203 protein-coding genes, 2 tRNA genes, 4 pseudogenes and 2 riboswitches (1 of these 211 running past the window's edge) are annotated in these 230686 nt (G+C 51.3%); of the genes and pseudogenes, 57 read left to right on the top strand and 152 right to left on the bottom strand.

What is annotated here, in order from left to right:
* Positions 1-348, top strand: the 3' portion of a protein-coding gene (locus tag AC0YNV_RS01335; RefSeq protein WP_475765212.1) for a hypothetical protein. The gene continues 132 nt to the left of window position 1, outside the view; 348 of the gene's 480 nt are visible here — the last part of the coding sequence; its start codon lies off the left edge, out of view; it ends in the stop codon at positions 346-348.
* Here the strand turns inward: AC0YNV_RS01335 and AC0YNV_RS01330 are convergent.
* The 19 genes from AC0YNV_RS01330 to AC0YNV_RS01240 all read right to left on the bottom strand — a co-directional run bounded on the left by AC0YNV_RS01330 (position 317) and on the right by AC0YNV_RS01240 (position 23298).
* Positions 317-1828 carry a LysM peptidoglycan-binding domain-containing protein gene (locus AC0YNV_RS01330; protein ID WP_475765210.1) on the bottom strand — a complete coding sequence of 504 codons (1512 nt, stop codon included), beginning with the start codon at positions 1826-1828 and terminating at the stop codon, positions 317-319. The two genes, AC0YNV_RS01335 and AC0YNV_RS01330, sit on opposite strands and share 32 nt — an antisense overlap.
* Positions 1829-1913: 85 nt before the next feature.
* A complete protein-coding gene (locus AC0YNV_RS01325; protein ID WP_475765208.1) occupies positions 1914-2906 on the bottom strand; it encodes an RluA family pseudouridine synthase in 993 nt (330 codons plus the stop codon).
* Positions 2907-2920: 14 nt separating this feature from the next.
* Complete coding sequence (gene hemL, locus AC0YNV_RS01320) at positions 2921-4222, bottom strand: glutamate-1-semialdehyde 2,1-aminomutase (RefSeq protein WP_475765206.1); 1302 nt, start codon at positions 4220-4222, stop codon at positions 2921-2923.
* 64 nt (positions 4223-4286) lie between these two features.
* Positions 4287-5279, bottom strand: a complete 993-nt coding sequence (hemB, locus tag AC0YNV_RS01315) for a porphobilinogen synthase (protein ID WP_475765204.1) — start codon at positions 5277-5279, stop codon at positions 4287-4289.
* Positions 5280-5372: 93 nt separating this feature from the next.
* Entirely contained in the window at positions 5373-6932 is a 1560-nt protein-coding gene (gene cobA / locus AC0YNV_RS01310) for a uroporphyrinogen-III C-methyltransferase (protein ID WP_475765201.1), read from the bottom strand.
* A gap of 5 nt (positions 6933-6937) precedes the next feature.
* On the bottom strand, positions 6938-7906 hold the full coding sequence (hemC, locus tag AC0YNV_RS01305; RefSeq protein ID WP_475765199.1) for a hydroxymethylbilane synthase: 969 nt from the start codon (positions 7904-7906) through the stop codon (positions 6938-6940).
* A complete protein-coding gene (locus AC0YNV_RS01300; RefSeq protein ID WP_475765197.1) occupies positions 7903-8583 on the bottom strand; it encodes a precorrin-2 dehydrogenase/sirohydrochlorin ferrochelatase family protein in 681 nt (226 codons plus the stop codon). Before AC0YNV_RS01300 ends, hemC begins: the two co-directional genes overlap by 4 nt.
* Before the next feature lie 43 nt (positions 8584-8626).
* Positions 8627-9445 (bottom strand): cytochrome C assembly family protein, encoded by an 819-nt coding sequence (locus AC0YNV_RS01295; RefSeq protein ID WP_475765195.1) that lies wholly within the window; start codon positions 9443-9445, stop codon positions 8627-8629.
* 100 nt (positions 9446-9545) lie between these two features.
* Positions 9546-10955, bottom strand: coding sequence for a glutamyl-tRNA reductase (gene hemA / locus AC0YNV_RS01290; protein ID WP_475765193.1), 1410 nt, complete (start codon positions 10953-10955; stop codon positions 9546-9548).
* A 177-nt stretch (positions 10956-11132) separates the two neighbouring features.
* On the bottom strand, positions 11133-11531 hold the full coding sequence (speD, locus tag AC0YNV_RS01285) for an adenosylmethionine decarboxylase (protein ID WP_210045632.1): 399 nt from the start codon (positions 11529-11531) through the stop codon (positions 11133-11135).
* A 323-nt stretch (positions 11532-11854) separates the two neighbouring features.
* Positions 11855-12445, bottom strand: coding sequence for a non-ribosomal peptide synthetase module (locus tag AC0YNV_RS01280; RefSeq protein WP_475765190.1), 591 nt, complete (start codon positions 12443-12445; stop codon positions 11855-11857).
* A 166-nt stretch (positions 12446-12611) separates the two neighbouring features.
* Positions 12612-13256, bottom strand: a complete 645-nt coding sequence (gene yihA / locus AC0YNV_RS01275; protein WP_210045630.1) for a ribosome biogenesis GTP-binding protein YihA/YsxC — start codon at positions 13254-13256, stop codon at positions 12612-12614.
* A gap of 18 nt (positions 13257-13274) precedes the next feature.
* Positions 13275-15617, bottom strand: a complete 2343-nt coding sequence (lon, locus tag AC0YNV_RS01270) for an endopeptidase La (protein ID WP_210045629.1) — start codon at positions 15615-15617, stop codon at positions 13275-13277.
* Positions 15618-15703: 86 nt separating this feature from the next.
* Complete coding sequence (gene lonB / locus AC0YNV_RS01265) at positions 15704-17410, bottom strand: ATP-dependent protease LonB (RefSeq protein WP_475765188.1); 1707 nt, start codon at positions 17408-17410, stop codon at positions 15704-15706.
* Between the two features lie 252 nt (positions 17411-17662).
* Positions 17663-18778, bottom strand: a complete 1116-nt coding sequence (gene ispG, locus AC0YNV_RS01260) for a flavodoxin-dependent (E)-4-hydroxy-3-methylbut-2-enyl-diphosphate synthase (protein WP_210045627.1) — start codon at positions 18776-18778, stop codon at positions 17663-17665.
* A 106-nt stretch (positions 18779-18884) separates the two neighbouring features.
* Complete coding sequence (gene clpX / locus AC0YNV_RS01255) at positions 18885-20141, bottom strand: ATP-dependent protease ATP-binding subunit ClpX (protein WP_210045626.1); 1257 nt, start codon at positions 20139-20141, stop codon at positions 18885-18887.
* Positions 20142-20164: 23 nt separating this feature from the next.
* Entirely contained in the window at positions 20165-20761 is a 597-nt protein-coding gene (clpP, locus tag AC0YNV_RS01250; protein ID WP_210045625.1) for an ATP-dependent Clp endopeptidase proteolytic subunit ClpP, read from the bottom strand.
* A gap of 228 nt (positions 20762-20989) precedes the next feature.
* Positions 20990-22291, bottom strand: coding sequence for a trigger factor (gene tig / locus AC0YNV_RS01245; protein WP_475765184.1), 1302 nt, complete (start codon positions 22289-22291; stop codon positions 20990-20992).
* A 95-nt stretch (positions 22292-22386) separates the two neighbouring features.
* A complete protein-coding gene (locus tag AC0YNV_RS01240) occupies positions 22387-23298 on the bottom strand; it encodes a hypothetical protein (RefSeq protein ID WP_475765182.1) in 912 nt (303 codons plus the stop codon).
* Between the two features lie 185 nt (positions 23299-23483).
* On the opposite strand from AC0YNV_RS01240, the gene AC0YNV_RS01235 reads away from it, so the two are divergent.
* Together AC0YNV_RS01235 and AC0YNV_RS01230 are read left to right on the top strand one after the other, a co-directional pair.
* Positions 23484-23557: transfer RNA gene (locus tag AC0YNV_RS01235), tRNA-Gly, on the top strand.
* A 317-nt stretch (positions 23558-23874) separates the two neighbouring features.
* Entirely contained in the window at positions 23875-24003 is a 129-nt protein-coding gene (locus AC0YNV_RS01230) for a sporulation protein YjcZ (RefSeq protein ID WP_210045623.1), read from the top strand.
* Positions 24004-24465: 462 nt separating this feature from the next.
* Here AC0YNV_RS01230 and AC0YNV_RS01225 read toward each other — a convergent pair whose 3' ends face one another.
* Both AC0YNV_RS01225 and AC0YNV_RS01220 read right to left on the bottom strand, forming a co-directional pair.
* The gene (locus AC0YNV_RS01225) at positions 24466-25359 is read right to left on the bottom strand and encodes a TetR/AcrR family transcriptional regulator (protein ID WP_475765179.1); all 894 of its coding nucleotides are present in this window, start codon (positions 25357-25359) and stop codon (positions 24466-24468) included.
* Between the two features lie 19 nt (positions 25360-25378).
* Positions 25379-28576 (bottom strand): efflux RND transporter permease subunit, encoded by a 3198-nt coding sequence (locus AC0YNV_RS01220; RefSeq protein ID WP_475765178.1) that lies wholly within the window; start codon positions 28574-28576, stop codon positions 25379-25381.
* A gap of 195 nt (positions 28577-28771) precedes the next feature.
* Here AC0YNV_RS01220 and AC0YNV_RS01215 point away from each other — a divergent pair.
* A tRNA-Arg gene (locus AC0YNV_RS01215) sits at positions 28772-28848 on the top strand.
* A 222-nt stretch (positions 28849-29070) separates the two neighbouring features.
* Here AC0YNV_RS01215 and AC0YNV_RS01210 read toward each other — a convergent pair.
* The 6 genes from AC0YNV_RS01210 to AC0YNV_RS01185 all read right to left on the bottom strand — a co-directional run bounded on the left by AC0YNV_RS01210 (position 29071) and on the right by AC0YNV_RS01185 (position 34658).
* Positions 29071-29523 carry a LytTR family transcriptional regulator DNA-binding domain-containing protein gene (locus AC0YNV_RS01210; RefSeq protein ID WP_475765176.1) on the bottom strand — a complete coding sequence of 151 codons (453 nt, stop codon included), beginning with the start codon at positions 29521-29523 and terminating at the stop codon, positions 29071-29073.
* Between the two features lie 8 nt (positions 29524-29531).
* Complete coding sequence (locus AC0YNV_RS01205) at positions 29532-29678, bottom strand: AgrD family cyclic lactone autoinducer peptide (protein WP_210045619.1); 147 nt, start codon at positions 29676-29678, stop codon at positions 29532-29534.
* A complete protein-coding gene (locus tag AC0YNV_RS01200; RefSeq protein WP_210045618.1) occupies positions 29659-30201 on the bottom strand; it encodes an accessory gene regulator ArgB-like protein in 543 nt (180 codons plus the stop codon). Before AC0YNV_RS01200 ends, AC0YNV_RS01205 begins: the two co-directional genes overlap by 20 nt.
* Positions 30182-30826, bottom strand: coding sequence for a hypothetical protein (locus tag AC0YNV_RS01195; RefSeq protein ID WP_210045617.1), 645 nt, complete (start codon positions 30824-30826; stop codon positions 30182-30184). The genes AC0YNV_RS01200 and AC0YNV_RS01195 overlap by 20 nt, the downstream gene beginning before the upstream one ends.
* Before the next feature lie 432 nt (positions 30827-31258).
* Positions 31259-32983 (bottom strand): methyl-accepting chemotaxis protein, encoded by a 1725-nt coding sequence (locus AC0YNV_RS01190; protein ID WP_475765173.1) that lies wholly within the window; start codon positions 32981-32983, stop codon positions 31259-31261.
* Complete coding sequence (locus AC0YNV_RS01185) at positions 32976-34658, bottom strand: pyridoxal phosphate-dependent decarboxylase family protein (protein ID WP_475765171.1); 1683 nt, start codon at positions 34656-34658, stop codon at positions 32976-32978. The genes AC0YNV_RS01190 and AC0YNV_RS01185 overlap by 8 nt, the downstream gene beginning before the upstream one ends.
* Before the next feature lie 112 nt (positions 34659-34770).
* A riboswitch (cyclic di-GMP riboswitch) is annotated at positions 34771-34857 on the bottom strand.
* Between the two features lie 304 nt (positions 34858-35161).
* Here AC0YNV_RS01185 and AC0YNV_RS01180 point away from each other — a divergent pair.
* Complete coding sequence (locus AC0YNV_RS01180) at positions 35162-36055, top strand: SDR family oxidoreductase (RefSeq protein ID WP_475765169.1); 894 nt, start codon at positions 35162-35164, stop codon at positions 36053-36055.
* A gap of 104 nt (positions 36056-36159) precedes the next feature.
* Here AC0YNV_RS01180 and AC0YNV_RS01175 read toward each other — a convergent pair whose 3' ends face one another.
* From AC0YNV_RS01175 to AC0YNV_RS01165, 3 genes are all read right to left on the bottom strand, one after another.
* Entirely contained in the window at positions 36160-37143 is a 984-nt protein-coding gene (locus AC0YNV_RS01175) for an aldo/keto reductase (RefSeq protein WP_475765167.1), read from the bottom strand.
* A gap of 148 nt (positions 37144-37291) precedes the next feature.
* Positions 37292-38620, bottom strand: coding sequence for a 5'-deoxyadenosine deaminase (locus AC0YNV_RS01170; protein WP_475765166.1), 1329 nt, complete (start codon positions 38618-38620; stop codon positions 37292-37294).
* A gap of 92 nt (positions 38621-38712) precedes the next feature.
* Positions 38713-39060 carry a hypothetical protein gene (locus AC0YNV_RS01165; protein WP_475765164.1) on the bottom strand — a complete coding sequence of 116 codons (348 nt, stop codon included), beginning with the start codon at positions 39058-39060 and terminating at the stop codon, positions 38713-38715.
* Between the two features lie 173 nt (positions 39061-39233).
* Between AC0YNV_RS01165 and asnB the strand changes: the two genes are divergently transcribed.
* On the top strand, positions 39234-41078 hold the full coding sequence (asnB, locus tag AC0YNV_RS01160) for an asparagine synthase (glutamine-hydrolyzing) (RefSeq protein ID WP_475765162.1): 1845 nt from the start codon (positions 39234-39236) through the stop codon (positions 41076-41078).
* Between the two features lie 185 nt (positions 41079-41263).
* On the opposite strand, the gene AC0YNV_RS01155 is transcribed toward asnB, so the two are convergent.
* The 3 genes from AC0YNV_RS01155 to AC0YNV_RS01145 all read right to left on the bottom strand — a co-directional run bounded on the left by AC0YNV_RS01155 (position 41264) and on the right by AC0YNV_RS01145 (position 43956).
* Positions 41264-41920 (bottom strand): non-canonical purine NTP pyrophosphatase, encoded by a 657-nt coding sequence (locus AC0YNV_RS01155; protein ID WP_475765160.1) that lies wholly within the window; start codon positions 41918-41920, stop codon positions 41264-41266.
* Positions 41917-42663 (bottom strand): ribonuclease PH, encoded by a 747-nt coding sequence (gene rph, locus AC0YNV_RS01150; protein WP_475765158.1) that lies wholly within the window; start codon positions 42661-42663, stop codon positions 41917-41919. Before rph ends, AC0YNV_RS01155 begins: the two co-directional genes overlap by 4 nt.
* A 234-nt stretch (positions 42664-42897) precedes the next feature.
* Positions 42898-43956, bottom strand: coding sequence for a GerMN domain-containing protein (locus tag AC0YNV_RS01145; protein ID WP_475765156.1), 1059 nt, complete (start codon positions 43954-43956; stop codon positions 42898-42900).
* Positions 43957-44122: 166 nt separating this feature from the next.
* Between AC0YNV_RS01145 and AC0YNV_RS01140 the strand changes: the two genes are divergently transcribed.
* Positions 44123-44647, top strand: a complete 525-nt coding sequence (locus tag AC0YNV_RS01140) for a phosphatidylglycerophosphatase A family protein (protein ID WP_475767249.1) — start codon at positions 44123-44125, stop codon at positions 44645-44647.
* 378 nt (positions 44648-45025) lie between these two features.
* Here the strand turns inward: AC0YNV_RS01140 and hemG are convergent, their stop codons facing one another.
* From hemG to hemE, 3 genes are read right to left on the bottom strand one after another with little or no spacing between them, the layout of a single operon-like run.
* Complete coding sequence (hemG, locus tag AC0YNV_RS01135) at positions 45026-46555, bottom strand: protoporphyrinogen oxidase (protein WP_475765155.1); 1530 nt, start codon at positions 46553-46555, stop codon at positions 45026-45028.
* A gap of 31 nt (positions 46556-46586) precedes the next feature.
* A complete protein-coding gene (hemH, locus tag AC0YNV_RS01130; protein WP_475765153.1) occupies positions 46587-47516 on the bottom strand; it encodes a ferrochelatase in 930 nt (309 codons plus the stop codon).
* Positions 47509-48582, bottom strand: coding sequence for a uroporphyrinogen decarboxylase (gene hemE, locus AC0YNV_RS01125; RefSeq protein ID WP_475765151.1), 1074 nt, complete (start codon positions 48580-48582; stop codon positions 47509-47511). The genes hemH and hemE overlap by 8 nt, the downstream gene beginning before the upstream one ends.
* 254 nt (positions 48583-48836) lie before the next feature.
* On the opposite strand from hemE, the gene AC0YNV_RS01120 reads away from it, so the two are divergent.
* Positions 48837-50051 carry an MFS transporter gene (locus AC0YNV_RS01120; protein ID WP_475765149.1) on the top strand — a complete coding sequence of 405 codons (1215 nt, stop codon included), beginning with the start codon at positions 48837-48839 and terminating at the stop codon, positions 50049-50051.
* A 132-nt stretch (positions 50052-50183) separates the two neighbouring features.
* Here AC0YNV_RS01120 and AC0YNV_RS01115 read toward each other — a convergent pair whose 3' ends face one another.
* Positions 50184-50810: an O-methyltransferase gene (locus AC0YNV_RS01115; protein WP_210037616.1), complete on the bottom strand. Its 627-nt coding sequence runs from the start codon at positions 50808-50810 to the stop codon at positions 50184-50186.
* 119 nt (positions 50811-50929) lie between these two features.
* Here AC0YNV_RS01115 and AC0YNV_RS01110 point away from each other — a divergent pair, with 119 nt between their 5' ends.
* Both AC0YNV_RS01110 and AC0YNV_RS01105 read left to right on the top strand, forming a co-directional pair.
* Positions 50930-52069, top strand: a complete 1140-nt coding sequence (locus AC0YNV_RS01110; protein WP_475765146.1) for a THUMP domain-containing class I SAM-dependent RNA methyltransferase — start codon at positions 50930-50932, stop codon at positions 52067-52069.
* A 95-nt stretch (positions 52070-52164) separates the two neighbouring features.
* The gene (locus tag AC0YNV_RS01105; RefSeq protein WP_475765144.1) at positions 52165-54156 is read left to right on the top strand and encodes an LTA synthase family protein; all 1992 of its coding nucleotides are present in this window, start codon (positions 52165-52167) and stop codon (positions 54154-54156) included.
* Between the two features lie 158 nt (positions 54157-54314).
* On the opposite strand, the gene AC0YNV_RS01100 is transcribed toward AC0YNV_RS01105, so the two are convergent.
* The 8 genes from AC0YNV_RS01100 to melA (AC0YNV_RS01065) all read right to left on the bottom strand — a co-directional run bounded on the left by AC0YNV_RS01100 (position 54315) and on the right by melA (AC0YNV_RS01065) (position 61394).
* The gene (locus AC0YNV_RS01100; protein WP_475765141.1) at positions 54315-55559 is read right to left on the bottom strand and encodes a DUF445 domain-containing protein; all 1245 of its coding nucleotides are present in this window, start codon (positions 55557-55559) and stop codon (positions 54315-54317) included.
* 204 nt (positions 55560-55763) lie between these two features.
* Positions 55764-55985 (bottom strand): YuzB family protein, encoded by a 222-nt coding sequence (locus AC0YNV_RS01095; protein WP_210037612.1) that lies wholly within the window; start codon positions 55983-55985, stop codon positions 55764-55766.
* 43 nt (positions 55986-56028) lie between these two features.
* Positions 56029-56331: an iron-sulfur cluster assembly accessory protein gene (locus AC0YNV_RS01090; RefSeq protein WP_210037611.1), complete on the bottom strand. Its 303-nt coding sequence runs from the start codon at positions 56329-56331 to the stop codon at positions 56029-56031.
* Positions 56332-56439: 108 nt separating this feature from the next.
* Positions 56440-56682: a hypothetical protein gene (locus AC0YNV_RS01085; RefSeq protein WP_475765138.1), complete on the bottom strand. Its 243-nt coding sequence runs from the start codon at positions 56680-56682 to the stop codon at positions 56440-56442.
* A gap of 264 nt (positions 56683-56946) precedes the next feature.
* Positions 56947-57426: a ferric iron uptake transcriptional regulator gene (fur, locus tag AC0YNV_RS01080; protein ID WP_475765136.1), complete on the bottom strand. Its 480-nt coding sequence runs from the start codon at positions 57424-57426 to the stop codon at positions 56947-56949.
* A gap of 202 nt (positions 57427-57628) precedes the next feature.
* Positions 57629-58846 (bottom strand): M14 family zinc carboxypeptidase, encoded by a 1218-nt coding sequence (locus AC0YNV_RS01075; protein ID WP_475765134.1) that lies wholly within the window; start codon positions 58844-58846, stop codon positions 57629-57631.
* A gap of 163 nt (positions 58847-59009) precedes the next feature.
* Positions 59010-59834: a glutamate racemase gene (gene racE / locus AC0YNV_RS01070; RefSeq protein WP_475765132.1), complete on the bottom strand. Its 825-nt coding sequence runs from the start codon at positions 59832-59834 to the stop codon at positions 59010-59012.
* Positions 59835-60092: 258 nt separating this feature from the next.
* The gene (gene melA / locus AC0YNV_RS01065) at positions 60093-61394 is read right to left on the bottom strand and encodes an alpha-galactosidase (RefSeq protein ID WP_475765130.1); all 1302 of its coding nucleotides are present in this window, start codon (positions 61392-61394) and stop codon (positions 60093-60095) included.
* Positions 61395-61601: 207 nt separating this feature from the next.
* Between melA (AC0YNV_RS01065) and AC0YNV_RS01060 the strand changes: the two genes are divergently transcribed.
* Complete coding sequence (locus AC0YNV_RS01060) at positions 61602-62504, top strand: AraC family transcriptional regulator (RefSeq protein WP_475765128.1); 903 nt, start codon at positions 61602-61604, stop codon at positions 62502-62504.
* Positions 62505-62560: 56 nt separating this feature from the next.
* On the opposite strand, the gene AC0YNV_RS01055 is transcribed toward AC0YNV_RS01060, so the two are convergent.
* Both AC0YNV_RS01055 and AC0YNV_RS01050 read right to left on the bottom strand, forming a co-directional pair.
* Positions 62561-62962: a YtxH domain-containing protein gene (locus tag AC0YNV_RS01055; RefSeq protein WP_475765126.1), complete on the bottom strand. Its 402-nt coding sequence runs from the start codon at positions 62960-62962 to the stop codon at positions 62561-62563.
* A 1-nt stretch (position 62963) separates the two neighbouring features.
* Positions 62964-63470 carry a DUF948 domain-containing protein gene (locus AC0YNV_RS01050; RefSeq protein WP_475765124.1) on the bottom strand — a complete coding sequence of 169 codons (507 nt, stop codon included), beginning with the start codon at positions 63468-63470 and terminating at the stop codon, positions 62964-62966.
* Positions 63471-63661: 191 nt separating this feature from the next.
* On the opposite strand from AC0YNV_RS01050, the gene AC0YNV_RS01045 reads away from it, so the two are divergent.
* From AC0YNV_RS01045 to AC0YNV_RS01035, 3 genes and pseudogenes are all read left to right on the top strand, one after another.
* Positions 63662-63811 carry an SDR family NAD(P)-dependent oxidoreductase gene (locus tag AC0YNV_RS01045; RefSeq protein WP_475765121.1) on the top strand — a complete coding sequence of 50 codons (150 nt, stop codon included), beginning with the start codon at positions 63662-63664 and terminating at the stop codon, positions 63809-63811.
* Positions 63812-63825: 14 nt separating this feature from the next.
* A pseudogene (locus tag AC0YNV_RS01040) lies at positions 63826-64476 on the top strand (SDR family NAD(P)-dependent oxidoreductase).
* 49 nt (positions 64477-64525) lie between these two features.
* Positions 64526-64897, top strand: a complete 372-nt coding sequence (locus AC0YNV_RS01035; protein WP_475765119.1) for a MerR family transcriptional regulator — start codon at positions 64526-64528, stop codon at positions 64895-64897.
* A gap of 82 nt (positions 64898-64979) precedes the next feature.
* Here AC0YNV_RS01035 and AC0YNV_RS01030 read toward each other — a convergent pair whose 3' ends face one another.
* The 3 genes from AC0YNV_RS01030 to AC0YNV_RS01020 form a co-directional block, all read right to left on the bottom strand.
* Positions 64980-65645, bottom strand: coding sequence for a helix-turn-helix transcriptional regulator (locus AC0YNV_RS01030; protein ID WP_379112744.1), 666 nt, complete (start codon positions 65643-65645; stop codon positions 64980-64982).
* 168 nt (positions 65646-65813) lie between these two features.
* Positions 65814-66239 (bottom strand): DUF86 domain-containing protein, encoded by a 426-nt coding sequence (locus tag AC0YNV_RS01025; RefSeq protein ID WP_210037600.1) that lies wholly within the window; start codon positions 66237-66239, stop codon positions 65814-65816.
* A gap of 83 nt (positions 66240-66322) precedes the next feature.
* On the bottom strand, positions 66323-66610 hold the full coding sequence (locus AC0YNV_RS01020) for a Dabb family protein (RefSeq protein ID WP_210037599.1): 288 nt from the start codon (positions 66608-66610) through the stop codon (positions 66323-66325).
* 119 nt (positions 66611-66729) lie between these two features.
* On the opposite strand from AC0YNV_RS01020, the gene AC0YNV_RS01015 reads away from it, so the two are divergent.
* The gene (locus AC0YNV_RS01015; protein ID WP_475765116.1) at positions 66730-66981 is read left to right on the top strand and encodes a hypothetical protein; all 252 of its coding nucleotides are present in this window, start codon (positions 66730-66732) and stop codon (positions 66979-66981) included.
* Positions 66982-67119: 138 nt separating this feature from the next.
* Here the strand turns inward: AC0YNV_RS01015 and AC0YNV_RS01010 are convergent, their stop codons facing one another.
* The 4 genes from AC0YNV_RS01010 to AC0YNV_RS00995 form a co-directional block, all read right to left on the bottom strand.
* On the bottom strand, positions 67120-67500 hold the full coding sequence (locus AC0YNV_RS01010; RefSeq protein WP_210037597.1) for a cupredoxin domain-containing protein: 381 nt from the start codon (positions 67498-67500) through the stop codon (positions 67120-67122).
* 125 nt (positions 67501-67625) lie between these two features.
* Positions 67626-68003: a YhjD family protein gene (locus AC0YNV_RS01005; RefSeq protein WP_475765114.1), complete on the bottom strand. Its 378-nt coding sequence runs from the start codon at positions 68001-68003 to the stop codon at positions 67626-67628.
* Between the two features lie 216 nt (positions 68004-68219).
* The gene (locus AC0YNV_RS01000) at positions 68220-68615 is read right to left on the bottom strand and encodes a phage holin family protein (protein WP_475765112.1); all 396 of its coding nucleotides are present in this window, start codon (positions 68613-68615) and stop codon (positions 68220-68222) included.
* Positions 68616-68747: 132 nt separating this feature from the next.
* Positions 68748-70934 (bottom strand): alpha-galactosidase, encoded by a 2187-nt coding sequence (locus AC0YNV_RS00995; RefSeq protein ID WP_475765110.1) that lies wholly within the window; start codon positions 70932-70934, stop codon positions 68748-68750.
* A 239-nt stretch (positions 70935-71173) separates the two neighbouring features.
* Here AC0YNV_RS00995 and AC0YNV_RS00990 point away from each other — a divergent pair, with 239 nt between their 5' ends.
* From AC0YNV_RS00990 to AC0YNV_RS00975, 4 genes are all read left to right on the top strand, one after another.
* Positions 71174-72634 carry a spore germination protein gene (locus AC0YNV_RS00990; RefSeq protein ID WP_210037593.1) on the top strand — a complete coding sequence of 487 codons (1461 nt, stop codon included), beginning with the start codon at positions 71174-71176 and terminating at the stop codon, positions 72632-72634.
* Between the two features lie 62 nt (positions 72635-72696).
* Positions 72697-73917, top strand: coding sequence for a Ger(x)C family spore germination protein (locus tag AC0YNV_RS00985; RefSeq protein WP_475765107.1), 1221 nt, complete (start codon positions 72697-72699; stop codon positions 73915-73917).
* A gap of 17 nt (positions 73918-73934) precedes the next feature.
* Complete coding sequence (locus AC0YNV_RS00980; RefSeq protein ID WP_475765106.1) at positions 73935-74180, top strand: hypothetical protein; 246 nt, start codon at positions 73935-73937, stop codon at positions 74178-74180.
* Between the two features lie 5 nt (positions 74181-74185).
* Positions 74186-75292 (top strand): GerAB/ArcD/ProY family transporter, encoded by a 1107-nt coding sequence (locus AC0YNV_RS00975; protein WP_475765104.1) that lies wholly within the window; start codon positions 74186-74188, stop codon positions 75290-75292.
* Between the two features lie 61 nt (positions 75293-75353).
* Here the strand turns inward: AC0YNV_RS00975 and AC0YNV_RS00970 are convergent, their stop codons facing one another.
* The 6 genes from AC0YNV_RS00970 to AC0YNV_RS00945 form a co-directional block, all read right to left on the bottom strand.
* Positions 75354-77621: an alpha/beta hydrolase family protein gene (locus tag AC0YNV_RS00970; RefSeq protein WP_475765102.1), complete on the bottom strand. Its 2268-nt coding sequence runs from the start codon at positions 77619-77621 to the stop codon at positions 75354-75356.
* 254 nt (positions 77622-77875) lie between these two features.
* Positions 77876-79021, bottom strand: a complete 1146-nt coding sequence (locus AC0YNV_RS00965; protein WP_475765099.1) for a metallophosphoesterase — start codon at positions 79019-79021, stop codon at positions 77876-77878.
* Between the two features lie 428 nt (positions 79022-79449).
* Positions 79450-80013 (bottom strand): FAD-dependent oxidoreductase, encoded by a 564-nt coding sequence (locus AC0YNV_RS00960; RefSeq protein WP_475765098.1) that lies wholly within the window; start codon positions 80011-80013, stop codon positions 79450-79452.
* Between the two features lie 59 nt (positions 80014-80072).
* Positions 80073-81230: a DNA sulfur modification protein DndB gene (locus AC0YNV_RS00955; protein ID WP_475765096.1), complete on the bottom strand. Its 1158-nt coding sequence runs from the start codon at positions 81228-81230 to the stop codon at positions 80073-80075.
* Positions 81230-82366: a DNA sulfur modification protein DndB gene (locus tag AC0YNV_RS00950; protein WP_475765094.1), complete on the bottom strand. Its 1137-nt coding sequence runs from the start codon at positions 82364-82366 to the stop codon at positions 81230-81232. The genes AC0YNV_RS00955 and AC0YNV_RS00950 overlap by 1 nt, the downstream gene beginning before the upstream one ends.
* Before the next feature lie 348 nt (positions 82367-82714).
* Positions 82715-83467 (bottom strand): 3-oxoacyl-ACP reductase family protein, encoded by a 753-nt coding sequence (locus tag AC0YNV_RS00945; RefSeq protein WP_379112753.1) that lies wholly within the window; start codon positions 83465-83467, stop codon positions 82715-82717.
* Positions 83468-83771: 304 nt separating this feature from the next.
* On the opposite strand from AC0YNV_RS00945, the gene AC0YNV_RS00940 reads away from it, so the two are divergent.
* Positions 83772-84359: a TetR/AcrR family transcriptional regulator gene (locus AC0YNV_RS00940; protein WP_475765093.1), complete on the top strand. Its 588-nt coding sequence runs from the start codon at positions 83772-83774 to the stop codon at positions 84357-84359.
* A gap of 148 nt (positions 84360-84507) precedes the next feature.
* Here the strand turns inward: AC0YNV_RS00940 and AC0YNV_RS00935 are convergent, their stop codons facing one another.
* On the bottom strand, positions 84508-84891 hold the full coding sequence (locus tag AC0YNV_RS00935; RefSeq protein ID WP_475765091.1) for a c-type cytochrome: 384 nt from the start codon (positions 84889-84891) through the stop codon (positions 84508-84510).
* 209 nt (positions 84892-85100) lie between these two features.
* On the opposite strand from AC0YNV_RS00935, the gene tatC reads away from it, so the two are divergent.
* A complete protein-coding gene (gene tatC, locus AC0YNV_RS00930; RefSeq protein ID WP_210037581.1) occupies positions 85101-85838 on the top strand; it encodes a twin-arginine translocase subunit TatC in 738 nt (245 codons plus the stop codon).
* A gap of 18 nt (positions 85839-85856) precedes the next feature.
* On the top strand, positions 85857-86069 hold the full coding sequence (tatA, locus tag AC0YNV_RS00925) for a twin-arginine translocase TatA/TatE family subunit (protein ID WP_210037580.1): 213 nt from the start codon (positions 85857-85859) through the stop codon (positions 86067-86069).
* Between the two features lie 107 nt (positions 86070-86176).
* Here tatA and AC0YNV_RS00920 read toward each other — a convergent pair whose 3' ends face one another.
* Together AC0YNV_RS00920 and AC0YNV_RS00915 are read right to left on the bottom strand one after the other, a co-directional pair.
* Positions 86177-87892 (bottom strand): GMC family oxidoreductase, encoded by a 1716-nt coding sequence (locus AC0YNV_RS00920; protein ID WP_475765089.1) that lies wholly within the window; start codon positions 87890-87892, stop codon positions 86177-86179.
* Between the two features lie 21 nt (positions 87893-87913).
* Positions 87914-88684, bottom strand: coding sequence for a gluconate 2-dehydrogenase subunit 3 family protein (locus tag AC0YNV_RS00915; RefSeq protein ID WP_475765087.1), 771 nt, complete (start codon positions 88682-88684; stop codon positions 87914-87916).
* A gap of 120 nt (positions 88685-88804) precedes the next feature.
* Here AC0YNV_RS00915 and AC0YNV_RS00910 point away from each other — a divergent pair, with 120 nt between their 5' ends.
* From AC0YNV_RS00910 to AC0YNV_RS00900, 3 genes are all read left to right on the top strand, one after another.
* Entirely contained in the window at positions 88805-89503 is a 699-nt protein-coding gene (locus tag AC0YNV_RS00910) for a hypothetical protein (protein ID WP_475765086.1), read from the top strand.
* 244 nt (positions 89504-89747) lie between these two features.
* On the top strand, positions 89748-90860 hold the full coding sequence (locus AC0YNV_RS00905; RefSeq protein ID WP_475765084.1) for a copper amine oxidase N-terminal domain-containing protein: 1113 nt from the start codon (positions 89748-89750) through the stop codon (positions 90858-90860).
* A 278-nt stretch (positions 90861-91138) separates the two neighbouring features.
* A complete protein-coding gene (locus tag AC0YNV_RS00900; protein WP_475765082.1) occupies positions 91139-91786 on the top strand; it encodes a transmembrane-type terpene cyclase in 648 nt (215 codons plus the stop codon).
* A 116-nt stretch (positions 91787-91902) separates the two neighbouring features.
* On the opposite strand, the gene AC0YNV_RS00895 is transcribed toward AC0YNV_RS00900, so the two are convergent.
* Complete coding sequence (locus AC0YNV_RS00895) at positions 91903-92700, bottom strand: AraC family transcriptional regulator (protein ID WP_475765080.1); 798 nt, start codon at positions 92698-92700, stop codon at positions 91903-91905.
* Between the two features lie 179 nt (positions 92701-92879).
* Between AC0YNV_RS00895 and AC0YNV_RS00890 the strand changes: the two genes are divergently transcribed.
* Together AC0YNV_RS00890 and AC0YNV_RS00885 are read left to right on the top strand one after the other, a co-directional pair.
* Positions 92880-93965 (top strand): FG-GAP repeat domain-containing protein, encoded by a 1086-nt coding sequence (locus tag AC0YNV_RS00890; RefSeq protein ID WP_475767247.1) that lies wholly within the window; start codon positions 92880-92882, stop codon positions 93963-93965.
* A gap of 6 nt (positions 93966-93971) precedes the next feature.
* On the top strand, positions 93972-95030 hold the full coding sequence (locus AC0YNV_RS00885; RefSeq protein WP_475765078.1) for a Gfo/Idh/MocA family protein: 1059 nt from the start codon (positions 93972-93974) through the stop codon (positions 95028-95030).
* Between the two features lie 232 nt (positions 95031-95262).
* Here AC0YNV_RS00885 and AC0YNV_RS00880 read toward each other — a convergent pair whose 3' ends face one another.
* From AC0YNV_RS00880 to AC0YNV_RS00850, 7 genes are all read right to left on the bottom strand, one after another.
* Positions 95263-95712, bottom strand: a complete 450-nt coding sequence (locus AC0YNV_RS00880; protein ID WP_475765076.1) for a HEAT repeat domain-containing protein — start codon at positions 95710-95712, stop codon at positions 95263-95265.
* A gap of 142 nt (positions 95713-95854) precedes the next feature.
* A complete protein-coding gene (locus AC0YNV_RS00875; protein WP_475765074.1) occupies positions 95855-96799 on the bottom strand; it encodes a carbohydrate ABC transporter permease in 945 nt (314 codons plus the stop codon).
* A 14-nt stretch (positions 96800-96813) separates the two neighbouring features.
* Positions 96814-97764 carry an ABC transporter permease gene (locus AC0YNV_RS00870; RefSeq protein ID WP_379112947.1) on the bottom strand — a complete coding sequence of 317 codons (951 nt, stop codon included), beginning with the start codon at positions 97762-97764 and terminating at the stop codon, positions 96814-96816.
* A gap of 119 nt (positions 97765-97883) precedes the next feature.
* Complete coding sequence (locus AC0YNV_RS00865) at positions 97884-99590, bottom strand: extracellular solute-binding protein (protein WP_210037568.1); 1707 nt, start codon at positions 99588-99590, stop codon at positions 97884-97886.
* 144 nt (positions 99591-99734) lie between these two features.
* Positions 99735-101462 (bottom strand): sensor histidine kinase, encoded by a 1728-nt coding sequence (locus AC0YNV_RS00860; RefSeq protein ID WP_475767245.1) that lies wholly within the window; start codon positions 101460-101462, stop codon positions 99735-99737.
* 78 nt (positions 101463-101540) lie between these two features.
* Positions 101541-103115: a response regulator gene (locus AC0YNV_RS00855; protein WP_475765072.1), complete on the bottom strand. Its 1575-nt coding sequence runs from the start codon at positions 103113-103115 to the stop codon at positions 101541-101543.
* A gap of 214 nt (positions 103116-103329) precedes the next feature.
* The gene (locus AC0YNV_RS00850) at positions 103330-104169 is read right to left on the bottom strand and encodes a helix-turn-helix transcriptional regulator (protein ID WP_475765070.1); all 840 of its coding nucleotides are present in this window, start codon (positions 104167-104169) and stop codon (positions 103330-103332) included.
* 153 nt (positions 104170-104322) lie between these two features.
* Here AC0YNV_RS00850 and AC0YNV_RS00845 point away from each other — a divergent pair, with 153 nt between their 5' ends.
* Together AC0YNV_RS00845 and AC0YNV_RS00840 are read left to right on the top strand one after the other, a co-directional pair.
* Positions 104323-105066, top strand: coding sequence for an SDR family oxidoreductase (locus tag AC0YNV_RS00845; RefSeq protein WP_475765068.1), 744 nt, complete (start codon positions 104323-104325; stop codon positions 105064-105066).
* A gap of 115 nt (positions 105067-105181) precedes the next feature.
* A complete protein-coding gene (locus AC0YNV_RS00840) occupies positions 105182-105982 on the top strand; it encodes an SDR family NAD(P)-dependent oxidoreductase (protein WP_475765066.1) in 801 nt (266 codons plus the stop codon).
* A 218-nt stretch (positions 105983-106200) separates the two neighbouring features.
* On the opposite strand, the gene AC0YNV_RS00835 is transcribed toward AC0YNV_RS00840, so the two are convergent.
* The 9 genes from AC0YNV_RS00835 to AC0YNV_RS00795 all read right to left on the bottom strand — a co-directional run bounded on the left by AC0YNV_RS00835 (position 106201) and on the right by AC0YNV_RS00795 (position 115578).
* Positions 106201-107340 carry an exo-beta-N-acetylmuramidase NamZ family protein gene (locus AC0YNV_RS00835; protein WP_475765063.1) on the bottom strand — a complete coding sequence of 380 codons (1140 nt, stop codon included), beginning with the start codon at positions 107338-107340 and terminating at the stop codon, positions 106201-106203.
* Positions 107337-108041 (bottom strand): PIG-L deacetylase family protein, encoded by a 705-nt coding sequence (locus AC0YNV_RS00830; RefSeq protein ID WP_475765061.1) that lies wholly within the window; start codon positions 108039-108041, stop codon positions 107337-107339. The genes AC0YNV_RS00835 and AC0YNV_RS00830 overlap by 4 nt, the downstream gene beginning before the upstream one ends.
* Positions 108042-108043: 2 nt before the next feature.
* Complete coding sequence (locus AC0YNV_RS00825) at positions 108044-109009, bottom strand: GNAT family N-acetyltransferase (RefSeq protein WP_475765059.1); 966 nt, start codon at positions 109007-109009, stop codon at positions 108044-108046.
* 28 nt (positions 109010-109037) lie between these two features.
* A complete protein-coding gene (locus AC0YNV_RS00820; RefSeq protein ID WP_475765057.1) occupies positions 109038-110234 on the bottom strand; it encodes an anhydro-N-acetylmuramic acid kinase in 1197 nt (398 codons plus the stop codon).
* Positions 110235-111095 (bottom strand): carbohydrate ABC transporter permease, encoded by an 861-nt coding sequence (locus tag AC0YNV_RS00815; RefSeq protein ID WP_210037559.1) that lies wholly within the window; start codon positions 111093-111095, stop codon positions 110235-110237.
* Between the two features lie 18 nt (positions 111096-111113).
* Positions 111114-112016, bottom strand: coding sequence for a carbohydrate ABC transporter permease (locus AC0YNV_RS00810; protein WP_475765054.1), 903 nt, complete (start codon positions 112014-112016; stop codon positions 111114-111116).
* Between the two features lie 81 nt (positions 112017-112097).
* Positions 112098-113549 (bottom strand): ABC transporter substrate-binding protein, encoded by a 1452-nt coding sequence (locus AC0YNV_RS00805; RefSeq protein ID WP_475765052.1) that lies wholly within the window; start codon positions 113547-113549, stop codon positions 112098-112100.
* 40 nt (positions 113550-113589) lie between these two features.
* Positions 113590-114504 carry an N-acetylmuramic acid 6-phosphate etherase gene (gene murQ / locus AC0YNV_RS00800; protein ID WP_210037556.1) on the bottom strand — a complete coding sequence of 305 codons (915 nt, stop codon included), beginning with the start codon at positions 114502-114504 and terminating at the stop codon, positions 113590-113592.
* 210 nt (positions 114505-114714) lie between these two features.
* Positions 114715-115578, bottom strand: coding sequence for a MurR/RpiR family transcriptional regulator (locus AC0YNV_RS00795; RefSeq protein WP_210037555.1), 864 nt, complete (start codon positions 115576-115578; stop codon positions 114715-114717).
* Positions 115579-115899: 321 nt separating this feature from the next.
* Between AC0YNV_RS00795 and AC0YNV_RS00790 the strand changes: the two genes are divergently transcribed.
* Positions 115900-116223, top strand: a complete 324-nt coding sequence (locus tag AC0YNV_RS00790) for a c2 calcium-dependent domain-containing protein 4C-like protein (protein ID WP_475765049.1) — start codon at positions 115900-115902, stop codon at positions 116221-116223.
* Positions 116224-116387: 164 nt separating this feature from the next.
* On the opposite strand, the gene AC0YNV_RS00785 is transcribed toward AC0YNV_RS00790, so the two are convergent.
* Positions 116388-117203, bottom strand: a complete 816-nt coding sequence (locus AC0YNV_RS00785) for a UTP--glucose-1-phosphate uridylyltransferase (RefSeq protein ID WP_475765047.1) — start codon at positions 117201-117203, stop codon at positions 116388-116390.
* 226 nt (positions 117204-117429) lie between these two features.
* On the opposite strand from AC0YNV_RS00785, the gene AC0YNV_RS00780 reads away from it, so the two are divergent.
* From AC0YNV_RS00780 to AC0YNV_RS00760, 5 genes are read left to right on the top strand one after another with little or no spacing between them, the layout of a single operon-like run.
* Positions 117430-118713 (top strand): UDP-glucose dehydrogenase family protein, encoded by a 1284-nt coding sequence (locus AC0YNV_RS00780; protein WP_475765045.1) that lies wholly within the window; start codon positions 117430-117432, stop codon positions 118711-118713.
* Positions 118640-119122 (top strand): SDR family oxidoreductase, encoded by a 483-nt coding sequence (locus tag AC0YNV_RS00775; RefSeq protein ID WP_475765043.1) that lies wholly within the window; start codon positions 118640-118642, stop codon positions 119120-119122. Before AC0YNV_RS00780 ends, AC0YNV_RS00775 begins: the two co-directional genes overlap by 74 nt.
* Positions 119119-119421 carry an NAD-dependent epimerase/dehydratase family protein gene (locus AC0YNV_RS00770; protein WP_475765041.1) on the top strand — a complete coding sequence of 101 codons (303 nt, stop codon included), beginning with the start codon at positions 119119-119121 and terminating at the stop codon, positions 119419-119421. Before AC0YNV_RS00775 ends, AC0YNV_RS00770 begins: the two co-directional genes overlap by 4 nt.
* 18 nt (positions 119422-119439) lie before the next feature.
* Complete coding sequence (locus tag AC0YNV_RS00765; RefSeq protein ID WP_475765039.1) at positions 119440-120696, top strand: glycosyltransferase family 4 protein; 1257 nt, start codon at positions 119440-119442, stop codon at positions 120694-120696.
* Between the two features lie 5 nt (positions 120697-120701).
* Positions 120702-121706: a CotS family spore coat protein gene (locus tag AC0YNV_RS00760; RefSeq protein WP_475765037.1), complete on the top strand. Its 1005-nt coding sequence runs from the start codon at positions 120702-120704 to the stop codon at positions 121704-121706.
* Positions 121707-121777: 71 nt separating this feature from the next.
* On the opposite strand, the gene AC0YNV_RS00755 is transcribed toward AC0YNV_RS00760, so the two are convergent.
* Together AC0YNV_RS00755 and AC0YNV_RS00750 are read right to left on the bottom strand one after the other, a co-directional pair.
* Complete coding sequence (locus tag AC0YNV_RS00755; RefSeq protein ID WP_475765035.1) at positions 121778-122824, bottom strand: DUF4037 domain-containing protein; 1047 nt, start codon at positions 122822-122824, stop codon at positions 121778-121780.
* Positions 122825-123003: 179 nt separating this feature from the next.
* Positions 123004-124392 carry an MFS transporter gene (locus AC0YNV_RS00750; protein ID WP_475765034.1) on the bottom strand — a complete coding sequence of 463 codons (1389 nt, stop codon included), beginning with the start codon at positions 124390-124392 and terminating at the stop codon, positions 123004-123006.
* Positions 124393-124540: 148 nt separating this feature from the next.
* On the opposite strand from AC0YNV_RS00750, the gene AC0YNV_RS00745 reads away from it, so the two are divergent.
* Complete coding sequence (locus AC0YNV_RS00745; protein ID WP_475765032.1) at positions 124541-125380, top strand: helix-turn-helix transcriptional regulator; 840 nt, start codon at positions 124541-124543, stop codon at positions 125378-125380.
* Between the two features lie 132 nt (positions 125381-125512).
* Positions 125513-126295 (top strand): sugar phosphate isomerase/epimerase family protein, encoded by a 783-nt coding sequence (locus AC0YNV_RS00740; RefSeq protein WP_475765030.1) that lies wholly within the window; start codon positions 125513-125515, stop codon positions 126293-126295.
* A 59-nt stretch (positions 126296-126354) separates the two neighbouring features.
* On the opposite strand, the gene AC0YNV_RS00735 is transcribed toward AC0YNV_RS00740, so the two are convergent.
* The 13 genes from AC0YNV_RS00735 to AC0YNV_RS00675 form a co-directional block, all read right to left on the bottom strand.
* Positions 126355-126870: a DUF6886 family protein gene (locus AC0YNV_RS00735; protein ID WP_475765028.1), complete on the bottom strand. Its 516-nt coding sequence runs from the start codon at positions 126868-126870 to the stop codon at positions 126355-126357.
* Positions 126871-127055: 185 nt separating this feature from the next.
* Positions 127056-128963, bottom strand: coding sequence for a DUF8034 domain-containing protein (locus AC0YNV_RS00730; RefSeq protein WP_475765027.1), 1908 nt, complete (start codon positions 128961-128963; stop codon positions 127056-127058).
* 48 nt (positions 128964-129011) lie between these two features.
* Complete coding sequence (locus tag AC0YNV_RS00725) at positions 129012-129773, bottom strand: phytanoyl-CoA dioxygenase family protein (RefSeq protein WP_475765025.1); 762 nt, start codon at positions 129771-129773, stop codon at positions 129012-129014.
* Complete coding sequence (locus AC0YNV_RS00720) at positions 129754-130056, bottom strand: hypothetical protein (RefSeq protein WP_475765023.1); 303 nt, start codon at positions 130054-130056, stop codon at positions 129754-129756. Before AC0YNV_RS00720 ends, AC0YNV_RS00725 begins: the two co-directional genes overlap by 20 nt.
* Positions 130057-130095: 39 nt before the next feature.
* Complete coding sequence (locus tag AC0YNV_RS00715; protein WP_475765021.1) at positions 130096-130854, bottom strand: SDR family NAD(P)-dependent oxidoreductase; 759 nt, start codon at positions 130852-130854, stop codon at positions 130096-130098.
* Positions 130855-130885: 31 nt separating this feature from the next.
* Positions 130886-132973, bottom strand: coding sequence for a right-handed parallel beta-helix repeat-containing protein (locus AC0YNV_RS00710; protein WP_475765019.1), 2088 nt, complete (start codon positions 132971-132973; stop codon positions 130886-130888).
* Between the two features lie 176 nt (positions 132974-133149).
* Positions 133150-133998 carry a carbohydrate ABC transporter permease gene (locus tag AC0YNV_RS00705; RefSeq protein WP_210037540.1) on the bottom strand — a complete coding sequence of 283 codons (849 nt, stop codon included), beginning with the start codon at positions 133996-133998 and terminating at the stop codon, positions 133150-133152.
* 5 nt (positions 133999-134003) lie between these two features.
* Positions 134004-135989 (bottom strand): carbohydrate ABC transporter permease, encoded by a 1986-nt coding sequence (locus tag AC0YNV_RS00700; RefSeq protein ID WP_475765018.1) that lies wholly within the window; start codon positions 135987-135989, stop codon positions 134004-134006.
* Between the two features lie 22 nt (positions 135990-136011).
* Entirely contained in the window at positions 136012-137673 is a 1662-nt protein-coding gene (locus AC0YNV_RS00695; protein ID WP_475765016.1) for an ABC transporter substrate-binding protein, read from the bottom strand.
* 297 nt (positions 137674-137970) lie between these two features.
* Complete coding sequence (locus AC0YNV_RS00690; RefSeq protein WP_475765015.1) at positions 137971-138651, bottom strand: GntR family transcriptional regulator; 681 nt, start codon at positions 138649-138651, stop codon at positions 137971-137973.
* A 174-nt stretch (positions 138652-138825) separates the two neighbouring features.
* On the bottom strand, positions 138826-140706 hold the full coding sequence (htpG, locus tag AC0YNV_RS00685) for a molecular chaperone HtpG (RefSeq protein WP_210037536.1): 1881 nt from the start codon (positions 140704-140706) through the stop codon (positions 138826-138828).
* A 232-nt stretch (positions 140707-140938) separates the two neighbouring features.
* Positions 140939-141319 (bottom strand): hypothetical protein, encoded by a 381-nt coding sequence (locus tag AC0YNV_RS00680; protein WP_475765013.1) that lies wholly within the window; start codon positions 141317-141319, stop codon positions 140939-140941.
* Positions 141320-141413: 94 nt separating this feature from the next.
* Complete coding sequence (locus AC0YNV_RS00675; RefSeq protein WP_475765011.1) at positions 141414-142520, bottom strand: GerAB/ArcD/ProY family transporter; 1107 nt, start codon at positions 142518-142520, stop codon at positions 141414-141416.
* A 199-nt stretch (positions 142521-142719) separates the two neighbouring features.
* Here AC0YNV_RS00675 and AC0YNV_RS00670 point away from each other — a divergent pair, with 199 nt between their 5' ends.
* Complete coding sequence (locus tag AC0YNV_RS00670) at positions 142720-142959, top strand: hypothetical protein (RefSeq protein ID WP_475765009.1); 240 nt, start codon at positions 142720-142722, stop codon at positions 142957-142959.
* A gap of 646 nt (positions 142960-143605) precedes the next feature.
* Here the strand turns inward: AC0YNV_RS00670 and AC0YNV_RS00665 are convergent.
* Both AC0YNV_RS00665 and AC0YNV_RS00660 read right to left on the bottom strand, forming a co-directional pair.
* A pseudogene (locus AC0YNV_RS00665) lies at positions 143606-143850 on the bottom strand (IS1595 family transposase); the annotation flags it as partial.
* Between the two features lie 539 nt (positions 143851-144389).
* Positions 144390-144974 carry a TetR/AcrR family transcriptional regulator gene (locus AC0YNV_RS00660; protein ID WP_475765007.1) on the bottom strand — a complete coding sequence of 195 codons (585 nt, stop codon included), beginning with the start codon at positions 144972-144974 and terminating at the stop codon, positions 144390-144392.
* A 188-nt stretch (positions 144975-145162) separates the two neighbouring features.
* Here AC0YNV_RS00660 and AC0YNV_RS00655 point away from each other — a divergent pair, with 188 nt between their 5' ends.
* A complete protein-coding gene (locus AC0YNV_RS00655; protein ID WP_475765005.1) occupies positions 145163-146647 on the top strand; it encodes an MFS transporter in 1485 nt (494 codons plus the stop codon).
* Positions 146648-147152: 505 nt separating this feature from the next.
* A complete protein-coding gene (locus AC0YNV_RS00650; protein WP_475765004.1) occupies positions 147153-147773 on the top strand; it encodes a cysteine hydrolase family protein in 621 nt (206 codons plus the stop codon).
* A gap of 105 nt (positions 147774-147878) precedes the next feature.
* On the opposite strand, the gene AC0YNV_RS00645 is transcribed toward AC0YNV_RS00650, so the two are convergent.
* Both AC0YNV_RS00645 and AC0YNV_RS00640 read right to left on the bottom strand, forming a co-directional pair.
* A complete protein-coding gene (locus AC0YNV_RS00645; RefSeq protein WP_475765002.1) occupies positions 147879-148712 on the bottom strand; it encodes an SDR family oxidoreductase in 834 nt (277 codons plus the stop codon).
* Between the two features lie 115 nt (positions 148713-148827).
* Positions 148828-149124, bottom strand: coding sequence for a hypothetical protein (locus AC0YNV_RS00640; protein ID WP_475765000.1), 297 nt, complete (start codon positions 149122-149124; stop codon positions 148828-148830).
* A 559-nt stretch (positions 149125-149683) separates the two neighbouring features.
* Between AC0YNV_RS00640 and AC0YNV_RS00635 the strand changes: the two genes are divergently transcribed.
* Positions 149684-150790 carry an acyltransferase gene (locus AC0YNV_RS00635; protein WP_475764998.1) on the top strand — a complete coding sequence of 369 codons (1107 nt, stop codon included), beginning with the start codon at positions 149684-149686 and terminating at the stop codon, positions 150788-150790.
* A gap of 9 nt (positions 150791-150799) precedes the next feature.
* Here the strand turns inward: AC0YNV_RS00635 and AC0YNV_RS00630 are convergent, their stop codons facing one another.
* From AC0YNV_RS00630 to AC0YNV_RS00565, 14 genes are all read right to left on the bottom strand, one after another.
* Positions 150800-151624: a carbohydrate ABC transporter permease gene (locus tag AC0YNV_RS00630; protein ID WP_475764996.1), complete on the bottom strand. Its 825-nt coding sequence runs from the start codon at positions 151622-151624 to the stop codon at positions 150800-150802.
* Entirely contained in the window at positions 151621-152505 is an 885-nt protein-coding gene (locus tag AC0YNV_RS00625; RefSeq protein ID WP_475764994.1) for a carbohydrate ABC transporter permease, read from the bottom strand. Before AC0YNV_RS00625 ends, AC0YNV_RS00630 begins: the two co-directional genes overlap by 4 nt.
* Before the next feature lie 63 nt (positions 152506-152568).
* The gene (locus AC0YNV_RS00620) at positions 152569-153843 is read right to left on the bottom strand and encodes an ABC transporter substrate-binding protein (protein ID WP_475764993.1); all 1275 of its coding nucleotides are present in this window, start codon (positions 153841-153843) and stop codon (positions 152569-152571) included.
* A gap of 153 nt (positions 153844-153996) precedes the next feature.
* Entirely contained in the window at positions 153997-155508 is a 1512-nt protein-coding gene (locus AC0YNV_RS00615; protein ID WP_475764991.1) for a helix-turn-helix domain-containing protein, read from the bottom strand.
* A complete protein-coding gene (locus tag AC0YNV_RS00610; RefSeq protein ID WP_475764990.1) occupies positions 155508-157349 on the bottom strand; it encodes a cache domain-containing sensor histidine kinase in 1842 nt (613 codons plus the stop codon). The genes AC0YNV_RS00615 and AC0YNV_RS00610 overlap by 1 nt, the downstream gene beginning before the upstream one ends.
* A 71-nt stretch (positions 157350-157420) precedes the next feature.
* Complete coding sequence (locus AC0YNV_RS00605) at positions 157421-159100, bottom strand: extracellular solute-binding protein (protein WP_475764988.1); 1680 nt, start codon at positions 159098-159100, stop codon at positions 157421-157423.
* A 30-nt stretch (positions 159101-159130) separates the two neighbouring features.
* Positions 159131-161488, bottom strand: a complete 2358-nt coding sequence (locus AC0YNV_RS00600; RefSeq protein ID WP_475764986.1) for a helix-turn-helix domain-containing protein — start codon at positions 161486-161488, stop codon at positions 159131-159133.
* A 197-nt stretch (positions 161489-161685) separates the two neighbouring features.
* Entirely contained in the window at positions 161686-162567 is an 882-nt protein-coding gene (locus AC0YNV_RS00595) for a carbohydrate ABC transporter permease (protein ID WP_210037521.1), read from the bottom strand.
* 12 nt (positions 162568-162579) lie between these two features.
* The gene (locus tag AC0YNV_RS00590) at positions 162580-163458 is read right to left on the bottom strand and encodes an ABC transporter permease (protein ID WP_210037657.1); all 879 of its coding nucleotides are present in this window, start codon (positions 163456-163458) and stop codon (positions 162580-162582) included.
* Positions 163459-163619: 161 nt separating this feature from the next.
* Complete coding sequence (locus tag AC0YNV_RS00585) at positions 163620-165263, bottom strand: extracellular solute-binding protein (RefSeq protein ID WP_475764985.1); 1644 nt, start codon at positions 165261-165263, stop codon at positions 163620-163622.
* A gap of 504 nt (positions 165264-165767) precedes the next feature.
* Complete coding sequence (locus tag AC0YNV_RS00580) at positions 165768-166346, bottom strand: GNAT family N-acetyltransferase (protein WP_475764983.1); 579 nt, start codon at positions 166344-166346, stop codon at positions 165768-165770.
* A 42-nt stretch (positions 166347-166388) separates the two neighbouring features.
* Entirely contained in the window at positions 166389-167324 is a 936-nt protein-coding gene (gene cysK / locus AC0YNV_RS00575) for a cysteine synthase A (RefSeq protein ID WP_475767243.1), read from the bottom strand.
* 203 nt (positions 167325-167527) lie between these two features.
* Entirely contained in the window at positions 167528-167941 is a 414-nt protein-coding gene (locus AC0YNV_RS00570; protein ID WP_379112950.1) for a LytR/AlgR family response regulator transcription factor, read from the bottom strand.
* A 329-nt stretch (positions 167942-168270) separates the two neighbouring features.
* A complete protein-coding gene (locus AC0YNV_RS00565) occupies positions 168271-169251 on the bottom strand; it encodes an Ldh family oxidoreductase (protein ID WP_475764981.1) in 981 nt (326 codons plus the stop codon).
* Positions 169252-169432: 181 nt separating this feature from the next.
* Between AC0YNV_RS00565 and melA (AC0YNV_RS00560) the strand changes: the two genes are divergently transcribed.
* Positions 169433-170845: an alpha-galactosidase gene (melA, locus tag AC0YNV_RS00560; RefSeq protein ID WP_210037516.1), complete on the top strand. Its 1413-nt coding sequence runs from the start codon at positions 169433-169435 to the stop codon at positions 170843-170845.
* A 108-nt stretch (positions 170846-170953) separates the two neighbouring features.
* On the opposite strand, the gene AC0YNV_RS00555 is transcribed toward melA (AC0YNV_RS00560), so the two are convergent.
* A complete protein-coding gene (locus AC0YNV_RS00555; RefSeq protein WP_475764978.1) occupies positions 170954-171535 on the bottom strand; it encodes a TetR/AcrR family transcriptional regulator in 582 nt (193 codons plus the stop codon).
* A gap of 205 nt (positions 171536-171740) precedes the next feature.
* On the opposite strand from AC0YNV_RS00555, the gene AC0YNV_RS00550 reads away from it, so the two are divergent.
* The 4 genes from AC0YNV_RS00550 to trhO all read left to right on the top strand — a co-directional run bounded on the left by AC0YNV_RS00550 (position 171741) and on the right by trhO (position 175523).
* Positions 171741-172481, top strand: coding sequence for an SDR family oxidoreductase (locus AC0YNV_RS00550; RefSeq protein WP_210037514.1), 741 nt, complete (start codon positions 171741-171743; stop codon positions 172479-172481).
* A 404-nt stretch (positions 172482-172885) separates the two neighbouring features.
* Positions 172886-173710, top strand: coding sequence for an oxidoreductase (locus AC0YNV_RS00545; protein ID WP_475764976.1), 825 nt, complete (start codon positions 172886-172888; stop codon positions 173708-173710).
* Between the two features lie 152 nt (positions 173711-173862).
* Positions 173863-174525: a TetR/AcrR family transcriptional regulator gene (locus tag AC0YNV_RS00540; protein ID WP_475764975.1), complete on the top strand. Its 663-nt coding sequence runs from the start codon at positions 173863-173865 to the stop codon at positions 174523-174525.
* Positions 174526-174626: 101 nt separating this feature from the next.
* Entirely contained in the window at positions 174627-175523 is an 897-nt protein-coding gene (gene trhO, locus AC0YNV_RS00535) for an oxygen-dependent tRNA uridine(34) hydroxylase TrhO (protein WP_475764973.1), read from the top strand.
* Positions 175524-175674: 151 nt separating this feature from the next.
* On the opposite strand, the gene AC0YNV_RS00530 is transcribed toward trhO, so the two are convergent.
* The 6 genes and pseudogenes from AC0YNV_RS00530 to AC0YNV_RS00505 form a co-directional block, all read right to left on the bottom strand.
* Entirely contained in the window at positions 175675-176853 is a 1179-nt protein-coding gene (locus AC0YNV_RS00530; protein WP_210037512.1) for an NAD(P)/FAD-dependent oxidoreductase, read from the bottom strand.
* A 27-nt stretch (positions 176854-176880) separates the two neighbouring features.
* On the bottom strand, positions 176881-177315 hold the full coding sequence (locus tag AC0YNV_RS00525) for a DUF1641 domain-containing protein (RefSeq protein ID WP_210037511.1): 435 nt from the start codon (positions 177313-177315) through the stop codon (positions 176881-176883).
* A gap of 478 nt (positions 177316-177793) precedes the next feature.
* Positions 177794-178072 (bottom strand): annotated as a pseudogene (locus tag AC0YNV_RS00520) (helix-turn-helix transcriptional regulator); the annotation flags it as partial.
* Positions 178073-178176: 104 nt separating this feature from the next.
* A complete protein-coding gene (locus AC0YNV_RS00515) occupies positions 178177-178533 on the bottom strand; it encodes a hypothetical protein (RefSeq protein ID WP_475764971.1) in 357 nt (118 codons plus the stop codon).
* A 155-nt stretch (positions 178534-178688) separates the two neighbouring features.
* Positions 178689-179639 (bottom strand): HD domain-containing phosphohydrolase, encoded by a 951-nt coding sequence (locus AC0YNV_RS00510; protein WP_475764970.1) that lies wholly within the window; start codon positions 179637-179639, stop codon positions 178689-178691.
* Positions 179640-179740: 101 nt separating this feature from the next.
* Positions 179741-181588, bottom strand: a complete 1848-nt coding sequence (locus tag AC0YNV_RS00505) for a DUF342 domain-containing protein (protein ID WP_475764967.1) — start codon at positions 181586-181588, stop codon at positions 179741-179743.
* A gap of 86 nt (positions 181589-181674) precedes the next feature.
* Positions 181675-181760: riboswitch (cyclic di-GMP riboswitch) on the bottom strand.
* A gap of 433 nt (positions 181761-182193) precedes the next feature.
* Here AC0YNV_RS00505 and AC0YNV_RS00500 point away from each other — a divergent pair.
* Positions 182194-182928 (top strand): LytR/AlgR family response regulator transcription factor, encoded by a 735-nt coding sequence (locus tag AC0YNV_RS00500; RefSeq protein ID WP_475764965.1) that lies wholly within the window; start codon positions 182194-182196, stop codon positions 182926-182928.
* 11 nt (positions 182929-182939) lie between these two features.
* On the opposite strand, the gene AC0YNV_RS00495 is transcribed toward AC0YNV_RS00500, so the two are convergent.
* Positions 182940-183851, bottom strand: coding sequence for an AraC family transcriptional regulator (locus tag AC0YNV_RS00495; protein ID WP_475764963.1), 912 nt, complete (start codon positions 183849-183851; stop codon positions 182940-182942).
* A 180-nt stretch (positions 183852-184031) separates the two neighbouring features.
* Between AC0YNV_RS00495 and AC0YNV_RS00490 the strand changes: the two genes are divergently transcribed.
* Positions 184032-185162 carry a Gfo/Idh/MocA family protein gene (locus AC0YNV_RS00490; protein ID WP_475764961.1) on the top strand — a complete coding sequence of 377 codons (1131 nt, stop codon included), beginning with the start codon at positions 184032-184034 and terminating at the stop codon, positions 185160-185162.
* On the opposite strand, the gene AC0YNV_RS00485 is transcribed toward AC0YNV_RS00490, so the two are convergent.
* Together AC0YNV_RS00485 and AC0YNV_RS00480 are read right to left on the bottom strand one after the other, a co-directional pair.
* Positions 185121-186548 carry a sensor histidine kinase gene (locus AC0YNV_RS00485; protein WP_475764959.1) on the bottom strand — a complete coding sequence of 476 codons (1428 nt, stop codon included), beginning with the start codon at positions 186546-186548 and terminating at the stop codon, positions 185121-185123. The two genes, AC0YNV_RS00490 and AC0YNV_RS00485, sit on opposite strands and share 42 nt — an antisense overlap.
* On the bottom strand, positions 186541-187188 hold the full coding sequence (locus AC0YNV_RS00480; RefSeq protein WP_475764957.1) for a response regulator transcription factor: 648 nt from the start codon (positions 187186-187188) through the stop codon (positions 186541-186543). The genes AC0YNV_RS00485 and AC0YNV_RS00480 overlap by 8 nt, the downstream gene beginning before the upstream one ends.
* Positions 187189-187421: 233 nt before the next feature.
* On the opposite strand from AC0YNV_RS00480, the gene AC0YNV_RS00475 reads away from it, so the two are divergent.
* Positions 187422-189776 (top strand): glycoside hydrolase, encoded by a 2355-nt coding sequence (locus AC0YNV_RS00475; RefSeq protein ID WP_475764955.1) that lies wholly within the window; start codon positions 187422-187424, stop codon positions 189774-189776.
* A 343-nt stretch (positions 189777-190119) separates the two neighbouring features.
* Here AC0YNV_RS00475 and AC0YNV_RS00470 read toward each other — a convergent pair whose 3' ends face one another.
* On the bottom strand, positions 190120-190893 hold the full coding sequence (locus AC0YNV_RS00470) for a DUF3891 family protein (protein WP_475764953.1): 774 nt from the start codon (positions 190891-190893) through the stop codon (positions 190120-190122).
* 190 nt (positions 190894-191083) lie between these two features.
* Here AC0YNV_RS00470 and AC0YNV_RS00465 point away from each other — a divergent pair, with 190 nt between their 5' ends.
* Positions 191084-191290 carry a YrzA family protein gene (locus AC0YNV_RS00465; RefSeq protein WP_475764951.1) on the top strand — a complete coding sequence of 69 codons (207 nt, stop codon included), beginning with the start codon at positions 191084-191086 and terminating at the stop codon, positions 191288-191290.
* Positions 191291-191352: 62 nt separating this feature from the next.
* On the opposite strand, the gene AC0YNV_RS00460 is transcribed toward AC0YNV_RS00465, so the two are convergent.
* The gene (locus AC0YNV_RS00460) at positions 191353-192378 is read right to left on the bottom strand and encodes a dienelactone hydrolase family protein (RefSeq protein ID WP_475764949.1); all 1026 of its coding nucleotides are present in this window, start codon (positions 192376-192378) and stop codon (positions 191353-191355) included.
* Positions 192379-192684: 306 nt separating this feature from the next.
* Here AC0YNV_RS00460 and AC0YNV_RS00455 point away from each other — a divergent pair, with 306 nt between their 5' ends.
* Entirely contained in the window at positions 192685-192909 is a 225-nt protein-coding gene (locus AC0YNV_RS00455) for a hypothetical protein (RefSeq protein WP_475764947.1), read from the top strand.
* A 352-nt stretch (positions 192910-193261) separates the two neighbouring features.
* Here AC0YNV_RS00455 and AC0YNV_RS00450 read toward each other — a convergent pair.
* From AC0YNV_RS00450 to AC0YNV_RS00435, 4 genes and pseudogenes are all read right to left on the bottom strand, one after another.
* Positions 193262-193560 (bottom strand): annotated as a pseudogene (locus AC0YNV_RS00450) (helix-turn-helix transcriptional regulator); the annotation flags it as partial.
* Between the two features lie 2 nt (positions 193561-193562).
* Entirely contained in the window at positions 193563-193820 is a 258-nt protein-coding gene (locus tag AC0YNV_RS00445) for a hypothetical protein (protein WP_475764945.1), read from the bottom strand.
* Positions 193821-193860: 40 nt separating this feature from the next.
* Positions 193861-194937, bottom strand: coding sequence for a Gfo/Idh/MocA family protein (locus AC0YNV_RS00440; RefSeq protein ID WP_475764943.1), 1077 nt, complete (start codon positions 194935-194937; stop codon positions 193861-193863).
* A 197-nt stretch (positions 194938-195134) separates the two neighbouring features.
* Positions 195135-196154 (bottom strand): AI-2E family transporter, encoded by a 1020-nt coding sequence (locus AC0YNV_RS00435; RefSeq protein ID WP_475764941.1) that lies wholly within the window; start codon positions 196152-196154, stop codon positions 195135-195137.
* Between the two features lie 432 nt (positions 196155-196586).
* Between AC0YNV_RS00435 and AC0YNV_RS00430 the strand changes: the two genes are divergently transcribed.
* Together AC0YNV_RS00430 and AC0YNV_RS00425 are read left to right on the top strand one after the other, a co-directional pair.
* Positions 196587-197525, top strand: a complete 939-nt coding sequence (locus tag AC0YNV_RS00430; protein WP_475764939.1) for a macrolide 2'-phosphotransferase — start codon at positions 196587-196589, stop codon at positions 197523-197525.
* A gap of 35 nt (positions 197526-197560) precedes the next feature.
* Positions 197561-198394, top strand: a complete 834-nt coding sequence (locus AC0YNV_RS00425) for a helix-turn-helix transcriptional regulator (RefSeq protein WP_475767241.1) — start codon at positions 197561-197563, stop codon at positions 198392-198394.
* 68 nt (positions 198395-198462) lie between these two features.
* Here the strand turns inward: AC0YNV_RS00425 and AC0YNV_RS00420 are convergent, their stop codons facing one another.
* From AC0YNV_RS00420 to AC0YNV_RS00340, 17 genes are all read right to left on the bottom strand, one after another.
* Complete coding sequence (locus AC0YNV_RS00420) at positions 198463-200988, bottom strand: hypothetical protein (protein ID WP_475764937.1); 2526 nt, start codon at positions 200986-200988, stop codon at positions 198463-198465.
* Between the two features lie 141 nt (positions 200989-201129).
* Positions 201130-201312, bottom strand: coding sequence for an AAA family ATPase (locus tag AC0YNV_RS00415; protein WP_475764936.1), 183 nt, complete (start codon positions 201310-201312; stop codon positions 201130-201132).
* Positions 201302-201880 carry an ABC-three component system middle component 1 gene (locus AC0YNV_RS00410; protein WP_475764934.1) on the bottom strand — a complete coding sequence of 193 codons (579 nt, stop codon included), beginning with the start codon at positions 201878-201880 and terminating at the stop codon, positions 201302-201304. The genes AC0YNV_RS00415 and AC0YNV_RS00410 overlap by 11 nt, the downstream gene beginning before the upstream one ends.
* Positions 201881-201884: 4 nt before the next feature.
* Positions 201885-203501, bottom strand: a complete 1617-nt coding sequence (locus tag AC0YNV_RS00405; protein WP_475764932.1) for an ABC-three component system protein — start codon at positions 203499-203501, stop codon at positions 201885-201887.
* Between the two features lie 211 nt (positions 203502-203712).
* Positions 203713-204417, bottom strand: a complete 705-nt coding sequence (locus AC0YNV_RS00400; RefSeq protein WP_475764930.1) for a phytanoyl-CoA dioxygenase family protein — start codon at positions 204415-204417, stop codon at positions 203713-203715.
* A gap of 189 nt (positions 204418-204606) precedes the next feature.
* Entirely contained in the window at positions 204607-205515 is a 909-nt protein-coding gene (locus AC0YNV_RS00395; RefSeq protein WP_475764928.1) for a Gfo/Idh/MocA family protein, read from the bottom strand.
* Positions 205516-205525: 10 nt separating this feature from the next.
* Positions 205526-206602, bottom strand: a complete 1077-nt coding sequence (locus AC0YNV_RS00390) for a Gfo/Idh/MocA family protein (RefSeq protein ID WP_475764927.1) — start codon at positions 206600-206602, stop codon at positions 205526-205528.
* Between the two features lie 20 nt (positions 206603-206622).
* Positions 206623-207627, bottom strand: a complete 1005-nt coding sequence (locus tag AC0YNV_RS00385; protein ID WP_475764925.1) for a phytanoyl-CoA dioxygenase family protein — start codon at positions 207625-207627, stop codon at positions 206623-206625.
* Between the two features lie 47 nt (positions 207628-207674).
* Positions 207675-210356 (bottom strand): carbohydrate-binding protein, encoded by a 2682-nt coding sequence (locus tag AC0YNV_RS00380; protein WP_475764923.1) that lies wholly within the window; start codon positions 210354-210356, stop codon positions 207675-207677.
* A gap of 262 nt (positions 210357-210618) precedes the next feature.
* Positions 210619-212949 carry a hypothetical protein gene (locus AC0YNV_RS00375; RefSeq protein WP_475764922.1) on the bottom strand — a complete coding sequence of 777 codons (2331 nt, stop codon included), beginning with the start codon at positions 212947-212949 and terminating at the stop codon, positions 210619-210621.
* Positions 212950-213043: 94 nt separating this feature from the next.
* Positions 213044-214657, bottom strand: a complete 1614-nt coding sequence (locus AC0YNV_RS00370) for a type 2 periplasmic-binding domain-containing protein (RefSeq protein WP_475764920.1) — start codon at positions 214655-214657, stop codon at positions 213044-213046.
* Between the two features lie 89 nt (positions 214658-214746).
* Positions 214747-215610 carry a carbohydrate ABC transporter permease gene (locus AC0YNV_RS00365; RefSeq protein ID WP_210037466.1) on the bottom strand — a complete coding sequence of 288 codons (864 nt, stop codon included), beginning with the start codon at positions 215608-215610 and terminating at the stop codon, positions 214747-214749.
* A 31-nt stretch (positions 215611-215641) separates the two neighbouring features.
* Complete coding sequence (locus AC0YNV_RS00360) at positions 215642-216565, bottom strand: ABC transporter permease (protein ID WP_475764918.1); 924 nt, start codon at positions 216563-216565, stop codon at positions 215642-215644.
* Between the two features lie 202 nt (positions 216566-216767).
* Positions 216768-218984, bottom strand: coding sequence for a helix-turn-helix domain-containing protein (locus AC0YNV_RS00355; RefSeq protein WP_475767239.1), 2217 nt, complete (start codon positions 218982-218984; stop codon positions 216768-216770).
* Between the two features lie 115 nt (positions 218985-219099).
* Complete coding sequence (locus AC0YNV_RS00350) at positions 219100-220002, bottom strand: aldo/keto reductase (RefSeq protein ID WP_475764916.1); 903 nt, start codon at positions 220000-220002, stop codon at positions 219100-219102.
* Positions 220003-220037: 35 nt separating this feature from the next.
* On the bottom strand, positions 220038-221819 hold the full coding sequence (locus tag AC0YNV_RS00345; RefSeq protein ID WP_475764914.1) for a hypothetical protein: 1782 nt from the start codon (positions 221817-221819) through the stop codon (positions 220038-220040).
* Positions 221820-221914: 95 nt separating this feature from the next.
* Complete coding sequence (locus tag AC0YNV_RS00340) at positions 221915-222601, bottom strand: phytanoyl-CoA dioxygenase family protein (RefSeq protein ID WP_475764912.1); 687 nt, start codon at positions 222599-222601, stop codon at positions 221915-221917.
* 118 nt (positions 222602-222719) lie between these two features.
* On the opposite strand from AC0YNV_RS00340, the gene AC0YNV_RS00335 reads away from it, so the two are divergent.
* Positions 222720-223628: an AraC family transcriptional regulator gene (locus AC0YNV_RS00335; protein ID WP_475764910.1), complete on the top strand. Its 909-nt coding sequence runs from the start codon at positions 222720-222722 to the stop codon at positions 223626-223628.
* Positions 223629-223663: 35 nt separating this feature from the next.
* On the opposite strand, the gene AC0YNV_RS00330 is transcribed toward AC0YNV_RS00335, so the two are convergent.
* The 4 genes from AC0YNV_RS00330 to AC0YNV_RS00315 are packed head-to-tail and all read right to left on the bottom strand — an operon-like array spanning position 223664 to position 226784.
* Entirely contained in the window at positions 223664-224707 is a 1044-nt protein-coding gene (locus AC0YNV_RS00330) for a hypothetical protein (RefSeq protein WP_475764909.1), read from the bottom strand.
* Positions 224708-224729: 22 nt separating this feature from the next.
* Positions 224730-225164: an AAA family ATPase gene (locus AC0YNV_RS00325; protein WP_475767238.1), complete on the bottom strand. Its 435-nt coding sequence runs from the start codon at positions 225162-225164 to the stop codon at positions 224730-224732.
* A gap of 44 nt (positions 225165-225208) precedes the next feature.
* Complete coding sequence (locus AC0YNV_RS00320; protein WP_475764907.1) at positions 225209-225985, bottom strand: spermidine synthase; 777 nt, start codon at positions 225983-225985, stop codon at positions 225209-225211.
* Positions 225986-226022: 37 nt separating this feature from the next.
* Entirely contained in the window at positions 226023-226784 is a 762-nt protein-coding gene (locus AC0YNV_RS00315; RefSeq protein WP_475767236.1) for a MerR family transcriptional regulator, read from the bottom strand.
* Between the two features lie 146 nt (positions 226785-226930).
* Here AC0YNV_RS00315 and AC0YNV_RS00310 point away from each other — a divergent pair, with 146 nt between their 5' ends.
* The 3 genes from AC0YNV_RS00310 (at position 226931) to AC0YNV_RS00300 (ending at position 229581) form a co-directional block, all read left to right on the top strand.
* On the top strand, positions 226931-228139 hold the full coding sequence (locus tag AC0YNV_RS00310) for an MFS transporter (RefSeq protein WP_475764906.1): 1209 nt from the start codon (positions 226931-226933) through the stop codon (positions 228137-228139).
* A 270-nt stretch (positions 228140-228409) separates the two neighbouring features.
* Positions 228410-228964, top strand: coding sequence for an NADPH-dependent FMN reductase (locus AC0YNV_RS00305; protein WP_210037454.1), 555 nt, complete (start codon positions 228410-228412; stop codon positions 228962-228964).
* A 152-nt stretch (positions 228965-229116) separates the two neighbouring features.
* Entirely contained in the window at positions 229117-229581 is a 465-nt protein-coding gene (locus AC0YNV_RS00300) for a MarR family winged helix-turn-helix transcriptional regulator (protein WP_475764904.1), read from the top strand.
* A 36-nt stretch (positions 229582-229617) separates the two neighbouring features.
* Here AC0YNV_RS00300 and AC0YNV_RS00295 read toward each other — a convergent pair whose 3' ends face one another.
* Positions 229618-230256 carry a hypothetical protein gene (locus AC0YNV_RS00295; RefSeq protein WP_475764902.1) on the bottom strand — a complete coding sequence of 213 codons (639 nt, stop codon included), beginning with the start codon at positions 230254-230256 and terminating at the stop codon, positions 229618-229620.
* Positions 230257-230686 lie beyond the last annotated feature (430 nt).

The raw sequence follows: 230686 nt of genomic DNA, 5'->3' as shown, positions 1-230686 counted from the left end.
CGAACAGATAACGGCTGCGACCGGCTGGAACTAACGGACGAATCCGCTCATCCAAGCAACTCAGGGGCGACCAGTTGCAGCAAACATCCTGCAGAACCTCACAGCCATCCGGTTCCGCTCTCTGAAGGCATTGATGCCACTCTTCCCCTTCAATGTTATTATTACTTAAAAGTATTGCCTTATTTTTTCTATCATACACGTTATGATTTGCACTCGTCAATCCTAAAGCGGGATACGGGCGGCCCATTATGGGGTGTTCACAGCAAAAAATCCCTCTGGAGCGGATTGCCGCTGCAAAGGGATTCATGGTTTGAAGCTATGGAATATATAAAACCTGGCCTTCATTGATGCTGTGGTCGGACAAACGGTTATAGAGAGCGATTTCGCGGGGCTGCATTTGATAGCGGCTCGCTATCGTCTCCAGAGTTTCTTCGCGCTGTACGATACACATGCGCAATCTGCGGAACGATTGATCGTCCGCGCTTCTTCCGAAGAACAGATTCTTCCATTCGATCTCATCGCCGTTTGGCTGACTTGCCGCTTCCGCCGCCTTTTGCGCATCCTGCTTCGCAACCGCTCTTGCTTCCTGCTCCCTCAGGCTGGACTGCAAAAGAGAACGAAAACCGACATTGCCTGCTGGCTGTCCGGACGCTTCATCAGAAGGCTTGATCCCCAAAGCAACGCGCATTTCCTTGGGAGCAGGTTCAGGTTCCGCCGCGACGGGATCAATCTGGAGTGGCTGAGCGCCCAATGGGCTGTCCGCTGCTAAAACAGACGGATCAGGAGGCTGCTCTTCGGCTGTCGGGTGGAATGTTGAAAACTGCTGGTCGGTACGCTGTGGTTCCCGATTAGAACCCTCAGGCTCTTCCGCTTCCAGCTCGGAGAGATTAAGTATTTCCTCTTCCTCTTCAAGCTGCTGCTGTCTGAGCGCCTCTAGCCTGTAGGCTTCCCATTCGGCAGCTTCGCGGCGGGCGTCTTCCCGCTCTTCTTCGAGAGCCCTCTCCCGTTCTTCCTCCTCCAGTTGGGCAGCGCGCAGTGCAGCCGCTTCCCGCTCGGCCTCCGCTTGACGCAGCGCCTGGAAGGCTAATGCTTCCCGCTGCTCGGCTTCCAGTCGGCGCTGTTCCCTGGCGGCTTCCTCTGTTTCACGCTGAAGCTGTTCCCGTAGAGCGGCTTCGCGGTTCGCGGCCTCCCGCTCGGCGATCTCGCGGTTTGCCGGTTCCCTGAATCCTTGCGTAACAGGAGCTGCCCAGCCGTCGAAGCCAGCTGGCGCCTCCTGTACTCGTGGTGGTGAAGGCTGTGATACGGGAGCGCCCCAGCCGTCGAAACCCGCTGGCGGCTCCTGCACTCCCGGTGGCGAAGGCTGTGATACGGGAGCGCCCCATGAAGGCAGCTGTTCTTCATCTTCCCTTTTATGAACGACAGTAAAGGGTTCCTCACGCCATTCTTCCTGCTCCTGCTTCTGCTCGATTTCAATGCCAAGCAGGGACAATACGCCTGTTACATTGAGCGTTCTGGCGGATAACAGATCGACATCGAAGTTATCAATCTCCACCGCGATGTCATCGAGTCTGTTAATGCGGTTCATAGGAAGCGTGATTTCCACTGGAATCAAATGCTCCAGCGCTTGATCTCCCTCAAGCCCGTCAGGCGCCCGATATACTCCTGACAGCAGCAGATGCCCCTTTAGCAGCACTTGTTCACCCTGCTGAACAATCTGGATACGGGGAACAAGCTCGATCTCTTCGAGCTCGTCTATTGCAGCCACATCATCCGGCAAATGAACACGTTCGTAAACGTCAAAGCGTAAACCGCTCGATGGATTGGACACGCTAGTCGTCCTCCTTTCCCCTCTCATAGCTTGGTTATAGCTATCTTCCCTATTTATCTATATGGCGAGGGGTAGGCGGGCATGACTACATTTTCAATGGAGTACCCAATTGATTGACGACATTCCGGAACCAAGGGGGCTCCGGTGAGCGAACGGTGATTGTGCAATGGGAAAAAGGATGCTGAAATACCAGTTCCTCGCCCCGCAGCGCCTGATGGGGAAGAAGCCGGCTGCTGCCGCCATACAGAACATCGCCGATAAGCGGATGACCGATATGGCTTAGATGGACACGGATTTGATGCGTACGTCCTGTTTCCAGCGTCAGGCGTACCCAGGTGGCCTCCTTGAAGGTCTCCAGTACCTCATAATGCGTGACAGCCTCATCGCCTGCGGGCGAAACGCGCCTGCGGGCCTTATGATGGCGGTCCTTCCCGATTGGTGCAGCTATTTTACCGCGTTGATTGCCCATGCAGCCCTGGACAAGCGCAGTATACTGGCGTCCAATCTGTTTAATCCGCATGGACTCATCCAGACGCAGCTGGGCGAGGTCATTTTTGGCATACAGCACAGGTCCCGATGTATCATCATCCAGGCGATGGATATGCTTGACCGGCATGGGGTCGCCTGCTCTTAGACAATGACAGGCAGCGGCCTCGTCCAGCGTGCCTCGCTGACCGGGAACCGAAGCATGGACCGGCATTCCGGCTGGTTTGTCCATTACAAGACACCAGTCATCCTCAAACAGGACAGCGGCTTCCCCATGAGTCTTCACGATGAGCTTTTTTTGGGCAAGGCGGTAAAGTGGATCGGCTTCAACATTTACCGGTACAAAGGCATGCAATCGGACAACATCGCCTTCCAGCTGAATGCCGCCAACCGAAAACAGCCGGTTCACCCATTTGTCCGGAAAGAAAGCAAGAGCCAGAAGCCACTGCCGCACAGCATGCGGATGGCTCCCGGCCTTCAATACAGGAATATTCAATTGCTTTTCTTCAGACCATTCAGCCAGAACGGGAACCGGCAGCTCCAGCCACTCCCCGCTTCGTCTGATGCTCCTGCCTTGCGTCCATTCATCCATTAGCCCCATCGCTCCTATAAACGCCGCAGCGCTTCATCATGAGCATCAATCGTGGCATCAATGGCATTCTCATCATGGACGGCAGAAACAAACATGCCTTCGAACTGGGAAGGCGCAACGCTGACTCCCAAATCCAGCATCGCTCCAAAATAAGCCTTAAACCGTTCCGAATCAGCGGTTTTAGCCGTGTCATAGTCGATGATGTGCTTGTCAGTGAAAAATGGGCACAACATGGATCCAACACGATTAATCGTACAGGCGATTCCATGTTTGAGCGCATTGGATTCAAAACCATCCTGCAATCTGACCGACATCCGTTCCATATGCTCATATCTCTCCGGCGTGAGCAGGCTAAGCGTCGTATATCCCGCCGCCATCGCGAGCGGGTTGCCCGACAATGTGCCGGCTTGATAGATTGGGCCGCTCGGGGCCATCAGCTCCATCAACTCGCGTCTGCCGCCATAAGCGCCAACCGGAAGCCCGCCGCCGATCACTTTTCCCAGGCAGGTCAAATCCGGAGTGATGCCGTACAAGCCCTGCGCGCAATGATAGTGGACGCGGAATCCGGTCATGACCTCATCAAAAATAAGCAGGCTTCCATACTGCTCCGTCACCTCGCGCAGCCCTTCAAGGAAACCCGGCAGAGGAGGAACCACCCCCATATTGCCGGCGACCGGTTCAACAATGATGCAGGCAATTTGCTCGCCAAACTTCTCGAAAGCGAGCCTTACCGAATCCAGATCATTATAGGGTACTGTAATGGTTTGGGAAGCCACGCTTTCCGGCACGCCAGGACTGTCAGGCAGACCCAGCGTGGCGACACCGGAGCCTGCTTTGATCAGAAGGCTGTCGGCATGACCATGATAAGAGCCTTCGAATTTTAAAATTTTGCTCCGCTTCGTGTAGCCTCTTGCCAGACGCAGGGCGCTCATGGTCGCCTCTGTGCCGGAATTCACCATACGCACCACTTCAACTGATGGAACACGCTCGCATACCAGCTCCGCCATTCTGGTTTCCAGCTCGGTTGGCGCACCGAAGCTGGTCCCCTTCTCAGCCGTCCGCTTGATGGCCTCTATGACTTCCGGATGGGCGTGACCCATGATCAGCGGCCCCCAGGAGCCTACATAGTCGATATAGCTGTTCCCGTCAATATCAAAGACGCGATAACCTTCACCGCGTTCCATATAGACCGGCGTAAGCCCAACGGACCGAAAAGCCCGAACCGGGGAATTTACACCTCCGGGAATGACAACCTTCGCTTGTTCAAAAGCCGCCTTGGAACGCTCATCCCGGCGAAACCGATTATTTTCGCTCAAATTCGACACACCACCTGTTATTTGTTCGCAATCCTATCATTTTCACGATAGAGTATGATTGCGTCTATTCCTTAAGCCAGCGCGCGGCATCCAGGGCATGATAAGTAATGATCAGATCCGCTCCGGCCCGCTTCATACCGGTTAATGTCTCAAGCACAATCGCCTTCTCGTCGATCCAGCCGTTGAGGGCTGCGGCCTTCACCATGGAATATTCCGCACTTACATTGTAAGCCACAACCGGCAAATCAAAATGATCCTTCAGCTGGCGGAGAATATCCAGATAGGCAAGCGCAGGTTTCACCATCAGCATATCCGCACCTTCAATAACATCGGATTCCGCTTCACGCAGCGCCTCGCGCCCATTGGCCGGATCCATCTGATAGGTCTTGCGGTCCCCGAACTGCGGAGTCGAATGAGCCGCTTCACGAAAAGGCCCGTAATAGGCCGAGGCATATTTCACAGAGTAGGACATGATGGGAATCATTTCGAAACCGGCTTCGTCCAGCCCGTCCCGAATGGCACTCACAAATCCGTCCATCATATTGGATGGAGCGATGATATCGGCTCCGGCTTGAGCCTGGGAAACAGCCGTTTTCACCAAAAGCTCGAGCGAAGCATCATTATCCACTTCAGCTGCGCCGGTCGACTGATTATGCAGGATGCAGCCGCAGTGACCGTGATCTGTAAATTGACACAGGCAGGTGTCTGCCACAACGACCAGTTGAGGTGCCCGGGATTTGACGCTGCGTATGGCCTGCTGGACAATTCCATCCGGCTCATAGGCGGATGAGCCGACAGCGTCCTTATGTTCGGGAACGCCAAACAGGAGAATGGACTGTACGCCGGAAGCTACAACGGCATCGATTTCCAGTTGAAGCTGATCCAGTGATAAATGGTAAACACCGGGCATGGAAGGAATTTCCTCTTTAATATTTTGACCGTACGTAACAAAAATCGGATAAATAAAATCATTCACCGTCAGCTGCGTTTCGCGGACCATATTGCGCAGTCCCGCAGAACGGCGCAAACGGCGATGTCTAGTAATCGGAAAAGTCATAATAATACCTCCTTAGGCGTTTATGGCAAAGTTCTTCATTTCATGGTTTGGCAAGCCGCCAACAAGACTCGGTTTCCCCCGGCTTCAAACTTACTAGCCAGGAATCCGTTTGGCTAAGCGCGATGCCGCGATAGCCTCGATGAGACCGTCAATTGTCGCATCCTCCGGCTGAATGGTCACGACCAGTCCCGATTCCGCGGCTGTCTTGGCCGTAAGCGGTCCGATGCAGGCAATATCCGCACTCTGAAGCAGATCTACCGGATTGTCCACTCCCATGCGCTGCATAACCGTTATTAAATTCGTCACCGTTGATGAGCTGGCAAAAGTAATGACATCCACCTTGCGTTTGATCAGCAGCTGCAATACATCTTCATCCTGGTCATCTTCAATTACAGTCTCGTAGACATCAATTTCCACAGTTACGAGACCGCGCAAGGCAAGCTCCCGCGGAAGCACTTCCCTGGCCAGATCGCCGCGCGGCAGAAGCACGCGCTGACCTGGCAGCAAGCTCTCATGCAAGCTGTCCAGCAAGCCCTCTGCCTGAAATTTTACAGGAAGCGACTCTACGATCAGACCGCGTTTCTCCAAAGCTTCAGCTGTTTTGGGCCCGACGGCGGCAATTCGAGCCTGATGGAATTGCCGGATATCTATACCCAATCTTTTCAGCCAGCCAAAAAAATACTCGACCCCGTTCACGCTTGTGAACATCAGCCAGTCGAATTGCTCTTCGGCAAGCAGCGCCGATTCTACCTCCCGCACCGCGGCAGCAGAACTCTGCTCACGCGTCTGAATGACCGGAAATTCGCAGGGCTCCCCGCCCAATTCCTCAATACGGTTCGCCAGGTCGCTGCTTTGCGCTCTCGCTCTTGTCACCAGCACCCTTGTTCCAAACAAGGGCTTGCGTTCATACCACTGAAGCTTGTCCCGCTGCCGGACAACATCACCTACGACAATAACCGCAGGAGGCTTGAAATCTGCTGCTCTCACAACAGCTTCTATCGTTTCCAAAGTTCCGGTGATGGTCTGCTGTTCGACCCGGGTGCCCCATCGGATCAGCGCCACAGGAGTCTCAGGAGGCTTGCCGTGCTTCATGAGTTGGTCGGCAATATAGCCGATCTTGGCAACGCCCATAAGAAAAATAAGTGTGCCTGTCGCATTCGTCACTTTATCCCAGTGAATCGACTGGTCAAGCTTATCAGGGCTTTCATGCCCCGTTATAATAGATAAGGATGAAGCCAGATCCCGGTGTGTAACAGGGATTCCCGCATAGGCAGGTACGGCAATCGCCGATGTAATGCCGGGAATGATTTCGAACTCAATGCCATTTTGCTGCAGCAGCTCCGCTTCTTCCCCGACACGACCGAAGATCGTGGGGTCTCCGCCTTTGAGTCTGGTGACAATCTTCCCTTCAAGCGCCAGATCAACAAGAAGCTGATTGATATCCTCCTGCTTCATCGTATGACGGTCGGGAAGCTTTCCCACATATACTTTCTTTGTGCCTGCCTTAAGATATTTCAGTAGACGGGGGCTGGCTAACCGGTCGTACACCACGACATCACATGCCTGCAAACATTCCATGCCCCGGATTGTAATCAGCTTCGGATCTCCGGGACCTGCTCCTACGAGAAAAACCTTCCCTGTCGCCTTCTCCATGCCGTTCACCCCCCATATTCGGCCAAAATACGGTCTGCACCTCTCTTTATGAGCGCATCCGCGACTTCCTTGCCCAGCTTCTCGGGATCACTCCCATGAATGCTTTCTTTCAGCAGTATCGCGCCATCCGGTGAACCGACAATACCTGTAAGCGCGAGAACAGGAGTCTGCACGGCTTCCTGCTGATCGATAATCGTCGCATAGGCTCCGATCGGAATTTGACAGCCCCCGTTCAGCGCGCCAAGAAAGCTGCGCTCTGCACGTACGGCTAATGACGTCATAGGGTCATTAAATAAATCGAGCAGATCGCGAACTTCCTTGTCATCCTCGCGGCACTCAATGCCAAGCGCCCCCTGACCCACTGCGGGAACAGACAGCTCTGCAGGCACGTAAGAGGATACCCTGTCCTCCCAGCCCATTCTCTTGATCCCCGCAGCCGCCAGAACGATGGCATCGAAGCCTTCTGTCTCGAGCTTGCGGATTCGTGAATCAATATTGCCTCTGATTGATTCAATTTGCAGATCGGGACGGGCGTGCTTAAGCTGGCAGGATCGTCTTAAACTGCTGGTGCCGACCTTTGCTCCCTGTGGAAGCTGCTCCAGCGAGAAATTGTTTTTGCTGATCAGACAATCCCTTGGATCGACCCGCTTGGGCGTGGCGCCATTGATAAGCCCCTCAGGCAGCTCGAAGGGCATATCCTTCATGCTGTGAACGGCAATATCAATCTCCCCGTCGAACAAGGCTTGTTCAATTTCTTTCACAAACAAACCTTTTCCACCAACCTTGGACAGCGTGACATCCAGAATGCGGTCGCCTTTCGTAATAATTTTACGCACCTCAAAAGAATAATCCAATTGATGCAGAGCGCATAATGATTGCAGCTGATCGATTACCTGGCCCGTTTGGGTCAAAGCCAGCGCGCTTTGCCGTGTTCCGACCACAATAGTCCGCTTTCCGTCAATGATATATGTCATCCCTCATGCTCCTTCTCCGCTATATCCTGAAGCCGGTTCAACCAGCTGCCGATCTCTTCCTCCGTAGAACCAGAGCGTTCTGCCGCAGATGATTCTCCTCTCGAATAAGCAAGTATCTCCTGCGCCGCAAGCTTTAAAATGGCATGCCTTCGTTTCTCATCAGGCTCCTTCTCAAGAGCTTGTTTACGCAAAAGGCCCAGCTTCGGAAGTGCAGTTCCCAGCTCTTTCCCATAGTTCGTTTCCAGCTCCCGCTTGATGCGGGCTATCAAGGAGGGGCTCGCCCCTCCGCTCGTCACAGTCAACAGCAGATCGCCTCTGCGGACGACCGCAGGAGTAATAAATGCCCCTTCTTCGGCTTTGTCCGCCACATTGCACAATACCCCGCTGCCCGCTGCAGACAAGGAGATGGAATGATTGACAGCCCGATTGCCGGTAGCTGCGAATACAAGAAAAGCATCGGCTAAATCCTCTTCCTTGTATTCCCTCCGCTTATGCCGGATAGACCTCAACTCTGCCAATCGTTGAAGCTCCTCAGTAAGCAGGGGGCTCACGACCACAAGCCTGTCCGCTCCGGCTTCCAGCAGTCCCAGCACCTTGCGCTCCGCGACAGCTCCCCCTCCGATTACAACGCAGAGCTTCTCTTTGAGATTCACCATCATTGGATAAAAATCAGCCAAAATTGTTCAACCTACTTTCCTTAGCGTATACGGCTTAAGGAATCTATGACCAGCCGTGAAAAGAAGAGGCCTTATTCATTAACAGATTAAGCAGCAGAACGCCAAAGCTGATCAAATTAAAGCGGGCGCTGTTCCAGACTGTCCCGTTGAACCATCGATGCCTCAATACGTTGGCAATATAAAGCGCCAATGCAACGAAGGATGTAAGCACCTTGGGATCTAGCAGCAAAGTGTATCTGCCTTCCGTCAAAATCGATGTAACCGCAACCGCCAAAGACAATGTAAGCAGCGGCGTACCGATTAACGACGCCCTGAACATGAACCGGTCCATAACATCCAAACTGGGCAGCCGCTGAACACTCTTGGTCCACCTCTTCCCTTTCAATCTGCCATGCAGGAACAAATACATACCTGAGAAAATGGCGCTTATCGTAAGCGCGGCGAAGGCACAGATCATCAGGCTGACATGAACCACCAGCAGTTCTCTAGCGAGCTCCCAAGGGGCCAGCGAAGCTCCTGAGCCGATACCGAACAAATTAAGCGTCAGTACCGCGAAGCCGATTACATTCGCGAAGAAAACAATAAATTCAATCCGGAAAAATTGACTGATAACGAGCGATATCGTCACCAGCAGCCAGGAGAACAGCAATAAATATTCAAACAGGCTCATAAAGGTCATATCCAGATGCGAAGCAATCCGCTGAACCAGAAATACCGCCTGCAGCACCCAAACGAAAGTAAGCAGCCCTGTTCCCACTCGTTTCGCTCTCCGGTTCCGGTCAACGAAATCCGAGAAGTAAAACAGCAGGCTCAGGGCATAGATATAAAGCATTGCATCATATAACCAATTTTGTGTAACCATGGGCGCCTCCACAAGTACGGCTTGAGATCGCCGGATAAGGAAATGGCGGCTATTCGCCGCCTGTCAAGTTCACTTGAATCCCAATCTCTCGATATAAAAATTAAGTGGTCGCAGCAGCGATTGTACGGGAGGCTGTCTGCGCTCCAGGATTTTTTCCGAGTGACGAGATATGAGCGCCCTCTGATGAAGAGACAGCCTCACGTTGTTTGTTGGATCTGCGTTCCTCAAGCTTGGCCTCTGCGATTTCCTCTTCCAATGCGAATAATTTCACAAACAAATCCATCGCATCATCAGCATGCTTCTCGGAAGCCATCTCTTTAATACGGACAATCGGATCGTGCATCATTTGGTTCACTATGCTTTTCGTCAGCTTGCGGATAATTTTCTTCTCACGTTCGCCCAGGTCAGGGAGCTTGTTGGTCAGGCTCTCCATGGTCTCTTCGTGAATAACCGCTGCTTTGTCCTGCAAAGCGCGAATGAGCGGCGCAACGCCTAGCGTCTTGTACCACTGGCGGTATACATCCAATTCCTCAGCTATGAAGGTCTCAATCTTGGCTGCTTCTGTACGGCGCTGCTCCAGATTGCTCTCTACAATGCCTTCCAGATCATCGATATCATACAAAAACACATTTTCAACTGCTGCGATTGCAGGATCCAGATCACGCGGCACAGCAATATCAATCATAAAAAGGGGACGCGCCTTGCGTGATTTGATGGCGGCCGCCACCTGTGCCCTCGACAGTACATAACCGTTGGATCCTGTTGAACTGATGACAATATCCGTCTCATGAAGACGATGAATCGCATCCGTCAAGGATAGGGGAATCCCGTTAAACTTGTCCGCAAGCTCTACAGCACGGTCATACGTCCGGTTCACGACAAAAACTCTGCTGACTCCATTAGCATACAAATGCTTGGCAGTCAGTTCGCTCATCTTGCCAGCACCGATAATCATGACTGTCTTGCCGCTGAATTGTCCGAAAATTCGTTTGCCCAATTCAACAGCCGCATAACTGACCGAGACGGCCGCCTCTCCGATTGATGTCTCGGAATGCGCCTTTTTGGCCAGTGTCACCGCTTGTTTGAACAGCATGTTAAACATCGTGCCCGTCGTCTTCTGCTGCTGGGCAAGCAGAAAAGCACTCTTCACCTGACCCAGAATTTGAGTTTCCCCAATCACCATGGAATCAAGTCCGCATGTGACTCGGAACAAATGCTCAATCGCACGTTCATCTTCATACATATATAGATCGTTCGTAAATTGTTGTCTCGGCATGTCAAACCATTGTTCCATAAAATGACGGATGTAATGACCGCATAAATGCGGACGATCGACTACAGCATACAATTCAGTACGATTGCAGGTCGCAACAATGACACATTCCATGACGCTGTTCGTCTGCTGTAATTGTTTAAGGGCCTCCGGAAGGTCCTCGTCTGTAAAAGTAAATTTTTCTCTGACTTCGACTGGAGCCGTACGGTAATTAAGGCCAACAACCAATATGTGCATGCGCGTTCACCTGCCTTTCTTTACAGTTATTATCGTCTTAATCATCAATTATTATAGCATAGTTCGACAACCTGTACTCCTGCAATTATGAAAATTGTTTGAATGCATCATGATTAAAAACCGCATTAAAAATGACCACGAAAGCTCCGTGGTCATTGATTAAGTCATATGAAAATGTTACACAAGCTCGACTTGCTTCAAATCCGGTTCTACAACCTTCAATTCGCCCATTCCACGAATCAATTTCTTGGCATGAGTCGTTGTTGGTTTCAAAACAGACAGCATGTAGTCGATCGCAAGCTGCGGATCCACTGTTTCTCCGCACGTATAACAGTCGAGAGCAGCAAAACCTTTCTCAGGATACGTGTGAATGGAGAGATGACTTTCAGACAGCAGTACAAGAACGGTTGCGCCTTGTGGCTCAAATTGTTTTCCTTGCACAGAGAGTACGGTAGCGCCGCAGCTTTCAGCAGCCTCCACCATTTGGGCTTGTAAAAATTCCGCGTTGTTGAGCAGGTCAAAATCCACACCCCATGTGTCAACAGCAACGTGTCTTCCGAAAGTTGAGTATTCCATCTTTCGGTTCCCCCTTCCTAGGAATAAAATGTTTGAAAACTTTCATCCGCTAGGACCTACGTCATTCACTGCCCGAGGGAAAAATCTCTCGCAACATTACCATGTCCTGAGTGAATCCTGGTTCCTAATATTCTTTTCAACGAGAATAAAAATAACATCTATCGCTGATAAATGCAATAGTTTTTTTAAATTCTTTATATGAAGTTTTATCCTCAGTCCCATGACTGCAGCATTCGCGCCAGAGCCCTGAGCTGCGTAGTGGCCGCAAAAAATAAAAAGCCGCCAAGGCGGCGGCTTTCAATCATGCATATAATGTCAAGTGATTATGCTTCCAAAACGAACAAATGACGGGTGTGGCGCTTTAATTGCTCGTCGATTCCGGCAATCTGATCCCGGTCTGTGCATTGGTTGCGTAAATCGAGCAGTTCATTGATGGTGTGGTGGATGATTTTGATCTCACGTTCGATTTCTGTGCTGCGGAACCGTTCCTCAAGCTGGCCAACGGTATTCTTATACTCAAAAACAACACTCAATTCTCCACCGGCATTCTCTACAATCTTGCGTACAGCGCCCATTTCATAAAAATAAACCATCGTATAAGAAGGATAAATCCGATTGACAATGGCATTCCCGCGAAAAACGGAAACTGCTTTACGCATAGCATTTGTTAATTTAGGTTTAACCAACCGGCAGGAAAGTTCACAAATGTAATGATCTTCTTGACGTTCAAAAATTAAGCGGACTTCTTCATGTCCTGCTTGGTCTTCGAGAATCATTTCGTGATTGCCGTTATCGAGCACCATGACCTGCTGCTGCACATGATGATCTTCAAAGAAACGAACAAATCCCGCCATCTCATCAGCCGTTAGTTGCAGAGAAGCTTTGACATATTCCGTGGCTATCCGCTGAGCCATAAAAATCTCCTCAATTCTATAAACATGCCCTTTGTAAAGCTTTGCTTAAATATATTATACTTCATCATTGCCGTTTATTCCTGCCGGTTGTTCTTGAAATTCACTCAAATTCCAGAAGAATCACGAATAATCACTCATGAACGTATCATATTATGCACTTTGCTCGTTATTCGGATGCTTCATCGCGGACTTCCTGCTCTTCCTGCTGTTCATCCTCTTCCCGCGCTTCCGCGATCCGCTCCACAATAATGCTCCAGACCTCGTCGCGTCCAAGCCCCGTCTCGCTAGAAAACAGCACCATTGCATCACTGGGGACGGTCCCCAATGTGTTCTTAATCATTTTAATATGTTTGTCCCACTTGCTGCGTGGAATTTTATCCGCTTTGGTGACTATGATACAGACCGGAATATCATAAAACTTCAACCAATCGTACATCATTTTATCGTCTTTGGACGGTTCATGACGAACATCGATGATGAGCATGACCATTTTGAGCGGTTCGCGGTTCTGCAGAAATCTCTCAATCATTTTGCCCCACTGCTCGCGCTGCGTCTTGGACACTTTGGCATACCCGTATCCGGGGAAATCGACGAAGTAAAGTCTGTCCTCGATACGGTAATAATTAAGCTGCTGGGTTTTGCCGGGCTGAGAGCTCGTGCGGGCCAGGTTCTTGCGTTGGATCAATTTATTGATCAATGATGATTTCCCGACATTCGAACGCCCTGCCAGAGCAAACTCCGGCAAGGCGTCCTCAGGATATTGGGAAGGCTCTACAGCGCTAATCACAAATTCGGCTTTGTTGACATTCATTCTTGAATAACCTGCTTTCTAATGCGTCTGAATAGGCAGCTGCGTAAGGGCGTGCTGCAGCACCTCATCCATATGGCTGACCGGAATAAAATCCAGATCGTTTCTTATGCTCTCCGGAATATCGCGCAGATCACGCTCGTTTTCTTTGGGGAGCAGCACCTTTTTGATCCCTGCGCGATGCGCTGCCAAGGATTTTTCTTTCAATCCTCCGATTGGCAGTACACGGCCTCTCAGCGTAATCTCTCCGGTCATGGCCACTTCCTTGGATACATGACGGCCGGTTAACGCGGAGATGAGCGCCGTTGCCATCGTAATGCCGGCAGAAGGGCCATCTTTGGGAATCGCTCCCTCCGGGATATGGATGTGAATATCGTTCTTCTCATGGAAATCCGGATCAATGTTCAGCTCCTTGGCTTTGGAACGCGTAAAACTAAAAGCAGCCTGAGCCGATTCCTTCATGACATCGCCAAGCTGACCTGTCAAGGTCAGTTTGCCGCTTCCGGGCAATACCGTAACTTCAATGACCAGCGTGTCGCCGCCGACTTCCGTCCAGGCAAGTCCGGTAACTGCCCCAATCTGATCCTCGATCTCAGCCATACCGTAGCGGAATTTGGAAGGCCCGAGCCACTCCTTCACTTTGGCCGTATCCACTTGAATAGGGGTGCGCTCCGGATCGGAGACGATCGCTTTGGCTGCCTTACGGCATATTGCCGCGACCTGCTGCTCCAGATTACGAACCCCGGATTCTCTTGTATACTCTCGGATGACCTGCATCATTGCGATATCGTCGAGCAGAAGCTGCTCCTCCTGAAGGCCGTGCTCCCGTTTCTGCTTGGGCAGTAGATAACGCTCGGCAATCTGCAGCTTCTCCAGCTCCGTATAACCGGGAATAAAGAGCATTTCCATACGATCCAATAAAGGGCGCGGAATATTGTGCACAGCGTTTGCCGTTGTCACGAACATCACATTCGACAAGTCAAACGGCACCTCAATAAAATGGTCGCTGAATGTGTTGTTCTGCTCCGGATCAAGCACCTCCAACAATGCTGATGCCGGGTCTCCGCGAAAATCCATCGCCATTTTGTCGATCTCATCCAGCAGGAATACCGGATTGCGCGTTCCCGCTGTCTTCATGCCCTGTACAATCCGACCAGGCATGGCTCCGACGTACGTACGGCGATGGCCGCGGATCTCCGCTTCATCCCGCACGCCGCCAAGCGAGATACGTACAAATTGGCGTCCGAGCGACTTGGCGATGGAACGTGCCAGTGATGTTTTACCTACCCCTGGCGGCCCCACCAGACACAGAATCGGCCCTTTCAGCTTTTTCACAAGCTGCTGCACGGCCAAGTATTCCAGAACCCGTTCCTTCGGCTTCTCCAAGCCGTAATGATCCTCATTGAGAATTTGTTCGGCTTTGGATACATCAAGATCATCTTCTGTTTTCTTATTCCAGGGAAGCGAAAGTAGCCAATCGATATAATTGCGGATAACACCGCCCTCAGCAGAAGAAGCCGGCATTTTCTCCAAACGGTCGATTTCCTTCTCGACCTTCTCTTTAACTTTATCCGGAAGCTCGGCTTCTGTCATAAGCGTCCGAAGCTCTTCCACTTCTCCGGCGCGGCCTTCCTTCTCCCCTAGCTCCTTCTGGATGGCCTTCATTTGCTCACGCAAATAATATTCCTTTTGCGTCTTTTCCATCTGTTTTTTGACGCGCTGGCTTATTTTCCGTTCAAGCTCCAGCACTTCGCGCTCATTATTCAAAATATCGAGCAGCTTCTCAAGCCGGTCACGGACATCAATGGTTTCCAGAATATCCTGTTTGTCTTTAATCTTGAGAGTCAAGTGGCTCGTTATGACATCGGCAAGCCGGCCTGGCTCATCAATATCAGAAACGGCCGCGAGCGTCTCAGGAGTGACCTTCTTCGATAAATTAATATAATGCTCGAACTGGTTCAATACCGTTCTCATGAGCGCATCGATTTCAGGATCGCTGGACTCCGCTTCCGGCATTTCCTTGACGGTTACTTCGTAAAAATCATCATTGGGCAAATAATCCACAATCTCCGCCCTGTTGACACCCTCCACCAATACACGTATCGTGCCGTTCGGCAGCTTGAGCATCTGTCTGACGCGCGCTATCGTGCCGACGCGGTAAATATCCTCTTGTGTAGGCTCTTCAATATTTACCTCTGACTGTGAACACAGCAGGATCATATGATCGTCAAGCATGGCACGGTCCAATGCGCGTACCGATTTCTCTCTGCCGACATCAAGATGAAGCACCATGCTGGGGTATACAAGCAGCCCTCTGAGTGGAAGCAGAGGCAGCCTTCGGCCTTTCCATTTTGCAGGTCCCATACCAGCACCTCCGTTCTTGAAGCAATTTCAACCCTTTTGTCTAACGGAAAAATAAGGCTCTTACTTGAGTGCCTATCCCTATTTTATCACTCAACGGAATCAGCCTGCAAATAGGGAAGGCTCGGTGCGATAAAAACATCACTTGCAGCAGTCGGCTGATGCGCCGGAATAAGCTTATCCATATCGCGGAATACATGCCTGAACACCTCGTCGATATGACCGACCGGGATGATCTGCAGTCCTTGCAGATCCGCAAAAATCGCCTGCCAGTTCTCACGCGGGATGATAACCGTATCCGCGCCTGCCTGGAACGCTGCCTCCACCTTGGCGAGCACACCGCCCACCGGCTTCACATCTCCATGGATGCCAACTTCCCCGGTCATGGCAAGCTTATTGTCAATGGGCTCGCTCTTAATTGCGGAAGCAATGGCGGTTGCCATAGCAATTCCCGCTGAAGGACCGTCGATCGGTGTTCCACCGGGGAAATTAATATGCAAATCAAAGTTTTCAGGCTTAAACCCGATTCTCCGCAGCACTGTCAGAACATTCTCGACCGAGCCTTTTGCCATGCTTTTCCTCCGTATTGTCCTGCTGCTTCCGCCGCCGAGCTCTTCCTCTTCCACAACGCCTGTAATGGTGTAGCTGCCTTTGCCGGCCCTGGCTGGAATCGCGCTGACTTCAATCTCCAGCATCGTTCCCATATTCGGTCCATAGACGGCAAGACCATTGACGAAACCGATCTGCGGGAGCGCAGGGACTTTGCGGTCGGGTCTCGGCGGAATCTGGCTGCTGTTGACCACCCATTCGACATCCGCAGCTGTGATCCCCTCACGCGATTCAGACAAGGCAAGGCCGGCGGCAAGCTGAATCACATTGACCGCTTCACGGCCGTTGGTGGCATAGCGGGTAACCACATCAATCGCATTTTGTGAAGGCGGCAGGCCGATTTTTTTCAGGGCATTAACCGAGATTTGGGCAATTTCGGCAGGCAGCAGCGGACGGAAATAGATTTCCATGCACCTGGAACGCAGTGCTGGCGGAAGCTCCTGCGGTGACCTTGTGGTAGCCCCCACCAGTCTGAAATCCGCCGGAAGCCCATTTTGAAAAATATCATGAATATACATGGGCACTGAGGTATCCTCGGAATTGTAATAAGCGCTCTCCAAATACACTTTACGGTCCTCCAGCACTTTAAGCAGCTTGTTCATCTGTATGGGATGCAGCTCACCGATTTCATCGATGAACAGCATACCGCCGTGGGCTTTGGTTACTGCACCCGGCTTCGGCTGAGGAATCCCGGCCACACCCATGGCACCAGCCCCCTGATAAATCGGATCATGTACAGAGCCGATCAGTGGATCCGCGATCCCGCGTTCGTCAAAGCGGGCGGTGGTGGCGTCAATCTCCGTAAACTTGGCATCCGGCAGAAATGGAGAGGTTGGATTCTTCTTGGCTTCCTCCAGAACGACACGGGCTGCCGCGGTCTTTCCTACCCCCGGGGGTCCATAAATGATCACATGCTGGGGATTGGCGCTGCACAGAGCCGCTTTGAGGGCCCTCAAGCCATCGCGCTGACCGACAATATCATTAATGGTCTGGGGGCGCGTTTTTTCGGACAATGGCTTGGTAAGCGATACCGAGCGAAGCTTGCGGAGCTTATCCATTTCCTTGCGGGACTCCTTGTCAACAGCGGTGCGGTTGGTCTTCTGACTGCGTAATAAATTCCAAAAGTACAGTCCGATCACGATCGCAAAAAATACTTGAATCAGCATCAGAATCAAATTTAAACTCATAACGATTAATACTCCTCTCAAACCACTGGGCAAATGGTCCGTTCTGCATGCTTGCGGCAGCGAAAACTGCAGGCAGGCAGGCTTGGGCCATTCCTGGCGGTGAAGTATGTGTTATCCCTTTTGGAAATAGCAGCAGCGTGCGGTCTGCTATTAAAAAAAATCCGGCATATCGGGACTCATACCTGTCAGTATTGCCCCCAGCCGGATGGAATAATCGCTATTTGATTCTAAAGTTTGAATCGTTTGCTGCTTTTACGCATGCGGTACAGAATGAGCCTTGCGTCCGGGAATCTCCCCCGTTGCTTCATAGACGCGGACGATTTCATCGATTTCTTTCTTCAGTTCAGCCAGAAGATCAGCTTCAGGCACCTTGCGGATCATCTCCCCGTACCGGAACAGCATGCCTTCTCCCCGTGCTCCGGCAATGCCGATATCTGCTTCTCTGGCTTCGCCCGGCCCGTTAACCGCACAGCCCAGAACGGAGACCTTAATGGGGACTTTGATTTTACTGATGTACTCTTCAACTTCATTGGCGATGGTGAACAAATCAATATCCAGCCGCCCGCAGGTCGGACAGGAAACGAGCGTCGCCGCGTTGGTGATCAGACCGAAGGACTTCAAAAGCTCCCGCGCTACCTTGACCTCTTCCACCGGATCTGCGCTCAGGCTGATCCGTACGGTGTTCCCGATTCCCATCGCAAGCAGCGCGCCAATTCCCGCAGAGCTCTTAATGGTACCCGTATGCAGCGTTCCTGCTTCGGTAATGCCCAAGTGAAGAGGATAGCGAATCTGCTCGGCCGCCATCCGGTAAGCGGCTATAGCCATCGGCACATCGGATGCTTTAAGAGAAACGATAATGTCATGAAAATCAAGTTCTTCCAAAATACCGATATGAAAAAGGGCGCTTTCCACCATTGCTTCGGGAGTCGGATAGCCGTATTTCTCAAGCAGATGGTTCTCAAGCGAACCTGCGTTGACGCCGATTCGTATCGGAATACCCCGCTCCTTGCACGCCTTCACGACAGCTTCAACCTTCTCGCGGCGGCCGATATTGCCCGGATTGATCCGCACCTTATCCACGCCGTTCTCAATGGCAGCCAGTGCCAGACGGTAATCAAAATGTATATCCGCAACGAGCGGTATATGAATGCGCTTTTTGATTTCTTTGATGGCTTCCGCCGCTTCTTTATTGTTAACCGTGACACGGACAGCCTGACAGCCGGCTTCCTCCAGACGAAGAATTTCGGCGACGGTCGCTTCCACATCCGCCGTCTTGGTCGTGCACATGCTCTGGATGATTACTTCGTCGCTTCCCCCAATGGTGAGCGGGCCTAACTTAACCGGTATGGTATCTCTACGTGTATACATATCAGGCAACGTCTCCCTCCCGTTAACGTCAAAGTCCACCCCTGTCAAAACGACCTGCAAGGCCGCTTGGACAGAGGTGGATACTTTAGAGCGTTCTTTAATTGAATCAGGCGCTTTCTTCCTTCTTCTTGCTTTTCTTGGAGGATAATTCAGGCATAACCCGATCCTGAACCACTTTCTCGGTAATGATGCAGTTATTCACATCATCGCGGGAAGGAACCTCATACATAACATCCAGCATCAAGCCTTCGATGATCGCACGCAAGCCGCGGGCGCCCGTATTGCGTTTGATCGCTTCTTTGGCAATCGCATCCAATGCGGCAGGCTCAAAATCCAGCTTGACGTTATCCATTTCAAGAAGCTTCTGGTACTGTTTCACAAGCGCATTCTTAGGCTCGGAAAGAATACGAACGAGCGCAGGCTCATCAAGCGGCTCCAAGGTGGAAATAACCGGAAGACGGCCCACAAACTCCGGAATCAAACCAAATTTGAGCAGATCCTCCGGAAGCACCATGGACAGGTACTCGCCGGCTTTCAAATCCTTCTGGCTGTCTCCGGCAGCGTTGAAGCCGATGACCTTCTTGCCGATCCGGCGCTTGATAAGCTGCTCCAGACCGTCGAACGCGCCGCCGCAGATGAACAGAATATTCGTGGTGTCGATTTGGATGAACTCCTGATGCGGATGCTTGCGCCCGCCCTGAGGCGGAACCGATGCAACCGTACCTTCGAGAATTTTGAGAAGCGCCTGTTGAACACCTTCGCCCGATACATCACGGGTAATGGAAGGATTTTCCGACTTGCGCGCTACTTTGTCAATTTCATCGATGTAGATAATGCCGCGTTCCGCTTTCTCCACATCATAATCAGCCGCTTGAATCAACTTCAGCAAAATATTCTCGACGTCTTCGCCTACATAACCGGCTTCCGTCAGCGAGGTAGCATCAGCGATGGCAAACGGAACATTCAAGATTTTGGCCATCGTCTGCGCGAGCAGCGTTTTACCTGAGCCTGTTGGGCCTACCAGCAAAATATTGCTTTTTTGCAGTTCAACGTCCTCAAGCTTATTTTGCGAGTTGACACGCTTGTAATGGTTGTATACGGCAACAGACAGCGACTTCTTCGCCTGCTCCTGGCCGATTACATATTGGTCAAGGATGTTGCGGATATCTTTTGGTTTCGGAATGTCTTTCAGATCAAGCTCTTCTTCATGACCGAGCTCTTCCTCCACGATCTCCGTACAAAGCTCGATGCATTCATCGCATATATACACGCCAGGACCGGCGACAAGTTTACGCACCTGATCTTGAGATTTGCCGCAGAAAGAACATTTCAGCTGGCCCTTCTCCTCATTGAATTTAAACATGGGATCACCCCTTCTTCGATTTGTTACAGGTTGCTTATATTGCTTGATGAGACGACCTTGTCGATCAAGCCGTAATTGAGCGCTTCTTCCGCACTCATGAAATAGTCACGGTCCGTATCGCGGTCAACTTTCTCATAAGGCTGTCCGGTGCGGTCAACATAAATCTGATTGAGCTTTTGCTTGGTTTTCAAAATCCAGTCCGCGTGAATCTTGATATCGGATGCCTGGCCGCGAACGCCGCCCAGCGGCTGATGGATCATGACTTCGCTGTTGGGAAGCGAGAAACGCTTGCCCTTGGCTCCAGCCGTCAGCAGCAGCGAACCCATGCTGGCTGCAAGTCCCACACAAATCGTCGAGACATCCGGCTTGATGAATTGCATCGTATCGTAAATCCCCATCCCTGCGGTTACCGAACCGCCTGGCGAGTTAATGTACAGATGGATATCCTTCTCAGGATCGTCAGCAGCCAGAAACAGCAGCTGTGCGATGATCGAGTTTGCCACATCATCGTCGATCGCACTTCCTAGAAAAATGATCCGATCCTTCAAAAGACGAGAGTAAATATCGTAAGATCTTTCTCCCCGATTCGTTTGTTCAACGACTATAGGTACCAGATTCATGCGACCAACCTTCTTTCTCTTATCGACTTTTAATACCGTATTTATTTTAACATGTTACGCAGGCAATGTCATTTTTTACGAATACTACATTATACGATACTGGCAAACCATTATGTACGGGACAGGTATCCCATTTGTAAACTTAAATCCTCTAAAGGGAGAAATAAGGCACGTGTACACGTGCCTTACTTCCTCATGGCGGCTATACATCGCCCGTCGGGAGCGATATTAAGCAACTTCAGTTGTAACTTTACTGTTGTCCAACAGGAACTTGATCGTCTTGCGAAGAACCAGATCTTCCTTGATATTGTCCAGGTTGCCGTTAGCTGCAAAAATCTCGCGAAGCTCGTCTGCCGTACGGCTGTACTGCTTGGACAACGTCTCCAGTTCCTCATTCAGGTCCTCGTCGCCAACTTCGATGCCTTCGTTTTTGGCAATTTGCTCAAGCACCAAATTGTTGCGGACGCGCTTCTGGGCATCGCTGCTCATTTGAGCGCGCAGGGCTGCTTCATCCTGGCCTGAGAACTGGTAATACATATCCAGATTCATCCCCTGCATGCGCAGGCGGTTCTCGAAATCACGAACCATAAAATCTGTTTCGGATTCAATCATAGCATCGGGAATATCAATAACGGCCGCATCGGCCACCTTTTCCACTACAGCCGTTTCACGGGCCTGCTCATTGCTTTTTTTCTTGTTCTCGACCAGTTTGGTCACGAGATCTTCCTTGAATTCATCCAACGTATCAAATTCGCTTACGTCTTTGGCAAATTCATCGTCAAGCGCAGGCAGGTTCTTGCGTTTGATTTCATGAAGCTTTACTTTGAATACCGCCTGCTTGCCTGCAAGATTCTCGGCGTGGTAGGTTTCAGGGAATGTCACTTCAATGTCCTTGAAATCGCCGATTTGCATGCCGACTACCTGATCTTCAAAGCCGGGGATGAAAGAATTGGAGCCCAGCTCCAGCGAGTGTCCTTCTCCCTTGCCGCCTTCAAACGATTCCCCGTCAACGAAACCTTCAAAATCAATCGAGGTCACATCGCCAGGTTCAGCCGCCCCTTCATCAAGAACAGTCAGCTCGGCATGACGCTGCTGCAGACGATCAAGCTCAGCCGCAATCTCCTCTTCCGTAACCGTTTCATCTACAGCCGGAACTTCAATGCCTTTGTATTCGCCCAATTGAACTTCAGGCTTAACGGTTACCTTGGCTTTGAATTTGAAAGGCTGTCCTTTACTGAACTGCTCCACTTCGATATCAGGCCGGTCGACCGGAATGATCTCTGTTTCTTTCAGCGCTTCGGAATATACATCCGGAAGAAGAATGTCAATTGCATCCTGATAGAGGCTTTCGATACCGAAACGGGCTTCAAAAATACCGCGAGGCACTTTTCCTTTGCGGAATCCAGGTACGTTTACTTTTGCAACGACTTTCTTGAAGGCCTTGTCCAGCGCTTCACTCACTTGCTCGGTCTCGACTTCGACGTCGATGGAGACAAGGTTCTTGTCTATTTTTTCCCAAGTTGCTTTCATGTTATGCTTTCCCCTCCAAATTAACTAACGCTTTTCTCGCGTCCGATGATTCACGCTAATAAACCATTCTATTATAATCAACATCCGGACGAATATCAAGACTCGCTTCCATCCTCCCGGTCCTGCAGCAATGCCACCTGCCTGAGCGAGCGGCAAGCCTGTTCATACTGAAATCGGAGCGCTTGCGTTATACCGTATGTATCGCGGATATCATCGTCGCTTGCCCTGTCATAAAGAGATAATTCTACGATGAGGTGAAGCGCACCCGCAAAGCAATCAATGGTTTCATCGTCGCCGTTGACCAGCCGGTCGTAGATGGTGGTTCCATAGAAGCATTGGAGGCACTCCTTCCACATTTCACGCGCAAAATGAGGCATGGTTACGTCAATAACCTCTGTCACCGACTCCACTCTCTCGAGCACTCTGGAAACAGGCTCGGGAAAGCCATCCATCGAGAGCGGCGTCAGCTCAATTTCAAGCTCGACCTGCTCCCCCATCCGCAAAAGCGGCAATTTCCCCGTTACGCCCCGGCGATGCAGACATTGGAGCGCCTTGAACTGCAGGGCCGGGTGAAGCTCGCTGCCCGTAAGCCAGGCGACAATCGCTTCATCCACATCGGGATGCTGAATATGAGCGGCTCTTTCCAAAGCCAGCACCTGCTGATCGGGTATAGGATGATTCCGCATAATATACAGGACTTGTTGAACGTAAGCATCATCATATTCTTCCGGCGCCAAGGCGTCCCTTCTGAAGGAATCCTCGTCCTCATCGGCTTTTAGCTCAGCATTCTCCAGGGAACCATAGCCATGGTCAGACGCTTCAAAAGTGGGAAAAGCCATATCGAGCCAAGTGAGCAGGCTGCCCCATTCTTCATAGTGGCGTTTCTCCTCGCCCTGGCAGTTCATCAGAAACCGGAGCAATTGTTTGGCTTCGCCATACTGCTCGGCTTCAAGCATCCGTGTCAGCTGCAGCTGGTATTGATCAAGCATGCGCGGAAACAAATACACATTTTCCTTACTGTCGCCTTGAGGGGAATTTGAAGTTGTAATAGTATCACCACCTTATCAGTCCATCCGCACCGGCAGCGGAGCCTGCTTTTGATATGTGTTCGATTATAACACTGTCTGTTATTGATTTCCATTGCACCCTGTGCTATCATTTATTGGTCGCAGTACACTGCCAACTTTCTGATGCGGGTGTAGTTCAATGGCAGAACGCCAGCTTCCCAAGCTTGAGGCGAGGGTTCGATTCCCTTCACCCGCTCCACTAAATAATTCCTGAAAGCCTTGATCTGCAAGGCTTTTTTTGTTGTCTTGCGGCTGAAAAATTCAGTCTCGAATATGGTTTGGGACGGATTGGAGACAGACAGTTGAATCAGGCCCATTCCGATCTCCATGCGGCAGGTATTTTTAATGAAGCACACAAAAACAACGTCCAATATGATAGCATGCTTTATCTATGCCCGCTCTGCCAGTTCCTATTCCATTACCTGGGCCAATGACGTTATGTGATAAATACCCAATCGCACTGGGGCAGGTGTGCATACCTTAAAGAGTACCCTAGACGCAAGGAGGTGCTTTTGAATGGGCTACGCTGGTGTTGGTGGTGTTGGCTATGGCGGATTTGGCACAGGAATCGGATTTATTCTCGTACTCTTTATCTTGCTGGTCATTATCTCCCGTGGATGCGGCTTTGGTGGATTCGGTTATTAATTAACATTTGGAACGTAACCCTCCATATGTTCCGGACCTTGAAAACTCCATTAATTGACCCGCTGCCAAGCGGGTCTTTTAGCCGTTTACGCCAAGCTGTATCTGCTCCTGAACGGCATCCGTCCTGCATTCGCCGATTTCCTTGCATTGCATAAGTGAAATGAGCAAGGAGCCGCGAGCAACAGGGTATAACGGCCATAACGGCCCTTCTCGCGCTTCCTGGTATCCTGATGCTGTTTCTTCCCCAGCTACAATAAATGGAAGGCTGGAGCAGGCCTGAACATGCCCAGAGCGGTTCTGGTTCGACCGTCCGTACTTATTACCACGATAACATGCCCGCTAACCGTCAAATATCGACCATTTTTGAATAGACATGCAAAAAGCGGACTGTTACGCGCTTTATGCGCCTAAACAGTCCGCTTTTATACTGCCTTGCATGATGATGTCCAATTATTCATGCGTTCAGATCAATTCACTTATGCCAGCCTCCAGCTTGGTAACAAGCTTCTTGAGCTCCACGATTTTGGTACTTTTCAGAAGGGCCAGCATTCCCTTAATGAGGACGGGCTGCGGGTCCGATTTGTCGAGTTCATTCTCCAGCAACTGGAGGGAGGAATTCATCTCTGCAGCGACATCGGAAGGTACGTCTGCTTCGGAGATAATCGTACGGATGGCCTCAATATCAGCGCTGACGTTATGATCCCCATCAGCGCTGCGAAGCTCGGAGGAAGTACATATCCAATCCTCCAGCACTTCACGGTCCATAATCACTTCAGCGTTGCCCGCAACCATACCTGCCATCAGCTGATCCATGCGCTCCAGAATATAGGCTGCCAGCCGCTCGATATCGAACTTCTTGCCTTCCAGAATGACAAAGCCCATGTAGCCCTCAATAAAAGCGTTAAAGAATATAGCCGCATCGTTGGCATAACGCTCAACATCCGGCCCGTAATGCTCGCGTATGGCGGTACGTGTGGCCAGAAGCCCGCTTGCTCTTAATTGAAGGATCAGATCATGCAGCTCCTCATTCAGATCAAAGCGTTCCTGCATAATGATGTTAATGAAGCTCTTATGCTGGTTATACAGCTCGTAGCTCATCGTAATACGCTTCCGCAGCTTGTCGCGGGAGGAGAGTTCCGTGGATTCGGAAATCTCCTTCGCTCTTTTACTCATTTTCCCAATGTAATACTTGAAGATGGAGAATAACAGATCTTCTTTTGATTTGAAATAGAAGTATAGAGAACCTTTGGAAATGCCGAGGGCGTCAGCAATATCCTGAATGGACGTCCCTCTGTAGCCCTTTTCCGAAAAACGCTTCATGGCGCCTTCGAGAATTTGCTGTTTTTTGCCTTCCACGTGTCAGACACCGCCTTCCTTACTCTTCAATTGCGGGCTTTCTGCGGAATTTAGCCAGGAATTCATAAACGATTGGCACGATGAGCAGTGTCAGTACCGTCGAGCTGGCCAGTCCGCCAATTACGGTCACACCCAGCCCCTTGGAAATTAGTCCGCCGCTGCCGCCTTCAAACCCAAGCACGAGCGGCAGAAGCGCTCCAATGGTGGCAAGAGCTGTCATCAAAATCGGACGCAGCCGGGTTCCAGCCGCCTCAATAAGCGCTTCCCGGGTGCTGAGACCCGCCTTCTCCATATGCAGTACGCGGTCAAGCAGCACAATCGCGTTGGTAACCACGATCCCGATCAGCATGAGCGCTCCCATCATCGCCGCCGCACTGATTGTTTCCCCGGCCAAATACAGACCGACTAACGCTCCGATAATGGTAAACGGCAGGGAGAACAATATAGCAAACGGCGTCAGTGCTCCGCCAAAGGTGATAACCAGCAGCAGGTAAACGATCGCAATGGCCGCAGCCATGGCCAGACCAAGCTGGGTAAAGGTTTCGTTGATCTGCTCGGCGACGCCGCCAAAGTCGACTGTCACATTCGCAGGTAGATCTATTTTGTCGATTTCAGCCTTCAGGTCTGTGCTGGCTTTGTTCACATCTTTGGACACAATGTTCGCCGATACGCCCACATAAAGCTTGCCGTCTTTGCGGGATACCGTGTCGGCCGATGTACCCTCTTCCACTTTGATGACATCTTTGAGCGGTACGGTCACGCCAAGCGGCGAAGTGATCGTCTCGTTCTCAATGTCGGAAATGGAACCGTACTGCTTCGTATCCACCTGCACATACACATTGTAATCCTTGTCGTCTACGGTCACCTGCGTCAACACCGGACGTTCGCGCACCGGACTGAGCTTCATGACGATCTGGCCGGCTGTCAGGCCAAGCTTGCTCAGCTTTTGCTGATCGGCGACAAGCGTATACTGCTGATATTGCTGGGAGAGAGAGTTGTCAACTTTCTCAAAGGAGCTGTCCTTCTTCATCAGATCCTCGATTTGCGTAACGACCGGTTTAATAGCATCAAAACTGTCACCGTATACGGACAAGCTCAACTGACTGCCGCCAAGACCGCCGCCTCCGAGATTCATCTGTCCCCAATTGCCTGACGGTTCTACCGTTTTGAGGGCTTCGACCAGCTTATCTTTTTCAGCGTTAAAGTCCTTCACATCACTCTCATACTGGACATAGAACAATGCGCTTTTGCCTGATGATGCGCCGAACGGGCTCTGTCCGCCGACCGAATACTGCAGATTAGTTACACCTGCGCGTTCCATGATCAGCTTCTCCGCATCAAGCGAGGTCTGCTCGACGTCGGCCAGGGTTGTTCCCGGTCCTGGCGAAAATGTCACCATGGCATATTTCTCCGGCTCTTCCGGAAGGAAGCTAACTCCGATCTTCGGAACCAGGAAGAAGCTTGCGGCCAGTATGACAATAGCGCCAATGAAGGTAATCAGCTTATGATTAAGCGCCCATCCCAGAATTTTACGATACCGGACGGCGATAACGCCGGGACGTTCCTCATGCTTCTGACTTTCCTTCAGACCTTTGCGGAACATCAAATGGGTCATCATCGGCACGACTGTGATGGCTACGAGCAGTGAAGCAAGCAGCGCAAACACCATTGTCAGCGCAAACGGCATAAAGATTTGACCAATGGGTCCTGTAACGGTTCCAAGCGGAAGGAATACGGCAATCGTGACCAAAGTCGACGAGAGAATCGGCATAAACATCTCTCTGGTCGCCTCGGTGATCAGCGCTTTGCCTCTAAGCTTCTCGGAACGCAGAGACATCCGCCTGTAATTGTTCTCAATGACGACAATCGAGTCATCGACGACCCTCCCGATCGCGACCGTCATCGCGCCAAGCGTCATAATGTTAAGGGTGATATCCATCTGCTGGAGAAGCAAGAGAGCGATAACCAGTGACAGCGGTATGGAGATAATGGATATAATCGTCGTTCTGAAATTGCGCAGGAACAAAAGAATGACAATAACTGCAAACAGTGCGCCGAACAGCGCCTTGTCGATCATCGTGCTGACTGATTCCTCAATCGGCTTGCCTTGATCCAGCATCACAAGGGATTTAATTTCCGCATGCTCTTTCTGGAATTGAGCCGTCTCGTCCTTCACCGCATTGACAACGTCAACGGTATTGGCATCTGAGGATTTTGTAATATTGATGCCGATAGAAGGTTCCCCGTTCGTCCGGGAGATGGACTCCGGCATGGAGACCAATTCGATATTGGCAATTTCCGACAATTTAACAGTCGGGATTTCTGTTGGCGCTAGTGCACCTTGGGGAGCCTGATTCACAGCGCCTTGCCCTGTTCCGGCATTGCCGGCTGCTGCTCCTCCTCCGGGAGCACCTGCTGCCTGTCCTGCGCCTCCAGCAGCGCCCTGCTGCGGTGTTCCGCCTGCACCGGATGGAATTGCGGGGATCTCAATATTTTTCAACTGATCAAGGGTAGTAACATTGCCATCAACGACGATGGCTTTCTCGGTCTCGTCCATTTCAAACAGGCCAAGAGGCGCTTTCACGGCCGAGGCTTGTACTATTCCTTTAACCGTATCTTCACTGAGGCCAAGCTCGGCCATCTTATCTTTATTAAAGGTTAACTGAACTTCCTTCACTTGCTGGCCGGAGATCGCTACCGCGCCCATTCCGTCAATGCCTTCAAGCGATGGCTTCAAATCTTCCTCGACCAGCTTCGTGACCTCTTCAAGCGTCATTCCGCTGCCGCTGGAGATACTCAGAGACATAATCGGAAAATCATTCAGGCTGATTTTGGATATCTGCGTATCCTGTGCGCCGCTTGGCAGTTCAAAACCATCGGTGACAGCTTTCAGCTCACTCTCCGCTTCCTTCATATCCTTGCCGTAATCATACTCCACAACGATGGAAGAAACGTTCTCTGATGAAGTTGAGGTGAATGCAGTGACGCCATTCATGTTCTTGAGCCGCTGCTCGAGCGGGATGGTCAGCTTGTCCGCCACCTCTTCCGGAGCTGCGCCCGGGAACACGGTATTAACCACCAGTATGGGAACACTAATGTTCGGAATGGTCTCCTGCTTCATGTTCAGACCCGCATACAATCCGCCAACCGTAACAATAATCGTCATGATCCAGATGGCGAATTTGTTGTTTATTGAAAATCGGATAATTCCTTTCATCCTTCCACTCCTCATCTCTTTATATGACTTCATTGACCAATCGTTCAAATATAATTCCATACTATTTGAACAAAGTTCAAAAGTCAATTAAACGGTGTTCAAATGAAGCCTGATTGAACGGTCAGTCACAATAAAAACATATTTAAAATTCCTCTTGCGCTTTTCAAAAAATGCATGCTATAATATCACTTACGTGTCCCAGTAGCTCAGCTGGATAGAGCAACGCCCTTCTAAGGCGTGGGTCGGGGGTTCGAATCCCTCCTGGGACGCCACTCGCGTTTACATACAATCATTTTAATAAATTGAAAAAAAACTCGAATCCCAGCCGTATCAAGGGATTCGAGTTTTTTTGTTTCACTATTTAGCTATTTAGATTACGTCTTTTAAAACGATGATTAACTCTTCGGTCCAAAACCTGAGCTGCAATGTGTTAAAGCATCTCGGATCTCGAAGCATCCTGTCTAAAACAAATTAAAGATCAAAGAGGCTGTTTCTCATGACCGGGAAACAGCCTCTTTGATCTTTATGGAAATCATTCGGGAATCATCACTGGCTTTCGTTTCTACGAAAGGTTGATTGATCTGTTTGAGTTTCTTCTCGACAGCTTTGTATTTCTCCCAAGCCAACGTACAGCTCTTGGAGTCCTTGCCTAATTCATATTCGAAATATGCCCGTTTGTACTGATCATCCAGCCTCTTGATATTCCTGATGTGAATGGAAAAGTTCCGGTCCACCGGAAAGAAATCGTACCCGCTGTCCTGCAAGGCCTTTGTCCATGTTTTTAAAGTGCCCCATATATAAAATTCTTCATTTGTTGTGTGAATTTTGATTTGCGGCGTACTGCCCCCGATGTACTCAAGGAACACCACAGCTTTAATCTCTACGCTGCACAGACCGCCGCTGCCATCGTTATTTCTTATAACTGATAATAAATCCATTTCAAACATCTCCCAGGCTATTTCTGCTTTTTAAGAAGACTTGCCGGCGTTTTTGGCTGATGTACCCAAATGATGCTGGCAGTAGAAACAATCAGTACCGCAGCGGAGGCCAAAGCAGTACAAACAAAATAGAACACTTTGCTTTTAAGCGATTTCATTTTCATATTTAGTGTCACCTCCTCTCCATTTGATCAAGAGAATGCATTGAATGAGGAACGAAATGGCAACAATTGAGGATTGGAAATAAAAATTTGAACAAACAATAAGAACGGAAATCCACCTTAATAATGGAAAATACTTTGAAGGAATCCTGGTTTGCTGCTCGATTCTTGATGGCGCGTAGAGGATGGCGAGAAGTATGCATACGATAGTCAGACAGTACACGGTCAAGTTGGAAATTGAGGAGAAACCGACAATATTGGCCGCTATGGAAGTCGATACCAGGCATGTCCAGCTATGTTTAAGATGAATGCCTCCGGAAACCGCTCTTAAAACAGCGAAGGCCAGCATGGCGTATATCGTTTCCTGCGTTTTTCCTGTCATTAAGCTCAAGATCAATGCAGCAATTAAGGTTCCGAAAGTATTGAAAAGCGCCTCTATGGAAAATTGCAATTCTTCGACAGAGCTTGGATGGTCAGGGGCTCTCCGCTTTAAACCGGCAGCCAATCTAAAGGCCAATGTTTGCATCTTCTGTCTCCTTCTTCAGTGCAAAATAGAGCAGAAAAGCCAGTCCGATAAAATAGATTATTGTGGCTATGTATAGATTCCCAATAAACAGCACAGCTCCGAATGCCAGTGCGATTAATATCATTATAATCATTACCAGCAAAGTTACCAACTTATAAATTGGTTTTTCGAATTCAAATGAGAACCCTATTCCTCTTTTATATAAAAAACCGCTAATCAGATACCCGATAAGACCCGTCAATGTCTGCAGCAGATACCCTTTCCAGGCATGAGAATTAATTTCCTGAACGGATAGGTACCCAAAGGATAACTGCATTATCAACCCTGTCTGCAGCAATGCAAAAAAACATAAGCCTGTCAAAGATACAATTAAAGCCCAGAATGCAGGAATTTTAACTACAGCCATCATAAAAAGAACCAGCAGCACCAAAATGGCAACCGGAGCGTAATCCGCGAGCGCTACTTCTTTTCGCAAGTAAAAACTCACAAGGTTAATGACGATCATCATGATAAGCGAAGGCCAAAGATATTGAGTGAATTTAAGTCTGTAAAGGGTGAATGAAATAGAAAACAATGCGATGCTTTCAATAATGGAAAATAACATGAACAACAAAAAAACACTCATTTGATCAACCGTCCCTCAGTTTACTGAACCCCGCTGTGCGATAAACTCAATCGCTCTATCCTTTAGCCATATTGGCCTGCCACCATCTAACAGTGCATCCGGTTTAAGAAAATCACCCCTATACTCCGGATTGAGCGCCCGTTTGCCGGCAAGCGATATATTTTGTTGGGATGTCCCCAGATGCTTGGAGAGCCAAGCGGCTGTAACGTATTCCAGTAGTTCCATTCGCTCTCCTTTCCCGTATCCGCCTTATTACCTCATTATACCCAAGCGGTTGATATGTACAAGCGAACAAAACTATTTTCCAGACGTTTCTTGTTTGTATCGCACCTGGGCCCGGGCGTTATACAAGAACGGGAACCTGCTCCTAAAAAATAGGAAAAGGTTCCCTGCTTGGGGCGATACCCAATATGCAGCACATTCATAAAAAGCTTACTGCACTTTTACTTTGAAACGGCTTGCCGATTTCAGAAGCTCTGCCGCCAGATCCGAGCACCTGCCGATGGATTCGGTCAATTCCTGCATCGTAGCGCTTTGCTGCTCGGCAGCCGCTGCGACCTCTTCGGAGCTTGCTGCCTGCTCCTGTGTAATGCCGGAAATTTGCTGCATGGCCGAGGTGATCTGCCCGAACGACCGCTCCACATTGACAACAGCCTCCTGCAGCTGCTCGGTGCACGTGGAAAACTCGCCCACTCCCTTGAAAATACCTTCGAAATTGGCATGCGTCTCGCTAATCCAGGCATGTCCCTGCGTGACGGCTTCATTGCCTTCAACAATACGGTTGATAACCAGCCGGCTGTTTTCCTGTGTGACCGAAACCAGCTCGGATATAGACAAAGCAGACTGTGAAGACTGCTCGGAGAGCTTCCGTACTTCCCCTGCAACTACAGCAAAGCCTTTGCCCTGCTCACCGACACGGGCTGCTTCAATCGATGCGTTAAGCGCCAGCAAATTCGTTTGGCTGGCAATATTGGAAATAATGGTTACAATATCTCCGATAGCCCGCGAATTATGGCCCAGAAGCTCAGCGGCCTCGAGGGAGTGCCGCATTGCCTCCTGTATGACCTCCATTTGATGCAGCGTCTTCTCTACCAATTCCCGCCCGCCTTCGGATTGCTCTCTGACCAGAACCGCAATTGACTGCATCTCCTCCACATCCTGAGTAACCTCCGAGAGCTCCCCGTCAATTTCAGATACAGCTTCCGAACTGTTCGTGAGCCCTTCGACGATCCCATTGATGCCCTCGCTCATTTTGTTCATGGATACCGCTACCTGCAGCGCGCTCTGGCTTGTCTCTCCCGATGCCTGATGCAAATTGCGTGTCGTTCCCGAGATCTCGTACGATGATGATAGAATCTGGCGGATCAACTCCTGCAGGTTCTGGCTCATCTGTCCGAACGACTGGGACAGCTTGCCCATCTCATCCTCACGCTTCAGTATAATCTGCCCGCTCAAGTCTCCGGCCGCCACCTTCTCCGTGGCCGACATCAGCCTGCGTATCGGCTTGGTGAAGATCCGGCTGATCGCCAGCGATACGATGGAGCCAATCAATAAAACGATGATGGTTATGATGACGGTGGACCAAAATATGGTCGATGACATTTTGGGTATAACGGAAGCATCCAGGTCGATACCGAGCAGGGTGCTCGTGTTTCCATCCGTGTAGGGAACGAAGATGGATTTATGAATACCGAATTCATCCTTGTAGATTTCGCTGACAATTGTCTTGTTGTCGGTCAGAGCCTTGTTCATATCAGCCGTAAAAGGATAGTCGGTCCCGTAATCGTCCGGCACATCGGCTAACACGACGATATGATCCTTTCCGCCGCTTTTGGAGAGCACATACACATTCTCCAGACCATTCTTAACTTTAACCTGTTCCAGATTTTCTTTCAGGGCGGCATAAAGCGGATCGCTTGCATCCTTTACTTCGGCCTCGTAACCGGGAATGCCGGCGGCTACCAGATCCGAGACAACCCCGATATCCGTATTCAGCCTCAGATCGAACTGCTGCAGCAGCTTATCGACCAGATTCGTATTGACGTAATAAGTTGTGCCTGCAAATGCGGCGCATGTAAATAATTGCAGTAGCAGGATGCTGATGATGACTTTGAGCGACAGTCGTTCCCGCACGGGACGCAATAAGGAATTAAACAACTTCGACGGACCTCCCTGATTGATACGGAGAATGGTACTGCTCATAAATTTCGTCTACTCTCTCCTTTAAGTAGCCGACAATTGCCGGGACATGCTCAAGCTGTGTATAAGGCGAGATCACAAACAGCTTGCTGGCGTATAAGGGGACTTCCACACCTTCCCGGGATAAAACCATCAGATGCTTCTTGGTGTCTCCAAAAAACATTTCATCGCGCCGCTCCCCGAGCAGTTCGAATAATCGTTCATTAAGCCGGTTGTTTCGGAGGAGCTCATCAAGCGGGCACTCCCCGGCCAATTCCTCTTGAAATCGGGAAATCCGGTTCTCATAAATCCTCAGCAGTGTCGTAATACCGGGATTGTCGGGATTTGCGATCACCATCTCGGGAACTTCCTTCATGAGCTGCCTGCGGAAAGCCAAATTGACCGATACAAACTGCGCCAGCAGCTGTTGATACCCTTCAATGCCAAAAGCCAGCAGAGCGCTGTAGATACTGATCGAGCTGGCCATTCTGGAGCATTCCAGCGTGTAACCGGTATGATACTGGCCGTATCCGCGGTATCCCACATAAGGCGTTTCATCGGGATTCAAATCAAGCAGCCGCAGAGATTCCGCTTCTTTAACCAGGAGCAGGCTCGTCAGATACGGCGTTTGTCCCAGCTTTTGAAAATCAAAGCACATGGTATCGGCAAGATGGATATGCTTCATTTTACCTGCTATCGCATGGAGAGCTCCCAGCGTTTCCATATCCAATGCAAGCGGATTAAGGGCAAAATCATAATCATTGAAAAAAGCGAAAAATCCTCCCAGCGCCGAGTCCGCATGAATATGCGGCCTATTTAATCCATTAGCCGCGGCAGCTTGTACGGCAATATTCATAATTTCGGAAATATCGTCAATTCCCATAGCATCGGTCGTCCCCGTAGTGGCGACGATATAGATCGGAACTCCGCCTGAACGAATAACCTGCTCCAGTTTCCATTTTAAATCCGCTGTGTCCATGGAGCTGTCGCTTCTTGTCCGGATTTTGACCAGACGGTCGCTTCCAAGTCCTGTTGCTTCCATGGATTTGTACAGACTGTAATGAGCCGAATCAGAACAGAAGGCATACAGGTTATTCGGCACTCCCGTGCGCGAAGCATCCGGAGCGAATTTGGCTATTGCCAGCCGCAGACCGGTGAAGATTGCCCCTTGTCCGCCCCAGGTTGTGTAGCCGCCGCTTCTCGTATGGTCATAACCGACCAGCTTGGACATCATGCTGACGACCCGCACTTCAGCCTCAGCGCCAGCCGGGCCATATACATCCCACAAATTATTGCCATTGACAAGCATCGCGGCGAGCATTCCCATAATGCCCGGAATCGATGCCATGGGCAGAATATTGGTCATAAAATATTTGGTATGGTAGGGATGCGCATGCATCAGTTCGATCAGGCCCCGGGTTACATCTTCCATCGCTTTCCCCTGCGGGGGGATGACACTGCTCTCATTCAGCTGTCCATAAAAATCGCCTGACCGGTCCTTGCTGCCCTTCAGGTTTACCCTCTCTGGGTCCTTCAAAAGATCGAAGCCCGTCATCAGCTGCTCCATAAGCTTCATCAATTGCATCCGGTCCTGCTCATTCCCATCATCGCTCGGAAACCATTGACGTACATCTTGAACTGGTGACATCTTCATGTAATAGCCTCTTTTCTGTAACCAAATTATTTTGTGGTGCGAAAAACCCATAAATGATCCGCACAGCAAAAAACAGCATAATGGGCATGGCAAGCCTAAACAGCTGTTAAATGGATGCAACTGGCTGGCATTTCCACTGTTGGATGATGCCCCTGTAGTTTTGCGTCACTACTTTTCAATAGCTTTGCCTAGTATTCAATTTGTCTTCGCCGTGGAAATAATAGACCGGGAAGCTTAGTCGTATATTACTATTTTGTTCCATTATCTTCAAGGATTTTTGGGACTTTTAACAATAAAATTATAAAATAAGTTACAAATTTATTACATTTATCGCGGTTTCGACATTAAAACCAGTTCTTAAGACTTACTTTTCAGTTTTTCTTCTCTTATCCAAGGGAGCTATATTTTTTTCATTTCTGCATGCCCGGGGTAATAGTTCAATGGAACGCGTAAGAACATCGTATTCGTGGCATGATAGCTTATCGAAAGGAGTTGTTTCTCAAATGACGAAGCAGCCTATGACATCTCCAGGCGAAACGCCAGCAAGGCCAACCACATTACCGCCGCAGCATCAAAGCCGGCAACCAGGACTGGAATCCAAAATGACGCCAAGTCCGCAATTTGAATCTTCCGGATTGAAGGCAGCGGGCAAGCTGCAAGGCAAGGTAGCCATTATATCCGGAGCAGACAGCGGGATCGGCCGTGCCGTTGCGGTTGCCTATGCCAAGGAAGGCGCCGATATAGCCGTTCTATATTTGAATGAACAAAGCGATGCGGAGGTAACCAAGCAGTTCGTGGAAGCGGCCGGCCGCCGCTGCATCCTGGTGGAGGGAGATATCGGCGATCCGAACTTCTGCCGCGAGGCCGTGGAGGAAACCGTTAAAAGCTTGGGAAAACTCGATATCGTCGTGAATAACGCGGCGGAGCAGCATCCCCAGGATAAGATTGAACTCATTATTCCCCAACAGCTTGAACGGACCTTCAAAACCAATATTTTCGGAATGTTTTATTTAACACAGGCGGCTATGCCTCATTTGGCAAGCGGTGCAGCAATCGTTAACACGACATCCGTAACCGCCTACCGGGGAAGCCCGACATTGCTCGATTATTCGGCGACCAAAGGAGCCATCGTTTCCTTTACCCGCTCCTTGTCGCTCAATCTTGCCGATCAGGGCATTCGCGTCAACGCCATAGCGCCCGGCCCTATCTGGACACCTCTTATTCCTTCAACCTTTGATGAGCAGAAGGTGGCCAAATTCGGCGCCGATGTCCCGCTCAAGCGAGCCGGACAGCCGGAGGAACTGGCTCCCGCTTATGTGTACCTCGCAAGCGAGGATTCTTCTTACATGAGCGGTCAAGTCCTTCACATCAATGGCGGGGAAATTGTGAACGGGTAGCATTCCCGAAGGAAATGATTTGCAGCATGAAACAACATAAAGAGGCCCGGACAAGCGAAGGAATTCGCTCGTCCGGGCCTGCCCATGCCTAACTATTCTCCTATTCAATAAGGTCCTCTGATATAGTTGTGAACCTCTTGCTCGTAGAATTGATGGATTTTGTCGAGCTCGCTTCGCGTATAACCCGGAACGTTGGCCGCCCGCAAATTATCTTCCACCTGCGAGACGTTTCGGAATCCCGGTATGATACAGGTAATATGGGGATTATCCAGAAGGTAGCGCAGCGCGGCGCTGGCCATATTCGTTCTGCCCTCGGCAATCCATGACAGCTCCTTGCTCAGTGATACGCCCATCTCGAAGGCAATTCCGGCGAAGGTCTCACCTACATTAAAGCTTTCGCCATTACGGTTGAAGTTCCGGTGATCGTCAGGAGCAAATGTTGATTTCTCCGTGAACTTGCCCGCCAGCAGCCCGCTGGCAAGCGGCAGACGCACCAGAATGCCCACTCCCTGCCCGAAAGCCTTGGGAATCAGCTCAAGCTCCGGCTTCTGCCGAAACAGGTTGTATATCACCTGCAGCGCCTTCACGTTGGGATGCTGTAAGCAAATAAAGCCCTCTTCGACGGTTTCCACGCTTACTCCGTACTCGCGTATTTTGCCTTCCTCGCGCAGACGGTCAAGCGCGCCGAATACCTCGCCGCTTCGCAGAATATCCGTAGGCGGACAATGCACCTGGTACAGATCGATTCTTTCACGGCCCAACCGCTTCAAGCTTGCCTCGCAATAGGCCCGCACCGACTCGTAGGAATAGGAAGCCGGATCCAGAAGATCACCGGCACGGCCAAACTTGGTCGCGATGTATATCTCGTCCTCACGCCCTTTTGTCGCTTTGGCGAGCAGTTCCTCACTATGTCCTTCACCATAAACATCTGCGGTATCGAAGAAGTTGACACCCTCTTCCATTGCACGTGACAGCGCTTTGAGCGCCGAACCATCGTCCGTTCCGCCCCAGGATCCGCCGATAGCCCATGTTCCGAAGCTGATTTCACTTATGTGCAATTCGGTGCTGCCCAGTTGTCTGTACTTCATGATATCAACCGCCTTTATGTTTTGATGGCGCTTTCTTGCCTTGTTCCATTATGACTGCCATTCCCGCATACTGCAAGAGGACGAGTCGCTAAAATACAGAAATGGCGGGCCTGCTCTCTGCCGCAGACTCGCCAAAAGTATCGTCAGGTCAAATCCTTGCGAGCAGTCTGGCGATGGATTTATCCGCTTCCCGGAGCACAAGCTTCTTGTCCATCGTCCGTACTCGCCCCCGCTGAACGACGTTTTTGCCGTCTACCCATACAGAATCGACGTTACTACGGGAGGCGGCATACACAACACGGGAGTACGGGTCGGCATCAAAAGAGGGAAAGGTGTGAAAATCATTCAGGTTCAGCAGAACCAGATCGGCCTTCTTGCCCTTCTCGATGGAACCGATCAGATGATCCATACCGAGTGTCTGCGCTCCGCCGATCGTAGCCATCCTCAGCACTCTCCTGGCATCCATGCTCTCCGGTCCGCATCTGGGTTTGTGAAGCAGAGCGGTCAGCCGCATCTCCTGGAACATATCCAGCGTATTGTTGCAGGGTGCTCCATCTGCGCCAATCCCCATACCAATGCCCTCATCCAGCATTTCGGGCACATTCGCTATGCCGGAGGCGAGCTTCAAATTGGAACCCGGACAATGGGTCATCTTCGTTCCGGTCCGCTTCATGATGGCCCGCTCTTCCTCGTCCAGCCAGATGCAGTGAGCGAGAACCAGCCGGGGGGAGGTCAGGCCTATATGATCAAGATAGACAATGTTGCGCATACCGCGCTGAGTCATTACAAGTGCGATTTCCTCCTGATTCTCCGCCGCGTGCGTATGAACCAGCACTCCGTAACTGGCAGATAAATCGCGCACCTCAGTAAGAAGACGCTCCGAGCACGAGACGACAAATCTCGGACAATACGCATAGCTGAGACGGCCGCCATCATGGCCATGCCACTTCTCCAGCAGCCTTGTGCTCTCCTGCAGGGAGGCTTCGGTTTGCTCTTGAAGACCCCTCGGTACATTGCCGCCCGCGTCCATCATAACCTTGCCGGATACAGCCCGGATGCCGCTCTGCGCCATGGCTTCAAAGGCGGACTCGGTGTGGCTGACGGTCTCCATGTCCAGAATTGTCGTGGTCCCGCTGAGCAGCAGCTCGCCAATGCCGAGCATGGCCGAATAATAAATAGATTCCGCATCATGGGCAGCCTCAAGAGGCCATATCCTTGTCCGCAGCCAGTCCATTAACGCCATATCGTCCGCGCGGCCGCGAAAAAGCGTTTGGCATAAATGGATATGGGTCTGCACGAATCCGGGAAGCAGCAGCTTTCCGCGCGCTTCAATGACTGTTGTATCCGGCTCAAGGTCCGTAATCCTGCCGCCAACCTCTGCGATGATATCATCCTTGATCAAAATGTCTCCGGTCAGAATCTCATCCTTGTCATTCATCGTCACCATCTTGACATTACGCAGCAAGGTTGAACCCATAGGGGAAGCCTCCTCCATAATCAGATGCTCCCATTGTAGCATGAACATAGGGAAGAGACTTTACATCTCAAGTTGAATATAATCCTGCCAAGCTAAAGACTTCCTTCGGAGAACAAGCCCATCGTCGAGATATGCCGCCTGGTTTCCTCCGTGCCTCTTTCGTACAGCAGCTTATAGATATCCATGAGCAACCCGTCAACACCGGCGTTGATCTGTTTGTCCGAGGATGTCTCAAAAAAAGTTCCTCCAAAATGAAATGCCTGCGCTTCATCCATACTGGACAATTCCCCCATCAGCTCCTGCAGTAGGCCCAGCTCCTCTTCACTTGCGGTTATTGCCAGTTCATAGGCTGTTGCTCCCTGATCCTCCAGAATCGAACCCGCCTGGACGGAAACATAATAGGTTTTACGGCTGGTTGAATCTTGTGTATGCTCTTCCATATTCGTGATTGCCCCTTCCCGTTCTCATTCCACTTCCGCGCCTTCCATTCGATAATGGATCCGTACGCTTCGCTTCTCTAGCATCCCCATCCGGACAGACATTTTATGCTGGCTGACGGCATAACCATCATAGTACCGCTGTTTAAGCCCTGCTTAGAGAGGAATGAGAGAACATGTGTGGAATCACGGGCTGGATCGATTGGACCGACGACCTGACCAAGCAGTACGCCACCCTGGAACAAATGACTGAAACGCTGGAAAATCGCGGGCCGGATGCCTCAGGTACATGGCTCTCCCGCAGTTGTGCACTGGGTCACCGCCGGCTTTCTGTTATTGACCCCGTCAACGGCGCCCAGCCGATGATACGGACAACTGAGGATGATACGTATGTCATTGTTTATAACGGCGAGCTGTATAACGCCCCCGAACTGAAGCGGGAGCTGGAGGGGCGCGGCAGAAGATTTACTACCACCTGCGACACGGAAGTGCTGCTGGTTGCCTATATGGAATGGGGTCAGGCATGCATTGAGAAATTCAACGGCATATTCGCCTTTGCCATTTGGGATTCGCGGGAGGAGCATCTGTTCCTTGCCAGAGACCGGCTGGGTGTAAAGCCCTTGTTCATTGCCAAGCAGGATGGGCGGTTCGTATTCGGTTCGGAGCTCAAAGCGCTGCTCGCCCATCCTTCCGTTAAACCCGTTGTTGGCGCGGAGGGTCTGGCAGAAATTTTTATTATGGGACCTGCGCGAACACCGGGCCAGGGGGTCTACCGCGACATCAGCGAGCTGCTGCCCGGCCAGTGCGCCACCGTCACCCGCTCCGGGGTCTCCATTGTAACCTACTGGAAGCTGGAAAGCCGGCCGCATACCCAGAACGTCCAGGAGACGGCCCGCACCGTGGGCGACCTGCTCAAAGACACCGTCGAGCGCCAGCTCGTATCCGATGTCCCTCTTTGCACGCTGCTGTCCGGAGGACTGGATTCCAGTGCCCTTACGACCTATGCCGTTCGTTATTATGAGCAAAACGGGCAGGATAAGGTCCATACCTTTTCCGTTGATTATGTGGATAACGATAAACATTTCAAGGCTCACGCTTTTCAACCCAATTCCGATGCGCCCTGGATCGAGCGGATGACCAAACATCTGGATACTGTCCATCATCCTGTTCAATTTGACACGCCCGAGCTTGTCGATGCGCTGCGGGATGCCATGCTGGCAAGAGATTTGCCCGGAATGGCGGATGTGGATGCTTCGCTGCTGCTGTTTTGCCGGGAAATCAAAAAGGGAGCCACGGTTGCGATATCCGGCGAGGCGGCAGACGAAATATTCGGCGGGTACCCCTGGTTCCACCGCGAGGAAGCGTTGAATGCCGGCACCTTCCCATGGGCGCTGGCTGCGGAGATGAGGGCTGGTCTGCTTTCGCAGGACGTTGCCGCCTGGATCAAACCGCTTGAATATATCGGCGACCGTTATTCGGATGCGATTGCGCAGGTGCCCAGGTTGGACGGCGAAGATGCGGCTGCCAGAAGAATGCGGGAAATGTCTTATCTGAACATCACGCGGTTTATGCCGACGCTGCTGGACCGCAAAGACCGGATGAGCATGGCGGTCGGCCTCGAGGTCCGGGTCCCTTTTTGCGACCACAGGCTTGTTGATTATGTCTTTAATATCCCTTGGGAAATCAAGACGGCCGGCGACCGGGAGAAGGGCATTCTGCGCCTCGCTCTGGAAGGCGTACTGCCGCCTGATGTGCTCTACCGCAAAAAAAGTCCCTACCCGAAAACGCATAATCCCAATTATCTGGAGGCTGTACGCTCAAGATTGCTTGATGTGCTGAATGAAGGCCAATCTCCCCTGCTTCCGTTAATTAACGTTAAAAAAATCCGCGAGCTTGCCGAATCGGATAACGCCAGCTCCAATATTCCCTGGTTTGGCCAGCTCATGTCCGGACCTCAGCTGTTCGCCTATCTGCTCCAGACCGATATGTGGCTCCGGGAATATAACATCGTCATCCGTTAACGAAAAATTTGCAAAAAAAAAGAAGCCCCGCAGTAGACCATGCAAGTGCGGTTCTGCTGCGGGGCTTGGCTATGTTCAAATTATAAGAAAGTATAAAATTCTCGCATACTTTGCTTATACTACTGAGGGTAGAAGCTTGCTTCTGCCGCCTATGGTCGGATAGAGCCGCTTCTTTCTGCCGCTTTCTAAACTTGCTGTTCCAGCTGGATCAACAAGGAAGCAAGAGCTTGTCCCCGATGGCTGATCGCCTGCTTCTCCTCCGTTGAAAGCTCAGCCATGGTCCTGCCATGGGACGCAAGCCAGAACAAAGGATCATACCCGAAGCCGCCGGCTCCTGATGGCGTATCGGTTATGAATCCGTCGACATAACCCTCCGCTTCCACGAAGTTGCCGCTGGACGGATTATACAAGGCGAGCGCGCAGACAAATCTCGCTTTGCTCAGCAGCTTTGTTTTGCCTTGGGGAGCAGTGCCTTGCTCTGCTTTAATGGAAACCGCAGCACCCAGCTGCGACAGCTCATCGAGCAGCTTGGCATTATTCAGCGCGTCGCTGGCTCCTTCTCCTGCGTACCGTGCCGAGTAGATTCCCGGACGTCCATCGAGCGCGTCCACTACAAGTCCGGAGTCATCAGCCAGCACCATCAAATCGAGCGCCTTGGCAACGGTCTTCGCTTTCTTGCGGGCATTCTCGCCGAAGGTAGCTCCATCCTCCACAATCTCAGGGAGATCGGGATAATCAAACATGCTGACGACCTGCAGTCCCAGTTTGCCAAACGCATGGGCAAACTCACGCACCTTGCCGGGATTTTTGGTAGCTACGACTACTGTACTGCCTGCCTTCATACGCGCGACGCTCCGATTCGGCTGCCCAGCGGCCCGAGCACATCGCGCTGTCTGGCGATCAACGCCTGAATGCCTTCTTCCGCCACTCCAAGCAATCCATCCAGCTCCTCGCGCGAGAAGGGGGCGTCTTCTCCCGTTCCCTGAACCTCGACGAATTTGCCGGAACCGGTCATCACAACGTTCATATCGACCTTGGCTTTGGAATCTTCCTCATAATTCAGATCCAGCAGCGTCTTCTCCTGGATCACACCGACGCTGACCGAAGCCAGAAAATCCGTGATCGGATATTTGGCATATTCCACGTTCTTCGACAGCTTGTTTACCGCCAGGGCCATAGCGATGAAAGCGCCTGTAATGGAAGTCGTTCTTGTCCCTCCATCCGCCTGAATAACATCGCAGTCCAGCGTAATCGTCCGCTCTCCAAGCGCCTGCAGGTCCACTACCGAGCGCAGCGCGCGGCCGATCAGCCGCTGGATCTCCATCGTGCGTCCGGTGAGCTTCCCTCTTGCCGATTCACGCTGATTGCGGGATTGCGTGGCTCTGGGCAGCATGGAATATTCCGCGTTAATCCAGCCTTTTCCCTGCCCCTTCATAAAAGGAGGCACCCGCTCCTCAACCGTAGCCGTGCAGAGCACCTTCGTGTCGCCGAATTCGATCAATACGGAGCCTTCCGCATATTTATTTGGGTTCATTGTTATTGTGACCGGCCTAAGCTGGTTCCATTGCCGTCCATCTGTTCTCATACTTATGTAGTCCTCCTCATAAATCATCTCAATCATTCTACCAAAGACAACGGGGAAAAGCATCCTTTGCGGCGTCGGCGGGCAAACGGACTGAGATTGACAGCCATCGCACCGTCACACCCCCGTGCGGGAAGCCCCTCATAAGGTGCCGGAATAAGGCCTGAACTACGGCAAAAAAACCCGCTCCGGAGCAGGTTCGCCCCGGGCAGGCTTGTCGCTTGTATAAGGTCAGGATCAGGACTTAAAGGCGTTGACATGCTCGGGTGCGGATACAGGGCTGCTGTAGGATTGGTTATTGGTATCGGTGAAATCCGTTTCGCCGTTGAGCTTGATTTGAACCTTGGCCGCACCAGTATTCGCCGTTAATGCCAGGACCACAGCCTGAAGCATTTCTGCCGGCTCCTGCTGCCCTGCCACATACGCATCATCCTGCAGCTCGACAGTAACAATATCATTCTGCTTCGTAACGCTCTTGACCGTTACATCCGGCGTCATGACAGCCGTAAGCGCACGTCCTTCGGAAGGACCGCTGATCAGCTGCTCTATGGCCGATTTGGCCCGGTTATCGGAACGGTTGACCAGCCTTGTGACCGGAACATAATATAATTCATTATTGGGTGTCAGAGCCGAGAAATACAATGTTACCGGCGTGGTCTGGCTGTAATTGTTCACGCCATCGGCTGCTTCGAGATTGATGCCGACGGATCTTGTCATAGGCTGATCAATCGGCATGCCGTCAACAGGCATTTCACCGAGTTTCGCCCCTTCCATCCATATGTCCACCTTCTGAATATCCGGCATGCTGGTCAGCGTCCAGGTTATCGCTTCGACAATATGCCGCTCCTCCGTCACATTGTAATCCGAGAATGCCTTTGAGAAATCAACAACTGCCAGCTTTTGGTCGGGAACGATGTTAAAATCCTTGATTTCGGTGCCTTTGGGAAGCACGGCCTGGAATCCCTCCGGGAGCTGTGATGCATAGGCCCCCCCGTCCACCATCATCTCAAGCGCCTTCTGGCCTGGCTTCTCTCCCTCGCCCAGGGCAGCCTGTACAGCCACGGGCGCCAGCATTCCATTCTGATCCTTCAAATAAACGGTCATCTGGGTCTGACCGGCATGATTGGCTGCCTGTCCGACGTCGGTAATAGCCCCACTGACATTCTGCGAGCTGTTCTGCGGCGGATCGATGGACGGGCTTTCTTCCTGTGAGAATAAACCGCAGCCGGTCGTAAGAATGGGCAACGCCAACGCTCCGGCGAGCGCCGCCCGGCGAACAAGGCGATAATGTTTCATGTTCATAATTCCTCCCCGTAGACTTAGTAATCAAGCGCGAGCTCTTCCATTCATTTGGTACAAGTTGCTCTTTTGTAGTACTATGTATACGAGCCCTCTCCATCAATTAGACCAGTTTTGTCCATTAAACAAGAAACAAGAGGTGAGCCCTGTGGCCAAGTCTAAAATGTACAGCCTCAACAGTGAAATCGTAGCTTCGACGACCAAAGAATGGCTGGCCAAACGAGGCGTTACCATTAGTCAAATTGCTGAACTTGTTATTTTTTTGCAGAAATCCTACTTTCCCGAGCTGACCATGGAAGAGTGCGAGCAACACATTGAAGCTGTGCTTTCCAAGCGTGAGGTGCAAAACGCGGTGCTGACGGGAATTCAGCTCGATATGCTGGCGGAGGAAGGCAAGCTGCTTGCGCCGCTGCAGGATATGATTGAGAACGACGAGGGCCTTTACGGTTGTGATGAAATTCTGGCCCTCTCCATCGTCAATGTATATGGAAGCATCGGTTTTACGAATTTCGGCTACGTCGATAAACTGAAGCCGGGCATCCTGAAGGTGCTCAACGACAAGGAAGGCGAGCAGTGTCATACTTTCCTCGATGATATTGTCGGAGCCATTGCCGCATCGGCCAGCAGCCGTATTGCGCACCGGAAACAGGCAGAGCGCGAGGGCAGCATGGGGCCGCCGATTGACTAACCGGTTGGATGCCGGTTGAATGCCGGTTGGATGCCAAAAAGGATGACCAAAGCACCTTGCGCTTTGGTCATCCTTTTTTGAATTGTATATTTCAGCTCAAAGTCAAAAGCATTGCTTATGCGAGACTAGCAAGGCCGGAAATCTCCAGGCGGGGCAGTCGAACCTGCCAATCTGTAAGCCTGATGAACAGCTGTTGAAAAGAAAGCTTCTGCAGGAAGACCATCCTCGCTTAATGAACAGCATGAACTAATCAAAACCATCTGCGCTGCAGCAAGGTTTTTCCGGCTTAGACGGTCTGTAGCCAGAGCTATAGCGAGTGTAATAAGGTTTTTCCTTGCTGGAGTTAATTATTTGATCATGTCCGAGGATATTTTTTAATTACTTGCGCTTGGTAATCGCATCATACACGCGGGACGCTGCTTCCCTGCCCTGACGGATGCAGTCAGGCAGTCCTACGCCATCGAAAGCAGCTCCCGTGACCCACACACCCGGCAGCTTTGCGCTCATCCTTGCCCGCAGCGCGGCAATTTGCTGCACATGCCCGACCGGATACTGCGGCATAGACTTATGCAGCCTGGTGATTTCCGTAAACAACGGCACGGCCGTGATACCCATAATATCGCGTATGTCACGCCGGACCGCATCCTCAAGCTGGGAATCAGGCAAATCGACAACCTCTTCATCTCCAGAACGGCCGATATAACAGCGCAGCAGCACCTTATCGTCCGGGCTGGAATGAAGCCACTTCGTCGAAGTCCAGGTACAGGCTGTTATGGTCGTTCCTTCGGAGCGTGGAATGACAAAACCGGACCCGTTAAAATCCTCAGCAATATCCCGTTTGTTAAACGCCATAACCACATTGGCGACAGAGACATAATTGATCGCCCGCAGCGCCTGCGTATCCATATGGGGTTCCAGCAGCTCTGCCGCATCATATGCTGGCGCTGTGATGACAATGCCATCGGCTTGAATAATTTCACCATCGCTTAGCAGGATGTCATATGGAGCCCAGGGTTGGGCTTGTCCGTCTGTCTGCCCCGCTTCCGGCTCCGTCTCTGCATTCCTGCCGGATTCCTCATGCTCATCGGGATCATTCGGCCGAAAGGCTGCAGCCTTGACGCCAATCCTGCGCTCTGCTCCTGACAGCGCATGATCAAGGGCTTCAATCATTGTCGTTAATCCACCCTTGAAGGTCAGGAACATGCTGCCGCGTACAGAAGCCGGAAGGCGGCTTGCGCTGGCCGCGACGGCTGGGGCCAGGCGCCTGTTCGCACTCATGCCGCGAATCAGACTGCGATGCTTGCGCTCGGCATCGCGAAATTGCGGGAATGTCGCCTGAAGGCTCAGCTTGCGCAAATCACCCGCATAAATCCCGGCCAGAAGCGGCTCCGCCACGCGTTCCATCATTTGATCGCCCAGCCGGCGCGACAGGAAATCACCAAGCGCTTCGTCCGACTCCTCCTTGCGGGCAGGCAGCACAAAATCGAGCAGCGCCCGCAGCTTGCCTCCCCATGAGATCAGCCCTGATTTGAGAAATGGGGAAATTTCTGTCGGTATGCCCAGCACAAGCCCCGGGGGCATGGGATGCAGCTTGCCCTTATGAAGAATATAGCTTTTTTTGGCCGCCGGATTGGTACCGACCAGCTCCTGCTCGATCCCCAGATCCCAAGCCAGATCGATAATCGCGTTCTTGCGGGCCAGGAATGAATCCGGTCCCCGCTCGATTACGAAGTCATCCCGCTTCAAAGTGTTGATCTTCCCGCCCAGCCTTCCGGCCGGATCAACAATCGTAATTTGTATGTCGCGTCCGCGCTTCTCCGCTTCCCTAAGCAAATAAAAAGCGGAGCTCAGTCCGCTGATCCCGCCGCCAATGACGACTAACCGATCAGGTTGTCCGTTTCCCCGCATGTCGTTCATCTCCTCTGCCCTGTGTTATGCATTATGCCTGCTGCCACTGATCCTGTGAAATGATGGTTTCCGCCAAGGTTTCCATATATAACGGATCGGTATTCAGCATTTCAATGCGGGCAAAATCAATGCCCAGCTGCTTGGCAGCCTCAATCGCTTCAATGTCCAGATCATATAGAACCTCCAGATGATCGGAAACAAAACCTATCGGAGCCGACAATACCTGTATATAGCCGCTTCCGGCCACTTCCTTGAGCGTCTCCAGAATATCGGGACCCAGCCACGGCTCGCGCGTGCGGCCTGCGCTCTGCCACGTAAAGCTCCAGTCCGAAGCGCCCGCCCCTTCAGCGACCGCAGCAGAGGTCTCAAGAAGTTGAGCCTCATAGGGGTCATTCATCTCCCTTATCCTGACCGGCAGGCTGTGGGCGCTGAACAGAACCTTAACCGGCTTGGAGACATCAAAAGGGCCCAAGCCCGTTTTCACACGGCTGATCAATGCCTCAAGCAGCTTGGGATGCATATGATAGCTCTCCACAAAATTCATCTCGATGCCGAGCTCTTCCGCCTTTTTCCTGGCGCGTTCCACATAGCCGCCCACGCTCATGATGGAATAATGCGGCGTCAGAACAATGCCAATCGCCTCACGGACGCCGTCTGCAGCCATATTGGCGACTCCATCCTCAATATAGGGACGGGCATGCTTCAGGCCTTGGTAGCACTTATAACGACCCGGCGCGAAGGTATCCAGCTTGTCCTGTATGCCGGCGACCTGGCGGTTCGTATTCTCCCGAAGCGGGAAGAACCCGCCCACGATCGCTTCATAGCGGCCGCTCAGATCAGCCAGCTGCTCCGGCGTAGGGGGATTCCCCCTGCGGATATGCGTATAGTACTCCTCGATACCGTCCAGACTTTCAGGCGTTCCATAGGACATGACAAGCACACCGATTTTACGCTCAGACATGGCGCGCCTCCTTCTGCTCCCCTGCCGCAGCAATCGCCTCGGCCGAATAATCATGAATATAGGAAGTCAGCTCGCGCAGCTTATCAAGCGATGCTTCGGGAAACAAGCCATGCCCCAGGTTGAAAATAAATCCGGGCTGCCGTATTCCCTCGTCGATAATCTGCTTGGCATGGGATTGAATAACATCCATCGGCGCTGTCAGCACATACGGGTCCAGATTTCCCTGAACCGCATAAGAACCGCCGATGCGGCGGCGACCTTCGGTTATCGACACGCGCCAGTCCAGTCCGATGACATCGGTTTTCAGCTTTCCAAGAGTCGGAAGCAGTTCGCCGGAGGCCACGCCGGGATAATAAATTTTGGGCTGCTTCAAGTCAGACAGCTCTGTAAAGATCCGCTCGATAGTCGGCAAAACAAACTGCCGGAAGTCGTGGGGAGCAAGGGCTCCGACCCAGCTGTCGAACAATTGGAACGCCTTGCCTCCCGCTGCCATGTGGGCACGGGCATAAGCGATAACCATATCGCCCAGCTTGTACATCAGCTGATGCCATATCTCGGGCTGGCTGTACATCAGCGTCTTGGTGCGGATATACGACTTGGACGGACGTCCTTCTATTAAATAGCTGGCTATGGTGAAAGGCGCGCCTGCGAAAGTGATCAGAGGCACATCAAGCTCACGGTCCAGAATGCGGATCGTCTCCAGGATATGGGACAGGTCGCCCTCGACATCGATGGGCCTGAGCTTCGCCACGTCAGCTGCAGATTGAATGGGATTGGCAATAACGGGTCCCACATTCGGAACAATATCAAAGTCGATGCCGATCGACGCCACCGGATTCATAATATCGGAATACAGAATGGCCGCATCCACGCCAAGCTTTCTTACCGGCATCATCGTCACTTCAGCAGCAAGCTCCGGCTGACTGCAAATTTCAAGCAGCGAGTATTTTTCTTTTATTTTACGGTATTCGGGATCATAGCGTCCCGCTTGTCGCATATACCAGACGGGTACGCGATCGACTTGTTCTCTCCTGCTTGCCCGGATGAACCGATCGTTGTAGCTCATTGACGTTCCCCATTTCTATCGGATTCTCTACGTTACCATTATGCCCTTTTTGATGAAGCGTAACAACCGCCCTCTCTCTTCTTTCAATGACAACTATATGACAAATGACGGATTTCACTCTATAGGAAGAACCGGCTTTGCCGTCCATTGGCGGCAAAATAATTGCTGCAAAGTCAGGATTTGCGGCTTGCTTGTTATGCTATACTTAACCTATTGTGTTCAGAATAAGCAAAGGTTAGGAGAAAACAGTCATTATGGAGCAGTGGAAGAAGAATCTGGCTGTCCTGTGGGTGGGACAGTTCCTTGTCATGGCCGGAATGACCATGATCATTCCGTTTATGTCCCTTTACTTGCAGTCGGATGGCATCGGACTTACGGATCCGCATGAAATCGCCACCTGGGCGGGCATTATTTTCGCCGGCAATTTCGTCACCGCCTTTCTGTTTCAGCCCCTCTGGGGCAAGCTGTCCGACCGCTACGGACGCAAGGTTATGCTGCTTCGCTCCGGATTCGGGATGGCGGTTGTCATCGTGCTGATGGGCTTCGCAACCGCCCCCTGGCATCTGCTGGTGCTGCGGATGATCAACGGCACCATATCCGGTTTCAACCCGGCTGCAATCTCCCTGATATCGGCTACAACGCCCAAGGACCGGACAGGCTTTGCCATGGGCACGCTGCAGTCCGGGGGCATTGCCGGCACGATGCTCGGTCCCCTGCTGGGCGGCCTTCTCGCCGATCAAATCGGCTTCCGCCCGATCTTTTATTTGACCGGCACGCTGCTGTTTATGGCTTCAACGCTTGCCATGCTCGTCGTAAAGGAAAGCTTCGATCACAAGCAGGCGGCTGCAAGGCCTAATGTATCGGTACTTGAAGGATTCCGTCAATTGGGCCGGATTCCCCAGCTGACCTCGCTGTTTGCCGTAACCTTTCTGATCCAGTTCGCCATGGTCGGGCCTATGCCGCTGCTTCCTCTGTACGTCCAGCAGCTGCATGGAAGCGACGTCAACGTTGCGTTCTGGGCTGGACTTGTCAGCGCAGCGGCCGGCATGTCCAATATGGTCGCTTCCCCGCTGCTGGGCAGGCTGAGCGACCGGATCGGGCAGGAGCGGATTCTTGCCGTCTCGCTGATTGGCGCGGCGGTCATGTTCATCCCCCAAGCGATGGCCACACATGTATGGCAGCTGCTTATTTTCCGCTTTCTGCAGGGGGCATTCCTCGGAGGGCTGATCCCGTCCGTGAACTCCCTGATCCGTAAATTTACCCCCGACGGAATGGAGGGACGCGCCTACAGCTTCAACACCAGCACTCTCAGCCTGGGCAATATGTTCGGCCCGCTTGTCGGAGGCGTGATATCGGGCTGGATCGGCATTGGCGGCGTCTTTATCACTTCATCCGTTCTGTTTCTCATCAATGCGGTCTGGGTGCGCAGCACCCTGGCCCGCAAACGCACAGCAAACAATAAATCATGAGGGTTGCCGGCAGGCTGTCAGGAAAGCGGATATGCAATCATAGTATAAAAAAACGGACATCCCGATAGAGGGAAGTCCGTTTTTGTTATAATCTCGTTCATCCGGCATAAACATCAGCTCGGTCAAGAGCTTCTACTTCACAACCGCCACTGCCAATCCGTCATAAGCGGGCAGCAAGGTACCGATCAATCTCTCATCGCTCAGCATCCGCTCGTTAAATTGGCGCATCGCCACCACAGCCGGCCCCGTCCGCTCCGGATCGATCGTCTTGCCATGCATGAGTGCGTTATCGCCGGTAATAACAGCTCCCGGATTGGCCAGCTTGATGGCATAATCGAGATAGACCGGATAGCTTTCCTTGTCCGCATCGATAAAGAAGAAATCGAAGGTGCGCCCCTCCTGGACAAGCAGCGCAAGGCTCTCCTTGGCATCCCCGATCCGGTAATCGACACGGTCACCGAGGCCTGCCGCTTCAAGGCTGCTTCTTGCCACATCCGCGTAGCTTTGCTTCAGCTCAAGCGAGGTCAGCTTGCCTCCATCCTTGAGCCCTCTTGCCAGGCATATGCCGCTGTATCCGCCAAGCGCGCCAATTTCCAGAACCTGCTGCGCGCCTTTCATGCGGACCAGCATCGTCAGCAGCTTGCCGTAGCCCGGCGCAATGGAAATCTCAGGCATATCATGCTCGCGGATTTGCTTATGTACCCTCTCCAGATCGGCATCCTCGCCAAGCAGCTGTTCCACATATTGTTCCGTCGACATCCATGCATTCTCCTCTACCATGAGTTTTAGTTTGTCAGGCCGCCTTCATATGTCTATACTTGATTGTATGATTTTTAATGACCGGAAACAACCGGAGTAGGCGAATCGGAGTGATTGCATTGGAAAAATTACAGCTTATCGCGACATCCCCCATGGGGCTTGAGGCGATCGTTGCACGCGAGTTGAAGGATCTGGGCTATGAAGATGTGCAGGTGGAGAACGGGCGCGTGAATTTCACCGGCGGTCTGGCTGACATTTGCCGCACCAACCTGTGGCTGAGAACCTCTGACCGCGTCCTTGTAAAGATGGCGGAATATCCCGCGCGCACCTTCGAGGAATTATTCGAAGGAACGAAGGCGGTTAATTGGGCGGACTGGATACCGGAGGACGGCGAATTTCCGGTGAACGGCCGCTCTCAGAAGTCGCAGCTGACAAGCGTGCCGGCCTGCCAGAGCATCGTCAAGAAGGCGGTTGTGGAGAAAATGAAGGCAACCTACGGCACGGAATGGTTCCACGAGGACGGAGCCAAATATGTGATCGAGGTTTCATTGATGAATGATATGGCGCTCATTACGCTGGATACGACAGGTCCGAGTCTCCATAAGCGCGGCTACCGCAAGCTGGTGACGGAAGCTCCGCTCAAGGAAACGATGGCGGCGGCAATGGTGCTGCTCAGCCGCTGGCATCCTGACCGGCCTCTGTATGATCCGTTCTGCGGGTCAGGCACAATCCCAATAGAAGCGGCCATGATTGCCTGGAACATCGCTCCGGGACTGCGCCGGTCGTTCAGCAGCGACCAATGGCCGCTCATCCCCGAGGAGCTGTGGGAAGCAGCCCGCGAGGAAGCCTTCGATTCGGTGAAGGACGATATCCCCTTGTCGATTGCCGGCTCTGACATCGATCCGGGCGCGATTGATGTGGCGGAAGCGGCTGTGAAGAAGGCCGGTTTTGCCCGGGATATCAAGCTGAGCGTGCTGCCTGTGTCCAAGGCGAAGCCGGAGGGCGAATACGGCTGCATTATTACGAACCCGCCATACGGTTCGAGGCTCGGGGATGATTCGGAAGCGGAAAAAGCGCTGAGGGAGCTGGGCCACACGGCGCTGTATCTGCCGACCTGGTCATTCTTCGCTCTTAGCCCTTCCAAGTCGGTGGAGCATTATTTTGGACGCAATGCCGACAAAAGGCGCAAGCTGTACAATGGCCGGATCGAATGCGCGCTTTATCAGTATTTTGGGCCGCGGCCTCCTTTCCGAACATAAGGCCAAGTCTTTCGATTCCTTGATCTGGATACGAAATGTACTATAATGGGAAAGACATTATTAACATTTTGTAAACAGGAAAGGACACCCTTGTTATGGCTCAACCGCTGCAGCCAACCGGGCGGAGAAGAGTAGGCATGGCGCTTGCTGCCCGGCTTAAAGGCCTGGATCTTGTGCTTTTCTTCGCCTTGATGATGATTAAGCTGGTTTTGTTCGACCGCTACGTGCATGTTCCGAATATGGCCATGGACGGGGAGGATGTGCTGGTGGCGCTGGGTACATTGGCGTTGGTCTGCTTCTGGACGCTGTGGCTTCCGCCGCGCGGCCGGATCATCGCTCTTGTGCTGCTGAATATGCTGCTTACGGTCATCATTTATGCCGATTTGATTTATTTCCGCTATTTTCAGGATATGATCTCGATACCGGTGCTTACCCAGGCCGGACAAGTAAGCTCGCTTGGCGACAGCATCGCCTCTCTGCTGGGCTGGGCGGATATCTGGATTTTTATCGACTGGCTGCTGATTGTGCCTATAGCCATCTTCACGATATTCCGCAAGCGTCACATGCGCGATATTGCATTATCCTTCGCCAGACCAAGCAAGCTGCGCAAAATGATGCTCCGTCTTTCGCTCAGCCTGATCATTTTTGCAAGCGGCCTTACGCTCGTCTTCGTGCCCGTCACCTATGCGCAGCGCACCTGGGCCGTCGGACTGTTCACCGGCAACTGGTGGAATATGTCCCTGTACAATGTGACAGGCGTCATCGGCTTCCACGGATATGACCTGTACCGGTATGCGGAGGATCATTGGCTGCATGACAACAAGCTTCCGGAGGATCAAATCCAGGAAGCGAAGCAGTGGTTCGAGGATCGCGGCAATGTCCGCAAGCAGCTTGAGGATGACAGCATGTTCGGACGCTATAAGGGCGCCAATGTCATCATGATCCAGCTGGAAGCCTTTCAGAACTTCCTGATCGGCCAGAAGATAAACGGCCAGGAAGTTACGCCGAATATGAACAAACTGCTTGAAGAGTCCATGTACTTCAAAAACTTCTATCACCAAACCGCCCAGGGCCGCACATCCGATGCCGATCTGGCTGCCAATATTTCGCTTCAGCCTTTGCCGAGCGGCTCGGTATTTATCCGCTTCGCGCAGAACACCTTCGACAGCATGTCTGCCACGCTGAAGGATAACGGCTACGAGACAGGCGTATTTCACGCATACGACGGCGGCTTCTGGAACCGCAATGCGATGTACAGCACGATGAGCTATGACAAGTTTTACAGCAAGAAAAGCTACACGATCGACGAGCCCTTGGGCTGGTCGCTGGGGGACCGTTCGTTCTTCCAGCAGTCCGTTGATCTGATGCTGAGCGAGCAGCAGCCGTTTTACTCCTTTCTGATCTCCTTGTCCAGCCATCACCCTTACAAGCTTGCCGCAAGCACGCAGACGCTGGATGTCGGGGATTTCAAAGGAACGATATTCGGCGACTACCTGGAGGCTGCCCACTATGTCGACGATTCGCTTGGCGATCTGGTCAACAGGCTTAAAGCCGAGCATTTATGGGACAAATCGATTTTTCTGTTCTATGGCGACCACGACAATTCCATCAAGGAATGGGAACCCTTCGAGAAGTTTCTGGGCAAACCGCTGAGTGAGCTTGACCGGATGAATGTGCTGAAGCAGGTACCCTTGATCGTTCATCTGCCGGATGGAGCCAAAGCCGGAACCTACAGCCAGGTTGGCGGACAGATGGATTTGACGCCTACCGTCCTCCATTTGCTCGGGATTTCCTCTGCAGATAAAACCATGGCGGGAACGCCGCTTGTTACGGACAAGCCGCTTGAGGGTAAGAAAGTCGTTTTCCGAAACGGCGGTTACACCGACGGCAAGGTGTTTTATATGCCGGCAGATGATTTTATAGCCGAACATGCCAAGTGTCTGGACGCCTCTACAGGGCAAGCGCTTGCCCTCACCGCCTGCAAGGGCGGAGCCGAAGAAGCCCGTCAGGAGCTAATCGCGTCCGATCGCGTCATCGAGCATGATTTGATCAAAAATTTCCGTTCGCAGCCTGATATTGAAAAATAAGAAGAAACGTCTTCGCCGTCATCTGGCAGCTGAAGCAGGTTTCTTCCCTGAGACCTTAATGTGAAACTTATACTTGCTGCAAGTTTGAAAAAGCACCCGCCGTCCAAAGGCTGATTTTCATCAGCTTCGCGACCATGCGGGTGCTTCTTTTTAAGCCTCTAGGTAAACAACTGGATGGAGGACAAAATGATCCCGACGAAAAACCCGCACAGCGCTCCATTCACACGGATCCACTGGAGATCCTGACCGACCTTCTCCTCCAGCATGCTGACCAATGCGGCATCGTCCATCTGATCCAGATTTTCCTTCACCAGCTGCCCGATGCGGAAATGGTTGGATTCCACCAATTGAATCAGATACGCAAGCAGGCGGTTTTCCCATTCATTAATCTTCTCGGGTTCCTGTGACAGATGACGAATGATGGCGCTGTAGACACGGAAAAGCGATCGTCCGCCATTTGCCCGCCCTTCCTCCAGTCTGGCCAGGGCCAGGTTCCGCAAATCTTCCAGTCTCGCCTGCAGAAACGCTTCTCCGCTCTCTCCTTCAATGCGGCCAAGCGCCCATTCCTTCGCTGCATTCAGCTTCTCGTCGTTATCGGCCAGCTGGAACAGCTGGATCCGGATTTCCCGGACGATTAGCTCCCGGTATGTACTTTCCTTAAGCATCAGATCCTTGATCCCGTTCGAAATCATATTCTGCAAAATCGAGCCGAGCTTCTCTTCATTCATCAGTCCGCCGAAAGCCTGCAGCGCAAAGCCCATGAATCCGCCCGCCTTGACCTCAGACAGCTTCTCCAGCGCCAGCTTGCCCAGCATAACGCCGGTCTCGGGCCGCTCCGCCCAGTTGGCCGCTTCGCCCAGTACAAAATCCAGCGCCTTCTCATCGTAGCCGTCGTTCATGACTTTGGTGATCACGGATTCCGCCACAGCCTTCATATCCGTCTTCAGCAGATAAGCCGCCAACCAGGATTGAATAACCGGGACCGCTTTCTCCAGCGGAAGGCGGACAATAAGCTGGACCAGAAAATCGAGAATCTGAATTCTGGCTTTTTTCCTGCTCATCAGCTTGGTCAGCTGTGTGGAAGCCATGCGCAGCACATGAAGCTTGCTGAGCTTGTTCTCGATGCTTTCTTTATTCAACAGTTCATTCTCCATCGCCGAGATCAGGGACTGGATGATTCTGCTCTTATTCTTAACCAGCAGCGCAGTATGCGGAATGGGAATGCTGAAGGGGTGGCGGAACAGCGCAGTGACGGCAAACCAGTCGGCGATTCCCCCTACCAATCCGGCTTCAAAGCCACCCTTTAACAGGAAAACGAACGTATTCTCGGGTAAAAATAACGTAACCAGAAATCCGGCGGCCATAATGGCTAATGATAATCCCGCCAAGTACTTTGAGTTCATATACGGCCTCCTGCAGCGTTTTTGCAAAGCAAAAAATAAATCAATTAAGCATCTCTTGACAACATTCTACAACGAGGAAGCAATCAAGCACAAATAAGTCCGATGATTACAAGGATCAATTACCCTCATAACGAAAAAGCAAACGTCAACAGCCTAAGATGACGTTTGCCTTTCATGCACACCGGCTGGATGGCCGGCATGATCTTATTTTACATATTTGCGCGCTTTTTCAATCACTTCATCCTCGGTCGGCGCGGTGATATAGCGGCCATTAATGAAAATAAAAGCAAAGCGCGAGCATGGTCCGCAGTAGGATTTGCAGGCTACCCGCACTTCTGTCTCAGGCGCTATCTGCGCCAGCTTCGGCAGCATCGTCTTTGTGCGGATATGCTTGCATTTATCGCAAATGCGAATGTCATTAGCCATTCGTCTGTCTCCCCAATCTCCCATTGCCTGTCAGCCTTGCTGATTAGTGGTCGCCGTGATTGCCTCTAACCGGGTTCGTGATGACAAAACCTTCCTGAGGCAAATACAGATAATCAATTTTAACGCCGTCGAGCATTTCCACGTTCTTCTCCAGCACGACCGTTATGTCCTTGTCGGTTTCTACAATTTCGTCATTCTCTCCGGCATCGTCCATGCGCATGCCATAGTGAGCATGGTCGCCATGCGAGTGAGTAATGTAGACACGGAGCAGCTTTCCTGCATTCTCAGGGTTGTCCAGCTCCTGGCGTAAAATTTTCGCGGCATTGCGGGTTATTTTGCATTTCATTGGGATAAGCATCTCCTTTATGATCAAGCATGTCTTTTCCTATTTTAAAGAAACCGGACTGATTGTTCAACTATGTACGACAGCTATTTTTTACAATCGTTCACTCATTTACGGCTTCAGCCGGTCGCCATATTTGCGTTCCATATACCGCGTGTAGCCTTCCGCCGCAATCATCGTCACGGCAATGTCATCGATCGGTAAGAACGGCATGACATCGGGCAGCACCCAATAAAGCAGCACCGGAACGACGTATAGCAGCTTATGGATCAGCTTCACATCCCGTGAGACAAGCAGGCGGTAAATACGGACAAACACATGACGCCAATGGCGGAGCGATAAAAGTTTCATCATGAACCTCCCTTAAGGGCTGCAAACCGGAAGAATGAACGGCCGCCGCAAAACGTGGAGTCCACCGTCAGTCGCCGAAGCAAACTTCTTGCTGCTGTATATAAGTTTACCATATGGCAAGCATCTATGCTTGTGCAGCAAATCAACGATTTAAGGCACATATAAGAAATGGCTTCACTGTCCTTTTGGCGGCATGTTAGTTCTTCTTCAAAAATATCAGAAAAGGATAACACAAAAAAAGAAGCCTCCCACCGGAAAGGCTTCTTGTCAGGATACGGCTTTACGTTCTTTTTTGCAGGACTTGTTCGCGCATTTTTTATAAATCCCGGTAAATTCCAGGCGGTGATCGGAAACCGTGAAGCCAAATTCCTTCTCCAGCCGCTCTTCCAGCTCCTGCAGCCAGTCGTCCTTGATCTCTTTCACTCCGCCGCATTCGCTGCACAGCAGATGATGATGCATATGCTCGTGATCCTTGCTGCGCAAATCAAAACGCGCCACACCGTCGCCAAAATTTATTTTCTCGACAATATCCAGCTCATTCAGCAGCTCCAGCGTCCGGTAAACCGTAGCGAGGCCGATATCCGGATTGCTTTTCTTGACCAGCATAAAAACTTCCTCGGCACTGAGATGATCGGTCTCATTCTCAAATAATACTCTCAAGGTAGCTTCGCGCTGACGCGTTACTTTGTATCCCATGGCGATTAACTGTCGATTGGCCGCACCAACTTCATCCAGTATGCTCAACATAACCACCAGCTTTCTGTAATTTTCAGTAATAATTACTATTTACTATTCATTATAACAAATAAGCCTTCCCCCTTCAACTATGCCTCGCAAGCATGCTCCTAAAAGACCTTGAATCCGGGAGAAGCCGGGGTCCATTGGAGCATCGGAGTAAAGAAGCGGCCCTGTCCTCCTGCCGAACCGGAATCAAGAGCCGCCGACCAGTTCAGATTTCCTCCTGCGCCACAGCTTCCACAGCAGCCAGCAGCAGCGGCCGGAGTTCATCGTACAGATCCGGAAAGGAGTCGATCGGCAGCGGATTGCTGCCCAGGCCCACCTCTACCGTAAAGCCGGGCTTGCGGAAATCATGTATGAACCAATCCTTGAAGCCGGCATCGCTCCCGCCAAGCTTGACCGGCTTATAGCCTGCAGCCTTTGCCAGCCTGCGGGCAATCCGCTCCGATTGCGCCGGCTCATAACCGCGATAATTCCAATAAATTTCCTGTCCCTGCGTATGAAGGGCCACTACCATGTCAAATTCCCGTTCCTGCGTGAAGCTGTACAAGGCCTGCGCTTCCGGCTCAGACAACGGGGCCGGACCGGGATAGTCGCGGGGACCTGGTCCTGACGCTTCCCGCCGCCTCACCTCTTCTTCCCAGAAGGCCGGAAATTGGTCATTCAGATCCACTCCGCGTATATTGGCCTTCCACTTGGCGAAGCGCTGCGACTGCCGGTTCCACTGCAGGAGCTCAGAGAAAAAGGGGTGATCCTGACGCATCCCTTCCTGCACCAGTGCAACGCCATCCGGATTCACGAGCGGGACAAACCAGACCTCAGCTCCCTGAATCAATTTGCGTATATCCACCCCGCCAACATTCCTGCCATGAGCGCATGCATCGGCCGCCTCCTCCACAAAGCTCATCAGCAGCGAAGCCGTAATCCATTCGTTGGCATGCATGGCCGCATTGATTTGAATTTTACGGGGGCCTTCTCCAAGACGAACAGCATGAATAGGCTTATGGAGCACACTGTATCCGATAACAGTCCTTTCCAGAAAAGGATACTCACTCTCCAGGGCATCCAGATCCCTTTGCAGCTCGGCATGGCCATATTCGGCTCTGGCATCGACAATCCGGCCATAAGACCGGGCCGGAACGGTTATCAGCTGACCTGGGATCAGCTTCTTCAGATCCAGATGAGGATTAGCGGCGGCGAGTCCGGGGACAGCAGCGGAAAAAAGCCCGGCAATTCCCAGCAGCGAATCGCCGGGCTGAACACAATAAACGGTCTCATGCTGGGCAGGCACAGACAGCAGCAAGCCCGGAATCAGCTGCTGGGCAGCGGCTATCCGGGGATTTGCGGCGAGCAGCGACTCCTTGTTTACCCCGAACCTGCGTGCAATTCGAAGCACTGTATCCCCTTGCTGGACGATGTAAGGGAGCATATTTTAAACCTCCTCGCGAGTATATGGACGGCATAAGCTGACATGGCTCCTTTAGACCCATGCTATGCACACCCCACTTCCCGCATGACTATGAGAATATCAACCAAAAAAAAAGAAGACCCGCACCAGACCAATTCTTCTGGCAGGGATCTTCCTGGAATTTTCAACCTACAGTCCGGTTCGCAATCTGGGGGACCTGCCATACAATGGGAGTGAGCTCGATTTGCTCGCCCAGCCACTGCTGCGCAATCCTCTTGAACATTACCGGATCGCCGCTGCAGAAAAATTGATGCACCGGCATATCCTCGCTGCGCTCCAGCCGGTTGCGGTCATGGAGGATGGTGCTGATCTCCCGGGCCGTCTCGCCGTCGGAGCTGATCAGCCTCACATCTTTGCCCATTACCTCGCCTATGGTTTCAGCCAGAAACGGATAATGGGTGCAGCCCAGGATGAGCGTATCCAAATTCCCTGCTTGCAAAGACCCCAGAGAAGTTTTTACCGTGTTGAACGTCTCTTCGGAGCGAAAATTCCCCTGCTCAACCAACGTTACAAAACGGGGACATGCCAGACTGACGACCTCAATGGTTGGCGAAAGCTGCTTAAGGGCGTTCTCGTATGCTCCGCTGCTTATCGTGCCTTCCGTACCAATTACGCCGACAACCCCCGTTTGCGTGGAGCTGTTGGCTGCCCGCGCTCCGGGATGGATGACCCCCACGACTGGAACGGCTACCCGCGAGCGGATATCCTCAAGGGCCACCGCTGTTGCCGTATTGCAGGCGATGACAATCATTTTAGGCCGATATTGAATCAAGTAATCCACAATTTCTCTCGTAAAACGCGTTATTTCGTCAGCTGGCCGGGGACCATAAGGCGTACGGGCCGTATCTCCGAAATATATGATTTTCTCACGTGGAAGCTGACGCATGACTTCCTTGGCTACAGTAAGGCCGCCTACGCCGGAATCCAGTATTGCTATCGGTTGCTGCACAGACACACCGCTTTCTTGTTCGTTTTAAGAGACATCAATAGAATATGTACGCGGGTTTGAAAAGGTACCTTCATCTTAGCCTAAAATAGGACAAGGTTCAAGAACGGGCAGGTCCCTATTCGACTGTTCCGATGTGCAGCAGACGCAATGGATAGTTGAAATAACGAAAGTACCCGGAGCCGTTGACCGGCGGCTGCATGCAACAAAAAAAACCGCCAATCCCCTGACAGGATGGCGGTTCTTGTGCATGGATTCGGATTAATTATATTTCGGCAGCCAGTCGCCATGCGCTTCAATCAGATCGTCGCACATCGAGCGGATATCGTCCATCGACAGCTCGGCCCCGGTATGCGGATCCAGCATCGCGGCATGATAGATATGCTCGCGCTTGCCCGTGATCGCCGCTTCGATGGTCAGCAGCTGGGTATTGATATTCGTACGGTTGAGCGCGGCCAGCTGCGGCGGCAAATCGCCGACATAGGTAGGAGTCACACCGCTGCGGTCAACCAGACACGGCACCTCGACGCAGGCTTCGCGCGGCAGATTGGAGATCAGACCGCCCGTATTCATTACATTGCCGCCAATTTTGAAGGGAACATTCGTCTCGATCGCTTCAAAAATATAAGAAGCGTATTCATGCGTGCGCTCATGATGCAGCTCCGGATTATGAACCAGTTCATCCTTGAGCTTCTGCCATTTGCTGATTTGGCCAACACAGCGGCGTGGGTACTCGTCAAGCGGGATATTGAAGCGGTCAATCAGCTCCGGATAGCTTTTCTTGATGAAATATGGATGGTATTCCGCGTTATGCTCAGAGGATTCGGTAATATAATAGCCGAAATTCAGCATCATTTCGTAACGGACCATGTCCCAATGCTTCTCGTTCTGCTTCTCGCGCGCACGGCGTTTGATTTCCGGATACAGGTCGACTCCATCCTTGGATACCTCAAGCAGCCATGCCATATGATTAATGCCGGCGATTTTCGATTTTACGCCCGTCTTGTCAAGGCCCAGGCTGTCGAACAAGCCGCTGACGCAAGCCTGTACGCTATGGCAGAGGCCAACCGTTTCCACCCCTCCGTAGGTGTTCATGACATTGGTCAGAACGGCCATCGGATTGGTATAGTTGAGGAACAGCGCGTCAGGACAGACTTCCTGTATATCGCGTGCAAAGTCAAGCATAACCGGAATGGTGCGCAGATTGCGGAAGATCCCGCCGATGCCCACGGTGTCGGCAATCGTTTGGCGCAAACCGTATTTTTTGGGAATTTCAAAATCGGTAATCGTACAAGGATCATAGCCGCCTACTTGAATGGCATTGACCACATATTTGGCTCCGCGCAGCGCCTCCTTGCGATCCGTATAGGCTTTGATGATGCTTGTGCTGCCGCTCGTGTTTTTAATATGGTTCAGCATGGTTTCGGAATCGGACAGCCGCTCCGGATTAATGTCAAACAGCGCGATTTCGAATCCTTGCAGCGCCGGCGTTTTCAAGCAATCGCCGAGCACATTTTTGGCAAAAACGGTACTGCCTGCTCCAAGAAACGTAATTTTAGACATGAGTATCCTCCCTTGAATAGGTGACTGAAGCTAGAACCTTAGAAAGCGGTTTAATGTATTGCCTTATCCCTACTATAAATGAAAAAACATAGGGTTGAGTAGGAATTATTGCGTGATCAATATGGACATATGTAGTTTTATATTATACGCTTAGGGAAGTTGTTTCTGATTGAAATGAAACTGTTCCCTGAAAGGAAATGAGCTGCAATGGCGGATCATTACAAAATATCGACAAAGTCCAATTCCCTTCCCGCGCATGGAGAATTATCCGTCCTGTTCGCAGGCGAGGGAAAGCCTTTTCCCAATCATCAGATCGGTCCTTCGGTTCATAATTATTATCTTGTTCATACCGTTCTTTCCGGACGGGGCGTGTTTGAAATCGACGGCCTACGGTATGAATGCTCAAGAGGCGATACCTTCTTCATCTTCCCGGACGTACTTTTCTCCTACACCGCCGATGCCCAGGAACCATGGTCGTACCGCTGGGTAGCCTTCAAAGGCCATATGGCGGAATCGCTTTTGCTGACGATGGGCATAACGCCGCTGAATCCTGTTATTCACAGCGATAACCTGCGGCCTCTCCGGGAGCTCTACCGCCGGATGAAGGATACGCTGGAGACGGCGCCGTATCCGGAGCTGGCCGATCTGGAAGCAAGCGGCCTGCTGCGTATCCTGCTTAAGGAATATGGAGTCTGCAATGCAGGCAAGCTGGCCTTTAATTCCTTGACCATTGTTCCCGATATAGAGCGGCAGATCAAGCAGGCCGTCCGCTGGCTTTCGTTTCAATACGCACAGCAGATTTCCATTGAGGATTTGTCGCGGAAACTCGGCTACCACCGTACCCACCTGTCCAAAATGTTCAAACAGGTAACCGGCGTTTCGCCTATGCAATTTTTGCTGAAGGTCCGTATGGAACGGGCGCGCGAGCTGCTGCTCGGGCAGCATCACTTGTCCATTGATCAGATCGCTTCTTCCGTGGGCTATCTGGATGCCCTCTACTTCTCCAAACAGTTTCGCAAAACCTATGGCCTGGCACCCTCGGAATACCGCTTGCGCCATCGCCAGTCACTGCAGGTCCAACAACAGGAAAAAGGACAGAGCCATCTTTGACGGCCCTGCCCTCCTCGCTGTGCCGCCTTATGCGGCATCTGCTATATGGAAACACTTTAGCGGATCGTTTGTATTTCCTCTTTGGCTTCCTCCAATGTATCCTTCAACGCTTCCTTGGTATTATCGAACTCCGGAAGATCAATACCCTCCAGCAGTTCATCCTTCCGGGATCCGCGCCAGCTGCTGATGCTGCCGATGACATTGCCGGCTGTATCCTTGGCCTTGTCACTCAGAATCGCTGCTTTGCTGCCCACCTGCTTGACAATGCGGGCTGTGGAATCTCCGGCATGCGTGACTACTCTTACGGTCCGGTCCGTTACCTGCCGTGTGCCGTCAGAAATATCCCGGCGCAGCTCCTTCCCGGCCTTTGGCGCAAGCAGAAGCGCTGTAACCGATCCGAGGATGCTTCCGGCAACCGCGCCAAACATAAAACTGCTTCTCCGATTCAATTTACCCATTTCAATCGCTCCTTTTAGGATTGTTTTTAGTAGCGTGCCCTTCTCCATACTCCGTGCATGCAGAGGAATCTTTGTTATCTTTGCGCTTTGTCTGCCAGAACTGCCAGGCACTATAACCGACTTCAGCCAAATCCAGCGCGCCGGCAATATGCCGCTGGTATTTGCCGCCAGCATTTTCCACATACCGCTCTGTCGTTTGCGACAAAGCGCCGGACAAGCTGCTGATTGCTTTTGTCGTCTGGTCCGCCGTTTCACCGATCCGCCGTACGGATTCGAACAGTTTGGATGCTCCGTCAAGCTGGTGCTGCAGCGTCCTGACTGTGTCCGAGGCTGCTCCCATGAGCTGACAGGTCTGTGCGGCAGCTTCTTGAGCATGGCGTTCCATAGCCTTCGCCGCATAGACCAGCTGATCCAGCTTGCGGTCCACAGACCTCAGCCATAGAAGCACGCCCAGCACCAGCATCACAAACGCGGCAACAAAGGCCGCAGTCAGCCAAAGGTTCAACATCGTGATCCGTCCTCCTTTGCTGCGCAATAGACTAATGCCCATTTCTAATCACAGTATAAGCAGCATGGGCTTGACTTGACACAAAGAAAGATGAGAATTCGAAAATCATAAAAAAGCCATTGACCTAGAGTTCACTCTAGAAGATATGATGTGTTTGCAGTCCAAATAATCAACATGCCAAGCACACTTTATTGAAAACCATATTGATAACAGGAACATCGACGGGAATCGGAAAAGCCGCGGCCCTGCATTTTGCTGATAAAGGTTGGAATGTTATCGCAACCATGCGTTCACCCGAGCTTGAAACCGGATTGACTTCTTTAGAGAGAATGTTCTGGTGACGAGGCTTGACGTGATGCAGAAAGAGACGATTCACGAGGCGGTAGCAAAAGGCATACAACGTTTTGGCTCGATCGATGTTCTTCTTAATAATGCCGGTTACGGAACGATGGGCATCTTCGAGGCCGCTGCCGATGAACAAATCCAAAGACAATTTGACATCAACGTATTTGGTTAAATGAGCATGACAAAAGCGCTATTGCCGCATTTCAGAGCAAAGCAGGATGGAGTCATTATCAATATTTCGTCCATGGGCGGAAAAGTGGCATTTCCTGCAATGACGCTTTATCACGCAGCCAAATTTGCAGTTGAAGGTTTTACCGAATCGCTGTCTTATGAGCTGGCTCCGCAAAACATCCGGGTCAAATTGATCGAGCCTGGTATGGTGAAAACCGACTTTGGCGGAAGATCCATGGATTTCTTTAACGATGAGTCGCTGACGGAATATCAGGAATTTCTGAATAAAGCTGGGGCCGGTTTCGGAAAAATGGGCAATGGTATCCAATCTCCTCCGGAGTACGCTGCGGAAATCATCTACGAGGCGGCAACCGACGGTACAAATCAATTGAGATACATTGTTGGCGAGGATGCAAAAGAGGTTTTAAAGCTAAGAAAAGAATTGGACGATACGGCATTCAACGGGCACATCGCCGGAATCTTTTCCTAAACGCCCGACTAGCGCTATGATAGGCGTAAAATACAAGGTGGATTTATAAATGAGTTATACAATCGGGCAAGTTGCCGAGGAGACCGGATTATCGATCCATACCCTGCGGTATTATGAAAAGGAGGGCATTCTTCCTGCTGTCAAGCGCAGTGAGAACGGGATACGGATTTTTGAAGAAGAAGACATTGAATGGCTAAAATTTGCCTGCTGTCTTCGTGACACGGGCATGACGATTCTCGAAATGAAGGAATTTGCCAAGCTCACTCTCCAAGGAAGCGAAACCATCGAAGAACGGATGAACAGGCTTCATAAACAGAAGGCGCGGGTTAAAGCTCAAGCGGATAAGCTCATGTCCTTCCTATCGATGATCGATCATAAACTGGATTTCTATTCCAACGAACAGGAAGCCTCTGATCATTAAACAAACACGGCAGTCGCTGCCGTGTTTGTTTGTTTTGAACCGCAGTTTTCTTGGTTCACCTGATCGAGGCGGACTTGTCGTATCAGCCCCCGGAAATCCGGTAGCTGCATTTGCTCCCGCCTTTGGCCAGGCATTCCGTTCTTTCCACATCCGTGTCCAGCAGCTGCCTGAACAGTGCCAGCTCGCATTGGCAGGCCTGCTGGTAACGGCTTGCCACTTGGGCAATCGGACAATTATATTCATGCAGTACGAAGCCTTCCTGATCCTGCTCCAGCTGTACCATATAACCGCCGTCATTCTGAATCGCCGCAAGCTCCGTCACCTTCTCAGGAAGGCTCTTGCCTTCCATACGCAGCGCATAACGTTCGATCAGCTTGCGCTTGCGTCCTTCGAACAAACGGTCTACCAAAGCGGCAGTATCCGGATCGTCCTCCAGCTCCTGGAGCAGATCCATTGCCAGCACATGATAATTCTTGGGAAACAGATGCTCCGCCTGCTCGGTCAATCGATAGATGTGGGAAGGTCTTCCCATTGCCTGTCTTACAATAGAAAGCTTAATAAGTCCGTCCCGTTCCAGTGTGCTCAAGTGGCGCCTGACGGCCATCTCTGTAATTTGAAGGTGCTTCGCCAGATCACCGGCCTTCATCTGCCCCTTCGTCTTCAGCAGCAGGAGGACGGTTTGGCGCGTCGATCCCTCATGCCGGGCAGGCAGCTCCTGCTGTGCAAAATATTCGCCATCCTGTTCCACCTTAACCACCACCTTGCGCGCCGCACGGTTCTTGCTGCAATTTCCGTACGTTAGATAGCGTCATTGTATCGTACTTTTAACCTTTCGTAAATCGCGGGACCTATATCGGTCAATAAAAAAAGCACCGGCAGGGTCCATGCTCCCTGCCGATGCCGTGAATTCCTGTATTTATGCGCCCAATTCCTTCGCCAGATAGGTTTGTACTGCGGATTGAAATTGCTGCAGGATACCCGGAAGGATAAGCGACAGCGGATGCAGCCGAGCTCTGTCCCACTCGTAATAATCCTGCACCAGCGGCTTGCGCAGCCGAACCAGCTCCAGCAGAGTCCCATGGATATCCTCCGGGAATACGCCCTCGCCCGCAATAATATCGATGATATCCTCGTAACTGCTGGCATCGCGCATAATGAATCCATCAATCAGACAGCTCCCAATATCGGTAACTGTCTCAATGGCCAAATGCAGCGCCCGCTCCTGTGCAAGCCCGCCGAGCAGTCCGCCATCCCAGCCCTCGGCAATCATGCCGAGCGCATCCACAAGCTGCGGAATGACGTCCAGCCTGGCCGATATCTGTTCCTGATTCACATAGTACATGCTATCATGCCCCTGCCCTGTTTTGCATTTGTTGTTGCCGAATAGTTATTTCCATCCCGGGCTTCAAGCTCCATACGGATGCCTTAGCTCTCGTAGTCGACGCTCACCGATGATTCCCTGACTTCACTTATATGCTCGATGACTTTTTTATGTACGGGATGCACCTGATACGCCGCGAGCGCTTCCATGGAATCCACTTTTGTAACCAGGGCAATGTCATAGGAGCGCTCGGAATGCAGCACATCGGTGCCGACTTCAATGGACCGAAGCTCATCGATTTTGCCCTCCATATCTTTGAGCACCTTTACCGTGCGGGCAATGCTTTCCGGCGAACGGTCCTTCAATTTGAAAAATACAATATGCGTAATCATGACAAAACCTCTCCTTTTTTATTACGGGTTATGTACCGCATGATGAAACCCCTTTTGTCACATAATAACCTAAGCTGCCGTCCATCGGCAATTCTTTTGCAAAAAGGGGCTGATTATCTGTGCGTTATCCGGTTACGACCGTAGCAACCTTGATTGGCATTGGTTTATGCCTTTATAACTATACGGGATATGATCCCCATAACATGGTGTTCTTCATGTTCAGCGTCCCGGGCTGGTTCGCCGACATGTTCATGGACATCCATCAGCTGAATGTGATTTTCATGTATATCCTGACCATTATCAGCTGGGCCTTGATCGGTCTGTTCTGCGATTGGATGATCGCACGGGACAGACGCCGGAGCCAAACCTGAACAAACGTGAATTCAAGAAGACTGGCATTATTGTCGGCGACAAGGCAAGTTATTCCCCTCGAAAGATAAGCAAGGTATGGGAATCAAAATTGCTTATCTTTTCAAAAAAAAGGAGCCCTGGAGGCTCCTTTTTTCCGTTTATCCCACGATAATAACGGATTTCATATCTGCATGTCCTACGCCGCACATGACGGAGCAGTGCAATTCATAAGTGCCGGGTTTGTCAAACGTAACTTCTTGCTCCAATTTATCACCCTGCAGGTCAATATTCAGCTCGGGAATCGCCAATCCGTGCACCCCGCTTTTGTTGACAAGCTTCAGGATCACTTTATCGCCTGTTTTCACATGGTATTCTTTTTGGTCATAAACGAAATCACTGGATGCTTCCACCTTCAAGAGCGATGTGCCAGGCGGCAGAGAGGCCGCTTCGTCTACAGGTTTGTCCGGAAGCTGGGTTGTCAGCAAAAAAACGCCTAAAAGTGAGGCTGCTGCGAAAATGATAAACATAATCCACTTCATTGCTCCTTGCTCCCCTTCGTCATCAGAATGTCTACTCCCTATATTACCTAAGATCGTCCGTTATTCTCAACCTTAAACTGCACAAAGGGATAAAATTTTTTTGTTTTTTGACAAAACGATGAACGTTATTTGACCATGTACGTCTTTAAAAGCCGCTCCGTCTCGGCACGGATAAAAGTCCAGCGGAGCGAAAATTCATGATGATAACCCTGGCAGATATATTTGGTCGTAATTCCGCCGTCTCCCCGCTTCTCCTCATAGATGTGAATCCCGCTTTCCCGAAATTGCCGGCGCAGAGCCGCCAGCTCCAGCATGACACGATCCTGCAGCCCGCGCAACATCGACTCGTACACTCTGGGCAGCTTCGTCGCCGCGGAGCCGACGACGCGAATATCATGATCAAGAATAAGCATCAGAATGCCAAGCAGAATATAACGTTTGACTAATTCAAGCTCCTTGCCGATTTGAACGGTCGGCTGCGAGCTCATATCGATGGCCATCATGGACCCCTCCATATCTCAATCCCATTAAACAAGAACATTTGTTCCCATTATAGCTCAGGAGCCCCGCTTATGCAAGGAGGAGATAACAACGTAAGAAGAGCCGGCTATCGCCTACCTCTGGCGGCGACATATAGAGGCATGAAACTTATCCATTCTATAAGGTCAAAAAAAGCCAGCCCTATAAGGCTGGCCATGAGAAGGATTAGTTATACGGTTTTAATCTTTTTTGTTCTTCAGCACCTGGATGAGATCGCGCAAACGCTCCGGCATCGGCACACCGATTCTGCCCAGGTTCTCGGTGATGGAAATCAGCTCATTAGCCAGGTAGAAGTAAATGGCGCCGCCCATTGCAATATTATCAAGCTCAAGCAAAATATCAATGCGGTGAGCAAGCAGAATAACCAGCAGCATGATGCCTTTCCTGGCGAGACCCCAGGACCCCACCAGACTGCTCAGTCCCTTCTTCTCCATCAACGCCGCGGTAACACCGGTCAAATAATCAACGCCCATGGCCACGAGCAGCAAGGAAAGCGACTCCGGCCAAATGCCATAAGCAAACATCAGGCCGGAACCCAATACCGCACATGCTGAACATATAACGAGCTGCTGCACAGAATACCACTCCCCTACAATGATGTCGTGTCACTTACACCATATGCGGGGGCGGTTAAGGTTGTCCGTTGCAATGACCCGGAACAAACACATATTTACTAGAATCCAAAACGTATGACCGACTTTGCCGCGCTAAACCGCTCTGAAGCGGTAGATGACGCTGGCATAATCATGCTTTGCCTGCGGTTTGACAATACCGGCATGCATCAGCTCATCGCCGCCGATAAACTCACCCTTCCCGATCCATTCATAAGTGCGGTTCGGATCAAGCCCTTTCAGCCGCAGCCGGTCCAGGCGGGCATTGGGTTCATTGAGCTCTGTGACATGGACAGCCAGTGCTTCGGATTGATCTTCGGACACAAACATCCATGCCGTCTCATTGCCCTCGAAAGGACTGAGCAGCCTGTAAAACAAACCGAATTGAGTCAGCTCGCGGATCTCCTTGACCAGGGCAATCTGCCCTTTCACTTCGGTCTTCTCGGCATCGTCAAACAGCGTCAGATCAAGCTCGTAGCCGAAATTCCCGGACATCGCCACATCTCCCCGGGTTTTCAGCGGCGTATTGCGTCCCACCTGATGGTTGGGCACAGCCGACACATGGGCCCCCATCGAGCTGACAGGATAGACGATGCTGGTGCCGTACTGAATCTTCAAACGGCTGATGGCATCCGAATTATCGCTTGTCCATGTTTGCGGCATGTAATAAAGCATTCCTGGATCGAAGCGTCCTCCCCCGCCGGAGCAGCTCTCAAACAGAATACCGGGGAAAGCCGTAGTGATTCTTTCCAGAACGCTGTAGAGACCCAGCATATATCGGTGCGCGGTCTCGCGCTGGCGGTCCGCCGGAAGCAGTGCCGATCCGATTTCTGTCATATTGCGGTTCATGTCCCATTTTACATAGGTGATCGGAGCGCTTTGCAGAATATCGCTCACGGACTGAACGATGTAATCCTGCACATCCTGTCTGGAGAGGTCCAGAATAAGCTGGCTTCTTGCTTCCGAACGGCGTCTGCCCGCGACATGAAGACACCAGTCCGGATGGGCGCGGTACAGATCGGAATCCGGCGAGACCATCTCCGGCTCGAACCAGAGGCCGAACTGCAGGCCCTGGCTGCGCACCCGCTCTGCCAGATCGGCAAGTCCGGCAGGCAGCTTCTTCTTATCGACCACCCAGTCGCCGAGCGAGCTATTGTCGCTGTCGCGGCGTCCGAACCAGCCATCATCCAGCACCAGGAGCTCGATGCCAAGCTCGCTTCCCGCTTTGGCGATGGCTTCAATCTTATCGGCATTGAAGTCAAAGTAAGTGGCTTCCCAGTTGTTGACCAGAATCGGCCGGGCCGCGTCGCGGTATGCCCCGCGGCACAGCTTCGTGCGGTAGAGCTCATGATAGGTGCGTGACATGGCTCCCAGACCTTCCGCAGAGAAGACCATAACCGCTTCCGGCGTCTGAAACGCTTCTCCAGGCTCAAGCAGCCAGGAGAAATCAAAAGGATTAATTCCCAAATAGGCACGGGCGGTATGGAACTGGTCCACCTCCACCCCGCCGACAAAGCTTCCGCTGTAGACCAGACTGAAGCCGTACACCTCGCCCTGATCCTCGGCGGCATCCTTGGAGAGGAGCGCAAAGAACGGATTGTGCATATGGCTGCTGGAGCCACGGCGGCTCTCGACTGATTGCGTGCCCGGCACTAAAGCGCGGCGGTGAATGTAGCGCTCACGTGTCCAGGCGCCTGACAGCTGCAGCATATCATAGCGGTCATGCGGCAGGTCGACGCTGGCACTGAGCGCACGCTTCAGGCTGATCGCTTCAGAGCTGATATTCATAATCCTTGAAGAACGGATGATGGCGTCGAATTTCTCAAACACCGTATAGGACAGCTCCACTTTCAAGCCCGCCAGCTCATCGGCCAGCTCGACAATCAAGGTTTGCACTTCCTGATCGTTCTCCGCATACACGGCAGGCAAATTCTCAAGCTTCGGTTTGCCGGCTTCTATCCGGTGGGTTACATAATGAAGCTCCGTCGCGCTTGCACCGCTGGACAGCAGTACCTCATAGGCAGGCGTACGCGTATCGCTCGTGCCGTAGCCCGGATATTCATGGGGAAGCGTATCCAGTGAAATCGTACGGTCTTCCCGGATCGGGTTGGAGCTGAAGGATGCCCGCTCCACGCGCTCCAGCAGCCGCCCGGGATAGGCTTGTTTTATTTTGCGTCCCCAGTAAAGCTGGGTCGGATAACCTTTCAATGCTTGAAAAATATAACTCATGGATGGAGTTTGCAAATGGAAAAGCTGGTGTTCTTCATCGAAACGAATCGTCATGGTTGCCTGTCCTCCTATTTTTAAAACCTGTAGCCTGGCCGCACGATATAAGTATAGGCGCGCGCTTTATGGCTGAGTATGGACGCATTTAGCCGCGATATGGATGAATGTAGGGTAATAGCATGTCCACCTTGGACGATTATCCTTACCGCGGCTGCAGGTTTGCCCCGGGAATGAATAAGGAATGGTCTTCCATGGGAATCGTAAGGAAAAGCGAATGCAGGGGAGGGTCTATTGTAATGCCGGTTTCCATTTCTGCCCGAATTGAAAATAACCTGGCTTATATACAAAATGTATTCAAGGATTGCAATGACTTGATGATAGCCCCCTGGAAGTATGGCCCTCACATGGAGTATCGTGCTGTATCCATTTATTTCAACACACTGACTTCCGAGAAAGTCATGAATTATTTCAAGCAGACGCTGCAGGATCTCGTCCCTCATACGGTAGGTCCCGGCACGGAAGTTACGCTGGAAATGATTGAACAATATTTCAGCGAGCATGTCGCTTCTTCTGAATCCGCGCTCATTATCAAGGACTTCGCGCAAGTGGAATCACTGCTGCTCAGCGGCTGTGCGATGGTGTTCATCGACGGCTGGAACAAGGTGATCAGCTACCGCACCCCCGATTTGGACAGACGGCAGGTGACAGAACCGGTTACGGAACCGGTGGTGCAGGGTCCAAGGGAGTCAACCGTTGAGAATCTCAGGAAAAACATCGGGATGATCCGCTTGCGCATCCGGAATCCCAAAGTTAAATTCAACTATCTTCCCACCGGAGGCCAGGCGCACACCGTCATTGCTTACGGTTATATGGAAGACGCCGTTGATCCGAATGTGCTCAAGGAATTCAAAAAAAGGCTTGCCCAGCTCCCGAATGGCGACGTATTGGAAACCTCATACGTTGAAGAGCTTCTGGAGGATCACACATGGACGCCCTTCCCTCAATTCCGTTATACAGAACGGACTGATGTAGCGGCAGCGGCGCTTTTGAGCGGGAAAATCATTGTCCTTACGGAAGGCACAGGCAGCATTCTGGTCTGTCCCGGATTGTTCTTTGAGCTGTTTCAATCCAGCGAGGACTATTACCAGCGGACGGCCATCGCGAATTCCATCAGGCTGCTGCGTCTGTTTTCCTTTCTCATTGCCTTGGGACTTCCGAGCGTATACATCGCAATTTCGACGTTTCACACAGAGCTCATCCCTACCGTACTGCTGCTGGCTATTATCGATTCACGCGAAGGAATCCCGTTCCCGGCTTTCGCCGAAGCGATTATTATGATGTTTATATTCGAGCTGCTGCGCGAGGCGGGCATCCGTCTGCCAAGGCCGGTCGGCTCTGCGGTCAGTATTGTCGGAGCGCTCGTCGTCGGCGAAGCGGCTATCAACGCAGGTATCGCCTCCCCGATAATGGTCGTGGTTACGGCGCTTACCGGGATCGCTTCGTTCTCGCTGCCGCAGTACAATTTCGCCATTTCACTCCGCCTGCTGCAGCTCCCGCTGATGCTGCTTGCCGCCATACTCGGAGGGTTCGGACTTATGATTGGCTTCCTGCTGGTATGGAACCATCTGATCCGGTTGAAATCGCTTGGCATCCCATATATGACTCCGCTGGCGCCATGGATACCGGGACAGATGCGCGATGTTATTTACCGCCAACCGCTAAAAACCTTGATGAAGCATACGAAGCCGCCAACGTAAGGAAAGCTCTCCTTTCCTGCAATAACGGGCCGACCTCCTGCGGCTTCACGGACAAGAAAGGGGTGAGTGCGCTGCTGCCGCAAAAAACGGTCTCTTATACGCTGAAGCTGATTGGAATGATGGTAGCGGCCATCCTGTTCGTTACAGCCCTGTCCGGCTGCGGAGATCGCTCGGAGCTTCCCGAACGGGCATTCGTGATGGGAGTCGGCATTGACGAATCTGAAACCGGGAAGCTGCTGCTGACTTTTCAAATTTATAAGCCCTCGCAAAGCATTGCGACCAAAGGCAATGTCGGGCAGCCGTATATTAATGTGAGAACAACCGATGACTCCGTTATGGAAGCCATCCGGGATGTAACCAATCACCTGGGGAGAAAAGCGCAGTTCAGCCATATGCGGGTCATTCTGATCAGCGATACGCTGGTCCGCAAAATCCCCGTAGCCAAGCTGCTGGAAATGTTCTACAGGGATCATGAATCCCGTCTGACATGCTCCGTCATAGTCACCCGCGGACCGACCTTTAACTATTTCTCCAAGCGTCCCCTGATCGAGAATACGGTCAGCCAGCAGTATTACTTGAGCGAAGAGCAGGCCAGCCAAAACAGCGGCAAATCCGTGGAATCCAATCTGCTTAAATTAGCTCTCCAGGTCAGAAGCGCAACGGGCAATGCCACACTTCCCTTTCTGGAGACAAGTACGGATGAAACCGGCAAGGACCCCCGCATTACGGGCATTGCTGTTCTCAGAAAAGGACTGATGGTCGGCCAGTTGAAGGGCTACTATAGCGAAGGGCTTCTCATGCTTACCAATAAATACAAAAGCGGCAGTATCGAGCTGCCTTGTCCGGACAAGTCCGCCGGTAAATCTTCAGGGATTGACGAATCGGTGGAGGTAGTCAGCTATAAAGTACAGAAGACCGTCAAGCTCAAAGGCGATCAAATCCATGTAAACCTTCATGCGGATGCGAAAGTAGCGGCGATCGAGCTCTCATGCTCCACCATATCCAATGATGCTGAAGAAACCGCCTTCGAGAAGCGGATTGCGGATCAGATCAAACAGCAGATGGAGAACACTTTGAATCATATCGTAGCGATGAAGGTGGATTTGCTTGGAATCGGCAATCAAATCAACCGGCATCATCCGGCTTTATGGAAGAAGTGGAAGCCTGATTGGCCAAACAGATTTGCCGGTGTAACGTTCACAATTGATACGCATACCCTCATGGTTACACATGGAACAACAACAGGCAAACCGCTGCTCGAAGACGAGCCGCAGCAAGAATAACAGGCAGGTGAGCCATTATGGTAACGGTTATTGTAGTGATTTGGATCGCCATCATGGCAGGGTGCGACTTGCGTGCAGGACGGCGGGAGGGCCCGAGGCCGGCCCGGATAAAGTTCATTTACGGCCTGCTCCTGCTGGTTATTGCTTACCACACGATTGTCATTCAAGGAAATCTCCACTGGCTCACCTATTATGATTCGGCGAATGCGCTTTTCGGCGGGGCAGGCAATACGATAATGAAGTGGGTTAAAACGAAAGGATGAGCAGCATGCAGGTGAAAATAACGCCGCTCCAGGCGGTGATCTTTCTATTTATCTATCTCACCAGTTCAGCGATCATCAATATTCCCGCGCCGCTCATAAGCTTTGCCGGCAATTCGTCATGGATTAGCCTCTGTATCTCGGCAGTCATGGGCATGATCCTGATACTGCCTGTCTTGTGGCTGGCCCGGACGTTTCCGGAGAAAAATTTCATCGAATACAGCAAAGAGACCGTTGGAGCCCCTGTCGCCTTCCTGCTTGGCCTCGCATTTCTTTATTATCAAATTCATATGGGAGCCGCCATCGTTCTGGATATTGCGATGTTTCTAAAAAGCTCGATGATGCGGTCGACACCGTCCTACTGGTTTATATTTCTCATTTTCCTGGTTGTTGCCGTGACGGTTGACGCCGGAATCGATAAAATAACCGGGTTGTTCCCGATCCTCATCGTCAACGTCATGTTCTTCGTTTCCCTCATTGTGCTGATGTCGATTACAAATTTCGATTTTAACCACCTGCTGCCGATTTTACCTGATGGCGTCAAGCCGCTGCTGCACGGGATCTACTATTCCTTCGGTTTTCCTTTTGTCGAGGTTGTAGTCTTCTCCATGATCCTCCCTTTCGTCGCCGGCCCCAGACCGGGGTATGTACTCAAAATGCTTGCCGCTATAGGGCTTACTGCGCTATCGCTCATCGTAACAACGCTTACCACGATCCTCGTGTTCGGCCCCATTGCAGGGGAACGCAAATATTCGCTGTTTGAGGTCGCGCGCTCGGTGAGCATTCTGGATGTTTTTCAGCGGATTGAAGCCCTGATCGGTTATTCGCTCATTGTCGCTTCCTTTATGAAAACAACGATCCTGCTCTTCACAGCACATCAAACTTGCATCCATTTGCTGGGACTCAAAAAGGACAAGATGCTGGTGTTTCCCCTGGCGCTGCTGATGGCTCTCATCTCCATGACAGCCATCGAGGGCGGAGAGGCCAAATGGAACTACGAGGTGACCGTTATTCATCCGATGTGGGGCATGTTATGCGGAGCTGTGCCGCTCCTGCTTGTATTCTTCATTGCGCTGATCCGGCGCAAGAAAAAACCGGCCTCCACACTCCCGTAAGGGGGCGGTGACCGGTTATCAATTGGATGCCTATATGACTGGCAGAGTCCCCGGATAAGAGCTAGGAAGCGAACACCGGCTTATCCACGCCGATGTCGTCCAGCATGATTTTACCTTGACTGCCCGACAGAAAGAATGTGATCTCCGACAAGCTCCCAGGATCGAACTGCGGATTCTCCGCCTGAAATTGACTGAGCTGCAGTCTGTAGGTCTGGAAAACAGGCTGCATGGCATCCTTGTATTTGCCATCCTTGGCCCCATCCTCCAGCCACGAGGCGATCGTGAATATCGTCTTCGGCTGCCAGGTTACCGGAAGGAAGCGGTCAAGCGGCAAGCGGACCTGTACGCCGTTCCGGCTCTTGAGCCGGATATCGATGGAAGGTAAAGAATCGCCCGCCGACTCCTCATCAGAGAGCCGGTCCTGCTCCAGATTGGACATGGAGAATACAAGACTCGCCTCCCCATCAGCTGCAAGCTTTTTGTCGATTGACGGGTCCAGCTTCAGCGTATAAGAGCCTCCCTGCTGCTTCTTCCATTCCAGCACCGATCCTTTGGTGCCCTTGTTGTAGCCGTCGCGGTCCTTCGCCGCCGCCTCCGACCATTGCAGACCGTCCACCTGAACGGTTACCCCGTTCTTATAGGTCGATTTGTCGGCATCGTCGTCGAAACGGGCCAGCTCCTTGAAGCTTCCGTCTTCGAAACGGCTCGTATATCGGCCCTCCGGCAGCCAGCTGCTGCCTGTGCGATAATCGGCAAACAGCTCCTTGTAATGCGTATTGCCGTGGAGGGCCACCTCCAGCAAAGCAGACACATACACCTTAGCGATCTGCTGCTGGTCCGCGGCCGCCATCATGCCGTCCTGAGTTAACAATAAGCCGCCAGGCAGACTGTCGTCCATCGTGCCCCACTCCGTGTTAAAGCGGCTGTGGTTGGCCTGGGCAATGTAAAGGGCTGCCTTGAAGCGATCCGATCCCGGGGAGAAGGTGGAGCGGATATACTGCCGTTCCCCGGTATACGTGTCAACATCGCCGTCATTGGCTCCCTGAAGCGTCAAATAATAGGTATCCTTAAGTGCAGCCAGCTGCTTGTCGACGGTTTTGTCCGTTGGCGCAATGCCGATAACCGCTTGAATCCTGATGTCACCCAGCTGTTTCAGGCTGGCATCGGAAGCAAACCACCTGGAGCGGTCCGCTGCCATCGCTACGGCCTGCCCTCCCCTGGAGTGGCCAATCAGCGCAACATTCTGCAGATCAACCTTATTGTAAAAGGGGCTGCCTGCCTGATCGTTGAAAGCGGAGATCTGCTGCAGATGCTGAAGCAGAACCCAGGCCCTTACCTTCATATCCTGATTCGGGATATTGGCCCACACGGAGTAATTAAGGAAGTTCTCATCTACAGAGACGGCAATAAATCCCCGGCTGGCCAGCAATTCGCCCAAATAGGCATAACCTTCGTCGGAAAACTGCTCCATCAGATGATTGCCGTGAACTATAAGCACCAGTGGGAAAGGCCCGCTGCCCTCCGGCATCCAGACTCTTCCATTAAGAGGCAGCGCATGCTCGTCAAAGCCCCAGAAGAAGGAACGCAGCCAAGGCCAGTATTTAATATAAGACGAGGCATCGACGGATTGCGAAGTCAGGTCCACCGACCCGCCAAACTCATCGCGGTGGCGATCCTCGCCGCTGCCGTACGTAAAGCTGGTGAAGCTGAAGGGCCCGGGACTGGCGGGGTCATCCGCCTGCAGAACATCCACGGGATAAGCGTCAACAGGGACATCCTGGGCAAAAACCGGCACGGCCGCCTGTTCCTGCCACGGCCAATAAGCGACCGCCACGCAAAGAATCCCCGCCGCCAAGAGAGATGCCAGCTTCGGCAGCGGCCTGATCCGGTAGCTGGCAAGCAGCCCGACCAGAATTCCCGCTATCATCCCGGCCGCTGTCAAGATTGCGGAGAGAATAACCGATAACAAAATGCCTTCGTCGGCAAAATACCAGATCAGATAAATCGCAATTCCTGCGACCAGCAGCGCTCCCGTATAAAAACGCGGCACAGGCAAATAACATAGCGTAAGCACAAATGCGATCAAAACCGCGCCAAGCGCCATGCCGATCGTACCAAGCAGGAAAATTGCCGATGTATCAAAAGCGGTTCCCAGCCCTGTCGGCATTCCCAGCGCCGCTATAATCAGCATGACGGAGCAGGCGAGCCACGGGCCGATCAGTGAATACCGCCAAAAGCGGGTATCATAATCAAACATGCTGTATATGCGATTAAGCAGCCATTCGATAAACATAGAGCTTCGGCGAACGGGCCGTAATTCCATCTCCATTTTTGAAATGCACTCCCTGAAAGCTTGCGCGTTATGGTGGAGCTGTCGGTTCTCTTATTCATTATAGAAGGCATCCATCCATGCAGCCAACACAATGTTGCTGCATAAGCAGAGAACTCTTGACAATTCCGGTTATTAACTAGCGGTGCAGGGCAAAAGCTCCCCGGCAAGTGACAAGCTGCCAGCTCGCTTGTAACACCTGCGAGTACCGGAAGAGGTTTGACGCAAGCGCAGCCGGATTTTTCACCGGACCTTTAGGCAAGCGGCTCGAAGGAAATGGTGATGTCCAATATTTCCGAACGGCTTCCGATCCGGATGGGAGGCCCCCAGGTTCCATAACCAGAGCTTACAATGGCATGGAGCCTGCCTTTATGCAGATAACCCCAGTCCAGCTCAAATATCCTCCGGGTAAGCAAATGATTCGGAGCCATTTGTCCCCGGTGCGTATGGCCGTGCAGCGACACGTCAATGCCGCTATCCGCGGCCTCGCCTATTGAGGAGGGCTGATGATCCAGCAGGATCAAGGGAAGAGAGTGATCCAGCTCCGCGATCAGCTCCTTGATGGGAAGGCGGCCGCTCCGGCCGGTTCTGACGCTTTGCGCCGCTTTATCCTTGCGCCCGACCAGATAGAAGCTGTCGGCGATTTTGAGCGTTTGATCGGTCAGTACGGGAATGCCCGCTTTATCCATAAGGGCAATAAACTCTTCTTTTTTGCCCCCGATATATTCGTGATTGCCCAGCACCGCGTAGGTGCCGTAGCGGGATTTGAAACCCTTCATGACACTTCCCAGATCAAGCCTCCGGAAGGGCTCAACGTCATCGTCGATGACATCGCCCGGAAGCAGCACAATATCCGGGTTCAGCTGATTGATGCGCTCCACCAGCAGCTTCAGATACCGTGTTCCCACAATCGTTCCGAGGTGCAGGTCGGAAGCGGCGGCAATGCGAAGCTGTTTGAGGTCGCCAGCCTGTTTGTTCACGACAACTGAATATTGCCGGACAATAGGATTCCACGCGTTCCAGGAGCCTCGCGCAAGAATAGCAATCAGAATCACAAAATAGACCGCGCCCGCAGACAGTACCGCCGTATCCCGGGAAACGGAAGCGCTGCGCTGCGCCCAGACGGCCAGATCAGCCAACGGCAGCAATATGACACTATATTCGAACACCGCAAACCAATAGGAGCCGATCCATTTCAAGCCCCGCGGGAGGGGACCGGGAATGACTCTCTCCAGCAGTCTGGAAATAATATAGGATAACGCGATAATCCAAAAGCATGTCCAATAGAGAGCGCCCGAATAGCTATCCGTCAGGGCAGACAGAAATACCGATCCATTCCAGCCAATATACCATTGCAATCCTACAAAAATACCAAGCACCGCAGCTATTGTGCCTATCATCCGAAAAACTCTCATACCTTCACTCCGCTTCTGCTTATCTGCGATTCAACCACATCTCTCTATTATAACCGGATTAAGAGGAAACAGCTAACTCCCCGCACGAACCGGTGGCGCCAGTAAATCAGCGCCCGGTTCTGTGCAGCGAAGCGATAGCGCGATATCTTACGCGCTCGGTTCTGTGCAAGCGAACCGGTGGCGCGATATTTTACGTGCTCGGTTCTGTGCAAGCGAACCGGTGGCGCGATATTTTACGTGCTCGGTTCTGTGCAAGCGAACCGGTGGCGCGAGTAAATCAGCGCCCGGTTCTGTGCACCACGAACCGGTGGCGCGAAGAAACTCGCGCCCGGCAACATGCCGTCCAGGCAGCAAAAAAAGCAGGAGAGCCGCTGTCACGCGGCCATCCTGCTTCATCTTTTCGTCTGTTCGCTTTACGCCTTCAATACATCATGATCGACATAACGCTCGCCGTTCAGCTCGCTGATCACATTGATCGCAACCTTGGCGCCGTCGCCTGCCGTAATGATCGTATGAAGGCTCACGCCTGCACAGGCGCCTGCCGCCCAGATGCCTTCCACATTCGTCCTGCCCGAAGCGTCAACATCGAACACAGCCTTCACTCTCGGCTCCGTTCCCGGTTTGGTCTGCAGGCCTATCGTTTCTGCCAGATCGAGCAGCAGCCCGGATGCCACAATGACCACTTTCGCCTGATAGGTTTCATTCTCGGTTGTAATTTGAAAGCCATCCTCTGATTGCTGTACATGGGTTACTTTGGCCCGAATAAGCTCGGCGCCGAATTTTTGCGCCTGTTTGATGCCGACTTCAACAAGATCGACGCCTTTGATTTCCGGAACGCCGTAATGATTCTCGATCCAGGCTTTCTTCGTAATGCTTTGATCGCTGTCGATCAAAAGCGTCTTTTTCCCCGCTTTTGCTGCAAACAGCGCAGCGCTGCCGCCTGCCGGGCCAGCCCCGATAATCGCAATATCCACCATAAGTCCAAAACCTCCTCAAATTAGTAGGCTTACAAACCCCATCATACCGCTTGCATTTGCTAGTTTACAACTGCGCCTTCCAATTCCTTCAAATATTCGATGACTTGAATATGCTTGCGCATCGATTTCTCATGAACCATATTCAGCTTGCCGTTGTCCAGCTTCCCGAATCGCTCGGACAATTCCGGATTATCATGCGTCCAATCCACCTGGCTGAGCACATCCAGGCAGTCTGACCATCCCGGATTATATTTGCCGTCTTCCTTGTACAGGAAGTCATGGGCATACAGCGCCAGCGACTCCTGTACGATCCGGCTGGAGGATATATAATGAGCCATGCCAGGCTGCTCCGGCATATGAGGCAGAACTCCGTTAAAGAATTGATGAAGAATTTCCACATGAGTGGCAGGGTCCTTGCGGATTCGGCGCGCCAATTCATAGGTTGGATTCATTTTGCCCGTGTACAGCAGGGTCGCCACCGAATACAACCAGCTGAAGCAGGTGAAATTCTTGTTGTAGGCGGTCAGGTTGTTGCGGCGCTCGATACCAACCGTCTTCAGCAGCTCGTTGTTGTCGGCCACCTGCTGCAGCACCAGATTAAGCGGATCGCTGCCGTCATACGAATGCCCGAGCTCCTTGCTCACCAGCTGTACCTTGGAGTTGATATCCCCGAACAGCTGCTTCTCTTCCTCTTCCCCCAGACCTACATACAGCTGTACGGAAAGCTCGCTCTCCAGCAGATCCAGCCTTCTGGCCTCCATCTGCTCAAGCAGCCCCTCGGCCTGCTCCAGCTCTTCCTTCGCCTGCGGATCCTCCGGAGAGCGGCGGCATTTCAGCTTGAGCTTCGCGACTTCCTTCTCCCATCTGCGGTTTTCCTTGATCAGCTGCTCATTCGTGTAGCCGAGCGCCAGAATCCGGTGCTGGCCGTCCAGAATGCTGAGCTTGGAACCATGCAGCAGTACAAGATGGTCCTCCGCTCTGGCAAGGGCGCCCACATCGCGCAGGGAAAGCGTAACAGGACCAAAGAACACATGATCCAACTCGCGCTCCTGCAGATAGTTGGCGATTTTGCGGCGCTGCATGCCGCTCAGCTTCCGCTGCACCATGGGATCGATAGCCGTATAGTTCAGCAAATCATGGATCCGCAGCGAGACTGTTGCCAGCCCGAAGCGGTCGCAATAAGGATGAATCGTCATATTTAAGCGTAAACCGTCCATTAACCGATCTCCTCCTTATCCGAAATGAGAAACAGATTTTCTTTATCGTAGAAATCCCGAATATATTGATAGGCCTTCATAATCCGGCTCCGTCTTGGCAGGCGGTCCTTCTCCTCATCCTTATAGATCAGGCTCCAATCGATATGGGGCAGGATTTTCATGGCATGCGCGAGCGAATATTTGTTGAACTGCAGCGTCTTGAACGCTTCCTCGTTGAGGAACAGCGCAAGCGCGATCTGCACATTCTCCGACCAGCACAGCTCCTTACGGTCGGGAGCGGGCAAGTAACGGAGCATGGCCTCAAAATAATAATTGGCCTGCTCCAGATGCTCGTTCAGCGACACCTCGGTGTAGTGATAGCCGTTGTTTCTTGCGGCCGATTTGAGCCGTCCCTCGAAGAGGGCAATCAATAATTCAATAACGAGCGAATAAGCGAACAAATACTCCGGCCCCTTGCCCCGTTCAGAGTATGTATCGGTCGGAAGCTGATTCATCACCGGATATTCCTGCACAAGACGGGTGGCCATGATGTGATAGAATCGCCGCTGATCGCGCAGCGATGCCAGATTCCCGCCGATCTTGCGCGGCAGCTTGTTGATATCGGAGAACAGCTGGCGTTCCTGCCTGGAATTAATATCGAGATAAATCATGACGGACATGGGGAAATCGTACAGTTTCCGCAGCTTTTCCGTAAGTTCAGCCACCCGGTCATATTCACGTCTGTCCTTGGCTCTTGCCATATTGCCCTGAAGCGTTTCCATAACACGACGGAATGCGGCCAGACGATGCTGCCCGTCGACGACGTAGCATTTCTCTACTGATTGCAGGTCATAGGAGCTTCGGTTCGGATCGTATTTGCCAGCGCCTCTGGCGGATAGTATGATGCCTGGAAAATAAACATTTTGCCCATGATCCAGATAAAGCAGAATATAATCCACAAGCCTGGATACATTTTTGGGGATCAGCTGGCGCTGCACTTCAAGGTCGATTTCATAAATTGTAAACAGCTTGCTCATTGGCAGCGTGGTTGACAGCGTTGTTTGACCGAATGTGCGCGCCATATTTCCGGGCACTTCAACATAAGTACCAGGAATTCCAGTTGAAAACAGCTCAGATAGGGATTGTACCGGTTCCATAATTAACCTCCATATTTCGTATTACATACAGAATATAGTAGTATTGTAAACTTCGCAATGTCGTCTTTCGGATTCTTTCGTATTATAGTATATTCAGGATACGCCTGTAAAAAGAAGCGTCCGAGCCCTTTTTTGCCGGATAAAACAAAGAACCGTGCTTCGTTGGAAGCAGGGTTCTTTGTCCCGGGTAGAAACAAAAAACTTTATCCCGGATTATTCTTTTGATCAACGGTGCATTTTCCAGCAAACGATGAAGCAGCGCAGCGGCTTCCGCCCGGCAATGGCGATCTCAGGCATTAATTTGCCTTTGTTTCTGAAGATCCGCCCATCTCCCGTCACCCTTTCTATTTAGATAACAACGCCGCCGTCCACGTTGATTGTTGCGCCGGTTACAAAGCTGGCTTCCGGCGACGCAAGGTAGGCCACCATACTGGCAATTTCGAAGTCATGACCGTATCGGCCCAGAGAAATCATGCCGTTTACGATCGGCGCATAAGGTCCGTCAGCCGGATTCATGTCCGTATCCGTCGGCCCTGGCTGAACAATATTTACTGTGATGCCGGCTGGGGCGAGATCACGGGCAAGACCGCGGGTCAATCCGGCTGCGGCCGCTTTCGTCGCAGTATAAAGACTGTTGCCGGGGAAAGGGTTGCTGTCGGCGTTGATGCTCCCAATATTGATTATGCGACCTCCTGCGCCCATTAGGGGGCCGGCGGCTTGGACAGCAACGAATATAGCCCGGAAGTTAACAGCGACCATTTTATCGAACTCTTCAATAGAGAATTGATCATAGGGCTTCAGGTTGGCCATTCCCGCATTGTTAACGAGAATATCTATTCCGCCAAAAGCTTTGACGGTTTCTGCAACTGCTCCTTGAACGGCCTCCACATCCGCGCTATCTGCCCGAACCGCCAAAGCGCGGCCGCCGGAAGCTTCAATTTCCTTTACCAGCTCATCCGCTTTATTCTGCGCGTTTACATAAGTGAAAGCCACTGCTGCTCCATCGCCTGCGAGTCGTTTCACGATTGCCGCTCCTATACTTCTGGATCCTCCTGTTATCAAAGCCGTTTTTCCTGATAAAGGTTTTGCTGATTGAGTCATATTGCCATCTCCTTTTTGTTTTGGAACGTTCGGTTCATTACTTCACCGCTAATGTATCGTAAAGGATCAACTGCTGTCAAGAGCTCATTACCCAATTTCAAATGTTATATATTGACAAGCCGAAAATCCTGAATTTAAAGCCCGGCAGGACATTTCCCATGAATAATACGGATCTGCCGCGCAGATACTTGACAATTCATATCCCTATTCGTTATATTTATGTCATATTTATAAACCGAACAGTTCAATATTATGACAATATATGTTTTCGGGAAAACAACAGCGGTTGAAAGGGGTAATCAGCATGGCAGGAGGACGCCCGCGCGCTTTCGACATTGATATTGCTCTGGAAAGCGCCCTAAGACTGTTCTGGCAGAAAGGCTATGAGGGCACGTCGCTATCGGATCTTACGGAGGCTATGAATATTAACCGTTCAAGCCTTTATACAACTTTTGGCAGCAAGGAAGAGCTGTTCCGCAAAGTACTTGATCTTTATTACGAAGGTCCGCCAACCGTCACTGGCGCTGCTCTTCACGAATCAACCGCCCGTGCCGTTGCCGAACGGCTATTGAGCGCGACAGCCGACACGGTCACTGATCCTGCCACTCCACCGGGATGTCTCACTATTCAAGGCGCTCTTTCATGCGGAGAGGAAGCTGAACCTATACGACAGGAGCTCATTACACGCCGGAAGGCATCCGGGATCGCGCTGCGGCAACGTTTCGAGCAGGCCAAAGCAAGCGGGGATTTGCCCGCCCATTCCAATCCGGCCGCTCTTGCCCGGTTCATTTCTACGATCGCCGAAGGAATGTCCATTCAAGCTGCTGACGGCGCAAGCCGTGAGGAATTGCAAGAGGTGATTGATACGGCGCTGCAGGCTTGGCCATCCTGAAGCCGGATTCAGCCACCGTCATTTGAAGAAAAGGAAATCAAATAAAAGCGGGACGTGAGGCTAATTAAGCCACGTCCCGCTTTTATGTTAGATATGATGTATGTTTCGCTTCCGCACGAGCCGCTTCCTTCTCGTTCGGAAGAGCCCGTTACTTGTGATTCGCCAGCCAATCCGTAAGCGCGGTAATTTCATCATCCGTCAGCGTTCCTTTGAACGGTGGCATACCGCCGCCGCCATTTTGAATCTGGGTGGAAATCTGGTCCGCGCTCATAGTGGCGCCAATCTTCTGCAAATTCGGGCCTACGCCTCCGGACAGATCCGCAGCATGGCAGGAAATGCACTGCTGCTTGTATACGGCTTCCGCTGTCGCATCAACCGTTCCCGCATTCCCGGCCGGCGGTGCTGCCGGTGCGTTATTTGAGTTATTCGCCGGCGGCGGCGTGTTATTCGTATTGTTGTTGCCTCCGCATCCTGTTGCTGCCATAAGGATGGCAGCCATCACCAGCACCAGCGGTAATGTGGTTTTTTTCATGTGGGTGTCCTCCTGAATGTTGTCCGTAGCTTCTTTGAATGGGATAGCTTGTCTTTAAGATTGCCCGTCTTATACTTCCTCATACACGCGGATGCCTCCCTTTGGTGAAGCACGCATAATACGGGCGTGAATGGGTAAAGTAAAAGTATCCCTGAAAATCCATTTAAGAGGGAAATCCGCTTGATACTAAAGGGAGCTGAAGAAGGAAGATGAGAAGCGACGAGGATTTGATTCGTCATTTAACCGAGCTCCGTAAACGGCTTATTCTCGTCGCGGTCTGGTTTGCGGCAGCATTCAGCGGGGGCTTGTATCTGTCGCCCGCCATATTACGGTATATCAAATCCAGGCCCGGCACCGCGGAGATCCAGTGGAATGTCTTCTCGTTCACGGACGGGCTGTTCATCTATTTGCGGTGCGCGTTGTTGTTTGCCATCTTGTTCACGCTTCCTCTATTGCTATACCAGATATGGGCCTTCGCCCGGCCGGGGCTCACTGAGAAGGAAGCCAAAGGAACCCTTTCCTATGTCCCTGTCTCCTTCCTGCTGTTTATCTGCGGGATCTCGTTCAGTTATTTTCTCGTTTTCCCCATGATGCTCCGGTTTATGGAGCAGATGAATCAAAGCATCGGAGCAGTGGAAACCTACGGTATCGACCGTTATTTTTCCTTTCTGTTCAATCTGATCCTGCCCCTTGGCATTGCTTTTGAAATGCCGCTCGTCATTTTATTCCTGACGAAGCTTGGGCTGCTGACGCCGGACAGGCTGCGGAGCACCCGGAAGTACGCCTATGTCAGCCTGGCTGTCGCCGGGTCCTGCATATCGCCGCCGGATTTTGCCTCCCATCTGTCCGTTACGATTCCGTTATTGGTGCTGTTCGAGATCAGCGTCCTCATTTCCGTGAATTATTATCGCCGGAGAGGAACATCCGCCATACCGTCAAGCCAATAATGAAAGGAGGTTTAAGCCATGTTCAATAACATCGGCATTTCCGGGCTTGTGATTATTTTGCTGATCGCGCTCATCGTATTCGGACCGGCCAAGCTCCCGCAGCTTGGAAGAGCGTTCGGAGACACACTCCGCGAATTCCGCAACTCTACGAAAGGCATTGCAGACGATGATGAGCCCGTATCCGGCGCAACGGAATCCAAGTCCAAGGACGAGCAGCTCAAGCTCCTGTAGCATAAAAAGCAAGCAAGAACCGGCTATCGCCTAAATTCTATAAGGTCAAAAAGAACCTCCAATCCGCTTTTGCGGACTGGAGGTTCTTTTGCTGCCGACGCCTAAGCTTACACCAGTAATCCGCCCTTGCTCCGGTAGGTGATGATTCCCTCCGCGGCGCGGTACGCAAGCGCCCCCACCGTTCCTGTCGGGTTATAGCCCGAATTCTGGGGAAACGAGCTGGCTCCCACCACAAACAGATTGTCCATATCCCACATCTGCGAATAGTTATTGACTGCCGATGTGTCAGGCGCGTTGCCCATAATAACGCCTCCTGTGTTATGGGTGGACTGGTATGTGGAAATATCGTAGGGGCCAAGCTCCTTCAAGGAGTCAACGTGGTCGGCGCCCATTTCCGTTACGATCTCTTTGCATTTGGAAGCCAGATACTTGGCAAGCTCACGGTCCTGATCCTCAAAGTCAAAGGTTATCCGCAGCAGCGGATCCCCGTATGCATCCTTGTAGGTCGTATCCAGATCAAGAAAATGCTGCTTGAATGACATGGAGGATCCTTGTCCGCCCACTGACAGGATACGGTTCGCGTACTTGATGGTGTTCGCCTTGAATTCAGGCCCCCATGTCGGAGTTCCTGACGGAGCGGGATTGTTCTGAATCGGCCTCTGTCCGGACTGGCTCAGGGAAAGCGAGCCGCCGTGAATAAATTTCAAATCCGAATGGTCGAAATTATCTCCGTTATAGTCATCGACATTGACGCCGAGAGCCCCCGCGCCGGCAAAATTATTGAACTGGTCTTTCTCGAAAAAGCCCTGTGCCGAGCCCTTCGACACTTGATAGGCGTAGTTTTTGCCGATGACGCCTTTTCCCGTCTTGGGATCATAAGGCGTGCCGATATCGGACATCCGCAGAAGCCGGACATTATTGAACACATAGCTGGTCAATACGACGATGTCTGCCGGCTGCTCGATTTCCTCGCCTGTCGTTACATCCGTATACATCACCCCGGTTGCCTTATTGCCCGTATACAACACGCGTCTGACATGTGAGTGCGTGCGGATTTCGAACTTGCCCGTTTTGTTGGCAACGGGAATGACCGTCACGACGGGATCGGCTTTCGCTCCGTATTCGCAGCCGAACCGTTCGCAATAGCCGCAGTATTGGCAGGCAGCCCGGGAAATTCCGTCCGGATTGGTGTAGTTCTCGGACAGATTGGCCGAGGGCATCATGTACGGATGCAAATTCAGTTTCTTGCTGGTATCGATGAAACGCTGCATGGCAGGCGTTTTCTTCATCGGCGGCGTCGGGTACGGGCTGGAGCGCTTGCCGCCAAACGGATTCGGCTCCCCGGAGATTCCAGCCGTCTTCTCGAACTTGTCATAATAAGGCTCAAGCTCGTCGTAGGTGATGCCCCAGTCCTGAATCGTCATATCGGCAGGGATTTTATTCTTGCCGTAGCGTTCGATCGTTTTGCTGCGGATTTGGAAATCGTAAGGGAGAAAGCGGTAGGTCTGACCGTTCCAGTGCACCCCTGATCCGCCAAGACCGTCGCCGATCAGGAAGGAGCCGTACTGCCGCATCGGCAGCGCGCGGAACTTCTCGCTGCTGCGGAAGGTGATGGTCTCCTTCGATAAATCCTGCATCAGGTCGTAGCGAATCCCGTAACGCAGCTCGTCATGGACCATAAAATAATCCTCCGTTTTGCGTTCGCGGCCCTTCTCCAAACCAACAACATTCAAGCCTTTTCGGGTCAGCTCGGAAGCGATTATACCGCCGGCCCAACCGACCCCGACAATGACAACATCCGTTTTCGGCAGTTTCTTAGCCATAGAATTCCTTCCTCGTTTCCGCTAATGCCCCGCCATATGCTCTTGCAGACTGCTTGGGGCGATAGCCGTAAATTCTTTTTCGATCACATCGGTGTAGCTCATTTGATTGCCCGGATAATTCCGCATGCGCCAGCCGTTCTTATCCGAATTGCCGCCGTACAGCGGATCGCTGTATGCGCCTTCCAGCGTATTGCCGCGCATCATTTTGAAAAAACCGCTCGCCGATATGGTCGTCAGCTTCACTTCATCGGACTCGAACGCTTTGAGTACCTGATCCTGCTCTTCCCCGGTCAGCCCGGCGAAGCCTTTGCTTAACTTGGTTTGGCTGTAGTTTTCCATTTCTCTGAGCCCGATTTCATACATTTCTCTTCGTTTCAAACGCCCTTGATAGCCCTGGACCATCTCTCCGGTATAAAAGGGAGGGGACATGTACTCTCTTCCGTTAAAGCCGTACTCACCGGCCAGCTGATGGTCGATAAAGAAGGCCACGCCTAGTTCGCGCGCTCCGGGACCGTTACTGTCCGACGGAAAAATCCGTTCAGTTGCCGCATCCACAATCGCAAACTGCTCCTGGTTGAAAAACATGAGCGCGCGGTTGTAATTGGCTGCCGGCGGAGCGGGCTCATTCGCGGGAGCAGCCGGTTTCGCTTTGCGCGGAATCAGGCTCCCGAGCGCTCCACCGACAACGACGCCTCCCAGGGCAAATCCGGTATTTACGAGAAAACGGCGTCTGGAAGGCTCACGAACGTCCGGATCGGACGTTTTCTTACGATTATCTTCATCTGCTGCCAATCGCTTCACCCCTTGTATGGATTAGGGTTATTATTTTCCAATAATATGTGATTATACATTTTAGTTCCGCAGTAAATATTAACCTTTAAGAACATAGCTCATATAGAGAGGAACTTTCACATGAATATCAAGCCTATCCTGCTTTCCGTTCTGATCATCGGGGCAATTGCCGTATCCGGCTGCCAAAACGGACGCAATCTCAAGACAGAGAGCATCCAGGACGCCCAACAGATCCGGGAGCAGCAAATGAGAACGCTGCGCAACCCCAATATCATTCCGAGCGCAGGCCACATGAAAGTGCAGACAACGAATGAACTGGGCAAGACAAGCTACGGAATGGGCAGCAATGTGTACAGTGTCATCGGAAGCTCGGGACTGCACAGCGAGGGCTTGTCGCAGCATCTGGAGTCGCGCCTTAGCGGCATGGGGATCAACAACGTATCGGTATTCGTCTTTGACGACTCTGTCGTCCTGGCAGCAGCCAAGCGGGAGCTCACCGCTTCACAGTACGACCCGATGCAGGAGAAAGTACTAAGCGGTACAGGCGGGTTCTCGGGCAGGGGAACGGAACCGAACAGCCGGATCGGAACCTTCGGCGCCGGTGAGAAGGTATCTGCCGACAATATCGATATGGCCGAAAAGCAGATCGAAACGCTCATAGGCGGCAGTGTGCATGTGATCAAAATTGTAAATCCCGAAGCGGTCAAAACCATCAAACAGATCAGGAGCTATTCGGAAAATCCGGAAGCGCACCCGAGCCAGATCGCGGACGGACTTAACAAGCTGCTGAGACTGGCCCCCCAAATGCCCCAGAAATAAGCGGAGAGCGGCGGAGAAATCGTTTCTTCGCTATTTTCACCGGCATGGTTAACCGAATTGATTAATTGAAGAAAAGTTCCTCTTGCAGCTGGCTGGCGAGAGGAACTTTTTTTGTGTCGGCGCTGCATTCAACCAGCTGGCAGCCTGCATTCTCTATCGCTTGTCCAATTCGTCCGGTGCAACTAATTGCCTTATATCCGCGTCTATTTGTCGGTACCCAATAAATAAAGGATGGTGCAATGCTATGTTGAGAAAAAACATGATACGCACAGGCCTGCTTACTGCTATAGCGGTTGCTCCCTTGATGCAGCTTTCACCCTCCCATGCCGCTGCTGCAGCGGACGAGGCGCAATTTCAGATTGGAAAGCCGTCCTATTCCATCAATTCCGTGGTTCACCCTCTGGCGGCCCCTCCCTATATGAAGAATGCCACCACGATGGTGCCGCTTCGGGCAGCTGCTGAAGCCATGAAGGCAGAAGTCAGCTGGAGCGTCAAATCGCAAAGTGTCGTCTTAACCGGCCAATCCTTCGGCAGGCTGACCGTAAAGATGAATGAGAACATCGCCGTCAATGACAAAGGCGGGAAATTCAAGCTTCCGGAGCGCGTTACGAATGTGAAAGGCATTCTCTTTATCCCGGTCAGAAGCCTGTCACAGCTTATGGGTTTTACCGTTCAATGGAACGGGGCGGACCGCAGCATCGTCATCAGCCAGGGAAACCCACAAGCGGACAAGCTGACCTTCCAGTATGGATTCAATAAAGATGATGAGGGCTGGGACGGCGGCTTCGCCGATCTGCCAGTCGGTTACGATCAGGCTATTTATAACCTTGACTATAAACGCGAGCTTATCCCTCTCGAGGGTAATACAACAAACTTCGGATTAAAGCTGAGCGGAATGAACCGAAGCGACGATCTGTTTATGTTCGCCACCAAAAAGGTTGAAGGTCTGGAGCCAAACACAACATATCAGGCAAAGCTTAAGATCGGAATGTATACGAATCAGGGCGGAGGAATGATGGGCGTTGGAGGTGCTCCCGGCGAAGCGGTCAGCATCAAGACCGGTGTGCTGGGCATAGAGCCGAAGGCCGTTCAGAAGGATGATGGCGGCGGGAAGTTCTACCAGATGAATGTGGATAAAGGAAACCAGTCCGTGGAAGGCGCAGACGCCAAAATTGTCGGCAATATCACGAAGCCCGATTCGGAAAAGGAAGGCTATCAGCTCGTGACCTTCAATTACGGAACCAGCGTTACGACCAATGCCAACGGCGAATGCTTTATTCTGATAGGCAGCGATTCCGGCTATGAAGGCTTGACGACCTTATATTTCGACGATATCCAGCTTTCCTTGACGAAATAATTGAAGATAAACAGGTAAAGCAGTCCAGGCTTATTTTGATAAGCCCGGGCTGTTTTTTTTGTAACACGGGTGCGGACTGCTTCCTCTTCCATGCCGCAGCTCATGTGCAGCATCACGCAAACAGGAAGACCCGATCAAGCCGGTTTTCTTTCGTTACGGAGCCGCAGGTCGGCCCTATTTCTGGTTCCCTTCAAACGGTCTATATGGAAAGCTTGTTTCATATACATAGGCATAGACAAGCTCAATCCGTATTTTTGAAAGGATGCGAATGCCGCCGTATGGAGCACCTATTGCCGCTAAAGGTTGTATATCTGCTGATGTTCGGAACAGCCCTGCTTTGGACGGTCGTTTATATTCTCGTCATATATAGGGGGTTTAAGGATAAATTCTGCGGAATGCCCCTCGCCTCCATATGCGCCAATATTACCTGGGAGTTTCTGTTTACTTTTCTTATGCCGTTTCATCCCCTTCAGCAAATCGTCACCCTGGTGTGGTTTCTGCTGGACTGCATCATTTTGCTCCAATATCTCTATTATTCCAAAGGCTTGTATCCAAAACGCACGCTTCACGCTGTTGTCTTCTCCCTGCTTGTCATCGCTTTGCTGCTGCATTACGGGATGGCGGTTGAATTTCACGATAAATGGGGCATTTATTCGGCCTTCGGCATCAATCTGCTGATGTCCATCCTCTTTATCCAAATGCTGCTGGTTAAAGGGCCCCAGGGCCAATCCCTGCCCATCGCTTACTGCAAAATGATCGGCACCTTATGCGCCTCCTTCTTCAGCTACTCGCTTTTCCCCCAATCCGTATTATTGACGATTATGTATATTCTGATCTTTATCCTGGACGCTGCGTACATCCTCCTGCTCGCTAGCCGGTCAGTCAGCAGTACTCACAAGCCGGCTATTACTAATAAGACGATCTGATGAGTGGAGCACTATGAACGCATTTCTCCAGGATTATCAACCAACTGACAACTATCGCTTTTTGCATCGAGGTTCCCTCATTACCCGCACCAAATTTCCCCAATATTTAAGAAACGCTAGCTCTCCTTCCGGTAAACGGCAGGACTCTTCAATGAATATCGCTTGAACCAATGGCAGAAATACTGCTTGGAGCCCAGGTTCAGCGCCTCGCTGATCTCGTCAATCGTACTGTCCGTCTGCTGAAGCTCCCTGCACGCCCACAGAAAACGTTCCTGTTGAATGAACGCGTTAACCGTCATATGCATCGTTTCGGCGAAGATCCGGGAGAGATGCCGCGGGCTGATATGACAGTACCTGGCAATCTCCGCAAGTGCCGGGTTCGCCAGCTTATGGTCCTGGATATAGAGCAGCGCCTGCTCCACAATTTGGCGGGATCCGATGAAGCCGACATCGGCGATCTTCTCCACGGCTTGATCCTTGAGCTCGACGAGCGGCGAAATAATCGTCCAGATCAGCTCAATTATCCGCATCTGCACGCGGAATATCTGATGGCCGCTGACATTCTCCTGCAGCTGCAGGATCGTCTGCAGTTCCTTTTGGATCAATGGATAAATACCGTGAATATGCGGCAGATCCTGCCTAAGGCCGGTGATAGAAAACGGCAGGAAAAGGATTTCCATGGGGTCTTGGAGATCCGACCGCTGCTCATGCATCTCGCCCGGCGGAGCCAGATACACCATTTGGGGCATCAGCTCAAACTGATCCTTGTCGAGCCAGTTGATCCCTCTGCCTTTTGTTATAAAATGCAGCTCATACTGCTGATGGCAATGCGGGGCTATGTACCAGCCCGGCTTGGGCGCGACATACCCCATAAAATTAGCTTCGATTCCGATCTGGTCGAAAGTTACCTGCACAGCCGTTCACTCTCCCCAGCCTATATTGGAAGATACATCAACAGCATAACAGATAACAGACCTTAAATAACCCCCATATGTCCGTATAACGTAATATATTGTCCTTCTTGGCTCCTATTGCGTTAGAGGATCTTGCTATAAAATGAACCTATCTGATTATGGAGGTGACGCGCTTGTCTGTGAAATGGAAGAAGCGTCTGATTGATTCGGCCCCATTCGAGGCCTGCTCTGTATTTGATGTCAACAATGATGGGCAGCTCGATATTGTCAGCGGCGAATATTGGTATGAAGGACCTGAATTTACGAAAAAGCATAAAATCTGCGATATTCTGGCCATCAACGAGTATCATGATGACTTTTCCGATTATCCCATGGACGTGGACGGCGACGGCTATCTGGATATTATTACAGGCGGCTGGTGGGGCGAAACGCTGCGCTGGCGGCAAAATCCCGGTGCCGCGGGAGGAGAGTGGCAAACCTTCGACATCGGACATGTCGGCAGCATTGAAACGATACGGTTCTATGATATTGACGGCTGCGGCATACCTGAGATCTTTCCGAATACGCCGGGCGGCCCGCAGCTTTTCTTCAAGCTGATTGTGGACGCGAACGGCCGCGGAACGGGGAAATTCGAGAAATACATCATTGGCGGGCAGCCCAGCGGGCATGGGCTGGGCTTTGGGGATATCAGCGGCAATGGACGCACAGATATCCTCCTCTGCGGCGGCTGGCTGGAACAGCCGGAGAATCCCTTCCAGACCCCTTGGGAGTTTCATCCCGAATTTTCGCTTGGCTCGGCAAGCGTCCCCATTCTTGCCCACGATGTTACCGGCAACGGACTGACCGATCTCATTGTGGGCCAGGCGCATGATTACGGTCTTGACTGGTACGAGCAGATTGTCGATTCGGCGGGCAAGCGCAGCTGGCTGAAGCATCAAATCGATCCAACCTGCTCGCAGTACCACGACCTGTACCTCGTCGATATCGATCTCGACGGCGAGCTTGAGCTGGTCACCGGCAAGCGTTACCGCGCCCATAACGACGGCGATCCGGGAGCATTCGATCCTGTGGGCATTTATTACTTCAAGATGCGCGCCGGGCAGTTCCAGAAGCATGTCATCGATTATGGACCAGCAGGCGAGGCAGCCGGCTGCGGAATCTATTTCTGGATCGCGGATTTGACCGAAAATGGCCGACCCGATATCGTCGCCCCCGGCAAGGACGGCTTGTATTTGTTTGAAAATCTCGTTACTGAAAAGGAGTAGGATCAGATGAGCCGCCAAAAAATCAGGCTTGGTTTTATCGGAAGCGGTTATATGGGACAGCTTGCCCATATGACCAACTATCTCAACCTGCCGGAGGAGTGCGAGGTTGTCGCCCTGGCCGAGCCGCGTCCGGGACTTGCACAATCTGTCTCCACCCGCTATGCGATCCCCCATGTATTCGGCAGCCATGAGGAATTGCTGGCAAGCGGCCTCGTCGATGCGGTCGTCGCTTCGCAGCCATACACGCGCCACAGCATTTTAATCCCGGATATATTGCGCGCGGGCATCCCGGTATTAACGGAAAAGCCGGTAACCCTGTCCGTTGCGGCTGGTGAAAAGCTGGTGAAGCTGGGGCAGGAGCTGGGTTCCCTGCATATGGTCGGTTATCACAAGCGCTCCGATCCGGCGATGGAATATGCGAAGCGCATCGTCGATGAATGGAAGCAAAGCGGAGAATTCGGCAAGCTTCGCTATATCCGCATTACGATGCCCCCGGGTGATTGGACGGCAGCAACCGACGCACCGATCGGCACCAGTGAACCGGGCATAGCAGGCCTTCTGGAGCCGCTTCCGGCGGAATTCAGCGAAGCAAACGGCAGAAAATATGACGCCTTCGTCAATTATTATATTCACCAGGTCAATGCCATCCGTTTCCTGCTTGGCGAATCCTATAAGGTGACTTACGCCGACCGGTCTGAGGCGCTGTTCGTTGGAGAAAGCGAGAGCGGCATATGCGTGACGCTGGAAATGGCCCCCTACACTACGTCGATTGAATGGCATGAGGGGATTCTCGTCGCTTTTGAGCAGGGCTTCATTAAAGTGGATTTGCCCGCGCCGCTGGTCCGCCAGCAATCGGGACAGGTGACGGTGATGCGGGATAACGGCAAGGATGTGCCTTCCTATACGACTCCGGTTATGCCGAATGTATCGGCCATGCGCAATCAGGCCAGGAATTTCCTTGCGGCTGTCCGCGGCGAGAGACCGGCCCCATGCTCCGCTCCCGAGGCACTGGAGGATTTGAAGCTTGCCCGGGATTATATCCGGCTGCTGGAAGCTTACCAATAGCTCTCCAAAATATACCAAAGAAAAAAAGCCGTATCCGGTGTCGCTTGCGACTCCTTGGATACGGCTTTATCATAGGTTAAAATTCTATTCCTTACTGCTTAGATTTCTTGTGGCACAATCTGACTTTTTCACCCAAGGACGGCGTGATCCGTTTCCTTTTAACCTCGCATACCGCGTATGCTGTCCGTTATACACATATTAAAAATACAAGAAGATAGTGCCATGAAGGCATCTATCTCCTCGTTAGCGAGGCCCATGTTTGCTCAAGCCAGGCATCGAATTCGTCGCCCTTATCGCCTTCGTACGAATTATACACATCAAGTCGGGTCTTCCGCAGCTTTTCCTTGAACTCTTCATAGGAGTGCCCCTCCGGCAGACTCTTCTTGATTCTGACCAGGATTTTGCCGACTCCTTTGATGAGCTCGCCCTTCGCCTTGGAAGGCGGCTGAACCTCTTCGCCAAATGCCAGCAGCTTGCGGTAAGCAGCCTCCTGCACGCTGTATACGGTATCGTGATTCATCCGGTGCGTAAGCACGTCAATGGTTTTCGGGTGGTTCCACTGACCCAACTCCTCCACCGCTTCCAGACGCTCTTGCCAGCTGGAGCGGTTAGCCGCTTTCTTCAATTCTTCGTAATTCGGGGGCAGCTCATGATTGACTTCTATTTCACTCAAACGATCCATTCTCCTTCTAGTTCGATTCCTGCCTGATACCTGAACAAGCCTTCATCTGGTATTGTACCATCATCCAGAGAAGAACATAACCTTAAGTTGCAAATCCCAGGCAGGAATCAGCCCATCCCTTCCCCTCAGCGACCTCAGCGCCCTAACCCTTTACACCGCCAACCGTCATCCCTTTGACAAAATATTTCTGCAGGAACGGATAAACCATAATGATCGGCAGGGAAGCGACAATCGTCATCGTTGCGCGGATCGAGAACGGCGTCACCGTGTTCCCTCCCGAATTGCCGGCGTTTGCGAACGCGTCTCCCGCCGTCTTCGCCGTCAGGGAGGCGTTGGAGTTCTGAAGAATCTTCTGCAGCTCGTACTGCAGCGTGCTGAGTTCGATATTCGACGAGTTGTACAGGAAAACATCGAACCATTGGTTCCACTGATAGACGGCCGTGAATAATGCAACAGTCGCAAGTACGGGCATGCAGAGCGGCAGCACAATGCTGAAGAAGGTTTTGAAATCCCCCGCACCATCTATCTTCGCGGACTCCAGAAGACTCTCCGGCAGGCCCTCAATGAATGAGCGGATGATGATCAGATTAAATACGCCGATAAGGCCTGGCCAGATGTATACCCAGAAGCTGTTGATCAGACCCAGATCGCGGATGAGCAGAAAGTTGGGAATAAGCCCCCCGTTAAAATACATCGTCAGAATAAATGCGATGGTGACGAATTTGCGGAGAACATAATCCTGTCTGCTGATGGTGTAGGCGACCATCGCTGAACAGAAAACGGTAAGCAGGGTGCCGATGACGGTACGAAGTATCGAAATCAGCGTCGCATGAAAGATGGTGGCTTCTTTGAATACATAGACATAGTTGTCGAGCGTCCATATCCTCGGCCACAAATAAATGCCGCCCCTGATCGAATCATCCGCCGTATTCAAGGAGACGGCGAGCGTATTCAGGAAAGGATACAGGGTGACGATCATCAGAATCGTCAGAAAGGCATAATTGACAATATCAAAAATCAGGTCGCCGCGCGACGTGCGGATGCGGCTGGACTTGTTGGACACCGCTTCTGCTGCCGGATTAGCCATGAGGTTCCCTCCTTCTAGAACAGTCTGGACTCGCCCATTCGTTTTGCAATATTGTTCGCTGCGAACAATAAGATGAAGCTGATGATTGTCTTGAACATGCCCGCCGCAATCGATAGCGAGAAGTTACCTTGGGCAATTCCGTATTTCAGCACAAATATGTCAAGGTTCTCGGAATAATCGATGTTCATACCGTTGCCCAGCAAGTACTGCGGTTCGAAACCCGATTCCAGCAGATACCCAATATTCATAATCAACAATACGACGATGACAGGCTTGATGCCCGGCAGCGTAATATACCACATTCGTTTAATACGGCCTGCTCCATCCATTTCCGCGGCTTCATATTGGGCAGGGTCAATCATTGTCATGGCAGCCAGATAGACGATTGTATTCCATCCAACGTCCTTCCACACGGAGCTTGCTCCGAATATTCCCCAGAAATATTCCGGTATGCCGAGGAACAGGATCTCATTGCCTTTCTCCACAAAACCGAACCGGATTAACAATTCATTGATGATGCCGTCCGGCGACAATGTCGTCTGGACGATGCTTGCCGCAACCACCCATGAGATAAAATGAGGCAGATAGCTGACGGTCTGAACGACCCGTTTGAACGCGATCCGGCGCACCTCATTCAAGAGCAGGGCGAGAATAATGGCCGTAACGAAGCCAAGAACCAGGTTAATTCCGCTCATCGCAAGCGTATTTCTTAAGACACGGATGAATCGTTCGTCCTGAAACAAAAATTCAAAATGTCTGAATCCCACCCATTCCTGATCCTTGAAATCCTTGGCCGGCTTATAATCCTGAAAGGCGATAGTCCATCCCCATAACGGCATGTATTTGAATATAAACAGCCACACCAGAAAAGGAACCGACATGAGGACCAGCATCCGTTGGTGAACCAGCTTCAAGGCAAACCGCTTCAGTCCCGTCGGCTTCTTTGGCAACGCCAGATCCGGCATTGACATTGTTGGTTTCTTCTCCATCTTCCATCTCTCCTTCCGGACTGAATCGGATTCGTCCAATGGAAAAGGCCGGACTTATGCGCGGGGCACGAAGCCGGCCTTTCGCCTATACTTGATTATTTGCTGCTTGCGGTATCAATCAGCTTCTTCACTTCGTCGGTCGTCCATTTCTCGTAACCGGCCGTATCCAGCTTGCCGAATTCGGTCGTGTACTCGGTCCAGACCTTCTCGAAATCAGCCGGCTTCGCAAGGACCAGTTTCGGGAAGTATTTCTTGGTAATTTCGTCTTTCTTCGTTTCCCAGATTTGCTGCTCCGAGCCCTGCTCCTTCGGAATGCCCCATGCCGGGAACCAAGGACGGTCATCCGGAGCGGCAAACAGCTCGGCATAGGTTTTGACGCCGTATTTCTCAAGGATCACTTTATCCGCTTCCGTCAGGCTCATCTGGAATACTTCAGGCTGCAGGCCCGGAGCAACCGAGTTGCCGTCCGCATAGGAAGAACCGTTGCCGTACAGCGGCCAGTTCCAGGAATAATATTTGAACCCGAACGATTCATTGAACGGCTCGTCGATTTTGGCGATTTGTTCGGCTGTACGGAACATTCGGCCATTCTCGTCAACCTCGTAGGTTTCACCTTTTATGCCCCATCGTTGAAGAATCTGGTTCTCGTCCGTCAGCAGGTTATCCAGGTACTTAATGATGCGGACAGGGTCCTTGGCGCTGACCGTGATTCCCATGCCGCGGTTCTTAACGAAGCCCGGAGGATCCAGGTATTGGTCCTTCTGTCCGTCGAAGGTGACCGGCAGCGGGAAGTATACGAAATCATCCTTGGCCGGGTCCAGCTTCGCCGCGTCCGTCAATGCGCTTTGCGCATTCTGGAACTGCCAGCCGTAATCGAAGAAGCCTACAACCTTGCCCGAAGTCAGTTTAGCCAGATACTGATCGTAATTGTCGACGAAAGAGGCTTTGTCGAACAAACCTTGCGCATTCAGGTCATTCAGCTTCTGCAGCCAGCGCTTGGTGGCATCCGTAGCCGCATACACCTTCGCCTCATGAGTCGTCATGTCGATGGTAATGTTGCCGTCGTTCGGGTAGCCCAGCAAATGCATGGGCGGGTTGGAGGTGGAGAAGAATCTCCAGTCATGCGTGAGGGAAATAAAGCCAGTCAAATCCTCGTCTTTATGTTTCTCCACGAAATTCTTGACCAGATCCATATAACCGTCAAGCGTGTTGACCTTCGGATATCCCGCTTCCTTCAGCACCCGGCGCTGCACCCAGAATGCGCCCTGTCCAATGTTCGGATCGGGGATAAATTCGCCGACTACGTTCGAGAAGGGCAGGAAATAAATTTTGCCGTCCGCCGCTTTCATTTGGTTGAAATAAGGACCGTATACCCGCTTGATGTTTGGACCGTACTGCTCAATCAGATCATCCAGCGCAATAAATGCTCCGGCATCGAGGATCTTGTCGATGGCCGCGTCCGGAATCATGACGTCCGGATATTCGTTGGAGGCGATCATCGTCCCGATTTTCGTATTGAGATCGCCTACCAGATGCTCGATCTTGAAGTTGACGCCCGTTTGATCCTCGAGCATCTTGCCGATCGTCGTCTCGTTCGTGTTAATATCTTTTGCCGCTGCAACCCCGTTGAAATAAGAAAATGTCACTTTCTCCTGCTGCTCCGGCGCATCGCCCTCTGCTGTCTCATTCGTACCGGCCGTGTTCGCCGGCGGATTGCTGCTGCCCGTGTTATTGTTGTTTGAACATGCTGTGATCAACACCATGATGGCGGCCATACAAACCAATAGAAGTTTCTTTGACACTGAATTCGAGCCCCTTTCACATCCATTATTTTTTTGTAAGCCCTTTCATTATATGGGGAATTCCAGACTTTGTTTACCTGATAAACTATAGTTCATTCAGTAAAAAATATAGGAGTATGACCGGGACATGCTCTTCTTGTTCTATCAATCGACAGGAACGCTCAGACAGATATATGTCCCTTGACCGGGCGCACTCTCAATCAGAAAACGGAAGCGGCTGCCATAAATCAGCTTCATGCGATAGATGACATTCTGCACGCCGATCCTCTCCCCGATCACTTCCTCGCTTTCAAGATAGCTGTAGAATTGGTTGACTTTGTCCTCGTCCATGCCGACTCCGTTGTCCCTGATCGAGAACACCAGAGCTGCCGCCTGCCTCTCAATCCGCACCTCAATCCTTCCCCCGTTCCGGAGCGGCTCGATGCCGTGAATGCTGGCATTCTCCACGAACGGCAGGAACATCATCTTGGGCACCACGCATTCCTTGGCGGACGGATCAATATGGATATGATAGTCGAGCCGGTCCTCGAACCGGTACTTCTGGATTTCCAGAAAGCACAGGACAAATTCAATTTCCTCCATGACCTTGACCCGATCCTTGCCCCAGGTGAGGGACATACGGAAGATTTTCGCCATATTGTGAATGATCTTGGCCGTTTCCATCTCGTCCTTGATCAGGCTGCGCATCCGGATCGTTTCCAGCGCATTGAACAGAAAATGCGGATTGATCTGGCTTTGCAGGGCATTCAGCTGCGCCTTCCTGCGCTCCAGCTCCAGCGATTTGGTCTGGATATCGGCAACGTACACATCGTCAATGAGGCTTTTCACCTGGATCGTCATCCGGTTGAACTCGCTTGTTAATTGGCCGATCTCATCGGTATGCTCCCGTTGGTTGATGATATCAAAATGCTGGTTTTTCACTTTCTTCATATGCTTGAGAATGCGGACCAGACGGACATTCATGGACCTTGTGATCCAGAGGATGATCAGCGTTGGCAGAATAATGTTGATGCAAGCCAGAAGAATAATGAATTCCCGCGAATTGCGGACCTCCTTGAGCACTTCCTCCTCGGGGATTGTCCCGACGATCCGCCAGCCCTCCATATAATTGACATACTGGTAAGTCGTCTCGAATTCCAGCATGCCGGGCGGAAACTTAAGCGAGCTGAAGGAGGCCGAGTCTTTTCTCCAATCCACCTTGGGATCGGTCGTATACTCAATCTGATCCTCCGCATTGATCAAATAAATATGTCCCTGCAGGTTCAGGTTTTGGAAAATCTGCTGGATCGATGTGGTTTTCATCTCGATTTTCAAAATTTTGTTCCAGTGATTCTGGGAAGAGTAATAGTCCATTCTGCGGATGATGCTGAACGAATCCCTGACAGGCTCCGCGTCCTTCACCGAGAACAAGTCCTCCCGTTCGGTCCGGACAAAGATCGGCTGGGACGATTTGCTGTTTTCCAGCTGCTGATACCATACCGACTGCTTTACTTTATCCGTCAGATCCCCGATGCCCCCCGAGTGCAGAAGCGTGGGATTATCGACATAAATCTTGATGTTCTGGACGGCGTTGTACATGGGTGTGTAGTTGTTGATGATTTTGCGGAAATAAGAGTCGTAGGCGCCGACATAATCGGCAGGCTCCACATATTCGGCCTCCAGCATGTCATTTAAATTAAGATCCGTGTAAAATGCGGTCGAGACGGTTACGGCATCTTCAATTTTGGCCCGGAATTCATTCTTGATCTGTTCGATTGCCCTTGTAATATCCTTCGTCCGCTGGTTCTTGACATTATTCGTTGTCACATAATAGAAAATGACATTCGTAAAGATGATCGGAACAAATACGCAGCAAATATAAAGAATCAGCATTTTGTTCCGCAACCGGACATTATTCAAGTTCAGGCTCGGTTTCACGCGGGTTGGTCCCCTTTACCGGAAGATGGCTGCTTACAGCAGCTTATTGCGGTATTCCGACGGCTTCATATGTTCAATCTTCTCGAACTGGTTGACGAAATAATCCGCGCTGCTGAAGCCGACCTTCTCCGCTACTTCGTAAATCCGGATATCCGGCGATTGACGCAGCAGCTTCTTCGCTTCATTGACCCGTATTTGCAGCAGGAAGTCATTAAAATAAACGCCGTATGTTTTCTTGAACAGCTGTCCCAGATACACCGGATTGATAAAAAAATGGGCTGCAATGCTCTTCAAGCTGATGTTGCCCGCATAATTCGCTTCAATGTAGCTGCGGACCTTCTGAATGCCGCCTTTCACCTGCACCTTTCTCAGCTCCGCGATATAGTCCTTGCTCTCTTCGACAAAACCGGCGAACAATCCCTTCAGCTCGCCAAGCGACAGGCTTAAGTCATGCCAGCCGACAATCGGAGCCATGCTCGCCAGGGACCGCTCATCCCCCTCCATGCTGCGGATGGCCTTGGTTATGCCGAGCACGCACTGGTGAATGGTCATTTTTACCGCTTCAGGCGCATACCTCTTCACGCGGAAATCCTGGAATAGCGCGTCGACCGCAAGCTTTACCTTCTCCGACTGCTGTTCCTCAATCTGCTCAATAAAACGGCCCAATTCGGCCGGGTCCATTCCTATGTAGTTCAGCGGCTCCGATTGCACCTGACCATAGATGACGATACGGCTGTCATCGTGGATATATTTGTGCAGCATGGCTTCCTTGGCTGTTATGTAGGATTGCCGGATATTCGCCAGCCGGTCAACGGGTGCGCCGGCATAAAGAAAAACACGTCCCCCGGCCTCGACAGACATCGTCTGCCGGAACCTTACGGCGAACTGCCTGATGTCCCCCTTGAACGGCACCAGTACGTGATCGGGCAGCAGGATGCCGATCCGGTTCCGGTGCTCATGCAGGTAAAGCGGCTGATCCCCTGCAGTCATATCCTGAAGCGCCTGCTGTACAAGCTCCTTGAAGCGTGCGGATGAGAGCTGTTCGCCGGGCGGCTTCCAGATATGGTTGTCGTTCAGCTCGGCGAACAGGTAGTACAAGCGATCGGCCTTGCCAAGCATGAGGCGCTGCTCCCATTCGGCAATAAAGCTGTCATCCGCCTCTCCGAGAATGAGAGATTCGATCATGGCTCCGGACAACAGACGGTCATGGCGTACGCGCTCTTCCCGCAGCCTCCCGAGCCTGTCGTTCAATTTGCGCAGCGCATCGGAAAATTCATGCTCATCGATCGGCTTGACGATAAAGTCATGAACGCCGTAACGCACGGCCTGCTGGGCATATTTGAAATCATCGTAGCCGCTAATGATGATGAAAACGGGGCTTGCCTCATTCTCCTCCACGATGCGCCGGATCAGCTCCATCCCATCCAGCACCGGCATGCGGATATCGGTAATAACGAGATCGGGCCGAAGCCGCCGGATAAGCTCAAGAGCATCCTCCCCGTTGTCCGCTTCGTCCACGACCTGGAAGCCGCAAGCCTCCCAGTCGATCAGCTTCATCAAGCCTTTGCGGGTGAAAACCTCGTCATCCACCAGAATAACGCTGTACATGGATCAATCATTCCTTTCCGCTATTCTCTCTCATATAGTAACATCTACTCCGGTGCAGCGGACAATGAGGTCTCCATTTTATGAAATGATTGTAATCGAATATCCCTGCCGATTCCGGGCACGTCAAAAAGGAGCCCCGCTGGCCAAATGCGGGCTCCTGAATTTGACGAAAGCTCCTCAAGCGGCAGTATTCCTGCCGGTCTGCGGCCTAGCTCTACGCCTCGAGAAGTTTCCGTATCTTGTCCGTCGTCACTCCATCATGAAGGGGCACGTGAATCGAAATCTGAAGATCCCCGGCACCCATCGGCTGGAAGGAAATATGATCAAAGGCCAGCTTGCCGACGACCGGATGATTAATGATTTTATCGGCATCCGTGTTTTCCAGCACATCATGAAGCTGCCAAAATTCCCTGAACTCCGGACTGACGGCAGATAAAGCTGCGACCTGCTCGGACCACCAGGGATCATCGATAAAACGGGCATATTCCCTGCGGAACTGAGCCACCATACACCTCGCATGCTCTTCCCATTGTACCCCTTTGCGCTGCCGGAAATCCTCGGAAGTAAATGTAATCCACAGTAAATTCCGCTCCTGCCCCGACAAGCCTTCCATATCGCCGTTTACTGCGCTAAAAGCCTTGTTCCAGGCCATAATATTCATTTTGGAATCCATCGCGCAGCCGGGGGAAGTATGGAGATCCTCCAAAAAACGCTGAAGCACCGGAGTAACCTCCGTCTGCTGCCTCGGCTGCTCAGGCGGCGGCTGGCGATGCGCCAGAAAAAACATATGCTTGCGCTCAGCCGCATCCAGCTGGAGCACTTCCGCCAGACTTTCAAGCACCTCCGCCGAGACATTGATATGGCGTCCCTGCTCCAGGTAGGTGTACCATTCCAGGCTGACTCCAGCCAGCATGGCCACTTCTCCGCGCCGCAGTCCCGGCGTGCGCCTGCGCCCGTCATCCGGCAAGCCTGCGCGCCCCGGCGTAATGCGTTCCCGCCGGTTGCGCAGAAAATCAGCCAGCTCGCTGTAGCGGTCAAATTCCTTGGTAGCCATAATCTTGGTTCCTCCAATCCGTGATTCCATTCCCAAGGAGGGTGGTAGTACGGGTTCCAGTATAACCGGTCCTCTCCCTATACAATATTGCTCATTATACAATAGCCTATGACAAGCCGCATCATAAATCAAACCTTGGGAGGAAAACATCTTATGAACATGAGCTCTAATACCATTCTTATTACAGGCGGCGCATCCGGCATCGGTTATGCGCTTGCGGAACGATTCATCCAGGCAGGCAATAAAGTCATCATCTGCGGAAGAAGAGCGGATAAGCTGGCCGAAGCCAAAGCAGCTCTTCCGGGGCTTGTAACCTATACATTCGACGTATCCAGGGAAGAGGACCGCATCGCCCTGTTCAAGCAGGTAACACAAGAGCATCCGGAGACGAATATTCTCCTGAACAATGCCGGCATCATGCGCTACCAGGATTTCACCAAGCCGGAAGACTGGAAGGAAACAGTCTCCGAAATCGAAATTAATCTGGCGGCACCCGTTCATTTATCGCGATTGTTCACGGAGCATTTGATGAGGCAAAAAAATGCGTCGATCATGAACGTTACTTCCGGACTTGCTCATGTAGCATTGGCTCTGACTCCTGTATACAGCGCAACCAAGGCCGCTCTTCACTCCTTTACCCTGTCATTGAGACATCTATTGGCCGGCCACTCCATCCGCGTCATTGAAATTTCGCCGCCACATACCAATACCGATCTGGGAATTCCCGGCGGAAATGCCGTAGGCATACCGGTGGAGCTGTTCGCTGACGAAACGATGAAGGCTCTTGCTCTGGGTGAAGATGAAATTACGTATGGCTGGTCACAGTTGACGGCTCAGGCTTCGCGTGCGGAACGCGACGAAATGTTCAAGCAGGTGAACGCCAAAGCTTCGGTTTAAGTCTCTCCCCATGGGATTTTTACATCCGTTCAGGAAAGCTTTATTATAAGAGATAAAGCTGCACAGCTGTTGCTTTCACGAAACAACGGCTTGTGATAAATGGGAGGAAAATGAAATGGATTTGGGACTAGGCGGAAAAGTAGCAATTGTTACTGGAGCAAGCGCAGGGATCGGTTTTGCCTGCTCCAGGGCATTATTCCAAGAGGGCGCTGCCGTTGTCATGGTTGCAAGGGATCCTGACCGCGCTAAGCAGGCGGTAGATGCGATTCTTTCAGGCCGCTCGAGGGAGGAAGCAGCCCGTATTATCACTGTAGCAGGCGATATGAATGAGCCGCAGACGGCTAAACAGGCGGTTACCGCAGCGCTGGGGGTTAATGGCCGTATTGATATTTTGATCAATAATGCCGGTTCCGCCAAAGCGGGGTCTTTCTTCGAAATGCCTGAGGAAGCTTTTTTGGAAGCATGGAATTTAAAGCTGCTTGGTTACATCCGAATGGTGAAGGAAGCAGCGCCCCACATGATCAAACAGAGAGACGGGCGTATTGTTAACATTGTCGGCGGCGCAGGACGGACGCCAACCCCTGCATTCCTCGCGGGCAGTACCGCCAATGCGGCGCTGCTCAATTTTACAAGGGGCATTTCCAAAGAATTGGCGAAATCGAACGTCAGGATTAACGTCATTTCACCGGGCGCAACCAACACGGAGCGTGCGGAAAAGCTCGCCCAACAAAACGCGGAGGCCAAAGGCATCACCGTCGAGGCCCAGAAAGCGGAAATGAACGCTGCGATTCCGCTCGGGCACATGGTCGATCCGTCCGAAATTGCAGCGATGGCGCTGCTGCTTGTTTCCGATCATGTTCCTTCCATTACGGGCACGGAAATTGTCATCGACGGCGGACAGCAGCCGGGCGTTTGAACGGCCCTTCCATTGACCGCATAATTGATGCACAATACCAGATAATAAAGGCACATGGCAGAGAAATCACGCCATGTGCCTTTTGCTCGCAATACTCACCGACGTCTTGGTGCCGCCGCCATCCAATCCGGCGACATATCTCATTCCATGATCACGTCCTTGTTATCTTGACCTGTAATACTCACTCGACCGGTAGGGGCAATGGAGCCGTTCCCCCATCAATATAGATGATAGTTCCGTTTGAGATTTGCAAAGTCCCGGCTTTCCGCATGGAACTTCTCCAGCATAGACGACAAGTCTACTGAATCGCCACGGTACAAATTATCCCCGCACAGCAAATCAATAAAAGGTCTGGCGTTCTCCCTTATTGGCGGCAAAAATGAAAAAGGTTCATAGAACCTCCTGATTGTATACATAAGAGTAACTCCCGTTTTTACAGCCTGGATGATACGGGCATCTGTTACATGAAGCTGTACACCGCCACAGAGCTCTTCTTTATATTTGGAAGCCGTTGGTTTGAAGTAAACAGGGCGGAAAAGCACGCCGGGCAGCTTCATCCTGTTCATTTCATCCGCCAGCTGCAGGGCATTGATGAACGGTGCTCCTATGATTTCAAAGGGAAACGTGGTTCCTCTTCCTTCAGAAATATTAGTGCCCTCAAACAAGCAGGTGCCGGAATACAGCAATGCCGTCTCAAAGCGCGGAATTCCCATGGAGGGCGGCACCCAGATACGGCCCGTGTCAGGGAATTGCAACCTCCGGTCCCAGCCGTCGCATCGCACGATAGTCAACTTGCCGTTCCAGTTCATCTGATCATTGGCCATTGAAGCTACCTCGCCAGGGGTCAAGCCATAGCGCACACAGAGAGGGTAATTGCCCACGAACGATTGATAGCCTGGCTTCAGAATATTCCCTTCCACCGTCACGCCATCGAGCGGATTGATCCGGTCGAGAACGACAAATTCCTTGCCGTTTTTTGCACAATCCTCCAAAGCGTAAAGCATGGTGTAGATAAAGGTATAATACCGTACTCCCACATCCTGAATATCGTAAACGACCATATCTACTCTCTCCAGCATCTCCTGAGTCAGCCGCTTGGAATCCTTCCGGTACAAGCTGTATACGGGTACGCCAGTAATCGGATCCTGATAGGTATCTACCATCGCCCCGGCTTCTTGGTCGCCGCGCACACCATGCTCCGGCGAGAACAAAGCGGCCAGGTTGAAATTCTCATGCAGAATCTGAATGGTAGCTGCAAAATCATTGTTCAAGCCTGTAGGACCCGTAATCAGTCCCAACCGTTTGCCTTTGAATACATGGGTATATTGCGTTATACAGTCAATACCGTTTCGGATCATAGCTGCCCCTTAAGGACACGCATACTTTCCTCCGGAATCATGAAGGTCTCCGCATAATCGTTTCGGGATTCGATGCCGCGGACTCTGGATAAATGCTTATAATATTCCAAATAAGGGAAGGATTTGCTTCCGGTCACAAACCAGTGCCGTGACACCGCCTTAATCCACAAATCATAAGCTTCTTGAGAGAAATCCACATATACATAAGGTACAAAGCCGACTGCGTCCTCCCAGTTCTCCGCATAATACAGCCTGGAGGCAAAGAAAGCGGGATTCTCCCGTTCCAGAGGGGCCAGAGCGGCATAGAATCGCGCGTCGTTGACAATAAGATGAGTCGTCATATGATCCTTGTGCATGCTGTTCTTGAAGTGAGTGATGATAACATTAGGCCGCACTTCACGAATCACATCACATACCCGCAGACGCATCTCCTCGTTATCCTGCAGCTCTCCATCGGGTATCTCGAATACGATGGATTCACCGCCCAGCATCTCTGCGAAAGCTGCGGCTTCCCTAACCTTCTGCTCGCGGTACTCCCCCACATCTCTGCCTGTCAGAACTCCGCGTTCACCCGCTGTCAGCGCTAACGTTACAATCCTGTCGCCGCTCAGCGCATGGCTTGCCAGGACGCCGCCAGCAGTCAGCTCCATATCGCCCACGTGACCGCCGACCGCCAATATCGTTAATTGTTGTTCACTCATAATCAGAGCTCCCTTCTCATCACAGCAAATGGTTTGACCGTCCGAAAACCAGCCTTCTCGTAAATCCGGATGGCCGGATTGGAGCTGCCCGTATACAACGACATATACGTAGCCTGGATAAGCTGAAATGCTTCGCATAATTTAAAGAAAAGGATACTCCCCAGTCCGTGTCCCTCATGCTCAGGATGTACTCCGATCCCGGTAAAATAGCCCCTGCCGTTGTTCTGGCGTATGACTGGACCGGCGAAGCCGACTGCTTTCCCTTCATATACGGCGAATACAACAGGCACGCTGTCAGCGGCACATTGTGCTATTTCCCGCTTCCACAAAGGATTATTGAATCCGTCCAGCATTTCCTCCACACCGCTGATCTCCTCTGATTTAAACAATTCCACCCTATAACCGTCCATGCCCGCTGCTGCTTCTTTGGCTTTCATATCATCAGGAACAGTGAAACCGGCAAGATTCAGATACATGGCACATTCTCTGGCACGTTCTGCATAACCCTGACTGAGCAGAAAGCGATAAAGCGCACTGTCTACCGGTACGCCGGGTGCGTTGTTATGCTCATGATGCGGGGTGTCCGGTATATACCAAGGCAGTCGCATGGGATTAAAAAACATGAGCTCTGACTGCTGTTTACCCAAATATTTAAAACGGTCCTCCAAGGCCTCTAACATCATCGCGTACGTTTCATTGGTTCTACAATCGCTGGATAATACTATACAGGTTATATAGCCTGCAGCATGTCCCAAGGGCAAGTCATCGCCCGTACATCCACAGGCAAAGCCTTTAACCTGATCAGATTCCAGTAAAATAAATGTCGTTTCTTCATCAAAGTAGGGGCTGGACAAAAAAATGTCTGTGAAGCTGATTTCGGTAAGCTCCTTATATCCGTCTTTCACAGCTTCCTTGTTCCACAAAGATATAACCCCTTGAGTATAATGGCTGTCCCAAGACACAATCATGAAGCTATGCCTCCATTCAGGCAGGAATTTAATAAGAGATTTTCCCCATAATCACTGCTCGCTGGGCTCCCGTGACGACAGGAAGATTGTTTGGCTGCGCAGCCATTGTATAATCGGCAAGCAAGGCGAAAGCAATCGCCTCCTTGGCATCGCTGCGATATCCAGTCTCTTCTTGAGTAACCACCTGCACATTCATAGACTCCAACTCATGCTTTAGAAATTTCATCAGCACCGGATTATAGCTTCCTCCTCCGCCCACGATCATCATATCTGCTGAGTGGCGGTGGCGGATAAAACGGGAGTAAGCCTCTCCAATCGACCACGCAGTGAGCATGGTGACGGTAGCGACGATATCATCTGAAGATAGACTGTTCTCTTGTTGATAGCGAATCAGCCCATCGATATAAGATGTGCCAAACCGTTCTCTGCCCGTTGATTTGGGCAAAGGAAGGCTGTAATAGGCCTCTTGCTGCAGCATACGAAGAAGATCGCTATTTACGTCGCCCCTGTGAGCTATGGCTCCTCCGGTATCCATCGTTTTTTCTCCGGGATACAAACGCGCCACCACGCCATCGATCAGCATGTTCCCCGGACCCGTATCAAACGCAAAAACCTGATCTGGGGTGCCGCCTGCCGGAATCACGGTAATATTGCCGATGCCGCCAATATTCTGCAGCAGCAGGGTCCGATTGTCCTCCCGGTACAGCAGATATTCCGTAAACGGAACCAGCGGTGCCCCTTGCCCGCCGACAGCCATATCAGCCACGCGGAAATCCGATACGCAGGGAATTCCGGTTCGGGCAGATATAACCGCACCTTCTCCAATCTGCACCGTGTAATGAAGATTGTAACCATCCACATCATGCGCTTCAGGTGCATGATAAATCGTTTGCCCGTGGGAACCGATGACCGCAATATCTTTGGGCTCGAGACCGGCTGCTGCTATGGCAGACAGTGCAGACTCCGCAAAAAGCTCGCCTAACCATATATTCATGCGTCCGACTCTGTCTATTGCCGCCTCCTTCGGATCAAACAAGGCAAAAATCTCTTCCCTGACTTTAGCCGGATAGGGCTTATTCTCAAATGCGATCAGGCGGACATGAGGCTGCCCGCCGGGAACACAGTTAATCTCAATCACGGCGGCATCGATACCATCCACAGAAGTACCGGACATCAAACCCACGGCATAGCGACGGTCATGAGAAGGCAATGATATGCAGGCCATTTATCCTTTCACCGCCCCTACGGTAACGCCCTCCAAAAAATACTTTTGCAGGCTGAAAAACAGAATAAACATAGGAAGGGCGGATATCGTGGCGCCTGCCATCATCGGAGCGAAATAAGTTGTATTGGCGAAGCGGAAATTTTTCAAACCAACCTGAATGGTTTGCATATCCATTGTATTGGTAACAAGAAACGGCCAGAAGAAGGAGTTCCAATTATCCATGAACGTGAGGATTGCCATGACGGCCATGACGGTTTTGGATAAAGGCAGGATAATTCTGAGATAGATTTGCAGCTGGCTGCAGCCTTCTATCTTGGCGCTTTCTATAATCTCTTTGGGAATGGTGGTCATAAATTGTTTGGCAAGAAAAATATTATATACCGTAACCAGACCTGGCAGAATCAAGGCGCTGTAGGTATTCTGAATGCTGAATACATTGACGATCAGGATATACAAGGGTACCTGTGTCACTTGATAAGGAATCATCATGGAGCATAGCAGCAAAGCAAAGAGCCACGCTCTGCCTTTAAATTTAATTTTCGAGAATGCATAACCTGCCATACTTGCAAAAAATACATTGGAAATGGTGACGCTCCCCGCCACAATCAAGGAGTTCAAAAGCCATCTGACGGAATATTCGCTGTAATCGAAGAAAAACTTGTAGGAATCAAGCGATATCTTGGTTGGAAAGAGGGAATAGCTCATCGCACCTGCTTCAACGGGATCCCCCAAGGATGAAATAATCATAAAATAAATGGGGAATAACGTTGCCAAGGCAAAGATTAGAAGCAAAATGATGATCGCCGTATTTCTGATATATCTGATCTTATTGTTCTCTGAATGGTTGCTAAAGAGCGCCATCTATGATCCTCCTTCCCCCTAATATTCCACTTCTTTGCCAAGGAATTTGAATTGGACCAATGCTATTCCCGCGATGAGAAGCGCCAGGATTAAGGATTGCGCAGCCGCTTCGCCGAACTCGAAGTACTTGAATGCATTATTGAATATGAGCAGGCCAACCATCGTAGTCGCATTATCGGGACCTCCGCCTGTCATCAAATAAGCGTTCTGAAACACCTGGAACGAACCGATAACACCGGTGACCAAGAGAAATAAGGTCGTTGGCTTCAGGCAAGGAATGACGATATACCAAAGCTTTTGCAGGAAAGACGCCCCATCGAGCTCGGCCGCTTCATAGTAGCTCCCGTCTATGCCCAGCAAGGCTGCCAAATAGATGATAATACTCGCACCATGACTGGATAGCCAGGCCATAAACACCAAAGAGAACATGGATGTCGAGCTCGATCCCAGCCAATTCTGGTTGCCGATCCCAACCGAGTTAATCAATTGATTAAAAATACCTGACGGCATCGGATCAAAAATCCACAGCCATACAACCGATAAGGCAACACCTGAAGCAACTGCCGGAAGATAATAGACGGCCTTAAAGGTCGTCTGCATCCATTTCTTCAATGGAAAAATCAGGATTGCCACGGCAAAGGACAGGAACAGGGCCACCGGCACGGTTAGAATCGTATACACAACGGTATTTTTGATGGATTTCCAGAACAAGGAATCCTGTATCGTATGAGCATAATTATCGAATCCAACAAAGGTGGATCCCAGCGGTTTATATTCCTGAAAGCTGATCACGAAGGCACTGGCAACCGGATAGGCCGTAAACATTGCAAATATGACTAAAGCTACGGCGATAAACGCATATCCCCAAGCTCCGTCTCCTTTTATTTTTCGCTTTTTTATGAATTTGCTTGAGTGAATCATACAACAGCACCTCATTTCAGATATCCGGCTCGCTCAACCGGATAGCCGCATGCGGATGCACACGACTATCTGGTTGATTCCTTATTCCTGTACCACGCCGTCTTCGCCAAAGGCGTCGATTGCAGCGGTTTTTACCGCTTCATACATGGCTTCAGGCGTAATTTCACCAGCCAGCAGCGCCTGTAATTTAGGAATAATCACTTCATCTTCAATTTTGATGGCTTCGGCACCCAATTCAACAGGGATATCAGGACGGGCAGGCGTTGCATGCGAGAGCAGGGTTTCGACGGCTGCCACATTGTCGGGATTCCTGTTGATCGTCATGCTTTCAGCGGCTTTTCTCCCGCTTTCCGTAATATGCGCAACGAAAAGGTCATTATTGGTCGTTGCCGCAACATTGCCGCTTGCCAGGTAATAGGCTGCTTTTACGACATTGGCTTTGTGCTCAGCCGTCGGTTCCTTTTTGCCGCGGAAAGCGACATAACCATCTACCGCAACGCTGGACTGCGGTTCATTCCCCAGAAATGTAGGTACGGGCAGTACGATATAATCGACCGCTATACTTCCTTTTACGGCGCTGCCGTCGTTGGCTTCCAGCTTCTCGTTATTTTGGTTGGCGGAGTTCTCGAAGGTGGCCAGGCCCTTGCCCGTGATCATCGTCTGACCGGTCAGAAACATGTTCCAGCGTTTGCCTGCGTCGACGGAGCTGAGCTCCTTTGGCATCGAGCCGTCGTCAATAAGAGCCCGGACTGCTTTCAAAACTTCCAGATAATTTTTATTGGTATAAGCGTATTTCAGATCTGTGGTGAATGCGGACGGCATGCCTGCATTTTTGATCAATACATTCAAATAGTCTTTGGATGTAACGCCAGCGGTTGCGAATACAAATCCGTAGCGGCTCGTTTGGTCTCCGTCCTTAACAACGCCTTTTTTTATCGCTTCGCGGAATTGCTCGTAGGTCCAACCGTTTTTTTGAACATCTTTCCAGTCGATTCCGGCCTCTTCCATGAATTTCTTGTTTCCTCCCAAGGCGTGAGCCTCCATATACGCCGGGAAGCCATACAGACCACTGCCGTTTTTCATGTATTCCAGCGGAGTTTTATCGTAATCTGCGACCATTTCCGGCGTTGCCGTATCAGTGATGTCCAAAAGCATTCCCTGCTGCACATACTTGGAAATCCCGTCCGAGCCGATGAACGCCAGATCAGGAGGGCTGCCCGCATTGACCTGCGTATCGAGCTTCTGTGTCATGTCTTCCCAGCTGGCAGGCTCTATTTTCAAGGTGAGATTAGGATATAATTCATTGAACCCCTTCTCCATTTGAGCAAAATGTTCTTGAAAATTTGCGGAAACCGGCGGCAGCAGCGCCGTAATGGTGTCTTTCGCCTCTGTGCTTCCTGCGCTTGAAGTGTTGCCCGGGCTGGAAGCATTGCCGTTATTGGAATTTGTGTTATTGGATGAACATGCTGCAAGTGTGGTCAAAGACAGACTCAAAGCTAATACGGATGTCAGAACGCGCATTTTACTTTTCACAGAATATTGCCCCCTAGGAATCGGATTTTATAATTGCGGATTAAACAACTCGACTGAAATTGCGTATGGCTGCTTTCAGGTTTCCGCCAGATAGATCCAGTGCCCGCTTGGCATCCTCTGCCTCCAGGCTCGTTTTTATCATCATGATGGCAAGCTTGCAGCTCATTGAAGCCTTTTCCAGATATTTGGCTGCTGTTCCGGCGTCCGTGCCTGTTGCTGTCTGAATAATGCGGATAGAGCGGTCATTCAGCTTGTTGTTGCTTGCCTTCAAGTCGACCATAAGATTGTTATACGTCTTGCCCAGCTTCACCATCGAACAGGTTGTGAGCATGTTGAGAACCAGCTTCTGAGCAGTTCCCGCCTTCAGCCTTGTAGAGCCCGCAATTGCTTCAGGCCCGACAACAGGCGCAATACATACATCGCAGACATCCTCTATTCTGGAGTTTTTGTTGTTCACTACCCCTATAGTTGCGGCACCAAGCTCTCTTGCCTTCTTCAAACCGGCAATGACGAAATTTGCGCTCCCGCTCGCAGAAATGCCAATAACCGCGTCTTTATTCGTGACGCCGCAGCGCTCAATTAAAGCGATCCCCTCCTCTGCATTGTCTTCAAATCCTTCAACAGCCAATCTCAAAGCAAGATCCCCTCCGGCAATATGTCCCTGCACCAGCAGAGGATCAACGCCAAAGGTGGGCGGACATTCAGACGCGTCGAGCACACCTAATCTGCCCGAAGTTCCGGCCCCTATATAAAACATTCTGCCACCATTTCCAAGCAGATGATGCAGAATTTCAACCGCTTTCATGATTTGCGGGATTTCCGCAGCGACCGCTGCAGGAACCTTCGCATCCTCTTGATTCAGGAGCCGCAGTATTTGTTCTGTCGTGCTATCATCGATCATCAGCGTATCCTGGTTAATCTCCTCCGTTGTCAGTCCCGCGAGATATTCATTCATAGCCAATTCATTCTCCTGCCTCAGGTTATTGTAATGTCAATTTAGCTGACACACATTCCATTTCTTAAGCTTATATTAAGGGGATGCCGGAATTCCGTCAATAGATTCTGAAATTAAATTTTATTTTAGAATTAATTTTTGTTTTTTTAATTCTTATTTGCGACAAAAAAAGACACTAGCTCTAAATCACTAATGTCAGTAACGTCCATCTTATTTCTTCTGCTTGCTTGCCAGGATGTTATGGGTCTTGGTCAGGTATTTTTTCACATTCTGGTATTCCGCACTCGCTACCCCCGCAAAAAGGATATCAATAATGGTAAGCATAGCGATTCTTGACCCCATAGCCCCGCTTCTTATGGTTAATTCCGGAGTTGAGATGCTGAGCACAATATCTGACTTTCCCGCTAATTCGCTTTTGTTATATTTGGTAATGGCAATAATATTGGCTCCATTCCTCTTGGCAATTTCCAGCGAGTCGAGTATCTCTATCGTAGCGCCGGAATTCGAGATAAAGATGGCTACATCGCCCTTTCCCAAGAGGGTTGCGGCAGTGAGCTGGCTATGGCCATCTGTGTAGGCGTGACACATCTTGTTGATCCGGGAAAACTTCTGTTCCCCATCCTGACAGGCCAGACCGGAGGCTCCAACTCCGAAGAAAACAATCCGGTTGCTGGCACGGAGCGCTTTGACAGCACGGGCTACCTCATTCCGGTCGATGATGCTGAGCGTGTCTTCAATGGATCTGACATTGTTGTGAGAAATATTGGAGATGATGATGGACAGATCGTCTCCTGGTTGGATATCGGTGTACTGATCCTTCTGCTCCTCGTCCATGGAGCCCAGTGATGCAGAGATGCTTACGATAAAACTGCGGTAGCCGTTATAACCCATCGTTTTGCAGAAACGAAGAACGGAGGCATCGCTGGTTTTACTCAGTTTAGCAAGACCCTTGATGGAAAGATGGGGAATTTCCTCCAAATTGGTCAAAATGCTCTCAGCTACCATTCTCTCGACTGGCGTCAAGCTATCCTTCTTGTCCCTGATCTTAATCAGAATATTATCATTAATCGCCATTTAATTTTTTCCCACTCACCTTAAAATTCTACGAACCGGGCTTCACAAAATTCAACTTTATATTAAGTGTATTTACGCCAAAACACAAGATAAAGCAAATAAATATTCGGGAAATCCGTTTCACTTGTCTTGCATATTTATTTCATAAATATAAATCACAATGAAAATTAATTCTGTTTATAATCATTCAGATATATTCATAGCTCAGAGTGAAAACTGGAGAGCGATCTCTAGTATTCTATAAAACCAACTGATGACCCGTTACGAGTACTAGTTTTCATTCATATGATACTAAATAACGTAAAGAGGAGGTAAATGTATATGCCATTAGGAAAGAAATCCAAAAAAAATGCTGCAGGCAGCCAAACTGGCGGCAGCAAGACGGCCGGCGATCAAACCGGGGGCAGCAAGACAGCGGGCAACCGGACAGCGGGCAGCAAGTCGGGCGGCAACAAGACAGCGGGCAACCGGACAGCGGGCAGCAAGTCGGGCGGCAACAAGACAGCGGGCAACCGGACAGCGGGCGGCAAGTCGGGCGGCAACAAGACAGCGGGCAACCGGACAGCGGGCGGCAAGTCGGGCGGCAACCGGACAGCGGGCGGCAAGTCGGGCGGCAACCGGACAACCGGCGATGATATCGAATAAGATCATACGCATTTTGCGGTTATACGGTTCATAGATGACTTCTGGTTTCATCAGAGGTCATTTTTTCATCAACAAAAGCTCCTGGAATGCGCAAATGACCCATCCAAAGGTCACTTCTGCAAAGTATCCTTATTGCGGGTCACCGGTTGTAAACGGGTATCCGTCTATTCATTTTTCCCTTGCTTCATCAGGTATGCGCAGCGTTGGATGCTCAGATATTCCCGCTCAATGCTGATATCGTACCACTTCTCCGTGAAGACGTAACCAAGCATCCTCCTGGATCGGCACATTGCGTTTAATGCTTCAGTCAGCTGGATTTCTCCCCCGTTAGCTTCGATTTGTTCGAGATAAGGAAATATTTCCGGCGTCAGTACATATCTCCCCATAACGGCAAGCCGGGATGGCGGATTGATTTTAGGCTTTTCGATTATGGATTGAAGATGGCAGACCTGAGATTCCAGACTCGTTCCGGAGACTACTCCATAGTTTTGAAGCAGCTCCTCCGGTACCGTTTGCAGTCCGATCACCGGACATTTGTATTGCTCGTACAAATGAATCAATGCCTGTAACGGTGAAGTCTGAGCCAGGCTGACTTGATCCGGAAGCAGAATGGCAAACGGGTCATCTCCAGCGAACGCTTTGCCGATCTGAATGGCATGTCCCAGTCCGAGCGCATCCGGCTGTCGGGCATATTGAATGTACACCTTGGCCGGGCCAACCTTTTCAATCATATGTTCCTTGTGATGCTTGGATAAATGCGACTCCAGCTCAATCGAGCGGTCAAAGTAGTCCATTATATCCGTTTTATTGCGGGAGAGAATGATTAGAATTTCCTGTATCCCCGCGTTTACGGCTTCCGATACGATATAATCGATCGCCGGCCGGCCGCTGATCGGGAACATTTCCTTTGGAACCGCTTTGGTTATCGGCAGATTTCGAGTCCCATAGCCGGCAGCGGGAATGATTGCTTTCAACACCATGAAAATCACCTCTTCCATTCAAATATTTTATTATTGTTAATTATCAGTATATAAAGAATTTTCTATTTGAAGCTTGTCCTCTATCAAAATCAGGCACCTGTATACACCCATTTTATAGAGTCCTTATTCAGGGCCCAATTTCATCCTGTTTGGATCATTGGCCGTGACGATTGTTGGACAACCGCTAATATAATAGATTAGTAGATTTGAAAGAGGGAATTCCTATATGAATATTTGTGTTGTTGGCGCGGGATATGTCGGCCTCACGACGGCTGCTGTATTAGCCGATATCGGCCATATTGTCTATTGCACGGATCGCAACACCGCCAGGATAAGCAGCCTGAAGGAAGGAATCGTACCGATCTATGAACCCGGACTTACCGAAATGATCGCGAAGAATCAGGCGGAAGAAAGACTGTTTTTCGCTGCGAACGTAAAACGGCATATGATGAACTGCCCGGTCGTTGTCGTGGCAGTCGGAACGCCTTCCGCCAAAAACGGCAGTGCGGATATGAAGTATATCCTTAATGTCGTTCAAGACCTCTCGCTTGTTATTCGTTCTCCTAAAACCATCATTATAAAAAGTACCGTTCCCCCTGGAACTGCGGACCGGATTGATGCTCTGCTTCAAGAATACGGGGTAAGCCAAGCGCTTTACGAGCTTGTGTCCAATCCCGAATTTCTGCGGGAAGGAAGCGCAATTGAGGATACGGTGCATCCCGACCGAATCGTCATCGGAGCAGCCAATGAAGAAGCGGCGCTTATAGTGAAGGATCTGTACCAGGCTATTGAAACCAGATTTCTATTGACTCAACGTATTGAAGCGGAATTGATTAAATATGCGTCCAACGCTTTTTTGGCTACCAAAATTTCTTTTATCAATGAAATATCGCGTATTTGCGAGGCTTATCACGCCGATATCACGGAGGTTGCCCATGGGATCGGGATGGACAATCGGATCGGGCCCAAATTTCTGCAGGCTGGGTTAGGTTTTGGAGGCTCCTGCTTCCCGAAGGACGTCAATGCATTGAATTATGCCGCTTCCACTAAACAGGTGAAAATGGAGCTTCTTCAGGCCGTTAAAAAAATTAACCGCTCACAACTGGGGGTTTATCTGAATAAACTGAACCACAAGCTGGGCGAAAAGAGAGAGAACATCCGGATCGCAGTCTGGGGAGCAACGTTCAAGGAGAATACCGATGATACCCGCAATTCTCAGGCAATAGCCTTTATGAAGCTGCTGACAAAACAAGGATACCAGGTTTATGCTTACGATCCTCTCGTATCTCCTCCTATCCCGCATGTCGTTTGGTGTTCCGATAAATATGAGGCCGTAAAGGAGGCAGATGCGCTTGTCATTGCGACAGGCTGGCCGGAATTCATGGAAGCCGACTTTCACCGCGTCAAGCTGCTGATGAAACGAAATCTTCTGTTAGATGGACGAAACTGTCTGGACAAAAAAACAATGGAAGCGCATGGGCTTGAATGCTTGGGAGTTGGAAGACCATGAAAATCATGGTCACGGGTGCCCCGTTGATGTCGTTTTTCACCTGGCGGGGATACCCGGTGTCCGGTCCAGCTGGGGGAATGATTTCCGGAATTGCGCAGAAACAAACATACTCGCAACCCAGCAGCTGCTCGAAGCATGCCGCGGCAAGGCAAGCAAGAAATTCATCTTTGCTTCCACTTCTTCCGTTTATGGAGAACAGGCAGGAAGGGTGCCGGAGGACACAAGCACGACCCCGCTCTCTCCTTATGGTGTGAGCAAGCTTACAGGTGAACAATTATGCCGTGTTTATTGGAATAACGATGGCGTTCCCATCGTTATTCTGCGTTTTTTCACCGTATATGGATCCCGTCAACGATCGGATATGGCCTTTCATCGGTTTATAAAGCAAATAATTAAAACGAACCGATGACGCTGATTGGAGACGGCACGCAGTCAAGAGATTTTACGTATATCAGCGATTGCATTGAAGCGACGGCTGCAGTCGCGGACCGGCCCTCAGTGGTAGGTGAAACCATTAATATTGGAGGAAAAGAACGCTCCTCCATTCTGAATGTGATTCGCATACTGGAGAATTTGACGGGAAAACATGCGAATAACGTGAACGCAGGTATTACCAAAGCGTCCCGGCTCTTGAACTACGAACCGAAAGTAAGCTTAACAGAAGGCTTGGCCGAAGAACTGGCCTGCTTTACAAAATACTATTCATAACAGGAGGCTGTCTTTGGAATGAGACTGGCATTCGTATGTACGGAGAAACTTCCTGCTCCCGCTGTAAAAGGCGGCGCCATCCAGATGATGATGGACGGGGTTTCTCCCATTCTTGCCCGCGAGCATCAATTAACCATTTATTCAGTGACGGATGAGCTCCTTCCGGATCTGGAGACTCGCGGCAGCGTTAACTATATAAGATTTCCAAGGGAACAGTATGTAACGGAAGTGGCCCGTTCGCTAAAAGAAAACGCTTATGACGTCGTTCATGTTTTTAACCGGCCGGTCAACGTCATTCCGTTCAAGAAGGCCTCTCCCTCCACCCGCTTTGTCCTGAGTCTTCATAATGAAATGTTTGCCGAGAACAAAATTTCGGATTCGGATGCAAAGCTTTGTGTACAGCATGTCCATAAAATAACGACCGTCAGCAACTACATTAAGAAGACCATAACGGACCGGGTTCCCGAAGCGAAAGATAAAGTCGAAGCGATCTATTCCGGGTTTGATCCTAATCGCTATTTTCCCATATGGACGGCACGGGGGAACAGCACGCGCGAGCAGCTTCGCACCCGTTACGGGGTCAATAATAAGAAAGTTATCCTGTTTGTAGGGCGGCTGAGCGTAAAAAAAGGCCCGCATCTGCTCATTCAGGCAATGGAACGTGTCCTTGCGCAGCATCCGGATGCCGTTCTGGTCATTGTGGGCGGCAAGTGGTTCAGCGACAATACTGTGGATGACTACGGAAAATCGCTGTTGAAGCTGGCCGAACCGTATAAGAATCAGGTCATATTCACCCAGTTCGTTCCGGCTGACGAGATTCAAAATTACTTCTCGATGGCCGACGTATTCGTGTGCAGCTCGCAGTGGCAGGAGCCTCTTGCGCGCGTACATTACGAAGCGATGGCTGCAGGCGTTCCCGTCATTACGACCAATCGCGGCGGTAATGCTGAAGTTATTACGCATAAGGACAACGGCTACATCGTCCGTGACTATACGAGCGCGAATTCATTTGCCAATGCCATCAACTATATGCTCACCAATAAAGAAGAGGCATCGGCAATGGCTGTACGGGGGAGGCAGCTGGTAGACAGCAAATTCACGTTCGGGCATGTGTCGGACCGGCTGAACAAGATTTACATGGGGGCCTATTCCAGCAGTCCCACTCCATTGTCCAATGCATCCGTATCCAAGAGAAAATCGGCCCGTCCGCTTCGTTCACGCAAGAACAGGAATAGCGCTGCAGGTCTTAAAAGAATATCTTACAGAGGCAGGTAGGATTCATGCAGGCGAATATTAATGAAATTATGTTCCAGTATCCTCTACGTGTGAAAAGCGTCAAACTGATCTCGGACAAAGGCAAAAAAGCGACATGGAGCGTAGTCACCAACGCAGGCACAAAAATATTAAAAAAATCGCCCGCAACCCAAAAGAGACTGCTGTTTCTGGTTCAAGCGATCAGGCATATGCAAAAAAACGGGGCTCCCATCCCGGCAATGGTGGAGACCCGGTCAGGAAAAGATTATGCCGAGGACAGCAGCGGCAACTGCTATGTCTTATCGGACGCTGTGCAGGGCTCTTCCCCAACCTATGGAACAGAGGATCTGCTGGCCATCATGAAGGAGCTCGGCAGATTTCATATGGCTTCAAGAGGATTTGCCTCGAATTACACGACCAACGAAAGAGTTCATCTGGGCGGCTGGGCGCAAAGCTATGAGCGGTATATCGAGCGGTTGGAGGGCTTTAAGGGAATGGCCAAAAGCAGCAGCGAATTTCAAAAGCTGTACCTGCTCCATGCCGACAATTTCATCACCCAGGGAAAAGAAGCCCTGAAGTGGATTAGAAGCAGCTATTACATCAATTGGGTCAACAAGGTCGCTGCGCAAAAAAATCTGTGCCATCAGGATTTTGCGGCAGCTAACTTGATCAAGACAGGTAAAGGCCTGGCTGTAATCGATATGGATTCGCTGACTTATGATTTGCCAGCCCGGGATCTTCGTAAAATCTTCAATAAAGTCATGAAAAAGCATGGATGGAGCGCAGCGAAGGCGACTGCGATGCTCAGAGCCTACCGCGAGGTCCATCCTCTGAGCGATGAGGAATGCCAGATTGTTTATGCCGACTTGTTGTTCCCCCATTTATTCTATGGAATTGCGAGCAAAGTCTTTAATAAACGTTCTGAGTGGAATCCTTCCGTTGAAGTGCAGAAGCTGAAATCGTTCATCGCGGCAGAAAGCGACCGTCAGAAGATGCTGTCCTCATGGCCGGCAATCGTCAGACAATCCTGAATCCGTTATGTTTCATTAGTCCTGCCCGGCCGACAGCAGCATGGCCGGTACATAGCTCAAGGAGAAATATTTCATTTTCGTATCGGCTTGAATAATGTTTTCAAAGCATTTCGTGCAAGATCTCCGTCCGGCCAACTGCCCAGTTTTCTGAAATCGGTGTTGTCCGTAATTTGGTCAATGCCGCCGATCAGACGAGCCTGGGCCAGCTGTTGAAGTTCCGAATCCACAATTTGCCCCGCAATGAGGCCGGCAACTCTTTCCCCGTTCATAACCTTGAAGGGGCGGTCGTAGAACGTTGAGGCGTCAGCCGGAATATTTTCGGTGATCCCCAATCCGTTGTGCATTTCCGATAAACAGCTGTATGCCTTATTTAATGCAAGCTCGCGTTCTCTCCAGTCGGCTTTCGTCTGAGCCGTTAACAGGCAGGGCAGGAGCTGATCCGAGCATTTCAAACGTCTGAATGCCGTTCCGAACCATTTCGGATATGGCGCATATTGGCCTTCCATCAAGAAACACAGATTCATAATGTCCCGAACGACGCGAGAACCGATGACCGCTGAGCCCAGTTCGTCGCCAACAAAACCGGAACGGTGCATCAGATGCTCCTCCTGCCCGATCCGCTGCCAGCCGGATGCCATCAGGTATAACCAAATATCGCGTGGATAGAAATCAAATGTATGGCGCAGCGCTGACAGCTGACCGTCATCATCCCGAAAAACCTCCCCGCGGGTTATCTCCAGAAGATTCTGGGAGGGGAAGGTCAGCCAATCAACCAGCTCCAACGATCGGGTAATGTCTGTGGCAAGATGGCCCCTGATGAAATTTGGCACCGTAGTGATTACAGTCATCTTGATATCGATGGGAAAACCGTAGAAGCTTGGTGTGACTCTCTGATCAAGCAAAGCCCGGATAGTCTCGCGAAGCGCAAGATCACGTTCATGCAGAAAAAGACAGACGCGTGGTCCCCAGTCATGGTCCCTCGACATTTCCGTGTCAAACCCCAGTACTTCGCTTCCTGGGCCGATCAGCGCAGCCGAATAGGATACAGGCGATAATGTATCCATCACAGGCTCCACGATTTCAACATAAAATCGGCGGCATAATTCAATGCCTAACATAAACGAGTCCCCTTTCTCTACAAAAAATGGCTGCCGAAGCAGCCGGTTTTTGTTATTTTTAGAAAAATTCATACGGGCCTTCATCAACATATTTGTACTTCCGGTCACTTCCGCGGCGTTTGCCGCAGCCTTCATTTTACATGATCCCAGGCAATTGGAAAAGCCTGCATACTCTGCTGTCAAGTTGATTTGCTCCGGCCGATAAAAACGAAAGAGAGCAAGCTGCCGCCAAGCAAAACCGCGGCTGCAACCATAAGCGACTTATGCATACCGCCTGCAAAGGATTCGCTGCCGCTCAAAATCGAACCCAGAATGGCAACGCCCAGCGTCGCGCCAAGCTGACGGCTTGAGTTCAGAGCGCCTGATGCGGCGCCGCTCATTTCTTTTGGCACGGAAGAGATGACCGACGCCATCAATGCGGGAATCGTAAATGATACGCCAAATCCGATCAACAGCAGTCCCGCGAGCGTAAGCATGTAATTCGTATCGGTGTCCACCCATACGAGGAGTAACGTACCCAGCGCACCCAGGCCAAAGCCGGACGTCATCGGTATTCTTGCTCCGATCCGGCCTACGAGACGACCGGTAAAAATTGGATTGAACGCCAGCGGAAGCATCATTGGCAGGAGCGCGAGTCCCGCTGTATGGGCGGATAATCCGCGCGCTTGCTGGAAGAATAAAGGCAGAATAAACAAAATACCCGACAGGCCGATATTAACCGCCATCCCTGCAAGCATCCCGGCTGATACCGCCGCATTCCTGAAGATCAGCAGCGGAAGCAGCGGATTCCTGCCTTTTGCTTCAACAATCAGGAACAGGATGGCGCTTAGAAGCGCCAGAATAAACGCAGAGAGAATGACCGGAGAATGCCATCCGTATTGATCTCCCTCCATAAGAGCGTAAGACAGTGAAGCAATGCCGGCAATGGCTGCGATTTGACCTGCCGGATCAAAGCCTGTCTGCGGTTTGCGCCTGGTTTCGCTGACCAGAAGCGATGTCATGACCAGACTGATGAGGCCAAGCGGAACATTGAGCAGGAAGATACTGCGCCAGCCCAGCGAGTCGACCAGCAATCCGCCCACGACAGGTCCTGCCGCCATCGCCGCTCCCGTCACCGCTGCCCATATTCCCAATGCCCGCGCACGTTCCGACGGCTCCGGATAAGCATAGGTAAGGAGCGTCAGCGAGGCTGGCAGCAGAGCGGCCCCGCCAATACCAAGTATGGCGCGCAGAACGATCAGCGCCCCAAGGGATGGAACAAATGCCGAAAAGGCGGAGGCCGCCAGAAACAAGCCGAGGCCGCCCATATAGACGCGCTTGGCTCCCAGCTTGTCGGCAAATGCTCCCATCGACAGCAGCAGGCCGGCGAAAACGATCGTATAGGCGTTCACGACCCACTGCAGGCCGGCTATGCCTCCCCCAAGGTCGGCGCGAATGGCAGGCAAAGCTACACTCACCACCGTCGTATCCAGGAGCACCATAAAATAACCGAGTGAAAGCCCGATAAGCAGCAGCATTTTGGAGAGCTTGCCTGCCTGTTTAGCCTGTATTTGCAGCGTATGTTCCAAACTTATCTTCCCCTTTCATCGCGATATGGAAAATCGTCATTCTCCTGATGAAAGTGTATAATGGATTTTATACTAGAATAAGATGATGGTTTATCATAGGAGAAAATCTCCTATGATAATATCCCATTAAGGAAGCTGGTGAAGTGGAATGAACCAGGCAAATAATGAGCGTTTTCTGGAGCTTGCGCAGTTCCTGCGGACGCGGCGCGCCCGTATTTCACCCGAGCAGGCCGGTCTGCCCGGCGGAGGACGGCGGCGGACGCCGGGTCTTCGGCGCGGGGAAGTGGCGCTGCTCTCGGGCGTCAGCGTCGATTGGTATACATGGCTGGAGCAGGCACGCAGCATTCAGGTATCCGCACAAGTACTGGAAAGCATTGCCCGTGCTCTCCAGCTGGATCCGGATGAGCGAAAACATTTATTTCAGCTGGCCCTGCAGCAGCTGCCTGCGGATCTGAACCCCGCCGAAAGCAGCATCAGTCCGACGCTGCAGGACTTCCTTGATCAGCAGGAGATAAGTCCTGCCTATGTTACCGATCAACGCCTGAACATTGTGGGCTGGAACAGTATGGCAAGCCGGATTTACGGGAATTATGAGGCCATGTCCCCGCGTGAGCGCAGCACCGTCTGGCGTTCCTTCACATCGCCTTATGTCCGGCAGATGCTTCAGGAAAACTGGGAAACGCATGCCCGGCACCGCTTGGCTCAATTCCGCGCCAGCTACGGCAAATTCGCCGGCGATCCATGGTGGATGGAGCTCATCGAGGATCTCAATCAGGCAAGCCCGGAATTCAGGGAATGGTGGCCGCAGCATGATGTCCTGAACGGTCCCGAGGGGAAGAAAATCAATCATCACCCGTCGGCCGGCATGCTCGTATTTGACCAAATTTCGTTTCTTGTGGCGGGCTCTCCCCACCTGACCGTCACCATCAATATACCGTCGAAGGATGACGATACAATATCCAGGCTTATAAAGCTTCAATCCAATTGAGAAACGTCTTTTTTGGAATAATCGCAGTGCACCTCTCCCCCCTCAACCTCTGAACATTTATGATATAATCCTGAAGTAATTCAATAAAGGGCATAACCCGCTTACCGCCGGGTTGAATTAGGAGGAAATCAAATGGCAGGCTTTTCTATCGGATCATGGTCATTTCACGCTTTATTCGCCGCAGGAAAAATCAATTTGTTTGGCTATCTGGAAAGCATCAAGTACCGCTACCGCCTTGATCAGGCAGACATTTGGAGCGGCATGCTGCTCTCCACAGAAGACAGCTATATCAACAGCGTCAAGGAGACGCTTGATGAAGAGGGATTGACCGTCGCTTGCCTGAGCGTGGACGGTGCCGATATTTGGCATGACGATCCTGCCATTCGCGAACAAAACTACCAAAAAGCGCTCCTGTACCTCGACATCGCACGCAGATGGGGGGCTAAAGCGCTTCGGATCGATATGGGCGTCAATTCACTTGCCATCACGGATGAACAGTTTAATCTCATTGTCAAGCGGTACCGGGAGTACACGCAGTTTGGCCAGGAGCATGGTTTTCGGGTAGGGCCGCAGACGCATCAGGCCGGTTCCCAATCTCCCCAAAATCTGAAGCGGGTCAGCGACGAGGTTGCTTCGCCGTCCTTTGGAATCGTACTGAATGTCAACCGCTGGCTGGCGGATAAGGAAATCGGGGACGAGCTGGTTTCCCCTTTCACGATGCATGCCCAGTTTGACAGGGCGTTTGTGGATTTCGCCGGAGCCGAACTGCTCCAGAAAGTGCAGTTGCTGCGGCAGGGCGGTTACCAGGGGTGCTGGTCGCTGGAATTCCGGGGCGGAGTGGACGAGTATCTGGAAGTGGAACATGATCTGCTGACTGTCCGGCGCGCTGTAAGACAGGCGTATGGCGAGAATTAAATTCAGCAGTTACTAAGCAAGCTGTCTCCCGCTATTGGAGACAGCTTGCTTTTTTCTCTTCATAGATTCCCTGCATTTTCGAAGCGGTGCATGCCGAAATCCTTCAATGAGGAATTTAGAATGGCTTCTCGCAATGGATTCAGGTTGGGGGTGAAACGCACATCGATATTCAAACCCATTAATCTCTCCAGCAGATTCGAGACGGGTTCCATTTCCAGCGGCTTGACCGTCTCGGGCGATATGTAGTATCCCGCAATTTCATCGAATAACCGAAAGCTCTCAACGGGCAGACGGTATCTGTATACGGTGGCGTTCTTAATGCGCTCATACCAATGGGTTTCGACGGTAATCACAATGTCCGCGCCGGTCAAGCCAAAAAACCGTCGGTGATCCTCCTCAAGAATCCCTTCACCCTTGGTATACACAATTCGTGGACAATCCCGCGGAAAATAAAAAGTGAACTCATGCGCATCGTCAATCGCCCAAACCACAGGGGGCATATTCTGTCGGTTTTCTTTTACTCTGGGAAAAAAGGTATGAATGGCATCGTCCTTGCTAAAATGAAACAGCTTCATTTTATCCTCCTCTTCGCCTTTCGCTTACCCTCTAATCTACCATACTGTCCGGACCTGCGGCACGTTATGATTTGGCAAACCTCCAAGCAACCGTGCCCCATTCACAGGACTGAAATCGATAGCCTCCGCACAACCAGAAGAGACCCTGCACCGGAATCGGCACGGGGTCTCCATTTTTAAGCTGCCTATGGGTTTCTCCCTGTAAGAATCTCCGCCTTATTCGGATCCGGCCACACCGGGTCGTAGGTCGGGCGGTTGACATAACGCGCCAGCGACAGCTCCAGTCTGGTTCCCGAGCCCGGCGCAAGCTCCACGCTCAGCCACTTATCCCCTACTTCAATCCGCCGGATTTCCCCGCCCTGCCCGTTGAACATAACCGCTTCCTCGAACCGGTGCTCGCCGAACGCGCCTGCCTGCACGATCACTTCCTTGCGCTCAAACAAGCTCAGATTCACCAGCTGAAGCATCAGCGAGCCAGCGGAGATGGATTCCACAAGAGCTCCGACATCCTCAGGCAGTCCCGGCCGCTGCCTTACGCCATCGTAATACCGGACGCTGGCATGCTGCAGGCCGCCATGGGAAATATGCATGGGCGCGCCAAGCGTAGTCTGCAGCAGTCCTTCAAAATAAACCGGACACATCTCCTGCCATTTATGAATGCTGGACAGATCCTCCAGATTGAAACCGTCCGAGCGCCACTCTTCAGGGTCGCCTTCAGGTGAACGCATTTTATGCAGCTGATTGCCGATCAGCCGATAGTTGGCCTCCAGAATCCGCTCGGGATAACCCGGATTGTTTCCCTGCATGTATTGAAACCATGGAACGGTATTGCCGTTGTAATGCTTGGTGCTCTTGTTCGTCTCCGCGCTTGTTCCCGATACGCCGGGAATCGTGATTTCAAGCGAGCTCTCATCCAGTCCAATCCGCCGGATACGCTCCAGATCCTCGTCCGCCATCGAGATGAACCAGAGATGGATCGGAATAAAAGGATCGGCGGGGCGGTAATCCGTCCATCCTGCGTCGGTATGTTTATACGGAACCGATGAACGGCCATTCACGGTCTTCCGAAGCTCCCAATTGCGGTCCAGCTGGTCCCGGGCCACATTCAGCCGTTCCATATCCCCTGTCAGCAGAACGGCATTGGATGCCGCATTCACCAGCGGTTCGATAATGGTTATGAAGCCATGGGGCCAACGCCAGCCATAGTAGCCCCCCCACCACTTGCCGTCCATATATTCTCCGATTATGCCGCTCAAGCCGACATTGTCCGGCATAATGCCGCCGTTGGTCTCGGCTCTCTCCTTCCAGGCATCGACATATGCCAGTACCCAGTCGCGAAGCGGCTGCTGCCCGGAATACAAATAAGCGTTCGCGACCATTCCCGTCGCGTTCAGATTCAGCGGGACATCCCCTCTGGCCATCCGCTCATTCATCATCCGGATAATTTCCCGATAGACCGCATCATCCGACCAGGCGCATCTGCCCGAAGCATAATCCACGCCGGCCAAATCCTCGAACGGGGCTGGATAGTGATCCAGTATGCCGCGGTGCGTGCTCCAATCCTCCTCCGTCAAATTGAAACGCGGCCCCCGGCTTCCGTTAATGGGAGAGCGGATCAGCCGCTTTTCCTTGTCGTAATTGGGCGCTTCCGGGTCATCGCCGGTGTACATAGCGGCAAACCGCATCGCTCTTTGCCTGTTCTTCAAATAGCCGGGGTCTGCAAGGCCGAGAAAATATAAATAAAGATAACCTTCGCCGTGATGCATCCAATCGTAATAGGCATCGAATTCGCGGGAGATTTGACCGTATTGCGTCCACTGCCACGTAATCCCTTCCCACAGCTTCTGCGCCAGCTCCAGCGCTTCGTCGCTTCCTCCCAATACATACAGGAGCGCCAGATACATGAAGCCTTCATAAGGATCATCCGAGCCATCCATGCCTGGCCAATCCGGCCGCCAAATCAGCGTGCCGTCGGCGCGGGTGTAACGGTTTACGAATTCGGCCGCCGCCTGATTCAGCGAATCAAGCAGCAGTCTCTCCATCAACGCCCAATGCGGAGGAGCCCAGCTCTCCTCTGCCGCTATTTTTATCATCGCCTGCATCTCCCCGTTGGAATGTATAAGGAACTATTAACCATGCATCTAGCGTTTTTTCAAAATATAATCATTGCCGACCAGATAGCGCCAGAAATCCAGTCTTTGATAGAATTCCTTCTGCCAGTCCGAACCGTACCAGGGATGCCGGGTTTTTAAAATTTCCACTACCTCAGGGTCGTCATAGCCATCGGTATTGAACAGATTGCGCTGCTGCTCCACGGAATTCAGGCGGATTTTGAACACATAACGGGTTTTGTCCGTTTGGTTGGGCTGCGCGCAGTGCCAGATATCCTGGTGCATGAAGGCGATCGTACCCGCCTTCGATGCCAGATGGCGCTGGCCCGCGATATTCTTGTAGCGCGAAATGCTCCAATAGCTGGCCCGGCGCAGCTGGGAACCGGGGAGCACCAGCGTCGGACCCATTTCGACCGGCGTGTCATGGGCGAAATAAAAGGCCTGGATGTCAAAGTTGTGGGGATTCGGATTCATGACGCCGGAATCCACATGCCAGTTCTGCGATTTGCTGTTATTGGGCTTGACGGTATGCAGAAAAGAATGGTCATAAACATAATTTCGGCCCACCAGACTTTCAATAACGCCTCTGACCTGGGGCAGCTCGAAAACCTTGCGGATCGCCTCCGAGTTGTTCCAGAATTCGTAGCCCTGCGGTTCGACTGTCAATTCATCCCTATAAACCGCTTCATTCAGCTCCTGCGGAACCAGATCCTCCAATACAAGCAGCCCGTCACTGCAAAATCGGGCCATCTGCCGCGCATCAAGCAGATGCTCATTCGCCTTGCTGACCATTGATCCCGACCTCCCTCTCCAGCAAATATTCCCAGGGCAGATGGCCTGTTTCGTTCTCATGGCCATGCATGAAATACGGCAGCTGGGGAGCCTGGATGACCTTCCATCCGTCCCTCATGGCATCCAGCACCGAGTCATAGGGAGGAATCGCGGAATCACCCGTTTCCATCCGGCTGTCCCCCTCAGCCGATGCGCCGTCGTAAAGCGCCCACGCCACCGTTTTGGAGCTCAGCTCCGGGTTGGTCAGGCACAGAAACAAAACCTGCTGTCGTTTGACTGTCATCGTTATCGCACCTCTTATTCATAAAATGTGAACGTCAGATTACAGATGATATCCGCCATCGATCGGAATGACCGCTCCGTTCACCCACGATGACCGGCTGCCTGCCAGATACAGCACGGCATCGGCAATTTGCTGGGGCGTCCCTACATGCGGTTCGTGCTTGGCGTCTTCCGCCAGTCGATCCGCCTCTTCGGGATTGGCTGTAAACTGCCGGAACCACTGATTGAGAAGAGGGGTCGCAACTCCCCCGGGCATAAGCGCATTGAAGCGGATGCCCGCTGTCCGCAGATCAAGCGCCAGCCCCTGCGTCATATGGTTCAATCCCGCTTTTATCGTGTCATAGACCAGGTTATTGCTGTCATTGCGGATACCGTTGATGGAGCTGATATTGATGACGCTGCCCCGGCTTTCCCTCAACCACGGCAGCGCTGCCTGTATGAGGAAGAAAGGGGCCTTCAAATTGACGTTAAGCAATCTGTCCCAATCCTCGTGCACGATCTCTTCAACCGGTTTGTTGCAGACGAGAGCGGCATTGTTGACGACAATATCAATGGTTCCCCATCGGCCTGCCGCCTCATGAACGAGCCGGGCCGGCGCATTGCGGTCTGCAAGATCGGCTTTTACAAAATGGGCTTCGCCCCCGCTCTCCGTAATGCTTCTGGCGATCTCTTCCCCTCTCGCCTGATCCCGGCCGCTTACCAGCACCTTCGCGCCGTGACGCGCCAATGCTTCGGCCGCCGCCTGACCGATCCCGCTCGTTGAGCCTGTTATAATCGCGGCTTTACCCTGAACGCTCATTTCTTCATCTCCCGAAACCGGTAGTTTTACGTTATTGCCTGTCAGCAGCGGAGCGGGGGCCGACATCGGACAGATCAATCGGCTTGAACCCAAGTGCGAATGCCGGCGAATCCTCCTTGAGCGTAAAATCTCCCCCAGCCGCATCCACAAGGCGCGGATCGGCATAGATGGAATGAAGGTCATAACCCAGCTGCCTCATATCCTCGATGGACCGGGTGTCGTCCAGCGAGAAATTCGCCTGCTCATCGAATCTTTGATTGCCGGATAGCGGCTCGCCGCCGGAGACGTCCCAGAACAGATTCAGATCGCTGTTAAACCCCTTTTTGTCGAAATGGCCGGCATATCCCGCAACGAAGATTGGCTGCCCGTCGGCAATGACCAGATTCTTCTCGAATGTTAAGGAATTATGAGCCTCCGCCCTGCTCAGAGACGCCTGGCCTTCACGGCCAAAAGCAAAAATATTGTTGCGCACGATATTTTCCCGCCCGTAATGCTGATGAAAAACCTGGCTGGTCGTCCGGAAGCATACGTTATTCTCAATGATGATATGCGAGCTGCCTTCATCCGGATAAATCGCCCAGCCGCCATAGTTGCATTTTTCGATATCATGTACAAGATTGCCGCGGATGACCGTGCCTGGCTGGACGCCAAGCGTGTAGATGCCGCCCATATCGCTGAGCAGACCGTGGCCGATATCATGAATATGGTTCTTCTCGATCCGGTTGTCCTTCGATACATTCTCCGCATATCCCCACACCCAGCCGCAGGAAATTCCCGTGTAATACAGATCGTGGATATGATTATGCGAGATGCTGTTGCCAAACGAATGCACCGAGAGAATACCGCAGGCGCTGTGAAAGATACGTCCGCCGCCGTGAATGTGATTGTCCGTAATCCGGTTGTTTCCCGTACGCCTCAGCACAGGGCCATCCGCATCCGCGCCGTCCAGCTTGATCCCGCCTGCTCCCATGTCGGCGATTGTATTGCCGACAATACGGTTGGACAGGCAGCCTTCGGACAGTTCGACGCCGTACCAGCCGATTCGCTCAATCCGGCAATCCTCGATTGCGCAATAGCGGGCTCCGCGCATATAGATCACGCCGGGAATATGAAACGCCGCCTGCGGTGCCGCTGCAAAATCGATTCCCGGACGCTCGAACCGCTCTCCCCCGCCTTTGGGCTGTACCCAATCCGTATGGGCAAAGGCAAGTTCCTTGAAGGACAAGTATTCCACATATTTCTCCTCGTCCGGCCTGCCTTCCAGCTTCAGCAGCTGCTGCGCGGAACAGGCGACGAACTCCGTTTCCTCCAGCGTTTCACCCGGGCGCGGGATGTAATAGACTTTGCCGGCCGAGCGGTCAAGATACCACTGCCCGGGCTCGGTCAGAGCCTCGAATACATTCTCCACATAATATTTGGCGTACCGCTTCGCCACATCGTCTTTGAGCACGAACATGCTCCTCCGGCTGGACTTCACCTCACCCGTGAGTTTATCAAAGGATTCCACCGGCATTCTTTCTTCGATCCAGTAATGGACGGCGACGACATCCACATCGTTCATATTGCGCCAGGAGCCGTCGATATCGCCTGGTGAACAAACGAACGTATCCGTACCGGCGAACAGATCGCTCGTCATACTTCCGCTGTGGAAGCCTGTGCCCGGCACATCCTTCATCCAATAAAAGCCCTGCCGGGGCAGACGGGTCCGCGGCCGGCGCTCCCCGCTCACGAACAGCTGGCGGAATTCCCCTTTTCCTCGGGAGGCACCCGGAATATCAGCAACCCACATCGGGATATCGCCCACTGTCTCTTCCCGCCAGCCCGTAATCCGCCAGCCCCCATCCACCACAGGCTGCTCGCCCGGATAGGCGGCGTACGTGACCGGTCCCGAGTCCTCGGGTGCAAATACGACCGGCTCCGTCTGTTCGTAAACGCCGCCCCGAAGCCATACCGTAACCGGTCCTGACAGCATCGCCGAGTTCTTCAGCCGACGGATGGCATCCCGCGCTCCGGCGATTGTGGCAAAAGGGCCGTCTTTCCCGTCAGGGCCGGGGTCCGGCTGTCTGCCTGACCAGGCGTCATTGCCGGAAGTGGAAATATACAGCTCGTTTATGCTCATGCTCTCTCTCCTTCTGTATTTTCAATGATCTTTAATCGCTAAGTCAGTTAAAAATGGCTGCGCATGCGGAAACGTCTTCCGGTACTCGCAAGTGTTACAAGCGTGTTTGCCTTGTCCTTGCCTAAACCCGGTTAAGCCTGCCGATTCGCTGCAGCCTGCTTATCTGTTTGCCCGTTCTAGGCTTTAATAGAGCCCGAAGTAAGTCCTTCGATAAAATAGCGCATGCCGAGCGTAAACATCAGGAGCAGCGGCACGGAGGCGAATACATAGCCCGAAGTAATAATGCCGAGATCCGGCCGGGATATTTTGCCTACCGAGTTCCCGGCATCCGGCGCGTAACTGGCCAGTGCCATGGAAATCGTCTGCAGGTTCGGCGTGCTGATCATCAGCATGGGCCAGATCAGATCGTTGTAAATCGATAGAAAATTCATGATCGCGATCGTGATCAGAATCGGACGCGCCAGGGGCAGCGCGATCGACCACACGCAGCGGAATTCGCTGGCGCCTTCCACCCGGGCCGCTTCGAACATTTCCTCGGGCTGGGAGGTGAAGAAGGTGCGCAGCAGAAAAATCGCAAACAGCTGGCCGCCGCCAATGTAGAATACAGCCAGCCCCTCCAGGCTGTTCTTCAGATGCAGCCAGTCGGCAAGCACGAAGTTCGGTGTCAGCAGCAGTACCCCGGGGACCGTCATCAGCATGACGATGACCCAAAACATCATATTCCGGCCAACGAAGCTGAGCCGGGCAAACGCGTAGCCGCTAAGCGTCGCGAACAGCATAATGCCAAGGATGGAGATGACGCATAAATACATGGTCCGCAGGACCGGAGCCAGCAGATCAAACAGCGCGAACGAATAATTGCTGATTTTCGGCGGCCAGGGCAAGCCCCAGAAATCTCCGTATATGAGCAGGCTGTCGCGCAGCGACATAGAGACCATCATAATAATGGGAACAAAAGAAAGAATCAGGATAACAGCCAGCAAGGAATAGCTGATGATCGCTTTTGCGTTTATTTTCCTCGGCATCCTCTTTAGACTCCTTCCTGTTTGGAAAACCGCAGGTTCAGTATCGAGCCGGCCAAGACGAAGACAGCCAGAACAAAACCGATGGCCGAAGCATAACCGAAATTGGCGTTCGAGATCTGATTGTACATCTGCAAGCCCGGCACATAGGTAGCCGTTCCCGGTCCTCCCCGGGTGAACAGGTAGATATTGGCGAAGCCCTGGATGCTGCCTATGAAGGTGAAGAACAGAATCAGCCTGATCTGCGGCCGGATCATCGGCAGATCAATTTTCCAGAAGCGTCCCCATGAGCCTATTCCGTCGATGGAGGAGGAATCGTAGATATCTCTGCTGATCCCGATCAGACCGCCGAAATAAATCAGAAAAGCAAAGATGCTCACGAATGGAAATCCCGCCATAATAATACTCCAGAGAGCGAGGTTCTCCTCTCCAAGCCAGGCATGCATCCAGCCGTCAAGTCCGATCACGCCCAGAAACTGATTGATCATGCCGACTTCAGGCTCATACATCATCTTCCACAGCAAAATACCGACAACGCCGGGTACGATGCTTGGAACGACATAAGCGGTGCGGAACCAGTACTTCATCCGGCTGCTGCGGAGCCAGAAGATCAGCTCCGCAACGAGCAGCGGCATCGTTACCTCTTTGATAATCGAAGTAATCAGGATCAGGAACATGTTCCATATCCCGATCCAGAAAAATTCATCGGACCACATTGCAACGAAATTACTCAGACCGATCACCTTGAGCGGCTCCTTCAAGCTGAAATTGGTGAAGGAATAGAACACCGCCATCAGCGTCGGCGCAATATTAAAGATAAGAATGAGAATGATGGAAGGCAGCAGCAGCATATAGGCTGATCTGGAACGCCTGAGCTTCCTGCCGAAGCGGATGACGGCGGCACGCCAGCTTGCAACAGACCACACAAACAGGCAGAAGGCTGTTACAGCAAGCGCCGCATCGATGACGATCAGAGCGGTTTGAATATAAAACTGCCTCTTTGCATCCAGAGCGCTGCTGAGGAAAAGCGTTACCGGCTTGCCCTGATCGGTCAGCAGCAGAATTTCATCGCCTGTTGTGCCAATCAGACTGTTGATTGAACCGGCTGATACGCCTGCATTATAAAGAGCGTAGCCTTCCGCATTCAGCACAAACAGCTTCCCGTCCTTATCTCCTGCCAGAATATGTCCCGCTTCGTCCACCGCTGCGACCATTGTAATCGGGTATGCGGAGAGATGATTGATCCACAGAACCTTCCCTTTGGCCGAGACCAGCGCAACATTGCCTCTCTCGTCTCCAGCCAGCAGCTCCTGCTTCCCGTTCAGACTGAGCCGGGTAATCGGCTGGATCAGATTCGTTCTCCACAGCTCCTCGCCCTCAGGGGATAAATAGCCGACCTTGGAATCCGCGGTGCCGAAATATACGCCTTGCTCTCCGGCTGCGACGGCGTTAACGTCAAATCCGATCTTCGTCTTGTACCGGTCCGCTCCGGACTCGTCGAACAGACCGACCCAGAACCGGTCCGTATACTGTCCAATTCCGTAAGCAATGGCCATTTCACCGTTTAGCGCCGAATCAAGTCCGATGACTCTGCCGTTCACGTCGAAGCCGTCAATCTCGTTCAGCGTCAAATCAAACACATATACCTTTCTGTCGCTGGTGCCGATATAGATCTTGCTCTTGTCGGCTGACAAGGCAAGCGCCGAGGCCGTTCCTTCAAGCTTCTTCTCCCTGAGCACCTGCTGCTGACCGTCAAGCAGGATTAACCGGCTGTCGCTGGTGATTGCAGCGGTCGTCCGAACGTCAATCCCGGCCGCTTTCATCACATTCCCGCCGCTGATCGGGCTGCCTGTCTTGGAAGGCTCGCCGGAAGAGGCAAAAACGAGAACATACAGCAAATTCACAAGGATGAGCAGGATAAGCGTTCCAATGGCAGCCCGCAGTCCTCTTCCAGCGAATATCGGCGCGCCTTTCTCCCGTGTTATGTTCGGCATAATACCCTCCTGCCCCGGGCGGCTATTGCCCCGGCGCCCGCTCCGGATGCTCGATGTCTTCGCCGGTCAGCCCTGCGTTCTTGATGATCGCGTCAAAGTTTTTGGTCCATGACTCCTGAAGCTTCTTGCCGAATTCCTCAGGCGTGATTTTGCCCTCCAGCGCCTCTTTATACAAATTAAAGTGGGCCTTATCCAGGTCAGGCACGCGTGTGGATAACGGGTTGTTGAGGGGAATCTCCGCGTTTCCGAGCATTTTGACCCCTTTGAACATCTCCTCGATCTCCGCCGGGACCTTCACATTCTTGACCATAACCGGACCGCCGGGATTGAACTCATCGGCTGCCACCATGCCATCGACCCATGCCTGATAGCCGGGCTGGGAGAGCCAGAACATGACGAAATCCAGCACCATATCCGTTTGAGCCTGATTCTTCTCGATAATGCTCACATATTCGCCTGTTGCGGATTCGACGCTCCGTACGGGACCCTGCACAAGATCGCCAGTCATCGGCGGATTCTCGAATGTCCCCCAATTGAAGGGCTTGAGCGAGCTGGTATCTGTAATTTTCAGCTCCTTCAGCCGGGCCGGATCGTTGAGGTTGGCCATATCCTGCGTCACTGTCGGCAGGCTCCAGGTGCCGTCAATAATCATGGCCGCTTTCTGCTGCAGGAACAGCGGATAATCGTCGGTGCTGACGAAGAAATCCTTCTGCGCATATTTTGGAAACACCTTCGCCATGTTGGTGACCATCTGGGTCATTTCCGGTGTGTCGAAACGGATTTGACCGTCCTTGATCGCTTTATACATCCTGGCCTGATTGAAATTATATTTCAGATCAATATAAGGATCGTTCGGATCCGCTTTGAAATTGCCGTCCAGCTCGTCGTCGTAATTGTAATCTCCCTCATGCGCACGGACGATATCATGCCAATTGCGGGTGAATTGATCCAGATAAATCTCGATCACCCACTGCGGCACCTTCCATACGAAGTTGGAGGCAATCGGAATGATGCCTGCCGCGTTGATCTTCTCGGATACCGCCGCAAGCTCATCCCAGTTGGTCGGCGGCTGCAGGTTCAGCTTGTCGAAGATGTCCTTGTTGTAGAACCACATAATATGGACCGATTGCGTCGGAAGCATGATCCGGTCTCCCTTGGCATTCTTCGCCACGAAGAAATTAAAATCCAGATCATCGTCCCACTTGTTGCCGGTATACGGGTTGACCTGATAGCGGTACTTATCGAAATTCAAATACTTGTCATAGGTCGGTACATAGTTGCCTGCCACCAGGTCAGGACGCGGGCTGCCTACAGCCAGCATCGTTCCGAGGACGGTCGGATAATCGCCGGCTGAGCTGCCCTTGGGCTCCCATACCAGCTTCACATTAGGCTGTACCTTCTTGTAAGCCGCTGCGAGAGCCTCGAACGCTTTGGCATCCCCGACATCATCGGAATTCCCGTTCAGGGAAATGACGACTTCCCCGCTGTATTGTTTATGTTCAGGTTCAGCTGCCGCCGGCTCCTGCCCGGCTGCCGGTTCCGCCGGTGTATTTGCACCATTGTTCTCTTGGGTCGCCGGCTCATTATTGGCAGGTACAATCGGCGCGGACGAATTGCTGCACGCAGATAAAATGGCAGTTAAAGCAAGGAGCGTAACTACGAGCATGGAGCTGATCTTTTTCATGCATAACCCTCCGTAGAAATAGATTAGGAACGCAGAACGCATTCAAACCTCTTTTCGAAGCAGCAGCCTGTGGTCAGCTATCTATTATAGGTTTATCGAATAAAAACCACCTCCTTTATACAATAAATGGATAATCGATTGTGATGCTGCTATATAAAATGAGTATTGGGAGGGGCAGCAAGTGGAAATAGGCTGGGATAGTTTTGATAATTGAGGATTGATAATGCAGGAAAGGAATAGTAGAGGCTCTTGGGTGCGGATGATGTAACCGTTTACAATATTGAAGAAAGGTTTGGTTTATACCTCCCCTCCATTGCTTTCGATCCAGTCGGTCAGATTTTGCCTTGAATAATTCAGATGCTGCCGGATCGCATTGCGGGTTCCCTGCCAGTCCTGCTGCAGCAGCTGCTTTACGATTTCCCGGTGCTGCGTCATGGATAGATTGTACTGCTCGGGTGTGGGGTCGCTGACCGTCAATATCCGGAAATTCATCAGGTTCTGATAGGTTTCCAGAATCTGAATATTGCCGCAGGCGTTAATAAATTCCGTATGAAAAATCATATCGAAATTACCATACTGCTCGATAGGCGTTACCGCCGGGTCAACCTCCTCGACCGCGAATTGGGTGAGCTGATCGAGCTTGGCAGCAATCTCGTCGAAGCGTTCCCCGGAGAACGTGCGGTATTGCTCAAGCACCCAGAAATCGATCATCAGCCTGAACTCAATCACCTGCTCCACATAGCTCTTATCGATCCCCACGACAAAGGTCCCCACCTTGGGTACGGTTTTGACCAGGCCCTCGGCTTCCAATCGATTCAGCGCTTCGCGGATCGGAGTAATGCTGATGCCCAAATTTTTTGCAAGGACAGGGATGGATATTTTCTCATTGGTACGGAAGCTGCGGCGGATAATCATCTGCTTCATCGTACCGTATACCTGATCGAATAAATTGGAGGTTTGTATTTTGGGAAGTTCCACAGCAATCACGCCTTCTTCAAATAATGGAAAAAACCATCTGTTATATATAAGATATAAGATGACCGGAGGGAAGTCAACCCAAAATAAAATACGACAAAACTCAGCAGAAAAAGAGGCGGAGCCTGTTTCGGCCCGCCCCTTCCGGTACTCCTATTACCTGTTAAACCGCCATGCTTAGACCATGATTTTGCAGATATCGTTCGTGAACTCCACGGGATCCTGAAGCGGCAATCCTTCGATCAGAAGGGCTTGATTGTAAAGCAGAGCCGTATACAGCTGCAGCTTTTCCTTGTCCTTGCCATAAGCGTCCTTGAGGGATTGGAACACCGCATGATGCGTGTTGATTTCCAGCACCTTGTCCGCTTTTACATCCTGATTGTTTGGCATCGCCTTCAGGATCTTCTCCATCTCGATGGTGACCTCGCCGTCCGTCGAGAAGCATACGGGATGAGTGCGGAGTCTCTTCGATGCTTTGACGCTGCTTACTTTGTCCGCGAGGATTTCTTTCATCGACTCGAACAGCTCTTTATTGTCGTTCTCATCGGAATCCGACTGATCCTGATCCTTGTCCTCCTCAATGCCGAGGTCGCCGCTGGATACGGATTTGAATTCCTTCTCTTTGTAGGACATGATCATTTTGATCGCGAACTCATCGATATCATCGGTGAAATACAGGATTTCATAGCCTTTGTCCGCTACCAGCTCGGTCTGTGGAAGCTTGTCGATCCGTTCATTTGTTTCGCCGGAGGCGTAATAAATGAATTTCTGGTCTTCCGGCATTCTGGCGATATATTCATCCAGCGTCACAAGCTTCCGCTCTTTGGAGGAATAGAACATCAGCAGATCCTGCAGCACATCCTTGTGGCGGCCGTATTCATTATAAACTCCAAACTTCAGCTGTCTGCCAAACGACTTGTAGAACTGCTCGTACTGCTCTCTCTCATCCTTCAGGAGACTTTGCAGCTGGCTCTTGATTTTGCTTTGGATGTTCTTGGCGATCAGCTTCAGCTGGCGGTCATGCTGCAGCATTTCCCTGGAAATATTAAGCGATAAATCCTCCGAATCCACCATCCCTTTGACAAAGCTGAAGAAGTCAGGGAGCAGATCGGCGCATTTGTTCATGATAAGCACGCCGTTGGCGTACAGCTCCAAACCTTTCTCAAATTCCTTGGAATAGTAATCAAATGGAATGTTCTCCGGGATGAACAAGATCGCCTGATATCTCACTGCGCCGTCGACGCTGATATGGATATGCTTGAGCGGCTTGTCGAAGCCGTAATGCTTCTCCATATAAAACTTCTCGTAATCCTCGGGAGTCAGCTCGCTTTTGTTTTTTCTCCAGATGGGAACCATGCTGTTGACCGTTTGCTCTTCCTGGTAAGCCTCGAATTCGTTCTCGGTGCCTTCCTTTACCCTTTGGCTGGAAATCTCCATCTTGATCGGATAACGGATGAAATCGGAGTACTTCTTGATAATCGCCTTTAAACGATATTCCTCCAGGTACTCGTCATAGCTCTCGTCTTCCGTGTTTTCCTTGATCTTCAGGATAACCTCTGTGCCCACCGTATCCTTCTCGAAAGGCTCAATCGTATATCCTTCCGCTCCGTGGGATTCCCACTTGAAGGCTCCTTCGCCTCCCAAAGGCTTGCTGATAACCGTCACGACGTCAGCAACCATAAACGCGGAATAAAATCCGACGCCGAACTGACCGATGATATCATGGCCGTCTTTGGACTCATTTTCTTTTTTGAACGCCAAAGAACCGCTTTTGGCAATGACGCCGAGGTTGTTTTCCAAATCCTCCTGGGTCATCCCAATACCGGTATCTGTAATGGTCAGAGTACGGTTTGCTTTATCGGCTGTAACTTTAACAAAGTAGCTGTCCTTGTCAAAAGCCAAATTGTCATCAGTTAGCGCTTTATAATAGATTTTGTCGATTGCATCGCTGGCATTGGAAATCAATTCTCTCAAGAAGATCTCTTTCTGCGTGTAAATGGAGTTGATCATCATATCCAGAAGCCGCTTGGATTCCGCTTTAAACTCTTTTACTGCCATCCTTATCTCTCCTCCAATTATAAAAAGATTTTCATCCTGCTTAAATAGTAACCGGATTGCGATTAGCACTCTAATCCATTGAGTGCCAATCCTTATTTTATAATCCCCATTTTTTTATGTCAATACGAACTGACCGGTTTGTACAAAAAAACCCAAGCCGGGGTTGGGCTTGAGCTGGCGCCGTTGAACCGTATGCTTATACTGACAGCTGTGCGGCATCGCCTGTACAACTTTAGAACGAATCGCTCCCGCAGGCGATCAGGTTCAAGCCGGATAACTCGGGAATGGAGCCCCGCTTGACTCCCGGAGGCGTAACAGCACAGAGCTGTTTCAGCTCATAGTCTGAGTCGAATGCAAGAATGGCTGTCGTATGCAGCGGATTTCCGTCGACCTCGAAGGTCGTCTGCACTTGACCTGTGCAAACACAACCGTTTTCGTAGTCAGCCTGGATACGGTTGTAGGACAGCAGCAGGAAATCCTGCTCCTCATGGAGCTTCCGCATTTTTTCAATATCCATCCAGCCCCCGTACTGCTCTGTCAACTCTTTGAAATGTTGGGACTGCAGCGCGTTCAAAAACGCAGCGGTATTCTTTTCTGCATCATGTCGATTCAATAGAATTCGGATGCCCTGGATTCACCCCTCTCATGCCGGGGGAGGAGACGCGCATTATATCCAGGTTGGAATGGGATGAAAAAACTTGACTGAATTAGCTGCTGCTGTCCTTGACGACGACCGGTTTTCCGCGTTTTTTACGAATTACCGCAATGAGCAGCAGCAATAAGGGATAGCCGATGGTAATATACAATCCCAGTTTTCCGGCATATTCTGCAAACTCATATAATTCAAGCACGCTTTGCGGAAGCATGGCAATCAGAAAGATAAAAGGCAGCATGAAAAAAGCAAATATTTTATGCTCCTTCAAATGAAACATCTGGGTTATGGATTTGACCGTTAGGTAGAAAGTCGACAGCATCGTCGTGAACACGTTAGTCACCCAGACCGCAAGAAACGCCGCGTCCAGCCGTTCCAATATATTGGCGGGCAGTGCCGTTGTTTTAGCCAATTCCAATGTAGGCCACATCAGTAATTTGATTTCTTCCGGACCGAATACGGCTACGGAGGAAATGACAATGAGTACATATAACAAACTGGGTATAGCCCAGCCCCAAATCATGGAGAGATAGGCCTTTGTTGGCGATTTCATGAACGGGATGACCATCGTAATGATGAAGGAGCCTTGAAACAAGGCGGCAATCGTAAATATCCATAAAAACAAGTCGTGATGCTCATTACCCCATACAGGCAGCAAATTCAGGACGCGGGAGTTCTTAAGTGACAATGATACGATAGTAAGGCCGGGCACCATAATGAACGGCAGGTAAAAAAGATGGATACTGGCGAACGTCACAATATCCGTTCGGGCAAATACGGCTGCAAGCAGCAGCATCGCGAGAACGGTCACTTCCAATGGTGTCCTCTTTAATATGGAGGTGATAACCACTTCCCCGAATTCCCTGGAAATCGCAGCTGCCAATATACTGAAGAAAATGACAATACTCAGGCTGGCCGCGAATGAGATGCCTCTTCCGATAATATCCTCGCTGTATTGAATAATCGACTGGTCAGGAAAACGGATGCCGAGCATCGTAACAATGATCAGGCCGAATAATCCGACCAGTGTTCCGAGCAGCGTGACAAGCGGAGCTCCGGTATCTGCTGCGCGAACAGCAAGAAGGGGAACTGCAAGAACGCCACCTCCGATTGTAGAACTAACTACAATTGCTGCTACCTGAAGCGTGGTGATGGGACGCAATTCATTTTCTCCTCTCAGAATAAGCGATTATAGGGATAGGTTTCCATTTTTTTCATTCAATTATGTATCGCAATCTTTCTAAGTTGAAGTTGAGACAGTCGTTTCATGCAAATAATGATCGCGGTATGGCGGTATGAATGATTGAACGGGTTTACCAGTCTTATAATGGAGTCATCTTTCAAAACAGGAGGGTGAGACTGTGATCATGGACATTCGTGTAGCTGGTCTTCTAAGCGAGGCAGGAGATTTGAGCGGATTTATTCATGGCGAAGATCGTTGCCGGCTATCGCCGGCCGTCGTCACCAATGCAGAAGCGATCATAGTGAGCATTGAACCGCAAATAATTAGCGATTCTTATGCGTACATGTTTGTGTCATTAGAACCGTTTGAGGGGATGTTTATGTCACTTGATCGCGACAAAACATCCCCTCAAAACTAAATGCTTCTCCAAGCTTATACGAGGCAGTTGAACGAAGCTTATGAGAGCCTTGTTAAAGTTGGTCTATAGCGCAGTCAGGTCAAATACGCCGGCGGCCAGTTGCAGTCTAGCTTCTCGCTCGCTGGCAGCATTGCGTCGACGCAGACTCACGCGTCAGCACCTGCCTCGGCGATCTTCCTTGACGCTCGATATATTAGGTGATCCATAGAGCCTAGTCATACTTCGGGATGTCCTGATCCATAATAAGCGGCATTACCGCGAGTTTCTTGCTTCAGATGAGCGGATCGCAACCAATATTTTGAGCGCACGGCTCCAATCACTCACTGAAGCAGACCTGCTCATCAAGATAGAAGGCGATACAAACCGCGCACAAACGATGTACCGACCAACGCAAAAGGCGCTTGATCTGTATCCGATCGTCTTTGCCCGATATGAGCATTCCGATCATGCAAGAACTTAAAACAAATGAAAAGGGCTGGAGCAGCGCCTTTTGCGGAATTTCGACGATATTACGTCTTGATTCAGTTTGACATGACTATAAGCAAGTTATTTATTAATTACAGTGGAAAAGACATGCAGTACGAGCATGTTTTTTTTATTTTCTATGTATTTTCGTTATTCCTTGCTATCTAAAAAGCGAAACCAAGCCATTGGACTTGGAACGGTATTGAACCAAACCTTTCTTATGAGCTGAATGCCCTCCACGAATCGGTACAAAGCACGTTTGTATCAGATACATGACCTCTACCTTCACCTAATTTCGTTGTCCGTATACGTACAAAAACCAGAGAAAGTCATCTTCTGACGGCCATGGGCAACCAATACACAAACCTGGTCATTGCTTATTCCATGGTGTTTATAGCATTCACCGTTCAGCCAATTACGCAAATCACAGTCACGCCACGTAATATCCACGCTCTCGCCGTGGTACCGCTTGCAATCCAAAATATACTCGCATAAATATTGCCAATCCGCTTTTTACGTTTTGGGCCGCCATGATCGCTCCCGCTGTTGAAGCTGAATATGCATGCGTATTCGTATCGCATAATAGGGAGAGGACGGACATGTCTGGATCAAAAAGAGGGGCGCTTAACGTGGGCGCAAGCGGGGACATCGGCCGCGAGAGGGCGCTGACGTTGACCGCCAAAGGTTACGCGGTGATTGTCTCGTCGCGGGACGATTAGCCGGAATCCGGCAACCGATCCGGGATAACCTCTAGCGCATCCGCTCCGTATTCGGCAGGCTGGACGCTCTAGTCAATACCCGGAGCCAACCCGGCTTCCTGCCTGGGCGTCCATACCCGCCGGCAGAATTGGCGGCCCGAAGGAAGCAAAGCAAATATCGGTGGACAAAAGGTCAGATGAAAAGCATATAGCCGTTAAGCATGCAACTTCTCCTCCCCCACCCGCGGCAGTCCCGGATTGAGCCGCTTATTGTCCGGGACGTTCGTCGAAGTGACTGTCGATGATGAGCTTGGCGGCTTCGAAAAACACGTCAGGACGGAACCTTTCCTTGTGCATATAGGATGTTGACATGGCGCCATTGCACATGAGCCGCATCTTGAACGCGAGCTCGTCCGGCTTGCGTGCGCCGCCGCGCGTGGCGATTCGTTCGATGGTGTCCCACTGCTCCAGCCGGTTCTCGACCGCTTGGCGGTGCGCGGGATGGTCCTCGTCCGGGAATTCCACAACCGCATTCATGTATGCGCAGCCTCGGAAGCCCGTCTGCCGCATCCGCTCGACCAATTGGCGAAGCAGCATATAGAGCTGCTCCTTGGCCGAATCGGGATGAAGGAGCTCCGCCTCCTTCACTCTCTCCCGGCCGAGCCTGCCCCGCTCTTGCAAATAAGCGACAATCAGGTCGTCCTTCGTCGAGAAGCTGCGATAGAAGCTCGCCTTGGCGACGTCCGATTCCTCGATAATCCGATCGATTCCAACGGCACGAATGCCTTCGCGGTAAAAAAGCTCGGATGCCGTGGCCAAAATCCGTTCCTTGGCCGTGCGTTTCTTCTCCACATCGTTCCCTCCTGTCATTAGGAAATATATCTTTGGGTCATTGACATGATACAGATTTGTCTGTATCATTCAGTGCATGTGAGACAGACTTGTCTCCCTAATTCTACAGAAAATCCCCCGCTGCTGTCAAATCGGGCCATAGCCAATCCGTCACGGGGAGATCTCGGGTAAAAGGAGAGAAAATATTAATGTCCGACGTGTTGGAGTCACACAAACTTGCCGGGAGCGCCGCAGCCAGCAGAAGCAGGGCCAAACCACGGCCGCGGTTGATGCTTGCCGTCATGCTGTTGTCCGTATTTATTACGGTCTCGAATGTTTTCATTGTCAGCGTCTCGACTCCCGCTATTCAGAAAGCCCTTCATACGAGCTTTGCCGGAGTCCAATTCGTCGTTTCCGGCTATACGCTGGCCTATGCCGTTTCGCTCATTATCGGCGGCCGGCTCGGCGATAAATACGGGCGAAAACGTCTGCTGCTCCTGGGAGTAGCCGGCTTCACAGCCGGTTCGTTCCTAAGCGGGATTGCGCCAAGCATCGGATTGCTCTTAGCCGCCCGTATCATTCAGGGCTTCAGCGCCGCGCTGCTTACCCCGCAGATACTTTCGCTCATCCAAGTCCACTACCCGCCTGAGAAGCGCGGACCGGTCTTAGGACTTTACGGAGCGTCCATAGGGCTGTCGGCTGCGACCGGACAGATCATCGGCGGACTGATGATCAGTTGGAATCCCGGCGGACTGGACTGGCGGACGGTCTTTTTCTTCACCGTTCCGGTCGGGATCCTTTTAATGGCGCTTTTGCCATTCATCAGTGAATCCAGAGAACCGGCCGGCAGCAAGCTCGACTGGACCGGGGCTTTTCTCGTTGCGCTGGGACTTTTCATGCTCGCTTATCCGCTCGTTCAAGGACCGAAGGAAGGCTGGCCGGCTTATCTCATTATCCTTTTGATCCTGGCACTGCCCGTTCTTATTGTTTTCGGCCTATTCGAAAAGTCGCTTAAGCGCCGGGGACGCGTTCCGCTTATGAACGTCAGCCTATTCGGGCAAAAAATGTTCACCACGGGAATGGGTGTCGTTTTCCTGCAGTACCTCCTGTACGGGTCGTTCTTCTTCGTCAGCTCCTTTCTGCTGCAAGTGGGGTTTGGCTTCAGCCCATTGAAAGCCGGCGCGATCGTCTTGCCGATGGGCCTTGGCATTTTCATAGCCTCCCTGGTATCGGCTAAGGTTGCAGCCAAGATTGGCCCCCGTGTCTTGCTGCTCGGCACTGTCCTTGCAGCGGTCGGTTTTCTGGCACTGGTCTTGTCGGTTCACCTTGCGGGAATAGGGTTTGCCGGCTACGAATGGATTCCGGCGCTTGCGGTACTTGGTATCGGCCTAGGATTCATCGCCTCTCCCATTACCAACATCGTTCTGGCCAAGGTGCGAAGTGACGATATCGGCTCGGCTTCCGGTATTCTGACGACGGGGATGCAGGTAGGACTGACCATCGGCATTGCCCTCATCGGCATCGTTTGGCAGAATGCGCTCGGTAATCCCGCTCCCGCCCTGACGGCGGCGCATATGCAAACCTACGCCGATGCCTTTATGCTCTGTCTTTATTTACTCGTGGGACTGACCGCAATTATTCTGGTCCTTGCGCTGTTATTGTCGCGTAAAGTTAGGACAAGCAGCGAGCGGTAATGCTAAACATCATGGTTCCGACAAGGGCGCCGGGTCTATCCAAGACAAGATGAACATATGATTCCGGAACCGCTATTAATAACGATAAATATGAGCGAAATCTCTTTCACTTAACTCATTCAACAGAGAATGGGGGCAATGGCCAGATCCACCCCCATCACTAACACTGGCAGCGAAGAGGTCAAGGGTCCGATCCCGCCAGGCTCCACTAAAACAATCATTCAAACCACTTCGTCTGAAGTGGTTTTTTTTATTCAGTGGAGCCCAGGAAGGCGTAAGCAGTGTAAACATCATCGGCTGCTAATTCATCGGCCTGGAGATCGGAAGTCCTACATTAGCCGGGATCTTTCATCTTACTTTGCACTTGTATTAATAGATGCGCCATCAAAAACAGAATATCTCCAAGATTCCATTAATATATATTCATAAACGACGATAGCCGAATCATTATATAAATTGTTACTCAAAAAATAGATATATTTAAATGTGAATTGGAGGAGAAAAAATGTTTAAATCTCATCCTGCTAATACAGCAATTGTCATAACGGACCCACAAAATGACTTTCTTTCACCTGGAGGGAAAGGCTACTTTTTAACTAAACATATTATTGAGCATTACAACACACTAGGAAACCTTGAGATTCTAATAAGGACCGCCATGAGTATAGGGTATCAGCTTTTTGTATCCCCTCATTATATATATCCGCATGATTATGGTTGGCAATTTACTGGAGCTGAACAAGACATGTTATTAAAGCTTCGGGTCTATCAAAAAAATCATGACCACATTTCTGTGGGAGCTGACTGGGTTCCATCGCTTAAGCCATACATCTTGGCAAACCAAACAGTCGTTGCGACCGCCCATAAGGTTGCCAGTCCGCAGAACAATGATCTAGTTTACCAATTACGTCAGCATAGAAAAGAAAAGGTCATTTTGGCAGGTGTTCTATCAAACATTTGTGTAGAATCGCATATGAGAGACTTAATTGAAAATGGATTCCAAACCGCTGTTGTATATGATGCCACTGCAGCTTTAAGCGAGAAGGATTTTCAAGCAGCGATTACAAATTTCCAGGCTTTCAGCAGTGCTACGTGGTCAACTCAACAGGCGATCTCTCAATTATAAATCTATCCAGTAACTCTCCCAGAGGAAATTCTTTAAGCCTAGCATGCCCCTTTCACAGCGATCTTCCTATAAAATCCGTCTCCTCAGTGTTTTCATAGACTTTTTTCAAAAATCAGTTTTGGTCGCCAAGTATTTCCAGGATTGCATTTCTTGTTTTACATTGGCAACCTTCTGATCCGCCACTCCATACGCATCCGCTCCCAGAAAAAGATGAACCGGAGGATACTCGGACTCGGAAACTCGAATCAAAACATCCATTCCTTTATTCGGGTCGCCAGGTTGATTCTTATCATAACGCCGGATGCCGGATTCCTGGTTTTTTCTTATTGTCTCATAATCGTTGATGGGATTGCCTCCAGCATGAATCGATCCTTCAGAGAAAAAGTTGGTGCGAAAGAAGCCAGGCTTAACCGATGTGACAAAGATTCCTAAAGGCGCTACTTCCTGCGCCAAAGATTCACTCATTCCATCTACGGCAAACTTTGTAGCGCTATATACGCCGGTGGCAGCCATCCCTTGATATCCGGCTATCGAGGATATATTAAAAATATGACCTGACCTTTGTTTCCGCAGCTGGGGAAGCGCGTGTCTTATTACATTCAACGTTCCAAATACATTGACTTCAAAGTTTTGCCGAATAAGATGATCTGGAACTTCCTCTATTGGTCCAACCTGGCAGTAACCTGCATTATTAACAACTACATCCAATCGGCCAAACCGCTTAATTGTGGCATCAATTGCAGTTTTGACATCTGAATCATTTGTTAAATCCATTTGAAGCGAAAAAAAGTTGTCATGCAGACCAACGGATAGCTCAAGATCTCTAACCACTCTTGAAGTGGCTGCTACCTTATAACCCCTATCCACCAGTGTCTTAACTAAAGCTAATCCGAATCCTTTGGAAGATCCCGTGACGAACCAGACCTTTTTCTGTGACATCCTTACCATTCCCTTCAGAATTCTTGATTCACTTTTTCTACGACAAAAATAATAACGGATAGCATCTTATATCAATCTAATTGTTAAAAATGAATCCTATACTCCACTCGACGCTTCACTCCAACACTTCATATACCTGTGATTGAATGGAATCCATGTCCAGAGCATTTGACCATGTCATGTTGGGTGAATTATTTTGAAAACAGACCATCGTTTTCTGAATGTCCTCTGTTTCTATTTCATAGATAGCCATATAAGGCAGCTCGGCTTTTACGCTGTAATATTTGTTCCCGCTAATAAAACCCGGGAGTTTGAGAAGCTCGGGGATGTGGATTTGTTTATACCAGTTTCTAAACTCTTCATCTTTACCGTCTTTCGGCTTGGTCATTACCGTTACTATGTACTTACCCATATTAATATCCTCCCGGGATCTCATATATAATGCGCACTTTGACTACCTTGATTTCTTAAACAAACAGGGAAACAAAAGGACGTTCCAATCTTCCGTGCGGCTTTTATTTTCATCAGTATTCTTTCCTCCACCTGATATTTATGCCTTTCAGCAATAATCTTCAACTCCCTTCTTATTATAAAAACAATAATTATTGCATGTATTTAGATATCCTAGCCATCCTTTTGCATTATTCAGCCACGAGTAGTGCGTATTATCGTTTTTGCACAAGATAAATAACGATAATCTCACGACAATTATTTAAAATTAATTATAATTACCTGAATTATTGTAATTTTAATTATTTATGTGGGTATACTCTGGATTTTTCTAATCGGAATCCGTCGGGAGTGAGAATAAGGGGACCAGGAGAACGAATATGTTCAGGGGAGTTTTCGGGCATACTGGCTAGAAGATTCTGTAAGCTGATTCGAAGGCGCGCTGGATGTCCATATGTAAGTAGCTAATCTTTCGTTGGAGGTCATGTTCAGGATATAGATCAACGGCTATCGGAGGGCGTATGGTGAGAGAAAAACTTACTTATCTCGAAATATTAAGGGGATTTGCGATTCTGGCCGTTTTGGCGATTCATACGACGTCGTCCGCGATCACTGAGCTGTCGACGGCTTCATCACTTTTTCCCGTCTACAAGATTATTAATGCAGCCTCGCATTTTGCCGTGCCGGCCTTTCTCTTCCTGAGCTCGCTCCTGCTTTTTTATCATTATGATGAGAGAACAAAGCAAAACTGGCTCGTTTTTTACCGTAAGCGGCTGAAAACGATCGTTATTCCCTACTTGATCTGGTCCGTGTTCTACTCAGCTGCCGACTCATACGTCAAGCATATGTCCGCTGAAGACAGCCTGCTCGGCTTTGTTAAGGGGCTGCCGTTCGGCGGCAGTTACCCCCATCTGTACTTCATCATTGTGATCGCCCAATTTTACCTGGCATTCCCGCTCTTTCATTTGCTGTTTCGGATCCAATTCATCAAGAACCATCCATTGCTGTGCGGCGCAGCAGCCCAAACCGCCTTTTACCTGTTAAATTATTACGCTCTTGATATGAAAGGGGTCGGCTCGTTCATCGGCTCGTACCTGCTCTATTTCTTTCTGGGCGCTTATGCGGCCGGAAAATTGAAAACCATTACGGCAGGCGGCAAGGATTGGCGGAGATGGTGCCTTTTTGCCGGATTTATCATCTCCGCCGTTATCTATGTCGGCCAAATGTGGCTGCAGAAAACAAATCCGCAATGGATTCCGCAGCCGTATTACTCTTATCTCAATTTCGTTTCCGACTACTCCTACGCCGCAATCAGCTGCATCGTTCTGCTGCAGGCCGCATCGCTGCTGGAAGGAGGACGTCTTCATCTTTCGCGCAATACGCTGCTGTCGATCGGCACGTACTCATTCGGCATTTATTTCATCCATCCATTCTTCCTGCTCCTTTGGCGTCAGGAAGTGATGGTCCACGGCGCGATATCCTATCATCTGCTCATATGGGCAGGAGGAGCGGTCGCATTCATTCTTTCATGGCTGATTACAATCGCCGTTCAGAAATCGCGCCTCGGCGTGTACATCGTCGGGAAATCGGATAGTCGCAGACTTTCTCCTGCGTCTTCAACGACCTGACATCGTTGACTACCCTTTTACCGCTCCGCCTACGATGCCTTTCACAATCTGCTTCTGCATGAGGATGAAGAAGATAAAGATCGGAATAAGCGTTATAACGGTCATGGTCATGAACAAAGGCCAATTCACCGAGAACTCTCCCTTTGCCTTGTAGATTTCCAGAACGAGCGTAGAGTTGCTGCGGGAGCCCAGAAACAGCATCGGGGCCAAAAAGTCATTCCAGATCCACATCGTCTGGAAGATGATGCTTGTGACGGTGATCGGCTTGAGCAGGGGAAGAATAATCCGCCAGAATATTCCCCATATCGAGCTTCCATCAATAATGGCTGCCTCCGACAGCTCTTTCGGGATCGTTTTCATATAACCGAGCATCAGGAAGAAGACGAACACCGCACCCCCTGTATACAAGGCAATCAGCCCGTAAAGACGGTCGACGAGGTTCAAATCGGTCATCAGCTGAAATAATGGAATCAGCGTCGTCTGGAAAGGAATCATGAAGCCAAGCAGCAAGTAAAGCATGACATAGTGATTCAGGCGTCCCGGGTTGAAGACGACCGGGTAAGCCGCCATTGCCCCGATCAGCACCATCAGCAGGACGGACACGACGGTCACGACCAGGCTGTTGCCGAAGCTTTGGACGATGGAAGTCTGCTCGAACACCTGGGCGTAATTCGAGAAATCCCAGGTTCTCGGCAGGCTCATCGGTCTGGCCGCCGTTTCCTGCTCGCTCTTGAACGTGTTGACGATAACCAGGTAGAACGGAAAGAACGTCAGCAATCCGACCGGCAGCATCAGAATGTCCAACCACCAATTTCTTCTCACTGCGCCCGTCATTGGATCCGATCCTCCCTCTTCTGCATCAGGGTAACCTGGAAATAGGCGATGACCAGTACAATCAGGAAGAAAACAATGGATATCGCGGAAGCCAGCCCATACTGGGTCTCCGTGATGCCGCGCAGCACGATGACCTGTGTAATCGTATGGGTTTCGAAGCCGGGTCCGCCCTTCGTCAAGGCAAAGGGCACTTCATAGACTTTGAGTCCCCCTGTAAGAAGCAGCATGACGCTTACCGTCATGGCTGGCGCAAGCAGCGGCAGCGTAATATAGCGTATCTGCTGCCGGCGGTTGGCCCCGTCGATCGAGGCGGCTTCATAATAATCCCTGGAAATCGATTGAAGGAAGGCCAGGTACAGCACGGCATGCCAGCCCACTGCCGCCCAGGCAGCCACAATAATGGTAGACAGCTTGGCCAGAAGCGGATCCGACAGCCACGGCTGCGGGCCGGCATGGAAGACCTCACGCAGCACCGTGTTGAGAACGCCGGATGGAACGGGCGACAGGATAAATCCCCATATGAAAGCCAGCAAAAGGCCGCTCGGAATGGATGGAAAAAAGAAGATGGCCCGGTGCAAATTTCTTGTCATAAATTTCTGATCCAGTATGAGAGCCAGCGGTATGGCCAGTATCGTGATCAGCAGGGTGCTCAGCAATGCAAACAGCAGGGTGAACGAGATGCCCGATACGATGGCGTCGTCGGTAAATAATTTCATATAATTTTTTAGTCCGGTAAAAGCGTAATTCTTGTCATACCCGTCAAAATCCGTGAAGCTCAGGATCAGAGAGCGAATTAACGGATAGATCGTGAATAGCGTGTAGACCAGCAGGATCGGAAGCAGAAAAATCTGGTACTGTAGCAGTCGAAGAGCCTTAGTCACGATTGTCTCCTTTCAGCAGCCGAAAGAGCAGCAGGTTTCCCTATTGCCCTGACGCGATGACTGTTATTTATTTTCCATTTCCTCGAACTTTTTATCGATCGCTTCCGCTGCTTGCTCCGGTGTTATTTTGCCGACTGCCATATCCTGTGTCGAGATGACGAATTGATTGCGCAGCGCTTCCTGATGACGCGGCCACGTTACCATCGGCAGGTAGACGTTTCCTTTCATCAGCCCTTCTTCAAAAGCGGTTTGCAGCGCCGGATGCACCTTGGCCTCGAAGTCCTTGACCGTTATCAACGCTCCCGTTCCTTCATAAAACAGCTGCAGCCCTTCCTGCGTGCTTAAATATTCGATGAACTGCAGCGCTTCCTCCTGATGCTTGCTGGCGGTATTGACCGCAAACCCGACGCCCGGCGCTCCTACATAATAATTCGCTCCCTGCTTCGGACCCGGTATAGGCATCATGCTGAAGTTCAGCCCCTCCGTTGCCTCAAGCTTGGCGATGCTCCATGGACCGCCGAAGAACATCGCGACGTTGCCCAGCGTGAATTCACTCTCAATCTGATCGCCTGTCAGACCGATCATATCCGGCGTAAGTATCTGGGTGTCGATCAGATCCTTTTTCCATAGCTTGAATACTTCCGTCCAGCCTTCGGCGAATGTTTTTTCTCCGGTAAAGATTTTGTCATCAAAATTTGCGTCTGCCGCGAGGGTCATGTTGCCGTACAGCGCGGAATGAATCTGGGTGAGGTCCTGCATATTGTCATAGATCGGAGTAATGCCGGCTTCCTTGAGCTTCAGACAAAGGGCAACGAATTCATCCCAGTTTTCCGGCAGCTTCTCAATTCCCGCCTTCGTGAACAGGTCTTTGTTATAATACCAGCCGCCAACCCAGCCGTTCTGCGTATATGCATAGGTTTTACCGTTTTTGCTGAGCATTGGCTTGTTGCTGTCCAGCATCGTTTCCATGAATGGAAAATCCGTCAGATCCAGCGCATGACCGCCGTCGATAATCTCATTCCGGTTTTCGGCGGCAATCATGAAAATGTCCGTAGCCGATTCCGACAACAGCATCGTCTGGAGCTTGGCAATATAATCCTTCACGGGTGGAGCGAATTGAAAATCAATGGAAATATGCGGATACTTCTTCTTGAATCCGTCGAGAACCGGCTTCATTTCGGTTTCATTGTTCCAGGAAAGCAGGCTCAGCTTAACCTTCTCCGCCGTCTGCCCATTGCTGCTTTCCGCCCCCTGCTCATTGCCGCCGGCGCTGCCGCATGCGCTGAGCAGCATAGCGGTCAATAGAACAATCGGAAGCAGGCACCTTATTCTTCTCATCGTATTAGTTCCCCCTTCAATACTGGTTGTAAGCACTTACAAACCATATGATAACTTCTTTGCCGCAACGGGGGAATTCATATTGTTGCATGTTTATTTGTATTTTGTTGCGTAAGCCAGGAGTCATTTGATCCTGCGCCCGCTGCTCCGGATTCAACTGCCGCCTTCCGCACCTGTCTTTGCTTGCCGGTACTGCTTGGGGGACAGGTCAAAATGCTTTTTGAAGCTGCGGCTGAAATGGCTCTCGTCGCCAAAGCCGGTTGCAGCGGCGATCGCACTGTTCTTCATCTCCGTATTGACCAGCATTTCAGCGGCCTTGGACATTCTTGCCCGCATCACATACGTCCAATAATTAATATGCAGCTCCTGCTTGAAGGCTCTGCTTAATTGAAACTTATCCATGTTGAACAGCGTGGCGATCCTTTGCAGCGACAGATCCTCGCCGTAATGGAGATCGACGAAATGCTTCACCTGCAGTACCGTTTCACCGGCAAGCGGCGCGGTCTCGGATTTATCGGCAATACGGTGAAGCAGGGCTTGAAGGTAATGCTCAAGTCTATCCGCCGTCCGGTAAGCTTTGAGCATGTCGAGTGTTATTCCAGCCCACTCCGTCTTCCCTGCAACGGAGTCATTCAAGGCTTGTCCGGTTATGTACACATAGTGGAGAATCAGCATATATACGTTTTCCGGATGGAGACGCTTCTCGCGAAAATGATCGAACAGCCCGGATACAAGCTTGCTGACCGAAGCGGATTGAAAGCCATACGATACCTGCTCCGGAAGCGCGCGTTCATATTTTTGAAGCTCCCTGGTTCTCCAGTCTGTCGTGAAATAGCCTTCCTTGTACAGATTGACCGCTTCCTGCGAATAGAAACGCTGCAGGCCCGCTTCCTCACTCTGCCTGTACAGCTCCAGCAATCTGTCGGGAGTATCAGCGACCGCGCTGATCCCGATTGAAGCCTGTGAATCCGCAAACCGCTCAAGCCATTGATCGGATAATTGCCGGTACAACTCCTCCAACCGCATGGCTGGAACCGGGGCTGTCATTCCCAGCAAGCAGGCATATCCGTCGGGGCTTTTCCGGTGCACGACCGGTATAATCGCATCTTCAAGCCCGGAAATCCACTCGATCAATGACTCGGCGGACGGCTGTCCGCCATCTACATCCAGCAGCATGTATTCCCTTATTCGCAGCGCCTGGAACGAGCGCCCGATCACCTCAAACGATTCTGCCGGACAGGATAAGGACTGAACGATCCGGCCCAGCTCATGAGCGAGCGCTGCTTGCTGCTCATCCTGAATGCTGGCGAGAAGCTCCCTGATGGCGCTGGTAAGTAGAGCGACGTCCACCGGTTTAAGCAAATACTGGGCTACGCTCAGGTGCAGCGCTTCCCGCGCAAATTCAAATTCGTCATAGGCGCTCAAAATAACCGTCTTCGGTTTTCGGAAGGGCTGCTTCAGCTGCTTCAGCATTTCCAGGCCGTTCATGAAGGGCATCTGCACATCAAGTATCAGCAGATCCGGCATGAATTGTTCAATAATCAACAGCGTTTCCTTACTGTCGTATGCATGTCTGATCTCGGTAATCCCCAACGAGAGCCAGTCTACCATTTTGTCCAGAAAGGTGTGGAGGGAGGCTTGATCATCGGCTATCAGCAATTTCATTAAAAGTCCCCTTTCCGCAAATCGGCTCCGCCAGGAATGACAGGCAGTAAAATATACAGGGTCGTATGGACATTCTCGTCGCTTCGGATATAAATACCATAATCATTGCCGAACTTCAGCTTGATCCGGTGGTTGACATTATACAGTCCAATGTTGCCTGGCTTTGGGCTGGCAGGATCAATATGCCGCCTCAGCGCCTTCAGCCTGTGCCTGTCCATCCCTTTACCCGTATCCCGGATGACGATCAGCAGCCCGCGCTTAACGGAGAGGACGCTTAACTGAATCGCGCCTTCCCGGCGGTTCTCCCCAAAGCCGTGCCGGATCGAATTTTCGGCCATAGGCTGAAGAATGAGCTTCGGAATCTTGTAAGCCAGGACCGCAGGATCCGGAATATGAACCGTCACTGTAATCCGATCCTCGTATTTTTTGTTCATGATAAATAAGTAGTCCTTCATATGGGCGAGCTCCGTCGCCAGCTCCGCCATTTCGTCGGATTGCCGCATGGAGTAACGAAACAGGCTGCTTAAGGAAAGCACGATCGTATTGGAGGATTGGATATTCCCGCATACGATCTCCGTTTGCAGCAGCTGCAGCGTATTGAACAGAAAGTGAGGATTGATCTGGGATTGAAGAGCCTTGAATTCTTCATCCTTCAAGGCGATCCGGGTCAGGTAATTTTGTTGAATGAGCAGCTCAATGCGGTTCATCAGCTCCTTGAATTTGGTGCCGATATGATTGAGCTCCTGATATCGGTAGTCCCTGTTTTTAACAAAAAGCGTGTCATCTCCTCCCATTCTGTCCAGCGTCATCAGCAGCCTGCTGACCGGGCGCGAAATCCGGAAGGTAATAACCACGCTGATCAAGGTATTGAGCAGAATGCAAAGATACAGGATGCGGATAAGATTAGATTTGAGCGGGATGGATTGATCGGAGATTTCCTTCATGGTAACGGTTGCAATCATGGTCAAGCCTTTAATGACGGTAGGCTGATAGATAACGAGATGCTCTTCCCCGTCAATCTCCTCCGTGAAGTTGCCGCCAATATCGGAATCAAGCTTTTCGATCCCCTGGAATTTCAGAGCGTGGCCGATCTGCTCCCTGTCCTGGTGAACGATAATGGTGTGGTTCTCGTCGATCAGGAAGATATTGCCTCTGTTGTGATAGGTGCTCCTCTCGAACATCCCGTTCAGCTTGTCCAGGTCGAGATTGGCGATAACAGAGCCTACCGTGTCCCCCTGAAAGCCCTGCACCTTCATGCCAACGGACAAGGTAGGAAGCCCGTATCGGGACGTATCATCCTTTAAATAGTAGTTTTGTACATGTACGCCCAGACTGAAGAAGGTGTTGTCCGGATGGGAGCGGAAGGATTCCTGTACCCAGGGCTGCTGCCTGAAGGCATAGTCCCACTGGAGGGAATTGCGGCCATTCAAGTTGTTCACGTATCCATTCTGGCCGAGAATCAGCACATCGCTGATCAGGGACTGGTACGTATAAATGCCTTTCGTAATTTCGGCAATATTGCGTTCATGCTGAATCAGGTTGATCATCTCCATCTTGCCTGCCTCGCGCATAAGCGAAGCGACAGAGTAATTCCCTGCCAGGAGGATCAGCGAACGCTTGGTCTCTTCCAGATTGAAGCTCAGGCCCAACGCGGCCTGTTCCATCACCTTGTTGCTCGAACGGATAATTTCATCCGTCATCATTCTCGTGGAGTCCCGGATAGAGAGCATGCCGAAGAACAGGAGAAGAAGCAGATTAACGATCAAATAGGAAAACAGGATCGTCCGGTAAATCGTTCGATTAAAAATAAAATGCCGAAAAAAACGGAACAATTTCTTCATCAGCCACCTCATTTCATTTCCCATATTCCGCACGATTGCATTATACCAGAACCGTTGGCATTATTATGCAGTTACATGCGGTTATACCTCTCCAGCGCCTTCTCCTGAATCTCTATCGCTCTATCAATATGCAGGGCTTTCAGCTGCGCGACGTATGCATCGCAGGCATCCACCGGTTCGATACCGAGGATGATCTTCAGGGACATCTCATCGACAAGCGTCGTCACATCCATCATGATCGCCGACAGCTCCGCGCTTTCCCGCTCCGTCTTCGGAACCGGCGGCAGCAGATGGCTGTCGGCATCCGTATCCGACCAGATGCGCGTCGCCTCCTTCTGCTCGGACAGTACATAATACTGCTCCAGGTATCGCACATCCTGCACGAAAGGCCCGAAGTAGCTGGCCCTGTTATACATGGCAAGCGCCTGCGAGGGCGCAAGCCTGTCCGGATTGCGGAGGATAAGATCCGTATACGTCGGGTACCCGTTCACCATCGCGTAGCTTATATTCTCTATTCCGAAGTTAAAGAACAGATGTCCCTCCGGGCTGTAGCCGTAGTCCAGCATCCGGACCGCTTCCTCGACATTGCCGCTCTTGCTGGAGATGGCAACGCCGCCGCTGCCCGAGTACAAATTGGTCCGCTGTCCGAACTTCGGGCGGTCACCCTTGTTCAGCACGGGATAAGGAGCCGCAACGAACCTCGCGTTCGGGTCCCGCTCCTGCACAATCGGCTGCCAGGTGCCGATTCCCGCTCCCGCATTCCATATGCTCGCGCCGCTTCTCCCCGATATCATATTGGAATCGAGCGTCTTCGTATCGACCGTCGCAATGTTCCGGTCGAGCAGTCCCTCTTCATACCACTTGCGGAACAAGGCGAGGAATTGCTTATAACCCGGCTCAAGCGGTCCGAATTTCACCTCTCCCTGATCCAGGTAGAAGCCTTTCTTGATGCCGAAAGCACCTACGAAAGCGCCGTTCTCGATACCGAATAACGGGCTTGGCACGCCCAGGAATGTCAGCGGTGCCTGGACGCCCTTCTTCTCCTTGAAGCCCTTCAGGGCGGTATGCCATTCATCAATGGTAGCCGGTACCGGAAGGCCCAGCTCATCCAGCCAGTCCTTGCGGATAACCGGTCCCTGGTAGGTGCGCAGCCGGTCGTCTCCCTGGATGAACGGAAAGACGTAATAGCTGCCGTCTGCCGTCTTGACCTGTTTATCGATCTCCGGGTGCCCGCCAAGATATTTTTTGAGATTGGGCGCATAGCGGTCGATGGCTTCGTTCAGTCTGAGAATATAACCGTCCTTAATGGCTTTCTCCGGCCCGCCGGGAAAGCTTGCCCATTCGTATTCGATCATGTCCGGCAGCTCGCCCGAAGCGAGAAGCACATTCATCGCTTCCTTCGCCTGATTCGCCGGAGGCTGGATAAATTGCAGCTTCACGCCTGTCCGCTTCTGCCATTCCCTGAAGAACGGAATGTCCTCAAAGGAAGGCTTGATGCTGGCCGCATTGCCGTTCAGCTCCGCCCAATAGGTGAGCGTTTTGCCGGTGCGGATCGGATAGCTTCCTATCCCGCCTGTATCTGCAAGCAAGCCTGCCCCGGCCCCTTTGCCCGAACCTGCCTGCTGCTCCGGCACGGCATCCCCTTGCGAATACCCGGCAAGCGGAACGGCATCCGGCCGATCGCAGGCGGACAGCAGCAGCGCCGCTGACAGCAGAAGAGCTATCACTGCGGTAATACGCGATCCTCTCATTTTCCCAGACCTCCCGATACTTGTCCCGATTTAATGAATTTCCTTATACTTGCCAGGAGTAATGCCTTCATACTTCTTGAACACGCGGATGAAGGTAGCCGCATCGTTGTAGCCGACCAGCCGCGAAATATCCGAGATCGATTCCTGCCTGCTTTTCATCATCCACTTGGCCTGCTTTATCCGGTATTTGTGTATATAGTCCAGAAGCCCTTCTCCGGTCTGCGTCTTGAACAGCTTCGACAGGTAGCTGCCCTTCAGGTCGAAGCGTTCGCCGATCATATTGACATTCAGATTAAAATCCTGATAATGGTCTTCGATATGGTGAGCGACCCTTGCCGTCAGCTCCCGCAGCGATTCCGCCCGCTCGTGCGTCACATTCGTCTCCAGCCTGGCCGCTGCGAAAGCGCATACCTCACGGAGCAGGGCCTGGAGCTCATCCTGCATCTCCTGAATCGTGTCGCATGCGATAATCTGATCCATCCACAAGGGATTGCCGCCCAATACGCTGCTGTCTCCGTCGCCCAGCTCGTTAATCGCTTTCACCATTGTCCCTACAAGGTCGAATATCAGGCATCTGGCAAGCGTCAGCGACATGATCGGCTTGTTGAAGTTCCGGTCCGTAATCTCCTTCATGAATGCGGATGCATGCTCAAAGTCGCCGGCCTTGATCAGATTGATCATCTGCTGCTCCGCCTGGAGCGGGTAATAGTAGCCGAACTGCAAGTGATCCGCCGGATCGATCCGGATGTCGTCGTACGTAATAATCCCCTTCTTGCCGAGAACCATCTTGTACTCCATGGCGTCCACCGCCTCCTGATACGCCGCGGCGATACCGGACAAGTTGGCGTGCTTGCCGCCGATCGAGACCGTCAGATCCATCTGGTACCGCATGAGGAAGCGCTGGGCCTCCCCGGCAATCATACGCAGCTCATCCTTATAGCGCCCGTCATCGGGCTCCGCCAGATTAACCAGGCAAACCATCATATCGTCCACTTCGGCCACGTAACCCGCATGACGATGCTGGCCGGCCAATTCCTCCACCACATTCGTAATAATAAAATGAATCAGCTTCCGCGTCTCGTTGATATTGATGCCAGGCATATTTTCCGCAAGGCTCCCGTCATTCTCCACGACGAACAGAATAACGGCAAATTCATCGGACAACAGCTTCATGTTGAATGATTTGAAGGCTTCCTCGTATGGGATCGGCGAATCCAGCTTGCCTTTCATCAGCCGGTTCAGCATGTTCGAGCGGAGCACATTCTGATGAATTTGCAGCTGCAGGGCGATGTTCTCCTTCTCGCTTCTGGCAGTGGAGATCGCCCGCTGAATGAAGCTCAGTTCATTCCACTCCGTCCGCTCCTCATAGGCATTCTTATCGGACAACGACTGTACGAGCTGCTGAATCGGCGAGTAGTTGCGGCGCATGAAGAACCAGGTCAGTACGCCGGCACCCATAATACTGATGAGAATACTGATATACGTGAACTGCCTGACATACTCCGCCTTCTCCCAGTAAATGCTGCTGGGGATGACGAGCGCATACTTCAAATCCGATACGGCGGACTTCAGATAAAAGAGCTCCGAACTGCCGTCCTTCGCGGAAGCGGGCATCGTCTGACCGCCTCCCTTGATGCGCTCCAGAATATGCTTCTCATCCGCTTGCACCGGCAGATTGGACAACAGAACCTCATTATTCCGGTTCAGGATCAGCACCTGTCCGCCGCTGAACCCTGATATGCTCTCGATCGCCGCCTGGAACCGGACTGTATCGGCCATGACGACGACCGTTCCCGTTTCCTTGCCGTTCAGGTCCTTGGGCAGACGGGTAATATAGGCGATTGACGTGTTCGGCTGGGCCGAATCAAGATGGGGCAGCACCATGAACTGATTATGCTCCGATCCTCCGATGACCGCGAGCCACTGATCATACGTCATCTTCCCGGTCTGATGCAGCGTATTGAAAGCGGTCTTCATATCCCTGACGTTGCCTGGGCGCAGCACCGAAGCCTCCCGCTCCCAGGTTACATAAAATTCATCGATGGAGGCGTACGAGGTTTGATACATGCGGAAATCCTTCACCAGCTCGTAGGCGCTGAATTGCGCGCTTCCGTCGGGCATGCTGGAATACATCAAGGTCTGCAGCTTGGCATTCCAGGTAAGCTCCATGTTCAAGCGCTTCATCAGATCGATCTGGTTGTCTATGGTATACCGCACCTGCTTGAGCATGGAATCGTTGGCGCGGTGAATCTCGCTCCTCAGCGCCCCGCTCGACTGTGAATAGACGATGAGGCTGATCAGGATCGGCACGAACAGGACAGTGCTATAAGAGATAAGCCATGTAAAAATAATACTCTTCCGTTTCTTCCATAACTGTCGGATGTTCAATAGAATCTCCTCACCTAAGCGTAGAGTAAATAACAAGGGGTTACCCGAGTCAGACCCTTATTATACCTATAAATGCAAAGGCCAAGGAATATGCAAAACGTTCAAAGCGATTGACGAAACGCACAAAAAACCGAATGGATCCCCTCCATTCGGGTTTTTGTGCCAAGCGGCCGTTACGATTCATATAAATACTGCCTTCAGCCCTTCAATGAACCGACCATTACCCCTTTGACGAAGAAACGCTGCACAAAGGGATATACGCACAGGATCGGCACAGTCGCGACCATGATCGTCGCATATTTGATCGTCTCGCCGATCTGATGGCGGTCGCCCGCCGAGGCGCCTGCCGACATGCTGTCCGTGGAGTTCGCGATCAGAATTTCCCTGAGCACAAGCTGCAGCGGGAACAGCTCGCGGCTCTTGATGAACACGGAAGCGTAGAACCAGCCATTCCACTTGTCTACCGCGTAATAAAGAATCATGACGGCAATTACCGGCATGGACAGCGGAATGATAATACGGAACAGGATCGTAAAATGATTCGCCCCGTCGATCTTTGCCGATTCCTCCAGACTGTCGGGGATGCCCATAAAAGCCGTGCGCATAATGATCAGATTGAACGTGCCGACCGCAAACGGTAGAATGGTCGACCATAACGAATCGAGCAGCCCTACTCCTTTTACGACGAGATAGAGCGGAATCAATCCGCCGTGGAAGAACATCGTGAACACGATGAATACCATGAAGCTGTTGTTCCACAGCACATTCTTCCGCGACAGCACATACGCGCCGAGCGCAGTCATGACAAGATTAACCGCAAGACCCGCAAATACGATGAACAGCGTGTTGCGGTAACCGATCAGTATGCCGGGGTTGTTCATTACGCTTTTATAAGCCTCGAAGCTGAAGCCGAGCGGCTTCCACAGAATCCCTTTGTGGATAATGAGCTGCCCCGCCTCGCTGAATGAAGCGAATAATACATACAGCAGCGGATATAAGGTCACAACGACGAGGAAGATCAATACCGCATAGATACCGGCGTCGAACAATCTCTCGAACAGGCCAATCTCTCTTTTCATTGATAGCTCACCTCACCATAAACTGCTTTTGTTGACCTTGCGGCTGATATAGTTCGCGGTTACCAGCAGCGCGAGATTGATGACCGAATTGAACAAGCCGACTGCCGAGCTGTAGCTCCACCCGAATTCCAGCAGGCCCTTGCGGTAAACGAACGAAGAGATCACGTCGGCTTTCTCGTAGGTAATGGGATTGTACAGCAGAATAATCTTCTCGAAGCCGACATTCAGCAGATTACCCATCCGCAGGATGAGCATAATGGCAATCGTAGGCATGATGCCGGGAAGCGTGATGTAGAAAATCTGCTTGAACCGGCTCGCTCCGTCCATTCTCGCCGCCTCGTACTGCTCCTGGTCGATGCTCATCAAGGCGGCGATATAAATAATCGACTCCCAGCCGATACGCTGCCAGATCTCGGACAGAATATAGATCGGCCGGAACAGATCCGGCTTCTGGAGCATCGCTTGCCCGTCGTAGCCCAGCAGCATGAACAAACGGTTAATCACGCCGTCGGCATTCGTAAAGTCGGTGATGATCCCGCAGATGACAACGAGCGAGATGAAATAAGGCATATAGGTGATCGTCTGGGCAACACGCTTGAATGCCCTGCTGCGAACCTCGTTAATCAGCAGCGCCAATATGATAGGCGCGGGGAACTCGAAGATGAGAGAATACAAGCTGATGATAATCGTATTCTTAAGGATTCGGACAAAATAATAGCTGTTGAAGAAATCATAGAAATGCTTGAGCCCGACCCAGTCGCTGCCCACAATGCCCTTCATCGGTGAATAATCCTTGAAGGCGATCAGGGCCCCATACATCGGGGCATAATGAAAAATCAGATAATAGGCGATAACGGGAAGCATCATCAGGTACAAATATTTATTCAGCATGAAGTCTCGTGCGAACCGGTTCCGGCCTTTCTTGACGAACCGCTGTGTCCGGCCGCTGAGCGGTTTCCTGCTGTTCATCTCTTGCGCTTTTGCCACTTGCATCTTCACCTCGATCCGGATTGAAGGAGAGGGCCTTACCCCCTCCTTCGGATTTTCATTCTTTACCGGCTGTTATAGCGCTCCAGAGCCGCGGTCTGAATGGCAATCGCCCGATCCAGATTAAGCGTCTTCATCTTCGCAACGTAGCTCTCGAACTGATCCAGCGGCTCGGAGCCCAAAATGATTTTCAGCGTCATCTCGTCCACAAGCGTATTTATGTCATTCATAATGGTAGCGAATTCCGAGCTCTCCTCCGGCGTCGGCGTGATCGGAGGCAGGTTGTATTTGTTAGCGTCCGTCTTCTGCCAGGTCGTAACCGCGTCGCGCTGCGTCTGCAGGGCGAAGAACTGCTCGGCGTAACGCTTATCCTGTATGAAAGGGCCGTTGTAGCTGGCGCGGGCATACATGGAGATCGCCTGTGCCGGAGCCAGCTTGTCCGGATTCTTCATCAGCAGGTCGGTATACTTCGGATACCCGTCCTCGAGATTATAGCTGACGCCTTCCGTCCCAAAGTTAAAGAACATCCTGCCTTCCTCGCTGTAGCCGTAGTCCAGCATCCGGACCGCAAGCTCCGGATTCTTCGCAGCCGTCGTTATGGCTACGGTGCCTTCGGAAGCATAAGCCATGCTCTTTTGCCCGAACTTGGGCATATCTCCATGCTTCAATACCGGATATGGAGCGGCCACCAGCACCGCTTCCGGATTGTTCGCTTCCACAAGCGGCTGCCACTTGCCGATACCGCCGCCCGCATTACCAATGGTTGCTCCTGTAGCGCCCGAAGCGATGCCGCTGTCAAGTGCCTTCGAATCTGCTGTGGCAACATTCTTATCGATCAGGCCCTTCTGGTACCAATCGCGGAACAAGCTCAGGTATTCCTTGAAGCCGCTCTCCGACGGTCCGAACTTGATCACGCCGTCCTCCTGATAGAAGCCGCGGTTCACGCCGAACGCTCCCAGGAACGCGCCGTTGCCGGATTCATTGAAGAAGCGCGGCTTGCTGACTACCGAGAATGGCGCCGCCGCTCCTTTCTTTTCCTTGAAGGCCGTCAAGGCTGCGGTCCACTCGTCGATCGTCTCCGGAACGGAAAGACCCAGCTCGTCCAGCCAGTCCTTGCGGATAATCGGCCCCTGGAACACGCGCAAATATTCGTCTCCCCGGATGAACGGGAAGGCATAGTAGCTGCCGCTGTCGGTTTTGACCATTTTGTCGATGTCCGGATTCTCCTGCAGGAACTTCTTCAGGTTCGGCGCATACTTGTCAATCAGATCGTTCAGCTTGAGGATATAACCGTCATTGATTGCTTTCTCGGGCCCGCCTGGAAAGCCCAGAAAGTTGTATTCGATCATATCCGGCAGGTCGCCGGAAGCCAGCATCACGTTGAGTGCTTCCTGCGTCTGGCCGGTCGGCGGAGCCGTGAATTCGAGCGATACCCCCGTCTTCTTCTGCCAATCCTGGAAGAACGGAATTTCGCTATGCGATGCTTTGACACCGATCAGATTGCCGTTGATTTCTCCCCAATAGGAGAGCTTCTCGTCCGTCTTTATCGGATAGGTTGTCGCAGTCGTTTCGGCAGGCGTCTCTGTCTCATTCGCCGGTTTGTCCGTATTCGTATTGCCGCTGCCGGCGTTCCCCCCATTAGAAGAACACGCGATTAATAATGTGCCCAGCAGCACGATGCTCAGGGCAGTTGCGAACAGTCTTTTCATTCCCTAACCTCCGTTGGTCGTTTAGTGAGATGCATCTCCTCCACAGACTAACGGATAACCGGCTTCTCCCGATATGAGCAAAAAAGCAAATCCGATGCCGATTTCGTTCCAAGCAGATTGATCATAACGCCAATTGAATTGATCAAACCGCAAGAAAAACGGCTATCGTTGACGGCCAAAATCAGTTTCTTATGATCAGAACAGCAAAAAAACCGCCCCTGCGGGCGGTTTCCTGCGATCACATATGAAATTTCATCACTCTGATTTAAAGGCCCCTATTCACCGGCATTCGGACCGGTACGAGGCAACTTCCGGCTTGCTTGCTTCCTCAAAAGGAGTCGAATGAATTTGATTTTCTCCATAAACATCTTCTATAGAACTCATAAGCCGGCGCAAGTACAATAATCGAAACTCCAACTATTTTTAAAACAATCAAGGTTATTACCTCCCACCTGATTATCAATCGCGCTAATCAAATAATTCTACGTCAAGAAGCCGTTTCCTCTAACTGCTCTTGTCAGCCGGATTTCCTATTTTTTCCATCTGGTCATATTCACTTCGGAGCAGGCCGTAGACAAGCTCATCATAATGCTGTCCCTTCGTGAACAGCATATTTCTGAGTCTTCCTTCCTGTTGGAACCCAAGATGCTCCTGCAGCGCTTTGGAGCTTTCGTTAAAAGCATAAACATGCGCCGTTGCTTTCTGGTAGCGCAGCTCCTCAAAATAATACCGCAGCAGCAGCCTGATAGCCTCTGCTGCGTAACCCTTCCGCCAGTGCTCCCGAAATATCGCAACACCGTACTTAAAGGTTCCATGCCTTGCATCACAGCTGTGGGTATTGATGCTTCCGATCAACTCGCCCTCATGTGTTTCAATGGCCATCATAATATTATCGTTATCAGGGCCGAGAGAGGCTTGATTATCCGCCCATGATCGGGTGCCTTCTTCCGATCTCGGGAAGTGTGTGACATCGCATAGCCTGGCGGTTTCAGTATCATAATCATTGTGATGAAACTTCTCCCAATCACGAGGTACAATTGAACGCAATCTTACTTTGCTGCCTGTCCAAATATTCTCTACCATAATAGTCACCCCTTCATGCTGATCTTACGTACACATGTACCGTTAAGAATCCGGATAAAGATCACTGGACAAATAGCGCTCGCCGCTGTCCGGAAGCACGACAACGATATTTTTGTTTTTATTTTCCGGTCTTTTGGCGATTTGGAGTGCGGCGAATACAGCAGCGCCCGATGATATTCCGGCAAGCAGACCTTCAACCCGGGCCAGCTTACGCGCCGTATCGAACGCCTCTTCATTTTTCACCTGAATAATTTCGTCCACAATGGACCGGTTAAAGTTATCCGGAACAAATCCCGCGCCAATCCCCTGGATCTTGTGAACCCCTTTGCTGCCTCCGGAGAGGACGGGAGAATGAAAAGGTTCTACAGCTATGATTCGGACGGATGGCTTACGCTCCTTCAGCAATTCGCCTACCCCGGTAATCGTCCCTCCCGAGCCGACACCGCCAATAAAAATGTCTACCTCGCCATCTGTATCTCTCCAGATTTCCTCAGCGGTTGTTGTTCTGTGAATTTGCGGATTGGCCGGATTATTAAATTGTTGGGGGATATAGGAATGAGGAGTTATTGCCGCTAAATCTTCGGCTTTTCTTATAGCTCCGGCCATTCCTTCATTCGCGGGGGTAAGCACCAATTCCGCTCCGAGTGCAACCAGGAGCTTCCTGCGTTCCATACTGAAATTTTCCGGCAGCGTAATAATTAATCTGTATCCCATCGCCGCGGCCGCAAAGGCAAGACCAATACCCGTATTCCCGCTCGTCGGTTCAATAATGACGGAATCCTCATGAATAATTCCTCGTTCTTCAGCATCTTTGATCATGGCATAGCCAATTCTGTCTTTTACACTGCCTGCCGGATTAAAAGATTCCAGTTTTACGATGATGTTAGCTTCGACATGATATTTTTTGGTGAAATTGGTGAGCGCGAGCAGCGGCGTATTTCCTATCAGATCTGTCAGATTCTTAGCAATTCCGGGCAATTTCATCACTCCGAACCTTCAATTCCAACTTGAGAAGTTGGTATTATCATACTAGCATAGCCATTTTGGTGAGTAAATAAATACCATCCGGATGCGATTCTTATAGCAACTATAAATTTCAAAAAAAAGAAGACGTAGACTAACCGCCTTCCTTATCGTAAGTTATTCCCCCGCAGATCCCGGACATGGCTGCTCACAGCATATCAGATCTGTGACGATTCCGGACAAGGTATTGGAGATAACCCGTCTATCTCCCTGACCAGCATAATTTTCTGTCTCACACGCTCTACGGTCTGCTGCAGACGGATTGGATGCACAGGCTTCAAAATATAATCCAGCGCGCAAATATCAAATGCCTTGACCGCATACTGATCATAAGCCGTTACAAACACAATCTCTACATGCGGCACCGCCTGCTGCAGCTTCTCGCCCAGCTTCAAACCGTTCATGCCGGGCATATGAATATCCAGAAATACAACATCGGGCTGAAGCTCCTCCGACCGTTCGAGAGCCTGCACCGGATTTGATGTCATTTCAATGATCTCTACACCACCCACAACTTCTTCCAGCATTCTCTTGAGCTGTTTCAAAGCCAATCGTTCATCATCGATCAACATCGCTCTCAACTTGCGTTCACCTCGGCATTCCCGCCCGGCCGTTCACCAAATACAGCAGCGGTTGTTGGGCAGTCATTCTGTATTCAATGCAGTATACCAACCGCACCTGTACAAAATCTGTACATGACAAGCATGAGGGATTTTATACTTTCTTCTGTAATTCAAAAAAAAAGAAATACCAGGGAGCTGCCCTGGTATTTCTTGATATCGAGCTCTAATTTGTTCATAGCGGCTGCCATATTTGGGAAACCGGCACTTTCTTGGCAGCCTCGCAGCGGGATCGATTGGCCTCCTGTGAAACAACCATCCCCTGACCCGACTCCCGGCTATTAGAACGGAAGCTCCAGTCCGAATTCAGCCGCGGCTGCCGCCAGATCGGCTTTGTGTTCCCGGCTGACAGGTATTCCCGAGACTGTCCAGTCCCGCTCGCGCTGTGCTTCCAAAACGCCGGGAAGCGTCGCCTGGTCATACCCTGGCATAGGCTGCATGGTGCGGGTCATTCTCATATAGGCATCCATTTCCCCCTTGAAGGCTGCCGGGGAAATAAACCGGCTTATATCAAGCGCAATAATCAAGGCGCCTTGATTCGCTCCGTTAAAGCTTTTGCCTTCCCCGGACGGAGCAGCCGGTACCCCTGCAAGGAAGCCGCCAAGCGCCTGACACATGAAACCCAGACCCATACTGCGAAATACAAGGCCGGGCGCTAGCTTGAACAGCTCGTCCACATGAGGGGAATCGGCGTACAAATCATGCATGGCGCCAAAGTCGAGCACCATCGGAACCTCTTCGCCGGAAGGGACCGCGAACGACATCGGCGAGCCGCCCGCCGCTCTCATAATCGAATCCTCGGGCTTCAGCTCCAGCTGATGCCCGGAGGTGACATAGCCAATAAGGCCTTGCTCGGCCAGAAGTCGGGAATAAATGCCGGCTGCGCCGATGTGGCCGTGATTGCGTGTGACCGCAGCGGCTATCCCCTGCTCACGGGCACGATCCGCAAGCTTCTCCACTGCGCGGTAAGCGGCAAAATAACCAAGACCTCCATCGCCGTCGACCACGATTGTTGAAGGAGCCTCATTCGTAGTGCTGATCTGCGGATCAGGATTAATCAACCCGTCGCGCATAATACGAGCATAGGTGGCCATTTGTCTGGTTCCATGGCTGAGTACGCCGCGGAGATCATTTTGAACCAATATATCCGTCAAAAATAAAGCCTTTTCTTCAGGCATTCCGGCACTCTTCGCCAATGCGGAAATAATACCGCGCAGCTTCTCCGGTTCCACCCTCTTATGATTTGCTTGTTCAATATTCATATTTGTATAAACACTCCCATCTATCGCCAATTGTACCCCTCGCCCGGCGTAATTACCATTGTATCATTTCAGCCATCCCGCTTCATATTCTTGATTATATTTATGGGGACAACCGTTCAGCTGGAAAACAAATCATGCTATGATGAGGGCATGCAGAAACCATAAGGAGGATCAACACAAAATGAGAAGAGTTGCGATTATAGGAGCTGGCAGCATTGTATTTTGCAAAACACTGATGCTGGATATTATGGCGACGGAAGCGCTGGAGGAAACAGAATTCGTGCTCATGGCCCCATCAACCTCCAAGACAGCTCAAGTGGAGGCTTTTGCAAACAAGGTCATTGCGGAGAATGGCTTGAAGTCCAAAGTCTCCATTACAACGGATCGGCGGGAAGCGTTGACCGGCGCCGATTATGTCATCTGCACCTTCCAGGTGGGAGGCGTCTCCGCTTTTGAAATGGATTATAAGATTCCGCTTAAGTACGGCGTGGATCAATGTATCGGCGATACGCTGGGACCAGGCGGCATCTTCCGGGCGCTGCGCAGCATTCCCGTCATTCTTGATGTGGCCAGAGACATGGAGGAGCTGTGTCCGAATGCCCTTCTGCTCAACTATGTGAATCCAATGGCGATGATTGGCTGGGCGCTCGGGGAAACCAAAGTGAAATTCGTCGGGCTCTGCCACGGCGTGCAGACGACGCTGGATCTGATCGCTGGTTACGTCGGTCTGCCTAAGACGGAGATCGATTATGTAAGCGCTGGCATTAATCATATGGGCTGGTTTCTCCGGCTGGAGCATCAGGGACGGGATTTGTATCCCCTGCTGCGGGAGAAGTTCGAGCAGCCGGAATTCTATGTCAATGAGAAGGTGCGCGGGGAAGTGTTCCGCCACTTCGGCTATTTTATGACGGAGTCGACGGGCCATCTCTCCGAATATGTCCCCTGGTTCCGCAAAAATGCCAGAGAGCTTGCGCTTTACTGCGACGAACCGGCCTTCGGCGGGGAATCCGGCGCGGCTTACGAGTGGTCGGCTTATGTGGCCGGCAAGTACAATCAGCCGAATATCATGGATAACGAGCCGACGAAGCTGCCGAAGCGGAGCGTGGAATACTGCGCCTATATTATAGAAGCGCTGGAGACAGGCAAGCCCTTCAAGTTCAACGGCAATGTCCGAAATAGCGGAATGATCGCCAATCTGCCTGATGAATGCTGCGCGGAGGGACCGATCTATGCGGACCGGACAGGATTGAACCGTACGCTGCTGGGTGATCTGCCGCCGCAGTGCATGGCGCTCAATATGACGAATATTAATGTGCAGCGTCTAGCTGTTCTCGCCGCCAAGACAGGCGATCCGGAAGCGGTTGTCCATGCTTGCGCCCTCGACCCTCTCACCTCAGCGGTGCTTTCCCTGAAGGAAATCCGCGAGATGGTCACCGAGATGCTGGAGGCGGAAGCCCAGTGGCTGCCGCAGTTTGCCGGCAGGAAGCCAAGAGCGACTCCCACCATCGCTATCCCCCAGGACGTACAGCGCGCCGAGGTCCCTATCGATCCCGCGCTCGCGATATTTTCAAGATTTGGCGAGCTTGCCAGGTAGGGTGATTGGAACCCTGCCCTTCTGCTGGACACTGACTTATTATAGAAGCTCCTGCCCGGCTTATTGCCGGACAGGAGCTTTTATTTTTCACAGTCTTGTTTTTTCGCTTTATCTGTCCAGAGGATAAATATCGTTCCGTTCAAATAATCTCCACAGCTGCTCAGCCATAAATTGAGGCGGATGCGGCATTTTATTCAGAATCCACCACTCCACGGTACCCACGAAGGCTGAGGCCATAAATTGGGCAATCAATTCCTTATCCATTTCCTGATTGATGTCATTCATTTTTATCTTCTGGTCTACCGTTGACGCAATGACTTGCATCAGGCGTTCCCGAAATACAGTTGTTCTTTGATTGGCAAGCATGGAAGAGAAGAACAGGTAATTCTCCTCAAAATAAACGAATGCAGGCTTCAGCGCATCAATCAGACCGGTTTGCACCTGATTAAACTCGTTGAATTTGCAGGCATGGAACATTTTGTTCAAATGGTCATCTATACATTGATTAAGCAGGTCGTATTTATCCGTGTAATGAAGATAGACGGTTCCCCGGTTTACATTCGCCCGTTCCGAAATATCATTAATGGTAATGTGATCGAGTTCTTTCTCGGAAAACAGTTCCAGAAACGCCTTGTTGATGGCTTCCTTCGTCCGCAGAATCCGGCGGTCTATTTTCGTTTCCGCTGCCATTATGCCATTGCCTCCCCTGTTATTGAACATTCCCGGTGCCGCTGTTGGATATGAAACAAAAGTGAGTATATTAGCGATTGAATTTACTTCTCTTCTCTATATAATAATAATCAACAGCAGTAAGATAATCAACTGCCGTTAAATAAACAACACCAGTTTCATAGCAGGAAAGCAATAACAAAATTCCTTTAAGGGGCGATAACGAATGGAAAACTTGAAATCCAAGGTCATCATTATTACGGGAGCATCCAGCGGAATAGGTGAAGCAACAGCGAAGTTATTGGCCCAACAGGGCGCAAAGGTCGTATTGGCGGCAAGAAGAGAGGATCGTCTGCAAACCATCGTGAACGATATTAAACAAGACGGCGGAGAAGCTGTTTATATACCAACGAATGTTGCTTCATCAGAGGACATGCAGAAGCTGGCACAGTTTGCATTGCAGCAATATGGCCGGATCGATGTGCTTGTGAATAATGCCGGAATTATGCCGGTTTCCCATTTGAATGAACTCAAGATCCAGGAATGGGATCAAATGATCGATGTTAACATCAAAGGTGTTCTGTACGGCATCGCCGCTGTTTTGCCAACCATGAGAGAGCAGAAATCGGGACATATCCTTAACGTCTCCTCGGTTGTAGGTTATCAGGTAAGTCCGACCGCGGCTGTGTACAGCGCTACAAAATTTGCAGTCAGAGCGATTTCTGAAGGGCTGCGCCAGGAGGAATCTCCTTCCTCCAATATCCGGTCCACCATCATCTCCCCGGGACTTACGGATACGGAGCTGACCGATACGATCAGCAGTCCCGAAATAAAAGCGATGGCAAGCCAAATGAAAAGCATGGCCATCTCGCCTTTCAGTATCGCAAGAGCGATTGCCTATGCCATTAATGAACCCGAGGATACCGGAGTCAATGAGATTATTATCAGACCGACAATACAACCCTGATGCAATCATCCTGATGGAAAAATACGTCTTAAGGGATCCTCTCCAAAGCTATGGTCGACCTCTTTAAGTTCAACAAAAAAAAGTATGATACTTTTAGGGCAGCTTCGCTCAATGCGAAGCTGCCTTTTTTCATCCCGCTGCGACTTTTCGCGGATAGCGAATGCAGGGATGATGTTTGCGTTGAACCGCCTGGGCGCAAGCGGACTTGTCATTGATGGAATACTCGCGTTCATCCACTTATTAGCGGCTCCATATAGCCTCCAAAAGATGTATCACCAAAAATCCGCCTTTACAATCGACTCTGAGTCAATTATAATCGATTCATAGTCAATTATAATTGATTTTGAGTCAATTACTGCAGTTGACAAATTATACACTAATACTTATTCAGGGCGGAGGAATGAATGATGAGTAAAAAGGTCATCTTGATCACGGGTGCATCATCCGGTATAGGCAAGGAAACCGCAAAGAAGCTTCTATCCGAAGGTCATATTGTTTATGCCGCCTCAAGGCGGGTTGAACAAATGCGCGATCTAACAGAATCAGGCGCGATAACAGTAAAAATGGATATTTCAATAGAGGAAGAAATCAGAGCTTGTATCGATAAAATCATCAAGGAACAAGGAAGAATTGATGTGCTTTTCAACAACGCCGGATTTGGTCTTTACGGGAGCGTAGAGGAAGTGAGCATGGATGATGCGAGATATCAGTTTGAAGTGAATATTTTCGGATTGGCCCGAATGACCCAGCTTGTCGTGCCTTACATGAGAGCACAAAGAAAAGGAATAATTATCAATACTTCATCTGTAGGTGGAAAAATCTACACGCCGCTTGGCGCATGGTATCATGCCACCAAACATGCCCTGGAAGGATGGTCCGATTGCTTGAGACTCGAATTGAAGCCGTTTGGAATAGATGTCATCGTTATTGAGCCGGGAATTATTGAGACCTCATTCGGAGATGTGATGAGCGAGCCTATGCTGAAAACCTCTGGAAGCGGTCCGTATAAGGACCTGGCAGAGTCCGTTGCGAAGACAACCAAAAGCTCCTATCAGGCAGGAGGCGGTTCATCCCCTGGCGTAGTGGCAAATATCGTTTCAAAAGCAATCGCAGCGAAGAATCCCAAAATCAGATACGCTGTCGGTAAAATGGCCAAACCCTTGATTTTGTTGAGAAAATGGATTAGCGACAGGAACTTTGACAGACTCATTATGAGTCAGATGAAATAAAGACAAAGCTTTGCCAAGAATACCTTGATTCCAGTTTGAGGATGCTCAATCTGAAGTCAGGGTATTTGTCCTTTTCCTTGACAATCCTGCACGTATTACTTACGATTGACTGCAAGTCGACATAGAAGTTAATGATCGAGGTGCCGGTTTCAATGAAAAGAGCCATGACGGAGAGCGCTAAAGCAGAGAAAGCGAAGCTGATTTTAGATACCGCACGTGAAATGTATCAGAACAGCACATTTGATAAAATCAAAATGAGTGATATAGCGAAAGCGGCGAAAGTTTCAAACGGGACGTTGTTTTATTACTACAGCACGAAAGAAATTCTGTTTATGGAAATGCTTTTCCTCGAATACGAGAAACGCTTTCAGAATTTCGTAAATGTCCTTCTTCCTTTTCAAACCATGACACTTGAAGCATTTAAAACCTTTTTTCTTAGCGAGATGGAAAGTATTCTGGACCAGGATTCCGTGTTGATCCGATTGAGCGCCATAAAGAATACCATTCTGGAAAAGAATATCGATCAGGAAACAGCCATTAAAGACAGCACGGGGTTGTACGCAATATTAGATCATATCGTACGCTTATTGACTGAAAGAGTGAGTTTATTAAATGCTGAAGCTTTTTACGATTTACTGTTGGCTCAGAACGCCATTATTGTAGGGTATGCCAATATGGCAAGCATGCCCGAGGTGCTGCTTAAAGCGATTGACGACCATGAGCTGGAGGGTTTCAGAATAGATTTCAAGAAAAATGCACGGACCGCAATGGATTATTATCTTGTTGGATTATTTGAAAAGCTGAAGAATAATTAAAAAGTCTGGCGACGGTTATAATATTTTTCCGTTTGTTAATCAAGCACGTTATGTTAAAATATATAGAATGTATTTTACAATCAATGAAGCAGGTGAAGAAAGTGAACGGGCAATCCGAGTACAATGTATTATTGTTTTACAAATTTATCGCCTTACCCGATGCGGAACAATTTACGCAGGAGCATCTGGCCTACTGCAGAGAGCTTGGCATCAAGGGACGCATCCTGATAGCTGACGAAGGAATTAATGGAACCTTATCGGGGACGATCGGGCAGACGGAGCAATACATGCATGATCTGCGCCAGAATCCTCATTTTGCTGATATTGTCTTCAAGATCGATGCCGTCGAAGGACATACCTTCCGTAAAATATTTGTCCGCTACAAGAAGGAACTGGTCACCTTCCGCTTCAACGAGGAAGCTATCAACCCTACAGTCCAGAGCGGCAAGCGGCTTGCTCCGAAGCAATTTTATGAATATTTGCAGCGCGATGACGTGATTGTGCTCGATGGCCGCAATGGGTATGAGTATGACCTGGGTCATTTCCGCGGCGCCATCCGTCCGGACATCGAGACCTCAAAGGAGTTTCCCGAATGGATCAGGGAGAACCTGAGCGAGAATAAGCATAAGCCGATTCTGACCTACTGCACCGGCGGCATACGCTGCGAGAAGCTGAGCAGCTTTCTGCTGAAGGAAGGCTTCGAGGACGTTTATCAGCTGGATGGCGGCATCGTCACCTATGGACAGGATGAGGAAGTGAAGGGCAGATTATTCGACGGCAAATGTTATGTGTTCGATGAGCGGATCTCCATTCCGATCAATCATACGGAGGAAGCCAATGTGGTGGGACAATGCCATCATTGCGCCAAGCCCGCCGACCGTTACATCAACTGCGCCAATGATCTCTGCCATCACCAGCATATTATCTGCGACGAATGCGAAACCCTGCACAATCATTATTGCTCCGAGGAATGCAGCTCGTTCTCGCAGGCAATCTAATTTTATAATTTACGGTCAAAATGCAACCAACCACTTACCTTCCCGCTGCAGCCGGGAATAGATAAGTGGTTTTTTTATAAAAAACAGCGCCGATTTCAGGAAGCTGAAATCGGCGCTGCCGGTATGAATAGAAATGTGCCGCTGGTGAATCTTAATAAGCGAGTGAGAACAAGCCGTTGATATGAGCCAGGTAGCGGGCATTGCTCGCTTTTTTCATCAGGGAAGCCGGCGTGCCTTTCAGCTCGATGCCGCTGCCGCCAATGCTGCCGATTCCATCTTTGCGTCCGAGACTCGCCAGAGTACCGGAGAATACCGGATTGAACGTGTCCATGCTGCTGCCGTTGAAGAAAGCTGCGATGTTGGCGCCGGCAAGCTCGCCCATTTGCCAGGCCAGCTGTGCTGTCGGCGGGTAAGGACGGCCCTCGGGACCAAAGACAACCGCACAGTCGCCGGCAAGGAATACTTCCGGATGGGATACGGATTGCAGGAATTCATTGACCGTGGCACGGCCGCGGTTTACTTCTACGCCGCTTTCGGCAACCAACGTGCTGCCTTGAACGCCGCCTGTCCATACCAGCGTGCTCGTATCGATCGTTTGGCCGTCTTTCAGGCTGACAACAGATCCGTTCACTTCTGTGATGGCAAGGCCTGTCAGGAACTTAACGCCGCGCTGCTCAAGGCTTGAAGTTGCACGCGCAATCAGATCGGCCGAGAAAATCGGCAGAATGCTTGGCATAGCCTCAACAAGATACAGCGAAATATCGGCAAAATCTACGCCGTTCTTGCGGCAGATGCCTGGAAGCTCATCCGCCAGCTCGCCCACAAGCTCCACGCCTGTAAGTCCGCCGCCGCCGATAACGAAAGTAGCGTCCGCTTTGTTTTTGGTTTTGCTGTATTCGCGGATGCGGTCTTCAACATGCGCGTAGACGCGGTTGGCGTCCTGTACGGATTTCAGAGTCAGGCTGTTTTCCTGCAGTCCCGGAATACCGAAGTAGTTCGTTTCGCTGCCCAGAGCAAGAACCAGGGAATCATAACGATAGGATTCTCCGCCCTCAAGCTTCACTGAACGGCCTGCGACATCGATTTTTTGAACCGTGCCGACTTTAACGTTGATTTGCTTGCCTTTAAGCAGCTTCTCCAAAGGCAGGGCAACCGCCTTCTCTTCCACATTGCCCGCCGCAAGACGGTGCAGTTCCGTGATGATTTGATGTGAAGGAACACGGTTAATGACTGTGATTGTAGCCTCTTCTGCCGACAGATGCTCACGTGCCGAAAGAGCGCTCAACAAGCCGCCGTAACCGCCGCCCAATATAAGAATATGTTTACTCACGTTCATCCTCCGTTCTGAATGATTAATCTATTCGTCTTTTTTATTTCTTTCGCCCAGAATATCCAGGTAAGCTTGGCTGAAACGAAGCATTTTCTGAAGCTCCGGATCTTTCAGCAGCTTAAGCATGCCAAACAAACCGATGGTTGCTTCGCTTTGCTCAGCGCGGTCATTCGCTTCGATAACGGCAGATGCGTAGCCTTTGACTTTCTTCTCAAGCGGCTTTACCACCTCTTGAAGGCCTCCGACCATATCTTGAATAAGCACGCGGTCCGTTGCCACTTTTGAAGCAAGATCATACGTTTTGGTAAGCAGAGTCATCATTTCGGTAAGCTTCGGCAGTTGTTCCACCAATACCGTTAAGGACTCTTGTACTTCCGGCTTTAGCAGTTGATCCAGCACATCCGGCTTGGCAGCTGCTTGTACTGCGGTAACTTCTGTTTGTTGTACAGTTGTTTCTGACATTTGCACGTTTCCTCCTTCATTCAAATAAATAGTGCCGGCTCGCTGCTGAAAACGGATACTCTTCTAATCAGTCGGAATGTAATAATTTTTCATCTATCAGCCTTCTTAGTGAAAATCTTCACATAGAATCATAGAGGCGCGCCGTATCCAGACTGATGCGAACGACATGGTCACATCTGTATCTATTGTATACCTAAACGACGAATTTTGCATCCCCAAAACAAAATGTCAGATCTTTTGTTTTTATGGCGGATCTGGATTTATTATACGGGATAGTCAGGCTGCTTATTCTACCTCGGCCAATGAGAATTTTTCAACAAGAAAACCGGCTGGGCGCATCTCGCGCTGCCGGTTATTTTTTAACATGAGGGCTATGGTGTTGTTCCTTGCTTATCCCAGATGTAAATTGTAACCGTTTAACATTTGTTGGCTCCTGTTATCGGAATTCATGGATGATGAATAGTGGAGAGAACCGCATTTATTCTTCAGGTACGGCACTTAAAGAATTGCGAAGTCGATTCATATCGCTAACCGGGGGCAGACCGAACATTCGGGCATATTTCCTGCTGAATTGGAAAGGACTTTCATAACCTGCCTGAAAGGCCGCATCCGCAGCTTCCGCGACGTTTCCGTAAGCAGCAGACGGCGGGCCTTCTGCAGTCTTATTTGCTTCTGATACTGCAGGAGACTCATGGCGGTAACTTTCTTTGAAATGCTGATGCAGCGATGACGGGCTCATATTCACAGCCCTTGCCAGCGCTTTTTATTGTCTTTTGCAAACCAACCTTGCCGCTGGCCAAAATCAAATAGAGGACCGCCGGCAATTTTGCCAGGCGGTCCTCTATTTGAATACGGAGCCAATTACAGAGAAAACATGGTGTATACACCTATAGACAGGACAATAACGGAGACAGCGCTGCATAAATAAGTATGCCGCGTCAGATTGGCGCGTTTCCTCCAGGCTAATGCCAGCTGCCTGCAGGCAAAATACATACTGATTATATTGACAAGAAACAGCACGAGAATGAGCACATCCATAATGACGGAGCCGTGGCCTTCCATATCCCGATGCTGCAACTGCATCCCCGCTGTCGCGCCCATTATGAGCGGAGCCAAGGCCCAATGGATCAGATGCAGAATAATGACGCCCGTAACCGAAATAAAAGATAAGGTGGAATATTTCGACTCAAGACCCATTACCCTGATTTTCTGCAGCATTCCATTCCCCCTTTTCACATAAGGCGGCGGCTTGTTCTTCACACTGCGGTTGTCTGAAGCGTCCTATTTGCCGTTATTTTTGTATATTCATTCCTCTCCGATTGCAGAACAACCATATAGGAAGGCCCGTTGAAAAAAAACAGGCAGCCTCCCCGTTATACGATCTGCTCCACATGGACCGATTTGTCTTTGCTTAAATCCAGATACTGGCCTTTCACCTCGACAAGGGGACTCAAGGGATCATTGGCATGAATCAGAATAATATTGCCCCGCTGTCCATTGGAGAGGCAGACCTCGCTGCCAATCAGCATGTCCATGATACGCGCGAGAAAGCATAACGTTATCTCCGGATCGAGCAGCCCATAGGCATTTTGCGACATTTCCAGCAGCACCTGATAGAAAGGAACCTGTTTCTTGTAGACCCGCTTCGAGATCATCGCGTGAAAGACGTCCGCGACGGCTACGATTTTGCTGAAAGGGTCCATCTGCTCTCCCTTGATGCCATGCGGATATCCGCTTCCGTCCTCGCGCTCATGATGCTCCAGAGCCACCAAGGCGTGCCGCTGCGCAAGCCCCGGCGTTTGCCTGATCAGTTCGTACCCGTAAAGCGTATGCTTCTTCATTTCATCAAATTCTTCAGGCGTCAGCTTGCCCGGTTTATTCATGATCGCTTCAGGGACTTTCGCTTTTCCGATATCATGCAGGAAGCCCGCGATGGTCAGATCCAGCAATTCCTCTTCGCCAAGACCCTTCACTTTGCCGATTAAACGGGCAATCAGCGCAACTGCGATAATATGACGGTAGGTATATTCATCATTTTCGCCGAAATAGGTGAAAACCTGCTTTAAATAAATATGGTTGCTCATATCCACAATGATCGGCACCATCGTATTGCGGACATGCGCAAACGGAATCTCATCGAAGTGCCGGACCTGATGAAAGACGTCCTTGATTTCCACAATAGCCGAATTCAGCAGGTGCAGGACCGGAAGATCTTCAATATCCTCTTCCTTCAGCATAATTTGATGTTGAATGAGCCGCTTCAGATTTTTTCGTGTGAGCCGGGAAAAAGCAGGCACAATCAAGGCACCCATTTGGTTGTACATATTTTTATTTACTCTCATGCCTACATATTGATATTGCCGAACAGTCGGAGTCACCAAGATTCCACCACTTTCACGGGGTGCTTAATATAGAAGAAATCAGATTAAGCCTGCATCATGTTATCGATATCAAAGGTTGTATTTTCGACAGACTCCAGAATTTCCTTACTGTAATTCCCGATAGAGACTCTTCCCGAGTGCATTCTGACGACGCTGACCCGCCTCTTGGCCTTCAGCAGCGTGGCCGCTCCGGTCTGCCCTCCTACAATCTTCGCCGTGATATCCCCTTCGGCTTCCAGCCTTGAACCGCGGCAAACGGCCAGCCGATGCTTGAAGGATATATTGCCGGCCGAGTACAAATCACTGACAAGAACTCCGTCGCGCTGGATCAAAATATCGCCATTGGATTTGAGCTCGCTGTTATGGCATTGATTGATGGTAATATTGACCAGTGCCTCCTGCATGCGGGCCACCTCCTGATGGGCGTCCGTCAATAGGGACAAGAAGCTCTGGACGCCATTTCTGGTGGCCGACTCAATGAGCTGCGAGGGCTTCAGGAAAACCGCCGCCATTTCCATCAGCTTCTGGTACTCTTCTTTCTTCAGATGACGGATATTGGCGACCACGGATAGCAGATCCTTGATTAGCCCCGGTATATCCTTCATTTTCTTCTCCAATAGCAGCAGCACAATCTGTCCGTATTTAACCGTCTGGTCACGTGACTGGATCGCTTGCTCCAGCACCTGGGAGCCGATCAGCAGCTTCTCGATCTGCTTGCTCAGCAGCTTCGAGGTGTTGTATAAACGGTTGAACATGACACCGAAGTATCCCGAATACAGCTTGCTGCCCATTACATTCCCCCGGATATGGATGCATCCCGTTGCTGTGATGGTCGCATTGAAGACACTGCCAATGACATATACATTCTCCAGAGATTCAATAATCATATTGTCGGTTACATTGCCATATACGATCACATCGCCGGAGAAGACAATATTGCCCGTTTCAATGTCCACATCGCCGGAGACGGTATACGCTGTCGAGATATCAAAGACTTTGATTTTGGTTCCCGTTATCCGCGGGCGTCCTTCTTTTCTGGCGATAATGGCCCCCTGTGGAGTCAGCTCTACGCCCGACTTGGCTACCAGCAGGATATCAGCCGGCGCTTTGGGCGTGATCAGATTGCCGTAAACATCGTATCCCGGGATGCCGTCGATAATCGGGGATTTCCTGGCAATAACGTCGCCGCTGGTGACGGAAGGAATTTGCAGATGATTGCGGAAGTCAACCGTCCCTTCCGTTTCATGGAAACGGCTTTCGATCTCCTCGGAGAAATAAATCTCCAGCTCCGCATCCTTCCCGGGTACGGGAGCTTTGCCCATGGCGATGAGAATCGGGCTATAGGTGGGCTGCAATAATTCCTGATGAATAGCGGCCAGGTCGACGTTTGCTTTGATCGATTTCTTTTCAAGCACGGCGGCGACATCTGTCAAATGCACACTTTCAAGAACCATATTCCTGTCTTCCTCGGCAGATAATATGATTTTGGCAAGAGGCTCTGTATCGGTTAGCTGCCAGGCATACCGTTCTTTGGCGTGAAGGTGGAAATAAGCGTGAAGCTTGTCTTCCGAGACCGTAATCTCATACATCGGTTGATTCTCAATTTCCCAAAGGATGCTGTCGCTGGAAGTCACGTTGATTTCTGAATGTATGTCATGATGATTTACCTTTAGTTTGACCGGGGCAATAGCACTGATGACGGGGAGCTTGCCATTATTGACGGGATCATGGACAATTATGCGGTGTTCAATTACCTGAATCCAGCCGTCCTGCTTCAAGGGGCTTCTGATATCCCCTTCGTTAGTGGAAGATCTGGAAGCCGCATCCACTTCACCCAGATGCAATTGCTTGATCAGCTGTGACAATTCATCTTCAGAGATTTTTTTCTTCACGTTAACACCTCTCAAACCTCAGACCAGAATGGTTTTTTTAACAAAAAAAAACACCATCCGATTGGATCGTGTTTATACACCACCAATTCGGCAGCCTGGCGACCATAGAGATGCTCTCTTTAGGCCCATAGCTTTGCGTCCCTGGCTTTCGGCAGGTTTGCCTTTATCGTTTGAGTTTCTTAATTAATAGTCACTAGTTCCTATTTAAAGTTTAATAATTAGGAAAATATACCTTGCAAGTCCAAATTGAGTGTACTAAAAGGACTGCCTTTTGTCTAATGCAGTCAAATAAAGAAGTTCGCCTGTTTACAGCCGTTCATACCTGAAATCTACCATGTTCAGGACGGAAAAACGACTTTTCAAGTCATTCGATAACTATTTTCACTCCGCTTCCGATAGGCACGAAGGGTGATTGCATTTTAATATTGTTAGCGTTATGATTTCAAATCATATCATTCCGTGATTCTGCAAAAAACGATGATTAAAATAGATATTTCTAATAGATATTTAAATATAAACGGTTTTCATATGGGGTTTTTCAATATTTTTCCATTCCGCTTTTTTTCGTCGGGCAGCCCAAAACAAGTATTGGAGTGTAAACAAGAATGATAAATATCAGGGTCATTATTGCTGACGAAGACAATCAAACGAGAGAAACAGTCAAGAAGTTTATCACTGCGCTTCCTTATATTGCGCTCATTGGCGAAGCTCCCGACGAACATTCCGTTATGGAAATCATGGTCCGGGAGAGGCCGGATTTAATTTTGACCGATCCTTCGCAGCCGGGCCTGGGAGGACTTAAGGCGCTGAAGGACTATTTGCAGATCATCCCCCGTCTGAAAATGATCTGGATGGCCTCAGGCCAGGAGTATGCAATCGAAGCATTCAATATGGGTGCAGTCGACTATATCATAAAACCGGTCCTTCGCACCAGACTATACAAGGCGCTGGAGCGAACAAAACATAATCTTGAAATGGAACAGAAGGCCAATCATTTGTTCATTAATCCGGACCCCAAGCTGATTATAAAAATCAATAAAAATATTCATATCATTCCTTTTAATAAAATACTTTTCATAGAAAAAATGGGAAAAAAATCTATAATACATACGCTGAATAACGATCCCCTTGAAACCTATGACAAACTGGAACCGGCTCCTCATCTGGTACAGGCTCACCGCTCCTATCTGATCAATCTCAGCAAAGTGTCCCGTATAACCAGGATGGGTGAAACCTACCAATCCTTCTTCGGCAGCTATCCCCGACAGGCGTTGATCGCCAAATCGAAAATGAAAGATATTCAGGAGCAGCTTCTACTGAGAGACCCTAAACAGCCTTAAAAAAGAAGCCGTCAATTTCCGGTTTCAAGCTTCATTCGCGATTTCACCGAACGCGCATATTCCGAAGGACTCATCCGCGTGGCATTCTTGAATGCCTTGGAAAAATAATGGACGCTGCTGAATCCCAGCTGCCGGGAAATCTCTGTGAAATTATAGCTTTCTTCCCGGATGTACCGCTTGGCGCGCTCGATCTTAAGCTTCGAGAAGTACTCCTTTACGGAATAGCCGGTATTCTGCTTGAATAAGCTTTTGAGCTGGGTTTTGCTGATATGCAGCTCGCCGCAGATATCGTTCACATTCATCGGACCGCCGATTCTTCCTTCCATAAACAAAAGCGCCTGTCTGGTCAGTTCATCCTTGCTTTTCTCCCGGGCTGGCGAGGACAAGGGCTTCTCCGATTGCAGAAAACTGCTTTTTCGCAGCAGACGGATCAGGAAAATTTCCAGGTAACAGCGGAGCAGCTGCTCGCTGCCGATCACCGCACCCTCGCGGCGCTCCAGCGGATGGCGGAACGGGAAAATGAAGGCATTCTCACCCTCCTTGATCATCTGCGCCAGCAGATTGCGCTCCTCATCCTCCAGACTGAACACTTTATCCGCAAAACGGTTCATTGAGTCCGACCGGCAGTCGAACGTCATGACGATCGCATTGGGCGCTTTGCCCTTGGCGGCATAAAATTCATGAAACTCATTCGGCTTATGAAAAATAATCATGCCCTGCTTCAGCAGCTGCCTCCTGCCGTCGGCAAACACCTCGATTTCTCCCTTGTCCACGTACAGAAACTCCCAAAAGTTATGTTTTTCACCGTTAAACCCGAAGTCCTTGTCCAGTTCAAAATAATACATCGTGATGAGCTTCTCAATGACAAGGGTCTGCTGCAGCGGTGTCCGCTGCAGATCGTCCAGCTCTGCTTGCGTGCTCACTTGCAATCATCACCTTCCGTTTTATCCGTTAATGCTATCATACCGCGTGCCGCCAGCGGCGGGAAGGGTCGCCCGATAGCAAAACAACAAAAAACGGGGCTTTTTGAACAAAGCCCTTCCGCCTCTAAGCTCTTATACTTGTAGTAAATCCAGTCAAGCAGATCATAGGAGGATGGCAAGATGAATTTGGGTGTAATCGGTTACGGGCTTCGCATACGCTCGATAATTGCGGAGATTGTCAAGCAGGAGCCCTCATGCAGGGTGACGGCTATCGTCGATGTGCGCAAGGATGAGATCCGGGAGGAGCTTCAGGCGCAGGGGATGGACAGCATCCATTATTATGATACAGCCGAGGAAATGCTTGGCGCGGAGAGCCTTGACGGCATACTAATCGGCACGCGCTGCTCGCTGCATACGCCAATGGCGGTGAAGGTGCTGCAAAGCGGAATTCCGCTTTATCTGGAGAAGCCGGTATCCACGACGATGGAGGATTTAAGACGGCTGAAGGCGGGCTTTGAAGCTTCCATATCGAAAGTGGTGGTATCGTTTCCGCTGAAGCTGACGACGATCGTGCAGCTGGCCAAGGAAATTATCGATTCCGGCAAAATCGGTACGGTGGAGCATGTGCAGGCCGTGAATAATGTGCCGTATGGCGGGGTTTATTACCAAAGCTGGTACCGGGACGAGCAGGAAACCGGCGGACTGTTTCTGCAGAAGGCCACGCATGACTTCGATTATATCAACAGCCTGCTTGGGATCAAGCCCACCGAGATTGGCGCGATGACCTCCAAGCAAATTTTCAAGGGTACGCGGCCGGCAGGCCTGAAATGCGTTAACTGCGAGGATAACCGGGTCTGCCCGGACAGCACCGCCTTCAATAAAGATCGCTGGCGCAGCTGGGAGTACTGCTGTTATGCGGAGGATACCGGCAACGAGGATTCCGGAAGCTCCCTGATCCGTTACGAATCCGGTATGCATGTCTCCTATTCGCAGAACTTTTTTGCCCGCCGGGAGGCTGCCGCGCGCGGAGCGCGTTTGCTTGGCTATAAAGGGACGCTGGAGTTTGATTTCTACACCGGCAAAGTGAACGTATTCATGCATCATACGCCGCGTGTGGAAACCTATGACATTTCAGGGGGCGAAGGACATTTTGGCGGCGATTCCACCCTGGCTCAAAATTTCGTGGCTATCATGCAGAACGGCGCGGAATCGCTCTCCCCGCTGGAAGACGGTTTATTGAGCGCGTTGATGTGCCTGAAAGCCAAGGAATCAGCCGAGACCGGCATGTTCCGCTCCATTGATTGGGTGTAGCTCGCGGCGAAGCAACGGCAGGGAAAAATAAAACGTGACTTTTCCTTCCTCTGCCAGAACACCGAAGGAAGCGTTATGGCTGTGCAGAATGGTCCCGGCAATGGATAGCCCAAGACCGGTGCCGCTGAATTTTTTGCTGCGGGAGCTCTCCATGACATAGAAGGGCTTCCATACCCGCTCCCACTCGGCCTCCTTCCCGGTGTTCGTGCTATTCGTGATGCGGAATTGAACGGCGTCCTCCTTCGCCGCAAGCGTCAAGGACACCTGTTTGCCGGTCGAATATTTCATCGCATTCGTCATAAAATTGTGCAGGGCGGATTCAAGCTTCCTCCTGTCCGCCATCACCCATGATTGAGCGGGCAGGCGGTTGTCCACCTCCAGCTCCAGGTCCTGCTGCCGGAACGCAATCCGGTATGCGACCAGCATCTCCCCAAGCAGCTGCCGAAAATCGACGGGCGCGAATTGATACGTCTCGGCCTGCAGCCTGGAGAGCTCCAGCAGACGGTCGATCATCCCGGACATGGCTTCGCTCTGCTGCCGGATCACATCGGCATAGCTGCCATCGTCCAGACCGTCCTGAATGCCGGACGCATACAGCTGAATCAGGGACAACGGCGTTTTCAGCTCATGCGAGATATCCGCGATAAACGTCCGCAGATTGGCATTCTTCGCTTCCAGCGATTGATGCGCGTCCTCCAATTTATCGCTCATCCGGTTGATGCTGCCGGCCAGGGACTCAATTTCATCGCCCGTCCGGATATCCGCCTTAACAAACGACAAATTGGAAATCGCCTCAGCCGTTTCATTCAGCTTCGCAAGCGGTTTGACAATCCGGGTCGTATACAGAGCGGACAGCACGATAAGCAGCAGCAGCATGCCAACCCAAATGTACAGATTGAAGCGGTTGACGATCTGGATCGTATCCGAGGAATAGGAGATGGACTCCCCTACCGCAAACACATATCCGCCTGCAGGCAGGAAATTGACCAGGAAGCTGGACTTCAGCTTGGCCTGATCATATATTTTATTGACCTTTCCCCCTTCGCGCAGTGCCACCACACTTTCCTCGGCCAGCCAAAATTTGCTGAGGGCGATGCCCTTCCGGTTAAACTGCACGATGAGCCGGCTGTTTAGGTCATTGACCGTATCCGCCAGGGAAGTATACACGATCGTTACCTGATACTGCTCCTCCATAGGTCCGATCCGCTCCACCAGCTGCCCGTACTCCATGGCCGCAAGCTCCGAAGTCAGACCGGCAAGCTTATGCTTCTTCTGGTACAGGAAGTATTTGGGAAGAAAAAATGTATTCACGGCAAAAGACAGCACAAAAACCGCGCACAGCGCCACCGTAATCCGCAGGATCAGCTTCCTGGTCAGTTTACTCATCGGCATCCACCAGACTGTAACCCATTCCCCGGAATGTTTTGATGCGATGCTCGCCGATCTTCTCCCGCAATCTGCGGATATGGGTATCCACCGTACGTTCTTCGCCGAAATAATCGAATCCCCACACTTGATCGAGCAGCATTTTGCGGGTCACAATCTGCCCCTTGTTGACAACCAGATATCTCATCAATTGAAATTCCCTGGAGGTAGCCAGCACATCGTGCCCGCCGCGATAAATCTTCTGTCCCTCCATATCAATGGTCAAATCGCCGAGCATAATCTTGTCAGTCAGCTGCAGCAGCTTGCGCGCGCGAATGAGCAGGATGCGCGGATCGAACGGTTTGCGCATATAATCGTCAGCCCCCGACTGCAGGGCGGCAAACTCATCTTCCTGATCGCCCTTGGCCGTCAGCAGCAGCACCTTCGTCCGGCCCGTCTTCTTGATTTCCCGGCAGACCTCGACACCGCTCCGCTTCGGCATCATCCAATCCAGAACCGCCAAATCCACCCTGTTGTTATAGAACAGATCCAACGCCTCCTCTCCATCCTGCGCAAGAAGCGTATTGAACCCTTCTTTATGAAAGTATGCCTTTAATATTTGCAGCATAAGCGGTTCATCGTCAGCAAGCAGCAGCTTCATGCCCGCACCTCCTTCCTCCTGGGCCGCTGTACGGCAAAGGCAGCAGCAAGCCTCCCCCACTATAAACTCTGTATGTTACACCAGTATGACAGAAGCGTCTGTCTCCGGACAAGCTGTCTTCCTACCGCTCCCGCTTCAGGTCAGGTGGACTTTTTTTGCCGGCATGCACTTTCCTGTAACAAAACTCTCTTACACTGACTCTGGCTGCAACGACAAGAATTGGAGGAGATAACATGAAACAACGATTAGCTTTGATTTTGGCGGCAGGCATGCTGATGTGTGCCGCAACCGGATGCGGCAGCGGCGCTGACGCCCCCGCGTTTCCCCACCCATCAGTAAAGAAGGAGGTTCCGGTTCTGCAGACGAACGGGGTCGTGAAACCGGCGGAAAGCCATTTTGATTTCGAAGTGGATCCGGAGACCTTTGCCCTTACGATTATCAAGGACGGCGTACGGCAGCAGGCATCGCAGCCGCTGCCCAAGGAAAAGGTAAGCGGTCTGGTCAAAAGCAAGGATTCGGTCCAGTGGACTTACCCGGGCAAACTCAAGGTCAGCATCGCCAGGAAAAGCGATTATTTGGACATCCGTCTGAACAGTATCGGCGCTGCCCAATTTCAATGGCCGGCCGTCAAGGCGGACAGCTATATGCTTCCCATTGGGGAAGGGAAAAAAATCCCGGCGAACGATGCGAATTGGAAAACCTTCCTGAACGGCCAGGCCTACACCTGGAGCGAATCGTTCTCGATGGACTTCTTCGCTCTGAATGCCGCGCCGTTCTCCATGGTCTATGTCGTGACGAACAAGTTCAATAACGAGGTCCATTTTGACACATCCCCGTCCGTGCAATTTCAATTTACGCATCAATTCCCTGCTATAAATCCAGACAAAAGCTACGGCTTCCGTCTGTACGTGACCGGCAGCGAACCGCAGGAGGTCGTGCGCCCTTACAAGGATTACGTCAAAGAGAAGGGAGACTTCGTCACGCTGGAGGAAAAGGCCGGAGACAATCCAAACATCCGCAAGCTGTACGGAGCCCCCCAGATTTATCTGTGGAGCGGGTCCATTCTCACCGACGCCGACGTGAATTGGCCGAAGCTCCGCGCCCTGCTGCCAGGGCCGCTCGGTTCGTGGCTGGTTCGGCTGCTCGCAGGAACAGCCGACGGCAGCGGCGAGTACGAGGAAGTGCTGAAGCAGGTTCCCAAGCAGGATTATTTGGACAAATACCAGAAAAGAATCGTGCTGGACGCACTGAACCAGGGAATGAGGATGAAAGGGTTCTACTCCCCTTCCGTGTTCCCGAACCCCGGTGAGGAGGCTGAGAAGCTCCTCGCTCAGGGACCTGGCAAGTTAAGCGAGGAAAAGCTGTATGATTTGAACAAGCTGCTGCTCAAAAGCGTGCTCAAGAACACTGCTGCCGATTTGTCTGAATGGGGCCAGTCGGACTCGACGAATCTGCTCAAGGACATGCACAGCTCCGGCATCGAGAACGCCTGGATCGGCTTGTCCAATTGGGCCGACGGGCTGATGAATCCCCAACTGGTGAGCGAAGCGGATCAACTGGGCTATCTCATCGCTCCATATGATTCCTATCATTCCATTCAACAGAACGCGGATCCCTCCTGGAACACCGCTTCCTTCGCGGATTCTTCACTTTATGAGAACGCGACGATCACTCGCAAGAACGGGACAAAGGTGGCCGGATTTCTGCAGCGGGGGCGCAAGCTGAACCCTACCCTCGCGATGCCCAGCGTGAAGCAGCGCGCGGAAGGCATTTTGCAGGACGGAATCGACTTTAATTCCTGGTTCGTGGATTGCGACGCGACAGGAGAAATTTATGATGATTACTCGCCTGCTCATGTAACGACACAGCAGCAGGATCTGAACGCCCGGCTTGAACGGCTCGGCTATTTTGCCAAGGACCGCAAAATGGTGGTCGGCTCGGAAGGCGGCAACGACTATGCCAGCAGCGTAATCGCTTTCGCCCAAGGAATCGAGAGCCCGGTCATCGCCTGGGGCGATCCCGATATGCGCGACAATGAGGACAGCGAATATTATGTCGGCGGCTATTATTCTGCGGACGGCATACCCGACCGCTACGGCAAACCAGTGCCCATCAAACCGCTGTACGAGAAGGTCTATTCCGATCCGGCTTATACACTTCCCTTATATAAGCTGGTATATAACGACTCCATCATTACGACCAATCATTGGGAGTGGGGCAGTTACAAGATCAAAGGCGAAGAGGCGGACCGGATGCTTTACGGGCTGCTGTACAACGCGCCTCCCTTATATCATATGAATCGTCAGAGATGGGAACAGGACAAGGCAAGCGTCGTCGATTACCTGAAGGTCTGGTCCCCGTTCAATCGCCAGGCCGTAACCAGGGAAATGAGCGGATTCTCCATTCTGACTGACGACCGGCTGGTGCAAAGCGCGCAGTACGGGGACAATCTGAAGGTTATTGTCAATTTCTCCACTCATGACGTTACATTGGACAAGGAAGTCGTCAAAGCGATATCGGCCGTTATTTATGAGGGCAAGCAGCGTCTGGAATTCAACGCCGCTGCCAATATCAAGCTCATATCTTAATTCCCATGGTTTCGGACCGCGCGCAGCACCCAGCCCCCCTGTGGCGCTGGGCTACGGCTGCCGGCCGCATGCCCGGCCTTGTCCGCGCCATGACTCAGCTGCCGGATAAGGCATCCCCCGCAGGCATAGAAGCGCCGATGTGGACGGGATGACTTTACCGGTAATCCAAAAAGGCTTCCGCATTCGTATCTGCGGAAGCCTTTTTCAGTATGCGTCTGCTCATGGCACATCAATTCTCTGCCTTTTTCATTCTTTCATTCAGCCAATCCGCAAGATCCGCCGCCCGTTATTGGATAAATGCCGCTGCGGGCGAAGAAAGCCTGTTCCATAGAGCTTAAAAAAATTATGCCTGGGATGGCCCTGTAAAAGTCACATTCAAAACCTGCTGGGCTGCTTTGCGGTGGGCCTCAATAATCCCTTCAGCCTGTATATCGAGTTTGCTGACTTCCTTGTAAGGAAGCGCCGCCGCAACATCCCGCCGAAACGGGAACAGGGACAGCTCAATTACATTTTTGTTTTGCCAATGGACCTGGATCTTTCGCTCGCTGCCCGGTTCAGCCGAATAATGAACACCGCTGCCAAACCATTCATATTCCTGCGCCGGTGTCCCCGGCTCCTCCATACACAAAAATAACGAAAGCTCGTCGCACACCAGCATGATGCCCAGGTGGTGCTGAACCCTTGCATCCAAGGCGGATTCAATGCCGAGCAGCTCAAGCAGCTGCTTTTGCCTGATATATTCTTCGTTCAGATACCCTTGCGTCTCCTCATCCCTGATTCTTTCGAACAAGGTCGTATACAGAAGGCTGCACAGCAGAGCCGAATACGGATTCTTGGCCGCAACCTCAGCGATTCCTTTCTTGTAAAATGCGAACCGCGGCTTAAGCGGAAAGTCGCGGAAGGAATACGGGCAGCGCCTCGCATCATTCCAGAAGGGCGAGAAATCCAGATCGATCCAGCCCCGGTCATGCTGATAAGCCGCGTATATAAGATCCTCTTTCCTTTCCGGATCATGCAGCCATTCATTGTTCCACTCCGAGGCAAGAACTCCGGATATTTGTGCATGATCATGCTGGTTAATCATCACGAATGCATTCGCTTTCTCATAGACGATCATATCGGCAGCCCCTTTACATCCGTCAGATTTGTTATTCTTATTATAGGCATGAGCGGGGCAAAAAAGCATCATGAGAGCGCTTTATTTTCTATTGACCATCTCCCGTCCAGCCTCCATCCCCGCCGCATTGTTAAAGCGGTGCGTCTGTATTACAATGATTGGACGTATACAGAAGAGGAGCTGCTTCATCATGGAATTTTCGCTTGAACGCATTGAGAACAAGATTGAATTTTTTGAGGCTTACGATTTGAAAACGCTGGAGATCAGAATCAATGATCAGATTGAGAACAATAAGGCTTTGCTGCTTGACGTGTTCTCTCTCAGCCACCAGGCGGTATTCAATCCTCTTGCCAATAAAATGCTTTACAGTGCCGTCGTCCACTTCAAAGCCAAGTAGAGCTTGCCCGGCGAAGGCCATAAAAGGCACCGACCATGCTCCCTTTTGCCTGCAGAGGGAGCTTACTCGCCTGTCAGACTGCGTCTCAGCCAGTCAAAAGAAACGCGGCCGCTGACTTGGTGAGCCCCCGGAAACAAATCATAAGCCAACCGGTTCTCCGCCCCCTGCTGACGATAGATTTCCTGGAGCTCCCGGACCGCCCGCATGAAGCCGTGCGCCGGAAAGATGGGATCGTCCTGGCCCGATTCAAGAAACAAGGGGCGCGGGGCCAACAGGCCCATCAGCTCAGGAAGCTCCCCATGCGTGAGTATCCCCGGCGTAAAATTGCAGATACAGTGATGCACGGCCATAATGCTTTCCTGGAACGTATTCGGGAAGCCGATCAGCACTGAGGCTCTCAAGCGCTCGTCCAGAGCCGCCGCAGCGAAGGCGATCAGGGATCCCCCGGAGAAGCCGGCGATGCCGATACTGGCCTTGTCCACATCCTCACGCCCCGCAAAATAATCCAGCGCCCCCAGCGTTTCATGAACGCGCAGCCCTGTCAGGGTCTTGCCCAGCATTAGCAGCTGCGTAGACATCCTGTAGCAGGAGCTCGGTGCACCGGGATCTGCCGCCAGATCAGCCTGCATACGGCGCTCGCCGAACCCGATCACATCCGGAGCGATGACAATCATTCCTTTGCCGGCCAGCTGCACGGCAAAATGATGATAGCCGTCCGGCGGGCCGCTGTCTGCTGTCCCGTCCTCGTTTAGACCGCAAATCTGCCTGCTGCCATAACCGTGTCCATGCAGCGCGATAACGCCCGGAAGCTTCCCGGAGGAGCCTTTGGGTACAAGAACATAAGCGCCGAAGGAAAGCCCCGGCACAACTGTCAGCTCCACCCTCTGACGGATATATCCGCCGCAGTCAACCTCTTCCAGCAGAACCTGATTCAAGGACGCAGCGCGTTCGAATTCGCCCAGTGATTCCTGAAGTGAGCGAATAAGCCGCTCCTTATGCTGCCCGCTTGTCTCCCCAATAGCTTCCTCCCGGCGCCGCTCAGTTGCCCGTTCATATAACTCCTTCAAATACCCATCGCCTGTCCACATTTGCATTTCCCCGCTTTCATCATCATGATTTACAGGATTTTCTGCATGGATTTCGTTCAGTCACAAGATGCGAAGCTCTTTATTACCTTTCTCCATGGCCTGCTCCAATCCCTGTTTCGAGACGGCCCAGACTATCGCCTGTTCATCTTTAAGTGAATGCACACCGCTCACCGGAGCCGAAAAACAGGTAATTCATCCGTTTAATAATAGATGTATTTAGCAGGAGCATACGTTATAATATAAGAATTAGCATCTGATGCCCGCAGTTGACTTTGAAAGACAAGACTTGGGATTGGAGATGAAGGTATGACGATTGGTAAAATTGCACGCAGTCTCTCCGTCGGAATTCTCTTTGCTATCTTGGGTATTGCATTGCTGCCGTTTCTGCTTGTTTATAATTGGGCCGATATGTTCGGTCTGATCGATCTGGACTCATCCCCGCTCATGCTGTTTATGGCGAAATGGCTCGGTAATTCCCCGAAAAAAGCATCCGTCCCCCCGGATCAAACCGAACCAACGGATCATTTATAGAACCTCAAACAACGCAGCCCGGGAACGGGCTGCGTTGTTTTTATGTATTCGGCTGCTATAGGAGAGCAAGAGCCGTTTCATCACGTCCATGTATAGTTTTCAGCATTTCCAGTAAACATAAAAAAGACCGTCCGTAGACGGTCTCTTCACCCATGGCGCTTTTTTAAAAATTGATCCGCATCCCGCGCCTTCAACAGTAACGATTAATTGATGCTGCTGAATTGGGTAAGGGATACGTTCAACATGTGATTATGAATGTTGACGCACCTCCTTCCTTTGTGATTAGAGTTTAACACTGGTTCAATCCAATTTCCAGCTTTTTTTTCTTCCAGTTCAGATAAATTTTAATCATTCATGAGGATTCGCGGAATTCGGTTGGCGTCCTGCCGGTTGTTTTCTTGAATACCTGGGTAAAATATTTTGGATCCTGGTAGCCGACCAGAGGCGCCACCTGATACACCAGCACATCAGTATGGAGCAAAATATAATTGGCTTTCTCCACCCGGCATTGGGTCAGATATTCGAGGAAGGTATATTATACCAAGAAATCTGCTTGAACAGCGCGCAAAAATGACTCGTGCTCGTGCTCAAATCCACATACTCCGAAACCTCTTCAATGCCCAAATCTTTATGATAATGGCTTTGAATATAGTTCATTGGTCCTGAATGCCTTTGACTGTAAAATCGTAAGCTTTCTTGATTTGCGGATTCGTATCGGCAATCAACGATTTATCCGCTTTGCTGTAATAAATTTCGCCGTCGAATTGATCGCGGAGCGCGTTGTAGATCAGATCCGTTCCGTCCACGAACGCTTTGCCTGTTTTGGCCGTGAACTGCTTGGCTGTTTCAGCCAGTTTATCCCAGGTATCGTTTAACATGGCAAGATCATTCATGACATGATGAAAAGTCATAGATGTATTCCGGTCATTTGGCAAATAGGGATGGAGCCGTCTAGCTTTGTGCCCAGCACTGGGTTTCAGTCGTAACCGCTTCTCCTGATTTGACCGCCTTTTTTATCATAAGTCCCAGATAGTGATCCTGACAGGCTTCTGCCAGACTGTAGAAATCCGGTCCGCCATCCACATATTCCGCCATACGCGCCAGACAGGCCGCAACTGCAATCTCATCATCCGACAGGCGTCCGGGAATGAATTCATTCCGGTAGACGTAGGTGTCTCCGCATAGAACAGCCTTCAGATGATGGCCCTCCAGATCCCCGCCATGACCCGCGTGCACCCTTCTTAGCTCCGTATGTACGGGAGTACGGTAATCCTGGAGATAACGGACATCGGTATTGTTGATTTCCCCGTGATCTCCGCGAACAAGCACCTGCCGGGAGCGGATCCATGAGAAGTAGAGGTCGCCGGTAAAATCATAGACGCCCAGTTTTCCGCCGAAATCCAATGTTGCGATCGTTTGCTCGGAATCCACCAGACGGTAGGATTCAGGTCCTCCCGCCCGGCCGCGTCCTTCCACAATCGGGGAAGTAAACGACTGTCCGCGGATGACGGCATTCTCGAAGCCGATATCCAGAAATCTCCGGATCAAAACAAGTCCATGGTAATCATGAGCGACCGCTACTTCCGCAAGCGACACCTTGCCCAGCTTGCCCGAACGGACAACCTCCAATCTTGCCGCGTGGTCAGGCTGGTAGGGATACTGCTCCGCAATCTGGATTTTGGCTTTTCCTCCTACTGCCTGATACAAGGAGACAAGGTCCTCCAGCCTGTCAGCCGGGGGCGTTTCGCATAGAGCCGGAACTCCGGCGGCTGCGAGCTCCAGCATGATTTCAGGGGCGATCGTGCGGGGAACGCTTACAACAACAAATGCCGGTGCCGTCCGTCTGAGCATATCCTGGATGGTGCGGAAGGTCGGGACCTGCCACTGCCGCTCCAATTCCCGGCCTTTCTCTTCGCTGCGGACAACAATTCCTGCAACCTGGAAGCGCTCCGGCAGCTCTGCCGCAATCCGCAGAAAAAACTCCGCACGCCAGCCGCCGCCGATTATACCGAATGGGGTTATACTCATAGAAACCTCCCGTTTATATTCAAGATGATTACGATTTGCAAAAAAGGCAGGATTCAATTTCGTCTATGAATCGGATTGCCTTTCTTATCCTATCATAGCACAGGAAGATGCGATGTTCGCGCAACATCGGCTCCTCGGCCAGAAAAAAGAACCCTTGATCGCTCAAGGGCTCTTGATGTCCAGCAGCTGCAGCAGTTCTAACCCGATTTCTCCGAGTTCTCCGTTTTCCCCACATCCAGCACATCCAGCAGAAACATGAAGATCGGAATCCCGATAATCAATCCCCATATGCCCATGTAATGCTGGGAGAAAATAAGAATGATAAACGTATAGAACATAGGCAGCTTTGTCTTGTGGGCGTACAGTCTGGGATTCAGAAAATACGTTTCCAGCGAGTGGATAATCAAAATCAGCAGAATGGCCCACAGCACCAGCGAGAATCCTCCGATCTGATAGCCGATGATGCCGATGGGAATGAAAGAAATAATGACTCCTGCCACGGGAATCAGGCTCAGCAGGAACACCATGACCGTCAACGCGAACAAATACGGGAAACCCAAAATCCATAGACCGATCATGGTCAGAACCGTATTGAACAAAGCAATCAGCAGCTGCACTTCGATAACCTTGCCGAAAGAAGAAACGAATTTCGTACCGAAGTAATCAAACTCTCTGTAGATCCAGCCTATTTTGCTGTTCTCCAATTTCATTGTAAACTGAACAACCTTGTTTTTTTGCAGCAGATAGAAGAAACTGAGCAGGATGACGAACAAAATAATCTCCAGCCATTTTCCCAGCTTCATTATGTAATCGACTGCACTGCCCAGATATTTCTGATAGTCCACCTTCTCAAGCGCACTGTTTAATTGCTGGACCACCTCATCATTTTGCGAACTGCTCAGGAACTTGGAAATGTTGTTGATCATGTCCACGACCTGACTTACGATTTTGGGCGCATAGTTGAATATCCCGTACACCAGAGAAGATACCAGCAGCACATAAAGCGCCACGTTCACAACTATAGGGGAAACAGGGAAAAGGCGGTTGAGCTTCCTCGTTACGATGCCCTCCAATCTCCCCATAACGAATGTTACCAGGAAGAGCAGAAGCAGCAGGTTAAGCATGTGGCGGAGACTGTACAGCAGCAGCAGGGCCAGCAGAAGAAACACAATTCTCCTGGCAGAAGGCTGGGCAAAAAATTTGCGCAATGATTCCATTAGCTTCCCTCGTTTAATTTGATCTAATTTCACCCAACATTATACGGATAATCAGTCGAAGCGTTTCATTTGTTTAGACAAAAAAAGCAACTTTTAATGCTACAAGAAACAGCGTATCCGACTTTGGAAGAAGATTCAAGTGGAACAAAGAGAAAGCGTTTCAAAACTGCTCTTTAGGGCCCTGCGTCTCCCCTTTTGTAAACATTTATGTTAACCCCCTGATTGAATCCGCAACTATCAAATGTTATATTCGGGAGGGGCACGGCGCCCACACTGAAATTTAATGGAGGAGTCCTCATATGTGCATCCATTACATGCGGATCAGGTAAGCTTGGCATTCTATCACAGGCTCAACCATTTTTTTAAAGACGAATGGCTTGAGTTTATTTGTGTATGGTTCGTAGTTTCCTAATACAAATGAATGAGGTGTATATGGATATGATAGACAATCCCAATATCAACGATTTACTTGATCAGGCAAGCCGCTGCGGACTTCAGCTGGACCCTGCGAGTGCGAAGATCAACGAAGCAGGACTCGATTTCCAGGCTATGTTTGCCGATACGGCGGATGGAGTGCCTTGGGTCATACGCAGGCCAAGACGGCTTGATGTCATAGATTCCGCGGATTATGAGAGCAAGGTGCTGCATCTGATCCGCAATAAGCTTCCGGTACAGGTGCCGGATTGGAAAGTGCACACAGCGGACCTGATTGCATATCCCATGCTGGAGGGAGTTCCCGCTGCGAGCATCAATGCCCAGACCAAAAGCTACGATTGGGTTATCAACCCGCAATCCCTCTCTGCTGTTTTCGTCCAATCCCTGGCCGCGGCAATGGCAGCCCTTCACAGGATCAACCATGAAGAAGCCGCAAGCGCAGGCATCCGTGTCCTGCAGCCTGACGAAGCACGCCGGACCCTTTCAATCAGAATGGACAGAGTCAAAGCCAATTTTGGCGTTTCCCACGCCTTATGGCAGCGCTGGCAAGCCTGGACCAGCGACGACTCGTTCTGGCCGGAGCATTCGTCGCTGGTCCATGGCGACCTGCACCCCGGGCATATCCTCATAAACCCGGATGAAAAAGTAACCGGACTGCTGGATTGGACCGAGGCGGAGGTTGCGGACCCTGCCGCTGATTTCGCCATTTACTGCGCATGCTTCGGCGAGCCGGCCCTGGCGGATCTGATTGAGCATTACCGGACTGCCGGCGGCCGGGTATGGCCAAGAATGCAGGAGCACATTGTCGAGACGCTGGCGGCCTATCCTGTTCTTATCGCGCTTTTTGCCTTGAAGTCGGGACTGCCGGATTATATGGAGATGGCGCGCGGCGCTCTCGGCGTGGATGAGAACGGAGAAGATCTCCCCGCACAGTAAACAATGATAAAAAAGCATTCGCAGCCCGGGAGTGGATAGCCCTGTATGATTCCAATATTCAGCCCGTCAACGGATATACGATCGAGGAGCGTCTTGCTCAGTACACCGAGCATGAATGGCATATGCACGATGCGCTGGAAATCAGCATTCCACTGGACGATGCCATGAAATATCCGCTTGGCAATGATATGTACAACGCCGTTCCCGGAGATGTATTCCTGCTCCGGCCGTTCGAGCCGCACTGGAATCTGATTCAGGAGGAAGGCAAGCCTGGACGCTGGATTATGCTGCTTTTCTCACCATCGATTGTCGGCCCTATGCCCGGCGGCTACAGCCTGCTCACTCCTTTCTACACCAAGGATGTCTCGCCTCTTATCCCTGCTGCTTCTCCATATGCCCAGTCTGTCTGCCGGCTCGTCATGGAGGCCATGGAAGAGCGGCGCAGGGCGCTGCTGGGATGGGAGCTTCAGCATTACGGCCTGCTGGTGCAGATTCTTGTGCACGTCCACCGATATTTCCGGGAGCAGATGGCTGAAAACACCGTGGATGCGGCAGCATTCTCCGGTATTATCGATGCCGTTGAGTATATGATGGAGCATTGGTCCGAGGAGATCAATATGGATGAGCTGATCGGGCGCTCACAGCTGAAGAAAACCTGGTTTTATACCAAATTCAAGGAGGTTACCGGCCTTACGCCGCTGGCCTTTACCGTCAGGCTCCGTCTGCAGTATGCCAGCCGGCAGCTGCGGGGCACGAATGAATCCATTACCGATATTGCCCTGACCTGCGGCTTCGGCTCTTCCAGCTATTTCAATAAAGTGTTCCGGGATTTCCGGGGGATGACACCCGGCGAATACAGGAAGCAGTAAGCTTATATCTTTTTAAAATCGGGGGCCCATGCGCAATTGCGCATGGGCCTCTCATAGATCCGGACCTGTTACTGTTCCGGTTTGGCAAGGAGCAGGATTGTCTTCTTGGGACTTGCTTCAAAGAACCTTTGGCTGACAAGCGGTCCCTTTTCAGAATACGACTCATACTCGATTACACCGACATTTAACATACGGAATTTCTTTCGCATCAGCTGGTAGAAGGTAGCATCATGTGTGGATATAATGAACTGTTTTTTTGTCTTTGATTGCGGATCGGCAAGCATCCGTATAAGGTCGATTAAGGCAGCGACATTCAGATCATCCATGCTCTGGACGGGATCATCCATCGCTATGAATTCCAGAGGCGACCATTGCTGCCTTAATGCCATTGCCAGGAAGAAGGAAATTGCTGTGGCATTAACCTGGGCTGCGCTAAAAATATAAGCTGGATTGGCCTGTTTGCGCAATTCCGGTATGTCATCTGTCATGACAGTAAGAAACAGACGATTATTGTTATATTTTTTATCCGTATCGTAATCCATTTCCGTAAATAAGGGATGTGAATTGACCCGGACAAAAATCGACCTCATCGTATCGAACATTTGATCCATGACTTTTTCATTCAAATCATTGACTGCTTCCGGCACTTTCTGCATGGCTTCATGTGCTATTTCAATATAGCTGTTCCATTTATTCATTTCGTCGACAGTGTCTGATATCTCTTGCCGCTTACCTGTCATCAGATCTTCCAGGGCTTGAAGCCTGCTGACAGAGGTATCGGTACGATAGGCCTCTTGTATTTGCAGAATCTTCGCTTCCCTCTCATTCAAACGGGATATTCTCTGTTCCTGCTCCTGCGCCATGAACTCCATTTGCTCCTGCAAAGCTTCAAAATCCGGCTCCTGGCCTTCCTCCATATCCAGTCCGGCATCCTTCAGCCTATTCTTGAAAAGAACCTGTTCATCTTGAAGCTTCGCCAATAAAGCTTCACATTCCGCCAACTTTCCAGGCAGTGCTTCCAATTCCATTCCAGGCAATTGGGAAAGCTTTTCTTCAATGGCCGCGTGCAGGGTCTGATATATTTTATCCAATTCCTCCTGTACGGTCGGGTTCCCCGTTTCCAAGCCAAATTCACGCAGACGATTTCTAAATTCTTCATAGGACTGATCCATGATGTCCATTTCTTTCTGGTACAAATCTATTTGCTTAAGCGTTCTCAAATGAAACTGTCTGCTCTTTAACAGCTGTTCATCTTTTTGTTCAAGAAAATGTTCGGCTGCGCCCAAGGATAGTTGGAAATCGTCCTTAGCGATCATAAGAGAAGCTTCCTTGGCCTTAAGTTCATCATGTGCCTGTGACACTTCTTCTTCAGTCGCGGCCAATCCGGGATGAATGTCATTTCTCTTCTTTTCCACATACGACAGCAAGTGTTCCGCATCGACACTTTGGGTTCCGCATGCAGGACATTCGTGTGTGTCTGGACGAATAGAAGCATATTCAAAAACATGTTGCAGTAATTGCCTGTATTGTTCCTCCCGCATTTCGAGCTGGTGAGCGGTGTTTTGACATCGTTGATAATGATCATGCGCATCTTGAACCATTTGGGCTTGCTCGGTTCGAACATGATGTGAATCTTCAACTTGTCTGATGACGTCAAGAAAAGAAATCCTGAGCTCTGAATCTAAATGATTGACTTCCCTTAAAAATGAAAGCTGCAAGGAAGAGTAGCGTTCGTCTTGTTCTCTGGCATCCTCAAGCGCCTTTCGAAAATGATCCCGCGCCAGCTCTAATTGTTCTGACTCTTTTTTCTCTTCTTCCACTTTCCTTGAAAGCTTCTGCATGAGCAAAATTATATTTTGTTTGGTTTCCTCTGAATTCTGGAATCTCTCGAGCTCATTGACAAGTCGAGCCAACCGTTTGAGTGTTCTGTCCATTCCTCGTAATAACTCCAAATTCGCCATTTTCCAGGAGACATTCCTGTAATCAGGTTCATTTTTCTTCCAGGAAAGCAAAGCCGCTTCCGCCAACTCCAGGTTTCTTTTTTCTTTTTGTCTTATACGCTCCCGTTCAACTTCCGATGAGCCTAGATGGCGGACCAGCTGCTTCATGATTTCCGGGAAGCGGGTACCATCTTCCAGCTTCCAATCACAGCCATATTCATGGGCATAATGACTCAACATGGCCGATACATTTTTTCTTGTGCCCGACCCTTCATCCAACCGGATTTCTTCCCTGAGACGATTGTATTCCTGCTCCATGATCCCAAGCTGTTGGTCTATAGCGGCTTTTCGGCCTTTGGCCTCTGTATGACGCTGTTCAAGCCGTTTTTTCGTCTCATGAAACAATTGCCTATAACGCTGAAACTGATCGGTTCCAAAGAGAGCTGAAACGGAATCATAGCGCTCATTTTCTTTCATCCCCCGCAAAATGCCGTTCATTCTTTCCTGACACAGCAGATGAGTTAAAAATAATGACTTGTTCAAATCCACATGTTTCTGCCAATCCTCGTTGATCAACAGGGAATGCAGCTGGTTTTCAGCTTGATTATCAGCAATCCGGATACCATTAATAAAGATTTGCAGTTTACTGGACATACTGTCCGTTTTTGAACCGGATTCGGCTGTTCCCGTTCGGGTAATTTGAATATGCCGGTTTTCCCGGTCCCTAAGTTCGATTGTGACGGATGGTTTGGTCTCGCCAGAGAAGTGGTTTCCGATAAATCGATATTGTTTACGTTATGTATCATCCTCAAATCTGTAAATTCTTCCTGTCAATCCCCATTCAATCGCATCAAAAAACGAGGTTTTTCCGAAGCCGTTCGGACCATAGAGCACAATTACATCCGCGCTTGGAAAGATGAATGTCCGCTTTTCCTGAACTCCCCTGAATGCTTCCATGGCAAGGGCTTCAATTCTCATGATTCATCCCCTCCGCTTGGCCTCGTGAAAATAAGGAAAGCATATCTTCCACACTCTTCGCTCCTTTTGTAAAAAATAATTCTCCCAGTTGGTTCCTCGCCCCTTCACTTAAGCGATCCTTCAGTTCCTTAAGGAACTGTCCGTCGTTAAACAGCAGCCCATTGCCCGTATTGTCCTTCCCGGAAGGCAGATCAAACCGCAGCGGAAGCTTCTCGCTCAACTTGCTCATATCCGAACGGGTGAGAACGATCTTGCGAAAATAAAACCGGTTATTCTCAATCAGCCTCTTCAGCTCGCTGCTGATCTTATCCTGATTGACGAAAATAATCAGATACATGTCCCAGCGCAAATCGTCCAGCTCAAGCGGCAGCCGGTTTTGAATATTATGCGCCAGCTGATGCGCCGCCCGCTCCCAATGCTGTTCCATCTCCATTTCGTTCGGGTAGGAGGCAACGGCCATTAATTGCAGGGATGAAAAAAACAAGGCCTTAATATGACGCACTTCCAGTTCTTGAAGCCTCGTAAAACCGGGATGCTCTTCCAGAAAGCTGAAAAGTTGTTGTTCCATTCTCTTAGATCACCTTCCTTAGCCGCTCGCAGATCTCCGTAAAAGAAGTTTCATTTCTTGCCTGACGGATACATGACGCGCAGCTTATGCTCACTTCTTTGGCAAGATAATTGGGCTCAAGTCCCTGGAATACGGAAAGATTCTCTGTTCGTCCGAATTGCACCAGGATCTTACTGAAATCGGCTTTCCTGCCTTTGCAATGCTCGCAAATATTTTCTTCATTTTGAGGAATCATCGACTCCGCATTGACATTCTCCAGAATGAAGCGATGCGGAAAAATATCGCTTTGGCCCGGATGCATGAGAAACTGGCGGAAAGCCCCGTTGTACAGCTTGGACAAGAACCCGATTATGATCTCCGGCATCGTTTCTTTGTGCACCGAGTAGAGGAGGCGAACCCAGTAATGATCGTCGATCCGCAAATTAGGGAGTTGAAACAGATCATCAGGAGCGATGAAGTTCCAATTGGGATAGACCACATTAATTAAAGTCAGCAGCTCCCATAACTCCTGCAGACCCGAACCTTCCGTCTTCCTGTTTTGCGTCGAATAGCGGTAATGCGTCATGAATTTCTCAAGCCCAGTCTCATTCATGCCCTTAAGCTTCTGCAGCACCTGATCCATCGAATGGAGAAGCTGATCCTGCGCATCCCTGGAGAATCGCTCAATAAATTGAACTCTCAAGGTTTGACCGCATTGCTCGAACTGCCTGATCAACTGACGGGAATTGTCCGGCTGGACCGGCGCAGCAGCTGCATGGGAATCCGGCCGCATCGCTCTGACAGTTAAATCGCTTACATAAAACTGCCGCGGATCGACCGTGCTGCTCACATCGAGAATCAAATCTTTCAACAACTCATAATTGGTGGAGTCGATTCCTGCAGACAGATCCAGCACGGTTCCATGATCGCCCGGGAGAGTCTTCATCTCGTTATAGGTGTGCGCTCTTCCCGTATGCGGCACAGCGCTTTCCTTGACCACAAACGGATCCTTGTCTCCAAAGCAGTAGTTAAACATCATTTGCTGCCGCAATGGATCCTGATGCTCCGAATAGGCACGGATCATGTCATCCAGAAATCCGCAGTTCGGCTCCAGCTGGACGATTTGATTATGCTTGTGCACGGGTTTAATCAGCTTGTGAAAATCTGCCATGCTCGAACCGTTAAAGGGAGTCGCATAGCTTATGTACCCGCCGATTCGATTTACGTTTTTGTGATTTTCAAACTCGTTCAGGATATACCTCATGCCGACCAGCCCTCCCATGCTGTGACCGGCGATAACAATCTTCTGATAGGACTTGAATCTGCCCGTGCTCAATTTGGTCTTGAGGTGCTGTGCCAGGTCTCCGACAGCAATCACATTGTTTTTCCGGACCGTAATGTTTCTTCCCATTATGCTGTATGTTCCCGAGATTCCGAATAACCCGCTTATCAAATGCGCCGTTTCATACTTGACAATACCGACATCTGCTTCTTCCAAACCTGGATCAGCAAGAAGCTGATTTCTCCAGTCACACCCCGGCTTGACCCAGGTATCCGGAGCACCTAATCCATGGATGAGAAGAACCAATACACGCCCTTGTTTATTTGCATTTCTGCAGAACAATTCTATATTTAAAGACATCCGGCATGCCTCCATTCTATACCTCTCTATTCTACTTTAACTATCAGATATTTCCAATAGAGGGAGCCAGCCCACAGGCATTAAAAAGCCGCCATTTGATTAAAATGGCGACTGTTAGTGATTATTATCGGAGCCCATTGTCAATGCCAAGCGCAAAAAGAGGCTGACCCGCGTCCAATGACGCCAGGTCAGCCTCTTTTTTCCACTGCCTTTATTTGCGGTATCCCGACAATAGCTCCCGATCCTCGAGCAGCTTGCCCGTTTTCGCGTAGCGGCAGGTCGCCGACGCCACCTGAAAGGCATAAGCCCGTCGTGGCTTGTCGGTGTGGTTCTGTTTGCTGTGATGCAGGGTTTCCCTATGGAAAAAAACCGCATCTCCAGGCAGCATGGGCTTGCAGGGCATGCCGTTCTCCGGATCTGCCGCTCGCCTGTGCGCGCCTTCCGCATTCAGATTCGGCTGCCGTCCCTTCAGATGGGAGCCAGGCGCAAGCCACAAACCGGCATTTTCCTGCGTAATGGAATCAAGTGCGATGAACCCGTTAAACATATGGCCCAAAATATGCGTGTACTGGTTGTCCTGATGCCATTCCAGCCCGCTGCCATGCGGTGCGACCACCGCGTACATGCCCATCCATAACCTGACTTGATCCCCTACAATTCTTTCGAATATGCGGACTATATCAGGTTCGGTCAGAAATTCCGTTGTTCGCGGATATTCGCCCTGCTCCTTTGCAATATTCGTAATGCCTTTACTCTTCCATTGCCCGTCGCCTTTGGCATGGGCGAACTCCGCATTCTCCGCATTGATCGCATCCACAGTTTCCTGCGTGATAAAGCCGGGCGCATAGAAGTAGCCCTCGCGGTAGAACTGCTCGACCATTTCTTCTGTAAGCGTAAAATTCGTTACATTGGACATCCGATATTCAACTCCCGCTGCTTGGAATATCTTTATTTTACAAAGACCCGACTTCCTTTTCTTTCGATCGCGGCATCGGATAATAGCAATTTTGTTCACTATGCTCCATTAATTCCGGTGAAATAGACTGGCTGCGCATACGTAAAACGTCTTCCGATACCCGCAAGTACGAAACTGACGCAGGGACGGTTACAGCTTCACGGGCCGCCCTGTCTCCGCGCTCTCGTTGGACGCTTCGATAAACCGGATCAGCTCCAGCGATTCTTCAATCGGGATAGGCGCGACGCCCGTCTGAAACATCTCCATTACCCGCTCCAGCAGGCTGGCATAATACGGTTTGGGATGCGCGCTCACATCCGCATAGTGAATACAGTTCTCGCGGTGAATTGTCGCACCGAAGCGGTAATTCCCCTTCCGGTTGCCGCGCACCGTCCCGATTCTGCCATCCTGCCATATCCCCACGGCAAGATCATAGTCGGCGTTGGAGCGTGTGTTCACCTCCACACATCCCGGTCCCATCGCGGCATAGAGCATTTCGACGGAATGTATCCCGTACGTGAACAACCCCGGCATAACCTCTTCAAGCGGTGTCGGACCGAAGCAGTCCACCCCGATAATCGGACCGTCCGCTTCTTTTGCCGCCTCAAGCGCTTCAGTCAGGCCTGCTGCATAACGCAGCGAGGAGCAGCTCATCAGCGGCACATTATGCTGCCTGGCCAACCGGACGATCTCTTTGGCGTCAGCAACCGTCGTGGCAAAAGGCTTGTCGACAAATACCGGCTTGCCATAAGGGGCGATACGCCGGAAAAGCTCCAGATGCGCGCGCCCGTCGACCGACTCCAGCAGAATCCCATCAGACCTCTCGGCAACCGCTTCCGGCGAATCGACGATAGCCACTCCGAACTGATCGCGCAGCTGATTCGTATACGCGTCCACGCGGGAGAAGCTGGAATGCATATCGGCGGAGCCGCCGGGATAACCGGCAACCACTTTGCCGCCCGGGACATGCCAGGGATGATCCTTCTGATTGAGCAGCTCCGAGAACACAATGACGTGAGAAGTGTCCAGACTGATCATGCCAAGCTTGATTTCACTCATAGGAGGCTCCTTATCTTAAATCCAGTTTGGATAACGGATTTTGTCTATGGCATTCTTCGATGACGGCGATCTGCTGCCTGACCTGCCGCGGCGTAATGTCCAGCGGCTCTCCTTTCGTAAGGGCAGCATGCAGGTTTCCGTAAAAAGTCCGGCATACATGGCCTAAAACGTCCTTTTGTCCCTCCGGCAGCTCCCACTGCTCCTCTAGCCACGGCAAGGTTTCCGATCCGTATGCCGGAGAGCCGTCCGCATGCTTCAGGGGTGTTCGGATGAGCTGCTGCGCGGGCGCCTGTCCGGGCCTGAAATACTTCCAGTTCAGCTTCGTGCCCGTGCCGCTGATCCCGCCATACTGCGCTTGAATGCGATAGGTTGCGGCGGGATAGGCATCACAGGAGGTGATTTCCAAATCCAGCAGCGGGTGGTCCTTCTTGTGCATAATCATCTTCACGTAATCCTCGGCATCCCCGAACGTATTAACGCGGTCCATAAAGCAGGTGATCTCCGGCATCGTCTCCGTCCCGAACAGCTGAAGCGCCTGATCGAGCGGGTGCGGACCCGTGTTCAGCAAATTGCCGCCATTATTGGCCTGCAGCGTCTGCCAATCCCACCGCCGCGCAAATCCGTTAAATGAAATACTTACCTGCACGATACGCCCGAGCACGCCGGAGCGGATGACCTCCATAATCTGCTGGAAGGCCGGCGAATAGCGGGATTGCTGGAAAATGGTCAAAAGCCTGCCAGCCTCTTCTGAGGCCGCGATTAAAGCATCCACTTCCTCCCCGGTTCTCGCGAGGGGCTTCTCGCACAACACATGAAAGCCGTTCGCCAGACATTCCAGCGTGATCGGGACATGCAGGTGGCTGGGCGAAGCATTGACGATCAGATCCAGATCCTTGCGCTCGAACAACTGCTTGTAATCCTCGCAAGCCTCACAGCCGAATTCCGTTTCTGCCCGCTTGCGGTAGGATGCCTCGTAATCCGAAACGGCGGCAATCTGGAACAGCTCCGGCAGACCTTTTAATGTTTTGGCGTGTATGTCGTGACCGCTTCTTCCCTGCCCGATAATGCCTACTTTTAACGGTTCCATGGAGCGCATTCCACCATCCTTTAGCATTCTGCATTCGTCATTTCATTGGTGAACATCATTTTGAATTCCTGCGGCGTCATTTTTCTGGACGACTCCGGGGAGTAGTGAAACTGGAGAGCCCGTCTGCGTTTGCTCGAGAAGTTGGGCGGCGTTCCATGATGGAGAAGTCCCGCAAAAAAGAGCGCCCCGCCCGGCTTCAGCGTCACGGCGACATCGCGTTCAACAGCAACGTTCGTATCGCACAGCTGCCAATCCCGAATCGCATAATGGGGAACGGGCCCATCCATATGGGAGCGCGGAATGACGTGCATGCAGCCATTGTCAAGGCCCGCTTCATCCAGGGCAATCCAGACTCCGCATACCATTTTATTCTGGGACAGATTGCCGTAGGCCATATCCTGATGCCATGGCTTCTCGCCGCCCGCCTCCGAGGAAGGCGGCTTCAGAATCGCCTGATCCTCCAGAAATTGCGCCTGCTCCCCGAATATCCGCTCCAGAATGCTATAAACATCCTTATGAAAGCAAGCTTCATGGAGAGCAGGCGCATGATCGATAAATTTATGCAGCTTGCGCATCGCCCGGTCACGGTCATCGGGAGTGAGCAGTTCACTCTCCTTCTTCATAAATTGCAGACGGGGTCCGACAATCCGCCCCTGGATAATATCCGTGATTGCCTCATTGGCCGCCGCAACCTCGGCCCCGGTGAGCAGCTGATCCACAACCAGATATCCCAGCTCCCAAAACTGCTTGATCCGGTAATCGTTCACATCCTCTGCCGTTGCCGCACGGTCAGACGCGATATGATCGTACCTGTACATCAAATGCGCCACATCGGCGGGGGCATCCACCTCTTTCTCGTCATAAGTGAATATTGGATGGCCGCCGTCCTGAGGCCAAACGACAACCCGCTTGCTGATGTCCGGCCGTTCCTCGGGGATAGGGAATTTATACCACTGGTTGTTGTCAGCCAATACAACCATCTGCTCCTCTGTAAAGCTGTGAACCATGCCTTTGATCGTCGCCATTACAATCACCCTTTCTTTTGTCTTTACTGTTCAAATCTTATAGAAGCTTATGATTCTTCAGGATCAGGCCGCCACATTCCGATATCGTCCAGATAGACGAAGTACCGGCTTTTATTCTCGAACGAAACCACCACTTCGGTTTCATCCGGTTTCGTCGTGAACGGAAGCTTCACCATCTTTGCTTCCCAATTCAGGCGGAATACGCCGCGTTCGATGATAGGACTTTGGGAGCCCTGGACAGCCATTGTTGCACCGCCGCCGAAGAAATTGTTATGGCCCAGCTTGAAGCCGCTTAGCAGCAGACGTCCCGGACCTTTGATTTTGAAATAGACATCATGCATGCCTGCCCGGATCGGAATAGGCGTGGAAAAATAGCGCCATACATCGTCATAGTCCATTTCCTGGGAAATAACGGCTATCCGCTCTCCCTCCAGACTGTCCAGATACACTTCTACCGTCACCGAATTGAAGATTTTGGTCATCCCGAGAGCGATATGATCATATTTGCCGGGACTTCCGAAATCCACTGCCGCATATTTCAGCCAATCTCCCTCAGCCAGTTGGCCGATATAACGCAAATCGCGATAGACGGCATAACCGCCACCAGGCATTGTATCAAGCGCGCCGTTCTTATGAATGTCATCAAATTGTTCCGCGCTGCGGTATTCGCCGTCTATCTTGATCCCTGCCCATAATTCGTAGGCCGCGCAAGGTGCGACTCCCGTAATTCTCTGCTCGATCCGGTCGCCCGGACCCAGCATGGCCCCATATTTGTTGCTGCGTACAATCGAAGGATAGCCATCGCGGCAGAAATCCCATGCGCATTCATAAACGATCTTCGGCGTCCCCGCCGCTGACTCCCATGGCTCCCAGGCGCCAGACTCAAAGCCCCCATTGCCGATTGCGCTCTTGCTGTTAAGCTCCGAATAGACAAGCTCCGCTTCGATGACCCTGTCAAAATCATGTCCTGCCGTCCAATAAGGCTCGCTTGATTCGTAGGCGCCAAGATCCGGCTCCTTGCCGCCGGGAGACGCAACGCCGGCAATTCTCATCCCGGCCGACAGGGCCGGCGAATCTGCCCGCAGACGGAAATCACCATGGTCGGCATCCTCAAACCCGCCATCCGCCCCGAGAAGATTGTGGGAAACCAGGCAATCCTCGCCCCACTTGACAATCTTGCCGTCCGCGAAAATATTGTTGATCATCTGCGTGCCGTACATGTCATCCAGCAGGAATACAGCCGAGTCCGCATCCCCGCTGCGCAGGAACGTATTGTTGTAAATAAGCGTGCGCTGCAAAGGCCGGTTGAGATGAAGCCCATGATGCGGGATATTCCACACCACATTTCGGTAAAGGTTCACTCCGCTGGTCCAGGCATCCATGTAGAAGCCAAAGCTCAGATGGGGCGACTTGTTATCATGCAGCCAATTATGATGAATATCCGTATTGTCAAAATCATGGTTAAACAAATAGATAATGCCGGAGTCCTTCGTCAGACAATTGGCATGGGATATATCGCAATATTCAATTACGGATCGCGAGAAAACCCCGGAAATACAAGTCCGGGCCGATCTTGTGACCGTACAGTGGCTGATCAGATGCTGCGAGCCTGCTGCCCAAATCAGGCTGGCATAGGAAGCCTCCAGGTTGCCGTCATGGATGTGGCAGTTGACGACACGGTTCCGCTGTCCGAACAAATTGATGCCGATGCCTTCGAAGTAGCCGATATCGCTTCCCGAGATGATATTGTCGCAGCCTCCCAGCTCGATTCCTTTTGTGCGTCCATAGATGGATTGGCGGCTGCTGAAGCAGCGGTCAATGGCATGAATCCGCACATTATCGATGCTGCAATTAGATGCATTCTCCGTTGTGATGGACGCGGCGCGAATCTCGAAGCCCTTGATTTGGATATAGGAGCACCCGCGCAGGTCAAACGCGTATTCGCGCCGCTTGGCCTCAACCTCGCGGTCTGTCGGGTCCCCTCCATCCGTCAGCCGTACCGTCAGCCGCCCCTTGACCGGGTCGATATACCAGCCTTCGCTTACGGCAAGCGTCCGGGGTGAGCGGGTGAGGAAATAAATATCCCCCGGAGTCGTCCGGTAATGAGCCGCCGAGCTTATCCAGCCATCGAAATAAAGCGTGCCTTCGCGGAAATCCGTAACGGCCGCAGTGGAAATAAAATAACCGGCCCCGTTGACGCAGGCCACGAGAGCTCCGGTCCAATGACCATCGGCAAAAGCCAGCAAATCCTCGTCATATATCGTGTACGTGGGCACTTCATTGGTGCATGAGTCTACCACCGCGTATTGAGTCCGGTCCAGACGGTCGGTAATTCGCGGCCACATGGCCTCATGGCTGAGCTCGCCGTCAATAAACACGATATTGCCGCTGTCACCCTGCAGGCTCCAATCCATGTCCGCTTCATATACGCCCGCGTTTGCGGTTGCGTCTTCCTGCCGCGAGGTCCAGCCGACAACGGGATCACAGCCGCTGATTACGACCCTTTCTCCCGGCTGTGCCTCATAACGGATAGGTGCGTCTTCGCGTCCCGAAGCTGCAGGAACAACGGTCTCGCGGTAAGTTCCCCCGCGCACGATGCAGCGGTCTCCCGCCGTCATCTCCGCGCCGGCGTGACCGATCGTCCTCCATGGACGCTGCGGATCCAGCCCGTCACTGTCATTGCTGCCGTTCACCGCAACATAATAAACATTACTGCTGCTTGCCGTCATGTTCTTCCTCCTCATCTATAAGTCCGGTGATAACTGGCGGAGCAGGCGGAAATAGTCTGGAGAAGCGTAAGCTGAAAGCTTTCGTAAAAAAGCTGCTTCGGAAGCATCTGCTTAGGACCTTTGTACCCCGAATTTAACCAGCTAGGGTCCAAAATCAAAAAATTCAGGGGTACAACAGCTCCACGACAAGTGACAAGCGGCTAACTCGCTTGTAGCACTTGCGAGTATCGGAAGAGGTTTCCGTATGCGCAGCCAGTTTTTTTCACCGGACTTCTATACCTTCCTGATTTGCTCCGCTGCGCTCCAGCCTGAACCGGACGTTCAGCGTCCCCTGCATACCTTCCCGGCAGAAGGCAATCCTTGTCTGCACGGGACCAAGCGGCATATTGCCGCACAGCATTTCCTTGCGCTGATCAAGCAAAGCCTGATAGTCGCCGCCCAGCAGCGGCAGCGAATCGATTCTCGCCGTACAGCCTTCCGGTACCGTGATGCGCGTTATGCCGCGCTTGCCTCGCAGTATCACCATTCCATCCCTAACCTCCGCCGGCAGCGGCGTGGACCAGTAGAATTCAACTCCTGTCCCGCGAATCAGCTCATAGCTGTCGGTGATCGTCCACTCGTCCGGAGCCGGCGAATCCCATGTCCGGACCCAGGAGCGGTAATACTCCTCCCAGCCCGGAGAAACATTCATCTCCGCATGAAAAGAGGCTGCATCGCCCTGGCCCTTTGGCTCGATATCGGCCATGATCGGGTTCTGCGGCCGCGAACGCTCCTCCATTCCTACCGGCACCAGCATATTATGGCGTCCGCAATTCTTGAGCACTTCCGCCATAGGATGGCTGTAATCGCAGGTGCCCATCTCCATCGCCACCGTCTCCCCGGCATACTCCAGCACAAAATGCCCTTTGTCCTCATGGGTGTGGCTGGCCCCCGCCTGGTTGCCCACAATGAGCATTTTGACCGGCTCGCCATCATACCATCTGACCGAAGAGATCAGCCCCAGGTCCGGCAGCGAAATGAAGGGCGCAAGCTCAGGCGCTTCCTGCGGAATGGAAGATTCCAGCAGATAGGACGGCAGCGTATCCGGAATCCCTCCCGCTATCTGCAGCGACTTGCGGAATATACGGACCCATTGGCTGTCTGGCATCATCGCAGCCAGATAAGCTACCGATTCCTGATTGATATACATCGCATCGCAGATCAGAATCATGAGCAGATCATCGCTCGTCGAGGCGAGCGCTTCCGCAAAAGCTGCCGTCCGCTGCAGGGATTCTGGCAGTACCTGCCTGTAATCGACTCCCCGGTGACGCCCGTAATAATACAGGGAAATCGCGCATTGGCGCGCTGTCCAGGTGAAGTACATCGGCCCTTCGAGGAAGCCGCCATCGGGAAGGATGGTATGCTCCATGCTTTCAATCAAGTCGTTCAGGGCAAGCTCCGTATACGGCCTGGTCCGCGGCATGGCCTGCTCCAATACGGCATAGCCGAGCATGCGTCCCGGGGAGAACCAGGCCATTTGATTGCAATGAAAAATATATTCATGTCTCCAGGTGATATAATTGGCGTTCCCATGTCCGTCTTCGGCGATCCTGCGGAGGATCACTTCCCTGCCATAGTCCGTAAACATCTCGCCAGCCATATCGAGTATCGCCGATGTCTCAAGCATGCATAATGACTGGACAAACGAGCGGTGCTCGAAGGAGCTGCCAGGGAAAAAGCAAATAAAGCCGCTGTCCCACCGCGTGCACATGGCCAGTGAAATCGCATACCTTGCGGCCAGGCGAAGCAGCGCCTTGTCCTTCGTCAGCAGCGCAGCCGCGGCTGCATTGGGACCATGCGTCAGCAGATGCTTCCCGTAATCCCGGTCCCGGCAGTAACGGGTATCGTTCCAGAAATTGACGAACTCGCCGATCATCCGCTCCGGAACAAGCTGACGCGCATCCTCCGCCAGCTGCAGAAACGGGCTGGTTCCGTGTTCCGCCAGCCAATCTGTATGCTTGAGCCGCAGCTGCTCCAATTCCCCGCCGCTCACGACCAGGCCATAGAGCGGGTTAAAGGCCGGCTCAAAGCTCTCCGGCTGCAAATAGTCCTCCCACTGATCGTCGAACCGCTTCCACTGCCGGTCATACCGTTCTACCAGCCCGGAATGCTGCAGCCCGATCCAGTTGAACCATCCGACACCCTGTCCCTCGCTCTGCGGCCAGAGTTCCAAGGTAATGGACCGCACCAGCGATGCGCCTTCAAGAGGAACATAACATTCCCGCTTCAGCATCCCGAAGGGTTCCGATTCATACGTCAGCATTCCTTTATCCGTGTCCGCCTTCATCCTCAGCAGCGCGCCTTCCGGAGCAACTAGCGATATCATCAAATAATCGTAGTCTGCGCAGTCAACCTGGAAATCGCGGGTCATTCTCACGGCAGGACCCTGCTTGGGCTTGACGGTCCATTCCACCTGCGCCAGCGCCCACCGCTGATGGACCTTCAGCCCGTGCTCCTTGCCCGGATCGATCCGCCACTTCGCAAGACCGCTGAGCTTCGGATCGGTGAACAGCTCGAATATCGACTCTGCCATATTGATCGGCGTATTCCTCATCTTCCGTACCTCCATTCAAGCCGCATATGGACATGAAGCAAGACTGCCCTGCAGCCGACAGGACGTCGCTTGCAGGACAGCCGTGTCAGCTTGCCTATTTCTTCGTGCTTGCGTAGACCTCGTTTGCTTCTGCTGTCGCTTGCTCCAATCCGGCTTTGTTCATTTCCGATATGAACGTATCGAAGCCCTTATCCGTGTCCGCCTCGCCGAGAATAAATTTCAACTCATATTCCTTCGCCATCTTTTGAAGCGCATCCTTGTTGGCATCCCAGGAAGGCAGCGTCTTCATCTGCATGGCATCCGTGATCGGCGTAATGCCTTTATCGTTAACCTGCGTACGGAAGGCTACCTTCTCGGCCGGATAATCGATTTTCAGCATAAGCGGATTGTTTCCCTTGATCGGGCTGAAGAAGTTGATGCCAAGCGCCGATGTCGCCTGAATAGGATCCGTAAATTCTGGCCTTGGCACTACGCCGCCGCCTTCGGCGATGTCATAATTGACGCCTTCTTCACCGTATGAGGTCATGAGATAGGCTTCTTCATCCGTTGCCAGCGTCTCCACCATTTTCAGAATGGCTTCCACCTTCTTGGGGTCCTTGGCGGCATCGGCTCCAATTGCGAATGGAACCTGCTTGAAGCCCTGCGCGATCCCCATCATTTTGCCAGCCTCGCCTACGACCGGCTTGCCGACGATCATGTCCATACCGGCCTTTGCCGCATCCTGTCCGACTTGGCCGGAGCTGTGATAATGGTACCAGAGGGCCTGATCCATCATGCCTGCCTTGCCGCCGACGAATTTGGCGCGGTACGTATTCCAGTCATCAGTAACAAATTCCGGATCGATCAAGCCGGCTTTATACCATTTGTTCAGCAGCTTGAACGCCGCACGCGCCTGCTCGGTCACAAGACCGTACTGCACGCTGCCGTCAGCCTGGAGCACCCAGCCGGAGGGCGTGATGCCAAACGATGCGAATACGGTATTGAAGATCTGGTTGCTTCCCAAGGTATCCTTCCCCCGGGCTGTCAGGCCGTACGTATCCTTCTTGCCATTGCCGTCGGGATCGTCGTTGCGGAATTTGGTGAGCACGTCCTCCAGCTCTGCGATGGTTTTCGGCGGCTCGCTGTACCCGATCTTGGTTAGCCAGGCCTTGTTAAAGGCTGGAACGAACGGCGAATCGCCTTCGGCATAGATTTTGGGGATACCGTAATTCTTGCCGTCCACGACCGGAACGTCCCAGTCCGTCGGATCCGCGTCGTCAATCATTTGAGAATATTTAGGCGCGAATTCGCGAATCTTCTCGACCGGAATTTCGCCGACGATGCCTTGTTTCACCCAGCCTTTGAAATTATCCATTCTGGAATCCAGGTTACCGAAGAAGTCCGGCTTCGTATTGGCGGCAAGCTTGATATTGAGCTGCTGCTCCCAGTTCGAGCGGTCAATCCCGATCGGATCGATTTTCATGTTGAACCGCTCCTCCACATACTTCTGGGCCATCGTATCCTTGCCCGGAATGTATGAGGCGATCCATGAGATCTCAATGGGCTTTTCCGCCTCCGCCTCCGACTCCGCCGCAGCGGGTGCGGGCGCGTCAGTTCCGGGCTCCGCAGCTGCAGCCGGACTGTTGTTATTCTCTTTACTGCTGCAGCCCGCCAGCACGATCATAAGCAGCAATGCAAAAGTAATGGCCTTGAAAGCTTTACCCTTCATATTGATAATCCTCCCTTTTATTGAACTGCATTTTATATCAAGGAGCGCTGGTCCGCCCGCTTAATAACGCCGCTGTCCATTCCAGTTCTTCAGCCTTTGACCGATCCGATCAAAATGCCTTTGGTAAAATACTTTTGCAGGAAAGGGTATACCAGCAAAATAGGCAATGTCGTAAATACGAGCACGGCGGCCTTGAGCGATTCCGCCGGAGGCGCGCTTAAACTCATCAGCGCCGATGTCAGCATGCTCTCATCCTGGCTGATGATCAGCCGCCTCAGGTAGATCTGCAGCACAATCTGGCTCTGATCCTGTAAATAGAGCAAAGCGTCGAACCAGGCGTTCCAATGGTACACCGCGCAGAACAGGGTCATCGTGGCGATTATCGGAAGCGACACCGGCAGCACAATCCCGATAAATATGCGGATATCATTGGCGCCGTCGATCCTGGCCGACTCCTCGATCTCTTCCGATAATTCCATAAAGAAATTGCGGATAATGATCAGCCAGAATGTATTGATCAGGCAGGGGAGGATAAGCGCCCAGCGGGATTCGATCAGACCCAGGTTCTGAACGAGCAGATAGGAAGGCAGCAGTCCGCCGCTGAAGAACATCGTCACCACAATGAACATCGTATAAAATTTACGGTGCGGCAGTCCTCTTTTGGACAAGGCATAGGCGGCTGCAGACATAACGGACACCATCAGAATCGTGCCGACAACCGTCCGGAAGACGGAGTTGCCAAGAGCCGTCCAGATTTCTTCGGTTTTGAACAGCTCGCTATAGGCCGAGACGGCAAAATTTTTCGGAATGAGGCTGACTCCGAGCCTTGGCGCGTCGGCGCTCAGCGACAGGGTGAGCTGGTACAGGAACGGGTACAGCATCGTTATACAAAGGAGCGATAGTCCGAGCACCAGGAAGGTCTGGAATATTTTCTCGGGAACCGTCATTTTCATGCTTTCCGCGCCTCCTCTTTGCAGGTTGGATTCATACCAGCCCCTCCTGTCCGGAACGCTTCACGATATAATTCGTTGTCAATACAAGCGCGAATGCGATGACGTTCTTGAACAGGCCGACTGCGGTAGCGAAACTGAACTGCATCTGCTCCAGACCGATCCGGTAAACATACGTATCCAGAATATCCGCTACGCTGTATGTGGCCGGGGTATACATGTTGAGCACCTGATCGAAGCCGGCGTCGAGGACCTGGCCGATGCGCAGAATGAACATAATCGAGATGACCGGCACAAGCGAAGGCAGCGTAATATAGAGCATCTGCTTGAATCTGCCGGCGCCATCCACGACGGCCGCTTCATACATTTGGGGGTTGATGCCGGCCAGCGCCGCCAGGTAGATAATGGCGCCCCAGCCGATTTCCTTCCAGATGGCCGACATAACCAGCGTGAACCGGAAGTATTCCGCTTTGCCGACAAAATAAATGGGCTCGACGCCGAACCAGCCGATAATCATGTTCACAATGCCGCTGGAAGGAGACAGGACCGTGAACATAAACCCGGCCACGACAACCCATGAGAGGAAATGAGGCAGATATGAAAGCGTTTGCGAAACCCTTTTAAAAATTTCCCCGCGCACCTCGTTCAGCAGCAATGCCAGTACAATGGGAGCCGGAAATCCGAAGATCAGATGATAAAAGCTGAGTATGATCGTATTGCGGATAATCTGGTAGAAATCCTGGGAGCCCTCGATCATCTCCCGAAAATATTTGAGACCGACCCAGGGACTGCCCATAATGCCCTTGTTGATAATAAAATCCTTGAAGGCGAGCTGAATGCCGTAAAGCGGGCCGTAAGCAAAGATCACATACCAGATCAGGGCCGGGGCCAGAAGCAGGAACATATATTTATAACGTTTATATGACTTCCAGGTTCTCCGCCAATACGTTAGCTGCATGGATGCACCATCCTTTCCCGTCTGATGTGTTGTTTGTCGCTTGAGACTAATGCTGCTTCAGGATGGCGCCAAAGTCTATTTCAATTCCCTCCAAATCATTGCATTTTTATCTTATTGGCTCTCCAATTGCAGATTCTTATAATCAAACAGCCGCATCCCGGGGCTGCGACGGATGTGAGCCCGGGATGCGGCAGACACTGGATTATTCCGCCACGCTCTCCCGCAGCTTTCCGGAGCCGCGGTATTGAAGCGGGGTAATGCCGAACCTGGCCTTGAACCTGGTGCAGAAATATTGAGAATTGCGGAAGCCGACGGATGCGGCTATATCCGCCACGGTCAGATGCCGGTCCGCAACAAGGAGGGATGCCGCCTGCTCCAGACGAATCCGGTTCAAATATTCGGTAAAGGATTCGCCCGAAATGGATCCGAACAGGGTCGACACATAATTGGCCGAGAGGTTCACCCTCCCTGCCACTTCATCAAGCGACAGATCCTCCTGCATATGCTGGACGATAAAGGATTTCAAGAAAACGATTTTCTCATGATGGGCGTCATTGCGGCTTTCATTGATATGCTGCGCGATGCTTGCTGCTTGCTGCTTGAGCACCGCCATCGTTTCGTCCAGCGTTCGCCGCTTGATCTTCTCGTTAATGCCGAACACCGGGAACAAGTCCTGCAGCTTTTGCTCAATGACGATCTGCGAGATGACCGTCGTGATCCGCAAATGGATCAGCTCCACCATCTCGACGCTCAGAGGCTCCGACTTCAGGGTGAATGTCATCTCGTCGATCCAGCGCTCCACTTCGCCGACCTTTCCCGCCTGCACCCTGTTTTGCAGCATATCGTATTCGACCTGAGGCAGCAGCAGCAGCTCCCGGCATGCCGAAATTTCCTCATACCGGATGATCGCGTCCCTGCCCCGGATGTAGGAATATTTGTAAGCTTCCACCGCTTCCAGATAAGAATGATGGATCGCTTCGACAGAATGGACGACGCTCCCGATGCCGGCGCCGAAAGGGATGGACCCGAGAGAGGTTCGCATCGCTTCAAGCGTATCCGCCACGGCGCGAGAAGTCGGGGAGTCATCGTACATGAATACGAGAAGGGCCATCTCCGTCGCGCTCAGGCTGACAAGCTCTGCGGACAATCCCGGTTGATCCGCGATAATCCGGACCAGAATCCCGCAGCCCTCCAGCTCGGTTGTCATATAAGCCACGGCATATCTGCACTCCAGGGGCATGGCCGGGAACTCCCCGAAGCCCGCTGCCGTTTGCTGCCCGGTAATAAGACCTGTAATCTGTTTCGTTCTTACCTGATCCTTCATCTGGAGCATGCTCAAATCGATGAACATCAGCATATGGTCGATAGCCGCGTATTCATGTCCGGCAGCTGCCGGCGGCGGTCCCGTGTAAAGATTGCGGATGGAATAGAGCAGCTTCTTGAGCGGCATATAGAAATGCCGCGACATGAGAAAGGAAATGATGAAGCCGCCGAGCAGCGCCATGAGGCAGGCTGTCCATACCTGGCGTTTCATCTTGCTTGCGGACAGCTGGAACGATTCATTCGGCCTCACAATGACATAGTTCCAGCGGTTCATGGCATCGTTCCGGTGAAGGACGGAGATCACACTGCTGCCGTGGCGGGTGAAGGTGCCGGCGGCTGATTGGCTGTTCGCGGAACCCGCCATCGCATGCTGTACCGCGGCAATCTCATCCGGAGGGGCATGTTCTCCTCCGATGATCATCTGCCCGTTCTCGTCGAACATATAGACATGGGACTCGGGATAATTCAGCGCATCGCGCACCATCGTGCTTAAGTGTTCCAGGCTGATATCCAGATACAGAAATCCCGCGGCCTTGGCGGGCGGCGATTGATAGGGCAGCGGAAACACATAGGTCATCACCTGATGGCCCGGTGAATCCGGCTTCTCGCGTTTGAACCACTGATTGGGAACGATGTCGTCTAGCTGCCGGATAAAGGCCGCGTCCAGCGAGTTGTCGGGGGTCTGATAGTAGCGGTTGTTGTCCATAGCATATTCGCCCTCGCGCATATATACCGTAACCCCGTCAAGCCCCGGCGTCATTTCCTGGATTAAGCCAAGATCCGTTATGAAGCGGACGATTCGCGAGACATTGCCCTCAGCCCGGTGCTCGAGCAGGTACTTGATCTCCTCGTTGCTGTCCTTATTGAAGGTCATTAGCACCTTGTTGAAGAAAGCGTCTTCATAAAACCGGAAGAAATTATTTTCCACCAGCTCCTTCACATTCAACAATTCATACCCGGCGTCCTTGGATACCTCGCTCGTTACAATTTCGCCCGCATTGGTCAATAAATACCCGCCCGTAATGCCGATCAGCACAACGGCAAGAAGCGTGTAGGAAAGGACCAGCCGGAAGTAATAGCTGCTTCTCCATTTCATGATCACCGAAGAACTCACCTACCCTTCGTCAATAGAAACGGCCAACGCCGTCCTCTGGCGGCACAACATGCTTCTTCCCTCCGGACTTATAGATAAGCTACTATGAACTTAGAACTTACACCATTGCTTCACCCTTGAATAAGGATAAAACCTGCTCCAGCAGCTCAGGCTCAAGCCCCTTGCCATCGCAATACGACGCGTTTCTCGCCAGTTCCAAGGCGCTTGTGGTTCCTGTCAATGTCACCGCGATATCGGGACAGCCGAGACTGAAGCGCATCGCCGGCTCGATCAGCCCGCCCGCTCCCGGCTGACGCAGGAAAGCGAGCTCCGCCTTGCGGCGCTCTCCTTCCTGAAGCTTGGCTTGATAATTAGCCATGAACGGCGCCGGGCTGTCCGCAAGAACCCCCATTGCCAAGGGACTGCCGTGAATCACGCCAACCCCATGTCCGCGTGTGTGGGGGAACAGGATATCGGAAGCCGTGTGATCGATGAGCGTATATTTGCCAAAGGTCTGCACCGTATCAACAAGCCCTTCCTGCACGAAAGGCAGCAGCATCGCAACCCGCCCGGCATTCACGCCAATCGCGCGGACCTTGCCCTGTTCCTGAAGCTTGCGGAAGGCGGGAAGCGTATCGCTCATGGCTGTTTCCTCCCCGCATGTCTCCAGCTCATGAAGCTGGATCAGGTCAATAAAGTCCGTCTGCAGCCGGTCAAGGCTCTCCTCCACGGAGCGGATCGTGTTCTCGTAGGAGTAGGAATCTCCGCGCATCACCGCCTTGGTCGCCAGAATGACGCGGTCGCGGCGGCCGCGAAGCGCAAGACCCAGCCTGCGCTCGCTCTCCCCGCGCCCGTACAAGGGGGCCGTATCGAAGAAATTAATGCCAAGATCGAGGGCGGCATGAACCACCTTCTCAACCTCCCGGTCATTCGTTTCACCGAAATCCCCGCCAAGCGGCGCGCCGCCAAGCCCCAGCTTGGAAACCTTCCATCCCGTTCTGCCGAGCTGTGTATACTCCATTCTTGTGTTCCCCCTTTGCCGCCCTCGTCAGGCATTCATTCATATTCCGCAAATCGTGTTGTCCATGAGCATTCGTCTCCGGCTTTAAGCGGTCCTGATACGACCAGCGACAGATTCGCGGATACGCCGGACACGGACAGCAAGGAGCGTGACAGTGACAGATTATTGGTGTTCGAATAGACCGCTTCAGGTGTACGGATAATATTGTCGCAGGCATCGCATGATATGTCATACTTTGCATCCCCATAGGACAGCTTCCAGCCATGTCCGGTCCGGGCTTGGAGTCTCGTGCCGCTGCGGCCATCCGTAAGCAGCAACGGCAGAATATGCTCACAGCTGACAAAATCCTTGTTCACTTTCAATTGATACGTCCATTCGATCCCCGAGCCAATCAGCGAAATCGTCTTGCGGCAGACAAGATGTTCGTTTTGCGCTGTCATCGCAATACCGTTATCCAGCCACTGCACCTCCGGATTCGATGTCATATCGGGGAAGCAATGATTACCCGCAGCGTCGCGCAGCAGGAACCCTTCCCAGGCTCCCAAATCATACCCCTGCTGATAAAGTCCGGCCGCCAAACCGTTCACATTCAGCTTCGGTTCGGCAAGAGGGGGCTTGCTCCCATTTATGCGGTAGTGAAAACCGCAGAGAGCCGGGCTGTACTTGCCCAGATGCATGCGCAGGCTGACGGCGAAGAAATCATCATGGCTGCGGATGAAGGCATATCCGCTCCGCAAATCCATGTATTGATTGTTTGCGGGCAGGGGGCTGCGCTCATTGGCCCGCTCCATCTGCAGGTTCCGGCTGATGATCCGTTCTGCAACCGAGATGCCTGTCATGCCCAGGATGCCGTAACAATTCACCAGCGTGTACCACTCATAGCCGGTACGCAGCTCATGAGGCAGATAGTTGGGAGTAATGCTGTATGTGCCGTCAGCTTTCTTATAGGGGAGCCAGGACTGAAAGGCCCGCGTAAACAACCCCTCGTCACCCATCCCCGCGTAAGCCTGATAGGTTACGAACGAGCCCCAGGTAAACATTTGATGGCGGCTGCGCTCCATCATTGCATAAGTACCATCAAAAGAGGTAGCGTGATTGAGCCACTGCTGCCCTTTCTCAATCAGAATTTCCAGCCTCGTCCGAATCTCCTGATCCCCAGGCGGCCATTCCTCAACGGCCGCCAGAACACCGGTCAGAATAAACATAATAAAGGCGGAATAGGAAATCGGCATCCCGTCATGCTCGCGGAACGTCTCCTGATCGTGATAATCGAAGGAATCGTTCAGAAACCCTTCATGCTCCCGCTCTTCGATCAGCGCCATTAATTGCTCGATGAACGCTTCATTGGCAGGGCGATACCCCAGCTTCTCCAGGAACAGCTCGTTGCCCAGCTGCAGGGCAGCGCAGTTGAGATTAATCGTGCCGCAATCCTGCGGCTCGCCATGCAGAAAATCCTCCGCAAATTCCCCCTTGTGACGATTGCGGACCTCTTCAGGCAGCATAAGGATCGCCATCATGCCAAAATGGTAGATAAACAAGCGGGTGAACGGGGCCGCGTTAAGATCCTTCAGGCGCACGGTCGAGCGCCGGATTAAACGAAGCGCCGTATCTGTAATTTCCTTATCGCCGCTGAAGCTTGCTCCGCCCGCGAATATAACCGCCGCCGTGCCTGCCGTATAGTTCTCGCTGTATATCGTATCCCAGCGGTCCTCGATAGCACCCGTTTCCCCATCGATCCAGCCGGATATCGTCTTCATGTAGTCGAGCAGTACGGTTTGCATCTGGTGATGCATGCTTTGCCGTTCCGTTGTGAACATGGACTATTGGCTCCTTCGTCAACCATTTTAAGCACATATTTCTTCTTACACGTCAGGTGCTATTCATCGGCAATAAATTCTTGCCCTCCACAGGATCAGATGGGAAAGGCAGCTTTGGCCCACTCGTAGGACGGATCTTCCTGCGTTCCGTCTTTATACGTCGAAATCAAGGCCACCCGGTCTTTGCCGGACTGATTCGGGTAGGAGGCGTGGAAGAGCAGATCATGGAACACAATAGCGGTTCCCCGCGAGGCAGGCAAATCCACAATTTGCGACTGGTCAATATCCTCTTCCTTCAATCGGCTGGAGAAGCCGTTGCCATCATTGTCTCCTTCGCCATGATGAAGCGCCCCTTTCAGATGGGAGCCCGGCAAAATCTTCAGGCAGCCGTTCTCGCGTGCCGCATCATCCAGTGCGATCCAGACGGAATACTTGTGGCTGCCTTCCCAGTAAGGATAATCCTGATGCCAAGGTGATCCGAAATCGACCTTTGAATCCTTGAATACCACTTTATCGCTGAGGAAGATGACCTGCTCCCCGATAATTTTCTTGAGCACCGCGGCCAATTCAGGCTTTGCCGCCGCTTGCCTGAATAAGGCGCTGGCCGCCGACATGCCTACGTATACGCCATGCTTTACCGCCTCCGCTCCTTTCTCCTTCTTGACCTTCTCCAGCACTCGGGCCACTTCCAGCTTAAGCTTCCGCACTTCCTCTGTCGAAAACAGGTCCTCAATCACGACATAACCCTTCTCCGCGAATTGTTGTTCCATATTGCCGCTCATCGGTTCATTCCACCTTATTTATCATGTTAAATGAGATGTTAGCACAAATAAGCTGTGATATATTTGGTAGAGATCGATGATAAGTTATCCTTTTCCGACATTGGAGGCGAATGTCCTTATGTTCCGGCATCCCAAACCGCGATACCTCGAATTAACGGAAATACGGCCAAATGTGCACTGGGCGCAGATTCAGCATGTCCCCCGCAGCAGCGGGCAGCTGCGGACCATTTACGATTTCGAGCTGATGTATGTCTTCCAGGGCGAGCTGCAGATCCATTTTGATGATGAGAGCAGCCGGATTCCCGCCGGGGCGGGCGATTTGCTTCTGCTGCCTTCGTCCATCCGGCATCGGATTGAGATCCTTACGGAGATGGACACGCGGCTGCTGGGGATTCATTTTGATTTCTTCAATGAGCACTCTGCCTTGGCCGAGCAGGATATTGTCGTTCAGGAGGATAAGGTGGTTCCGGAGCGGTTTTGTTCCTTGCCTGTGAACGGGGAGGATCTGCCGGCTTTCGGCCTGCATTACGAGGGAATTCCATTTGAAATGGTGGAATGGATGGAGCGGATTGTGCAGGATCATGCGAGAGGAAGAGGGAATCCTGGCTATGAGTTGGCGTGCAGGGGATTGATGCTGCTGATTTTCACCCAATTGTTAAGTCTTCCTGCGAAGCCCAGCCGCCCGAGCCTGCAGTCCCAATACTATGAAGCGGTGCAGAACCTTGCTGCGGACATGGAGCACAGCCCTGGCGGGACCTGGCCAAACGGGGCGATGGCGGAGCGCTTTAATGTGAGCGAGGATCATTTTATCCGACTGTTCAAGGATATTATCGGGATGAGCCCCCATAAACATCTGCAGTTCCTCAGGCACCGGGAAGCGAAAAGAATGCTGCGTGAAACCGACATGAAGATCGAGCTGATCGGCCGTCAGCTCGGTTATGACGATCTTCATAATTTCAGCAAAATGTTTAAAAAATGGCAGGGCGTCTCCCCCAGAGCTTACCGCAAGCTCAGCATTATGCATTAAGGACGGGAGGCCGGAGACATAACTTCTGCCGCCGTTTACTCAGCCGCGATGTCCGGATTCGCCGATATAATGGCCTCGGCGGTCTCCCAAACTCTGGGCAGAAACCGGCTAACGTCAGCCGCGCGGCGGGTAAGGTCACCGGTGGAGTGAATGCCAAGGTCAGCGATCATGGCAAGAAAGGCCGGAGCATGCGCATGCTGAAGCTCCCATGGAGCGTCTGCGGCAAGGATCTTGTGGCAGCGAGCGAAGGTCGCAGCGATCCAGAAGACCGCTTCGCGGTGATTGCCCGCCCGTACAAGCTCGCGGCTTCCGTCGATCGCAATCGGCCTCGCCGCGGCCGTGATGTCGGTGCTGAAGAAGAAAGGAGTCTTGGCCGCAGCCGCCGCGGCGTCGAAGGTCCGGGCCAGCTCCGTAATATGATGTTCAATGCGCCCGGGAGTCAAGCAGGCGCAGCCGAGCAGCTCCAGCAGCTCGTCGTAAAGTCCGGAATGGCCGTATTCCTCCAGCACACCGCGGGCGGCGAGATAGCGGAGCCGGACAGTCGGGTTGCGAAGCGCGGCTACGAGCAGAACATGCGTAGTTATGCCGGTAGGAAACAGCCACGATGTGACCTGATCATGCAGCGGCGCGGCGGTGTTGAATGAATTCAGCCCATTCTCGATTTTCTCCCGTGCGTTCATGCACCGGCGGAGAACCCATTTCCGCTCGGCAAATTGGTGCGACACCTGAATTTGCAGACTGCGCAGGTACCCGGAAGGATCCGCAATGATGGTATCCGCTCGGAAGCTGCCTGCCAGATGATAGGACGACAGCACATCCTCGACCGAATTGAACAGGCTCAAGGACAGATACGTGGCCTCCACCAGCGTGCCGCGGTAGATGAATTTCCCGAGCTTGAGCGGAGGCTCGTCCCCGGCGACGACGATCACAACGTCAACGTCGGAAGCGGGCGGCAGCTCGGCTTCATCAGGCAGTCCCACCGTCGATCCGCTGTAATACGCCCCCCTGAATCCGGCCTCGCGGCTGGCCTCCTGCAAGATCCATTCCGCCGCTGCTGCCCGTGCATCTCCTACTCTCATCTATTCATCCTCCTCCACTTTGTCAAGTCCATTCCGAAACCGTGAAAACGCCGTCAACAATTCGAACGCTGTACAGCCGATCGAAGCCTTCATCGAAATCCGGTTTTTGCAATTTACGAAGTGTGCTCCTCAGGCCCGGCAATGGAACCTTTCCCTGGCTGCGTTTATCATTTCTCGCCATTGATTCCTCCAGGTTCGGCTCAAAATAATAGCCTGTAACCTTAAACTGCTGACTGCGGGCAGCATCCATGTATTTCTGCCGTTCCGCTTTCGTTGGATTCGTGTTATCAATAACAAACGGCTGCTTGGCGTTAATTGACGCATCGACAAAAATATGTTCTCTGTGTCTGGTTTTAAGCATATCCAGATTGATTCTTACATGTGTATCATAGAATTTTTCTTTGTAGAAAGTGGACTTCCCTGAAGCCTGAATCCCTATGAAAATGACACACTCCAAATCAATCGCCTCTCTCTCTATATACATATTTTAGGCGCCCCGAATCAGAAGTCCCGCTTCTTGTCCCTTATGATATGTCCCTGCTCCAGTTCAATTTCGCGAAAGCCTGCCATGGCCTGCGGCTGGAATTCAATAGCTCTGCCGCTTCCCATAATGATTATATTCCCGATATCGGCCGCTTCCTCCCCCGGCAGAAGGAAAGCTTTTGTGCAGGCGTATACTTCCCGGACCGTCGTATGAATGGCGTTGATTACAATGTCATTCCTGGGCTTTCCCATAAGGTTCAGCATAATGGAGCCTCTGGGGCCAAGCTTTTCAAGGGTCATACCGAAAAATTCCACGGTTGTCAGATGAGGCGGAGTTCCCCTGCTGGTAAAGGCGTCCAAAATAATATAATCCAGCCTTCCAGGCTCTTCATCCGCCAGCAGCTCCCGACCGTCTCCAATTGTTACATTCTCCATGCGGTAATCAAAAAACTCCCTGCTCAGCTCCACCACCCTTCCGTCAATCTCCGCTACCTTGAACCGCTTGTCCGGATAATGGCCGGCAATGGTGCCAACTCCGTGTCCGATGATAAACACATCCTCGAACGGTGGATAATTGTACTCCATCAGATGGATCATGGCCCGCGGATATTCCAGCACGATCCGCTTCGAATCCTTCAGGTCGATTGCCCCCTGCACGGCATGGTCCGAAAACTGCAGGAAGCGGTATTTCCCTGTCTCCCCATACAGCTGGGCCGCCTCGTAAACGCCGATCTCCTGATGCCTGCTGATCTCCCTGGCTAGCTGACGCAAATGCCCGATCTCCTTCACTATCATCTATTAATCATTTCCCGGATATCCCCTATTGCTTCCATTACCCGCCTGCTGTGTCCTCTGCCGCGAATGCTTCTGCCGCTGCGGCAAGAAAATAGGCCAGGCCGGTCTGCTGATCCTCAAGCATGCGAAGATGAAAGTCGTCAGAGAGGAAGAAGCGTGTTTGCGCAGCAAAATCATGAGCGGATATTTGATGGCCGTGCTGATTCATAAAATGGATATGGCTGCGGATAACATCCCGTATTTTGATATCATTATGCTTCAAGCCCGCTCTCAATGCATCTGCCATATGCGTCATAAATGCTGCCGCCTCCGATGCCTGCTCATTCATCTTCTGTACATCGGCTTCGGCAACCTCCAGAGCGTCGACCGAATAGGTCTGCTTCAAATAATCATTTTGTCCGCGCAGCGCTTCATTCCACTCCTCCATGGTTTCAAAGCCCTTGAACAAATCCCGTTTATTCATGTCCTCCCCTTTCACTGTGTGCTCCATGGATAATTTCAAGGTTTGAATAATGTTTTCCAGCCTTTGCTTGCGGGCAAGCAGCAGCTCTTCCTGCTGCGACAAGATGGACAGCCGTTCCTGCTCCCCTTGAAGCAGCTCTTTGATTGTCTCCAGAGGGAAATCCAGCTCCCGGTAGAACAAAATATGCTGCAGGCGTTCAAGCTCCTTCGTTCCGTACAGCCGATATCCCGCTTCCGTGATCTCGTGCGGAATAAGGAGACCTATCTTGTGATAGTGGTGAAGCGTCTTGATCGTGACCATGGATAATGACGATACCTCTTTTACCGTATAGAGCATCTGGCTCACTTCCTTTCAATCTCCACTCTAAAGCCTTCCCTAAGAGGAGAGTCAAGTCCGGGCAGCGACCATAAATAATTTGACTCTCCCCTTGCAGGAGGGACTAAGCTTACGTCCGAGATGATATCAAGGAGGAAAGCATAGCCATGTCAAATTCCATTCACCTGCTACGCAACAAATTTGTACGAGTTATTCTGATTTCCAATCTCTTCTCGCAATTCGGAATCTGGATCAGAAATATGGCGGTCCTCTTATACGTCATGGAAAGCTCGAATGGGGATGCGCTGGCCGTTTCGATGATTGCTGTCGCCGAGTACGCGCCGATCTTTATTTTCTCATTCATTGGCGGTGTATTCGCGGACCGGTGGCGTCCCAAAAGAACGATCGTCTGGTGCGAAGGCTTAAGCGCTTTATCAGTATTGATTGTTTTCTTCCTGATAGAATCCGGATCATGGACGGCCGTGTTTTTCGCTGCCCTGATTTCCTCGATTCTATCACAGTTTGCGCAGCCATCCGGCATGAAGCTGTTCAAGCTCCATGTAAAGGATGAAGAAGCGCCAATTTGCATGTCGCTGCTTCAGATGCTTTTTTCAGTTTTTATGATCATAGGTCCGATTCTTGGAACGCTTGTCTACCAGCAGACTGGAATTGGAGTCTCGATTCTGCTAACCAGTATCTCTTTTCTCATATCCGCATTTGTTATGCTGTTTATTCCGGCAGATCCGCCGGTTCCGTCGGACCAGTCCGCTGAACCGGCCTCCCTGCTTCGCGAGATGGCGGACGGCATTCGTTATGTCATCTTCAACAGGGAGCTTTTACGCCTTAGCTTATGCTTCACGCTTGTCGGACTCGGCGTAGGGCTGATAACGCCTTTAAGTATTTTCCTCGTCACCGATCGTCTGGGATTGCCGGCGCATGACCTGCCATGGATCACCATTCCTTACGGACTGGGGGAAATGCTCGGAGGGGCTGCAGCCTTTGCTGTGGCCGCCCGGATTGCTCCGCAGCGTCTTCTGTTGATGGGATTGCTTGTCAACGGATTGGGCATCCTGCTCATCGGATTATCTTCTGTACTTTGGATTACGATGGCTGCGCAGTTCATTATAGCGCTTCTGCAGCCGGCTATTTTTATTGGCAACAATACGTTAGTCATGAATCATACCGAGCAAGCGTTTATCGGCCGGGTTACCGGAATCCGGACACCGCTTATGACCGGTTCCATGCTTCTTATGATGAGTGCTTCCGGTTTTCTGAAAGATGCATGGTCCCTTGCCATCGTGTATGAATTGGCCGGTCTATGTTTTCTTGCGGGTCTGTTATTCATCGTACCTATCCACCGTACCCGCAGTCAATAACCGCTTCTTATCTGGGCTTGCTGCGGCAGTCAAATCTTCACGCCCATATTTAGATTGACAATAAAGTATCCTAATGTTAGGATTAAAAAGTCCTATGAATATTATATATATTATTATTTTATATGGGATTGGGAGGAGTGAAGTCCAGAAAGCTTTCATCACAAGCGCCATAATAAAACGTAGCTGATTAGTCCAAACTAGTCTAAGATTACGCATCTATACACGATGGTCTTCGTTTCAAAAAATATGAAATTCATGGAGGAGTTTACGATGTTAAAAATAGCGATTATACTTGGAAGTACACGTCCGGGCCGTAATGGTGAAGCTGTAGCACGCTGGGTCACCGATATTGCAAAGAAACGCAGCGACGCTTCATTCGAGCTTGTGGATATTGCGGATTTCAATCTGCCATTGCTCGATGAGCCGGTACCGCCGTCCATGGGACAATACAGCAAACCGCATACGATTGCCTGGTCTGAGAAAATTGCTTCCTTCGACGGCTTTGTATTCGTAACACCCGAGTACAACCATGCAACCTCCGGCGCGCTCAAGAATGCCATTGATTTTCTCTTTAAAGAGTGGAATCATAAAGCGGCAGGTTTCGTTGGCTATGGCGGCAGCGGCGGCGCGCGCGCAATCGAGAATCTGAGGCTGATTGTAGGCGAGCTTCATATCGCCGATGTACGCGCTCAGGTCGGACTTTCCCTGATCACCGATTTCGAGAATTATAGTGTTTTCAAACCGGCCCCTCACCAGGAGTCCGCGGTCAACACGATGCTTGACCAGGTTATCGCCTGGAGCGGCGCGTTGAAAACATTGCGTTAATACGAATTGCAATGTTCCATGTTCGAATCAGCAGCAAGCCGGGTCAGTTTTCTTCTGATCCAGCTTGCTTTTGCTATGGATAGAGCAGCTGTTTCGACGCAGATAACGGACCTCCAATCCGGAGGTCCTGATTTATAAAAGGAGGCAAGGCAATGTCACAGCCAGATGAGCAAAACGAGCTTGACCTGAGACTGTTCCGGATATGGATGAAAGCTTCCAGAGCCGTCTTTGACAATGTACGAAACGATATTGAGGATCATGGCATTAGTCAGGAGCATTTCATGATTTTGGAGCTGCTCTACAGCAAAGGTCCCCATCCCATCCAAAAAATCAGCGAAATTTTCTCCATTCCCAGCGGAAGCATCACCTACGTCGTCGATAAACTGGAACAAAAAGGATATGTCAGACGCGAGCCAAGTCCAACCGACCGCAGAGGCTCCAATGTAACCCTTACGCAACAAGGTCAAGCTCTGCTCGGCGGCATCTTTCCGAAGCATGCTGAAGTGATTTCCAATAATCTATCATTTATCAGCAAAGAAGATAAGCTGAAACTCATAGATTTGTTAAAAACCATTGGACTGGGTGCGGAAGCCCTCGCAAACAATACTAGTCCCTGAATTCTCCTATATGGATCGTAATAGAGAAGCAAAAGCTTACTTGCCTCTTGGCTCGATGATGCCGCTCGCAATAAGATTATCCATCGTATCCCGGACCATCTGAAGCAAATGGGTGTGCTTGTATTTGTAAACATTCGGATATTTCGTTTTCATGATGGTATTTACCCTCAATTTTGAATAAATGGATAGCGATGGCGTGGGATCCGATTGATCCGCGTTGATTTCTTTGTAAAAGTCCAGATTCTCCTTGGCTCCCTTCATCTTGTTCATATAGCCGACCAATTGAACGGCGACCCGGTCGGGACTGTACTGGCGGATGTGCTCCTCCACGATCTCCATGTCCGGATACTCGTCGCGGTGCTCGCTAAGATAGGCGATCTCTTCTTTTGACAGTCCCGATTTGATCCGTCGTTGTTGGAATGGCAGATGCGTTCTGCCTTTGATGCCCATAGCCTCGATACCTTCCTCAGTCGTCAACGGCTTGGAATTCGCTTCGCCTTTTTCGTTAAACAGCTGCACGAGTTTTGCAGCCATCTCCTCCAGCGCTTCCTGCTTAAAGCCTGTTTTGAAAGTAAAGTATAGGGACTGAGTTGAGATTGAATATGCGATCTGCTGTCCCGCCGAATCGTAAATATTGCCGCGGATGGGCGGGATGAATACGCCCTTCGTGATCATGCTTGTGTGGCGTTCCTAGAGACTCGGACCCTCGACGAACTGTAGATAAGCAAAACGTACGATTAGTGAAGAGAACAGGAGAAATGTAAGCATGAAAAAACATTTAACCTAATACTGAAATGGCGACGGTTTCGAACTTTTTCTTTCGTACTTCGGTTTTATCATTAATTTCCATACCGTTCCCTCATTCCGTCACTCGATACCCACCCTTTAATTGTCATATATTCAGACGAATTCCTTTTTAGAGAGGTTCAATCTTTATCCCTGCACAATAAGAATAAGCAACCTTACGGGAATGGCGGGTATCCGAACTCAATACCAAGTTATTTTTCAAAATTTACGCTTCCGAATCCATGAGACCGATGAATTCCCGGATCGGCTGTCGTCTATATAAACGAAGGCATAAATGAACACAAACTAATTTGACGAA

The sequence above is a fragment of the Paenibacillus sp. JT31N11 genome, from assembly GCF_056269285.1.
Note: the sequence above shows the minus strand (reverse complement) of the source record. Positions and strands in the feature narration are given on the sequence as shown.

Coding starts and splice junctions, on each gene's coding strand:
- AC0YNV_RS01325 (WP_475765208.1), bottom strand. CDS start 2,906: ATGGATGAATGGACGCAAGGCAGGAGCATCAGACGAAGCGGGGAGTGG.
- hemB (WP_475765204.1), bottom strand. CDS start 5,279: ATGACTTTTCCGATTACTAGACATCGCCGTTTGCGCCGTTCTGCGGGA.
- cobA (WP_475765201.1), bottom strand. CDS start 6,932: ATGGAGAAGGCGACAGGGAAGGTTTTTCTCGTAGGAGCAGGTCCCGGA.
- hemC (WP_475765199.1), bottom strand. CDS start 7,906: ATGACATATATCATTGACGGAAAGCGGACTATTGTGGTCGGAACACGG.
- AC0YNV_RS01295 (WP_475765195.1), bottom strand. CDS start 9,445: ATGGTTACACAAAATTGGTTATATGATGCAATGCTTTATATCTATGCC.
- hemA (WP_475765193.1), bottom strand. CDS start 10,955: ATGCACATATTGGTTGTTGGCCTTAATTACCGTACGGCTCCAGTCGAA.
- speD (WP_210045632.1), bottom strand. CDS start 11,531: ATGGAATACTCAACTTTCGGAAGACACGTTGCTGTTGACACATGGGGT.
- AC0YNV_RS01280 (WP_475765190.1), bottom strand. CDS start 12,445: ATGGCTCAGCGGATAGCCACGGAATATGTCAAAGCTTCTCTGCAACTA.
- yihA (WP_210045630.1), bottom strand. CDS start 13,256: ATGAATGTCAACAAAGCCGAATTTGTGATTAGCGCTGTAGAGCCTTCC.
- lon (WP_210045629.1), bottom strand. CDS start 15,617: ATGGGACCTGCAAAATGGAAAGGCCGAAGGCTGCCTCTGCTTCCACTC.
- lonB (WP_475765188.1), bottom strand. CDS start 17,410: ATGAGTTTAAATTTGATTCTGATGCTGATTCAAGTATTTTTTGCGATC.
- ispG (WP_210045627.1), bottom strand. CDS start 18,778: ATGTATACACGTAGAGATACCATACCGGTTAAGTTAGGCCCGCTCACC.
- clpX (WP_210045626.1), bottom strand. CDS start 20,141: ATGTTTAAATTCAATGAGGAGAAGGGCCAGCTGAAATGTTCTTTCTGC.
- clpP (WP_210045625.1), bottom strand. CDS start 20,761: ATGAATCTGGTACCTATAGTCGTTGAACAAACGAATCGGGGAGAAAGA.
- tig (WP_475765184.1), bottom strand. CDS start 22,291: ATGAAAGCAACTTGGGAAAAAATAGACAAGAACCTTGTCTCCATCGAC.
- AC0YNV_RS01230 (WP_210045623.1), top strand. CDS start 23,875: ATGGGCTACGCTGGTGTTGGTGGTGTTGGCTATGGCGGATTTGGCACA.
- AC0YNV_RS01220 (WP_475765178.1), bottom strand. CDS start 28,576: ATGAAAGGAATTATCCGATTTTCAATAAACAACAAATTCGCCATCTGG.
- AC0YNV_RS01210 (WP_475765176.1), bottom strand. CDS start 29,523: ATGTTTGAAATGGATTTATTATCAGTTATAAGAAATAACGATGGCAGC.
- AC0YNV_RS01205 (WP_210045619.1), bottom strand. CDS start 29,678: ATGAAAATGAAATCGCTTAAAAGCAAAGTGTTCTATTTTGTTTGTACT.
- AC0YNV_RS01200 (WP_210045618.1), bottom strand. CDS start 30,201: ATGCAAACATTGGCCTTTAGATTGGCTGCCGGTTTAAAGCGGAGAGCC.
- AC0YNV_RS01195 (WP_210045617.1), bottom strand. CDS start 30,826: ATGAGTGTTTTTTTGTTGTTCATGTTATTTTCCATTATTGAAAGCATC.
- AC0YNV_RS01185 (WP_475765171.1), bottom strand. CDS start 34,658: ATGAAGATGTCACCAGTTCAAGATGTACGTCAATGGTTTCCGAGCGAT.
- AC0YNV_RS01180 (WP_475765169.1), top strand. CDS start 35,162: ATGACGAAGCAGCCTATGACATCTCCAGGCGAAACGCCAGCAAGGCCA.
- AC0YNV_RS01175 (WP_475765167.1), bottom strand. CDS start 37,143: ATGAAGTACAGACAACTGGGCAGCACCGAATTGCACATAAGTGAAATC.
- AC0YNV_RS01170 (WP_475765166.1), bottom strand. CDS start 38,620: ATGGGTTCAACCTTGCTGCGTAATGTCAAGATGGTGACGATGAATGAC.
- AC0YNV_RS01165 (WP_475765164.1), bottom strand. CDS start 39,060: ATGGAAGAGCATACACAAGATTCAACCAGCCGTAAAACCTATTATGTT.
- asnB (WP_475765162.1), top strand. CDS start 39,234: ATGTGTGGAATCACGGGCTGGATCGATTGGACCGACGACCTGACCAAG.
- AC0YNV_RS01155 (WP_475765160.1), bottom strand. CDS start 41,920: ATGAAGGCAGGCAGTACAGTAGTCGTAGCTACCAAAAATCCCGGCAAG.
- rph (WP_475765158.1), bottom strand. CDS start 42,663: ATGAGAACAGATGGACGGCAATGGAACCAGCTTAGGCCGGTCACAATA.
- AC0YNV_RS01145 (WP_475765156.1), bottom strand. CDS start 43,956: ATGAAACATTATCGCCTTGTTCGCCGGGCGGCGCTCGCCGGAGCGTTG.
- AC0YNV_RS01140 (WP_475767249.1), top strand. CDS start 44,123: ATGTACAGCCTCAACAGTGAAATCGTAGCTTCGACGACCAAAGAATGG.
- hemG (WP_475765155.1), bottom strand. CDS start 46,555: ATGCGGGGAAACGGACAACCTGATCGGTTAGTCGTCATTGGCGGCGGG.
- hemH (WP_475765153.1), bottom strand. CDS start 47,516: ATGTCTGAGCGTAAAATCGGTGTGCTTGTCATGTCCTATGGAACGCCT.
- hemE (WP_475765151.1), bottom strand. CDS start 48,582: ATGAGCTACAACGATCGGTTCATCCGGGCAAGCAGGAGAGAACAAGTC.
- AC0YNV_RS01120 (WP_475765149.1), top strand. CDS start 48,837: ATGGAGCAGTGGAAGAAGAATCTGGCTGTCCTGTGGGTGGGACAGTTC.
- AC0YNV_RS01115 (WP_210037616.1), bottom strand. CDS start 50,810: ATGTCGACGGAACAATATGTGGAACAGCTGCTTGGCGAGGATGCCGAT.
- AC0YNV_RS01105 (WP_475765144.1), top strand. CDS start 52,165: ATGGCTCAACCGCTGCAGCCAACCGGGCGGAGAAGAGTAGGCATGGCG.
- AC0YNV_RS01100 (WP_475765141.1), bottom strand. CDS start 55,559: ATGAACTCAAAGTACTTGGCGGGATTATCATTAGCCATTATGGCCGCC.
- AC0YNV_RS01095 (WP_210037612.1), bottom strand. CDS start 55,985: ATGGCTAATGACATTCGCATTTGCGATAAATGCAAGCATATCCGCACA.
- AC0YNV_RS01090 (WP_210037611.1), bottom strand. CDS start 56,331: ATGAAATGCAAAATAACCCGCAATGCCGCGAAAATTTTACGCCAGGAG.
- AC0YNV_RS01085 (WP_475765138.1), bottom strand. CDS start 56,682: ATGATGAAACTTTTATCGCTCCGCCATTGGCGTCATGTGTTTGTCCGT.
- fur (WP_475765136.1), bottom strand. CDS start 57,426: ATGTTGAGCATACTGGATGAAGTTGGTGCGGCCAATCGACAGTTAATC.
- AC0YNV_RS01075 (WP_475765134.1), bottom strand. CDS start 58,846: ATGCTCCCTTACATCGTCCAGCAAGGGGATACAGTGCTTCGAATTGCA.
- melA (WP_475765130.1), bottom strand. CDS start 61,394: ATGTCTAAAATTACGTTTCTTGGAGCAGGCAGTACCGTTTTTGCCAAA.
- AC0YNV_RS01060 (WP_475765128.1), top strand. CDS start 61,602: ATGGCGGATCATTACAAAATATCGACAAAGTCCAATTCCCTTCCCGCG.
- AC0YNV_RS01055 (WP_475765126.1), bottom strand. CDS start 62,962: ATGGGTAAATTGAATCGGAGAAGCAGTTTTATGTTTGGCGCGGTTGCC.
- AC0YNV_RS01050 (WP_475765124.1), bottom strand. CDS start 63,470: ATGTTGAACCTTTGGCTGACTGCGGCCTTTGTTGCCGCGTTTGTGATG.
- AC0YNV_RS01035 (WP_475765119.1), top strand. CDS start 64,526: ATGAGTTATACAATCGGGCAAGTTGCCGAGGAGACCGGATTATCGATC.
- AC0YNV_RS01025 (WP_210037600.1), bottom strand. CDS start 66,239: ATGTACTATGTGAATCAGGAACAGATATCGGCCAGGCTGGACGTCATT.
- AC0YNV_RS01020 (WP_210037599.1), bottom strand. CDS start 66,610: ATGATTACGCATATTGTATTTTTCAAATTGAAGGACCGTTCGCCGGAA.
- AC0YNV_RS01010 (WP_210037597.1), bottom strand. CDS start 67,500: ATGAAGTGGATTATGTTTATCATTTTCGCAGCAGCCTCACTTTTAGGC.
- AC0YNV_RS01005 (WP_475765114.1), bottom strand. CDS start 68,003: ATGATGGCCATCGATATGAGCTCGCAGCCGACCGTTCAAATCGGCAAG.
- AC0YNV_RS00995 (WP_475765110.1), bottom strand. CDS start 70,934: ATGACGATTCGTTTCGATGAAGAACACCAGCTTTTCCATTTGCAAACT.
- AC0YNV_RS00990 (WP_210037593.1), top strand. CDS start 71,174: ATGCCGGTTTCCATTTCTGCCCGAATTGAAAATAACCTGGCTTATATA.
- AC0YNV_RS00980 (WP_475765106.1), top strand. CDS start 73,935: ATGGTAACGGTTATTGTAGTGATTTGGATCGCCATCATGGCAGGGTGC.
- AC0YNV_RS00975 (WP_475765104.1), top strand. CDS start 74,186: ATGCAGGTGAAAATAACGCCGCTCCAGGCGGTGATCTTTCTATTTATC.
- AC0YNV_RS00970 (WP_475765102.1), bottom strand. CDS start 77,621: ATGGAGATGGAATTACGGCCCGTTCGCCGAAGCTCTATGTTTATCGAA.
- AC0YNV_RS00965 (WP_475765099.1), bottom strand. CDS start 79,021: ATGATAGGCACAATAGCTGCGGTGCTTGGTATTTTTGTAGGATTGCAA.
- AC0YNV_RS00960 (WP_475765098.1), bottom strand. CDS start 80,013: ATGGTGGATATTGCGATTATCGGGGCTGGCCCGGCAGGCGGCAGCGCT.
- AC0YNV_RS00955 (WP_475765096.1), bottom strand. CDS start 81,230: ATGGACGGTTTACGCTTAAATATGACGATTCATCCTTATTGCGACCGC.
- AC0YNV_RS00950 (WP_475765094.1), bottom strand. CDS start 82,366: ATGGAACCGGTACAATCCCTATCTGAGCTGTTTTCAACTGGAATTCCT.
- AC0YNV_RS00945 (WP_379112753.1), bottom strand. CDS start 83,467: ATGACTCAATCAGCAAAACCTTTATCAGGAAAAACGGCTTTGATAACA.
- AC0YNV_RS00940 (WP_475765093.1), top strand. CDS start 83,772: ATGGCAGGAGGACGCCCGCGCGCTTTCGACATTGATATTGCTCTGGAA.
- AC0YNV_RS00935 (WP_475765091.1), bottom strand. CDS start 84,891: ATGAAAAAAACCACATTACCGCTGGTGCTGGTGATGGCTGCCATCCTT.
- tatC (WP_210037581.1), top strand. CDS start 85,101: ATGAGAAGCGACGAGGATTTGATTCGTCATTTAACCGAGCTCCGTAAA.
- tatA (WP_210037580.1), top strand. CDS start 85,857: ATGTTCAATAACATCGGCATTTCCGGGCTTGTGATTATTTTGCTGATC.
- AC0YNV_RS00920 (WP_475765089.1), bottom strand. CDS start 87,892: ATGGCTAAGAAACTGCCGAAAACGGATGTTGTCATTGTCGGGGTCGGT.
- AC0YNV_RS00910 (WP_475765086.1), top strand. CDS start 88,805: ATGAATATCAAGCCTATCCTGCTTTCCGTTCTGATCATCGGGGCAATT.
- AC0YNV_RS00905 (WP_475765084.1), top strand. CDS start 89,748: ATGTTGAGAAAAAACATGATACGCACAGGCCTGCTTACTGCTATAGCG.
- AC0YNV_RS00900 (WP_475765082.1), top strand. CDS start 91,139: ATGGAGCACCTATTGCCGCTAAAGGTTGTATATCTGCTGATGTTCGGA.
- AC0YNV_RS00885 (WP_475765078.1), top strand. CDS start 93,972: ATGAGCCGCCAAAAAATCAGGCTTGGTTTTATCGGAAGCGGTTATATG.
- AC0YNV_RS00880 (WP_475765076.1), bottom strand. CDS start 95,712: ATGGATCGTTTGAGTGAAATAGAAGTCAATCATGAGCTGCCCCCGAAT.
- AC0YNV_RS00875 (WP_475765074.1), bottom strand. CDS start 96,799: ATGGCTAATCCGGCAGCAGAAGCGGTGTCCAACAAGTCCAGCCGCATC.
- AC0YNV_RS00870 (WP_379112947.1), bottom strand. CDS start 97,764: ATGCCGGATCTGGCGTTGCCAAAGAAGCCGACGGGACTGAAGCGGTTT.
- AC0YNV_RS00860 (WP_475767245.1), bottom strand. CDS start 101,462: ATGCTGATTCTTTATATTTGCTGCGTATTTGTTCCGATCATCTTTACG.
- AC0YNV_RS00855 (WP_475765072.1), bottom strand. CDS start 103,115: ATGTACAGCGTTATTCTGGTGGATGACGAGGTTTTCACCCGCAAAGGC.
- AC0YNV_RS00850 (WP_475765070.1), bottom strand. CDS start 104,169: ATGGCTACCAAGGAATTTGACCGCTACAGCGAGCTGGCTGATTTTCTG.
- AC0YNV_RS00845 (WP_475765068.1), top strand. CDS start 104,323: ATGAACATGAGCTCTAATACCATTCTTATTACAGGCGGCGCATCCGGC.
- AC0YNV_RS00840 (WP_475765066.1), top strand. CDS start 105,182: ATGGATTTGGGACTAGGCGGAAAAGTAGCAATTGTTACTGGAGCAAGC.
- AC0YNV_RS00835 (WP_475765063.1), bottom strand. CDS start 107,340: ATGATCCGAAACGGTATTGACTGTATAACGCAATATACCCATGTATTC.
- AC0YNV_RS00830 (WP_475765061.1), bottom strand. CDS start 108,041: ATGAGTGAACAACAATTAACGATATTGGCGGTCGGCGGTCACGTGGGC.
- AC0YNV_RS00825 (WP_475765059.1), bottom strand. CDS start 109,009: ATGATTGTGTCTTGGGACAGCCATTATACTCAAGGGGTTATATCTTTG.
- AC0YNV_RS00820 (WP_475765057.1), bottom strand. CDS start 110,234: ATGGCCTGCATATCATTGCCTTCTCATGACCGTCGCTATGCCGTGGGT.
- AC0YNV_RS00815 (WP_210037559.1), bottom strand. CDS start 111,095: ATGGCGCTCTTTAGCAACCATTCAGAGAACAATAAGATCAGATATATC.
- AC0YNV_RS00810 (WP_475765054.1), bottom strand. CDS start 112,016: ATGATTCACTCAAGCAAATTCATAAAAAAGCGAAAAATAAAAGGAGAC.
- murQ (WP_210037556.1), bottom strand. CDS start 114,504: ATGAATGAATATCTCGCGGGACTGACAACGGAGGAGATTAACCAGGAT.
- AC0YNV_RS00795 (WP_210037555.1), bottom strand. CDS start 115,578: ATGGCGATTAATGATAATATTCTGATTAAGATCAGGGACAAGAAGGAT.
- AC0YNV_RS00790 (WP_475765049.1), top strand. CDS start 115,900: ATGCCATTAGGAAAGAAATCCAAAAAAAATGCTGCAGGCAGCCAAACT.
- AC0YNV_RS00785 (WP_475765047.1), bottom strand. CDS start 117,203: ATGGTGTTGAAAGCAATCATTCCCGCTGCCGGCTATGGGACTCGAAAT.
- AC0YNV_RS00780 (WP_475765045.1), top strand. CDS start 117,430: ATGAATATTTGTGTTGTTGGCGCGGGATATGTCGGCCTCACGACGGCT.
- AC0YNV_RS00775 (WP_475765043.1), top strand. CDS start 118,640: ATGGACGAAACTGTCTGGACAAAAAAACAATGGAAGCGCATGGGCTTG.
- AC0YNV_RS00770 (WP_475765041.1), top strand. CDS start 119,119: ATGACGCTGATTGGAGACGGCACGCAGTCAAGAGATTTTACGTATATC.
- AC0YNV_RS00765 (WP_475765039.1), top strand. CDS start 119,440: ATGAGACTGGCATTCGTATGTACGGAGAAACTTCCTGCTCCCGCTGTA.
- AC0YNV_RS00760 (WP_475765037.1), top strand. CDS start 120,702: ATGCAGGCGAATATTAATGAAATTATGTTCCAGTATCCTCTACGTGTG.
- AC0YNV_RS00755 (WP_475765035.1), bottom strand. CDS start 122,824: ATGTTAGGCATTGAATTATGCCGCCGATTTTATGTTGAAATCGTGGAG.
- AC0YNV_RS00745 (WP_475765032.1), top strand. CDS start 124,541: ATGAACCAGGCAAATAATGAGCGTTTTCTGGAGCTTGCGCAGTTCCTG.
- AC0YNV_RS00740 (WP_475765030.1), top strand. CDS start 125,513: ATGGCAGGCTTTTCTATCGGATCATGGTCATTTCACGCTTTATTCGCC.
- AC0YNV_RS00735 (WP_475765028.1), bottom strand. CDS start 126,870: ATGAAGCTGTTTCATTTTAGCAAGGACGATGCCATTCATACCTTTTTT.
- AC0YNV_RS00730 (WP_475765027.1), bottom strand. CDS start 128,963: ATGATAAAAATAGCGGCAGAGGAGAGCTGGGCTCCTCCGCATTGGGCG.
- AC0YNV_RS00725 (WP_475765025.1), bottom strand. CDS start 129,773: ATGGTCAGCAAGGCGAATGAGCATCTGCTTGATGCGCGGCAGATGGCC.
- AC0YNV_RS00720 (WP_475765023.1), bottom strand. CDS start 130,056: ATGACAGTCAAACGACAGCAGGTTTTGTTTCTGTGCCTGACCAACCCG.
- AC0YNV_RS00715 (WP_475765021.1), bottom strand. CDS start 130,854: ATGAGCGTTCAGGGTAAAGCCGCGATTATAACAGGCTCAACGAGCGGG.
- AC0YNV_RS00710 (WP_475765019.1), bottom strand. CDS start 132,973: ATGAGCATAAACGAGCTGTATATTTCCACTTCCGGCAATGACGCCTGG.
- AC0YNV_RS00705 (WP_210037540.1), bottom strand. CDS start 133,998: ATGCCGAGGAAAATAAACGCAAAAGCGATCATCAGCTATTCCTTGCTG.
- AC0YNV_RS00700 (WP_475765018.1), bottom strand. CDS start 135,989: ATGCCGAACATAACACGGGAGAAAGGCGCGCCGATATTCGCTGGAAGA.
- AC0YNV_RS00695 (WP_475765016.1), bottom strand. CDS start 137,673: ATGAAAAAGATCAGCTCCATGCTCGTAGTTACGCTCCTTGCTTTAACT.
- htpG (WP_210037536.1), bottom strand. CDS start 140,706: ATGGCAGTAAAAGAGTTTAAAGCGGAATCCAAGCGGCTTCTGGATATG.
- AC0YNV_RS00655 (WP_475765005.1), top strand. CDS start 145,163: ATGTCCGACGTGTTGGAGTCACACAAACTTGCCGGGAGCGCCGCAGCC.
- AC0YNV_RS00650 (WP_475765004.1), top strand. CDS start 147,153: ATGTTTAAATCTCATCCTGCTAATACAGCAATTGTCATAACGGACCCA.
- AC0YNV_RS00645 (WP_475765002.1), bottom strand. CDS start 148,712: ATGTCACAGAAAAAGGTCTGGTTCGTCACGGGATCTTCCAAAGGATTC.
- AC0YNV_RS00640 (WP_475765000.1), bottom strand. CDS start 149,124: ATGGGTAAGTACATAGTAACGGTAATGACCAAGCCGAAAGACGGTAAA.
- AC0YNV_RS00635 (WP_475764998.1), top strand. CDS start 149,684: ATGGTGAGAGAAAAACTTACTTATCTCGAAATATTAAGGGGATTTGCG.
- AC0YNV_RS00630 (WP_475764996.1), bottom strand. CDS start 151,624: ATGACGGGCGCAGTGAGAAGAAATTGGTGGTTGGACATTCTGATGCTG.
- AC0YNV_RS00620 (WP_475764993.1), bottom strand. CDS start 153,843: ATGAGAAGAATAAGGTGCCTGCTTCCGATTGTTCTATTGACCGCTATG.
- AC0YNV_RS00615 (WP_475764991.1), bottom strand. CDS start 155,508: ATGAAATTGCTGATAGCCGATGATCAAGCCTCCCTCCACACCTTTCTG.
- AC0YNV_RS00610 (WP_475764990.1), bottom strand. CDS start 157,349: ATGAAGAAATTGTTCCGTTTTTTTCGGCATTTTATTTTTAATCGAACG.
- AC0YNV_RS00605 (WP_475764988.1), bottom strand. CDS start 159,100: ATGAGAGGATCGCGTATTACCGCAGTGATAGCTCTTCTGCTGTCAGCG.
- AC0YNV_RS00595 (WP_210037521.1), bottom strand. CDS start 162,567: ATGAAAAGAGAGATTGGCCTGTTCGAGAGATTGTTCGACGCCGGTATC.
- AC0YNV_RS00590 (WP_210037657.1), bottom strand. CDS start 163,458: ATGCTGAATAAATATTTGTACCTGATGATGCTTCCCGTTATCGCCTAT.
- AC0YNV_RS00585 (WP_475764985.1), bottom strand. CDS start 165,263: ATGAAAAGACTGTTCGCAACTGCCCTGAGCATCGTGCTGCTGGGCACA.
- AC0YNV_RS00580 (WP_475764983.1), bottom strand. CDS start 166,346: ATGGTAGAGAATATTTGGACAGGCAGCAAAGTAAGATTGCGTTCAATT.
- AC0YNV_RS00570 (WP_379112950.1), bottom strand. CDS start 167,941: ATGTTGATCGATGATGAACGATTGGCTTTGAAACAGCTCAAGAGAATG.
- AC0YNV_RS00565 (WP_475764981.1), bottom strand. CDS start 169,251: ATGAATATTGAACAAGCAAATCATAAGAGGGTGGAACCGGAGAAGCTG.
- melA (WP_210037516.1), top strand. CDS start 169,433: ATGAGAAGAGTTGCGATTATAGGAGCTGGCAGCATTGTATTTTGCAAA.
- AC0YNV_RS00555 (WP_475764978.1), bottom strand. CDS start 171,535: ATGGCAGCGGAAACGAAAATAGACCGCCGGATTCTGCGGACGAAGGAA.
- AC0YNV_RS00550 (WP_210037514.1), top strand. CDS start 171,741: ATGGAAAACTTGAAATCCAAGGTCATCATTATTACGGGAGCATCCAGC.
- AC0YNV_RS00545 (WP_475764976.1), top strand. CDS start 172,886: ATGATGAGTAAAAAGGTCATCTTGATCACGGGTGCATCATCCGGTATA.
- AC0YNV_RS00540 (WP_475764975.1), top strand. CDS start 173,863: ATGAAAAGAGCCATGACGGAGAGCGCTAAAGCAGAGAAAGCGAAGCTG.
- AC0YNV_RS00525 (WP_210037511.1), bottom strand. CDS start 177,315: ATGTCAGAAACAACTGTACAACAAACAGAAGTTACCGCAGTACAAGCA.
- AC0YNV_RS00515 (WP_475764971.1), bottom strand. CDS start 178,533: ATGCTGCAGAAAATCAGGGTAATGGGTCTTGAGTCGAAATATTCCACC.
- AC0YNV_RS00510 (WP_475764970.1), bottom strand. CDS start 179,639: ATGTACAACCAAATGGGTGCCTTGATTGTGCCTGCTTTTTCCCGGCTC.
- AC0YNV_RS00500 (WP_475764965.1), top strand. CDS start 182,194: ATGATAAATATCAGGGTCATTATTGCTGACGAAGACAATCAAACGAGA.
- AC0YNV_RS00490 (WP_475764961.1), top strand. CDS start 184,032: ATGAATTTGGGTGTAATCGGTTACGGGCTTCGCATACGCTCGATAATT.
- AC0YNV_RS00485 (WP_475764959.1), bottom strand. CDS start 186,548: ATGAGTAAACTGACCAGGAAGCTGATCCTGCGGATTACGGTGGCGCTG.
- AC0YNV_RS00480 (WP_475764957.1), bottom strand. CDS start 187,188: ATGAAGCTGCTGCTTGCTGACGATGAACCGCTTATGCTGCAAATATTA.
- AC0YNV_RS00475 (WP_475764955.1), top strand. CDS start 187,422: ATGAAACAACGATTAGCTTTGATTTTGGCGGCAGGCATGCTGATGTGT.
- AC0YNV_RS00470 (WP_475764953.1), bottom strand. CDS start 190,893: ATGATCGTCTATGAGAAAGCGAATGCATTCGTGATGATTAACCAGCAT.
- AC0YNV_RS00465 (WP_475764951.1), top strand. CDS start 191,084: ATGGAATTTTCGCTTGAACGCATTGAGAACAAGATTGAATTTTTTGAG.
- AC0YNV_RS00460 (WP_475764949.1), bottom strand. CDS start 192,378: ATGTGGACAGGCGATGGGTATTTGAAGGAGTTATATGAACGGGCAACT.
- AC0YNV_RS00455 (WP_475764947.1), top strand. CDS start 192,685: ATGACGATTGGTAAAATTGCACGCAGTCTCTCCGTCGGAATTCTCTTT.
- AC0YNV_RS00445 (WP_475764945.1), bottom strand. CDS start 193,820: ATGACTTTTCATCATGTCATGAATGATCTTGCCATGTTAAACGATACC.
- AC0YNV_RS00440 (WP_475764943.1), bottom strand. CDS start 194,937: ATGAGTATAACCCCATTCGGTATAATCGGCGGCGGCTGGCGTGCGGAG.
- AC0YNV_RS00435 (WP_475764941.1), bottom strand. CDS start 196,154: ATGGAATCATTGCGCAAATTTTTTGCCCAGCCTTCTGCCAGGAGAATT.
- AC0YNV_RS00430 (WP_475764939.1), top strand. CDS start 196,587: ATGGATATGATAGACAATCCCAATATCAACGATTTACTTGATCAGGCA.
- AC0YNV_RS00420 (WP_475764937.1), bottom strand. CDS start 200,988: ATGTCCAGTAAACTGCAAATCTTTATTAATGGTATCCGGATTGCTGAT.
- AC0YNV_RS00415 (WP_475764936.1), bottom strand. CDS start 201,312: ATGAGAATTGAAGCCCTTGCCATGGAAGCATTCAGGGGAGTTCAGGAA.
- AC0YNV_RS00410 (WP_475764934.1), bottom strand. CDS start 201,880: ATGGAACAACAACTTTTCAGCTTTCTGGAAGAGCATCCCGGTTTTACG.
- AC0YNV_RS00405 (WP_475764932.1), bottom strand. CDS start 203,501: ATGTCTTTAAATATAGAATTGTTCTGCAGAAATGCAAATAAACAAGGG.
- AC0YNV_RS00400 (WP_475764930.1), bottom strand. CDS start 204,417: ATGTCCAATGTAACGAATTTTACGCTTACAGAAGAAATGGTCGAGCAG.
- AC0YNV_RS00395 (WP_475764928.1), bottom strand. CDS start 205,515: ATGAGTGAAATCAAGCTTGGCATGATCAGTCTGGACACTTCTCACGTC.
- AC0YNV_RS00390 (WP_475764927.1), bottom strand. CDS start 206,602: ATGGAACCGTTAAAAGTAGGCATTATCGGGCAGGGAAGAAGCGGTCAC.
- AC0YNV_RS00385 (WP_475764925.1), bottom strand. CDS start 207,627: ATGGCGACGATCAAAGGCATGGTTCACAGCTTTACAGAGGAGCAGATG.
- AC0YNV_RS00380 (WP_475764923.1), bottom strand. CDS start 210,356: ATGACGGCAAGCAGCAGTAATGTTTATTATGTTGCGGTGAACGGCAGC.
- AC0YNV_RS00375 (WP_475764922.1), bottom strand. CDS start 212,949: ATGAGGAATACGCCGATCAATATGGCAGAGTCGATATTCGAGCTGTTC.
- AC0YNV_RS00370 (WP_475764920.1), bottom strand. CDS start 214,657: ATGAAGGGTAAAGCTTTCAAGGCCATTACTTTTGCATTGCTGCTTATG.
- AC0YNV_RS00365 (WP_210037466.1), bottom strand. CDS start 215,610: ATGAAAATGACGGTTCCCGAGAAAATATTCCAGACCTTCCTGGTGCTC.
- AC0YNV_RS00360 (WP_475764918.1), bottom strand. CDS start 216,565: ATGCAGCTAACGTATTGGCGGAGAACCTGGAAGTCATATAAACGTTAT.
- AC0YNV_RS00355 (WP_475767239.1), bottom strand. CDS start 218,984: ATGAAATGGAGAAGCAGCTATTACTTCCGGCTGGTCCTTTCCTACACG.
- AC0YNV_RS00350 (WP_475764916.1), bottom strand. CDS start 220,002: ATGGAGTATACACAGCTCGGCAGAACGGGATGGAAGGTTTCCAAGCTG.
- AC0YNV_RS00345 (WP_475764914.1), bottom strand. CDS start 221,819: ATGTTCACAACGGAACGGCAAAGCATGCATCACCAGATGCAAACCGTA.
- AC0YNV_RS00340 (WP_475764912.1), bottom strand. CDS start 222,601: ATGAGCGGCAATATGGAACAACAATTCGCGGAGAAGGGTTATGTCGTG.
- AC0YNV_RS00335 (WP_475764910.1), top strand. CDS start 222,720: ATGTTCCGGCATCCCAAACCGCGATACCTCGAATTAACGGAAATACGG.
- AC0YNV_RS00330 (WP_475764909.1), bottom strand. CDS start 224,707: ATGAGAGTAGGAGATGCACGGGCAGCAGCGGCGGAATGGATCTTGCAG.
- AC0YNV_RS00320 (WP_475764907.1), bottom strand. CDS start 225,985: ATGATAGTGAAGGAGATCGGGCATTTGCGTCAGCTAGCCAGGGAGATC.
- AC0YNV_RS00315 (WP_475767236.1), bottom strand. CDS start 226,784: ATGCTCTATACGGTAAAAGAGGTATCGTCATTATCCATGGTCACGATC.
- AC0YNV_RS00310 (WP_475764906.1), top strand. CDS start 226,931: ATGTCAAATTCCATTCACCTGCTACGCAACAAATTTGTACGAGTTATT.
- AC0YNV_RS00305 (WP_210037454.1), top strand. CDS start 228,410: ATGTTAAAAATAGCGATTATACTTGGAAGTACACGTCCGGGCCGTAAT.
- AC0YNV_RS00300 (WP_475764904.1), top strand. CDS start 229,117: ATGTCACAGCCAGATGAGCAAAACGAGCTTGACCTGAGACTGTTCCGG.
- AC0YNV_RS00295 (WP_475764902.1), bottom strand. CDS start 230,256: ATGATCACGAAGGGCGTATTCATCCCGCCCATCCGCGGCAATATTTAC.